213 protein-coding genes and 1 pseudogene (1 of these 214 only partly in view) are annotated in these 220,944 nt (G+C 66.0%); 140 read left to right on the forward strand and 74 right to left on the reverse strand.

The window, feature by feature from the left end; all coding sequences use genetic code 11:
* The 4 genes from ACFW0H_RS09145 to ACFW0H_RS09160 form a co-directional block, all read left to right on the forward strand.
* A partial coding sequence (locus ACFW0H_RS09145) for a M10 family metallopeptidase C-terminal domain-containing protein (RefSeq protein ID WP_422913584.1) occupies positions 1 to 380 on the forward strand: 380 nt, incomplete at its 5' end.
* 177 nt (positions 381 to 557) lie between these two features.
* Entirely contained in the window at positions 558 to 1,901 is a 1,344-nt protein-coding gene (locus ACFW0H_RS09150) for a glutamine synthetase family protein (protein WP_459077293.1), read from the forward strand.
* 60 nt (positions 1,902 to 1,961) lie between these two features.
* On the forward strand, positions 1,962 to 3,290 hold the full coding sequence (locus tag ACFW0H_RS09155; RefSeq protein ID WP_422913585.1) for an MFS transporter: 1,329 nt from the start codon (positions 1,962 to 1,964) through the stop codon (positions 3,288 to 3,290).
* Positions 3,291 to 3,389: 99 nt separating this feature from the next.
* Positions 3,390 to 4,010 carry a TIGR04282 family arsenosugar biosynthesis glycosyltransferase gene (locus ACFW0H_RS09160; protein ID WP_422913586.1) on the forward strand — a complete coding sequence of 207 codons (621 nt, stop codon included), beginning with the start codon at positions 3,390 to 3,392 and terminating at the stop codon, positions 4,008 to 4,010.
* Between the two features lie 3 nt (positions 4,011 to 4,013).
* Here ACFW0H_RS09160 and ACFW0H_RS09165 read toward each other — a convergent pair whose 3' ends face one another.
* From ACFW0H_RS09165 to flgA, 4 genes are all read right to left on the reverse strand, one after another.
* Entirely contained in the window at positions 4,014 to 4,763 is a 750-nt protein-coding gene (locus ACFW0H_RS09165) for a flagellar brake protein (RefSeq protein ID WP_422913587.1), read from the reverse strand.
* Positions 4,764 to 4,852: 89 nt separating this feature from the next.
* On the reverse strand, positions 4,853 to 5,320 hold the full coding sequence (locus ACFW0H_RS09170) for a flagella synthesis protein FlgN (protein ID WP_422913588.1): 468 nt from the start codon (positions 5,318 to 5,320) through the stop codon (positions 4,853 to 4,855).
* A gap of 48 nt (positions 5,321 to 5,368) precedes the next feature.
* Positions 5,369 to 5,707 (reverse strand): flagellar biosynthesis anti-sigma factor FlgM, encoded by a 339-nt coding sequence (flgM, locus tag ACFW0H_RS09175; RefSeq protein WP_422913589.1) that lies wholly within the window; start codon positions 5,705 to 5,707, stop codon positions 5,369 to 5,371.
* A 129-nt stretch (positions 5,708 to 5,836) separates the two neighbouring features.
* Entirely contained in the window at positions 5,837 to 6,565 is a 729-nt protein-coding gene (gene flgA / locus ACFW0H_RS09180; RefSeq protein ID WP_422913590.1) for a flagellar basal body P-ring formation chaperone FlgA, read from the reverse strand.
* 95 nt (positions 6,566 to 6,660) lie between these two features.
* On the opposite strand from flgA, the gene ACFW0H_RS09185 reads away from it, so the two are divergent.
* Positions 6,661 to 7,593: a chemotaxis protein CheV gene (locus ACFW0H_RS09185; protein WP_422913591.1), complete on the forward strand. Its 933-nt coding sequence runs from the start codon at positions 6,661 to 6,663 to the stop codon at positions 7,591 to 7,593.
* Between the two features lie 45 nt (positions 7,594 to 7,638).
* Positions 7,639 to 8,466: a protein-glutamate O-methyltransferase CheR gene (cheR, locus tag ACFW0H_RS09190; protein ID WP_422913592.1), complete on the forward strand. Its 828-nt coding sequence runs from the start codon at positions 7,639 to 7,641 to the stop codon at positions 8,464 to 8,466.
* A gap of 182 nt (positions 8,467 to 8,648) precedes the next feature.
* Here the strand turns inward: cheR and ACFW0H_RS09195 are convergent, their stop codons facing one another.
* The 4 genes from ACFW0H_RS09195 to ACFW0H_RS09210 all read right to left on the reverse strand — a co-directional run bounded on the left by ACFW0H_RS09195 (position 8,649) and on the right by ACFW0H_RS09210 (position 12,593).
* Positions 8,649 to 9,074, reverse strand: coding sequence for an organic hydroperoxide resistance protein (locus ACFW0H_RS09195; RefSeq protein ID WP_422913593.1), 426 nt, complete (start codon positions 9,072 to 9,074; stop codon positions 8,649 to 8,651).
* Positions 9,075 to 9,154: 80 nt separating this feature from the next.
* Positions 9,155 to 10,006 (reverse strand): LuxR C-terminal-related transcriptional regulator, encoded by an 852-nt coding sequence (locus ACFW0H_RS09200; protein ID WP_422913594.1) that lies wholly within the window; start codon positions 10,004 to 10,006, stop codon positions 9,155 to 9,157.
* Between the two features lie 43 nt (positions 10,007 to 10,049).
* Positions 10,050 to 11,468, reverse strand: coding sequence for an aminotransferase (locus ACFW0H_RS09205; RefSeq protein WP_422913595.1), 1,419 nt, complete (start codon positions 11,466 to 11,468; stop codon positions 10,050 to 10,052).
* Between the two features lie 30 nt (positions 11,469 to 11,498).
* Positions 11,499 to 12,593, reverse strand: coding sequence for a polyamine ABC transporter substrate-binding protein (locus ACFW0H_RS09210; RefSeq protein ID WP_422913596.1), 1,095 nt, complete (start codon positions 12,591 to 12,593; stop codon positions 11,499 to 11,501).
* Between the two features lie 151 nt (positions 12,594 to 12,744).
* On the opposite strand from ACFW0H_RS09210, the gene ACFW0H_RS09215 reads away from it, so the two are divergent.
* The 13 genes from ACFW0H_RS09215 to ACFW0H_RS09275 all read left to right on the forward strand — a co-directional run bounded on the left by ACFW0H_RS09215 (position 12,745) and on the right by ACFW0H_RS09275 (position 29,172).
* The gene (locus ACFW0H_RS09215) at positions 12,745 to 13,395 is read left to right on the forward strand and encodes a TetR family transcriptional regulator C-terminal domain-containing protein (RefSeq protein WP_422913597.1); all 651 of its coding nucleotides are present in this window, start codon (positions 12,745 to 12,747) and stop codon (positions 13,393 to 13,395) included.
* Positions 13,396 to 13,479: 84 nt separating this feature from the next.
* Complete coding sequence (locus tag ACFW0H_RS09220; RefSeq protein ID WP_459077294.1) at positions 13,480 to 14,196, forward strand: response regulator; 717 nt, start codon at positions 13,480 to 13,482, stop codon at positions 14,194 to 14,196.
* Between the two features lie 4 nt (positions 14,197 to 14,200).
* Positions 14,201 to 14,974 carry a substrate-binding periplasmic protein gene (locus ACFW0H_RS09225; protein WP_422913598.1) on the forward strand — a complete coding sequence of 258 codons (774 nt, stop codon included), beginning with the start codon at positions 14,201 to 14,203 and terminating at the stop codon, positions 14,972 to 14,974.
* Positions 14,971 to 17,217 carry an ATP-binding protein gene (locus ACFW0H_RS09230; RefSeq protein WP_422913599.1) on the forward strand — a complete coding sequence of 749 codons (2,247 nt, stop codon included), beginning with the start codon at positions 14,971 to 14,973 and terminating at the stop codon, positions 17,215 to 17,217. The genes ACFW0H_RS09225 and ACFW0H_RS09230 overlap by 4 nt, the downstream gene beginning before the upstream one ends.
* A 183-nt stretch (positions 17,218 to 17,400) precedes the next feature.
* Positions 17,401 to 18,798 carry an amino acid permease gene (locus tag ACFW0H_RS09235; RefSeq protein WP_422913600.1) on the forward strand — a complete coding sequence of 466 codons (1,398 nt, stop codon included), beginning with the start codon at positions 17,401 to 17,403 and terminating at the stop codon, positions 18,796 to 18,798.
* A 532-nt stretch (positions 18,799 to 19,330) separates the two neighbouring features.
* Entirely contained in the window at positions 19,331 to 20,113 is a 783-nt protein-coding gene (locus tag ACFW0H_RS09240) for an enoyl-CoA hydratase/isomerase family protein (RefSeq protein ID WP_422913601.1), read from the forward strand.
* Positions 20,114 to 20,131: 18 nt separating this feature from the next.
* Positions 20,132 to 21,292: an acyl-CoA dehydrogenase family protein gene (locus ACFW0H_RS09245; RefSeq protein ID WP_422913602.1), complete on the forward strand. Its 1,161-nt coding sequence runs from the start codon at positions 20,132 to 20,134 to the stop codon at positions 21,290 to 21,292.
* 152 nt (positions 21,293 to 21,444) lie between these two features.
* A complete protein-coding gene (locus ACFW0H_RS09250) occupies positions 21,445 to 23,538 on the forward strand; it encodes an acetate--CoA ligase family protein (RefSeq protein ID WP_422913603.1) in 2,094 nt (697 codons plus the stop codon).
* 135 nt (positions 23,539 to 23,673) lie between these two features.
* The gene (locus tag ACFW0H_RS09255; RefSeq protein ID WP_422913604.1) at positions 23,674 to 25,284 is read left to right on the forward strand and encodes a 5-guanidino-2-oxopentanoate decarboxylase; all 1,611 of its coding nucleotides are present in this window, start codon (positions 23,674 to 23,676) and stop codon (positions 25,282 to 25,284) included.
* 108 nt (positions 25,285 to 25,392) lie between these two features.
* On the forward strand, positions 25,393 to 26,583 hold the full coding sequence (locus ACFW0H_RS09260) for a pyridoxal phosphate-dependent aminotransferase (RefSeq protein WP_422913605.1): 1,191 nt from the start codon (positions 25,393 to 25,395) through the stop codon (positions 26,581 to 26,583).
* Positions 26,576 to 27,994, forward strand: coding sequence for an aldehyde dehydrogenase family protein (locus ACFW0H_RS09265; RefSeq protein WP_422913606.1), 1,419 nt, complete (start codon positions 26,576 to 26,578; stop codon positions 27,992 to 27,994). The genes ACFW0H_RS09260 and ACFW0H_RS09265 overlap by 8 nt, the downstream gene beginning before the upstream one ends.
* 15 nt (positions 27,995 to 28,009) lie before the next feature.
* Positions 28,010 to 28,912, forward strand: a complete 903-nt coding sequence (locus ACFW0H_RS09270) for an MFS transporter (protein ID WP_422913868.1) — start codon at positions 28,010 to 28,012, stop codon at positions 28,910 to 28,912.
* Complete coding sequence (locus tag ACFW0H_RS09275) at positions 28,858 to 29,172, forward strand: MFS transporter (RefSeq protein WP_422913607.1); 315 nt, start codon at positions 28,858 to 28,860, stop codon at positions 29,170 to 29,172. The genes ACFW0H_RS09270 and ACFW0H_RS09275 overlap by 55 nt, the downstream gene beginning before the upstream one ends.
* 9 nt (positions 29,173 to 29,181) lie before the next feature.
* Here ACFW0H_RS09275 and ACFW0H_RS09280 read toward each other — a convergent pair whose 3' ends face one another.
* Positions 29,182 to 29,616 carry an RrF2 family transcriptional regulator gene (locus ACFW0H_RS09280; RefSeq protein WP_422913608.1) on the reverse strand — a complete coding sequence of 145 codons (435 nt, stop codon included), beginning with the start codon at positions 29,614 to 29,616 and terminating at the stop codon, positions 29,182 to 29,184.
* Positions 29,617 to 29,822: 206 nt separating this feature from the next.
* On the opposite strand from ACFW0H_RS09280, the gene ACFW0H_RS09285 reads away from it, so the two are divergent.
* From ACFW0H_RS09285 to ACFW0H_RS09325, 9 genes are all read left to right on the forward strand, one after another.
* A complete protein-coding gene (locus ACFW0H_RS09285; RefSeq protein WP_422913609.1) occupies positions 29,823 to 31,424 on the forward strand; it encodes an ABC transporter substrate-binding protein in 1,602 nt (533 codons plus the stop codon).
* A 14-nt stretch (positions 31,425 to 31,438) separates the two neighbouring features.
* Positions 31,439 to 32,398 carry an ABC transporter permease gene (locus ACFW0H_RS09290; RefSeq protein WP_422913610.1) on the forward strand — a complete coding sequence of 320 codons (960 nt, stop codon included), beginning with the start codon at positions 31,439 to 31,441 and terminating at the stop codon, positions 32,396 to 32,398.
* 3 nt (positions 32,399 to 32,401) lie between these two features.
* Complete coding sequence (locus tag ACFW0H_RS09295; RefSeq protein WP_422913611.1) at positions 32,402 to 33,232, forward strand: ABC transporter permease; 831 nt, start codon at positions 32,402 to 32,404, stop codon at positions 33,230 to 33,232.
* Between the two features lie 2 nt (positions 33,233 to 33,234).
* On the forward strand, positions 33,235 to 34,872 hold the full coding sequence (locus ACFW0H_RS09300; RefSeq protein WP_422913612.1) for an ABC transporter ATP-binding protein: 1,638 nt from the start codon (positions 33,235 to 33,237) through the stop codon (positions 34,870 to 34,872).
* A 16-nt stretch (positions 34,873 to 34,888) separates the two neighbouring features.
* Complete coding sequence (locus tag ACFW0H_RS09305) at positions 34,889 to 35,593, forward strand: NAD(P)H-dependent oxidoreductase (protein ID WP_422913613.1); 705 nt, start codon at positions 34,889 to 34,891, stop codon at positions 35,591 to 35,593.
* Between the two features lie 323 nt (positions 35,594 to 35,916).
* The gene (gene flgB / locus ACFW0H_RS09310; RefSeq protein WP_422913614.1) at positions 35,917 to 36,324 is read left to right on the forward strand and encodes a flagellar basal body rod protein FlgB; all 408 of its coding nucleotides are present in this window, start codon (positions 35,917 to 35,919) and stop codon (positions 36,322 to 36,324) included.
* A 14-nt stretch (positions 36,325 to 36,338) separates the two neighbouring features.
* Positions 36,339 to 36,785 (forward strand): flagellar basal body rod protein FlgC, encoded by a 447-nt coding sequence (gene flgC / locus ACFW0H_RS09315; RefSeq protein ID WP_422913615.1) that lies wholly within the window; start codon positions 36,339 to 36,341, stop codon positions 36,783 to 36,785.
* A 19-nt stretch (positions 36,786 to 36,804) separates the two neighbouring features.
* Entirely contained in the window at positions 36,805 to 37,491 is a 687-nt protein-coding gene (gene flgD, locus ACFW0H_RS09320) for a flagellar hook assembly protein FlgD (protein WP_422913616.1), read from the forward strand.
* A gap of 30 nt (positions 37,492 to 37,521) precedes the next feature.
* Positions 37,522 to 39,066 carry a flagellar hook protein FlgE gene (locus tag ACFW0H_RS09325; RefSeq protein ID WP_422913617.1) on the forward strand — a complete coding sequence of 515 codons (1,545 nt, stop codon included), beginning with the start codon at positions 37,522 to 37,524 and terminating at the stop codon, positions 39,064 to 39,066.
* Between the two features lie 250 nt (positions 39,067 to 39,316).
* On the opposite strand, the gene ACFW0H_RS09330 is transcribed toward ACFW0H_RS09325, so the two are convergent.
* Positions 39,317 to 39,457: a hypothetical protein gene (locus ACFW0H_RS09330; RefSeq protein WP_422913618.1), complete on the reverse strand. Its 141-nt coding sequence runs from the start codon at positions 39,455 to 39,457 to the stop codon at positions 39,317 to 39,319.
* Here ACFW0H_RS09330 and flgF point away from each other — a divergent pair.
* From flgF to ACFW0H_RS09570, 48 genes are all read left to right on the forward strand, one after another.
* Positions 39,456 to 40,199, forward strand: coding sequence for a flagellar basal-body rod protein FlgF (flgF, locus tag ACFW0H_RS09335; protein WP_422913619.1), 744 nt, complete (start codon positions 39,456 to 39,458; stop codon positions 40,197 to 40,199). The two genes, ACFW0H_RS09330 and flgF, sit on opposite strands and share 2 nt — an antisense overlap.
* 45 nt (positions 40,200 to 40,244) lie before the next feature.
* Complete coding sequence (flgG, locus tag ACFW0H_RS09340; RefSeq protein WP_422913620.1) at positions 40,245 to 41,030, forward strand: flagellar basal-body rod protein FlgG; 786 nt, start codon at positions 40,245 to 40,247, stop codon at positions 41,028 to 41,030.
* A gap of 19 nt (positions 41,031 to 41,049) precedes the next feature.
* Positions 41,050 to 41,763: a flagellar basal body L-ring protein FlgH gene (gene flgH / locus ACFW0H_RS09345; protein ID WP_422913621.1), complete on the forward strand. Its 714-nt coding sequence runs from the start codon at positions 41,050 to 41,052 to the stop codon at positions 41,761 to 41,763.
* Positions 41,764 to 41,774: 11 nt separating this feature from the next.
* Positions 41,775 to 42,875 (forward strand): flagellar basal body P-ring protein FlgI, encoded by a 1,101-nt coding sequence (locus ACFW0H_RS09350; RefSeq protein WP_422913622.1) that lies wholly within the window; start codon positions 41,775 to 41,777, stop codon positions 42,873 to 42,875.
* A 10-nt stretch (positions 42,876 to 42,885) separates the two neighbouring features.
* Entirely contained in the window at positions 42,886 to 44,040 is a 1,155-nt protein-coding gene (gene flgJ / locus ACFW0H_RS09355) for a flagellar assembly peptidoglycan hydrolase FlgJ (RefSeq protein ID WP_422913623.1), read from the forward strand.
* A gap of 10 nt (positions 44,041 to 44,050) precedes the next feature.
* Positions 44,051 to 46,165, forward strand: a complete 2,115-nt coding sequence (gene flgK, locus ACFW0H_RS09360) for a flagellar hook-associated protein FlgK (protein WP_422913624.1) — start codon at positions 44,051 to 44,053, stop codon at positions 46,163 to 46,165.
* Between the two features lie 12 nt (positions 46,166 to 46,177).
* Positions 46,178 to 47,434, forward strand: a complete 1,257-nt coding sequence (flgL, locus tag ACFW0H_RS09365) for a flagellar hook-associated protein FlgL (protein ID WP_422913625.1) — start codon at positions 46,178 to 46,180, stop codon at positions 47,432 to 47,434.
* Positions 47,435 to 47,895: 461 nt separating this feature from the next.
* Entirely contained in the window at positions 47,896 to 49,308 is a 1,413-nt protein-coding gene (locus tag ACFW0H_RS09370; RefSeq protein ID WP_422913626.1) for a flagellin, read from the forward strand.
* Between the two features lie 79 nt (positions 49,309 to 49,387).
* A complete protein-coding gene (locus ACFW0H_RS09375) occupies positions 49,388 to 49,756 on the forward strand; it encodes a flagellar protein FlaG (protein WP_422913627.1) in 369 nt (122 codons plus the stop codon).
* A gap of 74 nt (positions 49,757 to 49,830) precedes the next feature.
* Positions 49,831 to 51,258, forward strand: coding sequence for a flagellar filament capping protein FliD (gene fliD / locus ACFW0H_RS09380; protein ID WP_422913628.1), 1,428 nt, complete (start codon positions 49,831 to 49,833; stop codon positions 51,256 to 51,258).
* 5 nt (positions 51,259 to 51,263) lie between these two features.
* Positions 51,264 to 51,650, forward strand: a complete 387-nt coding sequence (gene fliS, locus ACFW0H_RS09385; protein WP_422913629.1) for a flagellar export chaperone FliS — start codon at positions 51,264 to 51,266, stop codon at positions 51,648 to 51,650.
* A 121-nt stretch (positions 51,651 to 51,771) separates the two neighbouring features.
* On the forward strand, positions 51,772 to 52,152 hold the full coding sequence (gene fliS, locus ACFW0H_RS09390) for a flagellar export chaperone FliS (protein WP_422913630.1): 381 nt from the start codon (positions 51,772 to 51,774) through the stop codon (positions 52,150 to 52,152).
* A 22-nt stretch (positions 52,153 to 52,174) separates the two neighbouring features.
* Positions 52,175 to 52,471, forward strand: a complete 297-nt coding sequence (locus ACFW0H_RS09395; protein ID WP_422913631.1) for a flagellar protein FliT — start codon at positions 52,175 to 52,177, stop codon at positions 52,469 to 52,471.
* A 220-nt stretch (positions 52,472 to 52,691) separates the two neighbouring features.
* Positions 52,692 to 54,164, forward strand: coding sequence for a sigma-54 dependent transcriptional regulator (locus ACFW0H_RS09400; RefSeq protein WP_422913632.1), 1,473 nt, complete (start codon positions 52,692 to 52,694; stop codon positions 54,162 to 54,164).
* A 110-nt stretch (positions 54,165 to 54,274) separates the two neighbouring features.
* Positions 54,275 to 55,480 (forward strand): sensor histidine kinase, encoded by a 1,206-nt coding sequence (locus ACFW0H_RS09405; protein WP_422913633.1) that lies wholly within the window; start codon positions 54,275 to 54,277, stop codon positions 55,478 to 55,480.
* Between the two features lie 6 nt (positions 55,481 to 55,486).
* A complete protein-coding gene (gene fleR, locus ACFW0H_RS09410; protein ID WP_422913634.1) occupies positions 55,487 to 56,884 on the forward strand; it encodes a sigma-54-dependent response regulator transcription factor FleR in 1,398 nt (465 codons plus the stop codon).
* A 194-nt stretch (positions 56,885 to 57,078) separates the two neighbouring features.
* A complete protein-coding gene (gene fliE / locus ACFW0H_RS09415) occupies positions 57,079 to 57,408 on the forward strand; it encodes a flagellar hook-basal body complex protein FliE (RefSeq protein WP_422913635.1) in 330 nt (109 codons plus the stop codon).
* Between the two features lie 14 nt (positions 57,409 to 57,422).
* Positions 57,423 to 59,213: a flagellar basal-body MS-ring/collar protein FliF gene (fliF, locus tag ACFW0H_RS09420; RefSeq protein ID WP_422913636.1), complete on the forward strand. Its 1,791-nt coding sequence runs from the start codon at positions 57,423 to 57,425 to the stop codon at positions 59,211 to 59,213.
* Positions 59,206 to 60,222 carry a flagellar motor switch protein FliG gene (gene fliG / locus ACFW0H_RS09425; RefSeq protein WP_422913637.1) on the forward strand — a complete coding sequence of 339 codons (1,017 nt, stop codon included), beginning with the start codon at positions 59,206 to 59,208 and terminating at the stop codon, positions 60,220 to 60,222. The genes fliF and fliG overlap by 8 nt, the downstream gene beginning before the upstream one ends.
* A gap of 10 nt (positions 60,223 to 60,232) precedes the next feature.
* Complete coding sequence (gene fliH / locus ACFW0H_RS09430; RefSeq protein ID WP_422913638.1) at positions 60,233 to 61,030, forward strand: flagellar assembly protein FliH; 798 nt, start codon at positions 60,233 to 60,235, stop codon at positions 61,028 to 61,030.
* Positions 61,020 to 62,372 (forward strand): flagellar protein export ATPase FliI, encoded by a 1,353-nt coding sequence (gene fliI, locus ACFW0H_RS09435; RefSeq protein ID WP_422913639.1) that lies wholly within the window; start codon positions 61,020 to 61,022, stop codon positions 62,370 to 62,372. The genes fliH and fliI overlap by 11 nt, the downstream gene beginning before the upstream one ends.
* Positions 62,373 to 62,378: 6 nt before the next feature.
* Positions 62,379 to 62,828 (forward strand): flagellar export protein FliJ, encoded by a 450-nt coding sequence (gene fliJ, locus ACFW0H_RS09440; RefSeq protein WP_422913640.1) that lies wholly within the window; start codon positions 62,379 to 62,381, stop codon positions 62,826 to 62,828.
* Between the two features lie 726 nt (positions 62,829 to 63,554).
* Positions 63,555 to 63,860 carry an STAS domain-containing protein gene (locus tag ACFW0H_RS09445; protein ID WP_422913641.1) on the forward strand — a complete coding sequence of 102 codons (306 nt, stop codon included), beginning with the start codon at positions 63,555 to 63,557 and terminating at the stop codon, positions 63,858 to 63,860.
* 11 nt (positions 63,861 to 63,871) lie between these two features.
* A complete protein-coding gene (locus ACFW0H_RS09450; RefSeq protein WP_422913642.1) occupies positions 63,872 to 65,566 on the forward strand; it encodes an ATP-binding SpoIIE family protein phosphatase in 1,695 nt (564 codons plus the stop codon).
* A 32-nt stretch (positions 65,567 to 65,598) separates the two neighbouring features.
* On the forward strand, positions 65,599 to 65,952 hold the full coding sequence (locus ACFW0H_RS09455) for an Hpt domain-containing protein (protein ID WP_422913643.1): 354 nt from the start codon (positions 65,599 to 65,601) through the stop codon (positions 65,950 to 65,952).
* An 83-nt stretch (positions 65,953 to 66,035) separates the two neighbouring features.
* Positions 66,036 to 67,337 (forward strand): flagellar hook-length control protein FliK, encoded by a 1,302-nt coding sequence (locus ACFW0H_RS09460; protein WP_422913644.1) that lies wholly within the window; start codon positions 66,036 to 66,038, stop codon positions 67,335 to 67,337.
* 169 nt (positions 67,338 to 67,506) lie between these two features.
* Positions 67,507 to 68,028 (forward strand): flagellar basal body-associated protein FliL, encoded by a 522-nt coding sequence (fliL, locus tag ACFW0H_RS09465; RefSeq protein ID WP_422913645.1) that lies wholly within the window; start codon positions 67,507 to 67,509, stop codon positions 68,026 to 68,028.
* 13 nt (positions 68,029 to 68,041) lie between these two features.
* Positions 68,042 to 69,013, forward strand: coding sequence for a flagellar motor switch protein FliM (gene fliM, locus ACFW0H_RS09470; RefSeq protein ID WP_422913646.1), 972 nt, complete (start codon positions 68,042 to 68,044; stop codon positions 69,011 to 69,013).
* A gap of 42 nt (positions 69,014 to 69,055) precedes the next feature.
* Positions 69,056 to 69,523 (forward strand): flagellar motor switch protein FliN, encoded by a 468-nt coding sequence (gene fliN, locus ACFW0H_RS09475; protein ID WP_422913647.1) that lies wholly within the window; start codon positions 69,056 to 69,058, stop codon positions 69,521 to 69,523.
* 3 nt (positions 69,524 to 69,526) lie between these two features.
* On the forward strand, positions 69,527 to 69,964 hold the full coding sequence (fliO, locus tag ACFW0H_RS09480) for a flagellar biosynthetic protein FliO (RefSeq protein ID WP_422913648.1): 438 nt from the start codon (positions 69,527 to 69,529) through the stop codon (positions 69,962 to 69,964).
* On the forward strand, positions 69,964 to 70,713 hold the full coding sequence (gene fliP, locus ACFW0H_RS09485; RefSeq protein WP_422913649.1) for a flagellar type III secretion system pore protein FliP: 750 nt from the start codon (positions 69,964 to 69,966) through the stop codon (positions 70,711 to 70,713). Before fliO ends, fliP begins: the two co-directional genes overlap by 1 nt.
* Before the next feature lie 2 nt (positions 70,714 to 70,715).
* Positions 70,716 to 70,985: a flagellar biosynthesis protein FliQ gene (gene fliQ, locus ACFW0H_RS09490; protein WP_377693433.1), complete on the forward strand. Its 270-nt coding sequence runs from the start codon at positions 70,716 to 70,718 to the stop codon at positions 70,983 to 70,985.
* Positions 70,986 to 70,987: 2 nt separating this feature from the next.
* Entirely contained in the window at positions 70,988 to 71,764 is a 777-nt protein-coding gene (fliR, locus tag ACFW0H_RS09495; RefSeq protein ID WP_422913650.1) for a flagellar biosynthetic protein FliR, read from the forward strand.
* Positions 71,765 to 71,827: 63 nt separating this feature from the next.
* The gene (gene flhB, locus ACFW0H_RS09500) at positions 71,828 to 72,964 is read left to right on the forward strand and encodes a flagellar biosynthesis protein FlhB (RefSeq protein ID WP_422913651.1); all 1,137 of its coding nucleotides are present in this window, start codon (positions 71,828 to 71,830) and stop codon (positions 72,962 to 72,964) included.
* A gap of 271 nt (positions 72,965 to 73,235) precedes the next feature.
* Positions 73,236 to 75,359 (forward strand): flagellar biosynthesis protein FlhA, encoded by a 2,124-nt coding sequence (gene flhA / locus ACFW0H_RS09505; protein ID WP_422913652.1) that lies wholly within the window; start codon positions 73,236 to 73,238, stop codon positions 75,357 to 75,359.
* Between the two features lie 15 nt (positions 75,360 to 75,374).
* Complete coding sequence (gene flhF / locus ACFW0H_RS09510) at positions 75,375 to 76,724, forward strand: flagellar biosynthesis protein FlhF (RefSeq protein WP_422913653.1); 1,350 nt, start codon at positions 75,375 to 75,377, stop codon at positions 76,722 to 76,724.
* A gap of 78 nt (positions 76,725 to 76,802) precedes the next feature.
* Positions 76,803 to 77,636 carry a flagellar synthesis regulator FleN gene (gene fleN, locus ACFW0H_RS09515; protein WP_422913654.1) on the forward strand — a complete coding sequence of 278 codons (834 nt, stop codon included), beginning with the start codon at positions 76,803 to 76,805 and terminating at the stop codon, positions 77,634 to 77,636.
* Positions 77,633 to 78,379: an RNA polymerase sigma factor FliA gene (gene fliA, locus ACFW0H_RS09520; RefSeq protein ID WP_422913655.1), complete on the forward strand. Its 747-nt coding sequence runs from the start codon at positions 77,633 to 77,635 to the stop codon at positions 78,377 to 78,379. The genes fleN and fliA overlap by 4 nt, the downstream gene beginning before the upstream one ends.
* An 83-nt stretch (positions 78,380 to 78,462) precedes the next feature.
* Positions 78,463 to 78,837, forward strand: a complete 375-nt coding sequence (locus ACFW0H_RS09525; protein ID WP_422913656.1) for a chemotaxis response regulator CheY — start codon at positions 78,463 to 78,465, stop codon at positions 78,835 to 78,837.
* A gap of 19 nt (positions 78,838 to 78,856) precedes the next feature.
* Entirely contained in the window at positions 78,857 to 79,645 is a 789-nt protein-coding gene (locus ACFW0H_RS09530) for a protein phosphatase CheZ (protein ID WP_422913657.1), read from the forward strand.
* An 11-nt stretch (positions 79,646 to 79,656) separates the two neighbouring features.
* Positions 79,657 to 81,873, forward strand: coding sequence for a chemotaxis protein CheA (locus ACFW0H_RS09535; protein WP_422913658.1), 2,217 nt, complete (start codon positions 79,657 to 79,659; stop codon positions 81,871 to 81,873).
* Between the two features lie 43 nt (positions 81,874 to 81,916).
* Entirely contained in the window at positions 81,917 to 83,014 is a 1,098-nt protein-coding gene (locus ACFW0H_RS09540) for a protein-glutamate methylesterase/protein-glutamine glutaminase (protein WP_422913659.1), read from the forward strand.
* Between the two features lie 16 nt (positions 83,015 to 83,030).
* Positions 83,031 to 83,771: a flagellar motor protein gene (locus ACFW0H_RS09545; protein WP_422913660.1), complete on the forward strand. Its 741-nt coding sequence runs from the start codon at positions 83,031 to 83,033 to the stop codon at positions 83,769 to 83,771.
* Positions 83,772 to 83,781: 10 nt separating this feature from the next.
* Positions 83,782 to 84,669: a flagellar motor protein MotD gene (gene motD, locus ACFW0H_RS09550; RefSeq protein WP_422913661.1), complete on the forward strand. Its 888-nt coding sequence runs from the start codon at positions 83,782 to 83,784 to the stop codon at positions 84,667 to 84,669.
* Positions 84,670 to 84,719: 50 nt separating this feature from the next.
* Positions 84,720 to 85,508 carry a ParA family protein gene (locus ACFW0H_RS09555; RefSeq protein WP_422913662.1) on the forward strand — a complete coding sequence of 263 codons (789 nt, stop codon included), beginning with the start codon at positions 84,720 to 84,722 and terminating at the stop codon, positions 85,506 to 85,508.
* 87 nt (positions 85,509 to 85,595) lie between these two features.
* On the forward strand, positions 85,596 to 86,447 hold the full coding sequence (locus ACFW0H_RS09560) for a CheW domain-containing protein (RefSeq protein ID WP_422913663.1): 852 nt from the start codon (positions 85,596 to 85,598) through the stop codon (positions 86,445 to 86,447).
* 95 nt (positions 86,448 to 86,542) lie between these two features.
* Positions 86,543 to 87,022: a chemotaxis protein CheW gene (locus ACFW0H_RS09565; protein WP_016493839.1), complete on the forward strand. Its 480-nt coding sequence runs from the start codon at positions 86,543 to 86,545 to the stop codon at positions 87,020 to 87,022.
* A 1-nt stretch (position 87,023) separates the two neighbouring features.
* Positions 87,024 to 87,434, forward strand: coding sequence for a DUF2802 domain-containing protein (locus ACFW0H_RS09570; protein ID WP_422913664.1), 411 nt, complete (start codon positions 87,024 to 87,026; stop codon positions 87,432 to 87,434).
* A gap of 213 nt (positions 87,435 to 87,647) precedes the next feature.
* On the opposite strand, the gene ACFW0H_RS09575 is transcribed toward ACFW0H_RS09570, so the two are convergent.
* From ACFW0H_RS09575 to ACFW0H_RS09585, 3 genes are all read right to left on the reverse strand, one after another.
* Entirely contained in the window at positions 87,648 to 90,416 is a 2,769-nt protein-coding gene (locus tag ACFW0H_RS09575) for an HAD family hydrolase (RefSeq protein ID WP_422913665.1), read from the reverse strand.
* A 32-nt stretch (positions 90,417 to 90,448) separates the two neighbouring features.
* A complete protein-coding gene (locus tag ACFW0H_RS09580) occupies positions 90,449 to 90,748 on the reverse strand; it encodes a hypothetical protein (protein ID WP_422913666.1) in 300 nt (99 codons plus the stop codon).
* Positions 90,749 to 90,819: 71 nt separating this feature from the next.
* The gene (locus ACFW0H_RS09585; RefSeq protein ID WP_422913667.1) at positions 90,820 to 92,937 is read right to left on the reverse strand and encodes a zinc metalloprotease; all 2,118 of its coding nucleotides are present in this window, start codon (positions 92,935 to 92,937) and stop codon (positions 90,820 to 90,822) included.
* Between the two features lie 357 nt (positions 92,938 to 93,294).
* On the opposite strand from ACFW0H_RS09585, the gene ACFW0H_RS09590 reads away from it, so the two are divergent.
* Positions 93,295 to 93,732, forward strand: a complete 438-nt coding sequence (locus ACFW0H_RS09590; protein WP_422913668.1) for a rhodanese-like domain-containing protein — start codon at positions 93,295 to 93,297, stop codon at positions 93,730 to 93,732.
* On the opposite strand, the gene ACFW0H_RS09595 is transcribed toward ACFW0H_RS09590, so the two are convergent.
* Positions 93,713 to 94,045: an EscU/YscU/HrcU family type III secretion system export apparatus switch protein gene (locus ACFW0H_RS09595; protein WP_422913669.1), complete on the reverse strand. Its 333-nt coding sequence runs from the start codon at positions 94,043 to 94,045 to the stop codon at positions 93,713 to 93,715. The two genes, ACFW0H_RS09590 and ACFW0H_RS09595, sit on opposite strands and share 20 nt — an antisense overlap.
* A 46-nt stretch (positions 94,046 to 94,091) precedes the next feature.
* Positions 94,092 to 95,630, reverse strand: a complete 1,539-nt coding sequence (gene fliK, locus ACFW0H_RS09600; protein WP_422913670.1) for a flagellar hook-length control protein FliK — start codon at positions 95,628 to 95,630, stop codon at positions 94,092 to 94,094.
* Between the two features lie 151 nt (positions 95,631 to 95,781).
* Between fliK and ccmA the strand changes: the two genes are divergently transcribed.
* The 11 genes from ccmA (at position 95,782) to ACFW0H_RS09655 (ending at position 104,447) form a co-directional block, all read left to right on the forward strand.
* The gene (gene ccmA, locus ACFW0H_RS09605) at positions 95,782 to 96,417 is read left to right on the forward strand and encodes a cytochrome c biogenesis heme-transporting ATPase CcmA (RefSeq protein WP_422913671.1); all 636 of its coding nucleotides are present in this window, start codon (positions 95,782 to 95,784) and stop codon (positions 96,415 to 96,417) included.
* Positions 96,414 to 97,085, forward strand: a complete 672-nt coding sequence (gene ccmB, locus ACFW0H_RS09610; protein WP_271408429.1) for a heme exporter protein CcmB — start codon at positions 96,414 to 96,416, stop codon at positions 97,083 to 97,085. Before ccmA ends, ccmB begins: the two co-directional genes overlap by 4 nt.
* Before the next feature lie 70 nt (positions 97,086 to 97,155).
* Positions 97,156 to 97,908, forward strand: a complete 753-nt coding sequence (locus tag ACFW0H_RS09615) for a heme ABC transporter permease (protein ID WP_422913672.1) — start codon at positions 97,156 to 97,158, stop codon at positions 97,906 to 97,908.
* Complete coding sequence (ccmD, locus tag ACFW0H_RS09620; RefSeq protein ID WP_077521965.1) at positions 97,908 to 98,084, forward strand: heme exporter protein CcmD; 177 nt, start codon at positions 97,908 to 97,910, stop codon at positions 98,082 to 98,084. Before ACFW0H_RS09615 ends, ccmD begins: the two co-directional genes overlap by 1 nt.
* A complete protein-coding gene (gene ccmE, locus ACFW0H_RS09625) occupies positions 98,081 to 98,527 on the forward strand; it encodes a cytochrome c maturation protein CcmE (protein ID WP_422913673.1) in 447 nt (148 codons plus the stop codon). The genes ccmD and ccmE overlap by 4 nt, the downstream gene beginning before the upstream one ends.
* Positions 98,528 to 98,531: 4 nt before the next feature.
* Positions 98,532 to 100,505, forward strand: coding sequence for a heme lyase CcmF/NrfE family subunit (locus ACFW0H_RS09630; RefSeq protein WP_422913674.1), 1,974 nt, complete (start codon positions 98,532 to 98,534; stop codon positions 100,503 to 100,505).
* On the forward strand, positions 100,502 to 101,038 hold the full coding sequence (locus ACFW0H_RS09635; RefSeq protein WP_422913675.1) for a DsbE family thiol:disulfide interchange protein: 537 nt from the start codon (positions 100,502 to 100,504) through the stop codon (positions 101,036 to 101,038). Before ACFW0H_RS09630 ends, ACFW0H_RS09635 begins: the two co-directional genes overlap by 4 nt.
* Positions 101,035 to 101,523, forward strand: a complete 489-nt coding sequence (locus ACFW0H_RS09640; RefSeq protein ID WP_422913676.1) for a cytochrome c-type biogenesis protein — start codon at positions 101,035 to 101,037, stop codon at positions 101,521 to 101,523. The genes ACFW0H_RS09635 and ACFW0H_RS09640 overlap by 4 nt, the downstream gene beginning before the upstream one ends.
* A complete protein-coding gene (ccmI, locus tag ACFW0H_RS09645) occupies positions 101,520 to 102,731 on the forward strand; it encodes a c-type cytochrome biogenesis protein CcmI (RefSeq protein WP_422913677.1) in 1,212 nt (403 codons plus the stop codon). The genes ACFW0H_RS09640 and ccmI overlap by 4 nt, the downstream gene beginning before the upstream one ends.
* Entirely contained in the window at positions 102,728 to 103,177 is a 450-nt protein-coding gene (locus ACFW0H_RS09650) for a hypothetical protein (protein ID WP_422913678.1), read from the forward strand. Before ccmI ends, ACFW0H_RS09650 begins: the two co-directional genes overlap by 4 nt.
* Positions 103,178 to 103,892: 715 nt before the next feature.
* Positions 103,893 to 104,447, forward strand: coding sequence for a DUF4124 domain-containing protein (locus ACFW0H_RS09655; RefSeq protein ID WP_422913679.1), 555 nt, complete (start codon positions 103,893 to 103,895; stop codon positions 104,445 to 104,447).
* A gap of 33 nt (positions 104,448 to 104,480) precedes the next feature.
* On the opposite strand, the gene ACFW0H_RS09660 is transcribed toward ACFW0H_RS09655, so the two are convergent.
* Together ACFW0H_RS09660 and ACFW0H_RS09665 are read right to left on the reverse strand one after the other, a co-directional pair.
* Positions 104,481 to 105,131: a hypothetical protein gene (locus ACFW0H_RS09660; RefSeq protein ID WP_422913680.1), complete on the reverse strand. Its 651-nt coding sequence runs from the start codon at positions 105,129 to 105,131 to the stop codon at positions 104,481 to 104,483.
* 255 nt (positions 105,132 to 105,386) lie between these two features.
* Entirely contained in the window at positions 105,387 to 106,190 is an 804-nt protein-coding gene (locus ACFW0H_RS09665) for a helix-turn-helix transcriptional regulator (RefSeq protein ID WP_422913681.1), read from the reverse strand.
* Between the two features lie 201 nt (positions 106,191 to 106,391).
* On the opposite strand from ACFW0H_RS09665, the gene ACFW0H_RS09670 reads away from it, so the two are divergent.
* The gene (locus ACFW0H_RS09670) at positions 106,392 to 107,747 is read left to right on the forward strand and encodes an APC family permease (RefSeq protein WP_422913682.1); all 1,356 of its coding nucleotides are present in this window, start codon (positions 106,392 to 106,394) and stop codon (positions 107,745 to 107,747) included.
* A gap of 15 nt (positions 107,748 to 107,762) precedes the next feature.
* On the forward strand, positions 107,763 to 108,863 hold the full coding sequence (locus ACFW0H_RS09675; protein ID WP_422913683.1) for a DmpA family aminopeptidase: 1,101 nt from the start codon (positions 107,763 to 107,765) through the stop codon (positions 108,861 to 108,863).
* Positions 108,864 to 108,881: 18 nt separating this feature from the next.
* Here the strand turns inward: ACFW0H_RS09675 and ACFW0H_RS09680 are convergent, their stop codons facing one another.
* Together ACFW0H_RS09680 and ACFW0H_RS09685 are read right to left on the reverse strand one after the other, a co-directional pair.
* Positions 108,882 to 109,886: a sulfate ABC transporter substrate-binding protein gene (locus ACFW0H_RS09680; protein WP_422913684.1), complete on the reverse strand. Its 1,005-nt coding sequence runs from the start codon at positions 109,884 to 109,886 to the stop codon at positions 108,882 to 108,884.
* Positions 109,887 to 110,274: 388 nt separating this feature from the next.
* On the reverse strand, positions 110,275 to 112,455 hold the full coding sequence (locus ACFW0H_RS09685; protein ID WP_422913685.1) for a patatin-like phospholipase family protein: 2,181 nt from the start codon (positions 112,453 to 112,455) through the stop codon (positions 110,275 to 110,277).
* Positions 112,456 to 112,527: 72 nt separating this feature from the next.
* On the opposite strand from ACFW0H_RS09685, the gene ACFW0H_RS09690 reads away from it, so the two are divergent.
* Positions 112,528 to 112,812, forward strand: a complete 285-nt coding sequence (locus ACFW0H_RS09690; RefSeq protein ID WP_422913686.1) for an Rdx family protein — start codon at positions 112,528 to 112,530, stop codon at positions 112,810 to 112,812.
* Between the two features lie 63 nt (positions 112,813 to 112,875).
* Here the strand turns inward: ACFW0H_RS09690 and ACFW0H_RS09695 are convergent, their stop codons facing one another.
* The 3 genes from ACFW0H_RS09695 to ACFW0H_RS09705 form a co-directional block, all read right to left on the reverse strand.
* A complete protein-coding gene (locus ACFW0H_RS09695) occupies positions 112,876 to 113,760 on the reverse strand; it encodes a DMT family transporter (RefSeq protein WP_422913687.1) in 885 nt (294 codons plus the stop codon).
* Positions 113,757 to 114,092: a tRNA-binding protein gene (locus ACFW0H_RS09700; RefSeq protein ID WP_422913688.1), complete on the reverse strand. Its 336-nt coding sequence runs from the start codon at positions 114,090 to 114,092 to the stop codon at positions 113,757 to 113,759. The genes ACFW0H_RS09695 and ACFW0H_RS09700 overlap by 4 nt, the downstream gene beginning before the upstream one ends.
* A gap of 82 nt (positions 114,093 to 114,174) precedes the next feature.
* Entirely contained in the window at positions 114,175 to 114,927 is a 753-nt protein-coding gene (locus tag ACFW0H_RS09705; RefSeq protein WP_422913689.1) for a helix-turn-helix transcriptional regulator, read from the reverse strand.
* A 135-nt stretch (positions 114,928 to 115,062) separates the two neighbouring features.
* Here ACFW0H_RS09705 and ACFW0H_RS09710 point away from each other — a divergent pair, with 135 nt between their 5' ends.
* Together ACFW0H_RS09710 and ACFW0H_RS09715 are read left to right on the forward strand one after the other, a co-directional pair.
* On the forward strand, positions 115,063 to 115,896 hold the full coding sequence (locus ACFW0H_RS09710; protein WP_422913690.1) for a UDP-2,3-diacylglucosamine diphosphatase: 834 nt from the start codon (positions 115,063 to 115,065) through the stop codon (positions 115,894 to 115,896).
* Positions 115,893 to 116,930: a glycosyltransferase family 4 protein gene (locus tag ACFW0H_RS09715; RefSeq protein ID WP_422913691.1), complete on the forward strand. Its 1,038-nt coding sequence runs from the start codon at positions 115,893 to 115,895 to the stop codon at positions 116,928 to 116,930. Before ACFW0H_RS09710 ends, ACFW0H_RS09715 begins: the two co-directional genes overlap by 4 nt.
* Positions 116,931 to 117,053: 123 nt before the next feature.
* Here the strand turns inward: ACFW0H_RS09715 and ACFW0H_RS09720 are convergent, their stop codons facing one another.
* Complete coding sequence (locus tag ACFW0H_RS09720; RefSeq protein ID WP_422913692.1) at positions 117,054 to 118,424, reverse strand: adenylate/guanylate cyclase domain-containing protein; 1,371 nt, start codon at positions 118,422 to 118,424, stop codon at positions 117,054 to 117,056.
* Between the two features lie 147 nt (positions 118,425 to 118,571).
* Complete coding sequence (locus tag ACFW0H_RS09725) at positions 118,572 to 118,889, reverse strand: Mpo1-like protein (protein ID WP_422913693.1); 318 nt, start codon at positions 118,887 to 118,889, stop codon at positions 118,572 to 118,574.
* A gap of 145 nt (positions 118,890 to 119,034) precedes the next feature.
* Here ACFW0H_RS09725 and ACFW0H_RS09730 point away from each other — a divergent pair, with 145 nt between their 5' ends.
* Positions 119,035 to 120,036, forward strand: a complete 1,002-nt coding sequence (locus ACFW0H_RS09730; protein ID WP_422913694.1) for an AraC family transcriptional regulator — start codon at positions 119,035 to 119,037, stop codon at positions 120,034 to 120,036.
* Between the two features lie 188 nt (positions 120,037 to 120,224).
* Here ACFW0H_RS09730 and ACFW0H_RS09735 read toward each other — a convergent pair whose 3' ends face one another.
* Complete coding sequence (locus ACFW0H_RS09735; RefSeq protein ID WP_422913695.1) at positions 120,225 to 121,679, reverse strand: TrkH family potassium uptake protein; 1,455 nt, start codon at positions 121,677 to 121,679, stop codon at positions 120,225 to 120,227.
* Positions 121,680 to 121,761: 82 nt separating this feature from the next.
* Here ACFW0H_RS09735 and ACFW0H_RS09740 point away from each other — a divergent pair.
* Together ACFW0H_RS09740 and ACFW0H_RS09745 are read left to right on the forward strand one after the other, a co-directional pair.
* A pseudogene (locus ACFW0H_RS09740) lies at positions 121,762 to 121,881 on the forward strand (YkgJ family cysteine cluster protein); the annotation flags it as partial.
* Between the two features lie 56 nt (positions 121,882 to 121,937).
* Positions 121,938 to 122,495 carry a nitroreductase family protein gene (locus tag ACFW0H_RS09745; protein WP_422913696.1) on the forward strand — a complete coding sequence of 186 codons (558 nt, stop codon included), beginning with the start codon at positions 121,938 to 121,940 and terminating at the stop codon, positions 122,493 to 122,495.
* Here ACFW0H_RS09745 and ACFW0H_RS09750 read toward each other — a convergent pair whose 3' ends face one another.
* The 6 genes from ACFW0H_RS09750 to ACFW0H_RS09775 form a co-directional block, all read right to left on the reverse strand.
* Entirely contained in the window at positions 122,496 to 123,848 is a 1,353-nt protein-coding gene (locus ACFW0H_RS09750; protein ID WP_422913697.1) for a sensor histidine kinase, read from the reverse strand.
* Positions 123,849 to 123,902: 54 nt separating this feature from the next.
* The gene (locus ACFW0H_RS09755; protein WP_422913698.1) at positions 123,903 to 124,313 is read right to left on the reverse strand and encodes an LTXXQ domain protein; all 411 of its coding nucleotides are present in this window, start codon (positions 124,311 to 124,313) and stop codon (positions 123,903 to 123,905) included.
* A gap of 258 nt (positions 124,314 to 124,571) precedes the next feature.
* A complete protein-coding gene (locus ACFW0H_RS09760; RefSeq protein ID WP_422913869.1) occupies positions 124,572 to 125,249 on the reverse strand; it encodes a response regulator transcription factor in 678 nt (225 codons plus the stop codon).
* Between the two features lie 8 nt (positions 125,250 to 125,257).
* On the reverse strand, positions 125,258 to 125,674 hold the full coding sequence (locus ACFW0H_RS09765) for a hypothetical protein (protein WP_422913699.1): 417 nt from the start codon (positions 125,672 to 125,674) through the stop codon (positions 125,258 to 125,260).
* Between the two features lie 43 nt (positions 125,675 to 125,717).
* A complete protein-coding gene (locus ACFW0H_RS09770) occupies positions 125,718 to 126,017 on the reverse strand; it encodes a YciI family protein (RefSeq protein ID WP_422913700.1) in 300 nt (99 codons plus the stop codon).
* Positions 126,018 to 126,025: 8 nt separating this feature from the next.
* Positions 126,026 to 126,616 (reverse strand): septation protein A, encoded by a 591-nt coding sequence (locus ACFW0H_RS09775; RefSeq protein WP_422913701.1) that lies wholly within the window; start codon positions 126,614 to 126,616, stop codon positions 126,026 to 126,028.
* Positions 126,617 to 126,682: 66 nt separating this feature from the next.
* On the opposite strand from ACFW0H_RS09775, the gene ACFW0H_RS09780 reads away from it, so the two are divergent.
* Positions 126,683 to 127,549, forward strand: coding sequence for a PHP domain-containing protein (locus ACFW0H_RS09780; protein WP_422913702.1), 867 nt, complete (start codon positions 126,683 to 126,685; stop codon positions 127,547 to 127,549).
* A gap of 13 nt (positions 127,550 to 127,562) precedes the next feature.
* Complete coding sequence (locus ACFW0H_RS09785; RefSeq protein WP_422913703.1) at positions 127,563 to 128,192, forward strand: L-threonylcarbamoyladenylate synthase; 630 nt, start codon at positions 127,563 to 127,565, stop codon at positions 128,190 to 128,192.
* A 9-nt stretch (positions 128,193 to 128,201) separates the two neighbouring features.
* Here the strand turns inward: ACFW0H_RS09785 and ACFW0H_RS09790 are convergent, their stop codons facing one another.
* Positions 128,202 to 128,558, reverse strand: coding sequence for a PA2779 family protein (locus ACFW0H_RS09790; RefSeq protein WP_422913704.1), 357 nt, complete (start codon positions 128,556 to 128,558; stop codon positions 128,202 to 128,204).
* 156 nt (positions 128,559 to 128,714) lie between these two features.
* Here ACFW0H_RS09790 and ACFW0H_RS09795 point away from each other — a divergent pair, with 156 nt between their 5' ends.
* The 3 genes from ACFW0H_RS09795 (at position 128,715) to rluB (ending at position 131,843) form a co-directional block, all read left to right on the forward strand.
* On the forward strand, positions 128,715 to 129,542 hold the full coding sequence (locus ACFW0H_RS09795) for a segregation and condensation protein A (RefSeq protein ID WP_459077295.1): 828 nt from the start codon (positions 128,715 to 128,717) through the stop codon (positions 129,540 to 129,542).
* Positions 129,543 to 130,331, forward strand: coding sequence for an SMC-Scp complex subunit ScpB (scpB, locus tag ACFW0H_RS09800; RefSeq protein WP_422913705.1), 789 nt, complete (start codon positions 129,543 to 129,545; stop codon positions 130,329 to 130,331). It abuts the gene before it with no gap.
* Positions 130,332 to 130,442: 111 nt separating this feature from the next.
* Positions 130,443 to 131,843, forward strand: a complete 1,401-nt coding sequence (gene rluB / locus ACFW0H_RS09805) for a 23S rRNA pseudouridine(2605) synthase RluB (protein WP_422913706.1) — start codon at positions 130,443 to 130,445, stop codon at positions 131,841 to 131,843.
* A gap of 103 nt (positions 131,844 to 131,946) precedes the next feature.
* On the opposite strand, the gene ACFW0H_RS09810 is transcribed toward rluB, so the two are convergent.
* Positions 131,947 to 132,189 (reverse strand): hypothetical protein, encoded by a 243-nt coding sequence (locus ACFW0H_RS09810; RefSeq protein ID WP_422913707.1) that lies wholly within the window; start codon positions 132,187 to 132,189, stop codon positions 131,947 to 131,949.
* Positions 132,190 to 132,369: 180 nt separating this feature from the next.
* On the opposite strand from ACFW0H_RS09810, the gene ACFW0H_RS09815 reads away from it, so the two are divergent.
* Complete coding sequence (locus tag ACFW0H_RS09815) at positions 132,370 to 133,020, forward strand: FadR/GntR family transcriptional regulator (protein ID WP_422913708.1); 651 nt, start codon at positions 132,370 to 132,372, stop codon at positions 133,018 to 133,020.
* A 27-nt stretch (positions 133,021 to 133,047) separates the two neighbouring features.
* Positions 133,048 to 134,328, forward strand: a complete 1,281-nt coding sequence (locus tag ACFW0H_RS09820; RefSeq protein ID WP_422913709.1) for a CynX/NimT family MFS transporter — start codon at positions 133,048 to 133,050, stop codon at positions 134,326 to 134,328.
* 237 nt (positions 134,329 to 134,565) lie between these two features.
* On the opposite strand, the gene ACFW0H_RS09825 is transcribed toward ACFW0H_RS09820, so the two are convergent.
* Complete coding sequence (locus ACFW0H_RS09825; RefSeq protein WP_422913710.1) at positions 134,566 to 135,516, reverse strand: LysR family transcriptional regulator; 951 nt, start codon at positions 135,514 to 135,516, stop codon at positions 134,566 to 134,568.
* 120 nt (positions 135,517 to 135,636) lie between these two features.
* On the opposite strand from ACFW0H_RS09825, the gene ACFW0H_RS09830 reads away from it, so the two are divergent.
* Positions 135,637 to 136,386, forward strand: a complete 750-nt coding sequence (locus ACFW0H_RS09830) for a 3-oxoacyl-ACP reductase family protein (protein ID WP_422913711.1) — start codon at positions 135,637 to 135,639, stop codon at positions 136,384 to 136,386.
* A gap of 190 nt (positions 136,387 to 136,576) precedes the next feature.
* On the opposite strand, the gene ACFW0H_RS09835 is transcribed toward ACFW0H_RS09830, so the two are convergent.
* The 9 genes from ACFW0H_RS09835 to ACFW0H_RS09875 form a co-directional block, all read right to left on the reverse strand.
* A complete protein-coding gene (locus ACFW0H_RS09835) occupies positions 136,577 to 137,500 on the reverse strand; it encodes an aldo/keto reductase (RefSeq protein WP_422913712.1) in 924 nt (307 codons plus the stop codon).
* Positions 137,497 to 138,780, reverse strand: a complete 1,284-nt coding sequence (locus ACFW0H_RS09840) for an NTP/NDP exchange transporter (protein WP_422913713.1) — start codon at positions 138,778 to 138,780, stop codon at positions 137,497 to 137,499. The genes ACFW0H_RS09835 and ACFW0H_RS09840 overlap by 4 nt, the downstream gene beginning before the upstream one ends.
* Positions 138,781 to 138,981: 201 nt before the next feature.
* Positions 138,982 to 140,304: a two-component response regulator AauR gene (gene aauR / locus ACFW0H_RS09845; RefSeq protein ID WP_422913714.1), complete on the reverse strand. Its 1,323-nt coding sequence runs from the start codon at positions 140,302 to 140,304 to the stop codon at positions 138,982 to 138,984.
* Positions 140,301 to 142,211: a sensor histidine kinase gene (locus ACFW0H_RS09850; RefSeq protein ID WP_422913715.1), complete on the reverse strand. Its 1,911-nt coding sequence runs from the start codon at positions 142,209 to 142,211 to the stop codon at positions 140,301 to 140,303. Before ACFW0H_RS09850 ends, aauR begins: the two co-directional genes overlap by 4 nt.
* 67 nt (positions 142,212 to 142,278) lie before the next feature.
* A complete protein-coding gene (locus ACFW0H_RS09855; protein ID WP_422913716.1) occupies positions 142,279 to 143,013 on the reverse strand; it encodes an amino acid ABC transporter ATP-binding protein in 735 nt (244 codons plus the stop codon).
* Positions 143,010 to 143,678: an amino acid ABC transporter permease gene (locus tag ACFW0H_RS09860; RefSeq protein ID WP_422913717.1), complete on the reverse strand. Its 669-nt coding sequence runs from the start codon at positions 143,676 to 143,678 to the stop codon at positions 143,010 to 143,012. Before ACFW0H_RS09860 ends, ACFW0H_RS09855 begins: the two co-directional genes overlap by 4 nt.
* Positions 143,675 to 144,421, reverse strand: a complete 747-nt coding sequence (locus tag ACFW0H_RS09865; protein WP_422913718.1) for an amino acid ABC transporter permease — start codon at positions 144,419 to 144,421, stop codon at positions 143,675 to 143,677. The genes ACFW0H_RS09860 and ACFW0H_RS09865 overlap by 4 nt, the downstream gene beginning before the upstream one ends.
* A 280-nt stretch (positions 144,422 to 144,701) precedes the next feature.
* The gene (locus ACFW0H_RS09870; protein ID WP_422913719.1) at positions 144,702 to 145,610 is read right to left on the reverse strand and encodes a glutamate/aspartate ABC transporter substrate-binding protein; all 909 of its coding nucleotides are present in this window, start codon (positions 145,608 to 145,610) and stop codon (positions 144,702 to 144,704) included.
* Positions 145,611 to 145,893: 283 nt separating this feature from the next.
* Positions 145,894 to 146,778, reverse strand: a complete 885-nt coding sequence (locus ACFW0H_RS09875; RefSeq protein WP_422913720.1) for a helix-turn-helix domain-containing protein — start codon at positions 146,776 to 146,778, stop codon at positions 145,894 to 145,896.
* Between the two features lie 274 nt (positions 146,779 to 147,052).
* Between ACFW0H_RS09875 and ACFW0H_RS09880 the strand changes: the two genes are divergently transcribed.
* The 5 genes from ACFW0H_RS09880 (at position 147,053) to ACFW0H_RS09900 (ending at position 153,015) form a co-directional block, all read left to right on the forward strand.
* Complete coding sequence (locus ACFW0H_RS09880; protein ID WP_422913721.1) at positions 147,053 to 147,886, forward strand: SDR family NAD(P)-dependent oxidoreductase; 834 nt, start codon at positions 147,053 to 147,055, stop codon at positions 147,884 to 147,886.
* Positions 147,887 to 147,969: 83 nt separating this feature from the next.
* Complete coding sequence (locus ACFW0H_RS09885; protein ID WP_422913722.1) at positions 147,970 to 149,703, forward strand: FAD-dependent oxidoreductase; 1,734 nt, start codon at positions 147,970 to 147,972, stop codon at positions 149,701 to 149,703.
* Positions 149,703 to 150,041 (forward strand): NIPSNAP family protein, encoded by a 339-nt coding sequence (locus tag ACFW0H_RS09890; protein WP_422913723.1) that lies wholly within the window; start codon positions 149,703 to 149,705, stop codon positions 150,039 to 150,041. The genes ACFW0H_RS09885 and ACFW0H_RS09890 overlap by 1 nt, the downstream gene beginning before the upstream one ends.
* A gap of 121 nt (positions 150,042 to 150,162) precedes the next feature.
* Positions 150,163 to 151,539 (forward strand): MFS transporter, encoded by a 1,377-nt coding sequence (locus tag ACFW0H_RS09895; protein WP_422913724.1) that lies wholly within the window; start codon positions 150,163 to 150,165, stop codon positions 151,537 to 151,539.
* 126 nt (positions 151,540 to 151,665) lie between these two features.
* Positions 151,666 to 153,015: an OprD family porin gene (locus tag ACFW0H_RS09900; RefSeq protein WP_422913725.1), complete on the forward strand. Its 1,350-nt coding sequence runs from the start codon at positions 151,666 to 151,668 to the stop codon at positions 153,013 to 153,015.
* Between the two features lie 76 nt (positions 153,016 to 153,091).
* Here the strand turns inward: ACFW0H_RS09900 and ACFW0H_RS09905 are convergent, their stop codons facing one another.
* Together ACFW0H_RS09905 and ACFW0H_RS09910 are read right to left on the reverse strand one after the other, a co-directional pair.
* Positions 153,092 to 153,976 (reverse strand): SDR family NAD(P)-dependent oxidoreductase, encoded by an 885-nt coding sequence (locus ACFW0H_RS09905; protein WP_422913726.1) that lies wholly within the window; start codon positions 153,974 to 153,976, stop codon positions 153,092 to 153,094.
* The gene (locus ACFW0H_RS09910; protein WP_422913727.1) at positions 153,973 to 155,523 is read right to left on the reverse strand and encodes a flavin-containing monooxygenase; all 1,551 of its coding nucleotides are present in this window, start codon (positions 155,521 to 155,523) and stop codon (positions 153,973 to 153,975) included. Before ACFW0H_RS09910 ends, ACFW0H_RS09905 begins: the two co-directional genes overlap by 4 nt.
* A gap of 115 nt (positions 155,524 to 155,638) precedes the next feature.
* On the opposite strand from ACFW0H_RS09910, the gene ACFW0H_RS09915 reads away from it, so the two are divergent.
* Positions 155,639 to 156,343 carry a TetR family transcriptional regulator gene (locus ACFW0H_RS09915; RefSeq protein ID WP_422913728.1) on the forward strand — a complete coding sequence of 235 codons (705 nt, stop codon included), beginning with the start codon at positions 155,639 to 155,641 and terminating at the stop codon, positions 156,341 to 156,343.
* A 207-nt stretch (positions 156,344 to 156,550) separates the two neighbouring features.
* Here ACFW0H_RS09915 and ACFW0H_RS09920 read toward each other — a convergent pair whose 3' ends face one another.
* From ACFW0H_RS09920 to ACFW0H_RS09935, 4 genes are read right to left on the reverse strand one after another with little or no spacing between them, the layout of a single operon-like run.
* Positions 156,551 to 162,256: an EAL domain-containing protein gene (locus tag ACFW0H_RS09920; RefSeq protein ID WP_422913729.1), complete on the reverse strand. Its 5,706-nt coding sequence runs from the start codon at positions 162,254 to 162,256 to the stop codon at positions 156,551 to 156,553.
* Between the two features lie 46 nt (positions 162,257 to 162,302).
* Positions 162,303 to 162,839 (reverse strand): response regulator, encoded by a 537-nt coding sequence (locus ACFW0H_RS09925; protein ID WP_422913730.1) that lies wholly within the window; start codon positions 162,837 to 162,839, stop codon positions 162,303 to 162,305.
* Positions 162,840 to 162,844: 5 nt separating this feature from the next.
* Positions 162,845 to 164,182, reverse strand: a complete 1,338-nt coding sequence (locus ACFW0H_RS09930; protein ID WP_422913731.1) for an HD domain-containing phosphohydrolase — start codon at positions 164,180 to 164,182, stop codon at positions 162,845 to 162,847.
* Complete coding sequence (locus ACFW0H_RS09935) at positions 164,179 to 165,453, reverse strand: ATP-binding protein (protein ID WP_422913732.1); 1,275 nt, start codon at positions 165,451 to 165,453, stop codon at positions 164,179 to 164,181. The genes ACFW0H_RS09930 and ACFW0H_RS09935 overlap by 4 nt, the downstream gene beginning before the upstream one ends.
* Positions 165,454 to 165,617: 164 nt before the next feature.
* Between ACFW0H_RS09935 and ACFW0H_RS09940 the strand changes: the two genes are divergently transcribed.
* Positions 165,618 to 166,325, forward strand: a complete 708-nt coding sequence (locus ACFW0H_RS09940; protein WP_422913733.1) for a DUF6901 family protein — start codon at positions 165,618 to 165,620, stop codon at positions 166,323 to 166,325.
* A gap of 174 nt (positions 166,326 to 166,499) precedes the next feature.
* Here ACFW0H_RS09940 and ACFW0H_RS09945 read toward each other — a convergent pair whose 3' ends face one another.
* From ACFW0H_RS09945 to ccoN (ACFW0H_RS10025), 17 genes are all read right to left on the reverse strand, one after another.
* Positions 166,500 to 167,330: a metal-dependent hydrolase gene (locus tag ACFW0H_RS09945; RefSeq protein WP_422913734.1), complete on the reverse strand. Its 831-nt coding sequence runs from the start codon at positions 167,328 to 167,330 to the stop codon at positions 166,500 to 166,502.
* Positions 167,331 to 167,576: 246 nt separating this feature from the next.
* Positions 167,577 to 168,125, reverse strand: coding sequence for an adenine phosphoribosyltransferase (locus ACFW0H_RS09950; RefSeq protein WP_422913735.1), 549 nt, complete (start codon positions 168,123 to 168,125; stop codon positions 167,577 to 167,579).
* Between the two features lie 105 nt (positions 168,126 to 168,230).
* On the reverse strand, positions 168,231 to 168,965 hold the full coding sequence (gene fnr, locus ACFW0H_RS09955; RefSeq protein ID WP_422913736.1) for a fumarate/nitrate reduction transcriptional regulator Fnr: 735 nt from the start codon (positions 168,963 to 168,965) through the stop codon (positions 168,231 to 168,233).
* Positions 168,966 to 169,204: 239 nt separating this feature from the next.
* Positions 169,205 to 170,587, reverse strand: a complete 1,383-nt coding sequence (gene hemN / locus ACFW0H_RS09960; protein WP_422913737.1) for an oxygen-independent coproporphyrinogen III oxidase — start codon at positions 170,585 to 170,587, stop codon at positions 169,205 to 169,207.
* Positions 170,588 to 170,669: 82 nt separating this feature from the next.
* Entirely contained in the window at positions 170,670 to 171,398 is a 729-nt protein-coding gene (locus ACFW0H_RS09965) for a sulfite exporter TauE/SafE family protein (RefSeq protein ID WP_422913738.1), read from the reverse strand.
* Positions 171,391 to 171,621, reverse strand: a complete 231-nt coding sequence (gene ccoS / locus ACFW0H_RS09970) for a cbb3-type cytochrome oxidase assembly protein CcoS (protein WP_422913739.1) — start codon at positions 171,619 to 171,621, stop codon at positions 171,391 to 171,393. The genes ACFW0H_RS09965 and ccoS overlap by 8 nt, the downstream gene beginning before the upstream one ends.
* A gap of 12 nt (positions 171,622 to 171,633) precedes the next feature.
* Positions 171,634 to 174,048 (reverse strand): heavy metal translocating P-type ATPase, encoded by a 2,415-nt coding sequence (locus tag ACFW0H_RS09975; protein WP_422913740.1) that lies wholly within the window; start codon positions 174,046 to 174,048, stop codon positions 171,634 to 171,636.
* Positions 174,049 to 174,051: 3 nt separating this feature from the next.
* Positions 174,052 to 174,549 carry a FixH family protein gene (locus ACFW0H_RS09980; protein WP_422913741.1) on the reverse strand — a complete coding sequence of 166 codons (498 nt, stop codon included), beginning with the start codon at positions 174,547 to 174,549 and terminating at the stop codon, positions 174,052 to 174,054.
* Positions 174,550 to 174,564: 15 nt separating this feature from the next.
* Positions 174,565 to 175,980, reverse strand: a complete 1,416-nt coding sequence (gene ccoG, locus ACFW0H_RS09985; protein ID WP_422913742.1) for a cytochrome c oxidase accessory protein CcoG — start codon at positions 175,978 to 175,980, stop codon at positions 174,565 to 174,567.
* Between the two features lie 135 nt (positions 175,981 to 176,115).
* Positions 176,116 to 177,090 carry a cytochrome-c oxidase, cbb3-type subunit III gene (gene ccoP, locus ACFW0H_RS09990; protein ID WP_422913743.1) on the reverse strand — a complete coding sequence of 325 codons (975 nt, stop codon included), beginning with the start codon at positions 177,088 to 177,090 and terminating at the stop codon, positions 176,116 to 176,118.
* Positions 177,087 to 177,275, reverse strand: a complete 189-nt coding sequence (locus tag ACFW0H_RS09995) for a cbb3-type cytochrome oxidase subunit 3 (protein WP_422913744.1) — start codon at positions 177,273 to 177,275, stop codon at positions 177,087 to 177,089. Before ACFW0H_RS09995 ends, ccoP (ACFW0H_RS09990) begins: the two co-directional genes overlap by 4 nt.
* Positions 177,276 to 177,281: 6 nt before the next feature.
* Positions 177,282 to 177,893, reverse strand: a complete 612-nt coding sequence (gene ccoO, locus ACFW0H_RS10000) for a cytochrome-c oxidase, cbb3-type subunit II (protein ID WP_422913745.1) — start codon at positions 177,891 to 177,893, stop codon at positions 177,282 to 177,284.
* Complete coding sequence (gene ccoN / locus ACFW0H_RS10005; RefSeq protein WP_422913746.1) at positions 177,893 to 179,332, reverse strand: cytochrome-c oxidase, cbb3-type subunit I; 1,440 nt, start codon at positions 179,330 to 179,332, stop codon at positions 177,893 to 177,895. The genes ccoO (ACFW0H_RS10000) and ccoN (ACFW0H_RS10005) overlap by 1 nt, the downstream gene beginning before the upstream one ends.
* A gap of 432 nt (positions 179,333 to 179,764) precedes the next feature.
* Positions 179,765 to 180,703 (reverse strand): cytochrome-c oxidase, cbb3-type subunit III, encoded by a 939-nt coding sequence (gene ccoP, locus ACFW0H_RS10010; protein ID WP_422913747.1) that lies wholly within the window; start codon positions 180,701 to 180,703, stop codon positions 179,765 to 179,767.
* Positions 180,700 to 180,867: a cbb3-type cytochrome oxidase subunit 3 gene (locus tag ACFW0H_RS10015; RefSeq protein ID WP_422913748.1), complete on the reverse strand. Its 168-nt coding sequence runs from the start codon at positions 180,865 to 180,867 to the stop codon at positions 180,700 to 180,702. The genes ccoP (ACFW0H_RS10010) and ACFW0H_RS10015 overlap by 4 nt, the downstream gene beginning before the upstream one ends.
* A gap of 4 nt (positions 180,868 to 180,871) precedes the next feature.
* Entirely contained in the window at positions 180,872 to 181,483 is a 612-nt protein-coding gene (gene ccoO, locus ACFW0H_RS10020) for a cytochrome-c oxidase, cbb3-type subunit II (protein WP_422913749.1), read from the reverse strand.
* Positions 181,484 to 181,494: 11 nt separating this feature from the next.
* Positions 181,495 to 182,919 (reverse strand): cytochrome-c oxidase, cbb3-type subunit I, encoded by a 1,425-nt coding sequence (gene ccoN / locus ACFW0H_RS10025; protein ID WP_422913750.1) that lies wholly within the window; start codon positions 182,917 to 182,919, stop codon positions 181,495 to 181,497.
* 109 nt (positions 182,920 to 183,028) lie between these two features.
* Between ccoN (ACFW0H_RS10025) and ACFW0H_RS10030 the strand changes: the two genes are divergently transcribed.
* Complete coding sequence (locus ACFW0H_RS10030) at positions 183,029 to 183,646, forward strand: alpha/beta family hydrolase (protein ID WP_422913751.1); 618 nt, start codon at positions 183,029 to 183,031, stop codon at positions 183,644 to 183,646.
* A 6-nt stretch (positions 183,647 to 183,652) separates the two neighbouring features.
* Here ACFW0H_RS10030 and ACFW0H_RS10035 read toward each other — a convergent pair whose 3' ends face one another.
* A complete protein-coding gene (locus tag ACFW0H_RS10035; protein ID WP_422913752.1) occupies positions 183,653 to 184,129 on the reverse strand; it encodes an Lrp/AsnC family transcriptional regulator in 477 nt (158 codons plus the stop codon).
* A 131-nt stretch (positions 184,130 to 184,260) separates the two neighbouring features.
* Here ACFW0H_RS10035 and kynB point away from each other — a divergent pair, with 131 nt between their 5' ends.
* The 5 genes from kynB (at position 184,261) to rhuM (ending at position 190,095) form a co-directional block, all read left to right on the forward strand.
* Positions 184,261 to 184,902 (forward strand): arylformamidase, encoded by a 642-nt coding sequence (kynB, locus tag ACFW0H_RS10040; protein WP_422913753.1) that lies wholly within the window; start codon positions 184,261 to 184,263, stop codon positions 184,900 to 184,902.
* A 9-nt stretch (positions 184,903 to 184,911) separates the two neighbouring features.
* The gene (gene kynU, locus ACFW0H_RS10045) at positions 184,912 to 186,162 is read left to right on the forward strand and encodes a kynureninase (RefSeq protein WP_422913754.1); all 1,251 of its coding nucleotides are present in this window, start codon (positions 184,912 to 184,914) and stop codon (positions 186,160 to 186,162) included.
* Between the two features lie 87 nt (positions 186,163 to 186,249).
* Entirely contained in the window at positions 186,250 to 187,563 is a 1,314-nt protein-coding gene (locus ACFW0H_RS10050; RefSeq protein ID WP_422913755.1) for an OprD family porin, read from the forward strand.
* A 35-nt stretch (positions 187,564 to 187,598) separates the two neighbouring features.
* A complete protein-coding gene (locus ACFW0H_RS10055; RefSeq protein WP_422913756.1) occupies positions 187,599 to 189,023 on the forward strand; it encodes an amino acid permease in 1,425 nt (474 codons plus the stop codon).
* A gap of 76 nt (positions 189,024 to 189,099) precedes the next feature.
* Complete coding sequence (gene rhuM / locus ACFW0H_RS10060) at positions 189,100 to 190,095, forward strand: RhuM family protein (protein WP_422913757.1); 996 nt, start codon at positions 189,100 to 189,102, stop codon at positions 190,093 to 190,095.
* Positions 190,096 to 190,268: 173 nt separating this feature from the next.
* Here the strand turns inward: rhuM and ACFW0H_RS10065 are convergent, their stop codons facing one another.
* Both ACFW0H_RS10065 and acnA read right to left on the reverse strand, forming a co-directional pair.
* The gene (locus ACFW0H_RS10065) at positions 190,269 to 191,834 is read right to left on the reverse strand and encodes a methyl-accepting chemotaxis protein (RefSeq protein WP_422913758.1); all 1,566 of its coding nucleotides are present in this window, start codon (positions 191,832 to 191,834) and stop codon (positions 190,269 to 190,271) included.
* Between the two features lie 201 nt (positions 191,835 to 192,035).
* Positions 192,036 to 194,726: an aconitate hydratase AcnA gene (gene acnA, locus ACFW0H_RS10070; protein ID WP_422913759.1), complete on the reverse strand. Its 2,691-nt coding sequence runs from the start codon at positions 194,724 to 194,726 to the stop codon at positions 192,036 to 192,038.
* Between the two features lie 216 nt (positions 194,727 to 194,942).
* Between acnA and rlmM the strand changes: the two genes are divergently transcribed.
* The gene (rlmM, locus tag ACFW0H_RS10075; protein ID WP_422913760.1) at positions 194,943 to 195,992 is read left to right on the forward strand and encodes a 23S rRNA (cytidine(2498)-2'-O)-methyltransferase RlmM; all 1,050 of its coding nucleotides are present in this window, start codon (positions 194,943 to 194,945) and stop codon (positions 195,990 to 195,992) included.
* A 118-nt stretch (positions 195,993 to 196,110) separates the two neighbouring features.
* Here rlmM and ACFW0H_RS10080 read toward each other — a convergent pair whose 3' ends face one another.
* Positions 196,111 to 196,281: a hypothetical protein gene (locus ACFW0H_RS10080; RefSeq protein ID WP_422913761.1), complete on the reverse strand. Its 171-nt coding sequence runs from the start codon at positions 196,279 to 196,281 to the stop codon at positions 196,111 to 196,113.
* A 209-nt stretch (positions 196,282 to 196,490) separates the two neighbouring features.
* Here ACFW0H_RS10080 and tusA point away from each other — a divergent pair, with 209 nt between their 5' ends.
* Both tusA and ACFW0H_RS10090 read left to right on the forward strand, forming a co-directional pair.
* Complete coding sequence (gene tusA, locus ACFW0H_RS10085) at positions 196,491 to 196,730, forward strand: sulfurtransferase TusA (protein WP_422913762.1); 240 nt, start codon at positions 196,491 to 196,493, stop codon at positions 196,728 to 196,730.
* Complete coding sequence (locus ACFW0H_RS10090; RefSeq protein ID WP_422913763.1) at positions 196,730 to 197,185, forward strand: gamma-glutamylcyclotransferase family protein; 456 nt, start codon at positions 196,730 to 196,732, stop codon at positions 197,183 to 197,185. Before tusA ends, ACFW0H_RS10090 begins: the two co-directional genes overlap by 1 nt.
* Positions 197,186 to 197,242: 57 nt before the next feature.
* Here the strand turns inward: ACFW0H_RS10090 and ACFW0H_RS10095 are convergent, their stop codons facing one another.
* On the reverse strand, positions 197,243 to 198,625 hold the full coding sequence (locus ACFW0H_RS10095) for an MATE family efflux transporter (RefSeq protein ID WP_422913764.1): 1,383 nt from the start codon (positions 198,623 to 198,625) through the stop codon (positions 197,243 to 197,245).
* 268 nt (positions 198,626 to 198,893) lie between these two features.
* On the opposite strand from ACFW0H_RS10095, the gene pdxB reads away from it, so the two are divergent.
* On the forward strand, positions 198,894 to 200,036 hold the full coding sequence (pdxB, locus tag ACFW0H_RS10100) for a 4-phosphoerythronate dehydrogenase PdxB (RefSeq protein WP_422913765.1): 1,143 nt from the start codon (positions 198,894 to 198,896) through the stop codon (positions 200,034 to 200,036).
* Positions 200,037 to 200,069: 33 nt separating this feature from the next.
* Here pdxB and ACFW0H_RS10105 read toward each other — a convergent pair whose 3' ends face one another.
* Complete coding sequence (locus ACFW0H_RS10105; RefSeq protein WP_422913766.1) at positions 200,070 to 200,246, reverse strand: PA1571 family protein; 177 nt, start codon at positions 200,244 to 200,246, stop codon at positions 200,070 to 200,072.
* Positions 200,247 to 200,440: 194 nt separating this feature from the next.
* On the opposite strand from ACFW0H_RS10105, the gene ACFW0H_RS10110 reads away from it, so the two are divergent.
* The 3 genes from ACFW0H_RS10110 (at position 200,441) to ACFW0H_RS10120 (ending at position 203,914) form a co-directional block, all read left to right on the forward strand.
* A complete protein-coding gene (locus ACFW0H_RS10110; protein ID WP_422913767.1) occupies positions 200,441 to 201,568 on the forward strand; it encodes an ATP-NAD kinase family protein in 1,128 nt (375 codons plus the stop codon).
* Positions 201,569 to 201,640: 72 nt separating this feature from the next.
* A complete protein-coding gene (locus tag ACFW0H_RS10115; protein WP_422913768.1) occupies positions 201,641 to 202,081 on the forward strand; it encodes a thiol-disulfide oxidoreductase DCC family protein in 441 nt (146 codons plus the stop codon).
* Between the two features lie 51 nt (positions 202,082 to 202,132).
* Entirely contained in the window at positions 202,133 to 203,914 is a 1,782-nt protein-coding gene (locus tag ACFW0H_RS10120) for an ABC transporter transmembrane domain-containing protein (RefSeq protein WP_422913769.1), read from the forward strand.
* Positions 203,915 to 203,999: 85 nt separating this feature from the next.
* On the opposite strand, the gene rne is transcribed toward ACFW0H_RS10120, so the two are convergent.
* Positions 204,000 to 207,095 (reverse strand): ribonuclease E, encoded by a 3,096-nt coding sequence (gene rne / locus ACFW0H_RS10125; RefSeq protein WP_422913770.1) that lies wholly within the window; start codon positions 207,093 to 207,095, stop codon positions 204,000 to 204,002.
* A 559-nt stretch (positions 207,096 to 207,654) separates the two neighbouring features.
* Between rne and rluC the strand changes: the two genes are divergently transcribed.
* Genes rluC through sppA form a run of 3 tightly spaced genes read left to right on the forward strand, consistent with a single transcriptional unit; the run spans position 207,655 to position 210,266 of the window.
* Positions 207,655 to 208,608 (forward strand): 23S rRNA pseudouridine(955/2504/2580) synthase RluC, encoded by a 954-nt coding sequence (rluC, locus tag ACFW0H_RS10130; RefSeq protein ID WP_422913771.1) that lies wholly within the window; start codon positions 207,655 to 207,657, stop codon positions 208,606 to 208,608.
* A complete protein-coding gene (locus tag ACFW0H_RS10135) occupies positions 208,601 to 209,293 on the forward strand; it encodes an HAD-IA family hydrolase (RefSeq protein ID WP_422913772.1) in 693 nt (230 codons plus the stop codon). The genes rluC and ACFW0H_RS10135 overlap by 8 nt, the downstream gene beginning before the upstream one ends.
* Complete coding sequence (gene sppA / locus ACFW0H_RS10140; RefSeq protein WP_422913773.1) at positions 209,286 to 210,266, forward strand: signal peptide peptidase SppA; 981 nt, start codon at positions 209,286 to 209,288, stop codon at positions 210,264 to 210,266. The genes ACFW0H_RS10135 and sppA overlap by 8 nt, the downstream gene beginning before the upstream one ends.
* A 64-nt stretch (positions 210,267 to 210,330) precedes the next feature.
* Here the strand turns inward: sppA and ACFW0H_RS10145 are convergent, their stop codons facing one another.
* Complete coding sequence (locus ACFW0H_RS10145; protein ID WP_422913774.1) at positions 210,331 to 210,909, reverse strand: Maf family protein; 579 nt, start codon at positions 210,907 to 210,909, stop codon at positions 210,331 to 210,333.
* Between the two features lie 108 nt (positions 210,910 to 211,017).
* Between ACFW0H_RS10145 and ACFW0H_RS10150 the strand changes: the two genes are divergently transcribed.
* The 13 genes from ACFW0H_RS10150 to ACFW0H_RS10210 form a co-directional block, all read left to right on the forward strand.
* Positions 211,018 to 211,545 (forward strand): YceD family protein, encoded by a 528-nt coding sequence (locus ACFW0H_RS10150; protein ID WP_422913775.1) that lies wholly within the window; start codon positions 211,018 to 211,020, stop codon positions 211,543 to 211,545.
* Positions 211,546 to 211,558: 13 nt separating this feature from the next.
* Positions 211,559 to 211,741, forward strand: coding sequence for a 50S ribosomal protein L32 (rpmF, locus tag ACFW0H_RS10155; RefSeq protein WP_044870244.1), 183 nt, complete (start codon positions 211,559 to 211,561; stop codon positions 211,739 to 211,741).
* 3 nt (positions 211,742 to 211,744) lie between these two features.
* Entirely contained in the window at positions 211,745 to 212,755 is a 1,011-nt protein-coding gene (gene plsX, locus ACFW0H_RS10160) for a phosphate acyltransferase PlsX (protein ID WP_422913776.1), read from the forward strand.
* Between the two features lie 154 nt (positions 212,756 to 212,909).
* Entirely contained in the window at positions 212,910 to 213,848 is a 939-nt protein-coding gene (gene fabD, locus ACFW0H_RS10165; RefSeq protein WP_422913777.1) for an ACP S-malonyltransferase, read from the forward strand.
* Between the two features lie 15 nt (positions 213,849 to 213,863).
* Positions 213,864 to 214,607, forward strand: coding sequence for a 3-oxoacyl-ACP reductase FabG (gene fabG, locus ACFW0H_RS10170; protein WP_044870241.1), 744 nt, complete (start codon positions 213,864 to 213,866; stop codon positions 214,605 to 214,607).
* A gap of 191 nt (positions 214,608 to 214,798) precedes the next feature.
* Positions 214,799 to 215,035: an acyl carrier protein gene (gene acpP, locus ACFW0H_RS10175; protein ID WP_003283670.1), complete on the forward strand. Its 237-nt coding sequence runs from the start codon at positions 214,799 to 214,801 to the stop codon at positions 215,033 to 215,035.
* A 168-nt stretch (positions 215,036 to 215,203) separates the two neighbouring features.
* Positions 215,204 to 216,448, forward strand: a complete 1,245-nt coding sequence (fabF, locus tag ACFW0H_RS10180) for a beta-ketoacyl-ACP synthase II (protein ID WP_422913778.1) — start codon at positions 215,204 to 215,206, stop codon at positions 216,446 to 216,448.
* Positions 216,448 to 217,263, forward strand: coding sequence for an aminodeoxychorismate lyase (gene pabC / locus ACFW0H_RS10185; protein WP_422913779.1), 816 nt, complete (start codon positions 216,448 to 216,450; stop codon positions 217,261 to 217,263). Before fabF ends, pabC begins: the two co-directional genes overlap by 1 nt.
* A 3-nt stretch (positions 217,264 to 217,266) precedes the next feature.
* Positions 217,267 to 218,298, forward strand: a complete 1,032-nt coding sequence (gene mltG / locus ACFW0H_RS10190; protein ID WP_422913780.1) for an endolytic transglycosylase MltG — start codon at positions 217,267 to 217,269, stop codon at positions 218,296 to 218,298.
* Positions 218,299 to 218,311: 13 nt separating this feature from the next.
* Positions 218,312 to 218,944, forward strand: coding sequence for a dTMP kinase (tmk, locus tag ACFW0H_RS10195; RefSeq protein WP_422913781.1), 633 nt, complete (start codon positions 218,312 to 218,314; stop codon positions 218,942 to 218,944).
* Positions 218,937 to 219,923, forward strand: a complete 987-nt coding sequence (locus ACFW0H_RS10200) for a DNA polymerase III subunit delta' (RefSeq protein WP_422913782.1) — start codon at positions 218,937 to 218,939, stop codon at positions 219,921 to 219,923. The genes tmk and ACFW0H_RS10200 overlap by 8 nt, the downstream gene beginning before the upstream one ends.
* A 35-nt stretch (positions 219,924 to 219,958) precedes the next feature.
* Entirely contained in the window at positions 219,959 to 220,315 is a 357-nt protein-coding gene (locus tag ACFW0H_RS10205) for a PilZ domain-containing protein (protein ID WP_028627861.1), read from the forward strand.
* Positions 220,316 to 220,410: 95 nt separating this feature from the next.
* Positions 220,411 to 220,944, forward strand: the 5' portion of a protein-coding gene (locus ACFW0H_RS10210) for a TatD family hydrolase (RefSeq protein ID WP_422913783.1). The gene runs 249 nt beyond the window's last position; 534 of the gene's 783 nt are visible here — the first part of the coding sequence; its start codon is at positions 220,411 to 220,413; its stop codon lies off the right edge, out of view.

A 220,944-nucleotide genomic window follows, 5' to 3' on the forward strand; every position in this document is an offset into this window, starting at 1 on the left:
AAGGGCTGTTCTTCGGCGGTGCCGGCAACTTCGACGTGGGCATGGGCAACGCCCTGGACAACACCATCGCCGGTGGTGCGGGCAGTGATGCGTTGTTCGGCATGGGCGGCAATGACTTGCTGATCGGCGGCGGCGGCAACGACATCTTCGTGTTCGGTGCGGGCTTCGGTCACGACACCATCGCCGACTTCACCGTCGGCCAGGACCGGCTGAACATCGAGAACCTGGGCATCACCGCGGCCAACTTCGCGGCCAACGCGAGCATCGTCGCCGTGGTGGGCGGTACCCAGGTCAACTTCGCCGGCGCCGACAGCATCACCCTGATAGGGGTGGCCGATCCCAACAGCGTGAACCTGGTGGATTTCGTCCTGGCAGGTTGAGGAGGTTGCCGTAACGCAGGTCGTGGTACTGGAAAGGGGACGGGGCGCATGGCGCCCCGTCCCCTTTTTCCTGCCTGAAGAAAACCTGCTGGGCCCTGCTTGATATTTCGAACGGCCGGTGCGTATTTTTGTACAGGCCGCACCATGGAGCGGTCGTCGTGTACAAGGACAACAATCATGACTACCAAAGTCCGCAGCCCGCTCGCCGAGCGCCTGGCTGGCGTTGATGAGATCGAGTGCGTTACCCCTGACCTGAACGGCGTGATGCGGGGCAAGGTGATGACGGCGGAGGGCTTCCTCTCCGGGCGTCGCCTGCAGATGGCGCGTGGTGTGCTGCTGCAGTGCATCATGGGCGGCTATCCGCCGGCGCGTTTCTATGGCAGTGACGACGGTGACCTGGCCCTGGTCGCCGAGCCGAGCCAGATCCACCGCCTGCCGTGGAGCGAGCGGCCACGCGCCCTGGCGATCTGCGATGCCCAGGAGCTGGATGGCCAGCCTTGCGGATTGTCCACCCGCGGTCTCTTGCGCAAGGTGGTGGAGCGTTATGCCGCGCATGGTTGGAAACCGGTGGTGGCTACCGAGCTGGAGTTCTTCGTTTTCGCGCCCAATCCGGACCCGCAGCAGCCCTTCGAGCCGCCGATCGGCCTCGATGGCCGGCGTGAGGCGGGCTTTTCGGCCTTCAGTGTGTCGTCCAGCAATGGCCTTCGGCCGTTCTTCGAAGAGGTCTACCGCGCCATGGAAGCCTTCGGCATGCCGCGCGACACCTTCATGCACGAGATGGGCGTCAGCCAGTTCGAGATCAATTTCCTCCATGGCGATCCGCTGCTGCTGGCGGACCAGACGTTTCTCTTCAAGCACCTGCTGAAGGAGATCGCGCTCAGGCATGGCATCCAGGTGGTGTGCATGGCCAAGCCGCTGGCGCATACGCCAGGCAGCTCGATGCACATCCACCAGAGCGTGGTCACTCAGGGCGGTGGCGAGAACATTTTCAGCGACGCCAATGGCGAGCCGACCGCGGCGTTCGCCCATTTCATTGGTGGCCAGCAGGCGGCCATGGCGGACTTCACCGCGCTCTTCGCCCCCAACGTGAACGCCTACCAGCGGCTCTGCCACCCCTATGCCTCGCCCAACAATGCCTGCTGGTCCCACGACAACCGTGCGGCGGGCCTGCGCATCCCGGCCAGTGTCCCCGCTGCCAGAAGGGTGGAGAATCGCCTGCCCGGCGCCGACGCCAATCCCTACCTCGCCATTGCCGCCAGCCTGGCCGCGGGGCTCTACGGGATGGAACAGCACTTGCAACCGAGCGCGCCCATCCAGGGTGAGTTCGAAGCGCCTGACGAACTGCTGCTGCCTTGTACCCTGCACGCCGCCATCGAACGTCTGAAACGCAGCGATCTGGCGCGTGAACTGTTCGGCAAGGAGTTCATCGAAGGCTACATTGCTACAAAGACGATGGAGCTCCGCAGCTTCTTCGATGAGATCACGCCCTGGGAACGACGGATCCTCGCCTCCCAGGTGTGATCGCCCAAGGACCGCCCGCCCGGGTGGTTCTCCCCGCACAAGGAGCCGCCTGGAGCGCCGATGCATCGAATCTGGAAGTCATTTCGCGCACTGTATTTCGCCACCCTGCTCATGTTGATCGGCTCCGGCCTGCTCAGTACCTATCTCGGCCTGCGCCTGGCCGCGGACAAGGTGGACGGGCTCTGGGTCGGCGCCCTGATGGCGGCCAACTATTTCGGCCTCATCCTCGGTGGCAAGCTCGGCCACCGGCTGATCGCGCGGGTGGGGCACATCCGCGCCTACGTGGCGTGCGCCGGGGTGGTCACCGCGGCGGTGCTGGGCCATGGGCTGATCAGTGTGCTGCCGGCCTGGCTGTTCATGCGGATGCTGGTGGGCCTGGGGATGATGTGCCAGTACATGGTCATCGAGAGCTGGCTCACCGAGCAGGCCGACGCCGGCCAGCGCGGCCAGGTGTTCGCCGGCTACATGGTGGCCTCCTACCTGGGCCTGGTGCTGGGCCAACTGGTGCTGGTGCTGCACCCGGGACTGGGGCCGGAGCTGTTGATGCTGGTGGCCATGTGCTTCGCGCTGTGCCTGGTGCCGGTGGCGTTGACCCGCAAGCTGCACCCGGCGCCCCTGCATCCGGCGCCGCTGGAACCGCGCTTCTTCATCAAGCGGGTGCCGCAGTCCATGACCACGGTGCTGGTTTCCGGACTGGTGATCGGTTCCTTCTACGGCCTGGCACCGCTCTACGCGACCGCCCAGGGCCTGCCGACGGAGCAGGTCGGCCTGTTCATGGGTAGCTGCATCCTCGCCGGCCTCCTGGTGCAGTGGCCCCTGGGCTGGCTGTCGGATCGCCATGATCGTGCCGTGCTGATCCGCAGCACCGCGGCCCTGCTGGCGCTGTGCGCACTGCCCCTGGCGATCATGCCCAACGCCCCTCTGGAGGTGCTGTTCCCGGTTGGCTTCCTGGTCTGCCTGCTGCAATTCAGCCTCTATCCATTGGCGGTCGCTTTCTCCAATGACCATATAGAGGCCGAGCGGCGGGTATCGCTCACCGCCATGTTGCTGATCACCTTCGGCGTCGGCGCCAGCATCGGTCCGCTGCTGACCGGCGCGCTGATGAAGCAGCTTGGGCCGAACATGCTCTACGCATTCGTCTGTTTCTGGGCCGCGGTGCTGGTGCTGCGGGTGCGGCCGGATGCGGTGACCGGTCTGCACCGGGTCGAAGAAGCGCCGTTGCACCACGTCCCCACGCCGGACAACATGACCAGTTCCCCCCTGGTGGCGGCCCTGGACCCGCGCGTCGACGAACGGTCGGTGCACGACCAGATGCAGAACGGCGACGCCCCACCGCCACCCACGGCGCCGGATGGAGGCATGCCGGAGCAACCACAACCGGAAAAATAGTGGCCCAACGCCACAGCGTTTTTGCCCAATTATCGACCCGTGTGACTACCCGAGCTTCATGCCCGAGATACGGCTCGGGCGTTCAAGGAGGATGTGGTCATGATGTTGAGCATTTCCCTGCATCTGTTGGCCAGCGCCCCGCAGGCCGACAATCTCCACCCCAGGCTGGTCCCGGCGCTGGGGGAGGAGGGGGTGAGCCGGTTGCATCGACAACTGGTCGCCCGTGTTCTCAAACTCCCGCCCCTTGGCTTCAGCGAACGGATCTTCTGGATCGAAGACGGTTTGGACGAGACTCTTGAAGCACTGGCCGAGGATAACGACTGGATGGTGGTCGGCCAGCCGGTTGGCGACCTGGGGGAGCGCATGCGACGCATCGCCGCCCTGGGCCTTTCCGAGAACGATGCCGTGGTGCTCATCGGCCAGCATTGTCCGATGCTGGATGCCGATTACCTGTCCGCCGCCTGTGAAGCGCTGGACCAGCACAAGGCGGTGCTGGGGCCGACCGAGGATGGGCGCTATGCATTGCTCGGCCTGCGCTGTATCGACCCGCGACTGTTCGAGGCCATGCCCTGGGACAGCAACCAGGTGCTGGCCCTGACCTGCGAACGTCTGCAGGAACTGGAGTGGCCGCACGGGTTGCTGCCTTCGCTCTGGGTGATGGACGACCCCGAGCACCTGCCGCGCCTGGCCAGGCTGGGAATCAAGCCCGACGTGGCCTGAGGGTCAGAACAGCTCGTCTTTCTCGAACCGCCGCGCTTCCCGCTGCAGTTGATAGACGAAACGCTCCACATTGCGCTGCACCAGCCCGCTCATGTTGTGGAAGCGGATGCCGGCGAAGCTCACGCCGAGATTCTCGTCGAAGCGCACATGGCGCAGTTCGACGGGGGTGGTGATGGGGCCGATGGGCATCCTGGCGGAGAAGCGTTCGTAGACCTGGCCCGGGTGCAGGCGGCCTGTCTGGTCGCCTTCGAAGCGCAGCTTGCAGCCGGTGGCGGAGATATCCAGCATGACGCCCTTGATCGGCGTCGACAGCTTGTCGCCGTCCAGTTCGACGGGCACCAGTTGGGTCTGCTTGAGCGCGGCGCGGTAGGCGTTGCGACGCTGGTGATAGATCATCTCATCGGGCAGGGCGCACCAGTAGCAGCGGTCGCCCTCGAACTCGCCGACGGTGGCCGCCTGCAGGCTTTCCCAGGCGATCCGCACGCCCTCGTGGAAACCTTCGACACGGAAGGTTTCGCCGTTCTTCAGGAAGCGTTCGCCGTCATTCGGGATCATCTCGTCCAGGGCGATCAGTCCGCGGTCGCGGTCCACTTCCACCAGGTAGCTCTGGAAGCGCTGGTTGCGGTCGTGGAAGGTGATGATCAGGGCATCGTGGTGTTGCTGCAGCAGACGAAGATTGGCCAGGATTTCGACGGGTGCCTTGAGCACCTTGGGCGGTTGCGGGCCGTTCTCTTCGTGGAATGGGTTGGACACGGTCCAGGTCTCTCCAAACGCAAGGCGGTCAGCGCAGAACACAGCGGCATCGGGCCTCCATGGCTTTGCGCACTTCTTGTAATGTCTTGTCAGGCCTGGCTGAGCGGGCGCTGCTGGCCGATTCTAGCGGTAGCCCCACGGCTGTCATAGAGGCCCGGAGTCTCGCCGCCCCGTAGGATTCCGAGCATGCTGCCCACCGAGGTGCGATTGGCGCGGATCAGGCGCCCGTTGCGTTCGTTGGCTGCTTTGCAGGCGTCCAGCAGCTGGCCGAGTTCGTCGCTGCGATCCAGCAATTGCTGGCCCAGGGGGGAGCGTTCGGCCAGTCGCTGCAGGCCGGCGCGGTCTGCGCTGAGCTGGAAGCCGGCCAGTAGCTGGCTGCGCTGGCGGCCATGCTGGTCGAGTTGGGCGAGGAGGGTCTGCTTTTCGGCCAGCAGGTTCTCGAGGCGGGCGAGGTCGCGCTCGCCGAGGATCTGGAATTCTTCGTCCATCAGCTCAAGCAGACGCTGGGCGTGGCCGATATCGTCAGTGAACAGCTGGAGCAGGTTGGTGTCTTGCATTACGCGCTCTGGGGTCGGGCGTCCAAGTTCCCCAGCGCCGCCCGTGGACTAGCGCTGGGATTCGAAGTTCAGCAGTTTGCTGGCCACGCGCTTGCTGTCGGCCTGGTAGGAGCCGTCGGCAATGGCCTGCTTGAGCTTTTCCACGCGTTCCTTGTCCACCACGGGCAGGTCGCGCAGTTTTTCGCCGGCTTGCTGCAGCGCCTGAACGTCGCTGCTCAGTTGCACGGATTCGCCGCTCTTGGCGCTGGCGGCCTGCTCGCCGGTGTCCTGGGGCGCAGCCGCCTGGCCGCTGGTGACGGTTTCGTTCCTGCCGGCCTGGGTGTTGCCGGTACGTCCCGTGCCGGTGGGCGCGGGGCCGTTATTGAGCCGGTTGAAGTCGATAACCATGGTGTTGAACCTCGGACGCAATTTGGACGCTTACCGATTTATCGGCCCTGTCCGGGATAACTTTAGAAAATTCTTTCGTACCGACCGAGTTTAGAAAACCCGCCCACCGGGGCGCCAGCGGAATCATCTCTACATCTCCACCTGGACCTGGCCCGGTCCCTTGACGCGCGCCTTCACCACGCGGCCGGAGCTCAGGTTGCGGACCCTTATCTGTTCCCCCGGCGCACCGCTGGAAAGGGCTTCTCCCTGCATGCGCACGTTGATCGCCGTACTCATGGCGCTGATCACCACCTGGTCGCCCTTGCTCACCACCTCGGCCTGTTGCAGGTGCAGCGGCGCCAGCACCTGGTCGGGAAGCAGGGCACGGGTGGTCTTCTGGCCGACTATCTGCCCGGGGTCTGTCAGGAATCCCTGGCTCAGGGAGCCGACGTCACGCTCGGCCAGCGCCACGTCCCGGGCGTCGATGGGCGCGGCGCGGCGCAGGGGGCGGACGACCACCACCACTTCACGGTAGAGCTTCACCTGGGCCGGGACGAACACCGTCCACGGCGAACTGCCGTCGCAGCGGATGCGCACGGTGACCCGTCCCAGTGGCTGGGCCGGACTTTCCAGTCTGGTCGTCAAATCCCTGTCGCACTGTGGCAGGCGCAGGCGCGGATCGAGGCGATTGACCTGGATTTCACTGCGTCCCTGGATGTTGCCGCGTTGCAGATATTCTTCGACCGCGTACTCAAGAAAGCCTTCCGCCGTGCCGATAAGGGTCTCAGGCGACGTCAGGTTGGCACTCGACGCCGGGCTGTAGCCGAGGCAGCACAAAGCAGGTAAAACAGCCGCAAACGAGTTGCGGCGTTTTGCCATCAGGCGTCGGAAAAGCGTCGTCGTAGCGTTCATAACCCATATAGAAGCAAGGCTCGTGCCGCCTGCTTGGCTGAGCTTGTCACAGGAGTCTGGTCATGGCCGGTATTTTGGATTCGGTAAACCAGCGTACCCAACTGGTCGGGCAGAACCGCCTGGAACTGCTGCTGTTCCGTCTCGACGGTGCACAGCTCTATGGGATCAACGTGTTCAAGGTGAAGGAGGTGCTGCAGTGCCCGCGTCTCACCCTGATGCCCAAGTCCAGTCCGGTGGTGCGTGGGGTCGCCAACATCCGCGGGGGCACCATTCCGATTCTCGACCTGTCCATGGCGACCGGGCGCAAGGGCCTGGATGACCTGAAGAACAGCTTCGTCATCATCACCGAGTACAACACCAAGGTGCAGGGTTTCCTGGTGCGTTCCGTGGAGCGCATCGTCAACATGAACTGGGAGGAGATCCATCCGCCACCCAAGGGCACCGGTCGCGAGCACTACCTGACGGCCGTCACCCGGGTCGATGGGCGGCTGGTGGAGATCATCGACGTCGAGAAGATCCTCGCCGAAGTGGCGCCGACCTCCGAGGTCGTGTCCGTGGGCGTGGTGGACGTCGAGACCCAGGCCAAGGCGGTCAGCAAGCGGGTGCTGATCGTCGACGACTCCTCGGTCGCGCGCAGGCAGGTGATCCGCTGCCTGGAAACCGTCGGCGTGGAAGTGAAGGCGCTCAACGACGGGCGCCAGGCATACAGCTACCTTCGCGAGATGGTGGAGGAGGGCAAGTCGCCGGAAGAGGAGCTGCTGATGATCGTCTCCGACATCGAGATGCCGGAGATGGACGGCTATACCCTGACCGCGGAAATCCGCAACGATCCGCGCATGCAGAAGCTGCATATCCTCCTGCATACTTCGCTTTCCGGCGTGTTCAACCAGGCCATGGTGAAGAAGGTGGGGGCGGACGACTTCCTCGCCAAGTTCAAGCCGGACGACCTGGCGGCACGCGTGGTGGAACGCATCAAGGTAACGGATGGGGGTTGAGGGTTCGGCCCCCTGACAAGGAAACAGATCGGTGAGGCGCCCCTAGTGTCTTCAGGCAATGTGGATTTCGAGCAGTTCCGGGTTTTCCTGGAAAAGTCCTGCGGCATCCTGCTGGGCAGCAACAAGCAGTACCTGGTTTCCAGCCGGCTGAACAAGCTGATGGAGCACAACGGCATCAAGACCCTGGGTGAGCTGACCCAGCGCATCCAGGGTTTCGCCCATGGCGGCCTGCGCGAGCAGGTGATCGACGCCATGACCACCAACGAGACCCTCTGGTTTCGTGATACCTACCCTTTCGAGGTGTTGAAGGGCCGGGTGCTGCCGGAGCTGATCAAGGCGAACCCGAACCAGCGCCTGCGCATCTGGTCGGCGGCCAGCTCTTCCGGCCAGGAACCCTTCTCCATTTCCATGGCCATCGACGAGTTCGAGCGGACCAACCTCGGCCAGCTCAGGGCCGGCGCGCAGATTGTCGCCACGGACCTGTCTCCTTCCATGCTGGCGGCCTGCCGTTCCGGCGAGTACGACAGCCTGGCCATCGGCCGCGGGCTGTCCCAGGAGCGCCTGGTCCGCTACTTCGACCAGAAGGCCCCGGGGCGCTGGGCGGTGAAGCCGGCGATTCGCAGCCGGGTGGAGTTCCGTCCGCTGAACCTGCTGGACAGCTACGCGGCGCTGGGCAAGTTCGACATCGTCTTCTGCCGGAACGTGCTGATCTACTTCTCGGCGGAGGTGAAGCGAGACATCCTCACCCGCATCCACGCCACCCTGAAACCGGGCGGCTACCTGTTCCTCGGCGCCTCCGAGGCGCTCAACGGCCTGCCGGAGCACTACCAGATGGTCCAGTGCAGTCCGGGGATCATCTACAAGGTGAAATGAAGAAGGGAGGCCGAGTGCCTCCCTTCTTGCTACCGATGGGTATCGCTTCGCTCCACCCATCCTACTGGGCTCATGTGCCCACCCGCCTTTCGGTGGACCGGTGAAGCGTGGTCCACCCTACGGGGGAGCCGTGTAGGGTGAAAATCCGCGTAGCGGATTTCCACCGGCTGATGCTCGCGGGTCTAAACCAGCGTCAGGGTCACGTTGATATTGCCGCGCGTGGCATTGGAGTAAGGGCAAACGATATGGGCCTTGTCCACCAGGGCCCTGGCCGCCTGCTTGTCCAGGCCCGGCAGGGAGATCTTCAGTTCCACCTCGATGCCGAAACCGGTCGGCAGGGTACCGATGCCGACTGCGCCTTCTATATAGGTGTCCTCGCTCAGGGTGATCTTCTCCTTGCCGGCGACGAACTTGATGGCGCCCAGGAAGCAGGCCGAATAGCCCGCGGCGAAGAGTTGCTCGGGATTGGTGCCGTCGCCGCCAGGGCCGCCGAGTTCCTTGGGCGTGGTCAGCTTCACATCCAGCACGCCGTCCGAGGACACGGCGCGGCCTTCGCGGCCGCCATAGGCTTCGGCGTGGGCGGTGTAGAGGGCTTTTTCGATGGGCATGGCGGGTCTCCGGTCTGGGGGGAAGAGACCCTCAAGCCTAGTCAATGGATCAGGCGCCATCCCGCCGGGCTGACTGAAGGTCAGGCCGTCAGCCAGTCGATGAACAATGCAAAAAGCTCTGCCTGGGAGCTGATTTCCAGCTTGGTGTAGAGGTTCTTGCGGTGCATGCGTACGGTTTCCGGGGAGATTTCCAGCACCTTGGCGCTGGACTTGACCGAGTGGCCGCGCAACAGCAGGTGGGCGATTTCCCGTTCACGCTCGGTCAGGCGGTCGCTGCCGAAGTTCATGAAGGCTTCGCGGATCTGCTGGTTGAGGCCGGCGGGAGCGCCACCGCGCAGGGATGCCGAGCCTCGGCCGTCCAGGCAGCGGACCAGGCCGCCACGCTCGTCGAACTGGCGCATCAGTTCGCGGACCAGTGGGTAGGTGGTGCGCAGCAGCGCCAGTTCGGCTTCGCTGAAGCGTGCGCCGCTGCGGCCCTGGTACACGCACAGGGAAACCTTGCGCTGGCCGCCCAGGTCGACGATGAAGTGGGCGTCTTCGACCGAGCCGCACTTGAGGTAGTTGGTCCGGTAGTACTCGCTGTTGAAGAAGTCGTCCGGGGCGATTTCCGAGAGGTGGTAGAAGCCCTCGGCCAGGCCGTTCTCCATGGCCAGGCAAAAGGGATCGAGCAGATAGCCGCGGGCGTAGTAGCGCTCGATCAACGCCTCGCGATATTCCGCCGGGATGCCGCACTGGTACAGCGGGCGCGGTGCCAGCCCCTTGCATTCGAGGCCGAGCAGCACCGACTCGATGGGGACCAGGTTTCTCAAGGCCTCGATCAGGCGCTCGCAGAACACCGGTTCGGCGACGCAGGTCATGGCCTGCGCCAGCCCTGCATGCCAGGCACGCAGGGTGGCGGGGGAGGGCGAACTGGAGGTGGCGGCGTCAGTCATGCCGGGCAGTCTAGTGGTGCCGCCCGGCCGCCGCCAGACGCCATCAGTTGCCCGCATAGTCACCACTTTGCTTGAGGGCGGCGGCGGTTTCCAGGATGGCCTCGCGCAGGGTCTCGACGATTTCGTCCACCTGGGCGCGGGTGATGGTCAAGGGTGGCGACATCACGTTCAGGTGCACGATGGGACGCACCAGCAGGCCGCGCTTCTGCGCCCGCAGGTGGATCTGCTCGCCGATGTTCAGCTCGTCGGGGAACAGCGCCTTGCTCGCCTTGTCGGCGACGAACTCGACGCAGGCCATCAGCTTCTTGCAGCGCACGCTGCCCACCAGCGGCAGGTCGGCGAGGCTTTGCAGGCGTTCTTCCAGGTAGGCCCCGACCTCATCCACATGGGCGAGGAGGTTTTCCCGCTGGAGGATCTCGATGTTCTTCAGCGCGCTGACGCAACTCACCGGGTGCCCGCTGTAGGTGAAGCCGTGGCTGAAGCAGCGGCCCTTGCCGGCTTCGCCGATCACCTGCCAGATGCGCTCGGAGAAGATGCAGGCGCCCAGTGGCAGGTAGCCCGAGGTGAGGCCCTTGGCGGTGGTGATGATGTCGGGCACCACGCCGAACACGTCTTCCGAGGCGAAGAAGGCGCCGAGGCGACCGAAGGAGGTCACCACCTCGTCCGAGACGTAGAGCACGTCGTGGCGCTGGCAGACTTCCCACATGCGCTTGTGGTAGCCGGCCGGCGGGATGATCACCCCGCCCGAACCCATGATCGGCTCGGCGAAGAAGGCCGCCACCCGGTCCGCGCCCAGGGTGAGGATCTTGTCTTCGAACTCGTTCACCAGGCATTCCAGGAACTCGGCCTCGTCCATCCCTTCCGGTGCGCGGTAGGGGTTGGGGCAGGAGATGTGGTGGATGCGGTCCTTGAGGAAGTCGAACTCCGCCGGCCGGTCCGCCGCCTTGCCGCCCAGCGACATGGTGAGGAAGGTGGAGCCGTGGTAGGCGTTGATCCGGGTGATGACGTGCTTCTTCTCGGGCTTGCCACGGCAGTTCTGGTAGTACTGCACCAGGCGGAAGGCGGTATCCACGGCCGTGGAGCCGCCGGTGGTGAGGAACACGTGGTCGAGATCGCCCGGGGCCAGCTCGGCGAGCTTTTCGCAAAGTTCGATGGCCTTGACGTTGGCCATGTCGCAGAAGGGGTTGGCGTAGGCCAGCTGGCGCACCTGCTCGGCGATGGCCTCGGCCATTTCCTCGCGGCCCAGGCCGATGTTGGTGCACCACATGCCGCCCACGGCGTCCAGGTAGCGGTTGCCGGCAGTGTCGTAGATGTAGGCGCCGTTGCCGGCAGCGATGTTCAGCGCGCCATTTTCGCGGTGGTCGTCGAAGATGTGGTAGCCGTGCATGTAATGCGCCTTGTCGGCGGCCACCAGGCGCTCGTTGTCGAACTGGGCGAAGAAGTCGGCGTTCGGGGTGTTCATGTTCATTACCTCGGGTCCATCGGGTTCACGTCATTTGCCGGTCTTGACCGCATTCCAGGTGCGGGTGATCAGGCGCATGGCCTTCTGCGGCTGGGTTTTCTGGGTGAAGAGGCGAGCGCGGGTGGCGGCGTCGGGGTAGATCGCCGGGTCGTTGCGCACCTCGGCGGCGATCAGCGGGGTGGCCGCCTGGTTGCTGTTGGCGTAGCGGATGTAGTCGGTGACCTCGGCTATCACCTTGGGCTGCAGCATGTATTCGATGAACCTGTGGGCGTTCTCCACATGGGGCGCGTCCTTGGGGATGTAGAAATCGTCGAACCAGATCAGCGAGCCTTCCTTGGGAATGAAGTAATCCAGCTTCACCTTGGCGCCGGCCTCGGTGGCGCGGGCCTGGGCGGTGGCGTAGTCGCCGGACCAGGTCATGGCGATGCACTGGTCGCCGTTGGCCAGGCCGTTGAGGTAGCTCATGGAGTCGAACTTGCGGATGTACGGGCGCACCGACAGCAGCAGCTGCTCGGCCGCCTTCAGGTCCGCAGGTTCCGCGCTGTTGGGGTCGCGGCCGAGGTAGGCCAGTGCCAGCGGCAGTACGTCGGTGGGCGAGTCGATCAGGGTCACGCCGCAGTCGGCGAAGCGCGAAACCACCTTGGGGTCGAAGATCATCGCCAGGGAGCCGATGGGCGCGTCGGGCATGCGCGCCTTGATCATCTCCACGTTGTAGGTGATGCCGTTGCTGCCCCAGGTGTAGGGGGCCGAGTAGGCCACGCCCGGGTCGTAGTGCTCGAGGCTGGCCAGCACCTGCGGGTCCAGGTTGCCCCAACTGGGCAGACGGCCCTTGTCCAGCGGCTGGAACACCCCGGCCTTGAGCAGCGGCGGCACCAGGGCGGCGTTGAGCACCACCAGGTCGTAGCCCGAGCGCCCCGGCAGCAGCTTGCCCTGGACCGTCTCGTAGGAATCGAAGGTGTCGTAGACCACCTTGATGCCGGTGGCCTTCTCGAAGTCGGCGAGGGTGCGTTCGCCGATGTAGTCCGACCAGTTGTACAGGCGCAGGGTCTTGCTGTCGTCCGCCGGGCTCAGGGCCGGCAACAGGATGAGCGTCGCGCCGAGTGCTGCAACGAGAGTCTTGCGCATGTCGGTTCCACCTCTTTTGTCGTTATCGGGTCACCTGGCGGCTACTCTGTGCTCCTTGCCGGGCAGCGGCCATAACCCGAACGGGTAGGTGATGGCCGCATCTTCCTGTACAGTCGTTCAGACTCGCCGTAACGCCACAGGAACTCTCGGCATGACAACCCAGGATGTGCGCTATTCGCGCCTTGACCCCGAACTGCGCAAGGCCCACCTGATCGAAGCGACCCTCGCCTGCCTCAAGCGCCATGGCTTCCAGGGGGCGTCGATCCGCAAGATCTGCGCCGAGGCCGGGGTTTCGGTGGGGCTGATCAACCATCACTACGCCGGCAAGGACGAACTGGTGGCCGAGGCGTACCTGGCCGTCACCGGGCGGGTGATGGGGCTACTGCGCGAGGCCATCGACGCCGCTCCGCCCCAACCCCGGGCCAGGCTGTCGGCGTTCTTCCAGGCCTCCTTCTGCGCCGAACTGCTGGACCCGCAATTGCTGGAAGCCTGGCTGGCCTTCTGGGGCGCGGTGAAGACTGCCCAGGCCATCAATGCGGCCCACGATCATTCCTATGGCGAGTACCGCGCCATCCTCGCCAAGGTACTCGACGAACTGGCGGTGGAGCAGGGCTGGCCGGGCTTCGATGCGGAACTCGCGGCCATCAGCCTCAGCGCATTGCTGGACGGGCTCTGGCTGGAGTCCGGGCTGAATCCGCAGACTTTCACCCCGGCGCAGGGCGTGCAGATCTGCGAGGCCTGGGTGGATGGTCTGCAGGCCGGCGGCGTACAGCGATTCCTGCGCCCCGTCGGAGGCCGTTGATCGGTCGTTCAGCTGACGATAACCTCCTGCCACTTCGAACAATAAGAACGCCCCGCCGACGCGCGGAGGCGGAGGGTAATTGCAATGTCTGCCAGTGTGCTGATCGTCGACGACGATCCGCTGATCCGTGAACTGCTCCAGACCTACCTGACCCAGGAGGGCTACCAGGTACGCTGCGCCAGCACCGCCGAACAGGCCGAAGCCTGCCTGGCCGAGAGCCCGGTGGACCTGGTGATGCTGGACATCCGCCTGCCCGGCAAGGACGGCCTGACCCTGACCCGCGAACTGCGCGTGCGCTCGGAGGTCGGCATCATCCTGATCACCGGCCGCAACGACGAGGTCGACCGCATTGTCGGCCTGGAATGCGGTGCCGACGACTACGTGGTCAAACCCCTCAATCCCCGCGAACTGGTGTCCCGCGCCAAGAACCTGGTACGCCGCGTGCGCCACGCCCGGCAACCGGCCGCGGCGGTATCCACCGCCCAGCTCAAGCGCTTCGCCGACTGGATGCTCGATAGCGACCGCCGGCGCCTGATCGATCTGGACGGCAGCGAAACCCTGCTCACCCACGGCGAGTTCCAGCTGCTCAGCGTCTTCCTGCGCAACGCCGGCCACACCCTCAGCCGCGACCAGTTGATGGACCAGATCCGCAATCGCGAATGGCTGCCCAACGACCGCTCCATCGATGTGCTGGTGGGGCGTCTGCGGCGCAAGCTGCGGGACGACCCCGCCGAGCCCCAGCTGATCATCACCATCCATGGCGCGGGCTATCTGTTCACTGCCAATGCGACTAGCGCCTGACAGCATGGCGCGCGCCTGGTTGCTGGTGCTCCTGCTGCTGGGTTGCACGGCCCAGGCCGCGCAGACCGTGCGCTACTGCGATCATCCGGTCTATCCGCCGATCTCCTGGAGCGACGGCAAGCACATGCGCGGCCTCGCCCCGCAGATGGTGAACGCGATAATGGCCAAGCTGGGTTTCGACGTCGAACTGGTGGTGCTGGGAAACTGGAAGCGCTGCCTGCTGGACGCCGCCGAGGGGCGGGTAGACGTGGTGCTGGCCTATCGCACCCAGCCACGGGATGACTTTCTGCAGTTCGCCTCCGTGCCGGTGCTGCGTGAAGAAGTGGCGATCTTCTATAACCGCCGGCACCCGCTGGAGGTGGCGCGCCTGGAAGACCTGACCCGCTATCGCGGGGGCCTGCTGTTCGGCGAGAGCTACGGCGAGGCCTTCGACCAGACCGTGGCCCGTGCCGGCAATATCGAATGGGTCTCCGACAGCCGGCAGAACTTCGGCAAGCTGATCCGTGGCCGCATCGATTTCATCCCCCACGAGCGGCGAACCGGCCGGCTCTTCATCGAGCACCTGCCCGGCGGTGGCGACATCCGTACCTTGCCGAACACCGTAGCGGTGGACTACTTGCGCCTGGCGGTCTCCCGCCACTCGCCCCTGGCCGCGCGCATGGACGAGATCGACCGCGAGCTGCAACGGCTGACTGACACCGGCCAGATCGAACGCTGGCTGAACCAGAGCGAGGCCATCTATCGCGACATGGTCGTGCAACCGGAGCCGCAGCCATGACCCGGCTGAAACCCGCCAGCGGCCTGCTGCGCCGGCTGCTGCTGTTCATCCTGCTGTTCAGCCTGTGCTTCACCCTGGTGGCCAGCGCCGTGCAGCTGCAGCTGGAGTACCGCCGCGAGATGCGCGAGATCGAGGCGCGTCTGGAGCTGATCCGCACCGGCTACCTGGCCAGCTTCGAGCGCAGCCTGTGGGATCTCAACCAGGAACAGCTGAAGATGCAGGTGCGCGGGTTGGCGGACTTCCCGGACATCGCCCTGGTGCACCTGACCAGCGCCGACTTCGACCTGCAGGAGGGCGCCCGCGACCCGGCGGGCCCGCTGCGCCGCGAGCGCTTCCCCCTGGCCTACCAGCCACCGGGCGGCGAAGAGCGCCATCTGGGCGAGCTGGAAATCGCCATCGACCTCGGCGCGGTCTACAAGCGCCTCTACGCCACCGGCCTGACCAGCCTGCTGTGGATGGGGGTGTTCCTCTGCGGCCTGGCGGTGGCCCTGTCCTGGCTGTTCCACCGCCTGGTCACCCGTCACCTGCGGGTGATGGCCGACTTCGCCCGGCGCATCGCCGCCGGCGACTGGCACGAGGCCCTGCACCTGCACCGCCGCACCGGGCGTAGCGCCGACGAGATCGACACAGTGGCCCAGGCCCTGGACGACATGCGCCGGGCCATCCTCGACGACATGCAGCGCCGCGAAGACGACCGCGCCGCCCTGCAGGGCCTGGTGGAGCGGCGTACCGCCAGCCTGCAGCGAGCCAAGGAAGAAGCCGAGGCGGCCAACCTGGCCAAGTCGCGCTTCCTCGCCACCATGAGCCATGAAATCCGCACCCCGCTCAACGGCATCCTCGGCATGGCCGAACTGCTGCGCGGCGCGATCCCGGGGGAACGCGACCGCCGGCGCCTGGAGGCCCTCTACAAGGCGGCCGAAGGCCTGCTGGCGATCCTCAATGAGGTGCTCTATTTCGCTCGCCTGGAAGAAGGGCAGAGCCGCCCGGAGCAGCTGGATTTCTCCCTGCCGGCGCTAGTAGACCAGGTGCTGACCTTGCTCGAGCCCAGGGCCAGCGCCAACGGCACCATCCTCCGCTCGCGCCTCGACCCGCGGGTGCAGGGCCGCTGCCATGGCGCCGAGCAGTTCCTCCGCCAGGTGCTGAGCAACCTGCTGGCCAACGCGGTGAAGTTCACCGAGGAGGGCGAAATCCTGGTGGAGGTGCGGCTGCTCGAGGAACTGGCCGACGGCCAGCGGCTGCGCATCAGCGTCACCGACGACGGCATCGGCATCGCCCCCGAGGTGCAGGCGAAGATCTTCGAGCGCTTCACCCAGGCCAGCGAGGCCGTGGCCCAGCGCTATGGCGGCACCGGCCTGGGCCTGGCCATCAGCAAGCGGTTGGTGGAATTGATGGGCGGGCGCATCGGCGTGGAAAGCGTGGAAGGCGAGGGCAGCTGCTTCTGGTTCGAGGTGGTCCTGGACGCCGCGCGCAATCCGATTGCCCAGCCGGCCGCCGTGTCAGCGTTGCAGACGCTGGACGTCCTGGTGGTGGAGGATGTCGCCCTCAACCGCGAAGTGGTGGCGGGGCTGCTGGAACGCGACGGCCACCGCGTCACCCTGGCCGAGGACGCCGAACCGGCCCTGGCCTTGAGCCGCCAGCGGCGCTTTGACCTGATCCTCCTCGACTTGCATCTGCCGGGCATGGCCGGCACCGAGCTGTGCCGGCTGATCCGCGCCGACCAGTCGGGCGCCAACCGCGACAGCCGCATCCTCGCCTTCACCGCCAGCCTGCAGCCGGCGCTGGTGCGCAGTTGCCTGGATGCCGGGATGCAGGGCGCCCTGGCCAAGCCGCTGAAACTGGACGACCTGCGTCGCGCACTGGCCGGGCAGGCCCGGTCGCAGCCGCTCGCGGGGGACGCCGAGTTGCTCGACCGGCAGTTGCTGGACACCCACCGTGGCCTGCTCGGCGAGCAGAAGCTCCAGGGGCTGCTGGGACTCTTGCGGCGCATGCTCGACGAGCACCGCGCCGGACTGCTGGAGGCCCTGGCGGCGCAGGATTGCGCCGAGGTCGGCAACCTTTCCCATCGCCTGGCCGGCAGCGGCGAGTCCCTCGGCCTGCGTGCCCTGGCCGCCTGCCTGCGGGAACTGGAGTCGGCCGCCCTGGCCGGCGATACCGCTGCCCTGACGGCCCTGAAGCCGCGCCTGGAGTCGCTCCTGGCGGACTCCGCCGAGGTGCTCGACGGACTGCTGCAACCGGCCCCGTGAAAATCGAACAAATTCCTTACGACTTTTTACAACTTCGATCCCGGCTTACAACGGCGTCTTACAAATCCTTCCAATAATCGGCCCGTACCGCGCTCGAACGCGGTCCCCGAGGCCTATTGGAGACAAGAATAATGACCCTCAAAGCCTGTGCGCCCCACTGCGACTTCCGACAGGAGGCGCGTCATGTCTGAAGAACGCATCCAGCTCACCCGCGCGCTGAAAAGCCGCCATATCTTCATGCTGTCCCTGGGCGGCGTCATCGGCACCGGCCTGTTCATGGGTTCGGGCTTCACCATCAATCAGGGCGGCCCGGCGGGCGCCGTGCTGGCCTACCTGGTGGCCGGCCTGCTGATGTACCTGGTGATGGTCTGCCTGGGTGAGCTCTCGGTGCAGATGCCGGTTTCCGGCTCCTTCCAGGCCCACGCCACCCGCTACGTCGGCCCTGCCACGGGGTTCATGGTGGGTTGGGTCTACTGGCTGAGCTGGGCCACCACCGTCGGCCTGGAATTCACCGCCGCCGGCATGCTGATGGACCGCTGGTTCCCCGATGTGCCTGTCGCATATTGGTCGGCACTGTTCGTGGCCCTGCTGTTCGGTATCAACTCCCTCAGCACCCGCGCCTTCGGCGAGGCCGAATACTGGTTCTCGGGCGTCAAGGTGGCGGCCATCCTGATCTTTATCGTCGTCGGCATCATGGCCATCTTCGGCGGCCTGCCGCTGGCCAGTGGCGAGCCGGCGCCAAAGTTCTCCAACCTGATCGGCGACACCCTGTTCCCCAATGGCATCTCCGCGGTGCTCGCCGTGATGATGACCGTGGTCTACGCCTTCCAGGGCTGCGAGATCATGGGCGTCGCCGCCGGCGAGACCGACGAGCCGGAGAAGAGCATCCCCCGCGCCGTACGCAACGTGGTGTTCCGCGTGCTGATCTTCTACGTGCTGGCCATTATCGTGCTCTCGGCCATCGTGCCCTGGCAGCAGGCGGGCCTGATGGAGAGCCCCTTCGTCCAGGTGTTCGACATGGTCGGCATCCCCTTCGCCGCCGACCTGATGAACTTCGTGATCCTCACCGCCATCCTCTCGGTGGGCAACTCCGGCCTCTATGCCTGCACGCGCATCCTCTGGGCCATGTCCAAGTCCGGCATGGCACCGCGCGGCCTGACAAAGCTCAACAAGCGCGGCGTACCGGTCTACGCCCTGACCATCACCCTCTGCTTCGCGCTGCTGTCGCTGCTGACCAGCTTCGTCGCCGCCGACACCCTGTTCGTGGTCCTGACCGCCATCAGCGGGTTGGCCGGCACCGTGACCTGGATTGTCATCGCCTTGGCCCAGTACCGCTTCCGCCGTGAACACTACAAGGCCGGCGGCACCGTGCAGGACCTCAAGTACGCCGCGCCGTTGTTCCCGCTGATCCCGGTGGCGTGCATCCTGCTGTGCACCTCGCTGTTCGTGTTCCTGGCCCTGGACCCGACCCAGCGTCCTTCGCTGTACTGGGGTTTCGGCTTCATTGCGCTCTGCTACGGGGCCTACTACTTCCTGCAGTTCAAGCGTCAGCGCAGCCCGGCACCCATCCCGGCGACCTGACCTCCGGCGGTACCCGAAAAAAGCGCGGCAGAGTGATCTGCCGCGCTTTTTTGTTGGGCCTGCGCGGTCCAGGGCAGGCCTGCTTGACGAATGTATTCGCCCCTACAGGGTTTGCGCGGAGTCACCGGCGCGCGTCACCCCTCTCCCTCCGGGAGAGGGGCCGGGGGAGAGGGAAGCTGAATCCCCGCTCGGACTTCCAATGTCAGGCCTTCGGCCTGATTGGCGAATGAATTCGCCCCTACAGGAACGCGCGGGGCCATCGGCCTGCACGGACTGCCCCCTCTCCCTTCAGGGAGATGGCTGGGGAGAGCGGCGGGAGCCCGCTGGATCTCCCCGTTTCCGAGTTGTTCAAAGATGTAACAACGCCAGCGACGGTCTGCCCGATTTTAATAAAAAACCCCTTTAAAACAGATAGTTAATAACTAAGTTGATCCGTTACATACCCCATTCGGGCAGGATTGCCGTCTTGTTGAACAGTCGTTTAGGATCGCTTCAACTTCCTCATCATCAAAGACAACAAGACGAGGGCTCCATGACCACACTGCTCAGCCAGGTCGACGCCGGTATCGCCCGGATCACCCTGAACCGCCCCCAGCAGCGCAACGCGCTGGATATCCCCACCCTGAAAGCCCTGCTCGAACTGCTGGACGCCCATGAGGCCGATCCGGCCGTGCGCGTGGTGGTGCTGAGCGGGGAGGGCCGCAGCTTCTGCGCCGGCGCGGACCTCGCCGAATGGGCCGAGGCCGAAGCCCGCGGCGAGCTGGAAACCTACGGCTGGACCGAGACCGCCCACGCCCTGATGACCCGCCTGCACGGCCTGGCCAAGCCCACCATCGCCGCCGTCAACGGCACTGCCGTCGGCGCGGGGATGGACCTGGCGCTGTGCTGCGATTTCCGCATCGCCGCCGCCTCGGCGCGCTTCAAGGCCGGTTACACCGGCATGGCCTACTCGCCGGACGCCGGCGCCAGCTGGCACCTGCCGCGCCTGATCGGTGCCGAGCAGGCCAAGCGCCTGCTGTTCCTCGACGAACTCTGGGGTGCCGAACGCGCCCTGGCTGTCGGCCTGGTGGGCGAAATCTGCGCCGACGACCAACTGCAGGAGGTTGCCGGCCAACTGGCCGCGCGCCTGGCCGCCGGCCCCACCTTCGCCTTCGCCCAGACCAAGGCGCTGATCCGCGATGGCGCATCCCGCAGCCTGGCCCAACAGCTGGAAGCCGAACAGGCCGCCGGCCTGCTCTGTGGCCGCAGCGAAGATGCCGCCGAGGCCCTACGCGCCGTTGCCGAAAAACGTTCCCCCCAATTCAAAGGCCGCTGAGAGCGGGTAGGTGAAGCCATGGATTTCAAACTGACCCAGGAACAGGAAATGCTCGTCGAGGCGGTGAAGAGCTTCGTCGAGAAGGAACTGCTGCCGTACGAGGAAGAAGTGGACCGCGCCGATGCCGTGTCCCCGGAACTCGCCGCACAGATTCGCGGCAAGGCCATCGCCGCCGGTTTCTACGCCTTCAACATGCCCGAGGAAGTAGGCGGCGGCGGCCTCGACTACCTGTCCCAGGCGCTGATCGAGCGCGAGCTGTCCAGGGTGTCCTGGGCGCTGCACGTATTCGTCGCGCGGCCCTCGAAGATCCTCATGGCCTGCAAGGGCGAGCAGATCCAGCAGTACCTGCTGCCCAGCGTGCAGGGCGAGAAGATCGACTGCTTCGCCCTCACCGAGCCGGGCGCCGGCTCCGACGCCAACTCGATCAAGACCCGCGCCGTGCGCGATGGCGACGACTTCGTGCTGAACGGCGCCAAGCACTTCATCAGCCACGCCGGCCATGCCGACTTCGCCATCGTCTTCGCCGTCACCGACACCTATGAGCACAACGGCAAGAAGCGCAATGCGGTGACCGCATTCCTGGTGGACAAGGGCACCCCCGGCATGACCGTGCGCCGTGGACCCAGGTGCGTCAGCAACAAGGGCTACCACACCTACGAGATCTTCTTCGACGACTGCCGCGTGCCGGCCTCCAAGGTCCTCGGCGAAGTGGACAAGGGCTGGGAAGTGGCCAACGCCTGGCTCACTGCCGGCCGCGTGATGGTCGCCGCCAACTGCGTCGGCCAGGCCCAGCGCGCCCTCGACCTGTCGCTGCAGTGGGCGGCCGACCGCAAGCAGTTCGGCCAGCCCATCGGCAGCTACCAGGGCATCTCCTTCAAGCTCGCCGACATGGCCACGCAGATCCGCGCCGCCGAGCTGATGACCCTGCACACCGCCTGGAAGATGGACCAGGGCACCATGACCGATGGCGAGGCCGGCATGGCCAAGCTGTTCGCCAGCGAAGTGCTGGGCAAGGTGGCCGACGAGACGGTGCAGATCTTCGGTGGCATGGGCCTGATGGACGAAGGCCCGGTGGAGCGCATCTGGCGTAACGCGCGGATCGAGCGGATCTGGGAAGGCACCTCGGAAATCCAGCGCCACATCATTTCCCGCGAACTGCTGCGGCCGCTGCTGCGCTGACGCTTCAGCTCCCCTCTCCCTCCGGGGCGAAGAGGCACGTTTTCGGAAGCGCAGCTTCCGGTGCCGATGAGCGACCGATCGCGAAGCGATCGGGCCGGGGCGCGGAGCGGGGGCTGGGGGTGAGGGAAACAACCTCAATGCCGAGATCCGACATGAATCGTGAAAACCTCAAGCGCCTGCTGGCGCCGAAACACCTCGCCTTCATCGGCGGGCGCAGCATGGCGCGCGCCCTCAAGCGCTGCGCCGAAGGCGGTTTCACCGGGCAGATGTGGCTGGTCAACCCGCAACACGCGGAACTGGAAGGCGTGCCCTGCGTCGCCAGCGTCACCGACCTGCCGTGCGGCCCGGACGCCGTGTTCATCGCCACCAACCGCGAGCTGACCCTGAGCGTGGTCGCCGAGCTGGCGGCCAAGGCTTCCGGCGGCGCCATCTGCTACGCCTCGGGCTTCGCCGAAACCGGTGAAGAAGGCCAGGCCCTGCAGCGCCAACTGCTCGCCGCTGCCGGCGAAATGGCGCTGCTCGGGCCCAACTGCTACGGCCTGCTCGACTACCTGCACGGCGCCGCCCTGTGGCCGGTGGCCCACGGTGGGCACCTGGTGGACAAGGGCGTGGCGGTGCTGACCCAGAGCGGCAACTTCGCCTACAACCTGTCCATGAGCGACCGTTCCCTGCCGGTGGCCTACATGGCCTCGGTGGGCAACCAGGCCCAGCTGGGTGTGGCCGAACTGATGGACGTGCTGCTGGACGAACCGCGGGTCACCGCCATCGGCCTGCACCTGGAAGGGCTGAAGAACGTGCCGGGCTTTGCCCGCGCCGCCTACAAGGCACTGCAGAAAGGTGTGCCGGTGATTGCCCTGAAGACCGGCGTCTCGGCCATCGGCGCCGAACTGGCGCTCAGCCACACCAGCTCCCTGGCCGGCTCCGATGCCCTCTATGACAGCCTCTTCGAGCGCCTCGGGGTGATCCGCGTAAGCGGCCCGGTGAGCTTCGTCGAGACCCTCAAGGCCGCCGCCTGCGGCAACCTGCCGGCCGGCCCGAGCCTCGCCGCGCTGGCCTGCTCCGGCGGCGATGCAGGGCTGATCGCCGACTATGCCGAACGCAATGGCCTGACCTTGCCCAAACTGGACGGCGCCCAGCGCGACGAGCTGGCTCTGGTGCTGCCCGACTACGCCAATATCGCCAACCCGCTGGACTTCACCACCGCCATCTGGGGCGACGGCCCGGCCCTGGAGAAGATGCTCGACAGCGCCCTGCGCACCCCGGCCGATGCCGCCCTGCTGGTGCTCGACTACCCCGGCGAGGAAACCGGCGAGCGGCCGCAGTGCGACCTGCTGCTGGAGCTGTACTGCGCCGCGCTCAAGCGTCACGGCAAGGAGGGATTCATCGCCTCGGCCTTCCCCGAGCTGCTGCCGGCCCATGCCCGCGAACAGCTGCACGCCCAGGGCGTCGCCGCGCTGCAGGGGGTGGAGGACGGCCTTGCCGCCTGGGGACGCATTGCCCACTACCGCCAGCGCCGCGATGCGTTGCTGGCCCGCGGCGAAGCGGCGCTGGTGCCGATCTGCCCGCAGCCCCTGGAAGGCCAGGGCCGGCTGCTCGATGAGTGGCAATCCAAGCAGGCGCTGAAGCCCTTCGGTGTACCCCTGCCCAAGGCCGTGCTGAGCACGCCCGGCCAGGCCCGCGAAGCGGCCGCCGACCTCGGCTTCCCGCTGGTGCTCAAGGCGGTCAGCGCCGAGCTGCCGCACAAGACCGAAGCCGGTGGCGTGGCCCTCAACCTGCGCAACGAGGCGGCGCTCGAAGCGGCGCTGCTCGACATGCGCGAAAGCCTCGCCCGCCACGCGCCGCAGCTGGCCTTCGACCAGGTGCTGCTGGAACGCATGGCCAGCCCGCCGCTGGCCGAACTGATTGTCGGCATCAAGCGCGAGGAAGGCTTTGGCCTGGCCCTGGTGATCGGCGCCGGCGGCATCCTCGTCGAGCTGCTCCGGGACAGCCGCAGCCTGCTGCTGCCGACCACCGATGCGGCGATCCGCGAGGCCTTGCTGAGCCTGCGCAGCGCGCCGCTGCTCAGCGGCTTCCGTGGTCGCCCAGCGGTGGCGATGGAGGCGCTGGTGGATGCGATTCGCGCAGTGGCCGACTACGCCTGCGAGCACGCCGACCAGTTGCTGGAGCTGGACGTGAATCCGCTGCTGGTCAACGCCGAAGGCGCCGTTGCCGTGGACGCACTGATCCGCCTGGGTAGTGCGAATTAACCCGGGCGTGGCACATGAACTCCCCTCTCCCGCTGCGGGAGAGGGGCAGGGGGAGAGGGGCTCTTTGCCGTTGCACCCTCTCCCCAGCCCTCTCCCTGAAGGGAGAGGGAGCTGAATCTTCAGAGGAGAAACCTCATGCAAGACCAGAACACCTTGACCGGGGGCCAGGCCCTGGTCCGCCTGCTGGCCAACTACGGCGTCGACACCGTGTTCGGCATTCCCGGCGTGCACACCCTGGAGCTGTACCGGGGCCTGCCCGGCAGCGGCATCCGCCATGTGCTGACCCGCCACGAGCAGGGCGCCGGCTTCATGGCCGACGGCTATGCGCGGGTGTCCGGCAAGCCGGGCGTCTGCTTCATCATCACCGGCCCGGGCGTGACCAATGCCGCCACGCCCATCGGCCAGGCCTATGCCGACTCCATCCCGATGCTGGTGATCTCCAGCGTCAACCACACCGCGAGCCTCGGCAAAGGCTGGGGCTGCCTGCACGAGACCCAGGACCAGCGGGCCATCACCGCGCCCATCACCGCCTTCTCCGCGGTGGCCCTGACCCCCGAGGACCTGCCCGAACTGGTGGCCCGCGCCTTTGCCGTGTTCGACGGTGAGCGGCCGCGCCCTGTGCATATCTCGGTGCCGCTGGATGTGCTGGCGGCCCCGGTGGCGCGGGACTGGACCCTCGATGTGGTGCGCCGCCCCGGCCGCGGCCTGCCGGATAGCGATGCCCTCAAAGCCGCGGCGGACAAGCTGGCCGCGGCCAAGCGGCCGATGATCATCGCCGGTGGCGGTGCGCTGGAAGCCGCCGCAGCCGTGCAGGCCCTGAGCGAGCGCCTTGCCGCACCGGTGTTCACCAGCGTCGCCGGCAAGGGTCTGCTGCCGCCTGAGGCTCCGCTGAACGCTGGCGCCAGCCTCTGCGTGGCGCCGGGCTGGGAGATGATCGCCGAGGCCGATCTGGTGCTTGCCGTAGGCACCGAGATGGCCGACACGGATTTCTGGCGCGAGCGCCTGCCGCTGTCCGGCGAGCTGATCCGCATTGATATCGACCCGCGCAAGTTCAACGACTTCTACCCCTGCGCCCTGGCCTTGAAAGGCGATGCCCGGCAAACCCTGGACGCGCTGCTGGCTCGCCTGCCTCAGCAGGGCAGGGCGGCGGACGCGGCTGCCGCCCGCGTGGCGCTGCTGCGTGATGCCATTCGCAATGGCCACGCGCCGCTGCAGGGCATCCACCAGGCGATCCTCGATCGCATCGCCGCCGCACTGCCGGCCGATGCCTTCATCAGCACCGACATGACCCAGCTGGCCTACACCGGCAACTACGCCTTTGCCAGCCGGGCGCCGCGCAGCTGGCTGCACCCCACCGGCTACGGCACCCTCGGCTACGGCCTGCCCGCCGGCATCGGCGCCAAATTCGGCGCGCCGGAGCGTCCCGGCCTGGTGCTGGTGGGCGATGGCGGCTTCCTCTACACGGCCCAGGAACTGGCCACCGCGACCGAGGAGCTGGACAGCCCGCTGGTGGTGCTGCTGTGGAACAACGACGCCCTGGGCCAGATCCGCGACGACATGCTCGCCCTGGATATCGAGCCGGTCGGCGTGCTGCCGCGCAACCCGGATTTCGCCGGCCTGGCCCGCGCCTTCGGCTGCACGGTGAAGCAGCCGCAGAGCCTCGATGAACTGGAGCGCGACCTGCGCGCCGGCTTCGGTCACCCCGGCGTCACCCTGGTCGAGCTGAAACACGCTTGCGCGCGTTGACCCTGCCCCGCGGCAAGTGACGCCGTTGGTGGAAATCGCTTCGCGGTTTCCACCCTACATCGATGAAACATGCCCCGCGCAGGCTTCGCGCCGGGCGAGGAGTTCCCCATGCGCTTTTCCGATCTCACCCAACGCATCGCCGGCGACGGCGCGGCGGCCTGGAACATCCACTACCGCGCCCTGGAGCGTCAGGCGCGGGGCGACGACATCCTGCTGCTGTCGGTCGGCGACCCAGATTTCGACACCCCGCAGCCGATCATCCAGGCAGCCATCGACAGTCTGCTCAATGGCAATACCCACTACTCCGACGTGCGCGGCAAGTTCGCCCTGCGCCAGCGCATCGCCGCCTGGCACAACCAGCGCAGCGGCCAGCAGGTCGGCGCCGACCAGGTGACGGTGCTGGCCGGCGCCCAGTGCGCGCTGTTCTGCGTGGTGCAGTGCCTGCTCAATCCGGGCGACGAGGTGATAGTGGCCGAGCCCATGTACGTCACCTACGAAGCCGTGTTCGGCGCCTGTGGCGCCAAGGTCATCCCGGTGCCCGTGCGTTCGGAGAACGGTTTCCGCATCCAGGCCGAGGACGTGGCCGCCGCCATCACCCCGCGTACCCGCGCCCTGGCCTTGAACAGCCCGCACAACCCCTCCGGCGCCAGCCTGCCGCGCGCCACCTGGGAGGCCCTGGCGGAACTCTGCATCGCCCACGACCTGTGGATGATTTCCGACGAGGTCTACAGCGAACTGTTGTTCGAGGGCGAACACATCAGCCCGGCCAGCCTGCCGGGCATGGCCGAGCGCACCGCCACCATCAACAGCCTGTCCAAATCCCACGCCATGACCGGTTGGCGCGTGGGTTGGGTCGTGGGTTCAGCGGAGTTGGCCGGGCACCTGGAAAACCTCGCCCTGTGCATGCTCTACGGCTCGCCGGACTTCGTCCAGGACGCCGCCTGCGTCGCCCTGGAAGCGCGCCTGCCGGAACTGGAAGCGATGCGCGAGGCCTACCGCCAGCGCCGTGACCTGGTGTGCGCGGAGCTGGCCGGCTGTCCTGGCCTGCGGGCGCTGAAACCGGACGGCGGCATGTTCGTGATGGTGGATATCCGCGAAACCGGGCTGTCCGCCCAGGACTTCGCCGACCGCCTGCTGGACCGCCATGGTGTCTCGGTGCTGGCCGGCGAAGCCTTCGGCCCCAGCGCCGCCGGGCATATTCGCCTCGGCCTGGTGCTGGGCAGCGCGCCATTGCAGGACGCCTGCCGGCGTATCGCCCGTTGCGCCGCCGAGCTGGTGGAGGTGAAACGCTATGCGTGAATACCGCCATCTGTTCATCGACGGCGCCTGGGTCGCGCCCCAGGGCAGCGGGCTGGCCGAGGTGATCAACCCGGCCACCGAAGAAGTCGCCGGCCGTGTGCCGCTGGGCGCCGAGGCGGACGTCGAGCGCGCCGTGGGCGCCGCGCGGAGGGCCTTCGCCAGCTGGTCGCGCACACCCTCCAGCGTGCGTGCCGGCTACATCCGCGCCCTGGCCGGGCAACTGAAGGCCCGTGCCGGGGAGATGGCCGCGCTCATCACCACCGAACTCGGCATGCCGGTGCAGTGGTGCCAGGCCATCCAGGTCGAGGGGCCCATCGAGGGGCTGGAAAGCTACGCCGACCTGGCCGCGCACATGGACGAGGTGCGCGAGGTCGGCAACTCCCTGGTGGTGCGCGAGCCGGTGGGCGTCTGCGCCTTCATCAACCCCTGGAACTACCCGCTGCATCAGCTGATCGGCAAGCTGGCGCCGGCCCTGGCGGCCGGCTGCACAGTGGTGGTCAAGCCGAGCCAGGAAACCCCGCTGCACGCTTTCCTGCTGGCCGAGATGATCGCAGCCATCGGCCTGCCCGCCGGGGTATTCAACCTGGTCAGCGGGCCGGGCTCCAAGGTCGGTGAAGCGCTGGCGCGGCATCCGGATGTCGACATGGTTTCCTTCACCGGCTCCACCGGAGCCGGCGTGCGGGTCGCCGAGGCGGCGGCGCCGACGGTCAAGCGGGTGTGCCTGGAACTGGGCGGCAAGTCGCCGCTGATCATCGGCGCCGACGCCGACCTGGCCGCCGCGGTGCGCTACGGCGTACAGGACGTGATGATCAACTCCGGGCAGACCTGCACGGCGCTGACCCGCATGCTGCTGCCGGCCAGCCGCTATGCCGAAGCGCTGGAGCTGGCGCGGGCGGAAACCGAAGCGCTGCGCATCGGCGACCCCCTGGACCCCGAGTCCTTCCTCGGCCCCATGTGCTCGGCCGGGCAGCGGCGCACCGTGCGCGATTACATCCGCATCGGCGCGGAGGAGGGGGCCAGGCTGCTGGCGGGCGGCGCCGAGACGCCTGCGGGCCTGGAGCGCGGCTTCTATGTGCGGCCGACGTTGTACGCCGATGTGCATAACCGGATGCGCATCGCCCGCGAGGAAATCTTCGGGCCGGTGCTCTGCCTGATCCCCTACGCCGATGAGGACGATGCCCTGGCCATCGCCAACGATTCGCCCTTCGGCCTCTCCAGCGCGGTGTGGACCGCAACGACGCAGCGCTCCCTGGAGCTGGCGCGGCAGCTGCGGGCGGGGCAGTGCTTCGTCAATGGCGCGGCCTTCAACTACCGCGCGCCCTTCGGCGGTTACAAGCAGTCGGGCAACGGCCGCGAGTGGGGCGAGGAGGGACTGGCGGAGTTCGTCGAAACCAAGGCGATCCAGGTCTGACGGGAAAGCGCCGTGATGATGCCAACCCAGCCCCGGGCCTTCATGGCGCTGTACCTCGCCACCTTGCTGCTGCAGGTGGCGGCGGGCCTGCTCAACTCCTGGGTGGCCCTGCGCAGCCTGGCGCTGGGCACCGGCGACTTCCTGATCGGCTCGCTGATGGCGGTGAACGCCCTCGGCCTGGTGCTGGGCGCGTTCACTGGCTACTGGCTGATCGCCCGTATCGGCCATGTGCGCGCCTACTCGCTGGCATCCGCGATCGCGGTCTCGGCCACCCTCGGCCATGACTTCAGCACCTGGCTGCCGTTCTGGCTGCTGTTGCGCTTCGTCGTCGGGCTGGCCCTGATGACCCTGTACATGGTGCTGGAGAGCTGGATCAACGAGCAGGTCGAGCCGTCTTCGCGGGGCAGGGTACTGGCCTGGTACCTGACCGCCTCATTCCTCGGGCTGATTGGCGGCCAACTGGGCCTGGGGCTTGGCGGGGGCGCCAGTCGCGCCTTGCTCGACCTGGTGGCCATCGCCTTCGCCCTGTGCCTGGTGCCGGTGGCCTTCACCCGACGCCCATTGCCCCAGCTCGTGGCGCCCAGACAAGACCCGGCGCCATGGCGCTTCGTGCGGCGGGTGCCGCAAGCATTGCTGACGATCGTCGTCACCGGCCTGCTGTCCGGCGCCTTTCACGGCCTGGCGCCGGTCTATGCCAGCCAGCAGGGACTCGATGCGCGCATGGTCGGCCTGTTCATGGCGTCCTGTCTCGCGGCGGGCCTGCTCGCACAGTTCCCGCTGGGCCTGCTTTCGGACCGTTTGCCGCGCCCGCGGCTGATCCGTCTGTTCGGCGGCGTGCTGGCCATCGCCTGCCTGCCTCTGCTGTGGACGCCGTCACCGCCCCCTTGCTGCTGGGCTGCGGCTTTCTCATCGGCCTGATGCAGTTCTCGCTCTATCCGTTGGCCCTGGCATTGGCCAACGACGGCGTCGAGAGCCACGAACGCGTTTCGCTGGCGGGGCTGTTCCTGGTGGGGTTCGGCCTGGGCTCCTGCATCGGGCCGCTGCTGGCCGGGGCGGCGATGGAGCATTTCGGCGGGCGGGCGCTCTATGGCTTCTGCGCCTTGTGCGGACTGAGCCTGGCGGCCCTGGTGCGCGAGGGACTGGCGCGGCCGCAGCCGGTTGCGACAGGGGAGGCTTGAGCTGCGGTTTCAGCCCTCGGCCTCGAGCGGCGTGTCGAAGGCGACGAACAACTGGTCGGCGGTGATCTTCTCCAGGTCCAGGCGGACGTTCTCTTCCAGCAGGGCGAACAGCCTTGTGAAGACATCAAAGACCTTGCAGTGGTCTTCCATGCCGGAGAAGGGGTTGTCGATCTTCTCGGCGATCAGGGAGCTTTCCTGCACCGCGTCGTAGACGTCCCGCAGGGTGATCTCCCGGGGTGGCCGGGCCAGGGTCAGGCCGCCGCCGGCACCGCGCTGGGACTTGAGGATGTTCGCCTTGACCAGTTGCGAGACCAGGTTGCGCACCCGCGTGGGATGCACCTTCACCCATTTGGCGATGGTTTCAGTGCGCAGCTTCTGCGGAGCGTTGGCGGCGACGAAGGAGAGAATGTAGGACGCCGTGATCAGGCGGGTCGACTGGCTCATGGGGCAGGTTCCGGGCGCGGCGGGCAGTGGGCGACGGAGAAAGGTTATTGATCGGATAACAAATAGTAAATGCCCGGGTGAAAACGCGAATGCCACCACTGGAGTTCGTTCGGGGTAATTGTTAATGTTGCGATCGCGATAACAATTAAGGCGCGAGACCTCACCTACCACCCAAGGCTTTCTCTGACCAGAACAGGGGTAATGCAATGAGCGACAAGAAGAACAAGATCACTCAGGCAATCCACGGCTTCCAGTTGGATCGCCGTGACTTCCTCAAGCTCGGCGCCATGGCCGGCCTCGCTGGCGCAGCCTTCTCCATGGGCCTGTCGCCGAGCGCCTGGGCCGGGGAGGCGATGCCCAAGCCGGGCGGTGTCCTGCGCCTGGGGCTGGCCGGTGGCAGCACCTCCGACTCCCTCGACCCGGGCACCTGGACCGATACCTTCCCCTTCATCGGCTTCTCGGCGGTCTACAACACGCTGGTGGAGATCGACGTCGACGGCTCGGCCATACCGGAACTGGCGGAGTCCTGGGAGTCGTCCGCCGATGCCAGGGTCTGGACCTTCAAGCTGCGCCAGGGCGTGCAGTTCCACAACGGCAAGAGCCTGACGGTGGACGACGTGGTGGCCTCGATCCAGCACCACCTGGGGGAGAAGTCCACCTCGGCGGCCAAGGCGGTACTGGGGGAAGTCGCAGCGGTCAAGGCCAAGGGCGCGGACGTCGTGGTCTTCGAGTTGCGCTCGGGCAATGCCGATTTCCCCTACGTGATGGCCGACTATCACCTGGCGATCATGCCCAACAAGGACGGCGTGGCCGACTGGCGCGCCGGCATCGGCACCGGCGGCTACCGCATCAAGTCCTTCGAGCCCGGCGTGCGCATGGCGCTGGAGCGCAACCCTGGTTACTGGAAAGCGGGGCGCGCGCATTTCGCCGAAGCGGAACTGATCGGCATCAGTGACGGCGCGGCGCGGGTCAATGCGCTGATGACCGGCGCGGTGGACGTGATCAACAAGGTGGACCTGAAGACCGTCGCCCTGCTCAAGCGCAACCCGGGCCTCGTGATCGAGGAAACCAGGGGCGCGCAGCACTACACCTTCCCGATGCTCTGCGACAGCGTGCAATTCGCCAACAACGATATCCGCCTGGCGATGAAGCACGGCATCGACCGCGAGGCGCTGCTCAACACCGTTCTGCGTGGCTATGGCCAGGTCGGCAACGACCACCCGATCCAGCCCGGCAGCCGCTTCCTCAACACCGAACTGGCGCAGCGCAAGTACGACCCGGACCAGGCACGTTTCCATCTGCGCAAGGCCGGGGTGGAATCCCTCAAGGTACGCCTGCAGGCCTCGGATGCCGCCTATGCCGGTGCGGTGGACGCCTCGGTGCTGTTCAAGGAGCAGGCCCGCGTCGCCGGCATCGACATAGAGGTGGTGCGCGAGCCGGCGGATGGCTTCTTCGCCAACGTCTGGAACAAGCAGCCCTTCACCACCTCCTTCTTCTACAGCAGCCTGACCGCCGACCGCATGTTCAGCATCGGCTACGCCAAGGGCGCCGCCTGGAACGAGTCGCACTGGGACCACCCGCGCTTCAACCAACTGCTCAACGCCGCCCGCGGTGAACTCAACGAGCCGCTGCGCCGCGAGATGTACAACGAGATGCAGCAGCTCTGCCGGGACGAGGGCGGCAGCATCATCCCGCTCTTCGCCAACTCGGTGGCGGCGCGCTCCACCCGCGTCACCCATGGCGGAGCCACGGCACCCTACGGCGAACTGGATGGCCTGCGGATCATCGAGCGCTGGTGGCAGGCCTGAGGGGAGCCGGGATCATGAATGGCATTCTCAAATTGCTGTCCCAGCGATTGGCCCTCGGGCTGCTGTCGCTGCTGGCGGTGTCGGTGATCATCTTCCTCGCGGTCGGCCTGCTGCCGGGGGACCTGGCCCAGGCGTTGCTCGGGCAGTCCGCCACGGCGGACACCCTGGCCGCGCTGCGCGCGCAGCTGGGGTTGGACCAGCCGCCGCTGACCCGCTTCCTGGCCTGGATCTGGCATTTCCTCCAGGGCGACCTCGGCGTTTCCCTGGCCAACCAGCGGCCCATCGCCGAGCTGGTAGGCACGCGCCTGGGCAACACCCTGTTCCTCGCCGCCTTCGCCGCCCTGGTATCGGTGCCGCTGGCCCTGCTGCTGGGCATGCTGGCAGCGCTGTACCGCAATTCCTGGTTCGATCGCCTGCTGAACACTTCGGCGCTCAGCGCGGTGTCCTTTCCGGAGTTCTTCGTCGCTTACCTGCTGATCCTGCTGTTCTCGGTGAAGCTCAACTGGTTCCCGAGCATCTCCAACCTGGCGCCCGACGCTTCCCTGGGCACCATGCTGCAGGCCTCGATCCTGCCGGTAGCGACCCTCAGCCTGGTGGTGATCGCGCAGATGATGCGCATGACCCGCGCGGCGCTGATCAACCTGCTGGCCAGCCCCTATATCGAGATGGCCCGTCTCAAGGGCATCGGCCGGGCGCGGATCATCTTCCGCCACGCCCTGCCCAACGCCCTGGCGCCCATCGTCAACGTGGTGGCGCTTAACCTGGCCTACCTGGTGGTGGGCGTGGTGGTGGTGGAGGTGGTCTTCGTCTATCCCGGCCTCGGCCAGTTGCTGGTGGACTCGGTGGCCAAGCGCGACATTCCCGTGGTGCAGGCCTGCAGCCTGATCTTCGCGGGTACCTACATCCTCCTCAACACGTTGGCGGACGTGCTGTCCATCGCCAGCAACCCACGCCTGATGTATCCGAAGGGGTAGGCCATGACCAGCATTCTCAAGACACTGCTGCGTGCGCCCCTGAGCGCGCAATTCGGCTTCGCCGTGATCCTTCTCTACCTGCTGGCGGCGCTGTTCGCACCGCAGCTTGCGCCCTACGGGGAAACCGAGGTGGTGGGGGAGGGCTTCGCGCCCTGGGGCGGGCAATTCCTCCTCGGCACCGACAACCTCGGGCGTGACATGTTCAGCCGCCTGATCTTCGGGGCGCGCAACACCCTCGGCATCGCCTTCCTGACCACGCTGCTGGCCTTCCTGCTCGGCGGCCTGGCCGGGCTGGTGGCGGCCATTCGTGGCGGCTGGGTGGACCAGGGCCTGTCGCGCCTGGTGGATATCCTGATGGCCATCCCGCAGCTGATCTTCGCCCTGCTGATCCTCAGCGTGGTGGGCACCACGGCGACGTCGCTGGTGCTGGTGATCGCGGTGCTGGACGCCACGCGGGTGTTCCGCCTGGCGCGGGCGGTGGCGATGACAGTGGTGGTGCAGGACTTCGTTGAGGCCGCGCGCCTGCGTGGCGAAGGGCTCTGGTGGCTGGTGACGCGGGAGGTGCTGCCCAACGCGGCGGCCCCCTTGATTGCCGAATTCGGCCTGCGCTTCTGCTTCGTCTTCCTGTTCATCAGTGCGTTGTCTTTCCTCGGGCTGGGCATCCAGCCGCCCACCGCCGACTGGGGCAGCATGGTTCGCGACAACGCGGTGCTGATCACCTTCGGCGACATCACCCCCTTGCTGCCGGCGTTGGCGGTGGCACTGCTCACGGTCGGGGTCAATTTCGTCGTCGACTGGATGCTGCACAAGTCCAGCGGCCTCAAGGAGTGCTGAGCATGAGCGAACAGGAAAATCGCCCACTGCTGGAAATCCGCGACCTGCATATCGAGGGTCACTTCGATGACGCCTGGCACCCGCTGGTCAAGGGCATCGACCTGACCCTGCAGCGCGGCGAAGTGCTGGGGCTGATCGGCGAGTCCGGTGCCGGCAAGTCCACCCTCGGCCTGGCCGCCATGGGCTATACCCGCGACGGCTGCCGCATCACCCGCGGCTCGATCCGCTTCGACGGCCAGGACCTGCGGCAATGCTCGGCGGAGGAACTGCGCAAGCTGCGTGGCTTGCGCATCGCCTATGTGGCGCAGAGCGCGGCGGCCTCCTTCAACCCGGCGCAGCGGCTGATCGACCAGCATGTGGAAACGGCGGTGCAGAACGGTGGCATCAAGCGCGAGCAGGCCGAACGCGAGGCCGTGGAGCTGTACCGTGTGCTGCGCCTTCCCGATCCGGAACGCATCGGCCAGCGGTACCCCCATCAGCTATCCGGCGGCCAGCTGCAGCGGGCTATGACCGCCATGGCGATGGCCTGCCACCCGGACCTGATCATCTTCGACGAGCCCACCACCGCGCTGGATGTGACCACCCAGATCGAGGTGCTGGCGGCCATCCGCGACGCGGTGGCGCGCTTCGGCACCGCGGCGCTCTACATCAGCCACGACCTGGCGGTGGTGGCGCAGATGGCCGACCGCATCATGGTGCTGCGCCACGGCAAGCTGGTGGAGGAAGCGGAGACCCGGCAAATGCTCGCCGCCCCGCAACAGGACTACACCCGCTCGCTGTGGGCGGTGCGCAGCTTCCGCCCCGAGCCCAAGGCGTCGAGCGGCATGGCGGCGCCCTTGCTGGACGTTCGCAAGGCGTGCGCCAGCTACGGCGACCAGCCGGTGCTGCAGGACGTCTCGCTGCAACTCCATCGCGGCCGGACCCTGGCGGTGATCGGCGAATCCGGCAGCGGCAAGAGCACCACGGCACGGGTCATCACCGGCCTGTTGCAACCGACTTCGGGCCAGGTGCTGTATGACGGCGCGCCCTTGCCGGCCGACTTCCGCCGGCGCAGCAAGGAGCAGCTGCGCAGGATCCAGATGATCTACCAGATCCCGGACACCGCCCTCAACCCGCGGCAAAGCATCGGCGACATCCTCGGCCGCCCGTTGGCCTTCTACCTCGGCCTCAAGGGCAAGGCGTTGCGCGAACGGGTAGCCGAGCTGCTGGAGATGATCGAGCTGGACCCCGGCAAGTTCATGCAGCGCCAGCCGCGCGAGCTTTCCGGCGGGCAGAAGCAGCGCATCTGCATTGCCCGCGCGCTTGCCGCGGAACCCGAGCTGATCATCTGCGACGAAGTCACCTCGGCCCTCGACCAGCTGGTGGCCGAAGGCATCCTCAAGCTGCTCGACCGGGTGCAGCGCCAGCTGGGCGTGTCCTACCTGTTCATCACCCACGACGTCGCCACGGTGCGCGCAATCGCCGACGAGGTGGTGGTGATGCAGCGTGGCAAGGTCGTCGACCAGGGCGAGCGCGCGCGCATCTTCACCCCACCGTTCCACGACTACACGGGCCTGCTGTTCGCGTCCGAACCGCAGATGGACCCCGACTGGCTCGAGTCCGTGCTCAGCCGGCGCGGCCAGCCCGCCATTTCCGCCTGATCCAGAAGGTAATCCCATGAATGTATTGATCGTCCACGCCCACCCGGAACCGCAATCCTTCACCAGCGCCCTGCGCGACCTGGCCGTGGAAACGCTGCAAGGGCAGGGGCACCAGGTGCAGGTTTCCGACCTCTACGCGATGAACTGGAATCCCGTGGCGTCGGCCGCCGACTTTTCCGGGCGGGCCAACCCGGACTATCTGGTCTACGCCCTGGAGCAGCGCGAGGGCGTCAAGGGTGGCAACATCGCCGCGGACATCCAGGCTGAACTGGACAAGCTGCTCTGGGCGGACCTCCTGATCCTCAACTTCCCGCTCTACTGGTTCTCGGTGCCGGCCATGCTCAAGGGCTGGATCGACCGGGTGCTGGTGTCCGGTGTCTGCTACGGCGGCAAGCGCTTCTACGACCAGGGCGGCCTGGCCGGCAAGAAGGCGCTGGTGACCCTGACCCTGGGCGGCCGCGAGCACATGTTCGGCGAAGGCGCCATCCACGGCCCGCTGGAGGACATGCTGCGCCCGCTGCTGCGCGGCACCCTGGCCTACGTCGGCCTGGAGGTGCTGCCGCCCTTCGTAGGCTGGCACGTGCCCTACATCAGCAATGAGGCGCGCCAGGATTTCCTGCGCGACTACCAGGCGCGCCTGGAGAACCTGGAGCAGGACGCCCCGCTCCAGTTCCCGCGCCTGGACCAGTTCGACGAGCGCTTGTACCCACTGGCGCGTTGAGTGTCCAAGGCCGCCTTCGGGCGGCCTTCTTCTTTTGTAGGGTGGATAGCGCCCTTTTATCCACCATCGGCGCCGCCACGAAATCCGCCAGTGGACAGAAAAGCGCTGTCCACCCTACGCCTCCGTCGATTGCGCGGGACCGGCTGGCGGCAAGCAGCGGCAAACAGCCTTGCCGCTTTGCCGCTCCGGCAAGGCTCCGTTGCCGCTTCTTGCCGCTCTTGTTTTTATCAAGGCATTGAAAATAAAGGAAAAATAAATCTGGCACGGCCTTTGCTGAATCACTGCCAAGCAACCCGCATTGCCACTGGCAAAGGTTCAGGACCATGAGCATCAGTTTCGAAAAGGCCCTCGGCATCCACCAGCAAGCCCTCAGCTTCCGCGCCCAGCGTGGTGAGGTGCTGGCCAACAACATCGCCAACGCCGACACCCCGAACTACAAGGCTCGTGACCTGGACTTCGCCAGCGTGTTGGCCCAGCAGGCCGAGAAGGCCGCCCACGGCAGCTTCCAGGCCACCCGCACCAGCGAGCGACACATCGCCGCCGACGGCTTCGACATGGGCGAGGGCACGCTGAAGTACCGCATCCCCTTCCAGGCCGCCATCGACCAGAACACCGTGGACGCCCAGCTGGAGCAGTCGAACTACACCGAGAACGCCATGCAGTTCCAGGCCAGCTTCACCTTCCTCAACAGCAAATTCAAAGGGCTGATCAGCGCCCTGCGCGGCGAATAACGGAGAGCCAAGCCATGTCCCTGTCCAGCATCTTCAATATCGCCGGCACCGGCATGAGTGCGCAGAACACTCGGCTGAACACCATCTCCAGCAACATCGCCAACGCCGAGACGGTTTCCTCCAGCCTCGATCAGACCTACCGCGCGCGCCACCCGGTGTTCGCCACGATGTTCCAGAACGGCCTGGGTGGCGGCGATCGCGGTTCGCTGTTCGCCGGGGACGACCAGTCCGGCGCCGGTGTGCAGGTGCTCGGGGTGATCGAGGACCAGAGCACCCTGGTTCCGCGCTATGAGCCCAACCATCCGGCGGCCAATGCGGACGGCTACGTCTACTACCCCAACGTCAACGTGGTCGAGGAAATGGCGGACATGATCTCCGCCAGCCGTTCCTTCCAGACCAACGTGGAAATGATGAACACCGCCAAGCAGATGATGCAGAAGGTGCTGACCCTGGGTCAGTGATAGGGAGCGAGGGAACAGCATGAGCGTCAGCAGCGCATCCACGAGCAATACCGCCCAGTCGGTGCTCGACCAGTACAGCCGCACCACCGAAACCAAGAAAAGCAACGACCTGGGCAAGAACGAGTTCCTCGAACTGCTGGTCGCCCAGCTGAACAACCAGGACCCGCTGGCACCCCAGGAGAACGGCGAGTTCATCGCCCAGCTGGCGCAGTTCAGCCAGGTGGAAGGCATCGAGAAGCTGAACACCAGCATGGGATCGCTGCTTTCCGGCTACCAGTCGTCCCAGGCCCTGCAGGCCTCGTCCCTGGTGGGCCGCAAGGTGATAGTCCCGGCCGACAAGGCGGTGGTGGACACCAGCGAAACCTTCAAGGCCAGCGCCACGCTGCCGGTCTCCAGCAGCAACGTCTGGGTCAACGTCTATGACAGCAACGGCGCGCTGGTGAACCGCGTCAACCTGGGCCAGCAGTCCGCCGGCAGCGTCAGTTTCATGTGGGACGGCAAGGACTCCAGCGGCAACCTCATGCCGCCCGGCACCTACAGGTTCGAGGCGCAGGCCCAGTACGGCAACGAGACCAAGGGGCTCTACACCATGCTGCCGGCCAACGTCGACAGCGTCACCCTGGGTCAGAACGGCGGCGAGTTGATGCTCAACCTCGCCGGCATCGGCAGCGTCGGCCTCTCCAAGGTTCAGGTCATCGGTCAGTAGCGGCCGGCAAATTCGGCAAGGAGTAATCGCATGAGTTTCAACATCGGGCTGAGTGGCCTGCGCGCCGCCAACAAGGACCTCAACGTCACCGGCAACAACATCGCCAACGCCGGGACCACCGGATTCAAGCAATCCCGCGCCGAGTTCGCCGACGTCTATGCATCCTCGGTGCTGGGCAGTGGCAAGAACTCGACGGGCAGCGGGGTGCTGCTGTCGAGCGTTTCCCAGCAGTTCAACCAGGGCAACATCAACTACACGCAGAACGCCCTGGACCTGGCCATCAACGGCAATGGCTTCTTCCAGGTCAGCAACAACGGCGCGCTGAGCTACACCCGGGCGGGGTACTTCGGCACCGATCGCAACGGCTTCATCGTCGACAACTACGGCTACAACCTGCAGGGCTATACCACCGACGCCAACGGCGTGCTGCAGACCGGCTCGATCGGCAACCTGAGAATCCAGACCAACAGTCAGGACCCGAAGGCGACCGGCAACGTGGCGCAGGGCTTCAACCTGAACTCGACCAATGCCGTGCCGACCAATACGTTCAATTCCACGGACCCGACCAGCTACAACTCGTCGACCTCGACCAATATCTTCGACAGCCAGGGCAACTCCCACGTGATGACCCAGTACTTCGTCAAGACCGGGCCGAACGCCTGGCAGATGAATGTGCTGATCGACGGCAACCACCCGCTGGCGGGCGTGGCCAACCTGGAAGCCAATTCCGCGGCCGGCGCCGCCGGAGCGACCCCTGGCAGCGTGGCGGCTGCCGTGTCAGCCCTGGCCGGCCCCGGCTCCACTGTGCTGCCGGCCCAGGTAACGGCCGCCACCAATGCCGCCGCTGCGGCGGGGGCGACGGTCGAGAGCGTGGTCGCGGCCATTGCCGCCGCGGGCAAGACGCCGGTGAGCGCGAACCTGAGCTTCGACTCGGTGGGCAAGTTGCAGCCGATAACCTCCACCAACCCCGCCGCCTATGATCCGAACGCCGTACCCGCGATGCCGGCGCCGCAGCCGACCGATGTGTGGGAAATGAATGCCGACGGCACCCTCAAGATCAGGAGCTGGATTCCCTCCACCTCCGATGGCCAGCAGAACCCGGTGTTCCTCGCCAACGGGGCGACGGCCAATGCTACCGGCGTCAACCTGGACTTCCGCCAGGCCACCCAGTTCGCCAGTGCCTTCGCGGTCAACAGCGTGGCCCAGGATGGCTACACCACCGGCGAGCTGGCGGGTGTGGAGATCAGCGACACCGGCGAGATCTTCGCCCGCTATACCAATGGCCAGTCGCGGGTCCAGGGGCAGGTCATCCTGGCGAACTTCGCCAACACCCAGGGCCTGGCGCCGGTGGGCAAGACCCAGTGGATCCAGTCCTCGGACTCCGGCGAGCCGGTGCGCAACCCGCCGCGCTCCGGCACCCTGGGCGCCATCCAGTCGGGCGCGCTGGAAGATTCCAACGTCGACCTGTCGGATCAGCTGGTGAACCTGATCGTCGCCCAGCGCAACTACCAGGCCAACGCCAAGACCATCGAGACGGAGAGCGCGGTGACCCAGACCATCATCAACCTGCGTTGATGAGTGGCTGCTGTGGGATATTCCATGTCAATCGGCGCGTAGGGTGGAAATCCCTTTGGGGATTTCCACCATCGGTGCCTTGCATGGCCTCGCTGGTGGATAGAAAAACGCTATCCACCCTACACGGCTGATGGGTATCGCAAGCTCCACCCATCCTACGTAGCTACGTAGCCCGGATCGGTCGCGCCACCGGCTCCGGGCGGCAAATCCCCTTGCCGCTGGCGGCATCCCCTCGCCGCCGGCGTGTCTGTCAGGCCTCGCAAGAGGCCTTTTCTTTTTTATAAATTCCTTTTATTTCAATGTCTTGTGAATGATTTTCGGGTTTGGCACGACGCTTGCTGAATGGCATGCATAGCGCCAAGGGCGGCAAGGCCCACTCGGAGAGATTCATGGACAAGATGCTTTACGTCGCGATGAGCGGGGCCAGCCAGAACAGCCTGGCCCAGCGCGCCCACGCCAATAACCTGGCGAACATCTCCACCACCGGGTTCCGCCGCGACTTCGAGCAGGCGCGTTCGATGCCGGTGTTCGGCGACAGCTTCCCGTCGCGGGTCTATGCCATGGTCGAGCGCCCCGGCACCGACTTCACCCCCGGCGCCCTGCAGGAGACCGGCCGCGACCTGGACGTCGCCATCGAAGGGGAGGGCTGGGTCGCCGTGCAGGCCCAGGATGGCAGCGAAGCCTATGTGCGCACCGCCAGCCTGCAGATCGATGCCCTCGGCCAGCTGCGCACCGGCAACGGTTTGCCGGTCATGGGCAATGCCGGTCCCATCGCCGTTCCGCCGGAACAGAAAGTGGAGATCGGCCAGGACGGCACCATCAGCATCCGCGCCCTGGGCGAGAACCCCAACGTGGTGGCCGAGGTGGATCGCATCAAGCTGGTCAATCCCGATCCGAAGCAACTGGAGAAGGGCAGCGATGGCCTGATCCGCATCAAGGACCCGCAGCAGGCGGTGCAGGCCGACGCCAACGTGCGCCTGACCTCGGGTTTCCTTGAGGCGAGCAACGTCAATGCCGTGGAAGAGATGACCGCGATCCTCTCGCTGTCCCGCCAGTTCGAGCTTTCCGTGAAGATGATGCGTACCGCCGAGGACAACGCCTCGGCGATGGCGCGGGTCTTGCAGTTCAGCTAATCACCAGCACGCGGCGCCATGATTCCGGCGCCCGAGGAGAAATAGATGCTTCCGGCACTCTGGGTCAGCAAGACCGGCCTGTCCGCCCAGGACATGAACCTGACCACCATTTCCAACAACCTGGCGAACGTCTCCACCACCGGCTTCAAGCGCGACCGCGCTGAGTTCGAGGACCTGCTGTACCAGATCCGTCGCCAGCCGGGTGGCCAGAGCAGCCAGGACAGCGAACTGCCCACCGGCCTGCAGCTGGGTACCGGCGTGCGCATCACCGGCACCCAGAAGAACTTCACCCAGGGCAGCCTGCAGACCACCGAACAGCCGCTGGACATGGCCATCAACGGCCGCGGCTTCTTCCAGGTGCTGCTGCCCGACGGCACTGTCTCCTATACCCGCGACGGCAGCTTCCACCTGAGTTCCGACGGCCAACTGGTCACTTCCCAGGGGTTCGCCCTGGAGCCGGCCATCGTGCTGCCCGCCGAAGTGCAGACCTTCACCGTGGGCGAGGACGGCACTGTCTCCGTGACCACCACCGGCAACCCCGCTGCCCAGGTGATCGGCAACATCCAGACCGCCGACTTCGTCAACGCGGCCGGCCTGCAGGCCATCGGCAACAACCTGTTCCTGGAGACCGCTTCCAGCGGCGCGCCGCAGGTCGGCACCCCGGGCCTCACCGGCCTCGGCACCGTGCAGCAGAACACCCTGGAGAACTCCAACGTCAGCGTGGTCGAGGAACTGGTGAACATGATCACCACCCAGCGCGCCTACGAGATGAACTCCAAGGTCATCTCCACCGCTGACCAGATGCTCGCCTTCGTCACGCAGAACCTGTAACGCCCCGAGGTAGTCGCCCATGAACCGGCTGATCATTCTTCTCCCGCTGCTCGGCATCACCCTCATCCAGGGCTGTGTGCAGCCGGCTCCGCGACCCAACGACCCGTACTACGCGCCCGTGCTGCCGCGCACCCCGCTGCCGGCCGCGCAGAACAACGGCGCCATCTTCCAGTCCGGTTTCGAGACCAACCTCTACGACGACCGCAAGGCCTATCGCGTCGGCGACATCATCACCATCACCCTCAACGAGCGCACCCAGGCCAGCAAGAACGCCAACTCGCAGATCCAGAAGGACAGCAACGCCAACATCGGCCTGACTTCGCTGTTCGGCGGCGGCGTGTCGGTGAACAACCCCAACGGCGGCCTCAACCCGCTGGATGCCGCGCGCCTGTCCCTGGACGCCGAGTACAACGCCACTCGCGATACCAAGGGCGATTCCAAGGCGGGGCAGAGCAACAGCCTGTCCGGCTCCGTCACCGTCACCGTGTCCGAAGTGCTGCCCAACGGCATCCTCGCGGTACGCGGCGAGAAGTGGTTGACCCTGAACACCGGCGACGAGCTGGTGCGCATCGCTGGCCTGGTCCGCGCCGACGACATCGGTACCGACAACACCGTGCCCTCTACCCGCGTCGCCGATGCGCGCATCACCTATTCCGGCACCGGTGCCTTCGCCGATGCCAGCCAGCCGGGCTGGTTCGACCGGTTCTTCATGAGCCCGCTGTTCCCGTTCTGATGAGGCCGACCATGAAGCGACTGATCACCGTCCTCTGCCTGCTGCTCGTGGCCGGCGCCGCCCAGGCCGAACGCCTGAAGGACCTGGCGAGCATCCAGGGCGTGCGCACCAACCAGCTGATCGGCTACGGCCTGGTGGTGGGCCTGAACGGCACCGGCGACCAGACCACCCAGACGCCCTTCACCCTGCAGACCTTCAACAACATGCTGGCCCAGTTCGGCATCAAGGTGCCGGCCAACGTCGGCAACGTGCAGCTGAAGAACGTCGCGGCGGTGTCCATCCACGCCGACCTGCCGCCCTTCGCCAAGCCGGGCCAGACCATCGACGTCACCATCTCCTCCATCGGCAATGCCAAGAGCCTGCGCGGCGGCAGCCTGCTGATGGCGCCGCTCAAGGGCATCGACGGCAATGTCTACGCCATCGCCCAGGGCAACCTGGTGGTGGGTGGCTTCGACGCCGAGGGCAGCGACGGCTCGCGGATCACCGTCAACGTCCCGTCCTCCGGCCGCATTCCTTCCGGCGCCACCGTGGAGCGCCCGGTGCCGAGCGGATTCGACCAGGGCAACTCCCTCACCCTGAACCTCAACCGCCCGGACTTCACCACGGCGAAGAACATCGTCGACAAACTCAACGAGCTGCTCGGCCCGGGCGTGGCCCAGGCCATCGACGGCGGCTCGGTGCGGGTCAGCGCGCCGCTCGATCCGAGCCAGCGGGTGGACTACCTGTCGGTGATCGAGAACCTGGAAATCGAAGCGGGCCAGGCGGTGGCCAAGGTCATCATCAACTCCCGTACCGGCACCATCGTCATCGGCCAGAACGTGCGCGTGCAGCCGGCCGCCGTGACCCACGGCAGCCTCACCGTGACCATCACCGAAGACCCCATCGTCAGCCAGCCCGAAGCCTTCTCCGGCGGTCAGACCGCCGTGGTGCCGCGCTCCAAGGTGAGCGCCGACGAAGAGGCCAAGCCGATGTTCAAGTTCGGCCCCGGCACCACCCTCGACGAGATCGTCCGTGCGGTGAACCAGGTGGGGGCGGCGCCGTCCGACCTGATGGCCATCCTCGAAGCGCTGAAGCAGGCCGGTGCCCTGCAGGCCGACCTGATCGTGATTTAAGGAAAGGACGATGAACTCCAGACTCTCCGCAGGCCTCGCCACCGGCTCCAAGCTGGACAGCGGCGCCTACACCGACCTGAACCGGCTCAGCCAGCTCAAGGCCGGCAAGGATCGCGACAGCGAGGGCAACATCCGCAAGGTGGCCCAGGAGTTCGAGTCGCTGTTCCTCAACGAGATGATGAAATCCATGCGTCAGGCCGGTGAAGCCTTCGCCGAAGGCAACTACCTGAACAGCAACGAGACCAAGACCTACCAGGACATGCACGACCAGCAGCTGGCCGTGACCCTGTCCAAGCAGGGCGGCGTCGGCCTGGCCGATGTGTTGACCCGCCAGCTGTCCAAGACCCGCCACGCCGAGTGGCCCAATCCCTTCGCCCAGGTGCAGTCCGGCGTCCAGGCCAGCGGTTCGGCGCAGGTTGCCAAGGCGGCCGACGCCACGGCTTCGGCGCGTGACGATTCGAAACTGCTCAACCAGCGCCGCCTGGCCCTGCCGAGCAAGCTCAGCGACCGCCAGGTGGCCGGCATCGTGCCGTCTCCGGAACAGCTGGGCGGCAAGCTGCTGGCCGGTGGCGACTGGGCGCCGGCCCGGGTCTATGCGGCACCCGAGCGCGACTCGGTGGGCGTCGAAGCTGCCGGCAACGCCTCCGGCGCCGGCAAGCGCGTGTTCGCCTCGCGCGATGAATTCATCCAGACCCTGCTGCCCATGGCCGAGAAGGCCGCCGAGCGCATCGGCGTCGACCCCCGTTACCTGGTGGCCCAGGCCGCCCTGGAAACCGGCTGGGGCAAGTCGATCATCCGCCAGGGTGATGGCAGCAGCAGCCACAACCTGTTCGGCATCAAGGCCCACCAGAGCTGGGATGGCGAATCGGCACGGGTGCTGACCACCGAATACAAGGGCGGCAAGGCGGTGAAGGAGTCGGCGTCGTTTCGCGCCTACAACTCCTTCGAGCAGAGCTTCCACGACTACGTGAGCTTCCTGCAGAACAACGACCGCTACCAGGACGCGCTGGACTCCACCGACAACCCCGAGCGCTTCGTCCGCGAGCTGCAGGAGGCGGGCTACGCCACCGACCCGCAGTACGCCCGCAAGATCACCCAGATCGCCCGCGGCATGCAGATCTACCAGGCCGTTGCCGCCGTCGACGGCACGACCACCAGGACCTGAGGCTTGAGTCATGGCTGACTTGTTGAACATCGGACTGTCCGGGCTTGCCGTGAGCAAGACGCAGCTGTCCATCACCGGCCACAACATCACCAACGTCAACACGCCGGGATTCAGCCGCCAGGACGCCTCCCAGGCCGCGCGGCTGTCCCAATTCAGTGGCGCCGGCTACATCGGCTCCGGTGCGGCGCTGACCGAAGTGCGGCGGACCTACAGCGAGTTCCTCACCTCGCAGCTGCGCAACTCCACCGCGCTGAACAGCGATGTGGCCGCCTACAAGAGCCAGATCGACCAGCTGGACTCGCTGCTGGCCGGCACCACCACGGGCATCAGCCCGTCGCTGCAGAAGTTCTTCGCCTCGCTCCAGGCCGCGGCGGAAGACCCTGCCAACACCCCGGCGCGGGAACTGGTGCTGGCCGACGCCGAGGGCCTGGCGCGGCGCTTCAATAACCTGCACGACCGCCTCAGCGAGCAGAACGGCTTTATCAACAGCCAGATGCAGAGCATCAGCGAGCAGGTCAATCGCCTGGCCGGTTCCATCGGCAGCCTGAACAACGCCATCGCCGAGGCTTCCGCCAACGGCCACGCGCCCAACGACCTGCTGGATGCCCGGGACGAGGCGGTGCGCCAGTTGTCGAGCTTCATCGGCGTGTCGGTGGTGAAGCAGGACGACAACAGCCTCAACCTCTTCATCGGCACCGGCCAGCCGCTGGTGGTCGGTGGCACGGTCAGCCGCCTGGACATCGTCAACGGCACCGGCGACCCGACCCGCTTCGAGGTGGAACTGGTCAATGGCGGAACCCGGCAGAACGTCACCAGCCAGGTCAGCGGCGGCCAACTGGGCGGCCTGATTCGGTACCGCAACGAGGTGCTCGATTCCTCGCTCAACGCCCTGGGGCGCCTGGCAATGGCGGTGAGCGAGCAGGTCAACGGCCAGCTGGGCCAGGGGCTCGACCTCAAGGGCCGCGTCGGCTCGATGCTGTTCGGCGACTACAACACCCCCGAACTGGCGGACCTGCGTGCCCGTGCCTTCGCCGACAACGCCTCGGGCGTGGATGCCTCGCTGACCATCGACGACACCAGCCTGCTCGGCACCAGCGACTATCGCCTGGAATTCGACGGCACCTCCTACCAGGCGCGGCGCCTGAGCGACGGGGCGCCCATGACCGTCACCGTCGACCCGGCCAACCCGCTGAAGCTGACCCTGAAGGACGCCTCGGGGCGCGACCAGGGCTTCAGCGTGACCCTTACCGGCACGCCGGCCGCCGGCGACCGCTTCATGCTCGAACCGACCCGCACTGGCGCCTCGTCCATCTCGGTGGAACTGGACCGGGCGGACCAGTTGGCCTTCGCCGCGCCCCTGCGCAGCGAAGCCAACCTGCAGAATCGCGGCAACGCGGTGATCGGCGCGCCGGAGATCACCCAGGTAATCGACCCGGCCAACCTGGCCAGCATGAAGGCGCTGCGTTCCGACCCGCTGCAGCAGGGCGTCATCAGCGGCTTCCCCAGCCTGACCCTGACCTACGACTCCGCCAGCGGCCAGCTGCAGTTCCCCTCGCCGCTGCCGCCGGGCGTGCGCATCACCACGGTGCCGCAGCTGCCGCCGGCACCCGCGCCGAGCGACATCAGCGGCCTCGCCGTCACCCCGGGGCAGTCAAACAGCCTGTCCTTCGCGGTGGAAGTCACCGTGGGTGGGGTGACCCAGAGCTACAGCATCCAGCAAACCTTCAGCGGCCAGCCGCAGAATGGCGATACCTTCACCCTGGGCTTCAACAAGGGCGGCGTCTCCGACAACCGCAACGCGCAGAAGCTGGTGGACCTGCAGAACAAGGCCACGGTGGGTGTGGATTCCACCCTGGGCAGCAAGGGCTCCGGCGTCAGCTTTTCCGATGGCTACGGCCAACTGGTGGAGCGGGTCGGCACCCTGACCGCCCAGGCCCGCCAGGACAGCGAGGCCTCCGGCGCAATCCTCAAGCAGGCCAGCGACAACCGTGACTCCTTGTCAGGGGTCAACCTCGACGAAGAAGCCGCCAACCTGATCAAGTTCGAGCAGTACTACAACGCCTCGGCGCAGATCATTCAAGTTGCGCGCTCCTTGTTCGATACCCTGATCAGCAGCTTCCGCTAACGGGCCATCGCCATGCGAATTTCCACTCTCCAAGCTTTCAACAACGGTGTGAACGGTCTGCAGCGCAACTTCTCCGACGTCGCCCGCACCCAGGAGCAGATCAGCACCGGCAAGCGCATCCTCACCCCGGCCGACGACCCGGTGGCCTCGGTGCGCCTGCTGCAGCTGGACCAGCAGCAGGCCGTGCTCGAGCAGTACCAGGGCAACCTCACCGCAGCGCAGAACAGCCTGAGCCAGGAAGAGGCCACCCTGAACTCGGTGAACAACTTGCTGCAGCGTGTGCGCGAACTGGCGGGGTCGGCGGGCAATGGCACCTTGAGCCAGGCCGATCGCAAGGCCATCGCCACCGAACTGGGCGAGCGCGAGGATGAACTCCTCGGCCTGATGAACACCCGAAATGCCCGCGGCGAGTACCTGTTCGCCGGTTACCAGGGCAAGACCCAACCGTTCGTGCGCAACCCGGACGGCAGCTACAGCTACCAGGGCGACGAAGGCCAGCGCCAGCTGCAGATCGCCAGCTCCCTGCAGGTGCCCATCAGCGACAACGGCCGGGCCCTGTTCGAGAATTCCATCAACGCCGCGCGCCTTGCCGTCACCGGCAACCCGGCGGCGCCGGCCGACCCCTATGTCAGCGGCGCCCTGGTGGATGACGAGGTGAGCTTCGCCAACTTCCCGGCGGGTGGCATCCAGCTGGATTTCAACGACCCGGCCGATCCGCTCAAGTACAGCCTCACGCCCCTGCCGCAGCCGGCGGCGGGGCCGGTGGTCAACGGCACCCTGACGGCGGGCAAGGACAGCAAGGTCAGCTACGGCGGCGTCACCTTCCACGTCAACGGCACGCCATCCAATGGCGCCAGCGTCACCATCGCCCCGCCCGACGCTGACCCGGCCACCGCACCGGCGAACAAGGTCGGTCTGCTCGACACCATCGCCAGCTTGCGCAAGTCCCTGGAGTCCGGCGTCGACACTCCCCAGGGCACCCGCCAGGTCCGCGACTCGGTGGCGTTGGCCCTGACCAACCTGGACAACGGCATGACCACCCTCGACACCGTGCGCGGGCAGATCGGCGCGCGGCTGAACATAGTCGAGTCCACCCAGACTTCCCACGAAGAGGTGGGGCTGGTGAACAAGAGCGTGCAGGCCGAACTGCGCGACCTGGATTACGCCGAGGCCATTTCCAGGCTGTCCATGCAATCGATCATCCTCGAAGCGGCGCAGCAGAGTTACGTGAAGATCAGCGGGCTGAATCTGTTCAACCAGCTGCGCTGACCCCAGTGGCTCTTCGCGAATGAATTCGCTCCTACAGGGGGGCGCCTGACCAAGCGCGCGGATTTGCCCATCCTGCGAGGCTTCGAATCTGCTTCAGAGTCCCTCCAAGGCACGGATAGCCCCCTCTCCCTTCAGGGAGAGGGTTGGGGTGAGGGGGAGGGCATCCGGGGGCCACAAGGAATCCGACGGGGAGACCTTCGGCCTCCATGGCGAATGAATTCGCCCCTACAGGTTTGCACGGACGCCATTTGCGCCAGAGCCTCCCTATGGTCACGTCCCTCCACTCCTAAGTCCTTGTCAATACAGCAAAAATAAAAATCCGAAAAAATCTTCAGGCAAACCCTAAAGGTCCCAAGGGCAGGGCCGATACAAAGGACGAATGCGAACTCACTGGGGCCCGAGCATGGAGGCCCGCGGGTCGCTCGCTCAGGTAACTACCAGGTCCCTTTGGAGAGTCCACCATGGCCTTGACCGTCAATACCAACACCTCTTCCCTCAACGCCCAGCGCAACCTGGGGGCATCCTCCAATGCGCTGAGCAAGTCCCTGGAGCGCCTGTCCACCGGTTCGCGCATCAACAGCGCCAAGGACGACGCCGCCGGCCTGCAGATCTCCAACCGCATGACCAGCCAGGTCAACGGTCTGGGTGTAGCCATACGCAACGCCAACGACGGCATCTCCATGGCCCAGACCGCTGAAGGCGCCATGCAGCAGTCCACCAACATCCTCCAGCGTATGCGCGACCTCTCGCTGCAGTCGGCCAACGGCTCGAACAGCGTTGAAGATCGTGGCTCGCTGCAAAAGGAAGTTGATGCCCTCCAACAAGAATTGACCCGTATTGCGGATACCACCTCCTTTGGCGGTCGCAAACTGCTGGACGGTACTTTCGGAACCCAGAAGTTCCAGGTCGGCTCCAATGCCAACGAGGTGATTTCTGTTGGGCTGTCGGATGTCTCCGCCGGTAGCTTGGGCGAAAACGCGAAAACCGGTGCCGGGACCGTATTTGGTGCCGCTGCTGCGGCAGGCCTTGCATATGGCACTGCTACCGGCGCAACCAATATTGTGCTGAGTGGAAATCAAGGCACATCCGCGGCGACCGATATTTCGGCTATGGACGCCAAGGCGGCCGCAGCGGCGCTGAACGCTCTGGGCACAGGTGTAAAAGCTGATACGCGAGTGACTGTTGAACTTGCAGGTTTCACTGCTGCTGACACTGGCACTCTCGATGTTGGCACCGATTCCTACGATCTCAGCAAGTTCAATGGCAGTTTCAAGGAGCTTGCTGCAGCTATCGGGAAAGACGGACACACCGCCACTTACGATAGCACCACCAATAAGCTCACCATCTCGGCTCAGGGGGTCGAAGGTATTAAGGCAGTTGGCCCGGCAGCCGGTACTCTGACGATTGCAAATGCAACAAGCGGCACTGTCGGCGCCGCCGATACGGTGGATGCTGGCGGGGTGGTCGTGAACTCGGAGCTGAAGTTTTCCTCCAGCGAGGCATTCACTGTTACTGGTACTTCCGGGGCTATTACTTCCGCTGGCACAAATTCGAGTCTGTCTGCGGTAAGTGCAGTTGATATCCGCACCGAGCAAGGGGCTCAAGATGCTGTTGCGGTAATCGATGCTGCCCTTTCCAAGATTGACAGTCAGCGCGCCGACCTCGGTGCCGTGCAGAACCGCTTCGACAACACCATCTCCAACCTGCAGAACATCTCGGAAAACGTGTCCGCGGCCCGTGGCCGTATCCAGGACACCGACTTCGCCGCTGAAACCGCCAACATGACCAAGAACCAGGTGCTGCAACAGGCCGGCACCGCGATCCTGGCCCAGGCCAACCAGCTGCCGCAGGCGGTGCTCAGCCTGCTCCGCTGATACCGGCAGCGAGTCCGCGTAACCACCACGGGGGGAAGTGCCTGGCACTTCTCCCCGTCTTGCCATGTGAGGTGAGGAGATGGACGTTACGAAAATCCAGACCCAGCCGCAGGGGCTCGCCGTGCCCCGCCAGCCTCAGGCGGGCGAGATGCAGCGTCTGGCGGGCAACGAACCGGCGGCCGGCCAGGCTGGACAACAAGCGGTCGTGGGTTTGGCCAAGGGCGAGGAAAAACCCGTCGAGGCTGCGCTATCCAACATCCAGGACTTCGTCCAGCACATCCAGCGCAACCTGAGCTTTGCCCTGGACGAATCCAGCGGGCGGGTGGTGGTCAAGGTCACCGACACCCAGTCCGGCGAACTGATCCGGCAGATTCCTTCGGAAGACGTCTTGAAGCTGGCGGAAAGTCTTTCCGAAGCCCGCAGCCTGCTGTTCCAGGCCGAGGCCTGAATCAGGCTTGGCACGGGATTTGTAGAAAAGCGGCACCGGGTACTGCGGTGCCAGAAGCTTGACGAGGTGAAGAAATGGCAGGGATTACGGGACTGGGGTCGGGCGTCAAAATCGACAGCATCGTGTCGGCATTGGTCAACGCCGAGCGCGCGCCGAAGGATGCGCAGCTGGCGCGGGTGGAGAAGGCCACCACCACCAAGTTCACCGCGCTGGGGCAGCTCAAGGGGGCCCTGAGCGAATTCCAGACTGCCCTCAAGGACCTGAACAAGTCGTCCCTGTTCGAGAATCGTTCGGCGACCTCGTCCGATACCACGCTGTTGACGGCTACCGCCACCAAGGCGGCATTGGCCGGCACCTACAGCATCAAGGTCAACCAGTTGGCCACCGGCAGCAAGGTGGGCACGGCGGCCCTGGCCAGTGACTACAAGGTGCCCACCAATGCCGATGCCGATGGCATCGCCGGCAAGCTGACGGTCAAGGTCGGGGCCAGCGATACCGGCACCGAAGTCGAGATCGCCGAAGGCGCCACCCTCACCGAGGTGCGCGATGCGATCAACACCCAGCTCAAGGACAAGGGCGTGACCGCCAACCTGCTGAGCAACCCCAGCGATGGCACCACCCGCCTGGTGCTCAGCTCCAGCAAGAGCGGCGCCGGCAACGATGTGCAGATCACCAGCAGCGACCCGGACCTGGCCGCGCTGACCATCGGCGGCGGAACCCTGACGAGCTCCGATCCCGCCAGCAGCGGCATTATCGAAACCGCGCGCAATGCCAAGTTCAGCATCGACGGCCTGGAGCTGGAAAGCGCCAGCAACAGCGTGACCGGCGCCATTCCCGAGGTCACCCTGGAGCTCAAGGCGGTCAGCACCGACAAGAACCCTTCCTCCACCCTGACCATCGACCAGGACAAGAGCGGGGTGAAGGCCAATATCAAGAAGTTCGTCGATGCCTACAACAAGGTGGTCACTACCTCCAACCAGCTGACTTCGGTGGTTTCCGCCGGCGAAGGCAAGGCTCCGGTCACCGGCGGCCTGGTGGGTGATGCCACGGTGCGTACCCTGCTCGGCGGGATTCGCAACACCCTGGTGGAGCCGGCGGATCAGGAGGGAATCAGCGTCCTCGCCGACCTGGGTATCGCTACCCAGAGGGACGGCACTCTGAAGATCGACGACACCAAGCTGGACAAGGCCCTGAAGGACAACTTCGAGCAGGTGGCCGGCTTCTTCACCGGCGACAAGGGGCTGATGAGCCGCCTGGACAAGCAGGTGGACGGCTACGTGCAGACCGGTGGCATTCTCCAGCAGCGCATGGATGGCCTGCAGAACACCCTCAAGTCGGTGGACAAGCAGAAGGAAGCGCAAACGCTGCGGATCACCCAGCTGCAGGAGCGCCTCTACAAGCAGTTCAACGCCATGGACTCCCTGGTGGGCCAGCTCACCCAGACCAGCGACCGCCTGTCCCAAGCCCTGGCCAGCCTGCCGGGCGTCGTCAGCAAGGATTGATCGCCATGCCGAATCCCATCGAAACCTACAAGCAAGTCGTCGCCAGTCCCGAGGTCTCGCCTTACCAGGCGGTAAAGCTGCTGCTGCAAGGCGCGCTGGAGCGTATCTCCCTGGCCCGCTTCGCCATGCAGCAGGGCAATGCTGAAGTACGCGGCAATGCCGTCGGTTCCACACTGGATATCCTCGGTGCCCTGCAGGCGGGACTGGACCCGGAGCTGGGCGGCGAGATCGCCGCCAATCTCGATGCCCTCTACGACTACATGACCCGCCGCCTCGCGGGTGTGGCGCTGGACTCCACTCCACGCCGATTGGATGAGGTGGAGGCCCTGCTGTTGCAGATCAAGGAAGCCTGGGATGGCATAGGTCCCGAGGTGGAGGCGGGCGCCCGATGATGGCCTGCCGCGCGATCAGCCTCTTGTGCGAAAAAACGAAGAACTGCTGAAATCCGGCTAAAGCTTGCCGTTGGTCGGCCGATACCTGGGGTATCAGCCAGACAGCGTAGCCGGAGCCACCATGTACGCAGCCACAGCCCTCAAGCAGTACCAGTCGGTCAATGTCCAGGCCCAGGTCTTCGATACCACGCCGCACCGCCTGATCCAGATGCTGATGGAAGGTGGCCTCGGTCGGCTGGCCCAGGCCCGCGGCGCCATGGAGCGCGGCCAGGTCGCCCTCAAGGGCGAATTGCTGGGCAAGGCCATCGCCATCATCGGCGGCCTGCGCGATGGCCTCGATCGGCAGAAGGGCGGCGAGATCGCCGCGAACCTGGATGGCCTGTACGAGTACATGGAAGGTCGCCTGCTGCAGGCCAACCTGAAGAACGATGCCGCTCTGGTCGACGAAGTGGCCGGATTGCTGCGTGAAATCAAGTCCGCCTGGGATGCCATCGCACCCTGAGCGGCAGCATAGGACTGACCCCATGAGTTCATCCGTTCAGCGTCTCGAAAGCACCGGCAGTGCCCTGCGCGCCGCCCTGGCCAACCAGGATTGGGCGGCCATCGGCGAGCTCGACCAGCAGTGCCGGCAGGCCGTCGATGACGCCATGGTCGACGCGGTGTCCGATACCGAAGTCCTGCGGGCGCGCATGGAAGAGTTGCTGGCCCTGTACCGCGAGCTGGTCACCCTGTGTCAGGCCGAGCAGCAGCGCCTGGCCGGCGAGCTGATCCAGCTCAACCAGGCCAAGCAGGGTGCCAAGGTCTACCAATTGTTCGGCTGATAGCTGTGCGATGTTCTTCTGCCATTAATTCGACACTGTATTGACAACTGCTTAGCCGTTCCGTCGGCTGGATCAAAAAAAGCACGCCATAAATTTGACTCGGCAGGGGTTTTTCACTTTACTAGTGGCCAATTGCCGGTCGATCCCGCACCCGGGAAGCACCGTCTCCCCATGCGCCGTGGCATACGGCGTCCAGCCCAAAAAAAGCAAGAACCCGACAATGTGGCGTGAAACCAAAATACTGCTGATCGATGACAATGGTGATCGCCGCCGCGACTTCGCGGTGATCCTGAATTTCCTCGGTGAAGAGTACCTGGCCTGCGCCAGCAACGATTGGCGGGACATGACGGGTTCCCTGTCCTCCAGTCGCGATGTCCTCTGCGTGATGCTGGGCGAAGTGAGCGCCAAGGGTGGCGTACTCGAACTGATCAAGCAGGTGCTGGCCTGGGACGAATTCCTCCCGGTGCTGCTGCTCGGCGACCAGGTCCAGGCGGACTGGCCGGAAGATCTGCGCCGCCGCCTGCTGGTCAGCCTGGAGATGCCGCCGAGCTACAACAAGCTGCTCGATTCCCTGCATCGCGCCCAGGTCTACCGCGAAATGTACGACCAGGCCCGCGAGCGCGGCCGCCAGCGTGAGCCGAACCTGTTCCGCAGCCTGGTGGGCACCAGCCGTGCCATCCAGCAGGTGCGGCAGATGATGCAGCAGGTGGCCGATACCGACGCCAGCGTGCTGATCCTCGGCGAGTCCGGCACCGGCAAGGAAGTGGTGGCACGCAACCTCCACTACCATTCCAAGCGTCGCGAAGCGCCCTTCGTGCCGGTCAACTGCGGCGCCATCCCGGCGGAGCTGCTGGAAAGCGAGCTGTTCGGCCATGAGAAGGGCGCCTTCACCGGCGCCATCACCAGCCGGGCAGGGCGCTTCGAGCTGGCCAACGGCGGCACCCTGTTCCTCGACGAGATCGGCGACATGCCGCTGCCGATGCAGGTCAAGCTGCTGCGGGTGCTGCAGGAACGCACCTTCGAGCGGGTCGGCAGCAACAAGACGCAGAACGTGGACGTGCGCATCATCGCCGCCACCCACAAGAACCTCGAACAGATGATCGAGGCCGGCAGCTTCCGCGAAGACCTCTACTACCGCCTCAATGTCTTCCCCATCGAGATGGCGCCGCTGCGCGAGCGGGTGGAAGACATCCCGCTGCTGATCAACGAACTCATCGCACGCATGGAGCACGAGAAGCGCGGCTCCATCCGCTTCAACTCCGCCGCCATCATGTCCCTGTGCAACCACGACTGGCCGGGCAACGTCCGCGAGCTGGCCAACCTGGTGGAGCGCATGGCGATCATGCATCCCTACGGTGTCATCGGCGTCAGCGAGCTGCCGAAGAAATTCCGCCACGTCGACGACGAGGACGAGCAGCTCAAGGCCAGCCTGCGCGAGGAGATCGAAGAGCGTTCGGCCATCGGCGCCGGCCTGCCGGGCGTCAGCGCCCCGGCGCTGCTGCCGCCGGAAGGGCTGGATCTCAAGGACTACCTCGGCAACCTGGAGCAGGGCCTGATCCAGCAGGCGCTGGACGATGCCTCCGGCGTGGTGGCCCGCGCTGCCGAGCGCCTGCGCATCCGGCGTACCACCCTGGTGGAGAAGATGCGCAAGTACGGCATGAGCCGACGCGACGAGGAATTGGCGGAAGAATAATTCCGCTTTTTCCAAGTGCTTGTTTTATAAGGAAATATTTTTAGGCACGGGTATTGCTTTGTCTCGCTCGACCGACCGTCTGCTGACGGTCGATGGAGCGAGAGAGAAGCATGAACGCAGCCGTCATCCCCGCGCAGAATCCGCAAGCGTCCCCGGCCGAACAGGCAAGCCGAGCAGGCCTTGAACAGGCCTTCGCGCTGTTCAATCAGATGTCGGCCCAGCTCAGCGAGTCCTACAGCATGCTGGAGGCGCGGGTCACCGAGCTGAAGGGGCAGTTGGCCCTGGTCAGCGCCCAGCGCATGCAGGAACTGGCGGAGAAAGAGCGCCTGGCCAACCGCCTGCAGAGCCTGCTGGACCTGTTGCCCGGCGGGGTCATCGTCATCGATGGCCAGGGCGTGGTGCGCGAGGCCAATCCTGTGGCCCGCAATCTGCTCGGCCAGCCCCTGGCGGGCATGCTCTGGCGTGAAGTGATCGCCCGCAGCTTCGCTCCCCGTGAAGACGATGGCCATGAAATCTCCCTCAAGGATGGCCGCCGCCTTTCCATCGCCACCCGTTCCCTGAATGCCGAACCCGGCCAACTGGTGCTGCTCACCGACCTGACGGAAACCCGTCGCCTGCAGGACCAGTTGGCCCGTCACGAACGCCTTTCCGCCCTGGGCCGCATGGTCGCGTCCCTGGCCCACCAGATCCGCACACCGCTGTCCGCCGCCTTGCTCTACGCCGGCCACCTCAATCAGCAGGTGCTGCCGGTGGAGCAGCAGCAGCGTTTCGCCGGGCGCCTCAAGGAGCGCCTGCACGAACTGGAGCACCAGGTTCGCGACATGCTGGTGTTCGCCCGTGGCGAGCTGCCGCTGCCGGATCGCCTGGCGCCGGCGACCCTGTTCGCCGCCTTGCGCGCGTCCGCCGAATCCCATGTGGAAGGCCGGCAGGTGCGCTGGCAGTGCGACCTCGCCGAGGGGGAGCTGCTGTGCAACCGCGACACCCTGGTGGGCGCCATGCTCAACCTCATCGAGAACGCCAACCAGGCCGCCGGCCGCGCGCTGCGGCTGAAGGTGCACCTGTATCGCCGTGGCGGCGACCTGCACCTGGCCATCAGTGACAACGGCCCGGGCATCGACGCCGCCACCCTGGCGCGCCTGGGCGAACCCTTCTTCACCACCAAGACCACCGGCACCGGCCTCGGGCTGGCGGTGGTCAAGGCGGTGGCGCGCGCCCACCAGGGCGAGCTGTGGCTGCGTTCGCGGCCCGGCCGTGGGACCTGCGCCACCCTGGTTCTGCCGCTGATTCCCGCGGCGCATTCGGTTACTCAGGAGTAAAGGACGATGACTGCCAAAATTCTGCTGGTCGAGGATGATCGCGCCCTGCGTGAAGCCCTGGCGGACACCCTGCTGATCGGCGGCTACGACTTCCGCGCGGTGGACTGCGCCGAAGCCGCCCTGGTGGCCCTGGGTGAAGAGTCCTTCGGCCTGATGGTCAGTGACGTCAACATGCCCGGCATGGACGGACACCAGCTGCTGGCCATCGTCCGCCAGCGCCATCCGCAGCTGCCGGTACTGTTGATGACTGCCTATGGCGCCGTGGAGCGCGCGGTGGAGGCCATGCGCCAGGGCGCCGCCGATTACCTGGTGAAACCCTTCGAGCCCAATACCCTGCTCGATCTGGTGGCGCGCCATGCCTTGGGCCGCGTAGCCCCGGCCGCCAGCGATGGGCCGGTGGCCCTGGAGCCGGCCAGCCGCCAACTGCTGGAACTGGCCGCGCGGGTGGCGCGCAGCGATTCCACCGTGCTTATTTCCGGCGAGTCCGGTACCGGCAAGGAGGTGCTGGCGCAGTACATCCACCAGCAGTCGAACCGCGCTGCCGGGCCCTTCATCGCCATCAACTGCGCCGCCATCCCGGACAACATGCTCGAGGCGACCCTGTTCGGGCATGAGAAGGGCGCCTTCACCGGCGCCATCGCCAGCGCGCCGGGCAAGTTCGAGCTGGCCGACGGCGGTACCATCCTGCTCGACGAGATTTCCGAAATGCCCCTGGGCCTGCAGGCCAAGCTGCTGCGTGTGCTGCAGGAACGTGAAGTGGAGCGGGTGGGCGCGCGGCGGCCGATCAGCCTGGATATCCGCGTGCTCGCCACCACCAACCGCGACCTGGCCGGCGAAGTGGCGGCGGGGCGTTTCCGCGAGGACCTTTACTATCGTCTCTCGGTCTTTCCGCTGGCCTGGCGGCCGTTGCGGGAGCGTCCGGCGGACATCCTGCCCCTGGCCGAGCGCCTGCTGGGCAAGCACGTCAAAAAAATGAACCACGCCCCCGTGCGCTTCTCCGCCGAGGCCCAGGCGACCCTCGTGGCCCACGCCTGGCCGGGCAACGTGCGCGAACTGGACAACGCCGTGCAACGCGCGCTGATCCTGCAGCAGGGTGGGGTGATCCAGCCCCATGACCTCTGCCTGACCGCGCCCATCGGCATGGCCCTGGCGCCCGCCGTTCCAGCGGCTGCGCCGGTAATGCCGCTGCCGATGGCCCCTGCGCCGGCCGAGGCGCCCAGCGCCTTGGGCGACGACCTGCGCCGCCACGAGTTCCAGATGATCATCGACACCCTGCGTTCCGAGCGCGGCCGTCGCAAGGAAGCCGCGGAACGCTTGGGGATAAGTCCGCGAACCCTGCGCTACAAGCTGGCGCAGATGCGCGACGCCGGGATGGACGTCGAGGCGTACCTCTACGCCAGCTGACGCTGGCAGCCGCAAGCCGCAAGCCGCAAGCTACAAGAGTCGCCGGGCCCACCTTGGTGGTCGGCCTGGCGCTTTTGCTTCTACTTGCAGCTTGTAGCTTGCAGCTTGCAGCTGCCCCACCTGGCACCCTTGTTGCACATACCCCCGCATCGGACCGCGCAGCGTCAAAAAATCGCGGCAGTTGGAGGAATGTGATGAGCCAGGGTGTCGAGTTCAATCGCCTGATGTTGGAAATGCGTGCCATGCAGATGGATGCCATGGCCCGCAAGCCTGCTCCCGCGGCTACCCCGGAGGCCGGCGCGCCGAGCTTCTCGGAGATGCTCGGGCAGGCGGTCAACAAGGTCGCCGACACCCAGCAGGCCGCCAGCGAAATGGCCAGCGCCTTCGAGGTGGGTCAGAAGGGCGTGGACCTCACCGATGTGATGATCGCGTCGCAGAAGGCCAGCGTCTCCTTCGAGGCCATGACCCAGGTGCGCAACAAGCTGGTCCAGGCGTACCAGGACATCATGCAGATGCCGGTTTGAGGACGGATTGATAAATGGCTGAAGCTGCTGTCGCAAAGGTCCCCGCCAAGGCAGGCGCATCGGGCGAGGCGGACGGGAAGAAACCGCTGCTCGGCCTGTCCTTCCTGGATAACCTCTCGCAGATGACGGTGCTGCGTCAGGTCGGTCTGCTGGTCGGCCTGGCCGCCAGCGTCGCCATCGGCTTTGCCGTGGTGCTCTGGTCCCAGCAGCCGGATTACCGCCCCCTGTACGGTAGCCTGTCGGGGATGGACGCCAACCAGGTGGTGGAAGCCCTGGGCGCCGCCGATATCCCCTACAAGATCGAACCCAACTCCGGCGCCCTGCTGGTGAAATCCGAGGACCTTGCCCGTGCGCGCATGAAAGTCGCCGCCGCGGGCGTGGCCCCCACCGACAACACCGTCGGCTTCGAGATCCTCGACAAGGAGCAGGGCCTGGGCACCAGCCAGTTCATGGAAGCCACGCGCTATCGTCGCGGCCTTGAAGGCGAACTGGCACGTACCATTTCCAGCCTGAACAACGTCAAGGGCGCCCGCGTGCACCTGGCCATCCCGAAAAGCTCGGTGTTCGTGCGCGACGAGCGCAAGCCCACCGCCTCGGTACTGGTGGAGCTCTACCCGGGCCGCACCCTGGAGCCGAGCCAGGTCATGGCCATCGTCAACCTGGTGGCCACCAGCGTGCCGGAACTGGAGAAGTCCCAGGTCACCGTGGTCGACCAGAAGGGCAACCTGCTGTCCGACCAGCAGGAACTCTCCGAGCTGACCATGGCTGGCAAGCAGTTCGACTACTCCCGGCGCATGGAAACCCTCTACACCCAGCGCGTGCACAGCATCCTGCAGCCGGTGCTGGGCAACGGGCGCTACAAGGCGGAAGTCTCGGCGGACGTGGACTTCAGTGCCGTCGAATCCACCTCGGAGATGTACAACCCGGACCAGCCGGCGCTGCGCAGCGAGCAGAGCATGGCCGAGGAACGCCAGAACAACAGCGGCCCCCAGGGCGTGCCCGGTGCGCTGTCGAACCAGCCGCCGGCGCCCGGCGCCGCGCCGCAGCAGGCCGCAGGTAACGCCCCCGCCGGTGTACAGCCGGGGCAGCCGCTGCTGGATGACAACGGCCAGCAGATCATCGACCCGGCCACCGGCAAGCCGATGCTGGCGCCGTACCCCACCGACAAGCGCGACCAGACCACCCGCAACTACGAGCTGGACCGCTCCATCAGCCACACCAAGCAGCAGCAGGGCCGCCTGCGCCGGCTTTCCGTCGCGGTGGTGCTGGACGACCAGGTCAAGGTGGACCCGCAGACCGGCGAGACCACCCGTGTGCCCTGGAGCGCCGACGAGGTCGCCCGTTTCACCCGCCTGGTGCAGGACGCGGTGGGCTTTGATGCCAGCCGTGGCGATAGCGTCAGCGTGATCAACACGCCCTTCATCGCCGACAACAGCGAAGACGTGATCGAGATTCCCTTCTACACCCAGCCCTGGTTCTGGGATGTGGTGAAGCAGGTGCTCGGCGTGCTGTTCATCCTGGTGCTGGTGTTCGGCGTGCTGCGCCCGGTGCTGAACAACATCACCGGTGCCGGCAAGGGCAAGGAACTGGTGGGCGGTCGCGAGGGCGACGCCGAGCTCGGCGAGATGGGGCTGTCCGGCGAACTGTCGGAGGACCGTGTCAGCCTGGGCGGCCCGCAAAGCATCCTGCTGCCCAGCCCGAGCGACGGGTATGATGCGCAGCTCAATGCCATCAAGAACCTGGTGGCCGAAGATCCTGGCCGTGTGGCCCTGGTAGTGAAGGAATGGATCAACGCCGATGAGTGAGAACCGCGCTCCCGCCAAACTGGCCAAGGTCGACAAGGCCGCCATCCTGCTGTTGTCCCTGGGCGAGACCGACGCCGCCCAGGTGCTCCGCCACATGGGGCCGAAGGAAGTGCAGCGGGTCGGCGTGGCCATGGCGCAGATGCGCAACGTCCATCGCGAGCAGGTGGAGCAGGTGATGAGCGAGTTCGTCGAGATCGTCGGCGACCAGACCAGCCTGGGCGTCGGTGCCGATGGCTACATCCGCAAGATGCTTACCCAGGCGCTCGGCGAGGACAAGGCCAACAACCTGATCGACCGCATCCTGCTGGGCGGCAGCACCAGTGGCCTGGACAGCCTCAAGTGGATGGAGCCGCGCGCCGTGGCCGACGTGATCCGCTACGAGCACCCGCAGATCCAGGCCATCGTGGTCGCCTACCTCGACCCGGACCAGGCCGCCGAGGTGCTCAGCCATTTCGACCACAAGGTGCGCCTGGACATCGTCCTGCGGGTGTCCTCGCTCAACACCGTGCAGCCGTCCGCGCTCAAGGAACTCAACCTGATCCTCGAGAAGCAGTTCGCCGGCAATGCCAGCACCACCCGCACCACCATGGGCGGTGTGAAGCGCGCGGCGGACATCATGAACTTCCTCGAGAGCTCGGTCGAAGGCCAGCTGATGGACTCCATCCGCGAGGTGGACGAGGACCTCTCGAACCAGATCGAAGACCTGATGTTCGTCTTCGACAACCTCGCCGACGTCGACGACCGCGGCATCCAGGCGCTGCTGCGGGAGGTCTCTTCCGACGTGCTGGTGCTGGCCCTCAAGGGGGCTGACGATGCCATCAAGGACAAGGTCTTCAAGAACATGTCCAAGCGCGCCGCCGAACTGCTGCGCGACGACCTGGAAGCCAAGGGCCCGGTGCGCGTCAGCGACGTGGAGTCGGCGCAGAAGGAAATCCTCACCATCGCCCGCCGCATGGCCGAAGCCGGGGAAATCGTCCTCGGCGGCAAGGGCGGCGAAGAAATGATCTGAGGCGGCGTCCATGTCCAGCAAGGAACCGGAAAGCGAACTGATTCGCGCCAGGGACGTCAGCGTCTTCGACCGCTGGTCGCTGCCCAGCTTCGACCCGGCAGTCCCGGAGCCCCCGGCGCCCGAGCCGGAGGAGATTCCGTTCGAGGCGGAGCCCGAAGCGGAGCCGCAGATCGAGGAAGTACCGGTCGAGGCCGTCAAGCCGCTGACGCTGGAAGAACTCGAGGCCATCCGCCAGGAGGCCTACAACGAAGGTTTCGCCACCGGCGAGCGCGATGGTTTCCATGCCGGCCAGCTGAAGGCCCGGCAGGAGGCCGACGTCGCCCTGGGCGCCCGCCTGGCGCAGCTGGAGACGCTGATGGGCCAGTTGCTGGAACCCATCGCCGAGCAGGACCGGCAGATCGAGGAGTCCCTGGTGCACTTGACCAGCCTGATCACCCACCAGGTGATCCAGCGCGAACTGCAACTGGACTCCAGCCAGATCCGCCATGTGCTTCGCGAAGCCCTCAAGCTACTGCCCATGGGCGCGAACAACCTGCGCATCCACGTCAACCCGCAGGACTTCGAGCAGGTCAAGGCGCTGCGCGAGCGCCACGAAGAAAGCTGGCGCATCCTCGAAGACGAATCCCTCCTGCCGGGCGGCTGCCGGGTCGAAACCGAGCACTCGCGCATCGATGCGAGCATCGAGACGCGCCTGAGCCAGGCCATGAAGCAGCTCTTCGAACAGCAGCGCGAACAGAAGGTCCATCCGCCGTCGGCCGATCGGGTGCTGGACCTGGACGCCCCGGACAGCCTCGACCATGCGTATTGAGCGGGCCAGCTTCGCCAGGCGCCTGGCGGGCTACATGGATGCCGTCGACCTGCCCGCGCAACCGGTGGTCGAAGGCCGCCTGCTGCGCATGGTGGGCCTCACCCTGGAGGCCGAGGGGCTGCGTGCTCCGGTGGGCAGCCGCTGCCTGGTGATCAACGACGACAGCTACCACCCTGTGCAGGTCGAGGCCGAGGTGATGGGCTTCTCCGGCAGCAAGATCTTCCTGATGCCGGTGGGCAGCCTTTCCGGCATCGCCCCCGGCGCCCGCGTGGTGCCGCTGCCGGATACCGGCCGCCTGCCCATGGGCATGTCCATGCTCGGCCGGGTGCTCGACGGCGCCGGCCGTGCGCTGGACGGCAAGGGCGGGATGCGTGCCGAAGACTGGGTGCCGATGGACGGCCCCAGCATCAACCCGCTCAAGCGTCACCCCATCGACGAACCCCTGGATGTCGGCATCCGCTCCATCAACGCGCTGCTCACCGTGGGCCGCGGCCAGCGCCTCGGCCTGTTCGCCGGCACCGGCGTGGGCAAGAGCGTGCTGCTGGGCATGATGACCCGCTTCACCGATGCCGACATCATCGTCGTCGGACTGATCGGCGAGCGGGGTCGCGAGGTGAAGGAATTCATCGAGCACATTCTCGGCGAAGAAGGCCTCAAGCGTTCGGTGGTGGTGGCCTCCCCGGCGGACGAGGCGCCGCTGATGCGCCTGCGTGCGGCCATGTACTGCACCCGCATCGCCGAATATTTCCGCGACAAGGGCAAGAACGTCCTGCTGCTGATGGATTCCCTGACCCGATTCGCCCAGGCCCAGCGCGAGATCGCCCTGGCCATCGGCGAGCCGCCGGCCACCAAGGGCTATCCGCCCTCGGTCTTCGCCAAGTTGCCGAAGCTGGTGGAACGCGCCGGCAACGCCGAGCAGGGCGGGGGCTCCATCACCGCCTTCTACACCGTGCTGTCCGAAGGCGACGACCAGCAGGACCCCATCGCCGACTCCGCGCGCGGCGTGCTCGACGGTCACTTCGTGCTGTCCCGCCGCCTGGCCGAGGAAGGGCACTACCCGGCCATCGACATCGAGGCGTCCATCAGCCGGGTGATGCCGCAGGTGGTGAGCCCCGAGCACATGAAGCGGGCGCAGCGCTTCAAGCAGCTCTGGTCGCGCTACCAGCAGAGCCGCGACCTGATCAGCGTCGGCGCCTATGTCGCCGGCGGCGATCCCGATACCGATATGGCCATTGCCCGCCAGCCGGCCATGGCGGCGTTCCTGCGCCAGGCCCTGGACGAGAGCGAGGGCCTGGCCCAGAGCGGCCAGCGCCTGGCCGCCAGCCTCGGCATCCAGGGCTGATAGCGCATGTCCCGCAGTCGCGCGGCGCGCCTGGCGCCGGTGGTGGAAATGGCCGAGCGCGACGAACGCGAAGCGGCACGCATGCTCGGCCGATGCCAGGGCCAGCTGACCCAGGCGGAGATGAAGCTCGGCGAACTGGAGCGCTACCGCGCCGATTACCAGCAACAGTGGCTCGAGGAGGGCCGGCGCGGTGTCTCCGGCCAGTGGCTGATGAACTACCAGCGCTTCCTGTCGCAGCTGGAATCGGCCATCGGCCAGCAGCTGCAGAGCGTCAACTGGCATCGCGACAACCTCGACAAGGCCCGCGCCGCCTGGCAGCAGCGCTACGCCCGCCTGGAGGGCCTGCGCAAGCTTGTGCAGCGCTACCTCGACGAAGCCCGCGCGGCGGAGGACAAGCGCGAACAGAAACTGCTGGACGAACTGGTGCAGCGCCTGCCAGCGAAAAGCGAAGAGTAAGGGAGAACCTGTAGGGGCGAATTCATTGGCTATGTCGGCGTTAGCTGTTGCAGAGCTGAATGGCACCCTCTAGCACGGGGCTTTCAGACATTCGCGCTAGCCCGACACATCCCTCTCCCCCGGCCCCTCTCCCTGAAGAGGAGAGGGGAGACTCGCGCCGGCAAGTCCAAGCAATCCTGAAGCCCAAACGGGCCTGGAACCGAGTAAAAGCGGTGGGGCGGAAACTCCGCCCCGTCAGGAGGCCGAGTGGAATTGTTGCGCAGGGGACGAGCGGCATGGATGCCGCGAGAGGCGTGTGGGGCCATGGATGGCCCCTCACGCCGGGCCCCGGAGTGACGATGGAGCGAGGGAACCCCGGCGAAGCCGGGGCCGGATGCAGGGGCAAGCCTTTTTGGTTTCTTTTTTGGCGTCTGAAAAAAGAGACTCGCCGGGAGGCGAAACAGGGACTCGCCGTTCGCTCGATAATCAGCTTGGCGCAGGACGTTCTAGCAACACTTAATGCAGGCATAGCCAATTCATTCGCCAAACAGGCCGCAGGCCTGCCAAAGGGCGGCAGCATCGTCGGGATTCGCTCAGCACCAGGCGGGCGCTCCGCTTCCATGCATTCTTCAGGGCGTCATCTCAGAACCATAAATTCTCCCGCGCCGCCGCTTTCCTGTTGCCCTGCCTTGAGGGGGGTGCTAAATCTTCATCACGCGCATTTCGCACATGAACAAGGAGCTATGCATGGCCATCACCTCGATGCCCTCCGACGATGGGCAGGAGCTGACCATCTATATCCAGGGACGATTCGATTTCGGGGCACACCAGGAATTCCGCGACGCCTACGAGCGCGTCAACTTCACGCCCAAGCGCTATGTCGTGGACCTCAAGGGCACCACTTACCTGGACAGCTCCGCCCTCGGCATGTTGCTCCTGCTGCGTGACCACGCCGGCGGCGAACGAGCGCAGATCCGCCTCGCCAATTGCAACCCCGACGTTCGCAAGATCCTCGCCATTTCCAACTTCGAACAACTGTTCCAGATCGCCTGAGGCCCGCTGCCATGCCGTCGCCGCTGACGATCCTGATTGCCGAGGACAACGCAGCGGACAGGCTGCTGCTGTCCACCATTGTCAGTCGCCAGGGTCACCGCGCGCTGACCGCCGCCAATGGCCGCGAGGCGGTCGCGCTGTTCCAGCAGGAACAGCCGCAGCTGGTGCTGATGGATGCCCTGATGCCGGTGATGGACGGCTTCGAGGCGGCCCGTCGGATCAAGCAACTGGCGGGCGAAGCCCTGGTGCCGATCATCTTCCTCACCTCGCTCACCGAGAACGAGGCCCTGGTGCGTTGCCTGGAAGCGGGGGGCGACGACTTTCTCGCCAAGCCCTACAACCGGGTCATCCTGGAAGCCAAGATCAAGGCCCTGGACCGCCTGCGCCGCCTGCAGGACACCGTGCTGCAGCAGCGCGACCTGATCGCCCGGCACAACGAGCACCTGCTCACCGAGCAGCGCGTGGCCAAGGCGGTATTCGACAAGGTGGCGCACTCCGGCTGCCTGAGCGCCCCGAACATCCGTTACCTGCAGTCGCCCTACGCCCTGTTCAACGGCGACCTGCTGCTGGCAGCCTACAAGCCTTCGGGTGGCATGCATGTGCTGCTGGGCGACTTCACCGGCCACGGCCTGCCGGCGGCCATCGGCGCCATGCCCCTGGCCGAGGTGTTCTACGGCATGACCGCCAAGGGTTATGCCATGGCCGACATCCTTCGGGAGATGAACGCCAAGCTGAAGCGCATCCTGCCCATCGGGGTGTTCTGCTGCGCCACCTTCCTGAACCTGAGCGTCCAGCGGCGCATGCTCGAGGTCTGGAACGGCGGCCTGCCCGACGGCTATCTGCGCCGCGCCGATAGTGGCGAGCTGGTGCGGCTGGTGTCGCGCCACCTGCCGCTGGGGGTGCTCGACCAGGGCAGTTTCAACCCTCATTTCGAGTCCTACCCGGTGGAGACCGGCGATCGCATCTTCCTGGTCTCCGATGGCGTGCTGGAGACCCGCAACGATAACGACGAGCTCTTCGGCGACCAGCGCCTGCGCGCCGTGTTCGATGCCAACACCGACCGCAATCGAATGTTCGACGAGATCCAGCTGGCCCTGAGCGCCTTCCGTGGCCACGCCCAGGACGACGTGAGCATGATCGAAGTGCGCATGCTGGACGAGGTCACCGAGCGCGCCAAGCTGGCGTTCACCGACAGCGGCCAGTCCAGCCCGCTGGACTGGTCGGCAACCTTCGAGTTCCGCGCGCAGACCTTGAAACGCTTCAATCCCTTGCCCTTCCTGCTCCAGCTGTTGCTCGAAGTCCAGGGCCTGCGCGACCAGGGCGGCGCACTCTACACGGTGCTCGCCGAGCTTTATTCCAACGCGCTGGAACACGGCGTGCTGGGGCTGGATTCTGCCCTCAAAGGCAACGCCGAGGGCTTCGCCCGTTACTACCGCGAGCGCAGCGAGCGACTGGACGGTCTGGAGGACGGCTATGTGCGCTTCCACTTCCAGCTCATTCCCGAAGGGCGGGGAGGGCGCCTGCTGCTCGATGTGGAAGACAGCGGCAAGGGCTTCGACCTCAAGGAGGCGCTGGTCAGCCGACCGAACGTGGAGAGCCTCTGCGGGCGGGGGTTGACCCTGGTCCGCCAGCTCACCGCGTGCTGCGAGCCGACCCGGGACGGCAAGGGGATACACGTCGAATTCCGCTGGCCGAATAAGGCATAATTTTCGGATGTTCAGTACAGGGAGTGACGGATTTGTCTGATATCCATCTCGACCATTCTGTGCTGTCTGCCCTGCGGGACGTCATGGAGGATGAGTTTCCGGTCTTGCTGGATACTTTCCTGGCGGACTCTGCGGAACGCCTGCGGCAGATCCAGCAGGCGCTGGCCTTGTCCGATAGCCAGGCCCTGCGCCTGGCCGCCCACAGCTTCAAGGGCAGTTGCAGCAACATGGGTGCGCCCGTGCTTTCCGGCCTGTGCAAGCATCTGGAAGATATTGCCCGGCGCGAGCAGCTCGCCGATGCGCCCACGCTGATCCGGCAGATCGAGGAGGAGTTCCTCGTCGTCCGGGACCTGATGCAGGAAGAGCGTCGCGGCCTGAATCACTGACCGCAGTTGCCTGTCAGCCGCGCGGATGTTGGCCCGTCCCTTGCTATCTCAGGGGCACGAACCAAACCGAGCGGAGAGTGCCCATGCCCGTTGCCCCCGATCTGCTTCTCCAGGCCAGGCCTGAAGTGAAGCCGAAAGCACCGGCCGCAAAAGCCCCGGAGAAACCGGTGGAAACCAGCAAGGACGAGGCTGCCAGCTTCGCCCGGATGTACGCGAAAGAACGCCAGGCCACTGCTGTCGAGCGCAGGGATGAGTCCGGCGCAGAGGACGGCGCGGCAGCGCCCGACCCGGCGGCGACCGATCCTGCCGCCTGCCAGCAGCCGACCGTTGCCGATAGCGGCAACTCCTTGCCGACGGAGGAGGACGATGCGCCCACGCTCCAGGCAGAGCCCGTACTGGACCCCCTGCTGTTGATGGCGATGGCCGGCGTATTGCCGGCCGACGCTGCGCCTGTCGATGCCCAATCGTCGGCCTGGTCGATGCCTTCTAGCGTTTCTCCCGCCGACGGCGCCAGCCCGGCGCAAACCGGCGAGGCAGGCCTCGATGCGGTTGCCGATATCCTGCCGGCATCTTCCACCGGCTCGGGTCCGGGTCCGGAGGAGGACCTGGCGCCGGGCAAGCTGACCCTCGCGCCGGGAACCCAGGCACAGCCTGTGCAGGCGCCGCATGCGACCCCGGCAATCCAGGGCGAGCCTGCCGCCGAACCCGACTTCGCCAGTGCCCTGGCGGCTTTCGCCGACAAGCCCCTGGACGCGGGCGAAGGCAAGCTGGATGTCGAGCTGCCGGAGGGCGAACTGTCTGCCGGGCTGGCGGACAGCCTGGGTGAGAGCAAGCCGGAGGCCCATAGCGAACTGCTTGCCAGCCGCCTCAATACCCTGAGCCAGGCCATCAACCAGCAGGTTGTCCAGGCCGCGCGCGCGCCGGCCCTGGTCCCTGGCCAGCCGGTTGCCCTGCAGCAGGGAGGCTGGAGCGAAGCGGTGGTGGACCGGGTGATGTGGCTGTCGAGCCAGAACCTCAAGTCCGCCGAGATCCAGCTCGATCCGCAGGAGCTGGGACGCCTGGAGGTACGTGTACAGCTGACCCAGGACCAGACCCAGGTGACCTTCGCCAGCCCCCATGCCAATGTCCGCGATGCCCTGGAAGGGCAGATGCACCGCTTGCGCGAACTGTTCGCCCAGCAGGGCATGAACCAGCTCGATGTGAACGTCTCCGACCAGTCCCTGAGCCGCGGCTGGCAAGGGCAGGGTGGTGATGGCGAGCGCCGGGGTTCTGGCGGGCGCGCTGGGTTCGGCGTTGGCAGCGATGAGGAGGTTTCGGTGAGTCTGAGCGAGGTTCGCCCTGCGAGCGCCGGTGGTGGACGGGGGCTGGTGGATTTCTACGCCTGACCCTGGCACGTCGATATCCCGAAGACCCCGTGACAGCCACCCCCGACACTGGTATATCCGCTGCCCTGGAACGCATGCCGTGGCCGCTGGTTGGCCGGCAAGCTGGCATAACACTTGCTCATCCCCATGGAAACGCGGGCGGATCCCCGCGAAGCGACGGATTATTGGCATGGCGAAGAAACAAGCGAAGGCCTCAGCGGAGGGCGGAGCGCTGGCTGCCGGCAAGGGCAAGCTGAAGCTGATCGTGTTGGCGGTGGTGGCCTTGCTGCTGGCCATTGCCCTGTCGGTGGGCGCCACCTGGTTCTTCCTCAGCCGTGGCGACAAGTCGGCAGAGTCCGCCAAGGAAGAGGCCGCCGCCGCGCCCGCCAGGCAGTCGGCCGTCTACGAAGACCTCGCGCCGGCCTTCGTCGTCAACTTCAACCAGAACGGCCGCCAGCGCTACATGCAGGTCAGCCTGTCGCTGATGGCGCGCGACGAGGCCCAGCTGGAAGCCCTCAAGGTGCACATGCCGATGCTGCGCAACAAGCTGGTCATGCTCTTCTCCAGCCAGAGCTTCGATGCCCTGGTGACCCCGGTGGGCAAGGAAATGCTGCGCCAGCAGGCCACCGCCACGGTGCAGGAACTGGCCAAGCAGGAGACCGGCGCCCTGACCGTCGAGCAAGTGCTGTTCACCAACTTCGTATTGCAGTAGGCAAGGTACGACCATGGCTGTTCAAGACCTGCTGTCCCAGGACGAGATCGATGCGCTGCTCCACGGTGTCGACGATGGCCTTGTGGAAACCGAAGCCGATGCCGAGCCCGGCGGCATCAAGAGCTATGACCTGACCAGCCAGGACCGCATCGTCCGGGGACGCATGCCGACCCTGGAAATGATCAACGAGCGCTTCGCCCGCTACACCCGCATCAGCATGTTCAACCTGCTGCGTCGCTCGGCCGACGTGGCGGTGGGCGGGGTGCAGGTGATGAAGTTCGGTGAATACGTGCATTCGCTCTACGTGCCCACCAGCCTCAACCTGGTGAAGATGAAGCCGCTGCGCGGCACTTCGCTGTTCATCCTCGACGCCAAGCTGGTGTTCAAGCTGGTGGACAACTTCTTCGGCGGCGATGGCCGCCACGCGAAGATCGAGGGCCGTGAGTTCACGCCCACCGAGCTGCGGGTGGTGCGCATGGTCCTGGACCAGGCGTTCGTCGACCTGGCCGAAGCCTGGAGCGCGGTGCTGGACGTGAACTTCGAGTACATCAACTCGGAAGTGAACCCGGCCCTGGCCAATATCGTCAGCCCCAGCGAGGTGGTGGTGGTGTCCACCTTCCACATCGAGCTGGACGGCGGCGGCGGCGACCTGCACATCACCATGCCCTATTCGATGATCGAGCCGATCCGCGAGATGCTCGACGCCGGCTTCCAGTCCGATGTCGACGACCAGGACGAGCGCTGGATCAAGGCCCTGCGCGAAGACATCCTCGACGTCAGCGTACCGGTGGCCGCCACCGTGGTGCGTCGCCAGCTCAAGCTGCGGGACATCCTGCACATGCAGCCTGGCGATGTGATCCCGGTGGAAATGCCCGAGCACATGATCATGCGCGCCAACGGCGTGCCGGCCTTCAAGGCCAAGCTGGGATCGCACAAGGGCAACCTGTCCCTGCAGATCCTCGAGCCGATCGAGCGCCAGCGCTGATTGCGCCCCCTCCACGAATCCTGAGCCAGCCGAGGTCAACCGATGGCAAACGACATGGACACCCCCACCCCCGAAGAGCAGGCCCTGGCCGATGAATGGGCCGCGGCCCTGGCCGAGGCCGGCGATGCCAGCCAGGACGACATCGACGCGCTGATGAACCAGGGGGGCGCCGCGCCCGGCTCGCCGCGCGCGCCCATGGAAGAATTCGGCAGTTCGCCCCGGCCCAGCAGCGGCCTGGTGAGCCTGGACGGCCCGAACCTGGATGTGATCCTCGACATCCCGGTGTCCATTTCCATGGAAGTGGGCAACACCGACATCACCATCCGCAACCTGCTGCAGCTCAACCAGGGCTCGGTGATCGAGCTCGACCGCCTGGCCGGCGAGCCGCTGGATGTGCTGGTCAACGGCACCCTGATCGCCCATGGCGAAGTGGTGGTGGTCAACGAGAAGTTCGGCATCCGGCTGACCGACGTGATCAGCCCGAGCGAACGCATCAAGAAGCTGCGCTGAGACATGCTCCGTCCTTTCACTGCGGGGTTGCTCCTGCTGCCCCTCGGCGGCGTTGCCGCCGAATCCGTCACCAGCGTCCCGGCTGCGACCGCCGCTGCACAGGCCGGCAGCGGCATGGCCGCGCAACTGGGCCAGCTCGCCGTCGGCCTGTTGCTGGTGGTGGGCCTGATCTTCCTGCTCGCCTGGCTGCTGCGCCGGGTGCAGCAGCTCGGGCCGCGCGGCGGCCAGGTGATCCAGCTGGTGGCCAGCCAGGCGCTGGGCCCGCGCGACCGTCTGGTGCTGGTGCAGGTGGGCGGGGAACAGATATTGCTGGGCATCAGCGCCGGGCGCATCACGCCATTGCATGTGCTGAAGGACCCCGTTCAACCGGCCGACGCGCAAGCCGCCAGCCCGGAATTCGCCCAACGCCTGATGGAACTGCTCGGCAAGGACAAGCATTGATGCAACGCCTCTTCATCGCGCTGCTGCTGGCGCTGGCCGCGCCGCTCGCCCTCGGCGCCGACAATCCGCTGTCGATACCGGCAATCACCCTCTCCACCAATCCCGACGGGCAGCAGGAATACTCGGTCAGCCTGCAGATCCTGCTGATCATGACGGCGCTGAGCTTCATCCCGGCGTTCGTCATGCTGATGACCAGCTTCACCCGGATCATCATCGTCTTCTCCATCCTGCGCCAGGCGCTGGGCCTGCAGCAGACGCCATCGAACCAGATCCTCATCGGTCTGGCGCTGTTCCTGACGATGTTCATCATGGCGCCGGTGTTCGACCAGGTGAACCGCGATGCCCTGCAGCCCTATCTCAACGAGCAGATGTCGGCCCAGGACGCGCTGGCCAGGGCCGAGGTGCCGATCAAGGGCTTCATGCTGGCGCAGACCCGCTCCAGCGACCTGGAACTCTTCATGCGCCTGTCCAAGCGCACCGATATCCCCAGCCCGGACGCCGCGCCCCTGACCATCCTGGTGCCGGCCTTCGTCACCTCCGAGCTGAAGACCGCCTTCCAGATCGGCTTCATGATCTTCATCCCCTTCCTGATCATCGACCTGGTGGTGGCCAGCGTGCTGATGGCGATGGGCATGATGATGCTCTCGCCGCTGATCATTTCCCTGCCGTTCAAGATCATGCTGTTCGTCCTGGTGGATGGCTGGGCGCTGATCATCGGGACGCTGGCCGGAAGCTTCGGAGGCGTCTAGCGATGACACCCGAGATTGCCGTCGACCTGTTCCGTGAAGCGCTCTGGCTCACCTGCCTGATCGTCGGCATCCTGGTGGTGCCGAGCCTGGTGGTGGGCCTGATCGTCGCCATGTTCCAGGCCGCCACCCAGATCAACGAACAGACCCTGAGCTTCCTGCCGCGTCTCATCGTGATGCTGCTCACCCTGATCTGGGCCGGCCCCTGGCTGACCCGCCAACTGATGGAGTACATCCAGACGCTCTATCAGAACATCCCGCTGCTGATCGGCTGACCATGCTCGAACTCAGCGATGCGCAGATCGGTGGCTGGGTCGGCAGTTTCCTGCTGCCGCTGTTCCGCATTGCCGCGTTGTTGATGACCATGCCGGTGATCGGCACCCAGCTGGTGCCGGTGCGGGTGCGCCTGTACCTGGCGCTGGCCATCGCCATCGTGCTGGTGCCGACCCTGCCGCCGATGCCGCAGGTGGACGCCATCAACCTGCGCAGCCTCCTGCTGGTGGGCGAGCAGGTGCTGGTGGGGGCCTTGCTCGGCTTCGTGCTGCAGCTGTTCTTCCATGCCTTCGTGGTGGCCGGGCAGATCATCTCCATGCAGATGGGCCTGGGCTTCGCTTCCATGGTCGACCCCACCAACGGCGTCTCGGTGCCGGTGCTCGGGCAGTTCTACCTGATGCTGGTGACCCTGCTGTTCCTCGCCATGAACGGCCACCTGGTGGTGTTCGAGGTGCTCGCCGAAAGCTTCGTCACCCTGCCGGTGGGTGGCGGATTGCTGACGGCGCAGTACTGGGAAGTGGCCGGCAAGCTCGGCTGGGTGATGGGCGCCGGGCTGCTGCTGTCGCTGCCGGCGATCACCGCGCTGCTGGTGGTCAACCTGGCCTTCGGCGTGATGACCCGCGCCGCGCCGCAGCTGAACATCTTCTCCATCGGTTTCCCGCTGACCCTGGCCCTGGGCCTGGTGATCGTCTGGATCGGCATGGCCGATATCCTCGCCCAGTACCAGGTGCTGGCCAGTGATGCCCTGCAGTTGCTGCGCGAGCTGGCGAGGGCGCGATGAACAACCTTTTGACGATCTCCCGGCTGCTGGAAAACGCAGTCCAGGCAACGCAGGTAGTTTTCCATGGCGGAAAGTGAAAGCGGGGCGGACAAGAGCGAGGAGCCCACAAGTAAACGGCTGCAGGAGGCCCGCGAGAAAGGGCAGGTCGCCCGTTCCCGCGAGCTCAATACCCTCGCCGTGACCCTGGCCGGGGCCGGCGGCGTGCTGGCCAGCGGTGGCGGCGTCGCGGACATGCTGATGCGGCTGATGCAGTCCAACTTCGAGCTGTCGCGGGCCGTGCTGATGGATGAGCGGAGCATGGGCATCTGGCTGCTGGCCTCGGGCAAGATGGCCCTGGAGGCCCTGCTGCCGCTGCTGGTCACCTTGCTGGTGGTGTCCATCGCCGGGCCGATCTCCCTCGGTGGCTGGCTGTTTTCCAGCGAAGCGCTGATGCCCAAGTTCAGCCGGATGAACCCGCTGTCGGGGCTCAAGCGGATGTTCTCGATGCATGCCCTGGCCGAACTGCTCAAGGCCCTGGCCAAGTTCGCGGTGATCCTGCTGGTGGCCCTGGCGGTGCTCGCCTCCGACCGCGACGACCTCCTGGCCATCGCCCACGAGCCGCTGGACATGGCCATCCTGCACAGCGTCCAGGTGGTGGGCTGGAGTGCGGTCTGGCTGGCTTGCGGCCTGATCCTGATCGCCGCCGTCGACGTGCCTTTCCAGCTCTGGGACAACAAGCAGAAGCTGATGATGACCAAGCAGGAGGTGCGCGACGAGTACAAGGACACCGAGGGCAAGCCCGAGGTGAAGTCGCGCATCCGCCGCCTGCAGCGGGAAATGGCCGAGCGCCGCATGATGGCCTCCGTGCCCCAGGCCGATGTGGTCATCACCAACCCGACCCACTTCGCCGTGGCGCTGAAGTACGACGCCGAGAAGGGCGGCGCGCCGCTGTTGCTGGCCAAGGGCAGCGACTTCACCGCGCTGAAGATCCGCGAGATCGCCCAGGAGAGCCAGGTGACGGTGCTGGAGTCGCCAGCCCTGGCGCGGGCGGTGTACTACTCCACCGAACTGGACCAGGAAATCCCCGCCGGCCTCTACCTGGCGGTGGCCCAGGTGCTGGCCTACATCTACCAGTTCAAGCAGTTCCGCGCCGGCCGCGGCAAACGCCCGGCGCCGCTGAACGACCTGCCGATTCCGGCGGATTTGCGGCGCGACGCGTGATCCCAGGGGCGCAGGGAATGCTCTCCTTGTAGGGGCGAATTCATTCGCCAAGGGCGGCGAAGCTGCCCCCATCGAGGCCGTGGGGCAGACCTGCGGTCTGCTTGGCGAATGAATTCGCCCCTACAGGGTCTTTCGCCCCGGACAAACTCCCGGAAATCAACCCCTTGGCCAAGTTGGAAGGCTTCTTGCACAAGCGGGCTGACGCCGTGTTCAGGCGTCAAAAGATTGGATGCGCGGATGGCCATTCCGCGAAAGGGGTAGGGGAGCACCAGTGGATCGTACGCAACTGATCGGCAATGTCCGCGACAACCTGATGGGCATGGGGCGTGGCAACCTCGGGGTGCCGCTGCTGGTGCTGGTCATGCTGGGCATGATGACGCTGCCGGTGCCGCCGTTCCTGCTGGACGTGTTCTTCACCTTCAACATCGCCCTGTCGATCGTCGTGTTGCTGGTCTGCGTGTACGCCATGCGTCCGCTGGACTTCGCCGTCTTCCCCACCATCCTGCTGGTGGCGACCCTGCTGCGCCTGGCGCTGAACGTGGCCTCCACCCGGGTGGTGCTGCTCCACGGCCAGGACGGCCACGACGCCGCCGGCAAGGTGATCCAGGCATTCGGCGACGTGGTGGTGGGCGGCAACTACGTGGTCGGCATCGTGGTCTTCGCGATCCTGATGATCATCAACTTCGTGGTGGTCACCAAGGGCGCCGGGCGCATCTCCGAGGTGAGCGCGCGCTTCACCCTGGACGCCATGCCTGGCAAGCAGATGGCTATCGACGCCGATCTCAATGCCGGCCTGATCGACCAGGCCGAAGCCAAGAAGCGCCGTACCGAGGTGTCCCAGGAGGCCGACTTCTACGGCTCCATGGACGGTGCCAGCAAGTTCGTCCGCGGCGATGCCATCGCCGGCCTGCTGATCCTCTTCATCAACCTGATCGGCGGCATGGCCATCGGCATGTTGCAGCACGACATGAGCTTTGCCGACGCCGGCCGCATCTACTCCCTGCTGACCATCGGCGACGGCCTGGTGGCGCAGATCCCCTCGCTGCTGCTGTCCACCGCCGCGGCCATCATGGTCACCCGGGTGTCCACCTCCGAAGACATGGGGCAGCAGGTCAACCGCCAGATGTTCGCCTCGCCCAAGGCGCTGGCGGTCTCCGCCGCGATCCTCATCGCCATGGGCCTGGTGCCGGGCATGCCGCACGTGTCCTTCGTCGGTCTGGGCCTGATCGCCGCCGGCGGTGCCTGGTGGATCTGGCAGAAGCAGAAGAAGGCCAAGGACGAGGCGGTGCAGGAAGAGAAGCGCCAGCAGGAGCTGCTGCCTGCCCAGCGCGCCCAGGAAACCAAGGAGCTGGGCTGGGACGACGTCACCCCGGTGGACCTGGTGGGGCTGGAAGTGGGCTATCGCCTGATCCCGCTGGTGGACCGCAACCAGGGCGGCCAACTGCTGGCGCGGATCAAGGGCGTGCGCAAGAAGCTGTCCCAGGAGATGGGCTTCCTCATGCCTTCCGTGCACATCCGTGACAACCTCGACCTGTTGCCCAATGCCTATCGCCTGACCCTGATGGGGGTGAGCGTGGCCGAGGCGGAGGTCTACCCGGACCGCGAACTGGCGATCAACCCCGGCCAGGTGTTCGGCACCCTCAACGGGGTGGCCGCCAAGGATCCGGCGTTCGGCCTGGAAGCGGTCTGGATCGACGCCAGCCAGCGCGACCAGGCCCAGTCCCTCGGCTACACGGTGGTGGATGCCAGTACCGTGGTCGCCACCCACCTCAACCAGGTCCTGCACAAGCACGCCCACGAGCTGCTCGGCCACGAGGAAGTCCAGCAGCTCATGCAGCTGCTGGCCAAGAGCTCGCCGCGCCTGGCCGAGGAGCTGGTGCCGGGCATGGTCTCGCTGTCCACCCTGCTCAGGGTTCTCCAGGCGCTGCTGCAGGAGCAGGTGCCGGTGCGCGACATCCGCACCATTGCCGAAGCCATCGCCAACCTGGCGCCCAAGAGTCAAGATCCCGCCGCGCTGGTGGCGGCGGTCCGTGTGGCGCTGGCCCGCGCCATCGTGCAAAGCATTGTGGGACTAGAGCCGGAGCTGCCTGTGATCACCCTGGAGCCCAGGTTGGAACAGATATTGCTCAATAGCATGCAGAAGGCCGGACAGGGTTCGGATGATGGCGTTCTCCTCGAACCCGGCATGGCCGAGAAGCTGCAACGTTCCCTGGTGGAGGCGGCGCAGCGCCAGGAAATGCTCGGCAAGCAGGCGATCCTGCTGGTGGCCGGGCCGATCCGGGCGATGATGTCGCGCTTCGCAAGGCTCGCCGTGCCGACCATGCACGTACTGGCCTACCAGGAAATACCGGACAACAAGCAGGTCACCATAGTCGCGACTGTGGGGCAGAACTAACCGAGGTCAAGGGCCATGCAGGTCAAACGCTTCTTCGCCGCCGATATGCGTCAAGCCATGAAGCTGGTGCGTGATGAACTGGGCGCGGATGCCGCCATCATCGGCACCCGCCGGGTGGCAGGCGGTGTCGAGCTGACCGCCGCGCTGGACTACCCGCTGCCGGCCCCGGCGCCGAGCAAACCCAACCCGGCCCTCGAATCCGAGCTGCGCAAGACCCAGGCGCGCATCGCCGAAGCCCAGGCCGAGCTGACCACCCGCGCCCAGGCAGATGCCGGCAAGGACCGTCAATTGTTCGCCGGTGAGCCGCTGACCGCCATCGAGTCGGAACTGCCGGAGTCCGCCCTGGCCGCCGCCCTGAGCCGCCCGCGTCCGGTCGCCCGCCCGGTGGAGCCGGTCAGCGCGCCGCGGCCCGCCCATGTGGACCAGGCTGCCCTCGATGCCATGCGTTTCGAGCTGAGCGGCCTGCGTGAACTGATCGAAGTGCAGCTGGGTTCCATCGCCTGGGGCCAGATGCAGAGCCGCCGTCCGCAGCAGGCCAGCCTCTGGCGCCGCCTGCAGCGCATGGGGCTGCCGGCCGACCTCGGCCGCGCCCTGCTGGACAAGGTGGCCAGCGTCGGCGAGCCGCGCCAGGCCTGGCGCATGCTGCTGGCGCACTTGGCCCAAGCCATCCGCACGCCCGCGCAGGAACCGCTGGAAGAGGGCGGGGTGATCGCCCTGGTCGGCCCGGCCGGCATGGGCAAGACCACCACCCTGGCCAAGCTGGCCGCCCGCTACGTGCTCAAATACGGCGCCCAGAGCGTCGCCCTGGTGAGCATGGACAGCTTCCGCATCGGCGCCCAGGAACAGCTCAAGACCCTCGGCCGCATCCTCAATGTGCCGGTGACCCTGGTGGACCCGGGCCAGTCCCTGACCCAGGCGCTTGCGCCACTGGCGCGCAAGCGCGTGGTACTGGTCGACACCGCCGGCCTGCCGGCCAATGATCCGGCCCTGGCCATGCAGCTCGAAGCCCTGGCCAGCCGGACCATCAATGCGAAGAATTACCTGGTGATGGCCGCCACCAGCCAGAGCCAGGTGCTCAAGGCGGCCTATCACAGTTACAAGCGTTGCGGCCTGGTCGGCTGCATCATTACCAAGGCGGACGAAGCGGCCAGCCTGGGCGAGGTTCTGGGGCTGGCTATCGGCCAGCATCTCCCGGTAGCCTATCTGGCCGACGGGCCGCGAATTCCGGATGATCTGCAAGTTCCCCGCAGCCACCAGCTGGTAAGCCGTGCGGTCAGCCTCCAGGCGCCGGAAGACCCGAGCGAGGACGCCATGGCCGAGCTGTTCGCCGGTCTCTACCAGAATCCGGCGCGTCGCGCGGGTTGATGAATTCATTGCGCCGCCCTGGATTGGGCGGCACCAGACAGCCAAGTGGCCCAGTCGATCTGAGACAAGGTATTTGAAATGGGAAGTATGCATCCCGTACAGGTGATCGCGGTGACCGGCGGCAAGGGTGGCGTCGGCAAGACCAATGTGTCGGTGAATCTTTCCCTGGCGCTGGCCGATCTCGGTCGCCGCGTCATGTTGCTGGACGCCGACCTGGGACTCGCCAACGTCGATGTCCTGCTCGGCCTCACCGCCAAACGCACCCTGGCCGATGTGATCAATGGCGAATGCGACCTGCGCGACGTGCTGTTGCAGGGGCCGGGGGGCATCCGCATCGTCCCGGCCGCTTCCGGCACCCAGAGCATGGTGCAGCTTTCGCCCATGCAGCACGCCGGCCTGATCCAGGCATTCAGCGAGATCAGCGACAACCTCGATGTGCTGGTGATCGACACCGCCGCCGGCATCGGCGATTCGGTGGTCAGCTTCGTCCGCGCGGCCCAGGAAGTGATAGTGGTGGTCTGCGACGAGCCGACCTCCATCACCGACGCCTACGCGTTGATCAAGCTGCTGAACCGCGACTACGGCATGAGCCGCTTCCGCGTCCTGGCCAACATGGCCCACAGCCCCCAGGAAGGACGCAACCTCTTCGCCAAGCTGACCAAGGTCACCGACCGCTTCCTCGACGTCGCGCTGCAATACGTTGGCGCCGTGCCCTACGACGAGTCGGTGCGCAAGGCGGTGCAGAAGCAGCGTGCGGTGTATGAAGCCTTCCCGCGCTCGAAGTGCTCGCTGGCCTTCAAGGCCATCGCGCAGAAGGTCGACAGCTGGCCGCTGCCGGCCAATCCGCGGGGCCACCTGGAGTTCTTCGTCGAGCGGCTGGTCAAGCAGCCGTCCGCGGAAAACCCCGTATGACACCCGCATCCGGACTGCGCATGTACGGCAAGGCTCAGGCAAGGGACTCGCAGCATCAGCTGATCGAGCGCTATGCCCCCCTGGTCAAGCGCATCGCCTACCACTTGCTGGCGCGTCTGCCGGCCAGCGTGCAGGTGGAAGACCTGATGCAGTCCGGGATGATCGGCTTGCTCGAAGCCTCGAAGAAATACGACGGCGGCAAGGGCGCCAGCTTCGAAACCTATGCCGGCATCCGCATCCGCGGCGCCATGCTCGACGAGGTGCGCAAGGGCGACTGGGCACCGCGTTCGGTGCACCGCAACACCCGCATGGTGAGCGATGCGATCCGCGTCATCGAAGCGCGTACCGGTCGCGACGCTAAAGATCAGGAGGTTGCTGCCGAACTTGGATTGAGTCTCGAAGACTACTACGGCATCCTGAGCGACACCTTGGGCAGCCGCCTGTTCAGCTTCGACGACCTGTTGCAGGACGGCGAGCATGGCGGGGTGCACGAGGACGCCGGAGTCACCCAACTTTCGCCCTCCAACGAGCTGGAAGAAGAGCGCTTCCAGGCCGCGCTGGCCGACGCCATCGCGAACCTGCCGGAGCGCGAGCGCCTGGTGCTGGCGCTGTACTACGACGAAGAATTGAACCTGAAGGAAATCGGTGAAGTGCTGGGGGTCAGCGAATCGCGAGTCAGCCAATTGCATAGCCAGTGCGCCGCACGCCTGCGTGCGCGGCTCGGCGAATGGCGCGCGCGCTGAATGGCACACCGCTTCCAGATTTGAACGGCGCACCCGGCAAGAGGGGCGTTTGAGACTGTACGGAGGTCGACTTGGACAAGAATATGAAAATCCTCATCGTTGACGATTTCTCGACGATGAGACGCATCATCAAGAACCTCTTGCGCGACTTGGGTTTCACCAATACCGCCGAAGCCGACGACGGCACCACGGCGCTGCCGATGCTGCACAGCGGCAATTTCGACTTCCTCGTGACCGACTGGAACATGCCCGGCATGACCGGGATCGACCTGCTGCGCACCGTCCGTGCCGACGAGCGCCTGAAGCACCTGCCGGTCCTGATGGTGACCGCCGAAGCCAAGCGCGACCAGATCATCGAGGCGGCCCAGGCCGGTGTGAACGGCTATGTGGTCAAGCCTTTCACTGCCCAGGTGCTGAAAGAAAAAATCGAGAAGATCTTCGAGCGGGTCAACGGCTGATGCCAGCCGCGAGGGCACCATGGAGCAGAACGAAACCCTGCTGGGAGACTTCGAGTCGACCCTGAAAGTCCGTGCGCGGGAACTGGTGGAAAGCCTGGAAAGAGGCAACTTCACCGACGCCGTGCAACTCATCCACGAACTCAATCACGTCCGTGATCGCGGCCTCTACCAGGAAGTCGGCAAGCTCACACGCGAACTGCATAACGCCATCGTCAATTTCCAGATCGACCCGCACCTGCCCCACGCCCAGGAAATGTCGCAGATCGCCGACGCGACCGACCGCCTGGGCTATGTGGTGCAGATGACCGAGAAGGCCGCCAACCGCACCATGGACCTGGTGGAAGAGAGCGCGCCCTTGCTGGGCGGGCTGGGCGACGAGGCCCGGCAGCTGGGCGAGGAGTGGGGCCGCTTCATGCGCCGGGAAATCGGCGCGGACGGTTTCCGCGAGCTGGCCCGGCGCATCGAGCAGTTCCTCGCGCGCAGCCAGCGCGACAGCGATACGTTGTCCGCCAGGCTCAACGACATCCTGCTGGCCCAGGACTACCAGGACCTCACCGGCCAGGTGATCAAGCGCGTGACCCAACTGGTCACCGAGGTGGAGAGCAACCTGGTCAAGCTGGTGCTGATGGCCAGCCAGGTGGATCGCTACGCCGGCATCGAGCACGACCACGCCCTGCTGCGCGCCGAGCTGGAACAACAAAAAAATCCTTCCAGGGGTGAAGGTCCGCAGATCCATGCCGATAAACGGGAAGACGTGGTGTCCGGCCAGGACGACGTCGACGATCTGCTATCCAGCCTTGGTTTCTAGGGAGCGCTCAAATGAGCTTCGACGCCGATGAAGAAATCCTCCAGGACTTCCTGGTAGAGGCCGGCGAGATTCTGGAGCAACTGTCCGAGCAGCTGGTCGAGCTGGAAAGCCGCCCGGACGACATGGACCTGCTCAACGCGATCTTCCGTGGTTTCCATACCGTGAAAGGCGGTGCCGGCTTCCTCCAGCTCAATGCCCTGGTGGAGTGCTGCCACATCGCCGAGAACGTCTTCGACATCCTGCGCAAGGGCGAACGCCGCGTGGATGCCGAGCTGATGGACGTGGTGCTGCAGGCCCTGGACACGGTCAACGAGATGTTCAGCGAGGTGCGTGAGCGGAGCGAACCGACACCCGCCACCCCCGCGCTGCTGGCCGCGTTGTCGCGCCTGGCTGAGCCGGGCGGCAGCGAGCCCGCGGCTGCCATCGCCGTGGTGCCGGCAGCGCCGCAAGCCACCGCGGACATCACCGACAGCGAGTTCGAGCAACTGCTGGAGGCCCTGGGCGACAACGTCGGCGGCAGCGCCGAGCCCACTGCCGTGGCGGCCGATGAAATCACCGACGACGAGTTCGAAGCGCTCCTCGACCAGCTCCACGGCAAGGGCAAGTTCGCCGGTGCCGTGGAGCCGGCAACCGCGGTCGCCGCCCATGCATCGACTACTGCCCATGCATCGACCGCCGCCCTGGCGACTGCCGGTGCGGGCGACGAGATCAGCGACGACGAGTTCGAGGACCTGCTCGACCAATTGCACGGCAAGGGCAAGTTCGGTGGTGCCGTGGAAGCGACCGCTGCGCCGGTGGCACCTGCCGCACCTGTCGCGCCAGCGGCCGGCAGCGGCGACAACATCACCGACGACGAATTCGAAGCGCTCCTCGATCAACTGCACGGCAAGGGCAAGTTCATCGGCGCCACCGAAGAACCGGTCGCCGTAGCCGCACCGGCTGCCAGCCGCCCGGCTCCGGTCGCTGCGCCCAAGCCCGCCGCCAAGGCCGAGCCGGCGCCGCGCCAGGCCGCCGCGCCGGCCTCGGGCAATGCTGCCGCCGGCCCCGCCGTGGCCAACGAAACGGAAACCACGGTACGGGTGGATACCGCGCGCCTGGACGAGATCATGAACATGGTCGGCGAACTGGTGCTGGTGCGTAACCGCCTGGTGCGCCTGGGCGCCAACAGCGGCGACGAGGCCATGGCCAAGGCGGTGTCCAACCTCGATGTGGTCACCGCGGACCTGCAGACGGCCGTGATGAAGACCCGCATGCAGCCGATCAAGAAGGTCTTCGGCCGCTTCCCGCGCCTGGTCCGCGACCTGGCGCGCAACCTGAAGAAGGAAATCAACCTCGAGCTGGTGGGCGAGGAGACCGACCTGGACAAGAACCTGGTCGAGGCCCTGGCCGACCCGCTGGTGCACCTGGTGCGCAACGCCGTCGACCACGGTATCGAATCCCCCGAGGAGCGCGAGGCCGCCGGCAAGCCGCGCACCGGCCGGGTGGTGCTCTCCGCCGAACAGGAAGGCGACCACATCCTGCTGATGATCACCGACGACGGCAAGGGCATGGACGCGGCCGTGCTGCGCGCCAAGGCGGTGGAGAAAGGGCTGCTGGACAGGGACGCCGCCGAGCGCCTCACCGAACTGGAGTGCTACAACCTGATCTTCGCCCCGGGCTTCTCGACCAAGACCGAGATTTCCGACGTGTCCGGCCGCGGCGTCGGCATGGACGTGGTGAAGACCAAGATCTCCCAGCTCAACGGCACGGTGAACGTGTACTCGCAGAAGGGCGCGGGCTCGAAGATCGTCATCAAGGTCCCGCTGACCCTGGCGATCATGCCGACTCTGATGGTGATGCTGGGCAACCAGGCGTTCGCCTTCCCGCTGGTCAACGTCAACGAGATCTTCCACCTCGACCTGTCGCGCACCAACGTGGTGGATGGCCAGGAGGTGGTGATCGTCCGCGACAAGGCGCTGCCGCTGTTCTACCTCAAGCGCTGGCTGGTGCGTGACGCTGCGGTGGAGGAGCAGGGCGAGGGGCACGTGGTGATCCTCTCCGTGGGCACCCAGCGCATCGGCTTCGTGGTCGACCAGCTGGTGGGCCAGGAGGAGGTGGTGATCAAGCCCCTGGGCAAGATGCTCCAGGGCACGCCGGGCATGTCCGGCGCCACCATCACCGGCGACGGCCGTATCGCGTTGATCCTCGACGTGCCGAGCATGCTCAAGCATTACGCGCGCCGTGGCTGATCCGGGCGGCCGGGAATGGCCGCCCGCAAGGAGTTTCATTCATATGGCAGTCAAGGTTCTGGTGGTGGACGATTCCGGGTTCTTCCGCCGCCGTGTCTCGGAAATCCTTTCTTCCGACCCCAATATCCAGGTGGTGGGCACCGCCACCAATGGCCGCGAGGCCATCGACCAGGCGCTGGCGCTCAAGCCGGACGTCATCACCATGGACTACGAGATGCCGATGATGGACGGCATCACCGCGGTGCGGCACATCATGCAGCGCTGCCCGACCCCGGTGCTGATGTTCTCCTCGCTCACCCACGAGGGCGCCCGCGTCACCCTCGACGCCCTGGATGCAGGCGCGGTGGATTTCCTGCCGAAGAACTTCGAGGACATTTCGCGTACCCCCGAGAAGGTCAAGCAGCTGCTCTGCGAGAAAGTCCACAGCATCGCCCGCAGCAACCGCCGCTACAGCAGTTTCGGCGCCTCGCCGCAGCCGTCGCCCGCCGCCAGCCTACCGGCGCGGCCGGCAGCGCTGCCGGCGCAGCCGGGCCACACTGCAGCGGCGGCCCCGGCAAGTTCGGCCGCCCCAAAGCGTAAGGCCTACCGGCTGGTGGCCATCGGCACCTCCACCGGTGGGCCGGTCGCCCTGCAACGTGTGCTCACCCAGTTGCCGGCCAACTTCCCGGCGCCGCTAGTGCTGGTCCAGCACATGCCGGCAGCCTTCACCAAGGCCTTCGCCGAGCGCCTGGACAAGCTCTGCCGGATTACCGTCAAGGAAGCCGAGGATGGCGACCAGCTCCGTCCGGGCCTGGCCCTGCTGGCGCCAGGCGGTAAGCAGATGATGGTCGACCCGCGCGGCGTGGTGCGCATCCTGCCGGGCGACGAGCGCCTGAACTACAAGCCCTGCGTCGACATCACCTTCGGCTCGGCGGCCAAGTCCTATAACGACAAGGTCCTGGCGGTGGTGCTCACCGGCATGGGCGCCGATGGCCGCGAAGGCGCGCGCCTGCTCAAGCAGGGCGGCAGCCAGATCTGGGCCCAGGACGAAGCCAGCTGCGTGATCTACGGCATGCCCATGGCGGTGGTGAAGGCCAACCTGGCCGACGCCGTCTACGGCCTGGACGATATCGGCCGGCACCTGGTCGAGGCGTGCATGTGATGGAGAACACCCGGTAATGGATGTACTGAGCCTCATCGGGGTAATCCTGGCCCTCGTCGCCATCATCGGCGGCAACTACCTCGAAGGCGGCCACGCCGCGGCCCTGCTCAACGGGCCGGCGGCGCTCATCGTCCTGGGCGGCACCCTGGGCGCGGTCTTCCTGCAGACGCCCGTGAGCGTGTTCAAGCGTGCACTGGGCATCATCCGCTGGATCCTCTTCCCGCCGCAGGTCGATTTGCCCGGAGGCATCGACCGCGTGGTGAGCTGGAGCATGACCGCGCGCAAGGAAGGACTGCTCGGGTTGGAATCGGTCGCCGACAGCGAGCCCGATCCCTTCGCCCGCAAGGGCCTGCAACTGCTGGTGGACGGCGCGGAGCCCGAGTCCATCCGCAGCATCCTCGAAGTCGACCTGTTCACCCAGGAGGGGCGCGATCTTTCGGCCGCCAAGGTATTCGAGAGCATGGGCGGCTATGCGCCCACCATCGGTATCCTCGGCGCCGTCATGGGGCTGATCCATGTCATGGGCAACCTGGCCGACCCCGGCCAGCTCGGCGGCGGCATCGCCGTCGCCTTCGTCGCCACCATCTACGGCGTGGGTTTTGCCAACCTGCTGCTGTTGCCCATCGGCAACAAGCTCAAATCCATCGCCATACGCCAGTCCCGCTACCGCGAGATGCTGCTGGAGGGCATCCTCTCCATCGCCGAGGGCGAGAACCCGCGCTCCATCGAACTGAAGCTGCAAGGCTTCATGGACTGAGGGAGCGGCCATGGCGCGCAGGCGGCATCACGAGGAACAGGAGAATCACGAACGCTGGCTGGTGTCCTACGCGGACTTCATCACCCTGCTGTTCGCCTTCTTCGTGGTGATGTACTCCATCTCCTCGATCAACGAGGGCAAATACAAGATCCTCTCCGAATCCCTGGTGGGTGTGTTCAACCAGCCGGACCGCTCGGTCCAGCCGATTCCCGTCGGCGAGGAGAGGCCGCGCACCAGCGAGCCGGACCGCGCCCTGGTGGAAGAGAGCGAGCGCAGCCAGACGGCCATCGACGATCCGGGCGCCGACCCGCTGCAGGACATTGCCCAGAGCGTGCGCGAGGCATTCGGGGAGCTGATCGACTCGCAGCAGCTGAACGTGCGCGGCAACGAACTCTGGGTGGAGATCGAGATGAACTCCAGCCTGTTGTTCCCCAGCGGCGATGCCATCCCCAACGACGCCGCCTTCGGCCTGATCGAGAAGGTTGCCGGGATTCTGGCACCCTACGACAACCCCGTGCATGTCGAAGGCTTCACCGACAACCTGCCCATCGCCACCTCGAAGTTTCCTTCCAACTGGGAGCTTTCCACGGCGCGCGCGGCGAGCATCGTGCGCATGCTGGCCATGCAAGGCGTGGCGCCCCGGCGCCTGGCCGCGGTGGGCTATGGCGAGTTCCAGCCAGTGGCGGACAACGCCACCGCAGAAGGCCGCGCACGCAACCGCCGCGTGGTGCTGGTGATCTCCCGGAATCTGGATGTGCGCCGTGCCGTGAGTGGTGTCGGCAGCGCCCATGCCCGGCCCGATGCCGCATTGCGGAGGGCTGGCACGCAACCTGCACCGGCAGTATCGGCACAGGCCCCTGGATCGGGTGCCGTCAATTCCCCGTCGCCTGCCCAGTAGGGCGGGTGGATAGTCTCGGCGCATTAGCGCAGCCGGGAGGATGAAAGAAGATGAGAGTCTGGGCAGTAGCCAACCAAAAAGGTGGAGTCGGCAAGACCACCACATCCATCGCCCTGGCCGGCCTGCTGGCCGAAGCCGGCAAGCGCGTGGTGGTGGTGGACCTCGATCCCCATGGGTCGATGACCAGCTATTTCGGGCACGATCCGGACAGCCTGGAGCACAGTTGCTTCGACCTGTTCCTCAACCAGGGCGGCGTGCCCGACGGCCTGCCGCGCGAGTTGCTGCTGCCGACCAGCCATGAACGCATTGCGCTGCTGCCGTCCAGCACCGCGTTGGCCACCCTTGAGCGCCAGTCTCCGGGCCAGAACGGCCTGGGCCTGGTGATCGCCAAGAGCCTGGCGCAGCTCTGGCAGCAGTTCGACCACGCGATCATCGACAGCCCGCCGTTGCTCGGTGTGCTGATGGTCAACGCCCTGGCCGCCAGCCAGCAGCTGGTGGTCCCGGTGCAGACGGAGTTCCTCGCGGTGAAGGGCCTGGAGCGCATGGTCAGCACCCTCGGCATGGTCAACCGCTCGCGCAAGCAGGCCTTGCCCTACACCATAGTGCCGACCCTGTTCGACCGGCGGACCCAGGCCTCGCTCAACACCCTCAAGGTGCTGCGCAACAACTACCCGGAAAACCTCTGGCCGGCCTATATCCCGGTGGATACCCGCCTGCGGGATGCCAGCCGCGCCGGTGTCACGCCTTCCCAGTACGATGCCAACAGCCGCGGCGTGATCGCCTACCGGGCCCTGCTCAAGCATTTGCTCAGCCAGCAGCTGGCTGCCCAGGTGGCCTGAGATGCGCAGCGATGCCGACCGCCGGAGCTCAAGTGAAGGGCGTCGCCTGCCGATAGGCTCTGAAGATCAATCCGCCGGATTCCCATCATGAGTCGTCCCGTCGCTACCGCCACCCGCCCGCAACTGGCGCTGCAGTCCTACCTGGATGCGCTGCTGCACGAGGCCTCGGTCGAGCTGGCCGAAAGCATCAGCCGGGAAGAGTTCGAAGCCGCGGTGCTGGAAGAGCAGGTCCGCGATGCGCGCATGACCCGCGTCCTGGCCGAGGCGCCCCTGGTGGCCCCGCAGCCGGTGGACCCCGAGCCCGCTGCCGTGGTGGAGGTGGAGCCGCTGCTGGTGCTGGAGCCCGAATGCCCGGTGCCGGCCTCGCAGCCGATGGAGCAGGAGCCCGTCGCGATCCGTGTCGAGCCCCTGGTGGAACTCAGCGCCCCGAGCGCGCCGCAGTCCGACATTCCGGCGCTGATCGCCGGTGGTCGTCCGGCCTGGGGCGAGGAGCCCTTCGAGTGCCTGCTGTTCGATGTCGCCGGCCTGACCCTGGCGGTTCCGCTGGTGTCCCTGGGCTCCATCTACCCGCTGGCGGGGCAGGAGTTGACGCCATTGTTCGGGCAACCGGACTGGTTCCTCGGCATACTGCCGTGCCAGGCCGGCAACCTGAAGGTGCTGGATACCGCGCGCTGGGTGATGCCCGAGCGCTACCGCGACGATTTCCGCGAGGGCCTGCAGTACGTGATTTCGGTGCAGGGCTACGAATGGGGGCTGGCGGTGCACCAGGTCAGCCGCTCCATCCGCCTGGACCCGAACGAGATCAAATGGCGCAGCCAGCGTAGCCAAAGGCCCTGGTTGGCCGGTACCGTGATCGAGCACATGTGCGCCTTGCTGGACGTCACGGCCCTGGCCGAGCTGATCGCCAGTGGTGCCGTGAGGAGCATGTCGCTGAATTGAGGTTGTGGTCCCGTCAGGTGCGGGATCGGAAGGACACAACAGCGGGCTGACCCGCGCATGCCACCCCCGGGGTGGCTCAAGAGAGGCTAGGGAACATGAAGAAATCGTCCGCTCAAGGTGCCGAAGATCCCATCCTGCAATGGGTGACCTTCCGCCTGGACAACGAGACCTACGGCATCAACGTGATGCAGGTGCAGGAAGTCCTGCGCTACACCGAGATCGCGCCGGTGCCGGGGGCGCCGAGCTACGTGCTGGGCATCATCAACCTGCGCGGCAACGTGGTGACCGTGATCGACACGCGCCAGCGCTTCGGCCTCGGCCCGGCGCCGGTGACCGACAACACCCGCATCGTGATCATCGAGGCGGACAAGCAGGTGGTGGGCATTCTGGTCGACAGCGTGGCCGAGGTGGTTTACCTGCGCCAGTCGGAGATCGAGACCGCGCCCAACGTCGGTAACGATGAGTCCGCCAAGTTCATCCAGGGCGTCTGCAACAAGAATGGCGAACTGCTGATCCTCGTCGAACTGGACAAGATGATGAGCGAGGAAGAGTGGTCGGAGCTGGAGAGCATCTGAGTTGATCTGGATCGCACTGCTCGCGGCGGCCCTCGCCCTGGCCTGCACGGTGCTGGGCGTGGTCTGCCACCGCCTGGCGCAGCGCCTGCGCCAGGAAGTGGCGGCCCAGGCCGAGCGCGACGCGGTGCGCGACCAGAAACTCAAGGACCTGGGACGTCGCCTGGAGACCTACCTGGAAGGCAGCGTGCGCGTTGGCGAGGAACTCCACGAACTGCGCCGCGTTGTGGCGCCCCTGCCGGACAAGCTCAACCAGATCGAGCAGCGCGACCCCAGCAGCCTGTCCTTCTCCCAGGCTGCGCGCCTGGTGGGCCTGGGCGCCAGCGTCGACGACCTGACCCAGTCTTGCGGCCTGACCAAGGCCGAAGCCGAGCTGGTGAGCAAGCTGCACCAGGCGCGAAAGGACCGCGGCTGAGCCAGGAAGCTTGTGGGAGCGATTTCAATCGCGAATGAATTCGCTCCCACAAGGCGCTGCCGTGTCAGCCGTGTAGGGTGGATAGCGCTTTTCTATCCACCAGCGAGGTCACGCAAGGCACCGATGGTGGAAATCCCCAAAGGGATTTCCACCCTACGCGTTGATTGACATGGGATCTCCCACAACACCAACAGCGATGCCTGGCCTCGCCTCCTAACTCACCCGCACCTCCAGCGCCACGCCGCCCACTATCCTGCCGTTCTCCCGCTGCACCAGGTCGAGGGTGAAGCGTGTGCCGCGCCTGGCGTTCGCCGGCACCTTGACCCGCAGGCCGACCCGTAGCGCTTCGGCCGGCCGCAGCAATACCGGCAGCCGTGCGCGCTGGCCACCGCCGAAGGCGAGTTCCAGCGCGCCGGCGAAGGCTTGCGCCAAGCGTTCCGGCACATGGCTGGTGAGCAGCGCTGGCCCGGTATCTTGCGCATCCAGGTGTCTATCGCAGGAGCAGTCCAACCGATCGGGGGTCCCGCGCAACGGAGCTGTTGGTAGCACCAGGGCATTTGCCCGCAACCGGGGCGGTAGCGCACGTTTCTCCAGCAGCAGGCTCGCCGCGACTTCCTCCAGTCCCGTCGGCCGCACCAGCTCGAGCTCCACGGTGCGCGACAGCCGCGGACGCAGGTTGATCGCCAGCAACGGCAGCACTATCCAGGCATTGGGCGCCAGGTCGACTACGGTCAGGTTCTTCTGCGCCAGGTTGTTCTGTTCCCAGACGTGGCGCCCGGCCTGCGGGCGGTCGAAGCGGGTGAACAGGCTGGCCAGCAGGCAAGGATGGCTGCCGGTAGGTGGTATCGCCGAACGCGGCAAACGTGCCTTGAGGATGCGGCTTTCGCCGGGGCCGAGGTCGAAGGCGGCGGCTGCCGTCACCGCCGGCAGGAAGTCGGCGGGGTAGACGAACTGGCTGCCGGCGTACTGCTTGATGTTGAAGCTCACCACCAGGTGGCGTGCCGTTGCCGTGGCGCTGCGGTTGCGCACCCGCGCATGGATCCAGTTGTCCTGGCCGTATTCCGGGTTCTGGTGTTCCAGGCCATCGTCGTCCTGGTTGCGGATCCACAGATCGGGCGAGTCCCAGAAACGCCCGGACCAGGCGTTGGCGCCGGGGTCGCCCGTGTCGTCGCGCAGCCAGAGGTCGGGCGTTGGCGAAGGGTCGGCGAAGCCATAGACGAATCGATGGAAGGCGTCCACGCAGTCAGGTTGGCCGGTGCGCGCCAGGAGGTGGCACTCGATGTCCTCGCTGCGCACCGGGCGTGGGTGGCGGGCCTGGTAGAAAGCGCGCATCTGCTCGCGCAGGGTCGCGGCGCCCATCAGCGCGGCCAGGCCTTTCCAGACCCGTTCGCCGGCGCTGTAGGCGTCGATGTGGGTAATGCGTACCCAGGGATTGCGCGGACAGAGCGCCAGGGCGGGGGCGGCGAAATTGAAGGGCAGCACGCCGGCCGCGCCGTTGTCGTTGTAGACGGTCCAGGCCTCGTCGAACCAGGCGTCGGGTTGGCTCGCCGGTTTCAGGCCGCGTGCCCACCAGCTGTGGAAGGCCTCGTGGCGCAGAGGGCCGGTGGCGCTGGTGGTGCCGCCGTCATACTCCATGCCGCCCTGGTGGATGAAGGCGGTGAAGCGTCCGTCATGGACGTAGCGTCCCGAACTGGTCTCGTTGTTCGCCAGGAAACCGGCGATGGCGCTGGCCTGGGCAGCTATATCCACAGCGCTGCTGGTGAGCTTCCAGGCCGTCACCGTGACATTGCTTCCTGAGACCGGGAGCAGGGCGTTGGCCGTGGCACTCTGCAGGCTGTCCGTCGGGCGCAGTTCCAGCAGCGGTGAGAAGGCCGTGCTGCGCGATGGAAAAGCGATGCTCCAGTGATTGCTGCCCAGCGAGCCGACCACGCCGTTGCTGATGGGGGTGTGGGGGATGGCGGTGTTCAGCAGTTGCAGGTCCAGGTTCAGTTCGAACTGGTCGTAGACCAAGTTGGCCGGCACGAATGCCTCCAGGTAACGCCCGGCGCCGAGGTCGGTGAAACCGAAGTTGAACACCAGGCGCGGCCCTGCGCTCCAGGTGATCTGCGGCTGGTAGGAGCCGGCTGTCGAAGCTTGCGGCAGGCCGACTGCGTAAGTCAGGCGCAGGTTGTGATTGCTGCCGGCCTCCAGCACACGGGCGAGCACCCGCAGGTTGGAGTGGGGGCCGCCGCCGAAGTCGTGGGCGGCCACCTCGGTGAGCGAAATGGGGGCGCCATCCAGCCAGGCGCCCGTGGGTGTCTGGCGCAGGTCGAAGATGGGGCATCCGGCGTTGGCGCCCAGGCGAAACTCCAGGGTTGCATCGCCGCTGGCCTGCTGGGTCGCGGCGTCAAAGCGCAGGGCCGCGCTGATTTGCGCGATGTCCACCGGAACCGCCCAGAGGCCGTCCACCAGGCGTGGTGGTGGCGCCAGGTCGAGGTTGCCGCCGGCGCTGTCGGCCAGTGTCGGCAGTCGGTCGAGCAGTGCCCAGAGGCTGGCGACGCACTCGCCGTCGCCGGGCACGCAGGCGCCGCCATTGCGCCTGCGGATCGCGCGCCAGCCGAAGCCGCGCGCGGCGAGCACGTCCGCCGCTGTTTCGCTGACGAAGATCGCCCCCGGGCTGGCCGCATCATGCCCGGCCTTGACCAGGGCCAGGTCGAAGATCGGCTGCGCCGGTTTGCCGACATTGCCCGGGATCTCCGTGGACAGGGTGATCAGCTCGGACTCTATGTAGCGGGCCAGGCGCAGTTGCTCGAGCTGGGCCTGGATGGCGGCGACGCCGGTTCCGGCCGGCTGGTTGCTCAGCAGGCCCAGGCGATAGCCGCGGGCCTTGAGGATCTGCAGGCAGTCGAGGGTGTCGGCGTAGCGCTGGCGCACGCCGCCGACGGTGGTGACCAGGGTGTCGCCCAGGTCAAAGAAGACCGTGGTGGGGTAGGGGCCTGGCATATCGCCCTCCTGGCAACGGTTCAGGCCGGGGCTCAGGGGTCGCGCAGGTAGGCGACCTGGCAGCCCGAGGCATCGGTGATGGTGAGGATGTCGACGTCCAGCCGGTAGGCGTAGGTGACCACGGCATCGTTGGCAGTGGCGAGCGCGAGTTGACCGGGTGCCCGCAGCGCCCAGGTGCCGCCATCCCACCAGGTGAAGCTGCCAGGTGGGTCGCCCAGGCCGAAGTACAGTCCATTGACTTCGAAGCAGAGGTGCGCGGCATATCCGTTCGCGCACGCCTTCTCCGTGATCCTTCGCCACTTGCCCACCAATTGCGGATCCAGTTCCGCCATCTTCGAGTCTCCTCCCGGATCGATCGAGGCGATACGCCGGCGGGGCCGACGCATCGCCTTCGGTCAGTGGGTCATTTGGCGCGAACCAGGTTGGCCGACTTGGCCTTGCCCTTGAGCGCCTTCGCCAGGTCCTTGGAGGCGGCGCCGCCCGCGTCGTCGATCAGCGCAGTGAGTTTGCTGCGTTCCGCGTCGCTCATTACGGCGTCGTGTTCGAGCAGGGCTGCTGCGGCCTTGACGTCGGGTCTGCGCTTGATGAAACGGCGCGCCAGGCGCTTGGCCGCGATGGCGGCGAAGTGCGGCCGCAGCACGGCCGAGTCGAGGGCCGCTTCCAGTGCATCCAGGCCTTCGCTCAGGTGATCGCCGCCAAGGGCCAGCACCAGGTGCAGGTCGGGGGTGACGAGCACCTTGTGCGCCGCCTCGGCATGCCGCGCGTCCACCGCGGCGGTGACCATCACGGTGGCGCTGCCGGCGGCGCGGGCGACCATGCCGTCGATTTCCCAGTGCACCTCGACCCTGACGTCGTGGATGCCGGGCACCCCGAACAGCGCACCTTCGGCACCCCGCAGCAGGGTCATGGAGTCTTCCAGGCGCTCGCCGGGCTGCAGGACCCGGAGCGGGCGGTCCTCGATGCAGTGCACCAGGGTGCGGAAGCTGCGCACGCTGCCGGCCGGGTCGGTGACGCTGCCGCTGACGAAGTCGCTCTTCAGGCTCAGGGTCGCCGGCACCCGCACCGGCTGGTCACCCTGGTTGACCAGGGCCACGCCGACGCGCACAGGCGCTCCCAGTGGCACTTCGCCGAGCAGTGGCGCGATCTCCACCGCCAGGCCGAAGACTTCGGCTTCGAGATCGGTCGGGGTGATCGCCGGGGTGCTGGTGGACGCACCGCCGAAGGCCACCGAGCCGGGACGCACGAAGGGGTCGGGGTAGTGGCGCAGTTGCTTGAGGTTGTCCGGGTGGAAGGACCACTGGATGTTGCTGGGGAAGGGCGTGGCAGGTGTGCCGGCGGCGGCGATCACATCGCTGGTGCACATGAAACCGTGGTCGGCGAAGTTGTGATAGAGCCCCAGGGCGTGCCCCAGTTCATGCACCGCGGTGCGGAAGTAAGGAGCGGCCGCCGTGCCGAAGCGCTGGCCGCTGACGGTGCCCCAGCCCGGGTCGATGATCCAGTGGGAGGCGATGCCGAGGCCTTCGCGGGGCACGTTGTTGGAGTCGGTGCCGCCGGCGTCGTACATGATCCCGCGCGGCGTGGAGTCGATGTTCTTCACCGCGAGGATGTGGTAGCGCCACTCGCTGTCGAGGTTCACCACCGCGCGGCGGGCCAGCATCGCGGCGTGCATCTCGGCGTCGGACCACGAGTTGCCGGTGGGTTCGACGACGTTGGTGTCGCTGAGGTTCACCGTGGTCTGGAAGCCGATGGCGTCCATCACCGTGGCCCAGGTGTGGCCGGCGCCGCTGTTGGTGGGCTGCTCGGAGCCGGCCACCGTGTCGATCTCGATGCTGCAGCGGCGGAAGTAGCTGGACAACCAGCCCATGGTCAGGCGTCCGACCACGGTGTTGGCGGCGTTCTTCACATCGCCCTCGGCGTAGTCCGACGGCGAGGGATAGCCGGCTGGTGCCGTCATCCGCGTCATCTGCGCGGTAAGGGTGGATTCCAGGGCCCAGCTGTTTGGCGCGGTGAAGCGGTAGAGCTGGAAGGTCAGGCCGAAGCTGTTGCCGAGGTAGAAGTACTCCGGCAATGCGGTGACGCGGAGGTAGTAGCGGTAACGCGAGCGCGCCAGGATCGGGATGCCTGAGGCCGGGTTGGGGCCGGCGAGCAGGATCGGCTTGAGCGGCAGGTCCTGGTTGATGCCCGGCTGGTTATTCAGGACCGGGAAGGGCGAGGGGATGGGAATCGGCAGGAAGATCACCGGCCGCTGATAGAGGTCGCCGCTGGCGGTGCGCCCTTCGCTGTGGCTCTCCACCCGCAGGGTCCCGTCGTAGGACACCAGGGGCGCGCCGCTGGGCTTGTAGTTCAGCAGCCAGCAACCGGCGCGCACGCTGCGGATCGGCGGCAGGATGATGCGCCCGGGGCTGGCCAGCGGCAGGTTGGGGTTGAGGGCGGTGGGGGTGGCTGCCGGACCGTCTTCCTGGGTGGGGAGGATCAGGTCGGGCATGGGGGGGACGCTGAACGTTTCTGGCAGGTTGGACACGTTGAACACTCCTATTCAACAGGGGGCGTACCTTGCCCGTGAAATCCAACGCCTGCGCGGGCTACTGCACTGATCCGGTACGGCGCCCCTGGTCTTGTTTCCTTCACTGAGGTCAGGTCATGCACGGCGACAATCGCATGACGTCAAAAGTATGGCCCTGCGCCGGCGTGTGTAAAACGCCGCTCATCGTCTGGAGGCCGCTTGGCACGCGGGTTCCAGCATTTTTCGGGGGCATTTGCGAGGGCTTAGAGCGGCGCGTTCTTAGCCTGCTTTCGGGCGTCGCCAAGAGTTCCAACTCGCCGCATCCCGCCTGGCCTAAGCTGAAATTCCGGGGCTTCTCTCCGGGGAGGTCCGGCCATGCGTCTACTTCCAATTCTGCTCTTCTGCCTGGTGCCACTGCTGCAGGCCCAGGAAGCCCCCATGGAAGTAGAGGGCGCAATGACGGTGAACGTGCTGCAGGCGCGGTATCTGTACGAGCGCGGCGCGGTCTTCATCGATATACGGCCCACCCGCGAGTGGGCGTGGGGCCATATCCACGGCGCCCTGCACCTCGACCTGCTGGGCCGCTTCAATGACCTGTCCCAGCCGCACTGGCCGCGCCAGGTGCCACTGGTGATCTACTGCGACAGCGAAGTCTGCCCCCATGGCGCGGAGGCTGTGCGGCTGGCGGTGAGCTGGGGCTACCGGCAGGTGTTCTATTTCCGCGAGGGCTACTTCGCCTGGCAGCTGCAGGACTTCCCCCAGGGCAAGGGCCTGCACGGCGAGCGCCTGGTATTCAATCGTCCGGCCCGCTGAGTCGCGCCAGCGGCAAGGTGGCATCGCCCTCGGTATCGGTGGCGAAGCCGGCCGGGCATTTGCCCTTGAGATACCAGGCGAAGGCGATGATCTCGGCGATGGTGCGGTAGAGCGTCTCGGGGATGGCGTCGCCCAGTTCCAGCCGCGCCAGCAGGCGTACCAGGTCGGCGTTTTCGTAGATCGGCACTTCGCATTCGCGAGCAATGGCGAGGATGGCTTCGGCCAACTCGGCGTCGCCCTTGGCGGTCAGGTTGGGGGCGCTGACGCCGTCGTAGGAGAGGGCGATGGCCTGGCGGGGTTGCTTGTCGCTCATTCCGGCTTCCCTGCAAATGTGCAGCCGACAAAGCTGAACGTTGGAATCATGCGGTCTCGTCCACCCAGCGTTGTTCCAGTGTCGTGCGTTGCCCCTGGGGCGGTCGGCCCTGGCGGCAGGCCAGTTCACCGACGTTGAGGCCGGCAGCCTGCAGGCGGTCGCGCAGGTACGGCAGTTCACGTTCGATCAGTCCGGCGGTGTCGGCGCGCTCGGTCCACAGTTGGCCAGACAGGCTGCCCTGCGTCAGTTGCGCCTGGACCTGCAGCGGCCCGAGGGGGGCCAGGTCGAAGGCCAGTTCGACGCGCCAGAGGCTCTCCTTGCGCTCGTGCTTTTCCTGGCGGCCGTCCTGTTCCTGCTGCAGCTTGATCTGCAGCGGGACGATGTCCTGCTGGTTGCGCATGGGCACTTCCAGCTGCCAGGTGGTCAGGAGATTACCCTCGGGCGTCACCTGGGTCTGGGCGAGGCTGGCGAGCTGATGGGTCTGCAGCCGCGAGACGGCGGCGGCGGCCAGCTTGAGCAGGGCTTCCAGGTCGCCTTCCTCCGCCGCCGCCTGGGCCAGGCGCGAGGGCAGCGGGAAGCTCAGCGCCTGCTGGCGGGCATTGGCCTGGCCAAGGGCGCCCAGGGCATTGCGAATGAAGGCCGGCAGGGCCTGGGCCACGGCAGTGCTGGTGCCGGCGCCCGGCAAGCTGGCCGGGGTTGGCAGGGCCGGCAGCAGCTGGGCCACCAGGCGCAGCAGGTTGGCCTTGAAATCCTGGGGCAGGGCGCCGGCCTGGCCGGCCAGCAGGCGCGACTCCAGCAGGGCGCCGCTGTTCTCCAGGGCCTGCGCCAGGACCTTGGGGTCACCGAGCTGGCGGATGTCGGGCAGCGCGCCCAGCAGCTTGTCCACGGCGACCCGCAGGCTTTCCGGCAGGTTTTCCCGGTTCGTCGCCTGGAGCGCGCCGAGCAGGCCGTCCAGGGAACCTTGGCGGCGCTGCTGGCCGGCAAGCTGCAGGTTGAGTTCGAGCTGGTCGAGTTGCGTGGCCAGGGGCAGGAACTGCAGCATCCGGCTGCCCTGGACCTGGGCGCTGAGCAGGCTGCCGACCACCGGCGGCCGCGGGCTTTCGAGGCTCAGCTGGCGGCCGGCGAGCGGCGTATTGAGCAACTTGACCAGCACCTGGTAGACCGCCGCCCTGGCCTTGCCCTGGGCAGCCCGCTCGCTGGCCACCACCTTGCCCTGGACCAGGGTGCCCAGCGGCAGCAACTCCAGGTCGAGGCTGCCGAGGGCCGCTTCGGCTGATTTGAGGACCATGGCCAGGCGGGTGTCCGAGAGCGCGGTGACGTTCACCTGGCTGCCCTGGGCCAGCGGCTGCGGGCTGACGGCTTCCAGCGTGGCCTGGCTGCCATTGGCCAGGGTGAGTTTCAGCAGGACCTGAAAGCTCTGGGCGGTTTCCTTGACGGCGACGACTTCGGCCTCGGCGCTTTCCCCTGCGGCCAGCAGGCCGTCGAGCGGCTGCAGCAGCTTGAGCGCCAGGTCGGCGGCGTTCTGCGCAGGAAGGGCGAGCGGCTGGCTGGGCGGGAGAGGGCGAGTACCGCTGATTTCGGTCATCAAGGGGTTACAACCTGTCGAAAAAGCTCGCTTCGGGGGCCGGGGTTGGCATGTATAATGCCGCCCCGTCCGGGCCGGCCACGAGCCTTGGCGCTCACCAGTATAGCGGCCGGCACCTCCCTGACTTGAACGCTTCCCGGGTATCCATGCCGTGACCAGTCCCTATCTCGAGACCGTGGCCCTCGCCTGCGAGCGGGACTGGCGTCTGCTGTTCGACCGGCTGGACCTGCAACTGGCCCGGGGCGAGATGCTCCAGGTCGCCGGCCCCAACGGCAGCGGCAAGACCAGCCTGCTGCGCCTGCTCTGCGGCCTGATGCAACCCACCGCCGGGGACGTGCGCCTGAATGGCAAACCGCTGGCCAGCCAACGCAGCGAGCTGGCACGCAACCTGCTGTGGATCGGCCATGCCGCCGGCATCAAGGGCCTGCTGACCGCCGAAGAAAACCTGCGCTGGCTTTGTGCCTTGCATCAGCCGGCCGAGCGCGAGGCCATCTGGAAGGCCCTGGACGCGGTGGGCCTGCGCGGTTTCGAAGACGTGCCCTGCCATACCCTGTCGGCCGGCCAGCAACGCCGCGTCGCCCTGGCACGCCTGTACCTGGACGCGCCGCCCCTGTGGATCCTCGACGAACCCTTCACCGCCCTCGACAAGCAGGGCGTGGCGCAACTCGAGGCGCACCTGGCGCGGCACTGCGAACAGGGCGGCCTGGTGGTCTTCACCACCCACCACAGCATGGGCCTGGTGCCTGCCGGCTATCGCGAACTCGACCTGGGGCAGCGCCAAGCATGAGCAATGTCTTTACCCTGCTGGTAGCCCGCGAAGCACGGTTGCTGGTGCGCCGTCCGGCGGAATTGGCCAACCCCCTGGTGTTCTTCGCCATAGTGGTCGCATTGTTTCCGCTGGCCGTGGGCCCCGAGAGCCAATTGTTGCAAAGCCTTTCTCCCGGCCTGGTCTGGGTCGCGGCCCTGTTGGCCGTGCTGCTCTCGCTGGACGGGCTTTTCCGCAGTGATTTCGAGGATGGTTCGCTGGAGCAGTGGGTCGTTTCGCCGCACCCCCTGCCGCTTCTGGTTCTGGCCAAGGTGCTGGCACACTGGCTTTTTTCCGGATTGGCCCTGGTGCTGCTGGCGCCGCTGCTGGCGCTGATGCTCGGCCTGCCGGCCCGCTGCCTGCCGGTGCTGCTGCTCTCGCTGCTGCTCGGCACCCCGGTGCTGAGCCTGCTGGGTGCGGTGGGCGCCGCGCTGACCGTGGGTCTCAAGCGCGGCGGCCTGCTCCTGGCGCTGCTGATCCTGCCGCTGTACATCCCGGTGCTGATCCTCGGCAGCGGGGCGTTGCAGGCGGCCCTGCAAGGACTGCCGGCTGTCGGCCACCTGTTGTGGCTGGCCAGCCTCACCGCCCTGGCGGTGACCCTGACACCCTTTGCCATTGCCGCCGGCCTGACCATCAGCGTCGGTGAATAAGAAATAGAGTTGCCCTGATGAGAAAACTGCCGATGTCCGAACAGGCTGCAGCAACGAGCAGGTGGTCCCGATGAGCTGGGCGTGGTTCCACAAACTCGGCTCGCCCAAGTGGTTTTATGAGATCAGCGGTCGCTGGCTGCCCTGGTTCGCCTGGGGCGCGGTGATCCTGATCGGCGTCGGCCTGGTCTGGGGCCTGGCCTTCGCGCCGCCGGACTACCAGCAGGGCAACAGCTTCCGCATCATCTATATCCACGTGCCGGCGGCCTTCCTCGCCCAGTCCTGCTACATCATGCTGGCGGTCTGCGGTGTGGTCGGGCTGGTCTGGAAGATGAAACTGGCCGACGTCGCCATGCAGGCCGCCGCCCCCATCGGCGCGTGGATGACCTTCATCGCGCTGCTCACCGGCGCCATCTGGGGCAAGCCCACCTGGGGCGCCTGGTGGGTGTGGGATGCGCGACTTACGTCGATGCTCATCCTCCTTTTCCTGTACTTCGGTGTGATTGCCCTCGGCCAGGCGATCAGCAATCGTGACAGCGCCGCCAAGGCCTGCGCGGTGCTGGCCATCGTCGGGGTAATCAACATCCCGATCATCAAGTACTCGGTGGAGTGGTGGAACACCCTGCACCAGCCGGCCACCTTCAAGATCACCGAGAGACCGGCCATGCCGCCGGAAATGTGGCTACCGCTGCTGATCATGGTGCTCGGTTTCTATTGCTTCTTCGGCGCCGTGGTGCTGATGCGCATGCGCCTGGAAGTGCTCAAGCGCGAGTCCCGCGCCAGCTGGGCCAAGACCGAGATTCAGGCACAAGTGGGTAAGGGCTGATGAGTTTTTCTTCCTTCACCGAATTTCTCGCCATGGGTGACCATGGTCTTTATGTCTGGACCGCCTATGGCATCAGCCTGGTGGTACTGGCCATCAACGTCGCCATGCCGCTGATCGCGCGGCGGCGTTACCTGCAAGACGAGGCGCGCCGTCTGCGCCGGGAGGAGTCGAAGTGAATCCTGTACGCAAGAAGCGCCTGATCATCATCATCGCCATCCTGGCGGGGGTGGGGATCGCCGTGGCGCTGGCGCTGTCTGCGCTGCAACAGAACATCAACCTGTTCTACACCCCCACCCAGATCGCCAATGGCGAGGCGCCGCAGGACACCCGCATCCGCGCAGGCGGCATGGTGGAGAAGGGCTCGGTGCAACGTTCGGGTGATTCCCTGGATGTGCAGTTCGTGGTCACCGACTTCGCCAAGAGCGTGACCATCCGTTACCACGGCATCCTCCCCGACCTGTTCCGCGAGGGGCAGGGCATCGTCGCCCTCGGCAAGCTGAATGCCGACGGTGTGCTGGTGGCCGACGAAGTGCTGGCCAAGCACGACGAGAACTACATGCCGCCGGAAGTGACCAAGGCCCTCAAGGACAGCGGCCAGCTCCCCAAGAAAGAGGGTTGAATCGATGATTCCCGAACTCGGCCACCTGGCCCTGATTCTTGCCCTGTGCATGGCCGTGGTGCAGGCGAGCCTGCCGCTGATCGGCGCCTGGCGCGGTGATCGCCAGTGGATGAGCCTGGCCCAGCCGGCCGCCTGGGGGCAGTTCGCCTTCCTGGCCTTCGCCTTTGGCTGCCTCACCTACGCGTTCATGACGGATGACTTCTCCGTCGCCTATGTCGCCAGCAACTCCAACAGCGCGCTGCCCTGGTACTACAAGTTCAGCGCCGTATGGGGCGCCCACGAAGGCTCGCTGCTGCTCTGGGCGCTGATCCTCGGCAGCTGGACCTTCGCTGTATCGATCTTTTCCCGGCAGCTCCCGGAAGTGATGCTGGCCCGCGTGCTGGCGGTGATGGGGATGATCAGCATCGGCTTCCTGCTGTTCCTGATCATCACCTCCAACCCCTTCAATCGCGTGCTGCCGAACATGCCGGCCGACGGCAACGACCTCAACCCGCTGCTGCAGGACTTCGGCCTGATCGTCCACCCGCCGATGCTCTACATGGGCTACGTGGGCTTCTCGGTGGCCTTCGCCTTCGCCATCGCCGCGCTGCTCGGCGGCCGCCTGGACGCCGCCTGGGCGCGCTGGTCGCGGCCCTGGACCATCATCGCCTGGGCCTTCCTCAGCGTCGGTATCGTGCTCGGCTCATGGTGGGCCTACTACGAGCTGGGCTGGGGCGGCTGGTGGTTCTGGGACCCGGTGGAAAACGCCTCGTTCATGCCCTGGCTGGTGGGCACCGCGCTGATCCACTCCCTGGCGGTGACCGAGAAGCGCGGCGTGTTCAAGAGCTGGACCGTGCTGCTGGCCATCGCGGCCTTCTCCCTGAGCCTGCTGGGCACCTTCCTGGTGCGCTCCGGCGTGCTGACCTCGGTCCATGCCTTCGCCTCCGACCCGGAGCGCGGCGTGTTCATCCTCGCCTTCCTGCTGGTGGTGGTGGGCGGCTCGCTGACCCTGTTCGCCGTGCGCGCGCCGGTGGTCAAGAGCCAGGTGGGCTTCGCCCTCTGGTCGCGCGAGACCCTGCTGCTGGCGAACAACCTGGTGCTGGTGGTGGCGGCGTCCATGATCCTGCTCGGCACCCTCTACCCGCTGGTGCTCGACGCCCTCTCCGGCGCCAAGCTGTCGGTGGGCCCGCCGTACTTCAATGCCCTGTTCCTGCCGCTGATGGCCGTGCTCATGCTGGCGCTCGCCGTCGGCGTGCTGGTGCGCTGGAAGGACACCCCGCTGAAGTGGCTGCTGGGCATGCTCGGCCCGGTGCTGATCGGCGGCCTGCTGTTCGGTGTCCTGGCTGCCTTCCTTTATGGCGACTTCCACTGGGCCGTGCTGGCCGTGGGTTTCCTCTCCGCCTGGGTGGTGCTGGCCGGTCTGCGTGATCTGCTCGACAAGACCCGCCACAAGGGCCTGCTCAAGGGCGCCGCGGGCCTGACCCGCAGCTACTGGGGCATGCAGCTGGCCCACGCCGGTATCGCCGTCTGCGCCCTGGGCGTGGTGCTTTCCAGCCAGTACAGCGCCGAACGCGACCTGCGCCTTGCGCCGGGCGAGTCGGTGGAACTCGGGGGTTACCGCTTCCTCTTCGAAGGCGCGGCGCACCATGAGGGGCCGAACTTCACCTCCGACAAGGGCACCGTGGTCATTTTCGAAGGCGATCGGCAGATCACCGTGCTGCACCCGGAGAAGCGCCTCTACACCGTGCAGCAATCCATGATGACCGAGGCCGGCATCGACGCGGGCTTTACCCGCGACCTCTACGTCGCCCTCGGCGAGCCCCTGGGCGACGGTGCCTGGGCGGTGCGTGTGCATGTCAAACCCTTCGTCCGCTGGATCTGGCTGGGCGGCCTGCTGATGGGCCTCGGCGGCCTGCTGGCGGCCTTCGACCGCCGCTACCGGGTGAAAGTGAAGACCCGCGTCCGTGAGGCGCTGGGCATGGCTGGAGCCCAAGCATGAAGCGTCTGATCCTCGTACTGCCCCTGCTGGGCTTCCTGGCCATCGCGGTATTTCTCTATCGCGGCCTGTTCCTCGATCCGGCCGAGCTGCCCTCGGCCCTGATCGGCAAGCCGTTCCCGGCCTTTGCCCTGCCCAATGTCAGCGGCGAGCGTACCCTCACCGAGGCCGACCTCAAGGGCAAGCCGGCACTGGTCAACGTCTGGGGCACCTGGTGCGTGTCCTGCCGCGTGGAGCACCCGGTGCTGAACAAGCTGGCGCAGATGGGCGTGACCATCCATGGCGTCAACTACAAGGATGACAACGCCGCCGCGCTGAAATGGCTGAATGAATTCCACAACCCCTACCAACTGGACATCCGCGACGAGCAGGGCACCCTTGGCGTCGACCTGGGCGTCTATGGGGCGCCGGAGACCTTCCTGATCGACAAGGACGGCATCATCCGCCACAAGTTCGTCGGCGTGATCGACGAGACCGTCTGGCGTGAGCAGCTGGCGCCGCTGTATCAGGCTCTGCTGGACGGGGAGGGCAAATGAAGCGCCTCCTTGCCGCCGCCGCCCTGGGCCTGGCCCTGACCGGCATCGCCCGCGCCGCCATCGACACCTACGAGTTCAAGGACGAGGCCGAGCGCGAGCGCTTCCGCACCCTCACCGAAGAGCTGCGCTGCCCCAAGTGCCAGAACCAGAACATCGCCGACTCCAACGCGCCCATCGCCACTGACCTGCGCCGGGAAATCCACCGCATGCTGGAAGAGGGCAAGAGCAACCAGGAGATCGTCGACTTCCTGGTGGCCCGTTATGGCGACTTCGTGCGCTACAAGCCACCGGTGAACGCTCGCACCCTGCTGCTCTGGTACGGTCCTGCCGGCCTGCTGGTGGGTGGCCTGGTGGTGCTGGGCATCATCGTCGTGCGCCGTCGCCGGGTGGAGAACAGGCTCGGCCAGGTATTGCTTTCCGCTGATGAGCAGGCGCGCCTCGATGCGCTGCTGAACTCCGAGAACCAGGACAAGAAAGACCCATGATCGATTTCTGGCTCGCCGCCGGCCTGCTCCTGCTGGTCGCCCTGGCCTTCCTGCTGATTCCCGTGCTGCGCGGCCGCAAGGCCCAGACCGAGGAAGACCGCACGTCCCTCAACGTCGCCCTTTACCAGGAACGCCTGGACGAGCTGGAATCCCAGCGCGCTGCCGGCACCCTGACTGCCGAACACTACGAGGACGGCCGCGCCGAGGCCGCCCGTGAACTGCTGGCCGATACCGAGGGCGCCGACAACGGCCGCTCCTCCCGTCTGGGCAAGGCGCTGCCGCTGCTGGCGGCGATCCTGGTCCCGGCGCTCGGCTTCGGCCTCTATCTGCACTGGGGCGCCAGCGACAAGGTGGAACTGGCCCGCGAGCTGCGCGAACAACCGCGCAGCATCGAAGAGATGACCTCGCGTCTGGAACGGGTGGTCGAAGCCCAGCCGGAATCCGCCGAGGGCTGGTACTTCCTTGGCCGCACCTACATGGCCCAGGATCGTCCGGCCGATGCCGCGCGCGCCTACGAGCAGGCGGTCAAGCGTGGCGGTCGCCAGCCCGAACTGCTCGGCCAGTGGGCCCAGGCGCTGTATTTCGCCAGCCAGAAGAAGCTGACCCCCGAGGTCAAGGCCCTGACCGAGGAAGCGCTGAAGGCTGATCCCAACGAGATCACCAGCCTTGGGCTGCTGGGTATCGCCGGCTTCGAAGAGGGTCGCTTCCAGGACGCCATCACCTACTGGGAACGCCTGATCACCCAGTTGCCGGCCGACGATCCGTCCCGTGGCGCGCTGCAGGGCGGCATCGACAAGGCTCGCGAGAGGCTCAAGGCAAGCGGCGTGGTCGTCGAACAGCCGGCTTCGGCACCGGCACCGGCCGGCGCCGAGCTCAAGGTTCGCGTCGACCTGGCCGCGGCGCTGAAGGACAAGGTACAGCCCGGCGACAGCGTGTTCATCTTCGCCCGCGCCACCTCCGGCCCGCCCATGCCGCTGGCGGTCAAGCGCATGACCGTGGCCGACCTGCCGGTGGAAGTCAGCCTGAGCGATGCGGATGCCATGATGCCGCAGCTCAAGCTGTCCAACTTCCCCCAGGTGCAACTGGTCGCGCGGATTTCCCGCAGTGGCAATGCGACCGCGGGTGAATGGATCGGAAGCAGTTCGCCGCTGTCTACTGGTACGTCGGATACCCAACGACTGACCATCGACAGCCCGGACAAGAAATGACCACCCAGAGCCTACTTCCGGCAGCGCCGAGCACCCGCTTCGGCCTGCCCCTGATCTGCCTCCTCCTGACCCTGGCCGGTTGCGCCGGCCAAGGCCCCTACCACGAACCCGACGAGCCCGAGTGGGAACCTTCCCGCAAGCCGCCAGCGGTTCAGACGCCCCCTCCGCAGCAGCCGCGCGTCACACAGCCGACCCAGCCGCAGCCGCCCAAGCAGGCCCCGCGCATGAAGGCGCACCCGCGCTTCGCGCCGCCGCCGGGGGGCAATTGCTACTGGGATACCGGCCTGGGTGTCTACGTGCTGGAAGGCCAGCAGAATGTCTTCTACCGCGAGCGGGTCTATTACCGCTGGGATAACGGCTGGAGCTATTCCAACGGGCCGCAGGGTCCCTGGCTGCCCACCGATGCCAGCGGCGTTCCGGCGGGACTGGGGCGGCGCTTTCACTGAGTCGCCTTTGACGGGCGGGCCTGCGGCCCGCTTGGCAGTGCGTCCAGTGCTGCTGGATCGTTCTGAGCCAAGCTGATTATCGAGTGGGCGTCGAGTTCCTGTTTCGCCTCCCGGCGAGTCACTTCTTTCAAACGTCGGGATGCCGCACCACAAAGAAGTAACCAAGAACGCTTGCCCCTGCATCCGGGTTTGGCTTCGCCAAACTCCCCTCGCTCCATCGTTGCGCCGGGGGCGCGGCGTGAGGGGCCATCCATGGCCCCGCACGCCTCTCGCGGCATCCATGCCGCTCGTCCCCCTGCGCAACGATTCCGCTCGGCCTCCTGACGGGGCGCAGTCCCCGCCCCACCTTTTCTGCAAACTGGCAGGCAGCGAGTTGGCATCAGGAATGATTGATCGCATCCGGCGCGAGTCACCCCTCTCCCTCCGGGGTGAAGAGGCACGTTTCGGAAGCACCGCTTCCGGTGCCGATGAACGCCTGAGCGCGAAGCGATCGGGCCGGGGCGCAGGGCGGGGGCCGGGGCGGGCCGCGGTCGGATGAGGGAGGTTCCAGGCAGGCACGGAAACCTGAAAGGCCCCGCTTCTATTCGGTTCTGCAACAGCTAACGCAGGTATAGCCAACGAATTCGCCCCCGCAGGCAAAGCAAGGCATGCCCCTGTTGCACCGCTGAAACAGCTTGGGTACTGTGCTGGCATTCCGCTATCTCGGAGGCCATGGATGCTACACCGTATCGCGCTCGCCACCCTTGCCGTATTGCTGGCCCAGCCCCTTGCCGCCCAGGTCTACCAGTGGCGCGATGCCGACGGGAAGTTGCATTTCACCGATACACCGCCGCCCCAGAGCCGCTCGGTGGAAACCCAGCACCTGCAGGTCAATGCCATGGATGGGGGGCAGGCGCAGCCGGCCGCGCCGGGCCCGGTTGCCGAGACGAAAGTCGCGCAGCGCTCGCCCGATCCTGGCCAGTTGCATGAGAAGGGCAGGCAACAGTGCTCCACGGCCATCGCCCGGATGCCCACGCTGATCAACGAGACGCAGAAGCTCGGCCGCGATGCGCTGCGCAAGCAGAAGATCACCCAGAATCAGCTGGACCAGGCCATGTACAAGATGGACGACTTCTACAAGGGTCTGAAGCGCAATGAGCGCGAGTGCATCAGTGACTACGTGAGCAACGACAGGAGCCGTACTTCCATCGACTGTCTGGCCGATACCCCCGATGTGGTGAGTTTCGGCCAGTGCATGGAATTCGCCGACTGGGTAGAGACGTTCCGCTAGGTGGACCGGGCGCGGCGGCGCCCGGAGCGGGGATCACTGGCGGTCGGGGAGGGTAGCGGGAGACGCTTCCGCCCTGTTGCGTCTGCTTGCCATGGTCACCAGCAGGCGCATGGCGCCGTAGCCGGCGACGATCAGCAGCGGGTACGCCATCATCAGTTCGACCAGGCTGTACTTCCACGCCAGCGGCCGCCCAACCCCCAACAGTGCGGCGTAGAACCAGGACACCGCCGAAACGGTGCCGGCGAACAGCGTCAGGGCGCGCATGCCGGGTTCGAGGCCGAGCAGGCTCCCGGCGCGGGCCAGGGCAGGCATCACCGCGCGGTGCAGCAGCATGCCGTTCAGCGTCAGCAGGGAAACGATCAGAACCTTGGCCTGCAGCTTGGGATTGAGCAGGTAGGCCAAGCCCTTGACGGACATGTCCAGCAGGATGATGGCGGCACCGGTCAGCCAGAGCACCAGCAGGGCCCGCGAGATGGTGCGTTGCAGGGATTCGAGGTGGGCACTTCCACAGTGGGCGGAGTCGTCGCCGCGCAGCAGCTGCCGGGCCATGGCGAGGTCGCTGGTGAGGACCAGGCCGACCGCAACGCAGCAGGCGATCAAGTGCATGTACAGGATTGCGAGGCGCACCAGTTCGAAATTGGCTTCCTGCTGCAGCAGCGCGGTCACCAGATGAAAGAATTCCATGCTCTGTCTCTTGTTCTATGCAATCGCCATCCCCATTCGCGCCCGGATGGACGCGAGCTGCAGCGGTTCGGCCGGCCCATGGCGAGAGACTGACCGAGACTTATTCCCGTGCGGCCGGCGATGTTATTTGTAAATAATTATTAATGTCAAAAGAAGAAATGGTGACGCCGTTCCGGTTTGTGCATGTTCGGATGAGCGGTCGTCAGGACTGGGAAAAAGGGGGGAGAGGGGGCCGACGGCCCCGGTCTTCCGGGGTCAGGGGTTTTCCGGGTCGTGCCCCAGGGCCTGGATGAACAGCGAGAACAGCTCCGGCTGGGACGAGATATCCAGCTTGGCGTAGAGGTGCCGGCGATGCACCTTGACCGTTTCCGGCGAAATGGCCAGGCGCTCGGCCATGGCCTTGGAGGAGTAACCCCGCAATATCAGCCGGGCAATCTCCAGTTCCCTTTCCGACAATACCCCCGCGCCGAACTGGCTCAGGGCGTCGCGCACCTGCGAGGCCACTTCATCGTGACGCGGCGCTGCGGGCGCACGATTGCGTTGCTGCCAGTGCTGCTGCATCAGCGCCAGCACCCAGCCGCTCACCAGCCCCAGCGTTCCGCACTCTTCGGCGCTGAACCGCCGGCGCATACCCAGGGACAGCGACAGGCTGCCCTGGCCCGGTAGCTGTGCGATGAACTGCACCTCGTCTTCCAGCACATTGTCGTGGAAGTAGCTGAGGTAGTACTCGCTCTGGCGGAACTGGTCCGGGGCGATCTCTTCCAGACGGTAGAAGCCGCTTGCCAGGCCCTCGCGGCAGGCCTGGTAGAAGGGATCGAGCAGGTAGAGGCCGTCCAGGTAGCTGGCCATGGCGGCGCCGCCGGCCTGGGGCTCGGCGTCGTATTCCTCCAGGGGTTGGGGCGCACCGTCGGCCGGGTAGAAGGTGGCCAGGGCATTGTCGAAGGGCAGCCACTGGTGCAGCAGCAGGATCAGTTGCTTCCAGAAGCGGTCGCCGCCGATCTGCTCGATGGTGCGGCCCAGGCTGGCGTGCAGGCCGACTTCCCTGAACAGGCTGTCCATCCGGTTCTCCGATTGCGTGGGGGCGGGGGGCAAGCTTGGCCGATGCGGGCCCGGCCCCTCAAGAGGCGTACTCCAATAGGGTGATTGGCGCACCGGATGGCCCCGCCCAGAATCCGCCCCACAACAACGCCTTCTCCCGCCATCGCGGCGGGGCCCGCTTCGTTTCTGCCTCAATCCAATAACAAGCAAGAGGATCAGGATATGAGCTCTTCCACGGGTTCGCTGAAACCCACCCTGGGCACCGCCGATGTGGTCGCCATCACCGTGTCGTCGGTCACGCCGGCCAGTTCCGTCTTCGTCATCGCCCCCTTCGCCATCCAGCAGGCCGGTAGCGGCGCCTTCCTGGCGTTCCTGCTGGCCGCGGTACTGGCGCTGATGTTCGCCTGGTGCTACTCGGAGCTGGGCCGTGCCCACTGCTCCGCCGGGGGCGAGTACGTCTACTCCAAGCGGGTATTCGGCGGCATGGCCGGTTACGCCACCTTCCTCATGGTGCTGGCGATGCTGCTGTTCATTCCGCCGGTGCTGGCCACCGGCGCGGCGACCTACCTGAATGTCGCCCTGGGCACCAACTTCGATTCCCAGGTCGTGGCGCTGGTGGTGGTCGCCGCCAGCTATGCGCTGGGCATTCTCAATATCAAGCTCAACGCCTGGGTAACCGGTATCTGCCTGTTGCTGGAAGTGGCCGCCCTGCTGGTGATAGTGGTGCTCGGCTTCGGCAATGCCAACCAGCCGGCCAGCGTGCTGCTGCAACCGCAGATCGTCGACAACGGCGTGCTGGGTGCGGCGCCCCTGGCGCTGGTGTTCGCGGCCGTGGGTACCGCACTGTTTTCCTACAACGGCTTCGGCGGCGCGGTGCTGATGGCCGAGGACATGAAGTGCGGTGGCCGGCATGTGCACAAGGCAGTGCTCTGGTCGCTGCTGCTGGTGGTGGTAATCGAACTGGTGCCGCTGACCGCCATCCTGATCGGTGCGCCGTCGCTCGCCGAGCTGATCGCCAGCCCGGACCCCATCGGCTATCTGCTGTCCAACCTGGGCAACGAAACCCTCTCGCGGCTGGTGGCGGCCGGCATCTTCCTCTCGGTGTTCAACGCCATCATCGCCATCGTGATCCAGATCGGCCGGGTGATCTTCAGCAGCGGCCGCGACGAGCTGTGGATGCCCGCCCTGAACCGCGCCTTCACCCGTATCCATCCACGCTGGGAGTCGCCCTGGCTGGCCACCCTGTTCCTGGCGATCCCTTCGGCGCTGCTCAGCTTCAGCTCCAACCTGGCGGAAATGACCTCCTTCACCGTGCTGCTGATCGTCCTGGTCTACCTGATCGTCGCCCTCTGCGCGCTGTTCAGCCGGGTGCTGCGGCGCGATGTCGAGCACAGCTACCGCATGCCGCTCTGGCCCCTGCCGGCGCTGGCGGCAACGATCGGGGCGGGGTATCTGCTGCTCAACCTGGCGCTGGAAGCCTCCGCCCAGGACCTCTTGATCATCTGCGGGCTGCTGGCGCTGTCGGTCATCCTCTACGGTACCTACGGCAAGCTCAGCCCGGCTTTCCAGAAACTCTGAGACACAGGAGTCGTCATGCGCGCGCGTCAACTTGGAATCAACATCGGACTCGGCACGCCGGGTGAATTCAACGCCATCACGGATGTCCCGGGGGTACGGGTCGGCCACAGCACCCTCTGCACGGAGCACGACGGCAAGCCGGTGCGCACCGGCGTGACCCTGGTGCAGCCCCGCGCCGGCTCGGCGCGGGAGAAACCCTGCTTCGCCGGTTGCCATGTGCTCAATGGCAACGGCGACGCCACCGGCCTGGAATGGATACGCGAGGCGGGCCTGCTGACCACGCCACTGGCCATCACCAACACCCACAGCGTTGGGGTGGTGCGCGACGCCCTGGTGGCCGCGGAGCGGGAACAGGCAGGGGACACTGTCTACTGGTGCATGCCGGTGGTGATGGAAACCTACGATGGCCTGCTCAACGATATCTGGGGCCAGCATGTCGGTCCGGCCCAGGTGGCCGAAGCCCTGGCCGATGCGCACGGCGGTGCGGTGGCAGAGGGGCCGGTGGGCGGCGGTACGGGGATGATCTGCCACGAGTTCAAGGGCGGCATCGGCACCGCCTCCCGGCGCCTGGCGGCGGAGCAGGGCGGCTGGACGGTGGGCGCGCTGGTGCAGGCCAACCACGGCATGCGCCGCGAGCTGCGGGTGGACGGTTACCCGGTGGGGCGGTTGCTGGGGGAGATCGAGTCGCCCTTCGCCGAGCGCGACACGCCGGGCATGGGCTCGATCGTGGTGATCCTGGCCACGGACGCGCCCCTGCTGCCGCACCAGTGCCAACGCCTGGCCCAGCGCGCCTCCATCGGTATCGCCCGCACCGGCGGCGGCACCGAGGACGCCAGCGGCGACATTTTCGTCGCCTTCGCCACCGGCAACCACGACCTGCCGACGGCGGACTACGGGCGCAAGGACCTGCCATTCAGCACGCCGCTGCAGATGGTCAACAACGACCACATCTCGCCGCTGTTCCTGGCGGCCGCTGAAGTGGTGGAGGAGGCCATCATCAATGCGCTGCTGGCCGGGCAGGAGATGCGCTGCGCGGATGGCCGGCGGGTGCCGGCACTGGAGGGAGAGGTGTTGCTGGAGGCCCTGAAGGCCCAGGGATGGAAACCTGCCCGCTGACGCGGGCAGGTCCGGGTTTTACTGACCGCTGTAGATCTGGTCGAAGACGCCACCGTCGTTGAAGTGGGTCTTCTGCACCTCACGCCAGTCGCCGAAGGTTTTCTCCACGGAGAGGAACTCCACCTTGGGGAAGCGATCGGCGAACTTGGCGAGGATCTCCGGGTTGCGCGGACGCAGGTAGTTGTTGGCGGCGATGGTCTGGCCTTCGTCGCTCCACAGGTACTTGAGGTAGGCCTCGGCGGCGGCGCGGGTGCCTTTCTTGTCCACTACCTTGTCGACCACGGCCACCGGCGGTTCGGCCTCGGCGGAAACGCTGGGGTAGACCACTTCGAAGCCGCCGCGGCCGAACTCGCGGGCGATCATCTCGGCTTCGTTCTCGAAGGTCACCAGCACGTCGCCGATCTGGTTCTGGATGAAGGTGGTGGTGGCGGCGCGGCCACCGGTGTCCAGTACCGGCGCCTGTTTGAACAGCTTGCCGACGAATTCCTTGGCCTTGTTCTCGTCACCGCCGTTCTTCAGCACGTAGCCCCAGGCGGAGAGGTAGGTGTAGCGGCCATTGCCGGACGTCTTGGGGTTGGGCACCACTACCTGCACACCGTCCTTGAGCAGGTCGGGCCAATCCTTCAGGCCCTTGGGGTTGCCCTTGCGCACGATGAACACGGTGGCCGAGGTGAAGGGCGCGCTGTTGTTCGGCAGGCGACTGGCCCAGTTCTGCGGCACCAGGCCGCCGTTGTCGGCGAGGGCGTTGATGTCGGTCGCCTGGTTCATGGTGATGACGTCGGCCGGCAGGCCGTCGATCACGGCGCGAGCCTGCTTGCTGGAGCCGCCGTGGGACATCTGCAGGGTGATGTTCTCGCCCTTTTCCGCTTGCCAGTGCTTCTGGAAGGCAGCGTTGTAATCCTTGTAGAAGTCGCGCATCACGTCGTAGGAAACGTTGAGCAGGGTCGGCGCGGCCTGGACGGTGCTGGCCAGGGCCAGGGCCAGGCCGGCGGCAAGGAGGGAGGCGGAGAACAGTCGTTTCACGTGGCGTTCCTTCTGGGCAGTGTGAGCGCCCGACTATAGCGGAATGACATATGTCTTTTTAATACTGAAACGTCATTTGGTTATTCCGGAACCACGGCAGTCGTAGGGTGGACCACGCTTCATCGGTCCACCATTCGAGGTCCGGTCGGGCGCCGCTGGTGGATGAAAAGAGCGTCATCCACCCTACGGCAGGACTGTGTCCTGCATTCGCGAATGAATTCGCTCCTACTCTACAAAATTCGTAGGGTGGACCACGCTTCACCGGTCCACCATTCGGGGGCCGGTTGGGGCATCGATGGTGGATGAAAAGAGCGTCATCCACCCTACGGCAGGACTGCGTCCTGCATTCGCGAATGAATTCGCTCCTACAAGGGCAGGCCCCATGCGGTCAGAACACCCTGCCGAGGTTGAGGTAGAGCGCCCGTTCCGCTTCGTCGTTGAGGCCGTAGCTGAAGTCCAGGGGGCCCAGGGGTGTGTCGAAGCTGATGAAGATGCTCGCTGCATTGATGTAGCCGCTGTCGAAACTGTTGTCGTTGTTCCAGGCGCGGCCGCGCTCGAGGCTGCCGCCGAGGTACACCGGGAAATCCAGCGGCAGAAAGGAGCGGCGCGTCAGCCGACGGTAGTAGATCCCTCGCGCCAGGCTGATGTTCTGTCCGCTGAGGGCGTCCTGGCGGAAGCCCGAGAGCTGCCGCGCGCCGCCCAGCAGGAAGCTGGAGGTGATCACGTCGGCCTGGTCCAGGGTGCGCCCGTAGCGGCCGCCGAGGACGAAGGTGTCCGGGCCTGAGCCCAGCGCCTTGTCCAGGCTGAGCTGCCACTGTCGATAGCGGTCGTCCGAACCCAGGCTCGGGTCGTACTGGCGGAAGGTCAGGCCGACGTCCTCGCCCTCGTGGGGGAAGTCCACGTTGTCCAGGGTGTCGAAGGAGTACTTCAGCTCGTAGTAGCCTTCGGTGAACTCGAAGCTGGGCAGGTCGCGCTCACCCACCCGTACATCGGCCTGGCCCCAGGCCTGGCCGACGCCGAAGCGGATCTCGCCGTTGTTGGCGATCTGCCGGCCGAGGTTGAGGCCGTAGCCGTAGCGTTCCAGGCGATATTCGGCGATGGGGTCGTTGTCTTCGATGGCCTCGACGTTCTGCGCCTCGCCGAACAGGTAGGGGGCGACGAAGTAGCGCGAGCCGGCATCCAGCGGCTGGTAGAACTCGCTGTAGAGCTCCTGGTGGTCGCCCAGCTGCAGGCGCGTCAGCCATTCGGCACCCAGTTCGTTGATGCCGTTCTTGCGGTAGCTGGCACCCAGATTGAAGGCACTGTCGCCGCGCATGTCGTCGGAGAGGTTGAGCCCCAGGCGCAGGTAGTCGGTGCCGGCACGCTTGCCACGGGCGTTGATCACCAGGGCGTTGCCGTCCTTGCGTTTGACCAGCCGGTACTGCACCTGCTCGAAGTAATCCAGGCCGTAGAGCGTGCTCATGTCGCTCTGCAGGCGTTCCAGGTCCAGCCGTTCGCCAAGGGGCTGGCGGATGTAGCGGCGGATCACCGCGTCGCTGATCTTCGAGTCGTTCTCGATCAGGATGCTGCGGATCACCGGTGTGCGTTCGTTGGGTAGCCGCGCGCTGTCCAGGGCCAGGTCGTGGTCGGTGGCCTGCGGGCGAAGTTCGGCCAGGCGGCCGGCGAGGATCCGGGTGGCGCGGTAGCCGGCCTCGATCATGTCGCGGGAGCGGCCGAAGTCGGTGGCGCTGTAACCGGCCAATGGCGGCTGGATCAGCACGTCCGTGGGCTCCAGGGTGGCCAGTTGGGCTTCGGAGTTGGTGCGCGTCATCAGGGTGACGGACTGGTTGAGCACGTCCACCACTGTGGCCAGTTCCTTGCGCGAGCGCAGCGGTGTGCCGATGTCCACCACTATCACGCGGTCGACACCCATCTCCCGGGCCACGTCCACCGGGATGTTGTCCACCATGCCGCCGTCCACCAGCAGTTTGCCGTTCACCTCGACGGGGGCGAACACGGCGGGAATGGACATGCTGGCGCGGATCGCCTGGGGCAGGTGGCCGCGGCGGAACACCACCTTTTCACCGGTGGCGATATCGGTGGCGACGGCGCGGAAGGGGATGGCCAGCTTGTCGAAGTCGCGGGTATCGCTGGTGTGCACCAGCAGGCTTTCCAGCAACAGGGCGAGGTTCTGGCCCTGGATCACCCCGAGCGGCAGGCCGAGGCTGCCGTCATCGCGAAAGCTCAGGCGCTGCTTGACCAGGAAATCCCGGTCGTCCTGCTTGCGGCGGAAGGGGACTTCCTGCCGCGGCGGGTCGTCGGACAGGGCCTGTTGCCAGTCCAGGCGGGTGGCCAGCTTTTCCAGTTCGTCCACCTGGTAGCCCGCGGCGTAGAGCCCGCCGATCACCGCGCCCATGCTGGTGCCGGCGATGGCGTCGACCTTGATGCCCTGTTCCTCCAGAGCCTTGAGCACGCCGATATGGGCCAGCCCGCGGGCGGCGCCGCCGGACAGCACCAGGCCGATGCGCGGTTCGGGCTGGGCGAGGCAGAGCAGGGGGAGGAACAGCAGGCAAAGCAGCAGGCGGCGCATAACACATCCCTGGTCAGGCGGAAGGCGGAAGGCGGCTATTATAGGGCGCCCGATCCTGTCGCCGAGCTGACCATGCCCACGCCCAAGCCCGAAATTGTCATCACCTATTGCACCCAATGCCAGTGGCTGCTGCGCGCCGCCTGGCTGGCCCAGGAACTGCTCAGTACCTTCAGCGACGACCTCGGCCGGGTGAGCCTGGAGCCGGGTACTGGCGGGGTGTTCCGCATCACCTGCGACGGCGTGCAGATCTGGGAACGCAAGGCCGATGGCGGTTTCCCCGAGGCCAAGGTGCTGAAGCAGCGGGTGCGCGACCAGATCGACCCGGCGCGGGACCTGGGCCACAACGACCGTTCCTGATACCCATCAGCCGTCAGGGGCCGCTGTGCGGCCCTTGGCGAATGAATTCGCCCCTACAAGGAATCACGGCGTCGCTGGCGCCGCCTTGGTCTCGGCCGACGCACCTTTGCGCGCCGACAGGGCGATGGCAAAGATGATCAGCGCGCCGCCGGCCAGCATGCGCAGGCCGGGTTGTTCGTCGAACAGCCACCAGGCGAAGGCGATGCCGTAGACCGGTTCCAGGGCGAAGATCACCGCCGTGGTACGCGCCTTCAGCACCTTCAGGCTGGCGACGAACAGGCTGTGGGCAAGACCCGTGCAGAACACCCCGAGCAGGGCGATCCACAGCCAGTCCATGGCCTTCACCCCAGCCAGCAGCGGCCAGCAGAAGGGCGCCAGCAGGAGAACGATGGTGAGGTTCTGGCAAAGCGCGGCCTTCACCGGGTCCAGGCCCTTGACGCTGACGCGGTTGAGCAGCGACAGCAGGGAGAACAGCAGCCCCGAGAGAATCGCCGAGAGCAACCCCTGGGTAGCCTGGCTGGCGAACTCGAAACTGGGCGTGACCAGCACCAGGCCCAGGCTCACCAGGGCAACGATGAGGATTTCCTGGGTGCGGATGCGTTCGCGGAACAGCAGCCCTTCCAGCAACAGGGTGAAGGCCGGGAAGCTGGCGAAGCCGAGGGTGGCGATGGCCACGCCGCCCACCTGCACCGCGTGGAAAAAGGTGATCCAGTGGGTGCCCAGCAGCACGCCGCCGAGGGCCAGCATGGCCAGCTGGCGCAGGCTCGGATTGGCGCTGCGGGTCCGGGTGATGAGCTGGGCGAAGAGCGCCAGGGCGATCACCGCGAACAGGCCGCGGCCAACGGTGATGACCATGGGCGCGGTATCGGCGAGCTTGCCGAAGATCCCGGACAGCCCGAACAGCAGGGCGCCCAGGTGGATGGCCAGCAGCGCGTGGCGTTCCTTCATGCCAGGCGCGCCCCGTTGGGCAGCGGCTTGTCGAAGCTGGCCAGCACCACCTTGTTGTCATCGTCATGCACGCCGGTGACCAGGATTTCCGAGCGGACGCCGGCAATGCGCTTGGGCGCGAAGTTGCAGACGCAGAGCACCTGGCGTCCGACCAGTTCTTCTGCCTCGTAGTGAGCGGTGACCTGGGCGCTGGACGTCTTCACCCCGAGCTCGCCCAGGTCCACTTCCAGCACGTAGGCCGGCTTGATCGCCTTGGCATTGGGGGCGGCGGACAGGATGGTGCCGACGCGCAATTCGACGCGCTGGAAGTCATCCCATTCGATGGTGGACATGGCGTTCTCCCTGAAAATGATCGAGCCAGTCTAGTGGCCTCGGGAGGACTTGTCTGTCGCCAGGCTCGTGGGATTTGTCGCGTTACTCGCGGACGTTGCGCAAGGCGCGCGGAGTGACGCCGAACTCGCGGGAAAGGGCGGCGGTGAAGGCGCTCTGGGAGCTGTAACCGACCTTTGCGGCGATCTCGCCCACCGCCAGGCGGCTTTCCAGCAGCAACTGGCGGCCCAGATGCAGGCGCCGGGAGCGCACGTAGTCCATGGGCGTCTGCCCGGTCTCGGCGAGGAAACGCGCATGGAAGCGCGCTACCGACAGACCGCAGAGGCGCGCCAGATCGGCCACCTGCAGGGGGTGGGCGGCGTGCTGGTCGATATGGGCCTCCAGGGCCGCCAGGGGCAGGGCGCTGCTTTCTTCCACCTGGACGCCCGGCGCGGCCAGGCTGGCCAGGAGCAGGCCGGCAGATTGACCGGAAATCACTTCGTCGGCCAGGGGGCTGGCGGCGATCCAGCTGACCAGCTGGCTCTGCGCCGGATTCAGGTTCAAAGCGCCGGGGCGTTCCAGCAGGCGCCGGCCGGCGTCGAAGTGCCGGCCCAGGGTGCTGCGCAGCCAGTCATCGTCGGGCACGTCCACCACCAGGCACAGGCTGCCGCCGGGGCTGCCGCAGGCATGCCGGGCTTCGGGCGGCACCACCGCCAGGGTCTGGCGTTCGACCCGCGCGCCATGGCCATCCACTTCGAAGTCCAGGCTGCCGTTCAGGCCGAACACCAATTGGGCGTGGCTGTGGCTGTGGACCAGCAGATCGTGGTTGTACTGGCGCAGGGACAGGATCGAATGCATGGCGGTCACCTCGAAACAGGCGGCCAGTTTACCGCCAGTCGTCGCGGATGCGCTGTCATCGGTCTGCAATTTCGCCGTCATTCGCACTTCACCGCCTGGGCCCACCATCGGCGAAACCCCGCCGGAGGTCGCCACATGAGCAGCGTCGAACGCCTGGAACCCGTCAGCAAGACCAAGCCCCGCAAGCAGCGCGTGCGCACCCTGTGGATATCTGACGTCCACCTCGGCACCCGCGACTGCCAGGCCGAGCACCTGGCGCGGTTCCTCAAGCAGTACCACGCCGACCGCATCTACCTGGTGGGCGACATCATCGACGGCTGGAAGCTCAGAGGCGGCATTTACTGGCCCCAGGCGCACACCAACGTGATCCGCCGCCTGCTGACCATGAGCAAGCGCGGCACCGAGGTGATCTATGTCACCGGCAACCACGACGAATTCCTGCGCCGCTACTCGGCCTTGATGCTGGGCAACATCCAGCTGGTGGACGAGGCGGTACACGAGACCGCTGACGGCCGCCGCATGCTGGTGATCCACGGCGACCAGTTCGATGTGATCACCCGCTACCACAAGTGGCTGGCCTTTCTCGGCGACTCCGCCTACGAATTCACCCTGACCCTCAATCGCTGGCTCAATCACTGGCGCGAGCGCTGGGGTTACGGTTACTGGTCGTTGTCGGCCTACCTCAAGCACAAGGTGAAGAGCGCGGTGAACTTCATCAGCGACTTCGAGGAAGCCATCGCCCACGAGTGCGTCAAGCGCGGCCTGGACGGCGTGGTCTGCGGTCACATCCACCACGCGGAAATCCGCAAGGTGGGCGAGGTGGACTACCTCAATTGCGGCGACTGGGTGGAGTCCTGCACGGCGCTGATCGAGCACTGGGACGGCAGCATCGAACTCTATCGCCTGGCCGACGCCCAGGCGCGGGAACTGGAGGCCCGCGCGGTGGAGCTGGCCGAGCCGGCGGCATGAGGATTCTGATCGTCAGCGACGCCTGGCTGCCCCAGGTGAACGGAGTGGTCACCAGCCTGCAACACCTGGTGGCCGAACTCGAGGCTCTCGGTCATCAGGTGTTGCTGTTGTCGCCCCAGGCATTCCGCTGCCGGCCTTGCCCGAGCTATCCGGAAATCCCCCTGGCCTGGGACCTCTGGCGGATGGGACCGATGATCGAAGCCTTCCAGCCCGACTGCGTGCACCTGGCCACCGAGGGTCCGCTGGGCTGGGCGGCCAGGCGCTGGCTGGTCAGGCGCGGCCTGGTTTTTTCCAGCGCCATCCACACCCGCTTTCCCGAATACGTGCACGGACGCTGGCCCTGGATACCCCTTGCCTGGGGCTACGCCTACCTGCGGCTGTTCCATTGGCCCAGCCGGGCGGTGCTGGTGACCACCGAGCGGATGCGCGAGACCTTCGCCAGCCGCGGCCTGGTCTGGCTGAACCTGTGGCGCAAGGGTGTGGACACGAAAGTGTTCCGCCCCCTGGCGCTGCCCAGGCCGGAGCAACCGGTGTTCCTCTGCGTCGGCCGCCTGGCTCCCGAGAAGAACCTGGAGGCCTTCCTCAAGCTGGAGTTGCCGGGGGAGAAATGGGTGGTGGGCGACGGTCCGCTGCGTGGCGAGCTGGAAGCGTGCTATCCCGAAGCGCGTTTCTTCGGCTATCGCCAGGGCGAGGATCTGGCGCGTTTCTACGCCAGCGCCAGCGTGCTGGTCTTCCCCTCGCTGACCGATACCTATGGCCTGGTGATGCTCGAGGCCCTGGCCTGCGGCACGCCGGTGGCGGCTTTCCCCGTGACGGGGCCGCTGGATGTGCTGGAGCCTGGCGTCACCGGATGCCTGGACGAGGACCTGCAGCGCGCCTGCCTGGCGGCCCTGGAACTGGATCGCGAAGGCTGTGCCGAGCGGGCGGGGCGGTTGTCCTGGCGGGCTTCGGCGCTGGAGTTCCTGGCGCGGCAGCCGTTGCTGGATGGCGAGCCGTGCCTTGAACCGTCCATGAGGGCGATCCCTGAGCTGTAGGGGCGAATTCATTCGCCAAGGGCAGCGCAGCTGCCCCCTTTCAACCTCGATAGGCAGCCCTTCGGCCTGCTTGGCGAATGAATTCGCCCCTACAAGTGAGGTTGCAACCCTGGCAGTCGGGGTTCAGGGAATGATCTTGTCCTTCAGCTTTTCCGCCGCCTGCTGCAGGGCCTGGATGACCTTGGCCTTGTCGTAGGTCTCGATGCTGTTGGTATCCAGGTACATGGAAAAGCCCGGCAGTTCGTGCTCGACGTAGCTGGAGGCGGCGCCCAGGTCGCGGCGGAAATCCACCACCTGGTAGATCTGCACCGGGCGGGTGAAGCCCTTGACGTTTATCTGGCCCTTGTCGCGGCACATGATCACGTCCTTCACCAGCGAGTAGGTCTCGTGGGAAATAAGGATTTCGCCGGTTTCGGAGGCGTTTTCCAGGCGGCTGGCCAGGTTCACCTCGCGGCCGATGATGGTGTAGTCCATGCGCGTGTCGGCGCCGAAGTTGCCCACGGTGCAGTAGCCGGTGTTGATGCCCATGCGGATTTCCAGGGGCTTGGTGATGCCCTGGGCGCGCCACTGCTGGCGCAGGACCTTCATGTGCTTGCGCATGGCCACCGCCATGGACACGGCTGCCACGGCGTCCTTCTTGGCACCCTGGGTGGCGGGGTCGCCGAAGAACACCATGACGGCGTCGCCGACGAACTTGTCGATGGTGCCACCGTACTTGAGGGCGATCTTCGACATGTCGTTGAGGTAGTTGTTGAGCAGGTCGGTCAGTTGCTCGGCTTCCAGTTCCTCGGACAGTTCGGTGAAGCCCTTGATGTCGGAGAAGAACACGCTGAGCTTCTTGCGCTGGGTTTCCAGACGCACGCTCTTCTTGCCGCTGAAGATCATTTCCCAGACCTGGGGCGACAGGTATTTGGCGAGGTTGCGCGCCAGCCGCGCGGCCTTTTCCTGTTCGCGCTTGATCTCGCTGCGGGCCTGGGCCAGGCGCAGGCCCTGCTGGTGGACGAAGAAGGCGATGATGCAGATGTAGAGGCTGGTGAAGAGCACGCTGATCAGCGCCACCAGCGCCGGGGTACCGCCCTTGAACTCAGGCTGCAGCAGGACGCCGACGGCGCCCATGCTGGCCAGCGTGCCGGACAGCACCAGGGCCGTCTGGCGCAGGCCGCCGAGGATCATGGCGCTGAAGCCGAGGGTGAGCAGGATCATCAGCGCGGGTACCACGGAGAAACCCAGCAGGGCCACTGTGGCGCCGGAGTGGAAGGTGTCGACCGCGAGCAGGATGCGATCGGTGCGCTCGCCCGGGAAACGCAGGCCGATGTGATGGGCCAGGTGCGGGTAGAGCAGGGCGTAAGGCACCATCCAGAGGATGTCGACGCTGAAATGCTGGGCGTAAGTGCCGGCGGCGATGCTCGCGGCGATGGCCATGTAGGCCAGGACCCGGGAGTAGTACTCGCGCAGGACGGGCGTCGCGGAGGAAGTGTCGAGCAAGGGCTTCATGGCTGGGCTCTGTCCCTGATGCTTTCTTGACGCCGGGCTGGGGCGTTCGGGGAACGCTGCAAGTCCTGGGCCACGGCATTGGCAGGAGCGGGATCATAACCAAGCCCGGCACCTGCGGCCAGAGGGCCGGCGGTCCGGGCTGCCGGGTCAGAAGCGGATACGGCCGGTCAGGGCGTCCTTGAGCATCACCCAGTCGCCCATGAAACTGTAGAACGGATACTTGAAGGTGGCCGGCTTGTTTTTCTCGAAAACGAAGTGGCCGACCCAGGCGAAGCCGTAGCCGGCCAACGGCAGGGCCAGCAGCCAGAGCCACTGCTGGGTGGCCAGGGCGTAACCAAGGATGCCCAGCACCAGCAGGCTGCCCACGTAGTGGAGGCGGCGGCAGGTGTCGTTGCTGTGTTCCTGCAGGTAGTACGGGTAGAACTCGGCGAAGCTTTGGAAGCGGTTGGCGGACTCGGCGGGCATGGCGGCGGCTCCAGGTTCTTGTTGTCTGCTGAGTGTAGGGCCGGTGCTTGCGCGAGCCAGTGACAATGAGCGCCACTTTAGTATCCTTGCCGGCACGCCGCCGGCCTGCCGGCGGCTGCCTTGAACCTCAGAACAAGAAGGCGCCATGAGCGAACGCACGACATCTTCGAGCTGGGCCCTGGGGATCGTCCAGGCCCTGGAAATGGGCGGAGTGGACTGCCGCAACCTGTTTCCCGAACTCGGTCTCGATTACCAGGCACTGAATGATCCCGACGCCCGCTTCCCCCAGGACGGCATGACGCGCCTGTGGCTGCGCGCCGTGGAGCTGTCCGGCAACCCCGCGATCGGCCTGAACATGGCCAAGGTGGTGCGCCCGGCTTCGTTTCACGTGGTGGGCTATGCGCTGATGTCCAGCCGTAGCCTCAAGGAAGGCTTCGCTCGCCTGGTGCGCTACCAGCGGATCATCGCCGAAGGCGCCGATCTCAGCTTCTGCGCCACCCCCGAAGGCTACGAACTGCGCCTTTCGATCCATGGTGATCGGCTACCGCCGGCGCGACAGAGTGCGGAGGCGTCCATGGCCTACTGCCTGGCCTTCTGCCGCTGGATGACCGGACGGCCGATCAATCCACTGGAGATCCGCTTCCAGGGGCCGCAGCCGAGCGACCTCGACCCTTATCGCCAGGTGTTCCAGGCGCCGCTGCGTTTCCATGCCGAGCATTGCGCGCTGCTGTTCAGCCGCGCCGACATGGAGACGCCACTGCCCACGGCCAACGAATCCCTGGCCCAGTTGCATGATCGTTTCGCCGGTGACTACCTGGTGCGCTTCTCCGGCACCCGGGTCACTCACCAGGTGCGCCAGGTGCTCTGCCGCCTGCTGCCCCAGGGCGAGCCCAAGCGCGAGGTGGTGGCCAGCTCCATGCACCTGTCCCAGCGCACCCTGCAGCGACGCCTGCAGGAAGAGGGGGTGAGCTTCCAGCAACTGCTCGACGACACCCGCCGTGAGCTGGCCGAGCAGTACCTGGCGCAAGCCAACCTGACCCTGCTGGAAATCGCCTACCTGCTGGGTTTTGCCGATCCGAGCAATTTCTTCCGCGCCTTCCGCCGCTGGTTCGACAGCACGCCCGGGGAATACCGCGCGCGGCTGTAGGAGCGAATTCATTCGCGATTTCGGGGGGCGTAGGTTGGCGCCGAGGAACGAGGCCCAACGTTGCGCGGCTTGGGCTCGCTGCGTTGCGCTTCGCCAGCAGCCCATCCGGCGGAAGTTGCAGGGCAGGCCTTCGGCCTGCTTCGCGATTGAAATCGCCCCCACAGTGGATCGTGCCGAGGCTCCCTGCCTCAATGCCGCCAGAAGTAAGGCGTCATCAGCACCAGCACGGTGAGGATTTCCAGGCGGCCCAGCAGCATGCCGAGGGTCAGCAGCCACTTGGCGCTGTCCGGCAGGGTGGAGAAGTTGCCCGCCGGGCCGATGATCTCGCCCAGGCCAGGACCGACGCCGGATACCGTGGCGGCCGCACCGGTGAGGGCGGTGATCCAGTCCAGCCCCAGCAGGGACAGGCCCAGGGCGATGGCGCAGATGATGATGGTGAAGAAGAAGGAGAAGGTCAGGATCGAGCGGACGATATCGTCGTCCAGGCGATGGCCGTTGTAGATCTGCTTGATCACCGCGCGCGGGTGCACCAGTTGCTTGAGGTTGGCCATGAGCAGGATGTAGGCCACCTGGAAGCGGAAGATCTTGATGCCGCCGGCGGTGGAGCCGGAACAGCCGCCGACGAAGCCCAGGTAGAAGAACAGCATCAGCGAGAAGTTGCCCCACAGGCTGTAGTCGCCGAGGGCGAAGCCGGTGGTGGTGAGCACCGAGGTGGTGTTCACCGCCACGTGGCGCAGGGCATCCAGCCAGTGCAGCTGGGTGGTCAGCCAGTACCAGGTGCCGAGCACCAGCCAGATGACCAGCAGCAGGGCGAGGAAGCCTTGCACCTGCTCATCCTTGAACAGCGCCATGCGGTGGCCGCGCAGCACCGACACATAGAGCATGAAGGGCAGGCTGCCGAGGATCATCACCACCACCGCCACCCAGTGCACCGCCGGCTGTTCCCATTTGGCCAGGGACTGGTCGGAGGTGGAGAAGCCGCCGGTGGAAATGGCGGACATGGCGTGGTTGACCGCGTCGAACAGGCCCATGCCGGCGGCCCAGAAGGCCAGGCTGCCGAGCAGGGTGAAGCCGATATAAACCGCGACAATGTACTTGGCCACCATGTGCGAGCGCGGCATGACCTTTTCCGAGCGGTCGGAGGACTCGGTCTGGAACAGGCGCATGCCACCGATGCGCAGCAATGGCAGGATCGCCACCGCCATGCCGATGAAGCCGATGCCGCCCAGCCAGTGCAGCAGCGAGCGCCAGATCAGGATGCCCGGCGACATGCTGTCCAGCCCGCTCAGCACCGTGGCGCCGGTGGCGGTGATACCGGACATGCTTTCGAAGTAGGCATCGGTGTAGCTGATGTGCTGGGTCAGGAGAAAGGGCAGGGCGGCGAAGATGCCGACGACTATCCAGCTCGACACCGTCAGCAGGTACATGTCGCGGGGACGCAGGTGCACCTGCTCCGGACGCCCGGGAATCACCAGCGCCAGGCCGGCGACGAAGGTGATCAGGCTCGACCAGATAAAGGAATTGATGTCGCCGGTGCGGTCATAGAACACCAGGGTCAAGACGGGAATGGCCATGCTGACCGCGAGGGTGATCAGGAAGATGCCGATGAGGAAGCCGATAATGCGGAGGGTCGGCAGGGCCATGGGTTCTTTTTCTGGTTGATGGGCGAAAGGCGCAATTCTAACCGCGCCCCGCGCCCTGTAAACCCGGCGTGGAAATGGCGGCTGCCGCGAGTTCGAGGCATCCCGGGAGAATGGCGAGCACAATGCCCACTGCGACACCGCCCGCGTCGCCTATGGCCTGCCGCCACTGAGACCCCATCTGGTACCAGACCGGGTCGCGTGAGACTGAGTCGCGTTATCGGGCTAGAATGCCGGCTTTCTGTTTTCTGGAGGTAGCCGATGGAGGCTCTCGACGCTCTGCTCAACCGCGTATCCCTGGCCCGCCTGCAGGAGCCGGCGCCGAATGCCGCCCAGCGCGAACTGCTGTTCCGGGCCGCCCTGCGTGCACCGGACCATGGCTACCTGCGCCCCTGGCGTTTCCTCACCATCGAAGGCGAGGCCCGCGAGAAGCTTGGCGAGCTCTTCGTTTCCGCCGTGCTGGCCAAGGACCCGCAGGCCCCCGAGGCAGCCATCAGCAAGGCGCGCAACATGCCGCTGCGGGCGCCGCTGATGGTGGTGGTGATCGCTACCCTGCAGGCCGGGCACAAAGTGCCGGAGGTCGAGCAACTCCTCTCCGCCGGCTGCGCCGCCCATGGCATCCTGCTGGCCGCCCACGCCCAGGGCCTGGGGGCCATGTGGCGTACCGGCGAGCTGGCTTACGACCGCACCGTGGCCGCCGGCCTGGGGCTCGGCGAGCAGGAGCGGGTCGTCGGCTTCCTCTACCTGGGCAGTGTCGAGGGTGACCGCCGCGCCGCGCCGGAGCTGGCTCCGGCGGACTTCGTCCAGGCCTGGGGCTGATCAGGCGTTTACCGGCAGCGGCAGTTCCAGGGTGGCGATGAAGCCGCCCTCGGCATGATTGCCCAGGCGCAGGCTGCCGCTGTGGCGCTCCACGGCCCGGCGTGCGATGGCCAGACCCAGGCCGTGGCCGGCGCCGGACTGATTGGGCGCGCGGAAGAAGGGCTCGCCCAGTTGCGCCAGGTGTTCGGCGGCAACGCCCGGGCCGTGGTCGCGGACCGTGATCTCCAGACCGCTCGCTTGTTCCTTCACCGTCACCTCCACCGGCTGCCCCTGTGGATTGAACCGCAGGGCATTGCGCAGCAGGTTGTCCAGCGCCCGCTCCAGCATGTCGGGCCAGCCTTCGAGCTGTGGATCGCCTGCGCAGTCGATGCGGATCTCCTGGTCCGGCGCCAGCAACCGCGCATCTTCCCGCAGCTTTTCCAGTAACGGCCGCAGCGCGATGACGTGGCGCGCGCCGGGTTCGGCGTCCAGGCGGGCGAGGGCGAGGATTTCGCTGATCAGGGCTTCCAGCCGGTCGCACTCCCGGTCCAAACGTGGCCAGAGGGCCTCGCGCTGCTGGGGTTCGGCCCGTTCCGCCAAGGCCAGGGCGATGCGCAGGCGCGCCAATGGCGAGCGCAATTCGTGGGAAACGTCACGCAGCAACTGGCGCTGGCTGCCGATCAGGCCCTGCAGGCGCTGGCCCATGCGGTTGAAGTCGCCGGCCAGCACGCCCAGTTCGTCGCGCCGACGCGCCAGGCGGGCCAGGCTGTCCTGCTGGTAGGTGGTCTGGCCGAGGTCATGCACCGCGCTGCGCAGGCGATTGAGCGGGCGGGTGATCGAGAGGGTCAGGGCCAGGCTGAACAGGGTCATCACCACCAGGGCGATGCCCAGGGCGCTGACCGGCCAGAGCAGGCTGTCGCGGTGCCAGGCGTCCAGCTCGGGGTAAGGGATACGGTAGATCAGCAGGTAGGACTCGCCGCTGGACGGGCTGGTGTATTCCTCGGTGAGGCGTCGCCAGGGCAGGCGTCGCGGATTCTTCTGGCGCGCCTCGAAGGCGGCGGCGCGGTGCGGGAAGGTGCCTTCCACCACCAGTTGACCGGTGTCGTTGAGGATCTGCACGTCGATTCGCGCGCGATGGCGGAAGTGTTCCAGGTAGCGCTGGGTGTCGTCCGCGCCCTGGTCCTCGTAGCGCTGCACCAGGCGTTCGGCCAGCCCCTGCAGGGACGGGTGGTGGCTGAGGATCCAGGCGTCCTGGTTCAGGGCGCGGCCGAGCAGGATGGAAAGGCCGGCCACCAGGGCCAGGGCCAGCCAGAGGGTGGCCAGGATTCGCCAGAAAAGTGAGCGCAAGTGGAGCTCCCGAACGACAAAGCCCATCAGGCCGGTTGACCTGATGGGCGGGACTGGGGTTTGCGGACAAGCCGCACGGATTTACTCGGCCTTCTTGGCTTTCTCGGCCTTCCAGGCTTCGAATTCGGCGCGTTCCGCGCGGCGTTCTTCCATCTGCTTCTGCATCTCGTCGAAGGTCTTCTGCTGCTCCGGCTTGAGCTGGGCACGGATGGCTTCGCGGTTCTTGGTCTCGGCAGCCTTGAGCTCGTCCTGCATGGCTTTCTGCTCGGCGGCCGGCAGCTTGTCCAGGTAGCGCTGGGTGATCTCGTGGCGGGCTTTCATCTGTTCGCGCATCAACTTGCCGATTTCGTGGCGCTGCTCCTGGGTGAGGTCCAGCTCCCGGAACATGTGGCCGCCGAAACCATGCTCATGGCGCGGGCCGCCTTCCGGCATGGCCATGGCCAGGGTCGGCAGGGTAGCGGCGAGCAGCAGGGCGATGAGGGTCTTGCGCATGGTGTTTCTCCTAGTCTCGATTCCGGCCGGTTGCCGGATGTGCCCAGTCTAGGGAGGGCAAGGTCAAGTGCGGTCAGTCCTGGGTAAAGCCTGGGTAAATACAGAACCTGTTCACGATCTTGCGAGCTAGAGCCATGCAAGGCGAAAACAGGCGAGGAAGCGGACTGGGCTCGCATGCGAGTTTACAGTTGTAAATGAGCATTCCGAGCCTGTTTTCAACGCCGCAGGGCCGACGCGCAGCTGATCGTGGGCAGGTTCTCAGGCGCTGTAGTAGTAGCCGCGACTCCGCAGCGCCAGGATGCGCGGACGGCCGTCGGCATGCGGGCCGAGCTTCTTGCGCAGGTTGCTGACATGCATGTCCAGGCTGCGGTCGTAGAGGGTCAGCTTGCGGCCCAGGGCCAGCTGCGCCAGTTGCTGCTTGTCCAGGGGCTCGCCGGGTTGGCGCAGCAGCGCTTCGAGCAGACGGCCCTCGGACAGGGTCAGGCTGATCTCGTGGCTGCCGATGGTGACGATGCCGCGCACCGGGCTGTAGCAGAGGTCGCCCAGTTCCAGCTGGCTGGAGGGCTGCGGTGGCTGGGTGCGGCGCAGCACCGCGCGCAGCCTCGCGGTGAGCTCGCGGGGGTCGCAGGGTTTGGCGAGGTAGTCGTCGGCACCCAGTTCCAGGCCGAGAATCCGGTCCAGCGGTTCGCCGCGGGCGGAAAGCATGACGACCGGCAACTCCGGATGGTCGGTGCGCAGCTGCTTGAGCAATTCCAGGCCGCTGCCATCGGGCAGCATCACGTCCAGCACGACCGCTGCCGGCGCGTGCTCGGCCAGGGCGGTCCGTGCCGACTGGCCGTCATGGCAGGCGCGGACGCTGAAGCCTTCCTGGCTGAGCCAGCTGATCAGGAGTTCGCAGAGTTCCTGGTCGTCGTCGATTAGCAGCAGTTCGCTCATGGTGCGGTTCAGTTGATCCATTGACGGCGCTGGCGGCGCCCGCCGCGGGCGATCAGGCCGGTTACCAGGGAGAGCAGGGCGACACCCGCGCCGACCGCGAACCAGGTCTGTTGTTCGCTGAGCAGGCGCGGAGCCTGCAAGGCCCGGACCTCTTCCAGTTGCAGCTTGAGGCGCTGGTTTTCCTGGCGCAGGCGGGCGAGCTGGGCATTGTCCGGCGCGCCGCTTGCGGCTTCGAGTCTTGAACTCAGCTCGTTGCGCTGGCGTTCGCTTTCAGCCAACTGGCGCTGCAGCTGGGCGACCAGGGCATTGCCCGGTGCGGCGGCAACTGCCGCGCCGCTAGTCGACAGTTGTCGGGGTTCTTCAGCCTGGGCCAGGCTGCAGAGCAGCGCGGCGGTAAACAGCATGGGCAATTGACCAGCGTGCATAGGACCTCCGATTTCCTGGCTTGGGTGGCTGAAGATCGTCAGGTCAGGGCAGTACCTTCTTGAACGGCTTGACCACCACCTCGGCGTAGACGCCGGCGGCGCGATAGGGGTCGGCATCGGCCCAGGCCCTGGCCGCTTCGAGGGATTCGAACTCGGCGACGATCAGGCTGCCGGTGAAGCCGGCGCTGCCCGGGTCGTTGCTGTCCACCGCCGGGTGCGGGCCGGCCAGCACGAGGCGGCCTTCGGCCTTGAGCTGCTCCAGGCGAGCGAGGTGCGCGGGGCGGGCGGCGAGGCGGTTTTCCAGGGAACCGGCCACGTCGGTGGCGATGATGGCGTAGAGCATGGGAGTCCTTACTGTTGGGGCTTTTCGGTTTCGCCGTCGTGGATGTGACGAGCCAGATAGACGCCCTGGCCGACCAGGAAGAGCACGGTCATGCCGAGGCTGCCGAAGACTTTGAAGTCCACCCAGAACTCGTGGAAGGTGAAGGCCACGAAGAGGTTGGCGAAGCCGCAGACCAGGAAGAAGGCGATCCAGGCGAGGTTCAGGCGCACCCAGATCGGCTGCGGAAGGTTCAGCGCATGGCCCATCACCCGCTGGATCAGGGGCCTGTCGCCGATGAAGTGGCTGCCGGCGAACGCCAGCGCGAACAGCCAGTTCACCACGGGCGCCTTCCACTTGAGGAAAGTTTCGCTGTGGAAGGCCAGGGTCATTCCGCCGAACACCAGGCAGGCCACCAGGGTCAGCCACTGGCCTTTTTCCAGGCGGCGCTGGTGCAGGAAGATCGCCCCATAGACGATCACCGAGCTGATGATCAGAACCGCGGTGGCGCTGAAAATACCGCCTAGCATATAGGTATGCCCGGCCAGCTCGACGGCGCGCGGATCCAGTTTGTAGACGATGAAGAAGAGAATGAGCGGGATGAAGTCGATGAATTGTTTCACGGCGGCAGCCAGAAGCGGGATGTGGCGGCATAATAACAAACCATTCCCCTAGCGAAAGCGAACCCCATGCAGATCGACCTGCATTGCCACAGTACGGCCTCCGACGGCGCCCTTGCCCCCGCCGCCCTGGTTGCGCGCGCCTTCGAGCGCGGCGTCCGCGTGCTGGCGCTGACCGACCACGACACCCTGGAAGGCCTGGATGAGGCCCGCGAGGCGGCCAATGCACTGGATATGCAGCTGATCAACGGTATCGAGCTGTCCTGCACCTGGGGCGGCGCCACCATCCACGTACTGGGTTATGCCTTCGCCACCGATGCCCCGGTCCTGCAGCAGGCCATCGCCGACCTGCGTCGCGGCCGCTGGGCGCGGGCCGAGGAAATCGACCGGCGCCTGGCCGCCAAGGGCATGCCCGGCGCCCTGGAAGGCGCGAGGGCGGTGCAGCAGGAGCTGGGCGACAGCGGCAACGCACCCGCGCGGCCGCATTTTGCCGAGTTCCTGGTAAGGGGCGGTTTCGTCAGCGATCGCGCCGAGGCGTTTCGCAAGTGGCTCGGGGCCGGCAAGCTGGGGGACGTCAAGCAACATTGGCCGACCCTCGCCGAGGCGGTGGGCACCCTGCGCTCCGCCGGAGCCTGGATCAGCCTGGCGCACCCCTGGCAGTACAACTTCACAGGGGCCAAGCGGCGCAAGCTGGTGGCGGATTTCATCCAGGCGGGCGGCCATGCGCTGGAAGTGGTGAACGGTCTGCAGCCGGCCGACCAGGTGGGAAATCTGGCCGTCCTGGCGCGAGAGTTCGGCATGCTGGTCAGTGCCGGTAGTGATTTCCATGCACCCTGTGAGTGGTCGGAGCTGGGCATGTACCGACCCTTGCCGGATGACCTGCCGCCGATCTGGGGGCGCTTCCGCCATGCACACAGCCCTACTGCTGCCCTCTGAACAGGGAGATGTCGTGAGTCAATTTTTCCAGGTACACCCGGAAAATCCACAGGCGCGCCTGATCAAGCAGGCCGTGGAAATCATCAAGGCGGGCGGGGTGATCGTCTATCCCACCGATTCGTCCTACGCCCTGGGCTGCCTGATCGGCGACAAGGGCGCCGTGGACCGTATCCGCCGCCTGCGCCGGCTGGACGACAAGCACAATTTCACCCTGGTGTGCCGGGATCTTTCAGAGATCGGGGTCTTCGCCAAGGTAGATACCGCCGCCTTCCGACTGATCAAGGCGCACACGCCGGGACCTTACACCTTCATCCTCAGCGCCACCCGCGAAGTGCCGCGCATGCTGATGCATCCGAAGCGGCGCACCATCGGCATGCGCGTGCCGGACCACCCCATCGCCCTGGCGCTGCTGGAGCAACTCGGTGCACCGCTGATGAGTACGAGCCTGATCCTCCCCGGCGAGAGCCTGCCCATGAGCGATCCCTACGAGATGCGGCAGATCCTCGAACACCAGGTGGACCTGATCATCGATGGCGGCCACGGTGGCATGGAGGCTTCCACCGTGATCAACCTGGCCGATGGCGAGCCCGAGGTGGTGCGCGTGGGTTGCGGTGATCCGCAACCCTTCCTCGGCGAAGAGTGACGTCGCCGTTCACAGGACGATCGCAAGCAGGATGATCACCAGCAGGATGATGATGAAATCGGTGGTACCGATATTGCCGCCGGCGGGAGTCGCATCCAGCTTCTGCGCCAGCTGTGCCGCTTCCTCGTTGGTCAGGGCCTGGACCCTGGCCCGGGCCGTGGCGGCATCCACGCCCATGGCGCGCATCTGGTCCTGAACCTCGGACTTGCTGAGAAACGCATCGATCCTGGCGTGATCGTTCGGCTGCTGTTGGGCCGAAACCGCCTCGCTGGTACCGATCATGCCCGCTTCTGCCGTGGTTGCCGGCACGAGGGTTAGGCAGAGGAACATCAGGACGGCACTGAACATCAGGGAAAAGAGTTTCATCGAAACCTCCATGGGCTTTTCTGCTCCAGACCTGACCAGGGGTGCTGCGTCTTGCTTTTTTAGTCTGGCACATGGTGCTAATTTGCCCGCTTTCCCGCCGACCGGTACCGCTGGTCGGCCATTTACCAGGCAGCGGTGGAGCTGCGAGAGACGTTGATGCACGAGACACCGCCCCATGAGGTCGAGGACAGCCAGGCAGGCGCCCAGCAGGAGCTGCCCTTCGCCCTGGTCTATGGCCAGGCGGTCACCGAGCTGCCACAGGACCTCTATATCCCGCCGGACGCCCTGGAAGTCTTCCTCGAAGCCTTCGAAGGCCCCCTCGACCTGCTGCTCTACCTGATCCGCAAGCAGAACATCGACATCCTCGACATCCCGGTGGCGGCCATCACCCACCAGTACATGGCCTATGTCGAGCTGATGAAGTCGGTGCGCCTGGAGCTGGCCGCCGAGTACCTGGTGATGGCTGCCATGCTGGCCGAGATCAAGTCGCGCATGCTGCTGCCGCGCTCCAGCGAGGTGGAGGAAGAGGAAGAAGACCCGCGCGCCGAGCTGATCCGCCGCCTCCAGGAGTACGAGCGCTTCAAGCAGGCGGCGGAAGGCATCGACCAGCTGCCGCGGGTCGGTCGCGACCTCACGGTGCCCCGCCTGGACGCCCCGGAGGCGCGGGCGCGCAAGCTGCTGCCGGATGTCGCCCTGGAAGAACTGCTGCTGTCCATGGCCGAGGTGCTGCGCCGCGCCGACATGTTCGAGAGCCACCAGGTCACCCGCGAGGCGCTGTCCACCCGCGAGCGCATGAGCGAAGTGCTGGAGAGGCTCAAGGGCGGCGCGTTCGTGCCCTTCGTCGCCCTGTTCACGGCGGAGGAGGGGCGCCTGGGCGTGGTCGTCACCTTCATGGCGGTGCTGGAGCTGATCAAGGAACAGTTGGTGGAACTGGTGCAGAATGAGCCCTTCGCCCCCATTCATGTACGCGCCCGGGCCGAGTAGATGAACCTCAACGATCCCAACGAACTCGCCTCGCTGCTGGAGGCCTTTCTCCTCGCTTCCGGCAAACCCCTGTCGCTGGAGCGCCTGGCCGAGCTCTTCGAGGAAGCCGAGCGCCCGGAGCTGTCGGTGATCCGCTCGGCATTGGCGATCCTGGCGCGCAGCTGCGAAGGCCGTGCCTTCGAGTTGCGCGAAGTGGCGTCTGGCTACCGCCTGCAGGTCCGCGAGCGTTTTTCTCCCTGGGTCGGCCGGCTCTGGGAAGAGCGCCCGCAGCGCTACTCCCGCGCCATGCTGGAAACCCTCGCCCTGGTGGCCTACCGCCAGCCCATCACCCGCGGCGAGATCGAGGACATCCGTGGCGTCGCGGTGAACAGCCAGATCGTCAAGACCCTGCTGGAGCGGGAGTGGATTCGCGTGGTCGGCTACCGCGATGTGCCCGGCAAGCCGGCGATGTTCGCCACCACCCGCGCCTTCCTCGACCACTTCAATCTGAAGAGCCTGGAAGAACTGCCGCCGCTCGCCGCCCTGCGCGAGCTGGAACCCGAGCCGGTGCTGGCCCTGGAAGACGGCGAGGCCCCGGTGCCCGAGGCGCTGCAGGCCCGCGCCGATGCCGAGCAGCCGGACGAGCCGCGGGAAGAAACCAGCTTCCGCAGCCTGCTGGCCGAACTGGACAGCATGGAAGAGGGCCTGAAGACCGACTTCGACGACCTGCTCCTCGCCTCGGTGGACGAGCCGGAAGCCGTGGCCACCGAAGGCGGGGACGAGCCGCTGCCCGACGAAAGCGTCCATTGATGATCACCGCCCGGCGGCGAGGCTGGCGCGGCGGCGGGGCTCAACTAGCCTGAGTGCCACCGGCCGCGTATGATGCGCGGCCTTTTTACTGCTACACCGGGAGGTGCCCAGATGAGTGACATCGAATACAGCCCCGCAGGGGAGAAGCTGCAAAAGGTCCTGGCCCGCATGGGGCTTGCTTCGCGCCGTGATATCGAGGCCTGGATCAACGAGGGCCGGGTAAAGGTCAATGGCGAAGTCGCCACCCTCGGCCAGCGCGTTGATCGCCATGACGCCATCAGCGTCGACGGTCGTCTGCTCAAGCGCGAGGAAGAAGCCGAAAGCGTCCGCCGCGTGCTGATCTACAACAAGCCCGAAGGCGAAGTCTGCACCCGTGACGACCCGGAAGGCCGCGCCACCGTATTCGAGCGCCTGCCGCGAGTGAAGTCCGGTCGCTGGATCAATGTCGGCCGCCTGGACATCAACACCACCGGCCTGCTGCTGTTCACCACCGACGGTGAACTGGCCAACCGCCTGATGCACCCCTCCTTCGAGATGGACCGCGAGTACGCCGTGCGCGTGCGTGGCGAAGTCACCGAGGAGATGCTGGAAAACCTCAAGCACGGCGTGATGCTGGAAGACGGTCCGGCGAAGTTCACCGACATCCAGGAAGCCCCCGGCGGCGATGGCCTCAACCACTGGTACCACTGCGTGGTGATGGAAGGCCGCAACCGCGAAGTGCGCCGTCTCTGGGAATCCCAGGGCCTGGTGGTCAGCCGTCTGAAGCGTGTGCGCTTCGGGCCGGTGTTCATCACCTCCGACCTGACCATGGGCCGCTGGCGCGAAATGTCCCAGAGTGAAGTGGATATCCTCAGCGCCGAGGTGGGCCTCAAGCCCGTTGCCCTGCCGAACATGAAGGAAAAGTTCCGCGACCGCCTGGATCGCTTGCAGCGCAAGTCGGCCAAGCCCGTCGGCGCCCGTGCGCCGCGCCGCGAAGGCGATGAGCGTCCGGCGCGTGGGCCGCGTCATGAAGGGGAAGAGCGCCCGGCCCGTGGCCCGCGCCGCGAGGGTGACGAGCGTCCGACTCGTGGCCAGCGCCGTGAGGGGGATGAGCGTCCGGCCCGTGGTCCGCGTCGTGAGGGTGACGAGCGCCCGGCCCGTGGCCAGCGCCGCGAGGGTGACGAGCGTCCGGCCCGTGGCCAGCGCCGCGACGGTGACGAGCGTCCGGCCCGTGGCCCGCGCCGTGACGGTGACGAGCGTCCGGCCCGTGGCCAGCGCCGCGAGGGTGACGAGCGTCCGGCTCGTGGCCAGCGCCGCGACGGCGACGAGCGCCCAGCCCGCGCCCCGCGTGGCACGCCGGTGGCCGAGCGTCCGCGCGACACCAACAAGAAGCGCCCGGCCAAGCCCCAGGGCGAACGTCCGGCCGTCGAACTGGCCGACCGCCCCAACCGCAAGCCACAGAGCCCGCAGCACAGGCGCAGTGGCCCGGCGGGTGGCGAGGGCCAGCGTCCGGGTTTCGGCCGCAAGCGCTGATTGATCGGCAAGGAAAAAGGGGCTCATCGAGCCCCTTTTTCATTTCCGGCGTGCGGTATTTCACGCACGCCGGGAGCGGTCGTTCGTCATCAGCGACCTGGCCTCAGCCTTTCTTCGGCATGTCCTTGGGCAGATCCTTTCCCGCTTCCGGCACCCTGGGATGCAGGATGGCCTGGCGCAGCCGTTCGTAGTCGTCGTAGGGCAGGCTGCTGCGGCTGAGCATTTCCAGGGCGAACTGCTTCACCTCGGCGTCGGTATAGGGGCGTTGCTCGGGGGCCGGCTGGCTGGCGCAGCCAGCGAGGATCAGTGCCATTACGGCCAGCGCAAGGATGTGGGCGTGCTTCATGGGGGTTCCCCGAGCGATGCATGGGTGAGTGCGTGCAGGCTACCAACGGCCGGGGAGGGGGAAAAATCATCCCGGCCGATAATGACTATTTCGTTACTCGCAAGGATGGTGGTTGCGGCGAGCTGGCTCGATGACTAACCTTTGCCTTCTTCAAATTCATCCGATGATTGGATGTTTGCCATGCCCGCACCCGCACTCAAGCGCTCCCTGGTGGATATCGCCCTGGAGCAGATCCGCCAGCGCATCGATGACGGCACCTGGCCGCTGGGCCATCGCCTGCCCCCGGAGCCCGAACTGGCCGAGATCATCGGCATCAGCCGCAACACCGTGCGCGAGGCGGTGCGGGTGCTGACCTTCTCCGGCGTGCTGGAAGTGCGCCAGGGCGACGGCACCTATGTGCGTGCCTGCGCCGACCCGCTGGCCACCATGCAGGCCCTGGCGCGCAGTTCGGTGGAGCAGGCCCTGGAGGCGCGCGGGATGATCGAGATCGAGGCCTCCCGGTTGGCCGCACTGCGCCGCACCGAGGACGACCTTGCGGCCCTGCATGTGGCGCTGGCCGCCTCCAGCGCGCGTTCCAGCTATGAGGACCTGCAGGATTACATCGTGCATGACCTGGCCTTCCACCAGCGGGTGGTGGACAGCGCCCACAACCCGGTGCTCAGCGAGCTGTACCGCTATTTCTCCCAGGTGATCCGCGTGGGGCTGGAACGCACCATCTCCGATCCCGAGCGGCCACAGCCGAGCTTCGACCTGCACCGCGAACTGCTGGACGCCATCGAGCGCCAGGACGCGGACGCCGCCGCAGCGGCCAACCGCGCGTTGCTGATCTGACCTTGCCCCTATTGCGGAATTGCCTTCATGTCCACTGCCCCTTCCCTGGATGAAGCCCCCGAGACGCCGGCCTGCCCCCCGGAAGAATTGCTGATCGACGCCGAGGCCGACGACGAGCCCCGGCCCCACGCGCTGCCCGGCAGCGCCTGGCTGTTGCTGGTCGGCCTGGTGATGGTGGCGCTGAACCTGCGCCCGGCACTCTCCAGCCTGGCGCCGCTGCTCAACCTGGTACGCGAGGCCACCGGCCTCTCGGCCTCCGGCGCCGGTCTGCTGACCACCTTGCCGGTGCTCTGTCTCGGCCTGTTCGCGCCGCTGGCGCCGATTCTGGCGCGGCGCCTGGGCAGCGAGCGCACGGTGCTGCTGATCCTCCTCACCCTGGCCGGCGGCATCCTGCTGCGCAGCCTGTTCCCGGTGGCCGGGCTGTTCCTCGGCAGCCTGGTGGCGGGAGCGAGCATCGGCATCATCGGCGTGCTGCTGCCGGGTATCGTCAAGCGCGATTTCCCCCATATCGCCGGGCTGATGACCGGGGTCTACACCATGGCCCTGTGCCTGGGCGCCGCCCTGGCCGCCGGCGCCACGGTGCCGCTGGCAGAAGGGATGGACCGGGCCTGGCAGCCGGCCCTGGCCTTCTGGGCGCTGCCGGCGGTGCTCGCCGCGCTGGTCTGGCTGCCCCAGGCGCGCCAGGCCCAGCAGGCCCACCGCCAGGCCTACAAGGTGACCGGCCTGTGGCGCGACCCGCTGGCCTGGCAGGTGACCCTCTACATGGGCCTGCAGTCGTCCCTGGCGTACATCGTGTTCGGCTGGCTGCCATCGATCCTGATCGATCGGGGCCTCTCCGCGGTGGAGGCGGGCCTGGTGCTGTCCGGCTCGGTGATGACCCAACTGATCAGCGCCCTCGGCGCGCCCTGGCTGGCCAGCCGTGGCCGCGACCAGCGCGCCGCCGTGGTGCTGGTGATGGGCCTGACCCTGGCCGGGCTGCTGGGCATGCTTTACGCACCGCTGTCCGGCATCTGGGGCTGGGCCGTGGTGCTGGGCCTGGGGCAGGGCGGCACCTTCAGCATCGCACTGGCGCTGATCGTGCTGCGCTCGCGGGACGCCCATGTCGCCGCCAACCTCTCCGGCATGGCCCAGGGCGTGGGCTATACCCTGGCCGCCATGGGGCCGCTGATGGTGGGCGTGGTGCACGACCTGACCCACGGCTGGAGCACGGTGGGAATCATCTTCGTGGTGGTGAGCCTGGCCGCCACGGCGTTCGGCCTGGGCGCGGGGCGCAATCTGCATGTGGCCGCCCGCAGCGAGCACATCTGACGCCGGACGCACGCTTCACCGATCCACCATCGGCGCCGAGCCTGGCCTCGTTGGTGGATGTAAAAAGCGACATCCACCCGACTACTGTGGGGGCGTAGGATGTGGTGGAGCGGAGCGATACCCATCGGCGATGTTTGATGGGATCGTCGTGCAAGGGTGGATCACGCTTCACCGATCCACCATCGGTGCCGAGCCTGGCCTCGCTGGTGGATGTAAAAAGCGACATCCACCCTACGACTACGGATGCTCCCTATTTGCAGACCGCCAGTTGGCATTGAACTTCTCCGCCAGCTTCTGCTGGCGGAAACGCTCGACGATGAAGTCGATGAACACGCGGGTCTTGGCCGGCAGCAGCTTCTGCGCGCTGAAGTAGAGGGACAGGCCGCCGGTGTCCACGTACCAGTCCGGCAGCACCCGCTCCAGGCTGCCGCGCTCCAGGTGGGGCAGGGCGTGCACCGTGCTCACCAGGGTGATGCCCAGCCCTTGCATGGCCGCATGGCAGGCCGCTTCCGGGTCGCTCATGGCCATGCGCATCTTCAGCTCGAAAGTCGCCTGGCGATCGTCACGGGTGCGCAGCGGCCAGGCGCGTACGCGGCCGGTCTGGGGTGAGCGGATGAGGATGCCGTCGTGCCGGGCCAGGTCTTCCGGCGATTCGATGGCCGGGTGCCGCGCCAGATAGTCCTTCGACGCCAGCAGCACCCGATGGGCCGGTGCCAGTTGCCGGGCGATCACCCCGGGCGGTAGTTCGAAGCCGCCGCCGATGGCTGCGTCGAAGCCTTCGCCGATGAGGTCCACGGGGCGGTTGTCGAAATGCCAGTCGGGAATGATGGCCGGGTAGCGGGCGAGGAAGTCGGCCAGGTGCGGCAGGATGTAGTCGCGGCCGAAGGCCACGCCCATGCTCACCTTGAGGGCGCCGGCCGGCTGGCCCTGGCTGCTGGCGAGGTTGGCCACCGCGCCCTGGATGCTCGCCAAGCCGCCGCTCACTTCGGCGAGAAAGCGCTCGCCCGCCTCGGTCAGGGTCAGGCGGCGGGTGCTGCGCAGGAACAGTCGCACGCCCAGATTGCTTTCCAGCCGGGCCACGTTCTTGCCCACGGCAGCAGGTGTAAGGCCCAGGCGCCGTGCGGCCTCGGCGAAGCTGCCGGCCTCTGCGGCGCGGACGAAGCACTCGATGCTGCTGAGGGTTTCCATGGGCTCTCCGTAAACCATTGGTATCGACTGAATATAGCGATTGCCGGCTTATCGGTTGTGAATCTACGCTCGATACTGGGGCCGTCTTCCACTCCACTCCCAAGTTTCAGGAGATCCCACATGAGCACTCTGAAATCCCTCAACGGCAAAGTCGCCTTCATCCAGGGCGGTTCCCGCGGCATCGGCGCCGCCATCGCCCAGCGTCTGGCGAAGGACGGCGCCGCCGTCGCCCTGACCTATGTCGCTTCCGCCAGTGCCGCCCTCGAGGTGGTCGCAGCGATCGAAGCCGCCGGCGGCCGCGCCATCGCCATCCAGGCCGACAGCAGTGACGAGCACGCCATCCGCGCCTCCATCCGCCATACCGTGGAGACGTTCGGTCGCCTCGACATCCTGGTGAACAACGCCGGGGTGCTGGCGGTGGCCCCGATAGAAGAGTTCAAGATCGAAGACCTGGATCGCACCCTGGCGGTGAACGTCCGCAGCGTGGTGATCGCCAGCCAGGAAGCCGCCCGCGTCATGGGCGAGGGCGGCCGCATCATCACCATCGGCAGCACCAACGCCGAGCGCATGCCGTTCGCCGGCGGCTCGGTCTACGCCCTGAGCAAGGCGGCGGTGGCCGGCTTCACCAAGGGCCTGGCCCGTGACCTGGGGCCGCGCGGCATCACCGTCAACAATGTGCAGCCGGGCCCGGTGGATACCGACATGAACCCCGACAGCGGCGAATTCGCCGAGGGCCTGAAGCAACTCATGGCCCTGCCACGCTACGGCCAGGCTGAGGAGATCGCCAGCTTCGTGGCCTACCTGGCCGGCCCGGAAGCGGGCTACATCACCGGGGCCAACCTGATGGTCGATGGCGGGTTCTCGGCCTGATAAAGCCCGATGAGTTCGTCGGACAGGACGTTGATGGGTATCGCTGCGCTCCACCACATCCTACGTGGGCCGTCGCGCGCGAGATTCGTAGTGCAAGGGTGGATCACGCCTTATCGATCCACCATCGGTGCCGAGCTTGGCTCCGCTGGTGGATGTAAAAAGCGACATCCACCCTACGAGACGAGGGATGTCAGACCGCCTGGATCAGGCGCTCGCGGAAGACCTGATCCGCTTCCTTCCCCCGCCCGGCCTGGAGATTGTCCAGCATATGGCGGGGGTTTCCCGTTCCGGGGATCACACAGGTCACCGCCGGGTGGCTCAGGCAGAACTTCAGCAACAGTTGCGGCCAACTGCTGCAGTCGTAGTCGCCGGCCCAGTCCGGCACGGGCTGCTGCGACAGGTTGCGCAGCAGGTTGCCGCCGCCGAAGGGGCGGTTGATCAGCACTGCCACGCCGCGCTCCCGGGCCAGTGGCAGGATACGTTCTTCCGCATCGCGGTCGTTCAAGGCGTAGTCGATCTGCAGGAAGTCCAATTGTTCGGCGCGCAGGACCTTTTCCAGCTCGTCGTAGGCGCTGGAGGTGTAATGGGTGACGCCCAGGTAGCGGATGCGGCCCTCTTCCTTCCACAGCCGCAGGGTCGTCAGGTGTTCCTTCCAGTCCACCAGGTTGTGCACCTGCATCAGGTCGATGCGCTGGCGTTGCAGCAGGCGCATGGAGTGTTGCATCTGTGCCACGCCGCGCTGACGGCCCTGGGTCCAGACCTTGGTGGCGACGAAGGCGCGCTCATGGGCCTGGAGCTCGTTCAGCAGGCCGCCCACCACTTCTTCCGCCTGGCCGTACATGGGGGAGCTGTCGATCACCGAGCCGCCGGCGGCGAAGAGTTCCTGCAGCACCTTGCGGCAGTCGGCCCAGGCCTCGGCGGCGTCATGGGAAATGTCGAAACCCCGGTAGGTGCCCAGACCGATCACCGGTATCTGCTCACCGCTGACGGGGATCGCCCGGCGACGCAGGGGCTGCTGACCCATGTCGGCGCCCAGGCTGAAAGGGCTCATGGCGAGCAGAGCCGCTCCTGCGCCCAGGCGGAGGAATTCGGCGCGGGTGATGCCGGTTGTCATGGTTCGACCTCCTGTGCTGTTGCTGAATGTTCGTGGCGCCGGCCGAGGCGCCAGCCGAGCGCGGACCAGGCGAGCGCGACGCCCGCGCCCACCAGGGCCACCAGGGCCGCGCCGAGGCCGATGCCGTCGAGCAAGGCCTTGAGCCAGGCACTGACGGCATCGCCTCCGCGGTAGACCACGGTATCGATGAAGTTCTTCGCCCGATATTTCTGCTGGGCGTCGAGGGGCACGAAAAGCATCTCGCGGCCCGGGCGCACGAAGGCGTATTCCCCCACCCGGCGCACCACCATCACCGCCGCCAGCACGGCGAATTGCGGCATCAGCGCCAGGGCGAGGAAGCCCAGGGCCACCAGCAGCGGCACCACGCCCAGCAGGGCGCCGACACCGAAACGCTGGGCCACGCGGCCGGCAATGAACAGCTGGCTGGCCAGCGACAGGGCCTGCACGGCGAAGTCGATCAGGGCGAAGATGCGGATCTGTTGCTGGCTGTCCGGGAACAGCGCCGCCACCAGTCGCGCCTGCTCGAAGTAGAGGAAGGTGCTGGTGCAGGACAGCAGCAGGACGAAGGCGCAGATGCCCAGCAGGTACGGTGAGCCGAATACCAGGCTGATGCCGGCGAAGGGGTTGCCGGGCACCGGCCGTTCCGGCGAATCGCTTTCCATGCCGGGCCGACCGGCGCCCCCCTTGCCGCGCCAGGCCATCAGGTAGCGGCGCAGGGGCAGGGTGGGCAGCAGGAGCAGGGCGGCCAGTGCCAGCAGGCCCGCCGTACCCAGCGCGCCCACCAGCAGGCCGCCGAGCAGCGGGCCGAGCAACCCGCCCAGACTGGCTCCGGCGGCGATGGAGGGAAACAGCCGCTTGGACTGGCGGCGGTCGAACACGTCGGCCAGCAGGCTCCAGGCGAGCGATACCACGAACAGGTTGTAGACCGACAGCCAGACATAGAAGGCCCGCGCCGCCCACAGCGGATCGGGGATGCGCCACAGCAGCCAGGCGAAGCCCAGCAGGTTGGCGGCGAAGAACAGGTAGACCCAGTCGAGGAATACCCGCCGCGGCACCCGCGCGTTCAGCCAGCCATAGGCTGGCACGGCCAGCAGCATGGCGACGAAGGTGGCACTGAACAGCCATTGCAGGTTCTCCACGCCGCCGGCGATGCCCATGGTCTCGCGCACCGGGCGCAGCATGAAATAGCCGCCGAACAGGCACAGCAGCAGGGCGAAGGCGGCCAGGGCCGGGGCCAGTTCACCGGCCTTGGCGTGGATGGCACGGTGCAGCGGGGACATGGCGGTGGTTCGTGTGGTGTGGTCTGGAGGTTTTAGACCATTGGAGAGGCGGGAATTGCTTGTAGGGGCAGGATTCTCTTGTAGGGGCGAATTCATTCGCCAAGGGCAGCACAGCTGCCCCATTCGGGATTGATTGGCAGACCTTCGGCCTGCTTGGCGAATGAATTCGCCCCTACAGGTTCATTTCGCCGCGCAGCCGTCCTACAGCCCGTATTTCTTCACCTTGTCGAACAGGGTGGTCTTGGCCATGCCCAGGGCGATGCTCGCCTGGCTGAGGTTGCCGCCGTGGCGCTCCAGGGCGGCGCCGAGCAGGCTTTTCTCGAAGGCCTCCACCGCTTCGGCGAAGCGCGGTTCGTTGCCATCCGGCGCCTGGCCGCTCTTCTTGAACACCGGCAGGCCGAGGGCGAAGCGTTCGGCGACATTGCGCAACTCGCGCACGTTGCCTGGCCAGTCGTGGGCCATCAGGGTGGAGACCGTGGCGTTGTCGAGTTCCGGTGCGGGGCGGTCGAAGCGCAGGGAGGACAGCTGCAGGAAGTGCTCGAACAGCAGCAGGATGTCTTCACGCCGGTCGCGCAGCGGTGGCAGCTCCAGGGTGACCACGTTGAGGCGGTAGTAGAGGTCGCTGCGAAAGCGCCCGGCGCGGCCTTCCTCGTCCAGGTCGAACTTGGTCGCGGCGATGACGCGGCAATCCACCGGGATCGGCTGATTGGAGCCCAGGCGCTCCAGGGTCTGCTCCTGCAGCACGCGGAGGAACTTGATCTGCAGGTTGATCGGCATGCTCTCGATCTCGTCGAGGAACAAGGTGCCCTGGTGGGCGTGCTCGATCTTGCCGATGCGGCGCTTGCCGGCACCGGTGAAGGCGTGGGCCTCGTGGCCGAAGATCTCGCTGTCGAACAGGTTCTCCGGCAGGCCACCGCAGTTGAGGGCGACGAACTCCTTCGACTGGCGCCGGCTGTAGTCGTGCAGGCAGCGGGCGACCAGTTCCTTGCCAGTACCGGTCTCGCCTTCGATCAGCACATTGGCCGAGGTGTCGGCGACGTTGGCGATCAGCTCGCGCAGGGCCTGGATGGCCGGCGAACGGCCGATGATGCGTTGCTCCAGTGACTGCCGGCCGGCCAGTTGGCGGCGCAGGCTGGACACTTCGCGGGCGAGGGCACGCTGCTCCAGGGCGCGGCGGGCGACGTCCACCAGGCGTTCGGGGGAGAAGGGTTTCTCCATGAAGTCGTAGGCGCCGTTGCGCATGGCGCCCACCGCCATGGAAATGTCGCCGTGGCCGGTGATCAGTACCACCGGCAGGCTGCGGTCGCGGGCCTTGAGGCGTTCCAGCAGGGTGAGGCCGTCCATGCCGGGCAGGCGGATATCGCTGATGACGATCCCGGCGAAGTCTTCGCCCACCTGGGCCAGGGCTTCCTCGGCGCTGCCGAAACCGATGCTGGGGATGTCTTCCAGGGCCAGCGCCTGCTGGCAGCCCATCAGGACGTGGGGGTCGTCTTCGACGATGAGGACGTTGAGGGGCTCGGTCATTGGACGGGGCTCGCGGAGTCGTCGGGGCTTTCCAGCAGCGGCAGGCAGAGTTCGAAGGCGGTGCCGCCGCTTTCCGGGTGATGGGCCGCCAGGCTGCCGCCGGCGGCGGTGGCCAGGCTGGCGGAGAGGGTCAGGCCCAGGCCCAGGCCGTGTTCGCCGGGCTTGGTGGTGAAGAAGGGCTCGAACAGGTGCACGCGGTTGGCCGGGTCGATGCCGGGGCCGTTGTCGCGCACCTGCAGGCGGTAGGTTTTGCCGTCGACGGCGCCGGCCAGCCAGAGCTGGCAGTCGGCCTGGCCGCTCATGGCGTCCAGGGCGTTGGCGATGAGGTTGACCAGGATCTGCTCCAGGCGGGTCTGGTCGATCGCCAGCAGCACATCGGCGAAGTCCCGGTGCAGGGTCAGGGAGGTGCGCTCCAGGCGCGTGTGCAGGAGGAACAGGGCGGCGTCCACCGCCTTGCCCAGGCGTGCCTGGCCGTGGTCGTCGGAGCGCCGGGCGAAGGCGCGCAGGCTGGCGGTGATGCGGCCCATGCGGTCGACCAGTTCGTTGATCGCCGCGAGGTTGGTGCTGGCGGTGTCCAGGGCGCCGCGCGCGAGGAACCGCACGGTGTTGCCGGAGAGCGTGCGCAGTGCCGCCAGGGGCTGGTTGAGTTCGTGGGCGATGCTGGTGGACATCTGTCCGATCACCGCCAGCTTGCCGGCCTGCACCAGGCTGTCCTGGGCCTTGCGCAGGTTCTCTTCGGTCTGCTTGCGTTCACGGATTTCCGCCAGCAGGCGGCTGTTGCTGGCGCGCAGGTCCTGGGTGCGTTCGGCGATCTTGCGTTCCAGTTCGTTGTTGGCCGCCAGCAGCGCCTCGCGGGCGGCCAGGCGGGTGGCGATGGCCTTGCGCCGCTCGTTCCAGGCGATCAGCAGGAAGGCCAACAGGGCGACGCCGACGGCGGCGAGCATGCCCTGGATTACCGCTTCGTGGCGCAGGTCGGCGAGCGGCGAGAGCAGGGTGAAATGCCAGGGCGTGTCGTTGAGGGTACGGGTCTGGGCCAGGTAGGCGACTTCGTCTTCCGCCTCGCCCCGGGGGCCGCTGGCGGCGAAGCTGATGGCTTCCAATCCTTCGCCCAGCACCTCGCGGGAGCGCGGTTCCCATTCGTTCAGCGCCCACCAGTAGTACTGCAGGCTGCGCGCCAGGCGTTCCTTGTCTTCGGCCGAAAGCGGGCGCACGGCCTTCATGCGCAGGGCCGGGTCGCTGGAGAGGATGATGATGCCGTTCTCGTCGCTGACGAAGGCCTGCAGACGGGCCTTTTCCCAACGTTCCTGGAGCGCTTCCAGCTTCACCTTGACCACCGCCACGCCGATGATCCGGCCCTGGTAGCGCAGGCCGTGGGCCAGGTAGTAGCCGGCCTCGCCCGTGGTGCTGCCGATACCGTAGAAGCGGCCGGGCCGGCCCTGCACCGCTTCCTGGAAATAGGCGCGGAAGGCCAGGTCCTCGCCCAGGAAGCTGTCGGCATCGCGCCAGTTGCTGGTGGCCAATACCCGGCCGCTGGTGTCCAGCAGGAAGATCGCGCGGGCGCCACTGCGGCGGTTCAGGCCTTCGAGGTAATCGTTGACCAGATTGCGCCGGTAAGGGGTGGGGTTGAGCAGCAGGTGACTGACGCTGGATTCAAGCTCCAGCAGGCTGGGCAGGTAGGTGTAGCGGTTGATCTCGCTTTCCACGGCGCGGGCGTGGAGTTCCAGCTGCCGTTCGCCGTTGTCCCGCAGCGCGCGGATGCCCGACTCCTCGCTGAGGTGATAGCCGACATAGCCGAATCCCAGCATGCACAGGACGAGCAGCAGGAACAGCAAGAGATGGCGGAGCAGGCGCGGTTTCACGTTCAGGGCTGGCGGTATGGCGCGGAGGCTGGCGGTGGGGCATTGCATCATAGACATCCGGGCCTTGCCAGTCGCGGCTCGGCGCAGGGCGCCGAGCGGCGGGGTGGAGCGTCGATCAGTGTTGCAGGATCTTCGCGAGGAACTGCTGGGCGCGGTCGGAGCGGGCGTTGACGTCGCCGAAGAACTCGTTCTTGGCGCAGTCTTCGACGATCTGCCCGCGGTCCATGAAGATCACCCGGTCGGCCACCTTGCGGGCAAAACCCATCTCGTGGGTCACGCACATCATGGTCATGCCTTCCTGGGCCAGCTCGACCATCACGTCCAGCACCTCGTTGACCATTTCCGGGTCCAGGGCCGAGGTGGGTTCGTCGAACAGCATCACCACCGGGTCCATGGCCAGGGCCCGGGCGATGGCCACGCGCTGCTGCTGGCCGCCGGAGAGCTGGCCGGGGTGCTTGTGGGCATGGGCCTTGAGGCCGACGCGATCGAGCAGTTTGAGGCCCTTGTCCATGGCTTCGTCCTTGCCGCGGCCGAGCACCTTGGTCTGGGCGATGGTCAGGTTCTCGGTGATCGACAGGTGCGGGAACAGCTCGAAGTGCTGGAACACCATGCCGACGCGGGAACGCAGCTTGGGCAGGTTGGTGGCCTTGTCGGCGATGGAGGTGCCGTCGACCACGATGTCGCCCTTCTGGAAGGGTTCCAGGGCGTTCACGCACTTGATCAGGGTGGACTTGCCGGAACCCGAGGGGCCGCACACCACCACCACTTCACCTTTCTTCACCTCGGTGCTGCAGTTGGTCAGCACCTGGAAGTCCCCATACCACTTGTTGACGTTCTTGATGGAAATCATACGGCTAACCTTTTCTGCAGGAGTTTGACCGACTGGGAGGCGATGAAGCTGACGCTGAAGTAGACCAGGCCGGCGAAGATGAGGAACTCATGGGGCTGGCCGATGATGTCGCCGCGGGAGCGGGCGGCGTTGAGGAAGTCCATCAGGCCCACGGTGTAGACCAGCGAGGTGTCCTGGAACAGGATGATGCTCTGCTGCAGCAGCAGCGGGGTCATCTTGCGGAAGGCCTGGGGCAGGATGATCAGGCGCATGCTCTGGCCGTAGGTCATGCCGAGGGCAGAGGCCGCGCCCATCTGGCCCTTGGGAATGGCCTGAATGCCGGCGCGGACGATTTCGCAGAAATACGCCGCCTCGAACATCATGAACGCCACCAGGCAGGAGGTGAACGCCCCCACCGGGGTGTCTTCGCCGGTGATCGCGCGCAGCAGGAAGGGCACCGCGAAGTAGAACCAGGTGATCACCAGCAGCAGCGGGATGGAGCGGAAGTAGTTGACGTACAGCCCGGCAATCTTCGACAGCAGCGGGCTGTGGGACAGGCGCATGAGGGCCAGGACGGTACCCAGGGCCACGCCGCCGAAAACGCCCAGCAGCATCAGCTGGAAGGTCATCAGCAGGCCGTCGCCGAGGCCCGGCAGGGCGGGGACGATCGCGGAAAAGTCCATCATTTACCCCCTACGGAGATCAGGCCGGGCACCGCCACCTTCTTCTCCACCAGGCGCATGAACAGCATCAGGCTCATGTTCAGGGTGAAGTAGATCAGGGTGGCCAGGGTGAAGGCCTCGAACAGGTTGGCGGAGAACTCGGCGGTCTGCTTGGTCTGCGCGAGCAGCTCCATCAGGCCGATCAGGGAGGCCACGGAGGAGTTCTTGAAGATGTTGAGGAACTCGGAAGTCAGTGGCGGGATGATGATGCGGTAGGCTTGGGGCAGCAGCACGTAGCGATAGATCTGCGGCAGGCGGAAGCCCATGGCGCGGGCGGCGCCGAGCTGGCCCTTGGGCAGCGCCTGGATACCGGTGCGCACCTGCTCGCAGACGCGGGCGGCGGTGAACAGGCCGAGGCAGACCACCACGCTCAGGTACGCCGAGGTGGCGGGGTTCAAGTCCTGCTTGAACCAGATTTCCAGCGACTCGGGCAACAGGTCCGGCACCAGGAAGTACCAGAGGAACAGTTGCACCAGCAGCGGCACGTTACGGAAGGCTTCCACATAGACGGTGGCGATGCCGGAGATCCAGCGGTTCGGTACGGTGCGCATCACGCCGAGCAGCGAGCCCAGCAACAAGGCGATGATCCAGCCCGCCAGGGCGATGGCGATGGTCCAGCCCAGGCCGGTGACGAACCAGTCCAGGTAGATTTCGCTGCCGATCCCGGTGGACTTGAAGAACACGCCCCAGTCCCAGTTGTAATTCATCAGGGTTGTCCCCTATCAGGTCGATCTGTCTGCGGTTGAAGGCAGTGGAGGGGGGGAAGCTCCCTCTCCCTCTGGGAGAGGGTTGGGGTGAGGGCTGCATGACTTTGCACGGAGCCCACCATCCCTCACCCCCGGCCCCCGCCCTGCGCCCCTGCCCAAACGCTTCGCGCTTGGGCGTTCATCGGCACTGGAAGTTGCGCTTCCAAAAGCGTGCCTCTTCACCCCAAAGGGAGAGGGGAGAAGAGCGGCCTCTCTCCCGCTAGGAGAGAGGCGCGACAGGTCAGATTTCTTCAGCCGACTTGTCGGTGGGGTTGGCCACCAGCTTCTTCAGCTCGTCGCTCATGGGGAAGTTCAGGTTCAGGCCCTTGGGCGGGATGGGCTGGGTGAACCACTTGTCGTAGATGCCGTTGATCTCGCCGGAGGCGAAGGTGTCGGCGATGGCCTTGTCGACCACTTTCTTGAAGGCTTCGTCGTCCTTGCGAACCATGCAGCCGTAGATTTCGAAGGACTGCGGCTTGCCGGTCACGACCCAGTCATCCGGCTTCTTGGCCTTGGCCATTTCGCCGTAGAGCAGGGCGTCGTCCATCATGAAGGCCACCGCGCGGCCGGATTCGAGCATCAGGAAGGACTCGCCGTGGTCCTTGGCCGAGATGATGTTCATGCCCATCTGCTTCTCGGCGTTCATGGACTTGAGCAGACGCTCGGAGGTGGTGCCGGCGGTGGTCACCACGTTCTTGCCTTTCAGGTCGTCGAACTCGTTGATGCTGGCGCTCTTCTTCGACAGCAGGCGGGTGCCCACTTCGAAGATGCCGACGGAGAAGCCGACCTGCTTCTGGCGCTCCAGGTTGTTGGTGGTGGAGCCGCACTCCAGGTCCACGGTGCCGTTCTGCACCAGCGGGATACGGGTCTGGGAGGTCACCAGGTTGTAGCGGACCTTCAGCGCCGGCATGCCCAGTTCCTGCTTGATGGCCTCGACCACTTTCAGCTGGATGTCATGGGAGTAGCCGACGGGCTTGCCCGGCTCGGTGCCGAGGTAGGAGAAGGGGATGGAAGCGTCACGGTGACCGAGGGTGATGGTGCCGGTCTCCTTGATCTTCTTCAGGGTACCGGTCAGCTCGGCGGCGAAGGCCGGAGCAGAAATCAGGGTTGCTGCGATAGCGGTGGCCAGAACCTTGGGGAGCATACGCATGAACGACAGTCCTCGATGATGTTTGTTCTTATCGGCGCGACAAGGAAGTTCGCGTCCGTCGGGATCTGTATTCGCAGGATGCGTGCCATCTGTATGGTGGTCTGGATTTATAGTTAAGCCATTGATATTTAATGATTTTATTTAGATAGGGTGCTAACTGGAACTTAACCCTGTCCGGGCTTCCGAATATTCGCTCCTAACGTCGTTCGGATTTCCGAACGAGTGACCTGGTGGTCGAATTCCGGGGATTGATTCATTCGTCGAGGGCAGCGCAAAAGTCGCCCTAACCATCGCCCTGCGCCGCTTCGCGAAACTCGCTTGGCGTCAGCCCGGTGTTCTTGCGGAAGAAGCGGCTGAAATAGCCCACATCGGAATATCCCAGGTCGTGGGCGATGGTCTTGATGCTCTGGCTGGAATGGGCCAGTTCGCGCTTGGCCTCCAGCACCAGGCGGGCGTTGATCACCGCCATGGGGTTCATGCCGAGCTGCTCCTGGCAGAGGCGGCCGAGGGTCGCCGTGGTCATGCCCAGATCGCCCGCGTAGTCGTTCACCGGCCGGTGGTTGCGGAAATGCACCTCCACCAGTTCGCGAAAGACACGCACCTGCTGGCTGCGCCGGCCCTGGGCAGGGGTTGGCTGGGCGTTATCGGCAACGGCGAAGCGGAAGATGTGGATCACCAGCGCCAACAGCAGCGACATGCTGCAGGCCACGTGTTCGCGGGGGCGGTCGTGGTACTCCTGGTGCAGCGCCAGGCACAGCGGCAGCAGTGGGTCTTCGCAGGCTTCCCAGCGTGGCAGGTGGATCAGGTGGGGTTTCTGCAATTGCGGCAGCAGAGCCGGGGAGAGCACCCGCGCGGCGCTTTCCAGGGGGGGCTGCAGGGCGGTGATCACATGCCCTTCCACCTGTCCGGCCCAATGGAAGCCGTGGACGAACTGTGCCGGGATGTGGATCACGCAGGGCGCTGTGGCATGAACCTTCTCGCTTTCCAGCAGGACCTCGCCAGCACCCTGCATCAGGTAGAGGATCTGCAACTGGCCGTCGTGCCGGTGCGGTGCGATTTCCCAGTTGTAGGCCCCGGAGCGCTTGGAGATGGATTCCACGTGCAGCGACTCGTGCCAGATCGGCTGCGGCGCCTCGCCATAGAGGTCGTAGTTGGGGATGGTGCTCATTGTTCTTGTAGTCCCAGGGCTGGCAGCGGGAAGGGTCTCTGCAGGCGCGAATCGATTCGCTACACGGATGATGGCCTCGCCCAACCCTATCCAGCCCGACGGGACCGGGCAAACCCGTCCGGCCGCTTTTCGGACACTTTGTCGAAAATGTCTGGCTGCTTGCGGTTTTTGTCCATTCTGCGCCAGTCGCCACCGGCCATAAGCTGGATTCCAGGCGCGGGCTGCCAATCGTTCCCGCCGCCATCCGCCTTTCGTGCCTGGCCTGGAGACAACAATGAACATATCCCAAGCACAAGATTCCTGGCTCGACCTTGCTGGCGCCGTGTGCGTCGTCACCGGCGCCGCTGGTGGCATAGGTGCCCGGATCGCCACCGCCCTGGTGCGGCAGGGCGCCCGTGTGGCGCTGCTGGACCTCGACCTGGACAAATGCCGCGACCTCGCCGGCGAGCTTTCCCGGGAGACCGGCGAAGCGATTCCCGCAATCGCCTGCAACATCGCCGACCCCGCCAGCGTGCAGTCTGCCGCCGCCGAGGTGGAGGCACGCTATGGCCGTTGCGACGTGCTGGTGAACAACGCCAGCGTGCTGCGCCCCGCAGCGCTGGAAGAGGTCAGCCTGGAGCAGTGGAACCAGGTGCTCTCGGTCAACCTGAACGGCTACCTGCTCTGCTCCCAGGCCTTCGGCCGCTCGATGCTGGCACAGGGCGCCGGGCGCATCGTGCATGTGGCCTCCATCGCCTCCCACTACCCACAGACCTGGAGCGGTGCCTACAGCGCGGCGAAGTCGGCGGTGAGCATGCTGTCGCGCCAGCTGGCGGCGGAGTGGGGCAGCCGGGGCGTGCGCAGCAACGCCATCTGCCCGGGGCTGATCCGCACCCCTCTGTCGGCGGCCTTCTACGCCGACGCCCGGGTCGAGCAGGCGCGAAAAGCGATGACCGCCAGTGGCCGCATCGGCGAACCCACCGACATAGCCAACGCCGTGCTGTTCCTCGCCAGTCCGCGCTCGGACTACGTCAACGGTGCCGAGATCACCGTCGATGGGGGGCTGGAGTCGATGCTGATGGCGCTGATCCCACGCCCCGGCTACGAGTCGCCCGTCAGTCACGTCTGACCGTCCCCTTTGATCGCTGAACGGCCTTGCCCGCATGACGCCGGGTGGGGCGCGCTCGGCCCGGATTTCGAGAGATTCGACCCATGAACCAACAGACAGCCAACCGAATCCAGTGCGATGTACTGGTGATAGGCGCCGGCGCCGGTGGCCTGTCCACCGCCATCACCGCGAAGAAGCAGGGCCTGGACGTGGTGGTGATCGAGAAGGACACCTGCTTCGGCGGCACGACCGCCTTTTCCGGCGGCGTGCTGTGGATTCCCGGCAACCGTCACGCCCGCGCCAACGGCATCGAGGACAGCCGCGAAGCCGCGCGCACCTACCTGCAGAACGAGACCGGCGCCTTCTTCGACGCCGAGGCGGTGGACGCCTTCCTCGATGCCGGTCCGCAGATGGTGGATTTCTTCGAGCGCGAGACCGAGGTGAAATTCGTCCCCACGCTCTACCCGGACTACCACCCGCAGATCGGCGGCGGCGTCGACATCGGCCGTTCCATCCTTGCCGCCCCCTACGACATTCGTGGCCTGGGACAGGACATGGCGCGCCTGCGCCCGCCGCTGAAGACCATCACCTTCATCGGCATGATGTTCAACTCGTCCAACGCCGACCTGAAGCATTTCTTCAATGCCACCCGCTCCCTGAAGTCCTTCGTCTATGTGGTGCGGCGTCTGGCCACCCACATGAAGGAACTGCTGCTGTATCGGCGCGGGATCCAGGTCACCAGCGGCAACGCCCTGGCGGCACGCCTGGCCAGGTCGGCGCTGGACCTGGGCATACCCATCCATACCGGCACCGGTGCCCGTGAACTGCTGCTGGAAAACGGCAAGGTGCGCGGCGCACTTGCCCAGGGCGGCTCCGGTGACCTGCGCATCGAAGCGCGGCGTGGCGTGGTGCTGGCCTGTGGTGGTTTCTCCCATGACCTGAAGCGCCTGTCCGAGGCCTACCCCCATGTGCGCCGGGGTGGCGAGCACTTCTCGCCGGTGCCGGCGGGCAACACCGGCGACGGCCTGCGCATGGCCGAAGCGGCGGGAGGGCAGGTGGATATCCGCTATCCCGAGGCCGCGGCCTGGATGCCGGTATCCAGGGTGCCCATGGGCAGCGGACATGTTGCCTTCCCGCACCTGCTGGACCGCTACAAGCCGGGGGTGATCGGCGTGCTGCGCAATGGCCGGCGCTTCACCAACGAATCGAACTCCTACCACGATGTCGGCGCGGCGATGATCCGGGGCTGCGAAGGCGAGCGGGAAACCGCCATGTGGCTGATCTGCGACAGCCGCACCATCGCCAAGTACGGCCTGGGCTATGCCAAGCCGGCGCCCATGCCGCTGTCGCCTCTGATACGCAACGGTTACCTGGCCAAGGGCCGCACCCTGGCCGAACTGGCGCGCAATGCCGGCCTGGACGTTGCCGGGCTGGAGCGGACCGTCCGTGAATACAACCAGGGAGCGGGGCGGGGCGAGGACCCTGAGTTCGGCCGTGGCAGCACGTCCTTCAACCGCTACCTGGCCGATCCGGAGCACCGCCCCAACCCCTGCGTTGCGCCGGTCAGCGAAGGCCCCTTCTACGCCCTCAAGGTGGTGATGGGCGACCTGGGTACTTTCGATGGCATCCGCACCAGTGTGCACGGTGAAGTGCTGGATGCCAGCGGCCAGGCCATTGCGGGGCTCTACTCGGTGGGCAACGACCGCGCCAGCATGATGGGCGGCAACTACCCCGGCGCGGGCATCACCCTGGGGCCGATCATGACCTTCGGCTACATCACCGGCCGCCACCTCGCCGGCGTCACGAGCGTCAGGGCCAAGCGCCAGGAGGTGGCCTGATGAGCCAGAAGCCGGTGGTCGACCACCGCATCTACACCATCCGCCCCCGCGGCATGGCCGAGTTTCTCGACCTCTTCGACCGCCTGGCCATGCCCGTGCTGCTCCGCCATCTGGGCCCGCCGCTGGCGTTCTACACCAGCAGCATCGGTCCGCTGAACCAGGTGGTGCACCTCTGGGGCTACGACAGCCTGGACGATTTCGAGAAGCGCAGCCTGGCCCGCGACCGCGATCCGGATTTCGCCGAATACCTGCACGCCACCACCGGCCTGGTGCTGGCCCAGGAGACGCGGATCATCCGCCCCGTCCGCTTCCGCGCGCTGGAGGGGCGTGCTTCGTAACCGGGGCGCCGTCAACCCGGGTGGAACTTGCCTTGCCCCGGCGGGCGAGGCGCGCAGGCATGCGCTAAATCGCTGCACAACAACAAGAAAGCGGCGGCACCGGCTCGGCCCGGACCGCCCGATGCGAGAGGTGAAAGACGTGAACAGAACGCAAGCCATAGACGTGCGTGAACTGATCAACAGCCGGCCCCTGGGCGGCTTTCAGAAGTGGGTGGTGTTCCTGGGCTTCCTGATCATCGCCCTGGACGGATTCGACGTGGCCATCATGGGCTTCATCGCACCGCAGCTGAAAATGGACTGGGGCCTGGAGCCGACAGCCCTGGGGCCAGTGCTCAGCGCCGCGCTGATCGGCCTGGCGGTGGGCGCGCTGGTGGCGGGGCCCCTGGCCGACCGCTATGGGCGCAAGGTGGTGTTGGTGTGCAGTGTGTTCTTCTTCGGCTTCTGGACCTTGGCCACAGCCTTCTCCACCCATGTCGAGATGATGGTTGCCTTTCGATTTCTCACCGGGCTCGGCCTGGGCGCTGCCATGCCCAACGCCAGTACCCTGGTTTCGGAGTACGCGCCGGAACGCAGCCGCTCCTTCCTCATCACGGTGGCCTTCTGCGGTTTCTCCCTCGGCGCGGCGGGTGGCGGCTTTCTGTCCGCCTGGATGATCCCCGCCTTCGGCTGGCACTGCGTGCTGGTGCTGGGGGGCGTGCTGCCGTTGCTGGTGGCGCCGGTGCTGTTGTTCGGCCTGCCCGAGTCGGTGAGTTTCCTGGTGGCGCGCAAGGCGCCGGCCAGTCGCATCCGCCGGATCGTCGAGCGCCTGGCTCCCGGCGTGGCCGGACCCGACAGCCAGTTCCAACTGCCCCGCGCGGTGGCCGGACAGGGCGGGGCCATTGGCATCGTCCTGTCATCGCGCTACCGCTTCGGCACCCTGATGCTCTGGGGCGGTTACTTCCTCTCTTTGTTCCTGGTCTACCTGTTCAGCAGCTGGCTGCCGACCCTGGTGAAGGAAGGCGGCGGCTACAGCGTGTCCGACGCAGCCATCATCACGTCGATGTTCCAGATCGGTGGGCCGGTGGGCGCACTGACCGTGGGCTGGGCCATGGATCGCTGGAGCAAGCAGCGGGTGATCATGCTGACCTTCCTTGTCAGTGGTGTGGTGATTTTCGCCATTGGCCACGCCACGTCGGACTTCAAGCTGCTCTGCGCCATCGCCTGGGCCGTGGGCTTCTGCCTCAACGGTTCCAGCGTCGGCATGAATGCCCTCGCCGCCTGCTTCTACCCCACCGAGGCCCGTGCCACGGGCGCCAGCTGGATGAGCGGCATCGGTCGCTTCGGCGCCATCCTGAGTGCCTTTGCCGGCGCGCAGATGATGGCCCTTGGCTGGTCCCTGTCCCAGGTGTTCGCCGTGCTGGTGATTCCCGCCGGGCTGGCGGGGCTGGCGGTGCATGCCCAGGGACGCAGGGCGGCGCGATCTTCCCGGGCGCAGGCCCTGGGCCTCGATCCGTCCTGATTGACGGGCGCCGCCTGGCTCGGGGCGGCGCCTGTCCCTTTTCTTCCTGACCTCCCGCCGGAGCGCGAATGGTGTATCCCTTCGCGGCGGGAAGGCGTTCGTGCACAACAACAAGAGAGACGCGAAATGACTCACCGCTTCCTGCTGGGTGCTGCGGCGCTCTGCGTGTCCCTGTGCGTCGAGGCCGATCAGGCCGATGCCCGGGGTTTCCTCGAAGACAGCCACCTGGACCTGCTCAACCGCAATTACTACTTCAACCGCGATTTGCGCCACGGCAGCGCCAACGGCCTGGGCAGCAATGCCGGCAAGCCGTTGGCCGAGCGCAACGGCTACCGCGAGGAATGGGCCCACGGGATCATGGCCTTCTACCGTTCGGGCTTCACCCGAGGGACCTTCGGTTTCGGCCTGGACGCCCACGCCATGCTCGGCCTGAAGCTGGACAGCGGCGCCGGGCGCACTGGCACCAGTCTGCTGCCGGTCGACCGCGATGGCGACCCCCGCGACGACTACTCGACCCTCGGTGGTGCGCTGAAGCTGCGGCTGTCCCGCACGGTGCTGAAGTATGGCGAGATAATGCCCGAAGTGCCGGTGTTCGCCGCAAACCAGGCTCGGCTGCTGCCGAGCATGGCCACCGGCTTCAGCCTGGCGTCGGACGAAGTCAGCGGGCTGAACCTGCAGGCCGGCCATTTCACCCGCACGCGTGGGGTGGACTCCAGCAACAGCGACGGCGAGCTGACCACCGACTATGCCGTGCTGCCGACGGCACGCAGCATTGGCTACCTGGGCGGCAGCTGGACGCCGAATGACCGCTTCAACCTGAGCCTGTACACCTCGGAGCTGCAGGACATCTGGCGGCAGCATTACGCCGGCGCCAAATACCGAATCGGCCTGGGCGCGGGGCAGGCTATGAGCTTCGCGTTCAACCTCTACGACACCCACGACAGTGGATCGGCAAGGGGCGGGGACATCGATACCACCGCCTGGTCTCTCACCGCCACATACGTGCGCGGCCCACACAGCTTCACGGTCGGCCGGCAGGTGGTGGATGGCGACGAGCCGCTGGACTGGGTCGGCTTCGACCGCACCCAGGGTGGCAGCCTGTATATGGGCAACGTGGGCCAGGTGGTGACCTTCAGCGAGGCCAACGAGCGTTCCTGGCAGGCCCGCTATGACCTCGACATGGCCGCCTTCGGCGTGCCCGGCCTGAGCGTGATGACCCGCTACATCCGCGGCGATGGCATGGATAACGCGGACAGTGACAACCCGTTCTACACCGCGCGATTCGTCTACGACCCGGACAAGGACAACGAGCACTGGGAGCGCAACGTGGAAGTGCGCTACGTGGTGCAGGACGGGCCGGCGAAGAATCTGTCCCTGCGACTGCGGCAGTCGACCCACCGGGGCACCACCGGGTATCGCTACCCGGACCATGATGAGGTGCGGGTGATCGTGGAGTATCCGTTGAGTCTGTTCTAGGACAAGAGCGGGGATGACCGCATGGCGAATGAACTCGCCCCCGCAAGGCCCGTGGGGGCGAGTTGGTCCAGGTGCCTCAGTCGGCCGCCTTGGACACCTCGCCCGCCCTCGGCCTGGGCGCGAACCTGGCCGCCAGGCGCATGGAGCCGGTGACCAGGCGTTGGTAGAGGGTCGGCAGCAGGCGCTGCATGCCATCCAGGGCCCAGGCGTCGGCGCCGATGAGGATGCGCCGGTTGTCCTTGAGCACGCCGCGCAGGATCACCTCGGCGGCCTTGTCCGGGCTGGTGCGCAGCAGCTGGTCGTTGAACTGCTGGCGGGCGCGGCTGGCCTCCTGGCCGGTGACCTTTACCAGGCTGTCGTTCATCCGCGCGGTCCGGGCGATATTGGTCCGGATGCCGCCGGGGTGCACGCAGCTGGCCGATACGCCGCAGTTTTCCATGTCCAGTTCCTGGCGCAGGGATTCGGTGAAACCGCGCACGGCGAACTTGGTGGCGTTGTAGGCGCTCATGCCCGGCTGGGCGAACAGGCCGAACACGCTGGAGACGTTGACCACATGGCCTTCGCCGCTGGCCTTGAGGTGCGGCAGGAAGGCCTTGGTGCCGTACACCACGCCCCAGAAGTTGATGTTCATGATCCACTCGTATTCCGAGTAGTCGCTGCCGTCCACGGTGCCGGCGTGGGCGACGCCGGCGTTGTTGATCACCAGGTTGACCCGGCCATGGTCCAGTACCACTTGTTCGGCCCAGGCGTGCACGGCGTCGCGGTCGGCGACGTCGACGCGGGTTTCGGTGACCTCGACGCCGAGCTTGCGCACCAGGACAGCGGTTTCCGCCAGGCCTTCGGTGTTCACGTCGGCCAGCGCCAGGTGGCAGCCCTGGCGGGCGAGGGTGCAGGCCAGCGCACGACCGATGCCGGAGCCGGCGCCGGTGACGGCGGCCACCTTGTTCTCGAAGGATTTCATGCTGGCACCTCCTGGGTGTTCAGATGCAGGGCGCCCTGGGCGGCGTGCACCGGCACGCTGCGGCTGAAGTGGTAGGCCGCCGGGTCGAAGTTGCGGGTCAGCAGGCGGAAGCGCCAGGTGAAGCCCGGCCAGACGGTGCAGTTGCGGCCGCTCACCGGGTGCAGGTACCAGCTCGTGCAGCCGCCGGCATTCCACACGGTATTGCCGAGGCTGCCCTGGAGCTTGCCGTTGAAGCTGTCCTGCACCTCGCGCTTGACCTCCAGGCTGCGCAGGCGGCGTTCGCCCAGCAGGTCGAGGGCGCCGAGCACGTAATGGATCTGCGACTCGATCATGTAGACCATGGAGTTGTGGCCCAGGCCCGTGTTCGGCCCCATGAGGAAGAACAGGTTGGGGAAGCCGGCGGTCATGGTGCCCTTGTAGGCCTCGGGGCCTTGCGGCCAGGTGTCCAGCAGGTCGACGCCGCCACGGCCGAAGACCACGTTGCGCGGCAGCGGATCGCTGGGGGTGAAGCCGGTGCCGAAGATGATGGCGTCGATCTCGCGCTCGCTGCCGTCGGCGGTAACGATGCTGCCCGCGCGGATCTCGCGGATGCCGTCGGTGATCACCTCGACGTTGGACTGGGTCAGTGCCGGGTAGTAGTCGTTGGAGATCAGCACCCGCTTGCAGCCCATGGTGTAGTCCGGGGTGACCTTGGAGCGCAGCACCGGGTCCTTGATCTTGCGCTTGATGTAGCCCCTGGCGACCAGCTCGGCGAGCTTCATCACCTTCGGCGTCAGGGCAAAGCCCACCACACGGCTCTCCAGCACTGCGTAGATGGCGCCGCGCCAGAGCTGCTGCAGGATCGGGAAGCGCTTGAAGCGGGAGCGCTCGCCCTCGCCGATGGCACGGTCGGGCTTGGGCATGATCCAGGGCGCGGTGCGCTGGTAGAGGTCCAACTGTGCCACCTGCTTCTGGATCTGCGGCACGAACTGGATGCTGGAGGCGCCGGTGCCGATCACCGCGACGCGCTTGCCGGAAAGATCGTACTCGTGGTTCCACCGCTGGGAGTGGAAGCGCATCCCCTGGAAGTGCTCCAGGCCGTTCAGCGCCGGGATCGACGGGGTGGACAGGGCGCCCATGCCGGAGACCACGAACTGGGCGCTGTACTGGTTGCCGGCGGCGTCCTCGATCTGCCACAGCTCGTCCAGGTCGTTCCAGGCCAGGCGGGTGATCTCGGTGCCGAGCAGGGTCTTGTCCTGCAGCCGGTACTTCTCCCAGCAGCCTTCCAGGTAGGTCTTGATTTCTTCCTGCTTGGCGAACATCCGCGTCCAGTTCGGGTTCGGCTCGAAGGAGAAGGAATAGAGATGGGACTGCACGTCGCAGCCGCAGCCCGGGTAGTTGTTCACCCGCCAGGTGCCGCCGATGCCGGGCTCCTTCTCGAACATGAGGAAGTCGTTCTCGCCCTTCTGCTTCAGGCGGATCGCCATGCCGAGGCCGGAGAAGCCGGAACCTATGATGGCGATCTTGCAATGGCGGGCAGGGGGGCGGGGTGAGGCTGGGGCTGTCATGGGCCGGGCTCCTGTTCTTGTTAGTTGCGACGTATACAGCTGTATACCAAGGTAGACAGCTGTATACTCGCCGGCAATCCAACGCCGTCACAACCAACCTTAGGTAGGGCCAGAGATGAATTCCGCCAGTGGCGACGAGCCGCAGTCGCCAGAACCTGTCATGGACGCCCCGGGCAAGCGCCTGCTCATGGAGGCCGCGCTGCGACTGGGCTCGCGCAGCCGCAGCCTGGGCAGCCTGGGGCTGCGCGAGCTGGCGCGGGAGGCCGGGTTGAACCCCAACACCTTCTATCGCCATTTCAAGGATGTGGACGACCTCGGCCTGGCCATCATCCGCAACATCGCCACCCAGCTGCGCCAGCCCCTGCGCGACTTGCGCCGCGAGGCCGCGGCCCGCGCCGTGCAGGGCGACGGCGGGGGAGTGCCGAAGCTACTGGGCATCGACCTCGGCCGCGGCCGCCGGGTCTGCCATGAGACGGTGCAGCTGTTCTTCGACTTCGTCGACGGCCATGCCGAGGCCTTCATCATCGGCGTGCGCGAGCTGCATGGCGCCTCCCCGGTGCTGCGCGCCGCCTTGGGCGAGGTCATGGACGATTTCGCCGCCGACATGGCCGAGGACGTCCGTGAATACCAGCTGCTGCCGGCGCTGGTGGCCGAGCCGGTGGTGCGGCGGGTGTCACGTCTGGTCAGCCGCAACCTGTTCCAGATGTCCCTGGACTACATCGGCGAGCCGGAGCGTCGTGAGGCCATCCGTGCCGAAGCGGAGGAGCAGGTGTTGTTCCTCTTCACCGGGGCCAGCGTGCTGCAGGCGCTTGACCTGTAGGGGCGAATTCATTCGCCAAGGGATGCGCAGCAGCCCAATGGGGCTTGGCGGGGCAGGCCTGCGGCCTGCTTGGCGAATGAATTCGCCCCTACAAAGGATTGGCCTACACCTTCGGTGCGTAGGGTGGAAATCGCTCTTCATTTCCACCATTCGAGCCATGACGATCCCTGAATGGTGGACCGGTAAAGCGTGGTCCACCCTACGGGCTCATTCCGCGCCCTGTTCCACCACTGCGCTCTCCTCCTTGGCTTTGGCCAGGCTGTGGTGGAGGAAGGCCTGGGCGATCACGGCGCGTAGCTGGTCGTCGTCCCAGGGCTTGGTGAGGAACTTGTAGATGGCGCCCTGGTTGATGGCATCGGTGACGGATTTCAGGTCGGTGTAACCGGACAGCACGATGCGGATGGTGTCGGGGTAGAGGTCCTTGACCCGGCTGAGGAACTCGGTGCCGTTCATTTCCGGCATGCGCTGGTCGGAGAGGATCACCTGGATGTCGTGCTTGGCCAGTTGCGCGAAGGCGTCCTGGGCGCGGGTGGCGGTGAGGATCTGGTAGCCGTCGCGGCGCAGCACGCGGGTCAGGGCACGGAGGATGTTCTCTTCATCGTCGAGCAGCAGCAGGGTCTGGGCGCTGCCGACGCCAGGTCGGGATTCCAGGTAGGCGGCCGGGCTCTTGTGGTGTTCGTGGAGGAATTGCTCCAGCTGCTCGAATGGCATCGGGCGGGCGAAGTAGTAGCCCTGAAACTCGTCGCAGTGGCTTTTCTTGAGGAAGGCGAACTGTGACTCGTTCTCCACCCCTTCGGCGATCACCCGCAGGCGCAGGTGATGGGCCATGGAGATGATGCCCTGGGTGATGGCGGCGTCGTGGTGGTCGCTGATGATCTCCTGGACGAAGGCACGGTCGATCTTCACCTTGTCGATGGGCAGGCGCTTGAGGTAGTTGAGGCTGGAGAAGCCCGTGCCGAAGTCGTCGATGGACAGGCGCACACCCAGGGCCTTCAGCGCCTGCAGGGTTGCGATGGCGCGTTCGGCGTTATCCAGCAGCACGGTTTCGGTGATCTCCAGTTCCAGCATCTCGGCCGGCAGCCGGGTCTCTTCGAGGATGCGCCGCACGCTGTCGACGAAGATATTGCGCTGGAAGTGCACCGCCGAGATGTTCACCGCCACCACGGTTCCGTTCATGCCGCGGTCGAGCAGGTCGCGGCAGTCGCGGCAGGCGGTGGACAGCACCCATTCGCTGAGCGGGATGATCTGCCCGGTGTCTTCGGCGACCGGTATGAACTGCGCCGGGGCGATGAAGCCCAGCAGCGGGTGCTGCCAGCGCAACAGGGCTTCGTAGCCGGTGACCCGTCCATTGCGGCCGTCTATCTGCGGCTGGTAGTAGAGCATGAAGGCATTGGCTTCGATGGCCTTCTGCAGTTCGTTGCGCAGGGTCACCCGTTCGCTGACCTTCTGTTCCAGGTCGGTGGTGTACCACTGGTAGCAATTGCGTCCATGTTGTTTGGCCTTGTACATGGCCAGGTCCGCCTGCTGGATCAGCTGCATGGGCTGCTGCATGCCCTGTTCGCTCAAGGCGATGCCGAGGCTGGCGGTGATGTGCAGCTCGCTACCGGCAATCGGGTACGGCCGGGCGATGCAGTCGATGACCCGTTCGGCGACCTGCAGCACGTCTTCCTCGCGGGCGAGGTCGGGCAGGATCAGGATGAATTCGTCGCCCCCCAGGCGTGCCACCGTGTCGCCGGGACGCACCTGCTGCACCAGCCGCCGCGCCACTTCCACCAGTATCTGGTCGCCGATGCCGTGGCCCATGGAGTCGTTGATCGGCTTGAAACCGTCGAGGTCGATGAACATCACCGCCAGCTTGCGCTGGTAGCGCTGGCTGATCTGGCAGCCCTGGCGCAGGCGATCTTCCAGCAGGGAGCGGTTGGGCAGCCCGGTGAGCACGTCGTGGCTGGCGTTGTAGGCCAGTTCGGACTCCACCCGCTTCTGCTCGGAGATGTCGTTCTGCACGCCGATGAAGTGGGTGATCTCGCCGTTCTCGTCGGGCACCGGGGCGATGTAGAGGTCGTTCCAGAAGGGCGTGCCGTCCTTGCGGAAGTTACGCAGGACCACATGCACTTCGCGCTTCTCCGCAATCGCGTGACGGACTTCCGCGATGCCCGCCTGTTCCCGGTCGGCACCCTGGAGAAAGCGGCAATTGCGTCCCAGGGCTTCCTCCGCGGCGTAGCCGGTGATGCGCTCGAAGGACGGATTGACGTAGATGATGGGCAGGTCGGGGGCGGTGGCGTCACAGATCAGCGCGCCGTTGTAACTGGCCTCGATGCTGCGCTGGAGGATGCGCAGCTGTTTCTCGGACGCCTTGGCACGGCTGATGTCGCGGAAGGCGATGACCCAGCCGCCGAGGGTCTGGGCGTGCAGCAGGGGGGCACAGTCGTAGGCGATGTGGCGGTCGCCGCCCAGGCTCACTTCGCCATGGCGGGTACCCGGTTCCGGGGCGCTGTAGAGATCCAGTGGCAGGTGGTCGACCAGCGTCTGGCCGAGCAGCGCCTCGACAGGTTGCCCGAGCAACTCGGCGCCGGCCGGGTTGACGAAGGTCAGCCGGCCCTGGCGGTCCACGGCCAGCAAGCCTTCGCCGACGCTGTCGGTGATGGCTGAGGTGAAATCCAGCTGTTCCTGCAGGCGCTGTTCGCCGGAGAGCACCTGCTGCACCAGGCGGATGTTTTCCAGCGCCGCCACCGCCATTCGAGCGAACTGCTGGGCAATGGCCAGATCGTCCTCGTCGAAGTCGCCTTCGAACTTGTCGGAGAGCTGGATCAGACCGAGGTTGTGCCCGCCGTGGTCGATCAGCGGGACGGCCAGCCAACCTTGCAGGGGCAACTGGCCGCTGCCCTGGTCGCCGGGGGCCGTGAGCTCGGCGCGGGTCAGCAGCACCGGCAGGTTCCCGGCGCAGTCGCGGGCATGAAGGCCGGGACCTTCGGCGCGCGGGTAGGGCGGGTGCCAGTCCTGGTACTTGGCGGACAGGGAGACCGCGCCCAGGCCTTCGCCGTCGGCCAGGTCGAGCAGCGACATATGGCTGCCCACCAGCAGGCGCAGCTGTTCGCACATGAAGTCCAGCAGCGGGCGGGTATCGAGGATGCCGCCGATGCGCAGGGCGGTTTCGCTGAGGCCGCGCAGCAGCTGTGCCTTGCGCTCGGACTGGGTCAGCGTTTGCTGCAGCGCGCGGGTCATGCTGTTTCGTTCGCTGATGTCCTTGGCAATGCCGAAGCCCCCGACGATCTGCCCCTCGACCACGATCGGCAGGTTGGTGAAGTCCAGTTCCAGCAACTGTCCGTCGCGGTTGCGGCAGCGCACTTCATGGCGCTGGGCCTGGCCGTCGAGCACCGCGCGGAAGTGCTGGCGCACGCGCTCGGCGTCGTCATCCCGTACCAGGCGGGAGAAGGGGTGGCCGAGGAGTTCCGCGGCGCTGTAGCCGATCAGCTCGCAGCCCGCCTGGTTGAGGCTGACGAAGCGCCCGTCGCGGTCGAAGGAGAACACCGGGTCGGGGTTGAAGGTGAACAGCGAGCGATAGCGCTGTTCGCTTTCCTGCAGGCGCAGTCGGTCGTGCTGGCGCTCGATGGCGATGGCGGCCAGTTGGCCGGCGGTGCCGATCAGCTGCAGCGCCTCATCGTCCGGCGCGCAAGGGTGGCGCAGGTAGACGGCGAAGGTGCCGAGCACGTCGCCATGATGGGACACCAGCGGGATGGCCCAGCAGGCGCGCAGGCCGTGACGCAGGGCGGGGTCGCGGTGCTCATGCCAGAGCGGGTCTTCGCTGATGTCCTTGCTCACCACCATCTGCCGACGGAACACGGCGGTGCCGCAGGCGCCGGACAGGGGGCCGATGGGCAGGCCGTCCAGCGTCTGGATGAACCCTTCCGGCAGGCTCGGCGCGGCGCCCAGGCGCAGGCGCTTGCGTTCGCTGTCCACCAGCAGTACCGAGCAGAGGGCGGTGGGCTCGAGGGTCTCGCTCATCAGGCAGATGGCCCTGAGTATGTCCGTCAGCAACTGGTCGGTGGAGATCATGCTGAGGATGTCCCGCTGATCCTCGGAATAGGCTTCGTGACGGACCAGGCTGGTGATGTCGTGGGCCACGGCGAACAGGGTGCGTTCGCCCTCCGACCAGCCGGCGGACCAGAGCAGGTGGACCACGCTGCCGTCCTTGCGCTGGCAGCGGTTGCGCACGGCATCCCAGGATTCGCCACGGATGATGGCCTGGATGTCGCTGCGGGTGCGCTCGCGATCCTCGGCCAGGACGAATTCGATGTAGCGGCGGCCGATCAGCTCCTCGGGCCGGTAACCGAGCACGCTGTGGCAGGAGGGGCTGACCTGGGTGAAGCGCTCGGCCTCGTCTATGGAGCAGAGCACGTCCATGGAGTGGTCCATGATCCGCTGGTTCTGCCGCTGCAGCCGCGCCTGGTGCTGCAGGCTCAGTTCCAGTTCGCGATTGCTTTCGCCCAGGCGCTGGCTGCGCTCGATGGCCAGCCGGGAAAAGCTCTGGCTGATCATCAGCAGGAAGGTGAAGCCGAGGCCGAACAGCATGAACAGCGGCGGCAGCAAGGTGGTGTGATCGCTGTGGGACAGCGCCTGGAAGGTGCGCATGCGCCAGCGCCCTTCGGGGCCGAGGTCGGCACGCTGTTCGCCCACCGGGAACAGGTTGTACCCCTCATCGCCCAAGCTGGATTCGTAAATGCGTTTGGGGCCTTCGAAAACCTCCAGGACGAAACCGTCGAGATCCTTGGCCAACTGCCGGTCGAGGGTGGCGCCGATGTCCAGGCTGGCCACCAGCAGGGCCGTGGGCTGCCCCTTGAGCCGCAGGGGCGTGGCCACCAGGGTGCTGTTGTCCGCGGCGCTGAAGCTTTGCGCCGGGCTCATCTGCGCGCCGTTGCCCAGGCGCACTTGCTCCAGCCAGTCGTGAAGTGCGTCCTGGGCAAGGAAGCGCGCCAGCCAGTCGTTGGCCTGCCGCGTCCGTCCCTGTTGCCGGAGCGGTAGCATTTCCGCGTCGAGCACGGCGATCAGCTTGATGTTGGGATAATCGCGCAGGTAACTGCCGGCTTCCTGCTGCCAGAGCGCGTCCGAAGGCAGGCCGTCGAGGCTCTGCCAGCGCTCGGCCATACGCTGCATCAGCTGCAGGCGTACGGTCAGCGTGTTTTCGATGGCCGCTTGGGCGCGCAACAGCAACTGGTGGCTGTGGGCGTTGAGGGTGGTGATTTCGTTCAGGCTGAGGAGAAACCAGCCGATGCAGGTGGCCGTGGCGCCGAGCAGGCCGGTGACCATGGTGCGCCGGTCGAGCAGTCGTCGCTGTTCATCGGGCAGCGCGCAGAGCATCAGCACGGCGGCGCCGAGCAAGGCGATGAAGAGGTTGGCGATGTGCCCGGCCTCCGGGCGGAAGGAGAAGCGCGGCAGGTCGTGGCTGGCATCCAGCAACGAAACCTGGGAGGCCAGTGCCAGGCCGATCAGGGTGATCCCGCACAGCTGGCTGAGCCAGCGGCCGCCGTGGCGGGTCAGGGCCAGCAGCATGGCCAGGCCGAACAGGCAGGCGACAATCGCCAGCTCGCTGCGCACGCGCCAGTAGCCGCTGATCAGCGAGCGGCCCTGGTCACTGCCGCCGGTCAGGACGTTGTGTCCGAGGCTGTAGCCGGCCAGGGCGATCAGCGCCATGCCGGCCAGCAGCGAGAGACGACGCGAGCCGCGGGTGGCGCTCAGCACGGCGGCGCCGGCGAGCAGGGTGATCAAGGCGCTGTCAGGCACCAGCACGAGCTCGTAGCGGGCCGGGCTGGCCTCGGCCAGGAAGGCCGCCAGGCTGATGCCGCCAAGGCCGATGAGGGCGAAGGCCAGGCAGTGCAGGTAGGCCTGGTAGCCGAGGTTGCGATTGTGGTTGGCCATGGTGTCGCGCCGTTCCAATGGCTGAGGCTGTCCTGGATGCCCGGGGTCAGTCATCCAGGTCATAGCCCTCCAGTATCACGGCGCCGTCGGTATCGCGGCGCACGCGGGTCAACCCCGGGTGCTCGGCCTCCAGTCGCAGCAGCTCGCGGCGCTGGCGGTCGAGGGTGTCCTGCTGGCCACGCACCTGCTCCAGCAGGAGGCGGTTTTCATCGCGTAGCTGGAAAAGGTCGACGGCGCCTTGCAGGGCGCTTTCCAGCTCGTAGTTCTCCCAGGGCTTGGACAGGAAGCGGTAGACCTCTGCGCGGTTGATCGCCTGCATCAGGGTCGAGCGGTCACCGTGGGCGCTGAGCAGCATGCGCAGGGCCTCGGGCTGGCTCTGGCGGGCGAATTGCAGGTAGGTCAGGCCATCCAGCTGGGGCATGTTGAGGTCGCAGACGATGACCGCGTAGCGATGCTCGGCCAGGGCCTGCAGTGCGGTCTCGGGGTTGTCGAAGGCGTGCAGTACCCAGCCCTGCGGGCGAAGCACGCGTTGCAGGGCGCTGAGGATGTGGGGTTCGTCGTCCACCAGCTGGATCTTGATCATCAGGGCTACTCCTTAGCCGGGCTCGTGTCAGCCTCGGGGCGACGGACTTGAACAAGGTAACGCGCGCCTTCGCTGGCCTCGAAGGCGATGAGCTTGTCGATCAGGGTGTGGCTGAGCTGCTTGCCGGCGTTGAGCAGGAGCATGCCGCTTTCTGCCTGGAGGTTGCGCGCCAGGACCATGCCTGGCTCCAGGCGGCGAGTGTCTACCGCGAGGATGCTCGCGTCGGCCTCGTGGAGGTCGGGGGCACAGCGGGTGCAGAGGTCGATGAACTGTTGGCAGAGTTCCGGATCGTAGAGTCGTCCGGCGTAGCGGTCGAGGAACTGCAGGGCTTCCGGGCGCGGCAAGGGGCGTTGCAGCACCAGGCCGCACTGCAGTTCGACAAAGTCGACGGCGAGCTTCAGCAGGCGCGCGCCGACGGGAATGGCTTCGCCGCGCAACTGGTCGGGGAAGCCGGTGCCGTTCCAGCGTTCCTGGTGGTGGCGGATCAGCCGGCCGGCATCGTGCAGCGGCTCCAGGGCCATCAGCAGGTGCTCGCCCTGGGCGGGATAGCCGCAGTAGCGTTCGCGCTCCTCGCGGTGCAGCAGGTCGCTGGGGCGATTGAGCAGGTGGTCGTCCCAGGTCAGCTTGCCGAGGTTGTAGAGGGCGGCGGCCATGGCGAGGTCGCGGCTTTCCGCTTCCGGCAGCTGGTGCAGGGCGGCATGGGCGCGCACAAGGGCGATCACCTGGGCGTTGCCTTGCTTGTCCCGTGGCAGGCGCTGGGTGAGCAGGGCGGAGAAGACTTCGGTGGTGGTCACGTAGCTGCGCCGCAGTTCTTCGTAGGCCAGATCGAGCATGTCGGCGGTCTGCTGCAGCTCGGCGGTACGGTCGCGGACCCGCTGTTCGAGGCCGGCGTTGAGCTCCTGCAGGCGCCGGTTCTGCTCCAGGGTGAGGCGCTCCAGGCGTTGGCGCTCGTGTTCGGCGTGCCGGTGCGCCAGGGCCTGGCGCAGGGTGAAACGCAGCTCGTCGTCGTTCCAGGGCTTGCCCAGGTAGCGGTAGATGCGCCCCTGGTTGATGGCGCGGATGCTGGTGTCCAGGTCCGTGGCACCGGTGAGGAGGATGCGCAGGGTATCGGGCCAGCGCCGCTGCACTTCGGCCAGCAGGCAGGGGCCGTCGAGGCCGGGCATGCGCGCATCGGAGACCACCAGGTCCACTTCGTGCTCGGCCAGCAGCGACAGGGCGGCGGCACCGCCGGATGCCGTGAGCAGCTCGTAGGGTTCGTCGCGCAATACCCGGCGCAAGGCGCTGAGTATGTGCGCTTCGTCATCCACCAGCAGCAGGGTGGGCCGGCGCCGGGCTTCGCTCATGCGGGCGCCCCGTCGAGCGGGGGCTGGCGCAGGGGCAGCCAGACGCGGAAGCGGGTGCCCTGGCCGGGACGGCTGAAGACCTCGATGCGGCCGCCGTGCTTCTGCACGATGTTGTAGGAAAGCGCCAGGCCCAGGCCGGTGCCCTTGCCCACCGGTTTGGTGGTGAAGAAGGGCTCGTAGATGCGGTTGAGGATGGCCGGCTCGATGCCCTTGCCGTCGTCTTCCACCTCCAGCCAGACCCAGTCGCCCTGGTGACCGCTGCGCAGGGTGATGCGGCCGAAGCTCTCGATGGCATGGGCGGCATTGATCAGCAGGTTCATCACCACCTGGTTGATCTGCGAGGCGATGCATTCCACCAGCGGCAGGTCGCCGTACTCGCGCACCACCTCGGCCTTGTACTTGAGCTCGTTGTTGACCAGGTTGAGGGTGCTGTCGAAGCCCCTGTGCAGGTCGGCGGCGCGGAACTCCTCTTCTTCGATATGGGAGAAGTCCTTGAGGGCGGTGATGATCTTCTTCACCCGTTCGATGCCATCCTCGGACTCGTGGATCAGGGCTTCGACGTCGTTGCGGATGTAGTCGTACTCCAGGCTGCGCTTGAGTTGCTGCAGTTCTTCCAGGCTGCCGACCCCGTCGACAGCGTCGACGATGCGCAGCAGGTCGTTGACGTAGCCGGTGAGGGTCTTGAGGTTGGAGAAGACGTAGCCAATGGGGTTGTTGATTTCGTGGGCCACGCCGGCCGCCAGTTGGCCGATGGCGGCGAGCTTTTCCGACTGCAGCAGCTGAGCGTTGGCCTTTTCCAGCTTGTGGATCAGCTGTTCCTGCTCCTGCTGCTTGCTGCCCAGGGCGTTGAGGGCGGCAGCCAACTGTTCGTTGGAGCGGGCGAACTCGGTGGTGTCGTAGAGCAGCAGGCCGAAACAGGTTTCGCCCCGGCAGTCGAAGGGGAAGAGCAGGGTGCTCTGCAGGCGTGGTGGCGTCACCTGGCCCACGGGGCTGCAGGGCAGCTGGATCAGGTAGGGGTCTTCGCGCCAGTGGGTGTAGGCATGCACGCCCTGTTCGCGGGCCTGGGCCAGCATCTTGCCCAGGCGTGGGGTGTCGGCTTCCGGGAACACGCCGGTCAGCGGCTGCCCCCGTGCCGGCGCGAGGGACTTGCCGCTGCGCTGGCTGATGAAGTCGTTCCAGTGGAGGATGCGCAGGTTCCGGTCGAGGATGATGACCCCCACCTCGATCTGTTCAACCAGGGCTCCGGCAAGATCCAAAGGGCTGCTGTCCATGATATCGCCCGCTTTTTTCGCAGTGGAACGGTTGGCTGGGTTGAATTCTGGCGCTTATCCGACTTTGTTGTACGAAGTGTATGTCAGATTTCAGGCGTCCGAATGTTGTCGAAACCGCCTGGGTAACCGTCGGAATTTCCTTTTCACAGGGGCAAGGGTAGACCATGGAGCTTGAGCAAAAGGCTGAGATGCCGGTTCGCTACGAATTCCGTTTCCCCGATGGCCGCCTCTGGGTGCATGAGGTGGACGTGGCGGCGCCGGAGGCTGCGGCAAACGCGGAAGCCGGGCCGGACTGGGCGCGGCTGGAATTCCAGCAGTGCGACCATTGCCCGCTGCGGGCGGGCGAGGTGAGCGACTGCCCCTTCGCCCGCGCACTGGCGCGGCCGGTGGCCGTGCTGGCGCACTCGCCTTCCTATGAGGAAGTGCTGGTGACGGTGTTCTGGCGTGGCCGGGAAATCCGCCAGCAAACCACCCTGCAGCGGGCCCTGGGGTCCCTGCTGGGACTGCTCGGGGCGACCAGCGGCTGCCCCCATACGCGGATGCTGCGGGCCATGGCCTGGTTCCACTGGCCCTTCAGCACCTCGGCCGAAACCCTCTACCGCTCCCTCGGCACCTACCTGCTGGGCCAGCATCTGCGGCAGGAACGCGGGCTGGAGCCGGACTGGTCGATGGACGGGCTGCGCGAGCTGTACCGCAACCTGCGCCTGGTCAACCTGGGCATGGCCGGCCGCCTGCGCGCCGCCGCCGAGGAGGACTCCAGCCTCAACGGCCTGATCCTGCTGGACCTGCTGGCGGCCGATACCCTGTATTCCCTGGACAGCTACGAGGGGGAGTTGGACGGGTTCTTCGCGGAGTATTTCGAGGAGGGGTGAAGGTCAAGCCCGCGCCGGGGGGCGCCGCTTCCTTGTAGGGGCGAATTCATTCGCCAAGGGCAACGAAGTTGCCCCGCGAACTGTCTGGGCGGACCTGCGGCCCGCTTGGCGATTGAAATCGCCCCTACAGGCTTGTGTAGGATGGGTTGAGGTACGAAACCCATCGATCGGGGCTCAGCCATTGAATCCCAGGCGTTCCTTCCAGCGTTTTTCCAGCCCCTTGGTTTCGTGGTCGAAGGGGTGGAATCCGGGGCGGTAGTAGTCCAGGTAGGGCTTGAGCATCTTCGGGAAGTAGCCGTTGCGCGGACCGAGCAGGGTCTTGATGCCGCGCGCCCAGCTGCGCCAGTTGAACAGCTGGCCGTCCTTGCGCATCAGGTGGACCTGGAAGCCCATGATCACAGCGAAGAACAGGAAGGTGGTGAGGGCCATGGTGATGGTGCGGATCAGGTAGCCGCCGCCGATGGCGTTGTAGGCGTCGTAGCAGACCGCCTTGTGCTCGTTCTCCTCGATGGCGTGCCACATCCACAGCTTGTACATCTTCGGGTCGTCCATCTGGGTATTGATGTCTTCGCGGCGCAGCAGCTGTTCGGCCATGGTGGCGGTGAAGTGTTCCAGTGCGCAGGTGGCGGCCAGGCGCTGCTTGCGGGTGGTGAAGCGGGTGACCCACTCCAGCAGCACCTTGATGCGCAGTTCCAGGCGTTCGAGGTCGATACCGTGCTCGGCGGCATAGTCGTTGTAGGTGGCGTGTTCCTTGGAATGCATGGCTTCCTGGCCGATGAAGGCGCTGATGTCCTTCTGCAGCTGCGGGTCGCTGACCTGGTCGCGCACCGCGCGCACGCTGTCGACGAAGAACTTCTCGCCGTAGGGGAAAAGCGAGGAGAGGTTGTTCATGAAATGGGTCATGAAGGGATCGCCGCTCCACCAGTACTTCTGGGTCGACGCGAAGCTGAAGTCCATGCGGCGAACGGGGAAGTTGGCCTTGGGCAGGGTGGCGCTGGCTGACATTCGGGAATCCTCTCGGGCTCGGGGAGCCATGCGTTGTTGTCATCGGCGGCACGGATGACCGTGCCATCAGTCGATGTAACTATTGAGGATCGGGGAAGCAGGCGCGAGGGCCTGGGCGCCAACTTTCGGCGGGTGATTGCGCAGCGGGGTGGGGCGAGGGGTAACGCCGGCTGGAGGGGGTGTAACCCGGCCGATTCGGCCGTGCTTCGGTTGGGGCGGGCCCGCCGGCGCGGACCCGCACCGGGCTCAACGCTCGTCGAGGGCGAAGGCGGTCAGGCAGAAACTGGGGATGCCGGCTTCCGCCAGGCGCTCGGAGCCGCCCAGTTCCGGCAGGTCGATGATGGCGGCGGCCTCGACCACGCTGGCGCCCAGGCGCCGTACCAGGCGGGCGGCGGCCAGCAGGGTGCCGCCGGTGGCGATCAGGTCATCGAAGATCAGCACCTTGTCGCCGTCGCAGAGGCTGTCGCTATGGACTTCGAGGAAGGCTTCGCCGTACTCGGTCTGGTAGGGCTCGGCGAGCACCTCGGCCGGCAACTTGCCCTGCTTGCGGAACAGCACCAGGGGCTTGTTGAGTTCATAGGCGATGATCGAACCGATCAGGAAGCCACGGGCGTCCATGGCACCGATGTGGCTGAAATCGGCTTCGACGTAGCGCTGGATGAAGCTGTCAGCCACCAGGCGCAGGGCGCGGGGCGACTGGAACAGCGGGGTGATGTCGCGAAACACCACGCCGGGTTTGGGGAAGTCCGGGACCGGGCGGATCAGGGTCTTGATGGAAAAGTCGTCGAAGATCATCGTTCGGGCCTTTCAGGAGAATGCGAAGCGTGACTGTAGGAGCGAGCGCTGCACGCGAATGATGCATGCATCACGTTTCACCAGCAGGGCTCGCTCCTACGGGTATCAGCTTTCGATGCTGCCGCCCGCCATGGCGCAAAGCTCGATGGGGTCGAGGATGTGTATTTCCTTGCCTTCGGCGGCAATCAGCTGGTTCTGCTGGAACCGGGTGAATACCCGGGAGACGGTCTCCACCGCGAGCCCCAGGTAGTTGCCGATCTCGTTGCGCGACATGGCCAGGCGGAACTGGTTGGCGGAGAAGCCACGGGCGCGGAAGCGTGCCGACAGGTTGACCAGGAAGGTGGCGATACGTTCGTCGGCGGTCTTCTTCGACAGCAGCAGCATCATCTGCTGGTCGTCGCGGATTTCCCGGCTCATGACTCGCATCAGTTGGCGGCGCAACTGGGGCAACTGGACCGAGAGCTCGTCCAGGCGCTCGAAGGGGATTTCGCACACCGAGGTGGTTTCCAGTGCCTGGGCGGTCACCGGGTAGAGCTCGGTATCCATGCCGGAGAGGCCCACCAGCTCGCTGGGCAGGTGGAAACCGGTGATCTGCTCTTCACCGGCGTCGGTGACGGTGAAGGTCTTGAGGGCGCCGGAGCGCACCGCGAAGACGGAGCCGAAGGCATCGCCCTGGCGGAACAGGAGTTCGCCTTTCTTAAGCGGACGGCCGCGCTTGACGATCTCGTCCAGCGCGTCCATGTCCTCCATGTTCAACGACAGGGGCAGGCAGAGTGCGGCCAGGCTGCAATCCTTGCAGTGGGCCTGGGGGACGTTGCGCACCTTGATGATTTCGGACATGAGCCATTCCTTGCAAAGCAAACACACATTGCGCGTAAGGTTAACCCAGGGTGTAGGTAACGGCCAGAAAAAGCCTACCTGACCTATCGCTCAGGTTTCCGCGGTCGGGAAGCCCGTGCGGCTGCACTGCAGCAGGAAGCCCCGAGCCTTGCGCCCGGCCCGGGGCTGGCGACCGGCCGCCCCACCGGCGTGGTGCGGCGACGGGTCGCATGGGACGAGGGCGGGCCGTTGGCAGGCCCTCAGATCACGCGGGAGAAGCGCTGCTGGCTCTGGCTGGCCAGGTAGTGGTCGAAGAGCATGCACAGCGAGCGCACCAGCAGGCGTCCGGCCGGCAGCACGTCGATGCGGCTGTCGCTCAGGGCAATCAGCTGGTCCTGGTCCATTTGCTGGAGTTGTGGCCATATCTCCGCGAAATAGCCGCGAAACTCTATGTTGAAGCGGGTTTCGATGCTGGCGAAGTCCAGCTCGAATTCGCAGATCAATTGCTGGATCACCGCGCGCCGTATGCGGTCGTCCTCGTCGCAGAGCAGCCCGCGGCTGGTGGCCAGCAGGCCATGCTCCAGGGCGCTCTGATAGTCGTTCAGCTGGGCGTTGTTCTGGCAGTAAAGGTCGCCGATCTGGCTGATGGCTGAAACCCCCAGGCCGATCAGGTCGCAATGGCCGTGGGTGGTGTAACCCTGGAAATTGCGCTGCAGCCGGCCGTCTTCCTGGGCGACGGCCAATTCGTCGTCGGGCAGGGCGAAGTGGTCCATGCCGATGTAGCGATATCCGGCGGCGCTCAGTTGCTCGATGCTGCGCTGGAGCATTTCCAGCTTCTGGCCGGGGGCAGGCAGGTCCTCGCTGCGGATGCGGCGCTGGGGCATGAAGCGCTCCGGCAGGTGGGCGTAGTTGAACACCGAGAGCCGGTCAGGTTGCAGCGCGATCACCTCGTCGACGGTGCGGGCAAAACTGTCCGGCGTCTGCTTGGGCAGGCCGTAGATGAGGTCGAGATTCAGCGAGCGGTACTGCAGGGTGCGCGCGGCTTCGACTATGGCGCGGGTTTCCTCGAGGCTCTGCATGCGGTTCACGGCACGCTGCACGGCCGGGTCGAGGTCCTGCACGCCAAGGCTGACGCGATTGAAGCCCAGCTCGCGGAGCAGGCCCATGGTGGACCAGTCGGCCTCGCGCGGGTCGATTTCGATACCGTAGTCGCCGGAGTCGTCGTCCAGCAGGCTGAAGTGCTTGCGCAGGTGGCCCATGAGCCGGCGCAGCTCGTCGTGGCTGAGGAAGGTGGGCGTACCGCCGCCGAAGTGCAATTGCTCGACCTTCTGCTGCGGGTCGAGGTGGCAGGCGATCAGTTCGATTTCCCGTTCCAGGCGTTCGAGGTAGGGCAGGGCGCGGCCGCGGTCCTTGGTGATGACCTTGTTGCAGGCGCAGTAGTAGCAGATGTTCGCGCAGAACGGCACGTGCACGTAGAGCGACAGCGGACGGTGCGCCTTGCGGCTGTCGCGCAGGGCGTGGAGCAGGTCGAAGGAGCCCACCTTGTGGTTGAACTGCACGGCGGTGGGGTAGGAGGTGTAGCGCGGGCCTGGGGTGTCGTAGCGGCGGATCAGGCTCGCGTCCCAGCGAATATTGTCGAGCATGCGGGAGTCCCCGGTTCGGCTGTCATTGCCAGGGAGTCTATGGGGCGCCCGCCGGGGCCATCTTGATTTGTATCAAGCTTGTTCAGTGGCTGTGGTGGTGCTCGCCGCCGGGGGCGCTGGTGTGCGCGCCGTGTCCCATCAACCAGGCCTGGTGCGGACCGGGCAGGGTCCAGAGGCCGAAGAGGATCACCAGCAGGCCGCCGGCGATGCGCACGCCGCGCTTGCGCAGCATGGCGGTCAGGCGTTCGGCGGCCAGGCCCGTGGCTATCAGGACCGGCAGTGTACCGACGCCGAAGGCCAGCATCAGCAGGGCGCTGTCCGTCGCCGAGCCCTGGCTGGCGGACCAGAGCAGGGTGCTGTAGACCAGGCCGCACGGCAGCCAGCCCCAGAGGCCGCCGAGCAGCAGGGCGCGGGGCAGGCTGGAGACCGGCAGCAGCTTGCGCGCCACCGGTTGGATATGGCGCCACAACCCCTGGCCCAGGGCTTCGATACGCGTCAGGCCGCTCCACCAGCCGGCGAGGTACAGGCCCATGCAGATCAGCAGCAGCGCGGCCACGACCCGCAGGGCCATGGCTGCCGGGCTGCTGGCGATGGCCCAACCGGCGAGGCCGATGAGCAGGCCGGCGGTGGCGTAGCTGAGGATGCGCCCGCAGTTGTAGGCCAGCAGCAGGCGCAGGCGCCGGGCGCGCTGTTCGGGGGGGATGGCGAGGGTCAGGGCGCCCATCAGGCCGCCGCACATGCCGAGGCAATGGCCGCCGCCGAGCAGGCCGAGGATCAGGGCGGAGAGCAGCAGGGGCGCGAGTTCAGCCACGGGGCTCGTCCTTCCCGTCCAGGTCGTTCTGTTTGTCCTTGTCTTTGCCCTCGGCTTCGGCGATGCCGGCCTGGTGCTTGGGGTCCTCGTCGTCGAAGAGGATGCTGTGAGCCGGCCCGTCGAGGTCGTCGTACTGGCCGCTGTCCACGGCCCAGAAGAACAGCCAGATGGCGAAACCGACCAGGCCGATGGCGACCGGGATCAGTATGTAAAGCGCTGGCATCAGGGGCTCCGATTACTGTTGCGTGGGCCAGGTGCGGGCCAGGCGCAGGGCGTTGACCACCACCAGCAGCGAGCTGACCGACATGCCGAAGGCCGCCCAGAGCGGGGTGATCCAGCCGAGGGCGGCAAAGGGCAGCACCAGGCCATTGTACAGGGTCGCCCAGGCCAGGTTCTCGACGATGATGCGGCGGGTCCGGCGGGCCAGGGCGAAGGCCTGCACCAGGCTGTCGAGGCGGTTGGACAGCAGTACGGCATCGGCGCTGGTCTTGGCCAGGTCGGTGGCGCTGCCCATCGCGACGCTGATGTCGGCGCCGGCCAGCACCGGTACGTCGTTGACGCCGTCGCCGAGCATCAGGACCTTGTGGCCCTGTTGGTGGAGTTGGCGCAGGACTTCCAGCTTGGCATCCGGGGTGAGGCCGCCACGGGCGTCGTCGATGCCGAGTTCACGGGCGATGCCGGCCACCATCGGCGAGCTGTCGCCGGAGAGCAGCAGGAGCTTCCAACCGCGTTCGCGACAGGCGTCGAGCAGGGCGGGGGCGTCTGCGCGCAGGCGGTCATCGAGGACGAACCAGGCCAACGGACCGTGCTCGTCGCCCAGCAGCAGCCACTGGCCCTGGTCGCCGGGAATCGCCGGCGCCGGCTGGCCGCCGAGCTCGGCGACGAAGCCGGGCTGGCCGATGCGCAGGCGGCGCGAACCGACCCGGCCTTCGAGGCCACGGCCAGGGACGCTGTCCACCTGTTCTGCGGCCTGGGGGGCGCGACCGAAGGCGCGGGCGATGGGGTGCTCGGAGCGGTTTTCGAGGGCGGCGGCCAGTGCCAGGCAGGTGTCCTTGTCCAGCCCGGCCAGGGGATGGATGGCTCTCAGCGTCAGGCGGCCCTCGGTGAGGGTGCCGGTCTTGTCGAAGATCACCGTGTCGATCTGGTTCAGGCCTTCCAGCACGTGGCCGCGAGTCAGCAGCAGGCCGAGCTTGTGCAGGCTGCCGGTGGCGGTGGTCAGGGCGGTTGGGGTGGCCAGCGCCAGGGCGCAGGGGCAGGTGGCGACCAGCAGCGAGAGAACGACCCAGAAGGCGCGGTCCGGGTCGATCTGCCACCAGACCAGGCCGACGATGGCAGCGGCGCCGAGGACGATCAGCAGGAACCACTGCGCCACCTTGTCGGCCACTTCGGCCAGGCGCGGCTTGTCGGCTTGGGCGCGTTCCAGCAGGCGGACGATCGCAGAGAGGCGGGTGTCGTCGCCCAGGGCCTGGACCTCGATGGTCAGCGGGCCTTCGACGTTCAGGGTGCCGGCGGTGACGGCATCGCCTTCGCCCCGCGGGTGCGGCAGGTATTCGCCGGTGAGCAGGGATTCGTCGACGCTGGACTGGCCGGTGAGGATGCGGCCATCGGCCGGCAGCAAGGCACCTGGCGGTACCAGCACGCGGTCGCCCACTTTCAGCTCGCTGAGCAGGATGCGCTCGCTATGGCCCCCGCCATGAAGACGCAGGCAGGAGGCCGGCAGCAGGTTGACCAGCTGCGCCGTAGCGGCGGCGGTGCGTTCGCGAGCGCGGCGTTCCAGGTAGCGGCCGGCGAGCAGGAACAGGGCGAACATGCCCACGGCGTCGAAATACAGCTCGCCCACACCGGTGACGGTGGACCAGATGCCGGCGATGTAGGCACCGCCGATGGCCAGGGAGACCGAGACGTCCATGGTCAGGTGGCGGGTGCGCAGGTCGCGCAGGGCGCCGCGGAAAAACTGGCCGCAGCAGTAGAAGACGATGGGCGTGGTGAGGAACAGGCTGACCCAGCGCAGGATGGTGTCCAGCTCCGGCGACAGGTCGATATTGAACTCCGGCCAGGTGGCCATGGCCGCCATCATCACCTGCATCCACAGGAGGCCGGCGACTCCCAGCTGGCGCATGGCGCGGCGGTTCTCGGCGGCCAGGTGTTCGGCAGCTTCGTCCGCCTTGTAGGGGTGCCCGGCATAGCCGATCTTGCGCAGTTCCTTGAGCAGCTGGCTCAGGGGCAACTGGCTGTCGGCCCAGCGTACCTGCAGGCGGTGATTGGACAGGTTGAGGCTGGCTTCGGCTACGCCCGGCAGGGTCTTCAGGTGCTTTTCGATCAGCCAGCCGCAGGCGGCGCAGCTGATGCCTTCGATCAGCAGGCAGGTTTCGCTCAATTCGCCCTGGTGCTGGACGAACGGCTGCTGGACTTCGGCGCGGTCATAGAGCGCCAGTTCGTCGGGCAGCTCGCGGGGCAGTGCGTCGGGGTTGGCGGCGGTGTCGCTGCGGTGGCGGTAGTAGTTTTCCAGCCCGCCGGCGACTATGGCTTCGGCGACCGCCTGGCAGCCCGGACAGCACATGGCCCGCGTCTCACCCAGCACGCGGGCCGCAAAGCGGCTGCCGGCTGGAACCGGCAGGCCACAGTGATAGCAGGAAAGCGGTGCGCTCATGCGCTATTCGCCGAGGCGGATGACGCTACCCTTGTCCAGGGTTTCTTCCTCGAACAGGCGCCAGTCCTGGCCCTGCTCCTGGCCGATTATCTCGACAAAACGCCGACCGCTCACCGGGTCCTGCAGCTGGCCGCGGTAGTGGCCATCGGCCTGGGGCTGGAGCACGACGCGGCGGTCCTTCTCCGGCTGGGTGGGGGAGAGCAGGCTCAGCACCACTTGCTGCGGACGGCTCTGGCCCACCAGCTCCAGGTCGACCTGACCGCTGGCGTCATTCACCTGCAGGCTGGCCTGCATGCCCAGTTGCTTGGCGAGGTTCTCCCGCTCCAGCGACGTGTTGATGCCCTTGCCGACTTCGTAATAGTTGTCGGAGACCAGGCTCGGCGGGTTCTTCGTGGCGATCACCAGCATGGTGGTGCCGAGCACCACCGAGGTGCCGAGGATGGCGAGGATGAACCAGGGCCAGGGCTGCTTGTACCAGGGGCTGGGAGTTTCGGACTGCATGGGTCTTCCGTTCTGCTAGCGGACGCTGGGGCCGATGAAGCGGCTGTCGGCGTCGGTCTTGATGCTGGGGTCATCCGCGCTGTGGACGCGGAAGAGGATCTTGTTGGTGCTGGATGGCAGCTGGTCCGGGTCGATGGACAGTTCCACCGGGACCGAGAGCACTTCGCCGGCGTCGGCGCGGACTTCGCGTTTGCCTTCGTAGACCAGGCCGTCCAGGCCCTCGATGTCGACGACGAAGGTCTGGTCGGCCTGGGACTTGTTCATGATCTTCAGGGTGTAGACGTTCTCGATCCGGCCCTGCTCGTTCTCGCGGTACAGCACGCGGTCCTTGATCACGTCGAGCTCCACCAGGGAGCGGACGGCCACGGCGTAGGCGAAGAGGCCGATCATGGCGACCAGGGCGATAGCGTAACCGATCAGGCGTGGACGCAGGAGTTGGGTCTGCTGGCCGTTCAGATTGTGCTCGGTGGTGTAGCTGATCAGCCCTTTCGGGTAGTTCATCTTCTCCATGATGCTGTCGCAGGCGTCGATGCAGGCGGCGCAGCCGATGCACTCGATCTGCAGGCCGTCGCGGATGTCGATGCCGGTGGGGCAGACCTGGACGCACATGGTGCAGTCGATGCAGTCGCCCAGGCCCTGGGCCTTGTAGTCGATGCCTTTCTTGCGCGGGCCGCGGGATTCGCCGCGACGCGGATCGTAGGAGACGATCAGGGTGTCCTTGTCGAACATCACGCTCTGGAAGCGCGCGTAGGGGCACATGTAGATGCACACCTGCTCGCGCAGCCAGCCGGCGTTGCCGTAAGTGGCGAGGGTGAAGAAGCCGACCCAGAAGTAGGCCCAGCCACTGGCGGCGCCGGTGAAGAATTCGAAGACCAGTTCGCGGATGGGGGTGAAGTAGCCGACGAAGGTCATGCCCGTGGCGAAGCCGATCAGCAGCCAGAGGCCGTGCTTGGCGGATTTGCGCAGGACTTTCTGGCCGCTCATGGGGGCCTTGTCGAGCTTCATGCGCTGGTTGCGGTCACCTTCGGTGACTTTCTCGCACCACATGAAGATCCAGGTCCAGACGCTCTGCGGGCAGGTGTAGCCGCACCAGACGCGTCCGGCGAATACGGTGATGAAGAACAGGCCGAAGGCGCAGATGATCAGCAGCCAGGAGAGGAGGACGAAGTCCTGGGGCCAGAAGGTGGCGCCGAAGATGTAGAACTTGCGCTCGGGCAGGTTCCACCAGACGGCCTGGCGGTCGTTCCAGTCGAGCCAGACAGTGCCGAAGTAGAGCAGGAAGAGGAAGGCGCCGCCGGTCATCCGCAGGTTGCGGAAGATGCCGGTGAAGGCTCGGGTGTAGATCTTTTCGCGGCTGGCGTAGAGGTCGGTGGTTTCACCGCCCTTGGCCGGGGGAGGGGTGATGTTCTTGACGGGAATCTGTTCGCTCATCTTTCTCATACCACGGCGGTTATCGGCGCTCTGACCAGTGCGTTGCCGGCCCGAGTCTTTCTATCCGCTATATATGGTACGCCTGATAGCGGCCCGCCATGTGCGACAGTGCGTCGCGCATGGCGGGCTAGGGTATTACTTGCTTTCAGCTTCTGCAGCAGGTTTCTGCGACAGGCTGTAAACATAGGCAGCCAGCAGGTGCACCTTGTCGTTGCCGAGGACTTGCTCCTGGGCCGGCATGGTGCCTTGGCGACCATAGCGAATGGTCTGCTGCAGCTGGGCGTAGCTGCTGCCATAGATGAAGGCGTTCGGGTGGGTCAGGTTGGGCGCGCCCATGGCCGGGGTGCCCTGGCCTTCCGCACCGTGGCATGCCACGCAGTTGGCCGCGAAGATGGCTTTACCGGCTTCCGGATCGGCCTTCACGTCCTTCGGCAGTTCGCGACCATGCAGGGTCACGCGCAGGAAGGCGGCAACGTCGCGTACGCCCTGGTCACCGATGACTTCACCCCAGGCCGGCATCATGCCGTGGCGACCACCCATGATGGTGGTCTTGATGGTGGCGGCTTCGCCACCCCAGCGCCAGTCGTGGTCGGTCAGGTTCGGGAAGCCGTAGGCGCCCTTGGCGTCGGAGCCGTGGCACACGGAGCAGTAGGAGGCGAACATGCGGCCGCCCATTTTCAGGGCCTGCGGGTCCTTGGCCACTTCCTCGATGGGCATGGCGGCGTACTTGGCGAAGATCGGACCGTATTGCTTATCGGCCTTGTCCATCTCCTTTTCCCACTGGTGCACGCCGGTCCAGCCGGTCTGGCCGTTGGCGAACGGCTTGCCTTCGGTCACTTCGCCGTAGCCGGGGAAGATGCCTTTCCAGTTGCCCATGCCCGGGTACATGACCAGGTAGCCGACGGCGAAGATCAGGGTGCCGACGAACAGCATGAACCACCACTTGGGCAGCGGGTTGTCATATTCCTCGATGCCGTCGAAGGCGTGGCCGACGGTTTCCTCGGTGCTTTCCTGGCGCTGGCCACGGCGGGTGGCGAAGATCAGCCAGGTCAGCGCCACCAGCGTGGCGCTGGTGAGCAGGGTTACGTACCAACTCCAGAACGAAGTCATTCTTTCTCACTCCTAGAAGCTTGCTCGTCGCGCTTTGCGGACTTGGGAGGCTCATCCGCGAAGGGCAGGTTGGCGGCTTCGTCGAAGCTGCTCTTGCGCCTGCTGCTGTAGGCCCAGAGCACGACGCCGATGAAGGCGACGAAGACAATGAAAGTGCCTATGCCGCGGAGAGTCCCGATATCCATCTTGCGTTACCGTTTGTTCTTGATAGCGGTGCCCAGACCTTGCAGGAACGCCACGACGGCGTCCATTTCGGTCTTGCCTTTGACTGCTGCCTTGGCGCCGGCGATGTCTTCGTCGGTGTAGGGCACGCCCAGCTTGCGCAGAGCTTCCATCTTGTCGGCGGTGTGCTTGCCGTCGAGCTTGTTCTCAACCAGCCAGGGGTAGGCGGGCATCTTCGACTCGGGCACTACGTTGCGCGGGTTGTACAGGTGCGCACGGTGCCAGTCATCGGAGTAGCGGCCGCCAACGCGGGCCAGGTCCGGACCGGTACGCTTGGAGCCCCACAGGAAGGGGTGGTCCCAGACGCTCTCGCCGGCGACGGAGTAATGGCCGTAACGCTCGGTTTCGGCACGGAACGGACGGACCATCTGCGAGTGGCAGCCAACGCAGCCTTCGCGGATGTAGATGTCACGGCCTTCCAGTTCCAGCGCGGTGCGCGGCTTCATGCCTTCCACCGGGTTGTTAGTCACGTCCTGGAAGAACAGCGGCACGATCTGCACCAGGCCGCCGATACTCACGGCGATCACCATGAACAGCGCCAGCAGGCCGATGTTCTTCTCGACTAATTCGTGTTGCTTCATTAGTGAGCTCCTTGCGGGATCTGCGCAGCGGCGTCGTATTCAGACGGCTTGGCAGCACGTACGGTGCGATAGGTGTTGTAGGCCATCAGCAGCATGCCGGTCACGAAGAAGGCGCCGCCGATCATGCGCACCAGGTAGCCCGGGTGGCTGGCTTCAAGGGCTTCAACGAAGGAGTAGGTGAGGGTGCCGTCCTCGTTCACCGCACGCCACATCAGGCCCTGGGTGATGCCGTTGACCCACATGGAGGCGATGTACAGCACGGTACCGATGGTGGCCAGCCAGAAGTGGGCGTTGATCAGGCCAACGCTGTGCATCTGCTCACGGGCGAACACCTTCGGGATCAGGTGGTACAGGGAGCCGATGGAGATCATGGCAACCCAGCCGAGGGCGCCGGCGTGTACGTGGCCGATGGTCCAGTCGGTGTAGTGGGAGAGGGCATTGACGGTCTTGATGGCCATCATCGGGCCTTCGAAGGTGGACATGCCGTAGAAGGCCAGCGACACCACCAGGAAGCGCAGGATGGGGTCGGAGCGCAGCTTATGCCAGGCGCCGGACAGGCTCATCATGCCGTTGATCATGCCGCCCCAGCTCGGAGCCAGCAGGATCAGGGACATGGCCATGCCGAGGGACTGGGCCCAGTCCGGCAGGGCGGTGTAGTGCAGGTGGTGCGGACCGGCCCAGATGTACAGGGTGATCAGCGCCCAGAAGTGCACGATGGACAGGCGGTAGGAGTAGATCGGACGCTCGGCCTGCTTCGGCACGAAGTAGTACATCATCCCCAGGAAGCCGGTGGTCAGGAAGAAGCCCACGGCGTTGTGGCCGTACCACCACTGGATCATGGCGTCGGTGGCGCCGGAGTACATGGAGTACGACTTGAAGGCGTAGACCGGCATTTCCATGCTGTTGACGATGTGCAGCATGGCGGTCACCAGGATGAAGGCGCCGAAGAACCAGTTGCCCACGTAGATGTGCTTGGTCTTGCGCTTCATGATGGTGCCGAAGAAGACCACGCAGTAGGTGATCCACACGAGACCCAGCAGGATGTCGACCGGCCACTCCAGCTCGGCGTACTCCTTGGAGGAGGTGTAGCCCAGCGGCAGGGTGATGATGGCCAGCACGATCACAGCTTGCCAACCCCAGAAGGTGAAGGCGGCCAGACTATCGGATACCAGGCGGGTCTGGCAGGTGCGCTGCACCACATAGTAGGAGGTGGCGAACAGGGCGCATCCACCGAAGGCGAAGATCACCGCGTTGGTATGCAGGGGGCGCAGGCGGCCGAACGAGGTCCAAGGCAGGTTCAGGTTGAGTTCCGGCCACACGAGTTGTGCGGCGATGAACACGCCTAGACCCATCCCTATGACCCCCCAGATCACCGTCATAATGGCGAACTGGCGGACCACCTTATAGTTATAAGCAGTCTGACTGATTGCTGTGCTCATGCTAGGGGTTCCACGGTTAATGGAGTTTTTTGGGGACAAAAAATCGGCGGCAAGTATGGAGAAAGAGGGTAGCCATTGCAACGACACAAGCCGATACAAACCGGGGCCTGGCGGCCTCTGGACAAGGTTTTGTGGCTGTGTTGCCGGCCGTTCTCGACGAGCCGTCGTAACCTGATCTGATGCGTGACGGGAAGGATCGCCTTGGAGTTGTGACGAAGTGGCGACTGCAAAGCAGCTTAGCCGATGTCAAAGGCGGAGGGGTGCTACTGGTCGGGGAGGTGCGACACTGAGTCGCACTATATAAAGGAAGGGGTGGACACTTCCCTGTGTCCCCGGCACCGGCTCAGGGTGCCGTTTCGCGCGGCACGCAGTTCGACCCGAAGGCCTGGCTGCCTGGTTGGGGCGACGCTTCCTTGCGCCGCCCCGTCTTCTTCACTGCTTGGTGGTCAGTTCCTGTTCCTTGTGGGACAGGCCGTAGATGTAGGCGGCCAGTACATGGACCTTGTCCTGGCCCAGGTGTTCCTGCTGGGCCGGCATCTGGCCGTTGCGCCCATAACGGATGGTCTGCTGCAACTGGGCCAGGCTGGAACCATAGATCCAGCCGGCCGGGTGGGTCAGGTCCGGTGCGCCCATGGCGGCGGTACCCTTGCCTTCGGCGCCATGGCAGGCGACGCAGGTGGTGGCGAACAGCGCCTTGCCCGCTTCCGTGTCGGCCTTGGTGTCGTCCGACAGCTTGAGGCCGGCGAGGTCCTGGCGCACATAGGCGGCGACGTTCTTCACGCCTTCGTCGCCCAGCACTTCACCCCAGGCCGGCATCGCGGCCATGCGGCCGTGGAGGATGGAGGCCTTGATGGTTTCCGCCTCGCCGCCCCAGCGCCAGTTGCTGTCGGTGAGGTTGGGGAAGCCCAGGGCGCCCTTGGCGTCCGAACCGTGGCAGATGGAGCAGTAGGTGGCGAACAGGCGGCCGCCCATCTTCAGGGCCTGCGGGTCCTTGGCCACGTCCTCGATGGACATGGCGGAGTAGCGGGCGAAGATCGGACCGTACTGCTGCTCGGCCTTCTTCACTTCGCGCTGCCACTGGGCTTCCTGGGTCCAGCCATCGGCGTAACCCGGGAACAGACCTTTCCAGTTGCCCAGGCCCGGGTACATGACCAGGTAGCCGGCGGAGAACACCAGGGTGGCGAGGAACAACATGAACCACCACTTGGGCAGCGGGTTGTCGTATTCCTCGATGCCGTCGAAGGCGTGGCCCATGGTCTGGTCCGTGGTGCCCTTGGATTCGCCCTTGCGGGTGGCGAAGAGCAGCCAGGTCAGTGCCACCAGGGTGAAGATGGTGAGCAGGGATATGTACCAGCTCCAGAAAGTGGTCATGCGCGGGTGCTCCTGGAATTGTTCCGGTGATCGTCGGCGAAGGGCAGGTTGGCGGCTTCGTCGAAGCTGGCCTTGCGCTTGCCGCTGTAGGCCCAGCAGATCACGCCAAGGGTGGCGATCAGCACCAGCAGGGTGCCGAGGCCACGCAGGGTTCCGATGTCCATGGCCCTACCTCTTGTTCTTCAGGCTGGTGCCGAGCACCTGCAGGTAGGCGACCAGGGCGTCCATCTCGCTCTTGCCCTTGACTGCCGCCTGGGCGCTGGCGACGTCGTCGTCCGTGTAGGGCACGCCGAGGGTCTGCATGGCGTGGAGCTTGGCGGCGGTGTCCTTGCCGTCCAGGGTGTTCTCCACCAGCCAGGGGTAGGCGGGCATCTTCGACTCGGGCACCACGTTGCGCGGGTTGTACAGGTGCGCGCGGTGCCAGTCGTCCGAGTAGCGGCCGCCGACGCGGGCCAGGTCCGGACCGGTACGCTTGGAGCCCCACAGGAAGGGGTGGTCCCAGACGCTCTCGCCGGCGACGGAGTAATGGCCGTAACGCTCGGTTTCGGCACGGAACGGACGGACCATCTGCGAGTGGCAGCCAACGCAGCCTTCGCGGATGTAGATGTCGCGGCCTTCCAGTTGCAGGGCGGTGTAGGGCTTCATGCCCTCCACCGGGTTATTGGTCACATCCTGGAAGAACAGCGGCACGATCTGCACCAGGCCGCCGATGCTGACGGCCAGGACCATGAACAGCGCCATCAGGCCGACGTTCTTCTCGATGACTTCATGCTTTTTCATCTATCGGTTCCTCAGGCGATCTGGGCGATGGCGTCGTACTCGGCCGGTTTCGAGGCGCGTACGGTGCGCCAGGTGTTCCAGGCCATGAGGAACATGCCGCTGAGGAAGATGGCGCCGCCGATCACCCGCACCACGAAGCCGGGGTGGCTGGCTTCCAGCGCCTCGACGAAGGAGTAGGTGAGGGTGCCGTCCTCGTTCACCGCGCGCCACATCAGGCCTTGGGTGATGCCGTTGACCCACATGGAGGCGATGTACAGCACGGTGCCGATGGTGGCCAGCCAGAAGTGGGCGTTGATCAGGCCGAGGCTGTGCATCTGCTCGCGGCCGAAGACCTTCGGGATCAGGTGGTAGAGGGAGCCGATGGACACCATCGCAACCCAACCGAGCGCCCCGGCATGCACGTGGCCGATGGTCCAGTCGGTGTAGTGGGAGAGGGCGTTGACGGTCTTGATGGCCATCATCGGGCCTTCGAAGGTGCTCATGCCGTAGAAGGCCAGGGACACCACCAGGAAGCGCAGGATGGGATCGGAGCGCAGCTTATGCCAGGCACCGGAGAGGGTCATCATGCCGTTGATCATGCCGCCCCAGGAGGGTGCGAGCAGCACCAGGGACATCACCATGCCGAGGGATTGGGCCCAGTCCGGCAGGGCGGTGTAGTGCAGGTGGTGCGGGCCGGCCCAGATATACAGGGTGATCAGCGCCCAGAAGTGGACGATGGACAGGCGATAGGAGTACACCGGGCGTTCGGCCTGCTTCGGTACGAAGTAGTACATCATTCCGAGGAAGCCGGCGGTGAGGAAGAAGCCCACGGCGTTGTGGCCGTACCACCACTGGATCATGGCGTCGGTGGCGCCGGAGTAGAGCGAGTAGGACTTGGTCAGGGTGACCGGGATCTCCAGGTTGTTCACCAGGTGGAGGATGGCCACGGTGAGGATGAAGCCGCCGAAGAACCAGTTGCCCACATAGATGTGCTTGGTCTTGCGCTTGGCCACGGTGCCGAAGAAGACGATGGCGTAGCTGACCCAGACGATGGTGATCAGGATGTCGATCGGCCACTCCAGCTCGGCGTATTCTTTCGAACTGGTCCAGCCCATTGGCAGGCTGATGGCGGCCAGCACGATCACCAGTTGCCAGCCCCAGAAGGTGAAGGCGGCCAGCTTGTCGGAGATCAGGCGGGTCTGGCAGGTGCGCTGCACCGCGTAGTAGCTGGTGGCGAACAGCGCGCAACCGCCGAAGGCGAAGATCACCGCATTGGTATGCAGCGGGCGCAGGCGGCCGAAGCTGGTCCAGGGGAGGTTGAAGTTGAGTTCCGGCCAGGCCAGTTGTGCGGCAATGAGAACGCCGAGCCCCATCCCGACGATTCCCCAGACGACCGTCATGATGGCGAACTGGCGGACCACCTTGTAGTTATAGGCGGCACTGCTTGCTGTGTTCATGTTATGGGCTTCCGTCCACGGTTTTTTGGATTGCGCGGCAAGCATGGTTAAAGCCCTTTGGGCGACCATTGATCTGGGTCAATGGCCCTGAGCTCACGGAGAACACTGAATGCTGTTGTGGAACAGGCCTACGGGCCTGGTTGAGAACACCCTGATCCTGGCCCATGGCGCGGGGGCGCCCATGGACAGCGAGTTCATGGAACGGATGGCGCAAAGGCTTGCGGCGCGAGGGATTGCGGTTGCCCGCTTCGAGTTCCCCTACATGGCGGCGCGACGGGAGGATGGCCGCCGTCGACCACCGAATCCCCAGCCCCAGCTACTCACCTGCTGGCGGGAAATCCATGCCCTGGTGCGACAGCAGGTCACAGGCCGGCTGGCCATCGGCGGCAAGTCCATGGGGGGGCGGATGGCCAGCCTCCTGGCGGATGAGCTGGGCGTCGACGCCCTGGTCTGCCTGGGTTATCCCTTCCATGCCGTGGGCAAGGCGGACAAGCCCCGCGTCGCTCACCTGGCGGAGCTGAAGACGCCGACCCTGATCGTCCAGGGCGAGCGCGACCCCATGGGTGATCGCTCGACAGTGGCGGGCTACGACCTCTCGGGTGCCATCCAGCTGCACTGGCTCGCGGCGGGGGACCACGACCTCAAGCCGCTCAAGGCGTCTGGCCTGACCCACGAGCAGCATCTGGACAACGCCGCCGACGCGGTGGCTGCGTTCCTGCTGCCCTGACCGGGCCTACTTGCGCGCCGCCAGCAAGTCGAGCACGCCGCCACCCTCCTTGATGGTCTGCAGGATGATTTCCGAGCGGATGTCGGTGACCCCGTTGGCGCGGTTGAGGCGGTTGACGATGAAATCGGAGAACTGTTTCAGGTTCCGCGCCTGTACCCGCAGCACGTAGTTGCTGTGGCCGGTGACGATGCAGGCGCTGACCACCTCGGGCCAGCCCTGGACCCGTTCGACGAAGCGCTCGTGCCAGCCTTCCTCGTCCTGGCGCATGGAAATGTGCACCAGGGCTTCCAGTTCGATGCCCAGGCGCTCGGAATCCAGGATGGGGCGGTAACCGCGGATGACGCCGCCTTCTTCCAGGTTGCGCAGCCGGCGCAGGCAGGCGGATGGCGACAGCGCGACCTTCTCTGCCAGCTCCTGATTACTGATGCGGCCGTTCTGCTGCAGGCAGAGGAGGATGCGCAGGTCGGTGGAATCCAGAGTCAATTGAATATTATTCTCTTGATGTGGTTAAAGACGAAATTATCTGCGAATGAATGGGGTGAGCGGTGCAAAGATAGCACGAAAATTCGCAGGGATATTGAGCATGATTCTCTCGCTATCAGAGGAGATCGATCATGCTCGACGGCAAGGTCCTGTGGGACATCAGCCCGCCGCTGGACACCAGTACGCCCACCTGGCCAGGCGACACGCCTTTCCAGGAGGAGCGCTGCTGGCACATCGATGAGCAGTGCCCGGTCAACGTCGGGCGCATCACCCTGTCCCCGCATACCGGGGCCCACGCCGACGCGCCTTTGCACTACGACGCCACCGGTGCGGCCATCGGGGCCGTGGATCTTGCGCCTTACCTCGGGCCGTGCCGTGTCATCCATTGCCTGGACGCGGTCGACTGTGTTCGTCCCGAGCAACTGGCGCCCCATCTTGATGGCGTGCCGCCACGGGTGCTGATCCGCACCTGGAACCGCGCGCCGTTGGACGCCTGGCCGCAGCGTTTTGCCGCCATCGATCCAGGCAGCATCGACCTGCTGGCCCGCCATGGTGTGTGCCTGGTGGGTACCGACACGCCCTCCCTGGACCCGCAGGACAGCAAGGAGCTCGCTGCGCACCTCGCGGTGGCACGCCATCGCATGGCCATTCTCGAAGGCCTGCTACTGGATGAGGTGCCGCCCGGCGACTACGAGCTGATCGCCCTGCCGCTCAAGTTCACTTACCTCGACGCCAGTCCGGTCCGCGCCGTGCTGCGTCCCCTGTCGATCTAGGAAAAGACCATGACAACAAGAGAAGACTGCCTGGCCCTCGATGCCCGTGACCCACTCGCCGCGCTGCGCGAGGACTTCGCCCTGCCCGAAGGTGTGATCTACCTCGACGGCAACTCCCTCGGCGCGCGTCCCAGGGCGGCCCTGGAGCGGGCCCGCCAGGTGCTGGCCGACGAATGGGGGGAGGGCCTGATCGGTAGCTGGAACAGCGCCGGCTGGCGTGGCCTGCCCGAACGCCTGGGCAACAAGCTGGCACGCCTGATCGGTGCCGGCGAGGATGAAGTGGTGGTCACCGATACCACCTCCATCAACCTGTTCAAGGTGCTGGTGGCGGCTCTGCGTGTGCAGGCCGGCCGCGACCCGTCGCGCAAGGTGATCGTCACCGAGACCAGCAACTTCCCCACTGACATCTACATGGCCGAAGGCCTGGCCGACATGCTGCAGCAGGGCTACAGCCTGCGCCTGGTGGACAGTCCCGAGGAGCTGCCGGCAGCCATCGGCGCCGACACCGCGGTCGTGATGATCACCCAGGTGAACTACAAGACCGGCTACCTGCACGACATGGCCGCACTCACGGCCCTGGCCCACGAATGTGGTGCGCTGACCATCTGGGACCTGTGCCATTCCGTAGGTGCCGTGCCGGTGGACCTCAAGGCCGCAGGCGCCGACTACGCCATCGGCTGCACCTACAAGTACCTGAATGGCGGCCCGGGTTCCCCGGCTTTCGTCTGGGTGGCACCCGCCCTGCGCGAGCTGGTCTGGCAACCGCTGTCCGGCTGGTGGGGGCACGCCCGCCAGTTCGGCATGGAGCCCAGCTACGAGCCGGCGCCGGGTATCGGCCGCTACCTCTGCGGCACCCAGCCCATCACCTCGTTGGCCCTGGTGGAGTGCGGCCTGGACGGCTTCGCCAGGACCGACATGCAGGCCCTGCGGCGCAAGTCCCTGGCCCTGACCGATCTCTTCATCGAGCGCGTCCAGGCCCGTTGCGGCGATTACCCGTTGACCCTGGTGACCCCCCTGGAGCACGCCCGTCGCGGCAGCCACGTGAGCTTCGAGCACCCCGAGGGCTACGCCGTGGTCCAGGCGCTGATCGATCGCGGCGTCATCGGCGACTACCGCGAGCCGCGCATCATGCGTTTCGGTTTCACGCCGCTCTACACCCGCTTCACCGACGTCTGGGACGCCGCGGAAATCCTCGGCGAAGTGCTCGACAGCGGCGTCTGGCGCGAGGAGCGCTTCATGGCGCGCAAGCAGGTGACCTGAGCCACTCCGACATGACCTTGCCCGGGCGCCATCCAGGCGGGCGGCGCCCACTCTCGACCCCATAAGCACAACAATAGGTTGAACCCCATGAAGCTGAATCCATTGTCGGCGTGCCCGTTACTGCTGCTCGGCGCCCTGAGTCCCCACCTGATGGCGGAGGAGGCCGGTGGTTTCCTCGAAGACAGCCACCTGGTCCGGACCCAGCGCAACTTCTACTTTCACCGCAACCTGCTGAACAACCCGGGCGGGCAGAACTACCGCGAGGAGTGGGCCCACGGGATGATGCTCGACTTCGCCTCCGGCTACACTCGAGGCACCGTTGGCCTGGGCATCGACGCCTACGCCAACCTGGGCCTTAAACTCGACAGCAGCCGCGCCCGTACCGGCACCGACCTGCTGCCGGTGGACTCGCGCGGCGAACCGGAGGACGAATACTCCGAAGTGGGCGCTGCCGTGAAACTGCGTGTATCCCGCAGCGAGCTCAAGTACGGCAGCCAGGCACCGATGAACCCGGTGTTCGGCACCGGCAACGCACGGCTCTTCACCCCCATGGCCATCGGCTTCTCCCTGAACAGCCGGGAAGTCGATGACCTGCTGCTGGATGCCGGCCATTTCACCGCTGGCAACGATGGCAACTCCACCAACAATGACGGCGCCCTCAAGGCGCTCTACGCCCAGGTGGAGACGCGCCGGGTCGACTACGCCGGCTTTGGCTGGACCCCCAGCGACAGCACCAGCCTCACGGCCTACACCTCGCGCTTCGACGACATCTGGCGGCAGTACTACGCCGGCGCCAGCCAGCGCCTGGTCCTGGACGACGAACGCGCCCTGACCTTCGACCTCAACCTCTACCGCACCCTGGACGAGGGACAGAAACTGGCGGGTGAGATCGACAACACCACCTGGTCCGCCTCGGCGCGCTACAGCCAAGGTCCCCACGGTGTGACCCTGGCCTACCAGCGAGTGCATGGCGACGAACCCTTCGACTACCTGGGCTTCGACCGCCAGAGCGGCACCTCGATCTTCCTCGCCAACTCGGTGCAGGTGCTGGACTTCAACGCCCCCAACGAACGCTCCTGGCAACTGCGCTACGACCTCGACCTGGCCGCCTTCGGTGTACCTGGCCTCAGCTTCATGAGCCGCTACATCAGCGGCGACCACATCGACGACAGCCACTACCAGGGAGGGCCCAACGGCGCCTATGGACGCTACGGCGACGACGGCAAGCGTTGGGAGCGGGATATCGAACTGCGCTACGTGGTGCAGTCCGGCGCCGCCCGCGACCTGTCGCTGCGCCTGCGCCAGGCCAGCATCCGCTCCACCGAAGAGGTGGCTCGTGCCGATACCGCGGACAACAACGAATTGCGGGTGATCGTCGAATACCCGCTGCAACTCCTCTGACGCCTGCCACAACGACAAGAGATTCGAGGCACAAGATGAACGACAAGACTGGATTCGCCGCCATCGCGGCCCGCGAGCAGGGGCTCAAGCGCCATCTCACTTCGGCGCAGATGGGCATGATCGCCATCGGTGGCGCCATCGGCACCGGGCTCTTCATGGGCAGCAGCTTCGCCATCGGCTTCGCTGGCCCGGGCGTGCTGATCAGCTATGCCATCGGCGCGCTCATCGCGCTGCTGCTGATGGGCTGCCTGGCGGAAATGACCGTGGCCCATCCCACCTCCGGCTCCTTCGGCGCCTACGCCGAGTACTACGTCGGCCCGCTGGCCGGTTTCCTGGTGCGCTACGCCTACTGGGCGGCCATCGTCCTCGCGGTGGGCACGGAGGTCACGGCCATCGCCCTGTACATGAAGTACTGGTTCCCCGACGTGGCTGGCTGGGTGTGGATCCTGCTGTTCTCCTCGGCGCTGATCCTGACCAATGCCATCAGCGTCAAGGCTTTCGGCCACTTCGAGTACGCTTTCTCGGCGATCAAGATCAGCGCCATTCTTGCCTTCATCCTGCTGGGCGCCTGGCTGGTGTTCGGCGGCGGCAATCCGGAATACGGCTTCCAGCATTACGTCGAGCATGGCGGTTTCCTGCCCAAGGGACTGTCCGGCGTGTGGATTGCGGTGATCATCGCCATCTTCAGCTACCTGAGCATCGAGATGATCGCGGTGGCGGCGGGCGAGGCCGAACAGCCCGAGCAGGCGGTGAAGAAGGCCTTCCGCGTGACCATGGTGCGGCTGTTGGTGTTCTACATCCTGACCCTGGCACTGATCCTCGCCATGGTGCCCTGGAACCAGTCGGGGCAGGGCGCCCAGAGCCCCTTCGTCAGCGTGATGCAGCAGGTCGGCATTCCCGGCGCCACCGGGCTGATCAACTTCGTGATCCTGATCGCCGCGCTGTCGGCCATGAACAGCCAGCTCTACACCACCACGCGGATGATGTTCAGCCTCTCCCGCGCCGGCTACGCACCGAAGGCCATGGGCCGGCTGAGCGCCGCCGGGGTGCCGCTGAACGCCCTGGCGTTGTCCTGCACCGGCATCGCCCTGGCCACCCTGGTCAACCTGGCGTTCCCGGAAGAGTCCTTCATGCTGATGATGGCCATCTCCATCTTCGGCGCGCTGTTCGCCTGGATGATGATCTTCTTCACCCACTACCGCTTCCGCCGCTACCACGAGCGCCGAGGCGGGCTGCAACTGTCCTTCCGCATGTGGGGCTTCCCCTGGGCGACGCTGCTGGGCCTTGCGTTGATGCTGGCGATCCTGGTGACCACCGCCTTCGTGCCCGCCTTCCGCATGACCCTGGTGTTCGGTGTACCGTTCCTCGCCCTGCTGAGCGCGGCCTACTGGCTGCTGCTGCGCAAGGCCGAGCCGGCTGCTGGAGCGAAGCGGGGATTGCAGAAACAGGGAAGCTACTGACAGGTAGATCAGCCGCCGTACCGGCAGGAGGCAAGCAGACTGCGGAGTCCGATCACCGCCAGGGAAGGACGACACCATGGACAGGTTGCAGGAGCAACTGCCGGTACTGATCTACCAAAGCGAAGGAGAAAACATCACCGAGGTGCGCCTCGAAGGGGAGACCGTCTGGTTGACCCAGAGGCAGATGGCGGAGTTGTTCGATAAGAACATCCGCACCATCAGCGAACACATCCGCAACATCTTCCATGAAGGGGAGTTGGATGAACCGGCAGCTATCCGGAATTTCCGGATAGCTGCCGCGGATGGCAAATCCTACGAAACCCTCCACTACTGCCTCGACGTCATTATTTCGGTCGGCTATCGCGTCAAGTCGGTGCAAGGCACCCGCTTCCGCATCTGGGCCAACCGTATCCTCAAGGAACACCTGATCCAGGGTTACACCCTGAACCAGCGGCGGCTGACGGCGCAGCAGGAGCGAATCGGCCAGCTGAAGAGGACGTTGACGCTGTTCCGCGACAGACTGATCGAGCAGACCAGCCTGCCAGAAGCGCGCGGGTTGGTAAGCGTCATCACCGGCTACGCCCGCACCTTCGTCCTCCTCAACCAATTCGACAATGAGCGCCTGGCGCAGTACGGCTTTGCCGAGGACATCCGCTACGTCATCGAGCCGCAGGAGGCCAGGTCGGGAATTGCCGCACTCAAGGCAGACCTGATGATCAGGGGCGAGGCCAGCGAACTGTTTGGCAGGCCCAAGGACGACAGTTTCGAAGGGCTGCTGGGCAATATTGTGCAGTCCTTCGGTGGCCAGTTTCTCTACCCGAGCATCGAGGAGCAGGCGGCGAATCTGCTGTACCTGGTGATCAAGAACCACCCCTTCACCGACGGCAACAAGCGGATTGGCGCCTTTCTTTTCATCTGGTTCCTGCAGCGCAACCGGCATCATCTGAAGCAGGATGGGGAGCTGAAGATCAACGACAACGCCCTGGCCGCCATCGCCCTACTGGTGGCGCAGAGCGATCCGCTGCACAAGGAGCTGATGGTGCACCTGATCATGAACCTGATCATGGGTTAGCCCTGGCTGAAAGAAAGATCGGCCAGGGGCAAACGCCAAGGCCGGATTTCAGCGCAGGAAGATCGCGCCGTGCGCACCGGCGAAGCTGGTGGTGGGCTGAAGCCCACCCTACGGCCTGGCGGGCGAGGTATGCAACGTAAAAAGGGCGCCATCCGGCGCCCTTTTTCTTTGGCTCAACGATTGAACCTGTCCACCAGCGAGTACTGCCCCTGGGCGGTATGGGTCAGCTCTTCGCTGAGCAGGGCGGTACGCTGGGCTTCGCCCGAGGTCTGCTCGGCGAGGTGGGCGATGCTGCTGATGCTCTGGTTGATCTGCTCGGCCACCGCGCTTTGCTCCTCGGTGGCGGCGGCGATCTGGTCTGCCATGTCGGCGATGTTGGCCACCGACTCGCTGATCCCCACCAGTGCCTGGTCGGCCTGGAGCACGCGCTCGACGCCTTCGTCAGCCTGGCGGCGGCCGTGCTCCATGGTGTGCACGGCTTCCTCGGCAGTCTTCTGCAACTGGGCGATCAGTTGGTGGATCTGTCCGGTGGATTCGGCGGTGCGTTGCGCCAGCTGGCGCACTTCGTCGGCGACCACGGCGAAACCACGGCCCATCTCGCCGGCGCGGGCAGCCTCGATGGCGGCGTTGAGCGCGAGCAGGTTGGTCTGGTCGGCGATGCCCTTGATCACGTCCACTACGCCGCCGATCTGGTTGCTGTCCTGGGCCAGGCGGGTCACGGTCTCGCCGGTTTCGCCCACCGACCGCGACAGGCGCTGGATGGCCTCGCGGGTTTCGGCAGCGACGGTCCGGCCCTGGCTGGTCAGGCGGTTGGCTTGCTGGGTGGCATCGGCGGTGCGCTGCACGTTGTTGGCGACTTCCTGGGTGGTGGCGGCCATCTGGTTGACCGCGGCGGCCACCTGTTCGGTCTCCACCCGCTGGCGTTCCAGCCCTTCTGAGCTGTTGTGGGCCAGGGCATCGGCCTCTCGGGCCTGCTGGGCGAGGTGCTCGGCGGTGTCCTGCAGTCGGGTCAGGCAGGTCTTGAGGCGGGCTTCCTGGCTGAGCATGGCCATTTCCAGCCGCGCCTGGACACCGCGGCTGTCGGTGTACATCTGCGCGATCAGCGGGTCCGAGGTGGTCTGATCGGCCAGGTGCAGCAGGCGCTTGATGCCACGGTTCTGCCAGGCCAGGCCGATGAGGCCCAGGGGTACCGAGAGCAGGGCCGCGAGGAGGAAGCCCCAGTGGGAGTCCAGCCAGATGCCGATGAGGAAGCCGATCTGGCTGATCAGGATGAAGGGCAGCCAGTCCTGCAGCACCGGCAGCCAGCGGTCGCGCCGGGGAATGGCCGGCTTGCCGGTATTCAGGCGCTGGTAGAGGGCCTCGGCCCGGCGCACCTGTTCGGCGGTCGGCTTGATCCTCACGGATTCGTAGCCGGTGACCTGGCTGCCTTCGAAGATCGGCGTGACGTAGGCGTTGACCCAGTAGTGGTCGCCGTTCTTGCAGCGGTTCTTGACCACACCCATCCAGGGGCGTCCCTTCTTCAGGGTGGCCCACATATGGGCGAACACTGCCGACGGCACGTCCGGGTGGCGCACCAGGTTGTGCGGCGAACGGATCAGTTCTTCGCGGCTGAAGCCGCTGATGTCGATGAACGCCTCATTGCAATAGGTAATGATGCCCTTGCTGTCCGTGGTGGAGATCAGGCGTTGTTCGGCGGGAAAGCTACGCTCCCGCTGGGTGATGGGTTGGTTGTTTCTCATGGGTGTCCTTCCGCAAGGCCTACAGCATCTATCGGCATCCAGGCCCTAAGGTTGAGCCTTTTCTTTTGCGCGGTAGTCTACCCGGATTGCACTCAGGCCCGCCCGGTACGTTGGTGGGGTGGATTCCGTAGCCTGGATGCAATCCGGGGAGGAGGCCGATGCCTCGCCCCGGATTTCATCCAGGCTACACAGATGCGGCCGTCAACCCGCCAGCAATTGCCGCAGCACGTAGTGCAGGATGCCGCCAGCCTTGAAGTACTCCACCTCGTTCAGGGTGTCGATGCGGCAGAGCAATTGCGCGTGGTGCTTGCTGCCATCCTCGCGGGTGATCTCCAGGCGCAGGTTCATGTGCGGGCGCAGGCTGGCGCCGTCCAGGCCGCTGATGCCGAGGGTCTCCTTGCCCGTCAGGCCCAGGCTCTTGCGGTCTTCGCCGTCCTTGAACTGTAGCGGCAGCACGCCCATGCCCACCAGGTTGGAGCGGTGGATGCGCTCGAAGCTCTCGGCGATCACGGCCTTGACCCCCAGCAGGTTGGTGCCCTTGGCCGCCCAGTCACGGGAAGAACCGGTGCCATATTCCTTGCCGGCCACTATCACCAGCGGCGTGCCTTCCTGCTGATAGCGCATGGCGGCGTCGTAGATCGCCAGCTTCTCGCCGCTAGGCGCGTGCAGGGTGTTGCCGCCTTCCTCACCGCCGAGCATTTCGTTGCGGATACGGATGTTGGCGAAGGTGCCGCGCATCATCACTTCGTGGTTGCCGCGCCGCGAGCCGTAGGAGTTGAAGTCGGAAGGCTGGACTCCGTGCTCGCGTAGGTAGCGTCCGGCCGGGCTGTCGGCCTTGATGTTGCCGGCGGGGGATATGTGGTCGGTGGTCACCGAATCGCCCAGCAGCGCGAGGATCCGCGCCTGGTGGATGTCTTCCACCTTCGGCGGGGCGCCGGTGATGTCGGCGAAGAAGGGCGGGTGCTGGATATAGGTGGAGTCCGCCTGCCAGGCATAGGTATCGGACTCGGGCACCTTTATGGCCCGCCATTTGTCATCGCCGGCGAAGACTTCGGCGTATTCCTTGCGGAACATGGCGGTGTCCACCTTGGCGATCGCTTCGGCGATTTCCCGCTGGCTCGGCCAGACGTCCTTGAGGTAGACCGGCTTGCCGTCCTTGCCTTGGCCCAGGGGCTGGCTGCCGAGGTCGATGCGCACGCTGCCGGCCAGGGCGTAGGCCACCACCAAGGGGGGCGAGGCCAGCCAGTTGGCCTTCACCAGCGGGTGCACCCGGCCTTCGAAGTTGCGGTTGCCGGAAAGCACCGAGGCCACGGTCAGGTCGGCCTGTTGTACCGCCTTCTCGATGGGGTCGAGCAGGGGGCCGGAGTTGCCGATGCAGGTGGTGCAGCCGTAACCCACCAGGTTGAAGCCGAGCTGGTCGAGATACGGGGTCAGGCCAGCGGCGCGGAAGTACTCGGTCACCACCTTGGAACCTGGGGCCAGCGACGACTTGACCCAGGGTTTGCGGACCAGGCCTCTCTCCACGGCCTTCTTGGCCAGCAGCCCGGCAGCCATCATCACGCTGGGGTTGGACGTGTTGGTACAGGAGGTGATGGCGGCGATGACCACCGAGCCGTCTTCCAGGTCGAAACTCGCGCCATCGTCCAGCGTCACCCGGGGGCTGCCGGCAGCGGCCGCGCCGGTGGGCTTGAGTTGCAGGTTCAGCAGGTCGTCGAAGGCCTTGGGCACCTGGGGTAGCGGCACGCGGTCCTGTGGGCGGCGCGGCCCGGCCAGGCTGGCTTCGACGCTGGACAGGTCCAGGGCCAGGGTGTCGGTGAACAGCGGCTCAAGACCGGGCTCGCGCCACAGCCCCTGCGCCTTGCTGTAGGCCTCCACCAGTTGCACGGTCTCTTCCGGGCGGCCGGACAGCCGCAGGTAGCCCAGGGTGATCTCGTCCACCGGGAAGAACCCGCAGGTGGCGCCATACTCCGGGGCCATGTTGGCGATGGTGGCGCGGTCGGCCAGGGGCAGGTCGGCCAGGCCGTCGCCATAGAACTCGACGAATTTCCCTACTACGCCCTTCTTGCGCAGCATCTGAGTGACGGTGAGCACCAGGTCGGTGGCGGTGATGCCTTCGCGCAGCTTGCCGGTGAGCTTGAAGCCGATCACTTCGGGGATCAGCATCGACACCGGTTGGCCGAGCATCGCAGCCTCGGCCTCGATGCCGCCGACACCCCAGCCGAGCACGCCGAGGCCGTTGATCATGGTGGTGTGGGAGTCGGTGCCCACCAGGGTGTCGGGAAAGGCCCAGGTGACGTCGTCTTCCTCACGGGTCCAGACGGTACGGGCGAGGTATTCCAGGTTGACCTGATGACAGATACCGGTGCCCGGCGGCACCACGCTGAAGTTGTCGAAGGCGCGCTGGCCCCAGCGCAGGAAGGCGTAGCGCTCGCCGTTGCGCTGCATCTCGATCTCGACGTTCTGTTCGAAGGCGGCCTGGGAGGCGAAGCGGTCCACCATCACCGAGTGGTCGATCACCAGGTCCACCGGCGACAAGGGGTTGATCCGCTGCGGGTCACCACCGGCCGCCGCCACGGCGGCGCGCATGGCGGCCAGGTCGACCACGGCCGGGACGCCGGTGAAGTCCTGCATCAGTACCCGTGCCGGACGGTACTGGATCTCGCGCTCCGAGCTGCGCGGGCCTAGCCACGCGGCCAGCGCCTTCAAGTCGGCGGCGCTGACGGTCTCGTCGTCCTCCCAGCGCAGCAGGTTCTCCAGCAGCACCTTCATCGACATGGGCAGTTTGTCGATCGGCCCAAGCCGCTTGGCGGCTTCGGGCAGGCTGAAGTAGTGGTAGGTCTTGCCGGCGACTTCGAGGCTGCGGCGGCAGTTCAGGCTATCCAGGGAAGGCATCGCACTCTCTCCTTGTGGCCCACACGGCATGGGCCGGCTGCACGTACAGAATCTAAGAAACTAGCTCTGCTTGGCGGGGCTCGCCATATCAGCCGACCGGCTGAAGGCGCGCGGAGTTCCCCAGGGATGGCGGCATGGCATGTAAGGAAATTACTCGAGGGGCTGTGTGAAAACGGCTGTCGCGCAACTATAGTGCGCGCCCAGGAGGAGCCCCCGATGAACACCCTGCTGTTGCACTGCCGCCCCGGTTTCGAGGCTGAAGTCTGTGCCGAGATCGCCGAGCACGCCGCCCACCTCGATGTGGCCGGCTACCCCAAGGCCAAGCCCCAGAGCGCCTACGCCGAATTCGTCTGCAGCGAGACGGGCGGTGCCGAGCGGCTGATGCGCAAGCTGCGTTTCAGCCAGCTGGTCTTCCCCCGTCAGTGGGCCCGGGGCGAATACGTCCAGCTGCCGGAAACCGACCGTATCGGCGTATTGCTGGAGGCGTTGGCGGGCTATCCGCTCTGCGGCAGCCTCTGGTTGGAGGTGCTGGACACCAATGAAGGCAAGGAGTTGTCCACCTTCTGTCGCAAGTTCGAGAAACCCCTGCGCGCCGCCCTGGCCAAGGCCGGGCGCCTCAAGGACGATCCGCAGCTGCCGCGCCTGCTGCTGACCTTCCGCAGTGGCCGCGAGGCCTTCGTCGGCCTGGCCGAGTCAAACAATTCCGCGCTCTGGCCCATGGGCATTCCACGACTGAAATTCCCCCGTGAGGCGCCGAGCCGTTCCACGCTCAAGCTGGAAGAAGCCTGGCACCAGTTCATTCCGCGCAACCAGTGGGATGCGCGGCTGGCTCCGGGCATGACCGCCGTGGACCTGGGCGCCGCCCCCGGCGGTTGGACCTGGCAGCTGGTGCAGCGGGAGATCAAGGTGACCGCCGTGGACAACGGCCCCATGGCCGAGAGCCTGATGTATTCGGGCTTCGTCGAACACCAGCGCGCCGACGGCTTCACCTTCAAGCCGCGCCGGCCGGTGAACTGGATGGTCTGCGACATCGTCGAGAAGCCCGCGCGCACTGCCGCGCTGATCGAGACCTGGCTGGGCGAGGGCTGGTGCCAGGAGGCGGTGGTCAATCTCAAGCTGCCGATGAAACAGCGCTATGCCGAGGTACGGAAGTTGCTGGCGCGCATCGACGACGGGCTGAAGGGGCGGGGGCTGAAAGTATCCATCGCCTGCAAGCAGCTCTACCACGACCGCGAGGAAGTGACCTGCCATCTGCGCAGGTTGTAGGGAGCGGCTGCTGGCGCTGATCTATTGTGGGGGCGAATTCATTCGCCAAGGGCAGCTCCGCTGCCCCCTCGGAACCTGCAGGGCAGACCTGCGGCCTGCTTGGCGAATGAATTCGCCCCTACAAGGGCCTCATCCGGCTCGCCCAGTAACTCTGCTTGTGCCCGCGGGCCTGGTACTCCGCCGCCAGGCGCTCGGCCTCCTCGCGGGTCAGTTCGCTGCGCAGGACGAACTCGTTGCCGTTGTCGTCCAGTCGCTTGACGCACCAATTGCGCTCGGGGGATTCGGGCATGGCGTGCCCTCCGGCGAAAGCTCCATGCTGCGCCGCAACCCATTGGCTGGCCAGTGGGGGGATGACCCGTGCAGATTGCCCGAGTCGCCGGGCTCGCGATGCCCATCCAAGGTCGTGCGCCGTTGTGCCCGGACGTCGCAGCCAGGCCGGCAAGGCTGGGCGGATAGGCAGCTTTGCGCCACAATAGCCGCCAGTTTTCGGAGTTTCCCATGTCCCAACAGCCTGATGCCATCCTCGACGCCACCGGCCTGAATTGCCCAGAGCCGGTGATGATGCTGCACAACAAGGTGCGCGACCTGCCGGCCGGCGGCCTGCTCAAGGTGATCGCCACCGATCCCTCGACGCGGCGCGATATTCCCAAGTTCTGCGTCTTCCTTGGCCATGAACTGCTGGACCAATCGGAAGAGCAGGGCACCTACTACTACTGGATCCGCAAGAAGGTCGATTGATGTCCTTCTACTTCGCCTATGGTTCCAACATGAACCCGGCGCGCATGCGCAGCCGGGGCCTGGCGTTCAGTGAAGCCCTGGCAGGACGCCTGGAGGGCTATGCGCTGTGCTTCGACAAGCGTGCCCACGACCGTCCCGGTCGCTCCTACGCCAACATCCGCCACCAGCAGGGCGGCGTGGTGGAAGGCGTGCTCTACCGGCTGACCCATGAGGACGAGATCTGGAAAATGGACCCCTTCGAGGGGACCCCCATTTTCTACAGCCGCGAGCGCATGCCGATCATTACCGCCCATGGTGTGCAGCCGGCCTGGGTCTATGTCGCCAACCCGGCGATGCGCGAGGACGGCCTGTGGCCAACCCGCAGCTACCTGGAACATCTGCTGGCCGGTCGGGATTACCTGACCCCTGCCTACTGGGAAGCCCTGGCGGCCGTCCCGGCCCATCCCGACGATTGAACCCCGTGGGAATTCATTCGCGAAAAGAAAAAGGGCCGCTCGATGCGGCTCTTTTTTTCACCTGCGAATCCTCGCCCTTGAACTGCGCGCCAGCCGCAGGCTGAGCAGCACGGCCGCACAGGTCAGACCCACCACCAGCCCCTGCCAGAGGCCCTTGGGCCCGCTCGGCTCACCCAGCCAGTCGGTCAGGCCAAGGGTGTAACCCACCGGCAGGCCGATGCCCCAGTAGGCGAAGAGCGTGATGATCATGGTCGCGCGGGTGTCCTGGTAACCGCGCAAGGCACCGGCTGCGGCGACCTGGATGGCGTCGGAGAACTGGAACAGCGCGGAATAGACGATCAGCATGCCCGCCACTGCGATAACCGCCGGGTCGGGCGAATACATCTTCGCGATCAGTTCACGGCACAGCAGCATGAGGCTGGCGGACAGGCAGGCGTAGGCCAGCGCGGCGCCGATGCCGATACCGGCGGAGAAGCGCGCCGCCCGTGCTTCGCCACGACCCAGGGCCTGGCCGACGCGCACGGTGACGGCCATCGCCAGGGCGTAGGGGATCATGAAGATCAGCGCGCTGAAGTTCAGGGCGATCTGGTGGCCGGCGACCACGGTAGCGCCCAGGCCGCCGATCAACAGCGCGATCACCGCGAAAATGCTCGATTCGGCGAACACGGCGATACCGATGGGGCCGCCAATGGACAGCAGGCGTTTGATCACCGGCAGTTGCGGCTTATCGAAGCGTTCGAACAGGCGGCTCGGCTTGTACGCCGGGGCGCGGCTCACCCAGCTCAGCATGCCCAGCAGCATGAACCACATCACCGTGCCGCTGGCCCAGCCGCAGCCCACGCCGCCCAGGGCGGGCATGCCGAGGTGGCCGTAGATCAGGATGTAGTTCAACGGGATGTTCAGCAGCAGACCGCCGATACCCAGCACCATGCTCGGACGGGTCCGGCCCAGGCCGTCGCTGAAGCAGCGCAGCACGTAGTAGAGGGCCACGGCAGGGAACCCGAAGGCGATTCCGTGCAGGTAACCCATGGCGGGTTCGATCAGGTCCGGGTCCACGCCCATCAGTTGCAGCACCGGGCGGGCGTTGAGTAGCAGCAATGCGCCGCACAGGCCCACGGCCAACGCCAGCCAGAGGGCCTGGCGCACCAGCGGGCCGGTCTCTTCCTGCTTGCCGGCGCCGAAGCGCTCGGCGACTTTGGCAGTGGTGGCCAGCAGGATGCCGGTCATCAGCAGGAACACCGGAATCCAGATGGAGTTGCCCAGGGCCACGGCGGCCAGGTCGCGAGGGCTGACGCGGCCGGCCATCACCGCATCGACGAAGCCCATGGCGGAGTTGGACAGCTGGGCGACCATGATCGGCGCCGCCAGTTTGAGCAGGGCGCGCAGTTCAGTGCTGGCGCGGCTGAATCGGGTTTGACTCTGAGTCTCTGATAGTTCCATATCGATAAGGCATCCTCCGGGCGTACCGGTGGTGTCCATGCAAAAGGTGGCTGGCTGGGATCTGGACGCTGCCTGGTCGCGACGGGCTCGCGACCTTTCACGGTCCCAGCCTTTGCAGAAGAGGCTGCCGGCGGAACGGGACGTGGAGGCTGAGGGACGCGTAGTCTACGCCCTGACGCATTGGTCAGAAAAGAGGGGCGGCAGGTTGCCGTGCGGGCGCGGGGCGGGGTGATTGCGTAGAATGTCGGTCTCTCTGCTGGAGCCTGCCATGCGAATAGTTGCCGACGAAAATATCCCCCTGGTCGACGCCTTCTTCGGCGGCCTGGGCGAAATCCGCCGCTTGCCCGGCCGCGCCATCGATGCCGCCGCCCTTGCCGACGCGGATCTGCTCCTGGTGCGCTCGGTGACCCAGGTCGACCGCTCCTCGCTGGCCGGGAGCCCGGTGCGTTTCGTCGGTACCTGCACCATCGGCACTGACCACCTGGACCTCGACTACTTCCACGAGGCCGGCATCGCCTGGTCCAGCGCCCCCGGCTGCAACGCCCGCGGTGTGGTGGACTATGTGCTGGGCAGCCTGCTGGTGCTGGCCGAGGACCAGGGCGTGGACCTTGCCTCGCGCACCTTCGGCGTGGTGGGCGCCGGCCAGGTCGGCGGGCGCCTGGTGGAGGTGCTGCGCGGCCTCGGCTGGCGGGTGCTGGTCTGCGATCCGCCGCGACAGGCTGCCGAAGGCGGCGATTACGTTGATCTCGAGCACATCCTCCGCGAGTGCGATGCGATCAGCCTGCATACGCCCCTGAACGCTGGCGGCGACCATCCGACCCATCACCTGCTCGATAGCGCTCGACTGGAGCGCCTGCGCCCCGGCGCCTGGCTGATCAATGCAAGCCGTGGGGCGGTGGTGGACAACCGTGCCCTGCGCGAACTGCTTGAGCGTCGCACCGACCTGCGCGTGGTGCTGGATGTCTGGGAAGGCGAGCCCCAGGCGGACGTGGGGCTGGCGCGCCTGTGCCGTATCGCCACGCCGCACATCGCGGGCTACAGCCTGGAGGGCAAGTTGCGCGGCACGGCGCAGGTGTACCAGGCCTGGTGCCGGTTCAGCGGGCAGGTAGAAAGCGTGCGGCTGGATGAACTGCTGCCGGCACCCTGGCTGGACGAGCTGACCCTGAATGCGGGTTGCGCGCCGGACTGGGCCTTGGCGACCCTGTGTCGCGCGGTGTATGACCCGCGCCGCGACGATGCGGATTTTCGCCGCAGCCTGGTGGGTGACGATGCCCAGCGCCGGGTGGCCTTCGATGCCCTGCGCAAGCACTATCCTGTGCGCCGGGAAATCGACGGATTGCGTGTGCGGCTGAAGGGAGATGCCCCCGTGCTGGCCGGCATTGTCCGCGCCTTGGGGGCAGAGTTGGTGTAGCAAGGAGCCCGGGATTGCCCCGGGCCTCGAAGCTCAAGCCTGTTTCAGTTCGGTGGACAACTGTTTGTGCAGTTCCTGGCAGGCACGCTGGATCATGGTCTCGGTGATCGGAATCTCGCGGCCCTGGGCGTCGATGATGGCACCGCCCACCGGGCGACCCTGCCGAAGCGGAATCACCCGGCGATCGGAAGTGCTGTCGTGCAAACTCATGACCTGTCTCCTCTTCAGGTGGTGCGTGCAGTCTAGAAAGGGTAGATGAACACGCAGTGACAGTCGGCGCCAGCGATGCGCCGGAAAAACGAAAGACCAGGAAACACTAGAGCAGCGAATGTGCCAGCTGCGAGCGTCCTGGTCCTGATGGATGGACCCCCCGAGTGGGGCACGAGTTCAGTACGAGGTTTAGCATGTCCACGTTCCATATGGGGCTGATCATCAATCCGCTGGCCGGATTGGGTGGCCCGGCGGCGCTCAAGGGCAGCGACGGGGTTGCCGAAGATGCCCTTGCCAGAGGTGCCGAGCCCCGTGCGGCGGCACGCACCCGCCTGGCGCTGGAGTGCCTGCTGCCGCTCGTCGGGCGAATCCAGTTCCTTACCTTCCCCGGCCCCATGGGCGCGGACTTGCTGGTGGAGATGGGCTTCGCCCACCGGGTGCTGGGTCATCTCGACGGCCCGGCGACCAGCGCCGACGATACCCGCCATGCGGTCGAAGCCCTGCAGGACGCCGGCGTTGCCCTGATCCTCTTTGCCGGAGGCGACGGTACGGCGCGGGATGTCAGCAGCGTGGTGAGCGAGGGGCAGCCGGTGCTGGGAATCCCGGCCGGGGTGAAGATCCATTCCGGGGTCTACGCCATCAGCCCGCGTGCCGCCGGGGAGCTGGCGCGGCGCCTGGTGGAGGGCGGCCTGGTGCGCCTGGCCAGCGGTGAGGTGCGCGACCTGGACGAGGCCGCGCTGCGCGACGGCAAGGTCGCGGCGCGCTGGTACGGCGAGCTGACGGTGCCTGTGGAGGGCCAGTTCATGCAGCAGGTCAAACAGGGTGGCATGGAGTCGGAAGAGCTGGTGCTGGTGGAACTGGCCGACTGGCTGGGCGACAGCTGGGAGGAGGGCGTGCGCTACGTCTTCGGGCCTGGCTCCACGCTGCATGGTCTGGCCGCCAACCTGGGGCTGGAAACCACCTTGCTGGGCGTCGACGTGATAGAGAACGGCGCAGTGATTGCCCGGGACGTCACCGAAGCCCAGCTGTTCGAACTGGTGAACGGCCACCCGGCGCGCCTGCTGGTGACCGCCATCGGCGGCCAGGGCCACATCATCGGCCGCGGCAATCAGCAGATCAGTCCGCGGGTGCTGCGCGCCATCGGCCTCGATCACCTGCGAGTGGTGGCCACCAAACGCAAGCTGGGCACCCTGGCAGGCCGGCCGCTGCTGGTGGACAGTGGCGACCCGGCCCTGGACGAAGCCTTCCCCGATGCGGTGCGGGTCTGGGCCGGCTACAAGGAAGAGCTGCTCTATCCCGTGGGCTGGGGCGACCCGGCCTGAGGCTTCTCACCGATATCCCCGGGAGATCGGCTACTATCGGGGGCAGTTTCCCGTGGATGCAGGAGCATCGCGATGGACACCGAGCAGTACCCGCCCCATATCCGCCCTGGCGAGCGCGTCGTGCTCTTCGACGGGGTGTGCAAGCTCTGCAACGGCTGGGTGAAGTTCATCATCCGCCATGATCGGGCCCGAGTGTTCAAGCTGGCCGCTGTGCAATCTGCGGAAGGGCAGGCGATCCTGCACTGGTTCGGCCTGCCTGCTGACAGCTTCGCAACCCTGCTCTATGTCGAGGGCCGTGAACTGTTCGTCCGCTCCGAGGCGATCGCACGGGTATTGCGCCAGTTGCCGGCACCCTGGCCGCTGCTGGCGATTTTCCGCTTCCTGCCCCTGGCCCTGCGGGATTGGTGCTACGACCGGATCGCCCGCAATCGCTACCGACTCTTCGGCCGGTATGACAGCTGCCTGTTGCCGTCGCCCGATCATGCGGATCGTTTCCTCAATGCCCGCGATTGAGTCCTCCAACCCGGGGCAGGGAATGCTCCCGGTGAGACGAATGAGGCCCTGATGCCGTCCTTTCTTTCTTCTGGGCAGCGTACTGCGCTGCGCATGGCCGGGCGCTTCGTCGCGCCATACCGCTGGCGGGTGGCAGGCGCCTTGCTGGCGCTGTTGTTCACCGCTGGAATCACGCTTTCCATGGGACAGGGTATTCGCCTGCTGGTGGACCAGGGGCTGGCCACCCAGTCCGAAGCCGCGTTGCGGCATTCGATCATGCTGTTCTTCGGCCTGGTCCTGGCCCTGGCGCTGGGCACCTTCACCCGCTTCTACCTGGTGTCATGGATCGGCGAACGCTTCGTCGCGGACATCCGCAAGCGGGTGTTCGACCACCTGATCGAGCTGCACCCCGGCTTCTACGAGAGCAACCGTGCGTCGGAAATCCAGTCACGGTTGACGGCCGACACCACATTGCTCCAATCGGTGATCGGCTCGTCCCTGTCCATGGCGCTGCGTAACGGCATCATGCTGGTGGGCGGGATAGCCCTGCTCTTCATCACCAATCCCAAACTGACCGGCATCGTGTTGCTGGCGCTGCCGCTGGTGCTGGCGCCGATCCTCATCTTCGGCCGCCGGGTTCGGCGTCTGTCACGGCAGAGCCAGGATCGCATCGCCGATGTCGGCAGCTATGTGGGCGAGACCCTGGGGCAGATCAAGACGGTGCAGGCGTACAACCACCAGGCCCAGGACCGCCTGCGTTTCGCCCATACGGTGGAGGGCGCGTTCGATGCCGCGCGGCGACGCATCGCCCAGCGGGCCTGGCTGATCACCCTGGTGATCGTGCTGGTGCTGGGGGCCGTGGGCGTGATGCTCTGGGTCGGCGGCACGGATGTGATCGCTGGGCGCATTTCGCCGGGTGATCTGGCTGCGTTCGTGTTCTACAGCCTGATCGTCGGTGCGGCCTTCGGTGCCGTCAGCGAGGTGATCGGCGAATTGCAGAGTGCAGCCGGGGCGGCGGAGCGCATCGCCGAGCTGCTCCAGGCGCGCAATGCCATCCATGCCCCGGCGCAGGGGCGGGTCGCGCTGCCGGCGCGGGTCAGCGGGCGCATCGAGCTGGAAACGGTGCGCTTCGCCTATCCCGGCCGCCCTGAAGTGAACGCCCTGGACGGCGTCAGCCTGGAGGTTCGTCCCGGCGAGACACTGGCGCTGGTGGGGCCGTCCGGCGCAGGCAAGTCGACGGTCTTCGAGCTGCTGTTGCGCTTTTTTGATTCCCAGGCGGGCAGCATCCGGGTCGAGGGGGTGGAGCTGCAGCGGCTGGATCCCGCCGAGCTGCGCCGTTGTTTTGCCCTGGTGTCGCAAAGTCCCGCGCTGTTCTATGGCAGCGTCGAGGACAACATTCGCTACGGCCGCCCCGAAGCCAGCGACGCCGAAGTGCAATCCGCTGCTCGCGCGGCCCACGCCCATGAGTTCATCAGCCGCCTGCCCCAGGGCTACCAGACGCGCCTGGGGGAGGGTGGTATCGGCCTGTCCGGTGGCCAGCGACAACGCCTGGCCATCGCCCGTGCGCTGCTGGTGGATGCCCCTATCCTGTTGCTGGACGAAGCCACCAGCGCCCTGGATGCGGAAAGCGAACATCTCATCCAGCAGGCACTGCCGGCCTTGATGAGCGGCCGAACCACCCTGGTGATCGCCCATCGCCTGGCCACAGTGCAGAACGCGGACCGTATCGCCGTGATGGAGCGGGGCAGGGTGGTGGCGATCGGTCGCCATGCGCAGCTGGTGGCCAGCAGTCCGCTCTATGCGCGGCTGGCGGAGCTGCAGTTCGGCACCCGGATGGAGGATGAGCTGGGCTAGCGGCCCTGGCGAGCCAGCGGGATTTCGCAGGGCAACAAAAAAAGGGGATGCCAATTGGCATCCCCTTTTTCATTCAGGCCTGGCTTCAGACGACCGGTTTGGTCTCGTCCTTGGCTTCGTCCTTTTCTTCTTCCTTGGCTTTGGTCCCGGTGTGTTCCGGCACTTCAGCTTCGGTCACCAGCGTCAGTTGCTCGGGCTGTTCGGCCGGGGCCTCCACAGCGAGCTCGACGGCCTCCTCGACCTTCTGCTCGGCAGCAACCACTTCCTCTTCCACGCCAGCGACGGCGTGAGCGACAGCGGAGACCGGCTCGGCCGCGGCTACAGCCTCGACGGTTTTGGCGGCAGCCTCTTCGGCTTCCTTGGCCAGGCGCTCGGCCTCGCGCTGACGACGGCGCACTTCACGCGGGTCGTTGGCGGCACGGCCAGTGCTGGATGGGGCGGGAGCGGGCTCTTCGGCCTGCGGCGCAGCGACCGGGGTTTCCTCTGCAGGGGCGGCTGCCGGCGCTTCGGCGACGGCTTCAACGGCCAGGGGCGCTTCGACTACGGCTGGGGCCTCGGCTACCGGAGCTTCCACGATCTCTGCTGCCGGCTCGGCGAAGGGTGCAGTTTCTTCCACCTGGGCAACGACTTCCGCGGCCGGGGTTTCGACTGCCGGAACTTCGGCGGCTGGTGTTTCGGCCTGAACCGGGGCTTCGCCGGCGGCCTCGGCTGCCACTTCGGCGGCAGCCACGGCGGTGGCGACTACGGCAGCGGCCTGGGCTGCGTCGGCAGGGGCTGCCTCCTCGGCGCCTTCCTGATCTTCGGCGATTTCTTCGCCGTTGGCTTCGCGCTGACGCTCACGGCGGTTGCTACGGCGGCGCTGGCCACGGGAGCGGCGACGCGGACGCTCGCCATCGGCGCCTTCCATCTCGTCGTCCTGCAGCAGTTCCTCGTTGGTCAGCAGTTCTTCGTCGACCACCTCGGCCTGGGCGGCCAGCTCGGCGCGCGGCTGGCGCTCCTCGCGGGGTTGACGCTCTTCACGCGGCTGGCGCTCTTCGCGGGCCGGACGCTCGGCGCGCTCGGTACGCTCGCGACGGCCCTCCTGACCTTCACGGGCTTCGCGCGGCTGGCGTTCTTCACGCGGCTGGCGCTCCTCGCGGGGTTGACGCTCTTCACGGGGCTGGCGCTCTTCGCGCGGCTCGCGTGCCGGGCGTTCCTCGCGCGGCTGACGTTCTTCACGGGGCTGGCGCTCTTCGCGGGCCGGACGCTCGGCGCGCTCGGTACGCTCGCGACGACCTTCCTGACCTTCACGGGCTTCGCGCGGCTGGCGCTCTTCACGCGGCTTGCGGTCTTCCTCGCGACGACCTTCACGACCTTCGCGGCCTTCACGACCATCACGGCGGCGGTTCTGCTGACGGCCAGCACGGCGCTCTTCACCGCGCGGCTGGCGCTCGGCGGCCGGTTGCTCGGCCTCGACCTTGGGTTCTTCCTTGCCGGCGAACAGGCTCACCAGCGACTTCACCAGGCCCTTGAACAGGCTGGGTTCCGGAGCCGGGGTCGGCGGGGCCAGCGGAGCGGCCGGGGCCGGGGCGGGTGCCGGAGCGGGGCGCTCGGGGGAAACGGTCTTCACCGCGGCTTCCTGGCGGACCAGGGTGCGGGTGGAGCTGACCGGCTGGGCGTCTTCGACTTCGGCCGGGGTCATCTCGTAGCTGGACTGGGCGCTCAGCACTTCCGGGCTGTCGTCGCGCAGGCGCTGGACTTCGAAGTGCGGGGTTTCCAGGTGGTCGTTCGGCAGGATGACGATGCGCGAACGGGTGCGCAGCTCGATCTTGGTGATGCTGTTGCGCTTCTCGTTGAGCAGGAAGGCGGCAACCGGGATCGGTACCTGGGCGCGGACTTCGGCGGTGCGGTCCTTGAGGGCTTCTTCCTCGATCAGGCGCAGGATGGCCAGCGACAGGGATTCGACGTCACGGATGATGCCTTGGCCGTCGCAGCGCGGGCAGACGATGCCGCTGGTCTCGCCCAGGGACGGACGCAGGCGCTGACGGGACATTTCCAGCAGGCCGAAGCGGGAGATGCGGCCGACCTGCACGCGGGCGCGGTCGGCTTCCAGGGCTTCGCGGACCTTCTCTTCCACGGCGCGCTGGTTCTTGGCCGGGGTCATGTCGATGAAGTCGATGACGATCAGGCCGCCGATGTCACGCAGGCGCAGCTGGCGGGCGATTTCCTCGGCCGCTTCCAGGTTGGTCTGCAGGGCGGTTTCCTCGATGTCGCCACCCTTGGTCGCACGCGCCGAGTTGATGTCGATGGACACCAGGGCTTCGGTCGGGTCGATGACGATGGAACCGCCGGACGGCAGCTTCACTTCGCGCTGGAAGGCGGTTTCGATCTGGCTTTCGATCTGGAAGCGGTTGAACAGCGGAACGCTGTCCTGGTAGAGCTTGATCTTGCTCTGGTACTGCGGCATCACCTGGCGGATGAAGCTCAGGGCTTCCTCGTGGGCCTCGACGCTGTCGACCAGCACTTCGCCGATGTCCTGGCGCAGGTAGTCACGGATGGCGCGGATGATGACGTTGCTTTCCTGGTAGATCAGGAAGGGCGCGCCGCGCTCGCCGGAAGCTTCCTTGATGGCGCTCCAGAGTTGCAGCAGGTAGTCCAGGTCCCACTGCAGCTCTTCGCTGGAGCGGCCGAGGCCTGCGGTGCGGACGATCAGGCCCATGTCGGCCGGCGCGTTGAGGCCGTTCAGCGCTTCACGCAGTTCGTTGCGCTCTTCGCCTTCGATGCGGCGGGAGATGCCGCCGGCACGGGGGTTGTTCGGCATCAGCACCAGGTAACGGCCGGCGAGGCTGATGAAGGTGGTCAGTGCGGCGCCCTTGTTGCCGCGCTCTTCTTTCTCGACCTGGACGATGACTTCCTGGCCTTCGCTGAGCACTTCCTTGATGTTGATGCGGCCTTCGGGGGACTTCTTGAAGTATTCGCGGGAAATTTCTTTCAGAGGCAGGAAACCGTGGCGCTCTGCGCCGAAGTCGACGAAGGCGGCTTCGAGGCTGGGTTCGATGCGAGTGATACGGCCCTTGTAGATGTTGGCTTTCTTCTGCTCGCGTGCGCCCGATTCGATGTCCAGATCGTACAGGCGTTGGCCGTCGACCAGAGCAACACGCAACTCTTCGGGCTGAGTTGCGTTAATCAGCATTCTTTTCATGTGGTACCAATGGGTTTCCGGGCTTCCGGAAACGGCGATTGGCGCACACGACTCTCGCGGTCGGTGTCAGGTGCGTGTCAGGGGCGGCGGGCCGTCCCCGTGTCCAGCGAATCCAGCCAGTGGGGCGGGAATCGCGACTACGTCTCCTGCTTGCTGTGTCGTGACAGAAGCACTTGGTCAGGAAGAGGAATCAACGGTCGGTAGCGGACGAAATGAAGCGTCTTGAAACTACGCAATCCGACGGTTGTGCATCTCCACCCTACACTTGTCCCTTGAAAATCGGGTGCCGCTCGCTGAATCCGTAGCGGGTTGCATTTACCGCGATCTCCCAATGAAGGGGGCGATCACGCGTCATGGCTCGAGGCTTTGATTTCGGAAAATTCGAGGTCAATGCGGCGAATTTTCTGTCGGACGGCCTTACGTCCTGAAAGGGTTGCAGCGGTTGGGGGTGGCAGTTTTGGCGAACACCCCGAAACCAGGCCGCTTTTGGCGGCGTTCGCGACTATAGCAGTAATCATTAAGTGCTTCAAATCCATAAAAAATTGTTATGATGCGCGCCATGACTACTCCTGCCTCCCCAACCTCCGGCGTTCAGCTGCTTGAGGTTGCGCCGGAATATGCCGGCCAACGTATCGATAATTTCCTACGTACCCAGCTGAAGGGTGCGCCGAAAACGCTCATCTATCGCATTCTGCGCAAGGGCGAAGTTCGCGTGAACAAGGGGCGCATCAAGCCGGAGTACAAGCTGCAGGCTGGCGATGTCGTCCGCGTCCCCCCATTGCGTCTGTCCGAGCCCGACGAGCCGGCCCCAGTGGCCCAGAGCCTGCTGGAGCGCCTGGAAAGCGCGATCGTCTATGAAGACAAGGCGCTGATTGTGTTGAACAAGCCGGCCGGCATTGCCGTGCATGGCGGCAGCGGCCTCAGTTTCGGGGTGATCGAGGCCTTTCGCCAGTTGCGGCCGGAGGCGAAGGATCTGGAGTTGGTGCATCGACTGGATCGGGATACTTCCGGGCTGCTGATGATCGCCAAGAAGCGCAGCATGCTGCGTCACCTGCATGAGGCCTTGCGTGGCGACGGTGTCGACAAGCGTTATCTGGCGCTGGTGCGCGGCAGTTGGCCGACTTCAAAGAAAAAGGTCAGCGCGCCGCTGCTGAAGAACAACTTGCGCTCGGGCGAGCGCATGGTCGAGGTGAATCCCGAGGGCAAGGAGGCGCTGACCGAGTTCCGTGTGGTGCGACGTTTCGGCGAGTTCGCCACGCTGGTGGAGGCGAGCCCCATCACCGGACGCACCCACCAGATTCGTGTGCACGCCAAGCACGCCGGCCACTCCATTGCCGGCGACCCCAAGTACGGGGATGAGGATTTTACGCGGGAGATCCGTGAGTTGGGTGGCAAGCGCCTGTTCCTGCACGCCCATTCCCTGGCGATCAGCCTGCCGGATGGTGGCGAGCTGAGGCTGGAGGCGCCGGTGGACGACATGTGGCAGAAGACTTTGGAGCGACTCGGTGCCTGACTACCAGTTGTTGATCTTCGACTGGGACGGCACCCTGGCCGATTCCATCGCCCGTATCGTCGAATCCATGCGTGTGGCTGCCGATGCGGGCGGTCTTCCCTGGCGCGACGATACCGCCATCAAGGGCATCATCGGTCTCGGCCTGCCGGAGGCCATCGCCACGTTGTATCCGGAGATCGAGGATGCGCGGGGCATCGATATCTTCCGGCGCCGCTATGGTGAGCACTACAACGCGCTGGAGAGTCAGCCTTCGCCCCTGTTCGATGGGGTGGCGGAGGCGCTGGAAGCCTTTCGCGACCAGGGGTATCGCCTGGCGGTAGCCACTGGCAAGAGCCGTCGCGGGCTCGATCATGTGCTCGCGGGGCGCGGCTGGCTGGATTACTTCGATGTCACCCGTTGCGCCGATGAGACCGCCAGCAAGCCGGATCCGTTGATGTTGCGGGAAATCCTCGGGCATTGCGGTGTGGCGGCCGAGCGCGCGCTGATGGTCGGGGATTCGCCTTTCGACCTGCGCATGGCGCAGCGGGCCGGAATGGATTCCGTGGCGGTGGGGTATGGTGCCCAGCCGCTTGCCGAGTTGCTCAAGGAGTCGCCGACCCTGGCAATCGAGCGCTTCGAAGAATTGCGTCACTGGCTGGAAGGTAATCTGAGCCGGCAAACCCGAGAGGTGGAGCTCTATGTCTGACGAATGGAAAGAACCGGCTGCCGACAAGGCCGACGAGAAGAGCTGGAAGCTTTTGGAGAAGGCCGTGCTGGCGGGTGTCCAGGAGCAGCGTCGGGCGCGACGTTGGGGCATCTTCTTCAAGCTGTTGACCTTCCTCTATCTGTTCGTCGCCCTGGCGCTTTTTTCTCCCGCCTTCGACTTTCAGAAGAGCGCGGCTCGCAGTCAGGAGCACACGGCTCTGGTGGAGGTTCGCGGCATGATCGCCGACGAGGAGGCTGCCAGTGCGGACAGCATCGTCACCGGCCTGCGTGCGGCCTTCGAGGATCCCAAGACCAAGGGTGTGGTCCTGCGTATCAACAGTCCGGGCGGCAGCCCGGTACAGTCCGGCTATGTATACGACGAGATTCGCCGGCTGCGTGCCGAGCACCAGAACATCAAGATCTATGCCGTGATCTCCGATCTGGGGGCTTCGGGGGCCTACTACATCGCCAGTGCGGCGGATGAGATCTACGCCGACAAGGCCAGTCTCGTCGGCTCCATTGGTGTCACGGCGACCAGCTTCGGTTTCGTCGATGCCATGGGCAAGCTGGGTGTGGAGCGTCGCGTCTATACCTCCGGTGAGCACAAGGCGTTTCTCGATCCCTTCCAGCCGCAAAAACCGGAGGAGACCGAGTTCTGGCAGGGTGTGTTGAACACCACCCATCAGCAGTTCATCGAGAGCGTGAAGAAAGGGCGCGGCGATCGCCTGAAGGTCGATGGGCATCCCGAACTCTTCAGTGGCCTGGTCTGGTCTGGCGAGCAGGCGCTGGAGCTGGGGCTGGTGGATAAGCTGGGCAATGCCAGCTATGTGGCGCGGGAAGTGGTCGGTGCGAAGGAGATTGTCGATTACACGGTGCAGGAATCGCCGTTCGATCGCTTCTCGAAGAAGTTCGGTGCCAGTGTGGCCGAGCGGCTTGCGCTGTGGATGGGGATTCAGGGGCCGAGCCTGCGCTGAATCCGAGCGTCGCTATTGAAAGAAAGCCCGGCCGATGCCGGGCTTTCTTCCTTCTATATGGCGATCAGGGAATCTGCACGCCTTCGGCGAGCAGCATGTCGACCAGGCGGATCAATGGCAGGCCCACCAGGCTGGTGGCGTCGCTACCTTCGGTGGCGCGGAACAGGCTGACGCCCAGTCCCTCGGCCTTGAAGCTGCCGGCGCAATCGTAGGGTTGCTCGGCTTTCAGGTAGCGCGCGACCCGTGCCTCATCCAGTTCGCGAAAATGCACGGTAAACGGCACGCAGTCCACCTGGTGCTGGCCAGTGGCGCTGTTCAGCAGGGCCAAGCCGGTGAGGAAGCTCACGCTGGTGCCGCTGGCGGCCAGCAGTTGGCTGCGGGCGCGTTCGAATCCATGGGGCTTGCCGAGTATCTGTTCGCCGAGCACGGCGACCTGGTCCGAGCCGATGATCAGGTGGTTCGGGTACTGGGTGGCGAGGGCGCGGGCCTTTTCCAGGGCCAGTCGGCGCACCAGTTGTTCGGCGGGTTCCGCGGGCTGGCGGCTTTCGTCGATGGCCGGCGCGCCCCAGGTGAAGGGCAGGCGCAGGCGTTCGAGCAGTTCGCGGCGGTAGGGGGAGCTGGATGCGAGCACCAGGGGCGGCATGGCGATCTCCGGACTGTGGGGCGAGAAATTCTATAGAGCCCCGTCAAGCACCGACAATGCGGAATTTCTTTTGACAGGGCAGGGGCTCGTCCCTAGAATGTCGCGCCTATGTTGAATGGGCCGATTCCACCTCATGTAGATCCGCGCAAGCTGGCGGACCGCGAAGTCACTCTCGATGGTGAGATCGCGCTCGCCAGTCTGGAGCGACTCTGCGAACCCCTCGCGGACAACGCGGGCAGCATTCGTGCGAGCCTGGCGTTTGGTCGTGACGAGCGTCGCGCGGTTGTCATCCACAGCCGGATCGACGTTGAGGTCAAGATGGTTTGCCAGCGTTGTCTAGAGCTGGTCGCCCTGAACATCCACAGCGAATGCGATTACGCCGTGGTGAGGGAAGGGGCTGACAGTCAGTCGCTGCCGAAGGGCTATGACGTGCTGGAAGTGGGTGAGGATCCGCTGGATCTGATGACTCTGGTCGAGGACGAGTTGCTGCTCGCTCTGCCCATAGTTCCGGCCCATGACCCTGAAGATTGCCAGCAGCCGGTGGGCCTCGATGAGCCCGAGCCGAGCGAGGACGAGGTTTCGCGGTCCAACCCGTTCAGCGTACTGGCGCAGTTAAAGCGTGACCCAAACGTTTAGGAGTTAATTGATTATGGCTGTTCAGCAGAACAAAAAATCCCGCTCGGCACGCGACATGCGTCGTTCCCACGACGCCCTCGAAGCCAACGCACTGTCCGTAGAGAAGAGCACCGGTGAAGTTCACCTGCGCCACCACGTTTCCCCGGACGGTTTCTACCGCGGTCGCAAGGTGATCGACAAGGGCGCTGCCGAGTAATCCTTGGCCGCCTCGATCATCGCGATTGATGCAATGGGCGGGGACTACGGTCCCCGCTGCATTGTTCCAGCCAGCATCGCCTGTCTAGCTGAATCCCCCTCGCTCCACCTGGTCCTCGTCGGCCAAGCCCCCCTTCTCGAAGAGCTCGTTGCCCGTGTCCCCGCGGTGGATCGTCAGCGCCTGCAAATCGTGCATGCCAGTGAAGTGATCGCCATGGACGAGCGCCCGGCGCAAGCCTTGCGCGGCAAGCCGGACGCCTCGATGCGTGTCGCCCTCGAACTGGTGCGCAATGGTCGCGCCCAGGCCTGCGTCAGTGCCGGCAACACCGGTGCCCTGATGGCGCTTTCCCGCTACGTGCTGAAGACCCTGCCCGGTATCGATCGTCCGGCGATGGTCAGCGCCATCCCCACGGCTCGCGGGCATTGCCATCTGCTGGACCTGGGAGCCAACGTCGATTGCAGTGCCGAGCATCTCTACCAGTTCGCCGTGATGGGCGCGGTGGCTGCCGAAGTGCTCGGCGTTCCCCAGCCTCGGGTCGCGTTGCTGAACGTAGGCACCGAGGACATCAAGGGCAATCAGCAGGTCAAGCTGGCCGCGAGCCTGTTGCAGCAGGCCGAAGGCCTCAACTACATCGGCTACATCGAGGGCGACGGCCTGTATCGCGGTGAGGCGGATGTGGTCGTGTGCGATGGCTTCGTCGGCAACATCCTGCTCAAGTCCAGCGAGGGGCTGGCCTCGATGATTTCCTCGCGCATGGAGGCGCTCTTCAGCCAGAGCCTGGGCTCACGACTGGTGGGGGCGCTGGCCTTGCCGCTGTTGCGCAGGTTGCGCACCGACTTGACGCCCGCGCGCCACAATGGGGCAAGCTTCCTTGGCCTGCAGGGCATTGTCATCAAGAGCCATGGTGCGGCCGGCTCCGACGGCTTCCAGAGTGCCATCCGTCGTGCGCTGGTCGAGGTGCGTGAAAACCTCCCGCAGCGCCTGCATGGCCGCCTGGAACATCTGTTGCTTTAGGGGGTGGTGATGTTCGCCCCCTGTTCGCGAAGACGTGCCAACAGGCCCTAGAATGTGACCGGTACCGGCAGCCTGTCATCCAACTGTCAGTTTCGTGCGCTTGGCTATGCCAGGCGTCAATCTCCCTATACCGCCAGATAAGGGACCACTCTTAATGTCCGCATCCCTCGCTTTCGTCTTTCCCGGTCAGGGTTCCCAGTCTCTGGGCATGCTGGCCGAGCAGGGGGGCCAGCACCAGCTGGTCCTGGATACTTTCGCCGAAGCCTCCGAGGCTCTCGGTTACGACCTCTGGGCGCTGACCCAGCAAGGTCCGGAAGAGCAACTCAATCAGACCGACAAGACCCAGCCCGCCATCCTCACCGCCTCCATCGCCCTGTGGCGCCTGTGGCTGGCCGAGGGCGGCGCACGCCCGGCCTATGTCGCCGGCCACAGCCTGGGTGAGTACTCCGCCCTGGTGGCTGCCGGCAGCCTGGCGTTCGCCGATGCGGTGAAGCTGGTGGCGCTCCGTGGCCAGCTGATGCAGCAGGCCGTACCTGCAGGGCAGGGCGGCATGGCCGCGATCCTGGGCCTGGAAGACGCCGATGTGCTGGCTGCCTGCGCTGAAGCGGCCCAGGGCGAGGTGGTCAGTGCGGTTAACTTCAACGCGCCCGGCCAGGTCGTGATCGCCGGCGCAGCAGCCGCCGTGGAACGCGCCATCGAGGCCTGCAAGGCTCGAGGTGCCAAGCGCGCCATGCCGCTGCCGGTAAGCGTGCCGTCCCACTGCGCGCTGATGAAGCCGGCCGCCGAGCGTTTCGCCGAGTCGGTCGAGGCCCTTGCCTGGCAGGCTCCGCAGATCTCGCTGGTGCAGAACGTCAGCGCCGCGGTGGTGACTGACCTCGCCGAGCTCAAGCGCGACCTGCTGGCCCAGCTCTACAGCCCGGTGCGCTGGGTGGAGTCGATGATCTGCCTGTCCGAGCGTGGCGTCACCGATCTGGTGGAATGCGGTCCGGGCAAGGTGCTGTCCGGCCTGAACAAGCGCTGCGTGAAGGGTGTCAACACCCATAACCTGGATACCCCTGATGCTTTCGCAGCCGCCCGTGCTGCGCTGGCCTGAACAAGGAGAAGACCTATGAGTCTGCAAGGTAAGGTGGCACTGGTCACCGGTGCGAGCCGTGGCATTGGCCAGGCAATCGCTCTCGAACTGGGTCGTCAGGGCGCCGTGGTGATCGGCACTGCGACTTCCGCATCCGGTGCCGAGCGCATCGCCGAGTTCCTCAAGGACAACGGCATCGAAGGCGCCGGCCTGGTGCTGGATGTCAGCAGCGACGAATCGGTCGCCAGCACCCTGGAGCACATCCAGCAGCACCTGGGTCAGCCACTGATTCTGGTGAACAACGCCGGTATCACTCGCGACAACCTCATGCTGCGCATGAAGGACGACGAGTGGTTCGACGTCATCAACACCAACCTCAACAGCCTGTACCGCCTGTCCAAGGCCGTGCTGCGTGGCATGACCAAGGCTCGCTGGGGTCGCATCATCAACATCGGTTCGGTGGTGGGTGCCATGGGCAACGCCGGCCAGACCAACTACGCCGCCGCCAAGGCCGGCCTGGAAGGCTTCAGTCGCGCCCTGGCGCGCGAGGTCGGTTCCCGTGCCATTACCGTCAACTCGGTGGCTCCGGGCTTCATCGACACCGACATGACCCGTGAATTGCCGGAAGCCCAGCGCGACGCGCTGCTGACCCAGATCCCGCTGGGTCGCCTGGGCCAGGCCGAAGAGATCGCCAAGGTGGTAGGTTTCCTCGCCTCCGACGGCGCGGCCTACGTCACCGGCGCCACCGTTCCGGTCAACGGCGGCATGTACATGAGCTGAATGTGACGAATCCCTTCAGGAAGCTGTCATATGGGCTGTCTAGAATTCGCTATAAGAGTGCAGTCGGGTTATAGACATTTCGTTGCGGCGATCCGGAAGGGCTTCAGGCGTTCTGCTTGAAAAGCGGAAAACCCTTTCTATACACTGCAGCCCCAGCTGCACGGATTTTTCCATAGGAGTGAAAACAAGGTATGAGCACCATCGAAGAACGCGTCAAGAAAATCGTCGCCGAGCAACTGGGCGTCAAAGAAGAGGAAGTAACCAACAGCGCTTCCTTCGTTGAAGACCTGGGCGCCGACTCCCTTGACACCGTTGAGCTGGTGATGGCTCTGGAAGAGGAATTCGAGACCGAAATCCCGGACGAGCAAGCCGAGAAGATCACCACCGTTCAGGAAGCCATCGACTACATCAACGCCCACGCGCAGTAATGTAGTCGTCGGTAACCCGACGCGGAAAAGCCGCACGACCCGACCGGGCGTGCGGCTTTTCTTTAAGCAGGTTGTTGAAAATCCGCGGTGCCGCGTTACCAGCCGGGCTTTTCAACAGTCTGTTAATCCGAATCAACCGCCGTGTAGAGATTGAAGAAGGAGATCGCTGTGTCGCGTAGACGCGTCGTGGTCACTGGCCTTGGCATGCTGTCGCCGCTGGGTACCGATGTACCGAGCACCTGGCAGGGAATTCTGGCTGGCCGCAGTGGCATTGGCCCGATCGAGCATATGGACCTTTCCGCTTACACCACCCGCTTCGGCGGCTCGGTCAGGGGGTTCAATGTCGAGGAATACCTGTCGGCCAAGGAGGCGCGCAAGCTCGATCTGTTCATCCAGTACGGCCTCGCGGCGAGCTTCCAGGCCATGCGTCATTCCGGCCTCGAGGTCACCGACGCCAATCGTGAGCGCATCGGCGTCGCCATGGGGTCGGGGATCGGCGGCCTGACCAATATCGAGAACAACTGCAAATCCCTGATCGATCAGGGGCCGCGCAGGATCTCTCCGTTCTTCGTACCCGGTTCGATCATCAACATGGTGTCCGGCTTCCTGTCGATCCACCTGGGCATCCAGGGACCGAACTACGCCATCGCCACCGCCTGCACCACCGGCACCCACTGCATCGGTATGGCTGCACGCAACATCGCCTACGGTGAAGCCGACGTGATGATCGCCGGCGGCTCCGAGATGGCCGCCTGCGGCCTGGGCATGGGTGGTTTCGGTGCGGCTCGCGCGCTCTCCACTCGCAATGACGATCCGGCCCGCGCCAGCCGCCCGTGGGACAAGGGTCGCGACGGCTTTGTGTTGTCCGATGGCGCCGGCGCCCTGGTGCTGGAAGAGCTGGAGCACGCCAAGGCCCGTGGTGCGACCATCTACGCCGAGCTGATCGGCTTCGGCATGAGTGGCGACGCCTACCACATGACTTCGCCGCCGGATGACGGCGCCGGCGCGGCCCGCTGCATGCGCAATGCCCTGCGCGATGCCGGCCTGAACCCGGACCAGGTCCAGTACGTCAACGCCCACGGCACCTCGACCCCAGCGGGCGACGTGGCTGAAGCCATGGCGCTGAAGTCGGTGTTCGGCGACCACGCCTACAAGTTCGCGGTCAGTTCCACCAAGTCCATGACCGGCCACCTGCTGGGAGCCGCCGGTGCCGTCGAGGCGATCTTCAGCGTGCTGGCCCTGCGCGATCAGGTGGCACCGCCGACCATCAACCTGGACGAGCCGGACGAAGGCTGCGACCTCGACTTCGTGCCCCACGAAGCCCGTCCGATGCCCATCGATATCGTGCTGTCCAACTCCTTCGGTTTCGGCGGCACCAACGGTTCCCTGGTGTTCCGTCGGTTCGCGGGCTGATGCTGAACTGGGTGGACGGCCATCCGGCCGAGTCGCTGTCCATCAAGGACCGCGGCCTGGCCTACGGCGATGGGCTTTTCGAAACCATTGCCGTGCGCGCCGGCCGTCCGCCCTTGCTCGAATACCACATGGCGCGGCTGGCCGAAGGCTGCCAGCGCTTGGGGATTCCCCTCGATTACGGGCTGATGCGTACCGAGTTACTGGCGTTCTCCGCTGGACTGGGTGAGGGCGTCGCCAAGTTGATCGTCACTCGCGGTGAAGGGTTGCGTGGTTACGCACCGCCACCGGTGGCGCTGCCGCGGCGCATCCTGCAGAGCGGTCCGTTCCCGGCCTACCCGGAGGTCAACGGCGAGCAAGGCGTCCAGCTGTTTCCTTGCGCCACCCGCCTTGCCGAGCAGCCCTTGCTGGCCGGCCTCAAGCACCTCAATCGCCTGGAGCAGGTCCTGGCTCGCGCCGAATGGCAGGGCGGCGATTTCGCCGAAGGCCTGATGCTTGACCAGTCAGGGCGCGTGATCGAAGGCGTCTTCAGCAACCTGTTCATGGTTTGCGGTGGCGTGCTGGTCACGGCCGATCTGTCCCGCTGCGGCGTCGCCGGGGTGATGCGCGCGGCCTTGCTCGACAGCGCCCGGTCGGACGGCTTGCCGGTCGAGGTGAGGGACATTCCATTCGATGAATTTATCGGCGCCGATGAGGTCTTCCTTTGCAATAGCCTCTTCGGGATCTGGCCGGTGCGTTCTGTAACAGGCCATCACTGGCCGGTCGGCCCGCTGACCCGTAAACTTCAGGCCATCGCCCGCGATCTTCTGGACATCTGATTCGTGATACGCAAATTCCTGCTGATGCTGGAGGCAGGCCTGCTTCTTGCCGGCCTGCTGATGGCCTTTGCCGGCTGGCAGCAGCGCGTCACCCTCGATCAACCCCTGAACATTTCCGCCGAACGGATGCTGGACGTCCCGGCCGGCGCCACGCCCGGTGGGTTGCTCAACCGCCTGGAGGAGGAGGGGGTGTTGAACAATGCCTTCTGGCTACGCCAGTACTGGCGCTTCAACCTGGCCAATGCTTCGCTCCATAGCGGCGAGTACCGACTTGCGCCGGGCATGCGTGCCGCTGACCTGCTGGCACTTTGGGAGCGTGGCGAAGTGGTGCAATACAGCCTGACCCTGGTGGAAGGCTGGAACTTCCGCCAGGTGCGCGCGGCCCTCGTCAAGCAGGCCAAGCTGGAACAGACCCTGGCCGATGTCAGCGACGCCGAACTGATGGCCCGACTCGGCCGCCCCGGCGAATACCCGGAAGGCCGCTTCTTCCCCGACACCTACCGGTTCGTGCGGGGCACGCGTGACATCGACCTGCTGAAGCAGGCGCGGGACCGGCTCGATCAGGTTCTCGCCGAAGAGTGGGACAAGCGTGCGGACCAGCTTCCCTATGCCGATTCCTACCAGGCGCTGATCATGGCTTCCCTGGTGGAGAAGGAAACCGGCGTGCCGGCTGAACGTGGCCAGATCGCCGGCGTCTTCGTGCGCCGCTTGCACTCCGGCATGTTGCTGCAGACCGACCCGACCGTGATCTACGGCCTGGGCGAGCGATACAACGGCAATCTGACCCGGGACCACCTGCGTGAAGCGACGCCCTACAACACCTATGTCATCAGCGGACTGCCGCCGACGCCCATCGCGCTGGCCGGTCGCGAGGCCATTCATGCAGCCTTGCATCCGTCCGCCGGCAAGAGCCTCTATTTCGTCGCTCGCGGCGACGGTAGCCATGTATTCTCCGAGACTCTGGGCGAGCACAACCAGGCCGTGCGCGACTTTCAGCTGAAGCGTCGCAATGGCTACCGCTCCAGCCCGCAATGAAAAAGGACATCCAGTGAGCGGTCTTTTCATCACCTTGGAAGGCCCGGAAGGCGCCGGAAAGAGCACCAACCGCGAGTACCTCGCCGAACGCCTGCGCAATCAAGGCATCGAAGTGGTGCTGACTCGTGAACCGGGCGGAACGCCCCTTGCCGAGCGCATTCGCGAACTTCTGCTGGCACCCAGTGACGAAGCCATGGCCGTGGACACCGAGCTGCTGCTGATGTTCGCCGCCCGCGCCCAGCACCTGGCGGGTGTGATCAAGCCGGCCCTGGCGCGTGGCGCCGTGGTGCTCTGCGACCGCTTCACCGATGCGACCTACGCCTACCAGGGCGGAGGCCGGGGTCTGCCGGCGGCGCGCATCGCACTGCTGGAAAGTTTCGTTCAGGGTGATCTGCGCCCGGACCTGACGCTGGTCTTCGACCTGCCAGTGGAAATCGGCCTGGCTCGCGCCGCCGCCCGCGGTCGCCTCGACCGCTTCGAGCAGGAACAGCGCAGCTTCTTCCAGGCCGTGCGCCAGACTTACCTCGAGCGCGCCCAGGCTGCGCCGGAGCGTTACCGGGTGATCGACGCCTCGGTGCCCCTGGCTGAGGTCCAGCGCGGCCTGGATCAACTCCTGCCTGAGTTGCTGGAGCGTTGCCATGGCTGACGCCTATCCCTGGCAGGACAGCCTCTGGCAGCACCTGGCCGGGCGGCCGCGTCACGCCCATGCCTATCTGCTGCACGGACCGTCCGGCATCGGCAAGCGCGCCCTGGCCGACCGCCTGATGGCGCGCCTGCTCTGCCAGAGCCCGGCCGGACTCGATGCCTGCGGTCAATGCAAGTCCTGCCTGCTGCTGGCGGCCAATACCCATCCCGATGCCTTCGTGCTGGAGCCGGAGGAGGTCGACAAGGCCATCCGGGTCGACCAGGTGCGCGAACTGGTGGAGTTCGTGGTGCAGACCGCGCAGCTCGGCGGGCGCAAGGTGGTGCTGCTGGAACCAGCCGAGGCGATGAACCTCAACGCCTCCAACGCGCTGCTGAAGAGTCTGGAGGAGCCCTCCGGCGATACCGTGCTGTTGCTCGTCAGCCATCAGCCAAGCCGACTCCTTCCGACCATCAAGAGTCGCTGCGTGCAACAGGCCTGCCCGCTCCCCGGCAAGACCCAGAGCCTGGCCTGGCTTGGCTCGGCGCTGCCGGATGCCGCACCCGAGGAATTGCACGAACTGCTGGTTCTCGCCGGTGGCTCGCCGCTGTCGGCCCTGCGCCTGGAGGGGCAGGGCGTGCGTGCGCAGCGAGCTGAAGTGGTCGAGGGAGTGAAGAAACTGCTCAAGCAGCAGGTCGGCGCCAGCCAGTTGGCGGAGGGTTGGAACGCAGTGCCCTTGCCGCTGTTGTTCGACTGGTTCTGCGACTGGGCGCAATTGATGCTGCGCTTCCAGCTCACCCGTGATGAAACGGGGCTCGGCCTGGCCGACATGCGCAAGGTGGTGCAGTACCTGGCGGACAAGGCTCCGCAACACAAGGTACTGGCCATGCAGGACTGGCTGCTGCAACAACGGCAGAAAGTGCTGAACAAGGCCAACCTCAACCGTGTCTTGCTTCTCGAAGCGCTGCTGGTGCAGTGGGCAAGCTTGCCCGGGCCGGGCTAGAATCCGTGCCAGAACCAGCTTGTCAGGAAAACCGCATGAGCCTGCCGCCGAACCTGGGCCCGCGTAACGGGATTCTGTCCTTGACCATCAAGGACAAGTCGGTCCTGTACGCCGCCTACATGCCGTTCATCAAGAACGGTGGCCTGTTCATACCGACCAACAAGACCTACAAGCTCGGCGACGAAGTATTCATGCTGCTCAACCTGATGGACGAGCAGGAGAAGATCCCGGTCGCCGGCAAGGTCGTCTGGATCACCCCCAAAGGCGCCCAGGGTAACCGCGCTGCCGGGATCGGTGTCCAGTTCAATGATGGTGACAGCGGCGCGCGCAACAAGATCGAGACCTACCTCGCCGGCGCCCTCAAGTCCGACCGTCCCACCCATACGATGTAACTGACAGCAGTTGCGAGCCGCGAGCTACAAGTTGCAAGGGCGCTTTCGCCTTTCTCTTGTGGCTTGAGGCTTGAGGCTTGCCGCTTGAGGCTCCCATGCTTATCGACTCCCACTGCCACCTGGACCGCCTCGACCTGGCTGCCCACGGTGGATCCCTTGACGCCGCCCTGGATGCCGCCCGCGCCCGTGGTGTCAGTCAGTTCCTCTGCATCGGCGTGAGCGCCGATAACGCGGCCGCGGTGAAGGCCCTGGCCGAGCGTTACGAGGACGTGCACTGCTCCGTAGGCGTCCATCCGCTGGACCTGGAGCCGGGCGCGGCCCCGGCGCTGGACTGGCTGCTGGGTGAGCTGGAACACCCGCGGGTGGTGGCCATCGGTGAAACCGGCCTGGACTATCACTACGAGCCCGAAGCCGCCGAACTCCAGCAGCAGGCCTTTCGCCTGCACCTGGAAGCGGCCAGGGTGACTGGCAAGCCGGTGATCGTGCACACCCGCGAAGCGCGCGCCGACACCCTGGCGCTGCTGCGCGAAGCCGCCTTGCCCCAGGCCGGCGTATTGCATTGCTTCACCGAGGACTGGGACATGGCTCGCGCCGCGCTGGACCTCGGCTTCTACATCTCCCTCTCCGGT

The sequence above is a fragment of the Metapseudomonas cellulosilytica genome (genome assembly GCF_049334135.1).
In the GTDB taxonomy this organism is placed as follows: Bacteria; Pseudomonadota; Gammaproteobacteria; order Pseudomonadales; family Pseudomonadaceae; genus Metapseudomonas.

Excerpts from the sequence above, each read along its gene's own strand:
- flgA (WP_422913590.1), bottom strand. The coding sequence starts at position 6,565 with ATGGCAAAACGCCGCAACTCGTTTGCGGCTGTTTTACCTGCTTTGTGC.
- ACFW0H_RS09630 (WP_422913674.1), top strand. The coding sequence starts at position 98,532 with ATGATTCCCGAACTCGGCCACCTGGCCCTGATTCTTGCCCTGTGCATG.
- ACFW0H_RS09290 (WP_422913610.1), top strand. The coding sequence starts at position 31,439 with ATGAATGGCATTCTCAAATTGCTGTCCCAGCGATTGGCCCTCGGGCTG.
- ACFW0H_RS09920 (WP_422913729.1), bottom strand. The coding sequence starts at position 162,256 with ATGGCCAACCACAATCGCAACCTCGGCTACCAGGCCTACCTGCACTGC.
- ACFW0H_RS09730 (WP_422913694.1), top strand. The coding sequence starts at position 119,035 with ATGAGCGAACGCACGACATCTTCGAGCTGGGCCCTGGGGATCGTCCAG.
- ACFW0H_RS09925 (WP_422913730.1), bottom strand. The coding sequence starts at position 162,839 with ATGATCAAGATCCAGCTGGTGGACGACGAACCCCACATCCTCAGCGCC.
- ACFW0H_RS09565 (WP_016493839.1), top strand. The coding sequence starts at position 86,543 with ATGAAGAAATCGTCCGCTCAAGGTGCCGAAGATCCCATCCTGCAATGG.
- rluB (WP_422913706.1), top strand. The coding sequence starts at position 130,443 with ATGAGTGACATCGAATACAGCCCCGCAGGGGAGAAGCTGCAAAAGGTC.
- ACFW0H_RS09950 (WP_422913735.1), bottom strand. The coding sequence starts at position 168,125 with ATGATCTTCGACGACTTTTCCATCAAGACCCTGATCCGCCCGGTCCCG.
- ccoS (WP_422913739.1), bottom strand. The coding sequence starts at position 171,621 with ATGCCAGCGCTTTACATACTGATCCCGGTCGCCATCGGCCTGGTCGGT.
- ACFW0H_RS09855 (WP_422913716.1), bottom strand. The coding sequence starts at position 143,013 with ATGATTTCCATCAAGAACGTCAACAAGTGGTATGGGGACTTCCAGGTG.
- ACFW0H_RS09375 (WP_422913627.1), top strand. The coding sequence starts at position 49,388 with ATGGACGTTACGAAAATCCAGACCCAGCCGCAGGGGCTCGCCGTGCCC.
- flhB (WP_422913651.1), top strand. The coding sequence starts at position 71,828 with ATGGCGGAAAGTGAAAGCGGGGCGGACAAGAGCGAGGAGCCCACAAGT.
- ACFW0H_RS09230 (WP_422913599.1), top strand. The coding sequence starts at position 14,971 with ATGACCCGGCTGAAACCCGCCAGCGGCCTGCTGCGCCGGCTGCTGCTG.
- ACFW0H_RS09995 (WP_422913744.1), bottom strand. The coding sequence starts at position 177,275 with ATGGATATCGGGACTCTCCGCGGCATAGGCACTTTCATTGTCTTCGTC.
- fliI (WP_422913639.1), top strand. The coding sequence starts at position 61,020 with ATGCGTATTGAGCGGGCCAGCTTCGCCAGGCGCCTGGCGGGCTACATG.
- fliF (WP_422913636.1), top strand. The coding sequence starts at position 57,423 with ATGGCTGAAGCTGCTGTCGCAAAGGTCCCCGCCAAGGCAGGCGCATCG.
- ACFW0H_RS09575 (WP_422913665.1), bottom strand. The coding sequence starts at position 90,416 with ATGCCAGGCCCCTACCCCACCACGGTCTTCTTTGACCTGGGCGACACC.
- ACFW0H_RS09460 (WP_422913644.1), top strand. The coding sequence starts at position 66,036 with ATGCCCGTTGCCCCCGATCTGCTTCTCCAGGCCAGGCCTGAAGTGAAG.
- ACFW0H_RS10080 (WP_422913761.1), bottom strand. The coding sequence starts at position 196,281 with ATGCCCGAATCCCCCGAGCGCAATTGGTGCGTCAAGCGACTGGACGAC.
- ACFW0H_RS10115 (WP_422913768.1), top strand. The coding sequence starts at position 201,641 with ATGGACACCGAGCAGTACCCGCCCCATATCCGCCCTGGCGAGCGCGTC.
- ACFW0H_RS10145 (WP_422913774.1), bottom strand. The coding sequence starts at position 210,909 with ATGCCGCCCCTGGTGCTCGCATCCAGCTCCCCCTACCGCCGCGAACTG.
- flgC (WP_422913615.1), top strand. The coding sequence starts at position 36,339 with ATGTCCCTGTCCAGCATCTTCAATATCGCCGGCACCGGCATGAGTGCG.
- fliO (WP_422913648.1), top strand. The coding sequence starts at position 69,527 with ATGCTCCGTCCTTTCACTGCGGGGTTGCTCCTGCTGCCCCTCGGCGGC.
- ACFW0H_RS09400 (WP_422913632.1), top strand. The coding sequence starts at position 52,692 with ATGTGGCGTGAAACCAAAATACTGCTGATCGATGACAATGGTGATCGC.
- ACFW0H_RS09810 (WP_422913707.1), bottom strand. The coding sequence starts at position 132,189 with ATGAAGCACGCCCACATCCTTGCGCTGGCCGTAATGGCACTGATCCTC.
- ACFW0H_RS09825 (WP_422913710.1), bottom strand. The coding sequence starts at position 135,516 with ATGGAAACCCTCAGCAGCATCGAGTGCTTCGTCCGCGCCGCAGAGGCC.
- ccoN (WP_422913746.1), bottom strand. The coding sequence starts at position 179,332 with ATGAGCACAGCAATCAGTCAGACTGCTTATAACTATAAGGTGGTCCGC.
- fliS (WP_422913629.1), top strand. The coding sequence starts at position 51,264 with ATGCCGAATCCCATCGAAACCTACAAGCAAGTCGTCGCCAGTCCCGAG.
- ACFW0H_RS09705 (WP_422913689.1), bottom strand. The coding sequence starts at position 114,927 with ATGCATTCGATCCTGTCCCTGCGCCAGTACAACCACGATCTGCTGGTC.
- ACFW0H_RS09215 (WP_422913597.1), top strand. The coding sequence starts at position 12,745 with ATGACAACCCAGGATGTGCGCTATTCGCGCCTTGACCCCGAACTGCGC.
- ACFW0H_RS09840 (WP_422913713.1), bottom strand. The coding sequence starts at position 138,780 with ATGTCCCCGCTGCACCGTGCCATCCACGCCAAGGCCGGTGAACTGGCC.
- ACFW0H_RS09300 (WP_422913612.1), top strand. The coding sequence starts at position 33,235 with ATGAGCGAACAGGAAAATCGCCCACTGCTGGAAATCCGCGACCTGCAT.
- ACFW0H_RS09935 (WP_422913732.1), bottom strand. The coding sequence starts at position 165,453 with ATGGACAGCAGCCCTTTGGATCTTGCCGGAGCCCTGGTTGAACAGATC.
- ACFW0H_RS10065 (WP_422913758.1), bottom strand. The coding sequence starts at position 191,834 with ATGAGAAACAACCAACCCATCACCCAGCGGGAGCGTAGCTTTCCCGCC.
- rluC (WP_422913771.1), top strand. The coding sequence starts at position 207,655 with ATGACTACTCCTGCCTCCCCAACCTCCGGCGTTCAGCTGCTTGAGGTT.
- ccmD (WP_077521965.1), top strand. The coding sequence starts at position 97,908 with ATGAGTTTTTCTTCCTTCACCGAATTTCTCGCCATGGGTGACCATGGT.
- ACFW0H_RS09305 (WP_422913613.1), top strand. The coding sequence starts at position 34,889 with ATGAATGTATTGATCGTCCACGCCCACCCGGAACCGCAATCCTTCACC.
- ACFW0H_RS09595 (WP_422913669.1), bottom strand. The coding sequence starts at position 94,045 with ATGAGCGACAAGCAACCCCGCCAGGCCATCGCCCTCTCCTACGACGGC.
- ACFW0H_RS09530 (WP_422913657.1), top strand. The coding sequence starts at position 78,857 with ATGGAGCAGAACGAAACCCTGCTGGGAGACTTCGAGTCGACCCTGAAA.
- ACFW0H_RS09405 (WP_422913633.1), top strand. The coding sequence starts at position 54,275 with ATGAACGCAGCCGTCATCCCCGCGCAGAATCCGCAAGCGTCCCCGGCC.
- ACFW0H_RS09240 (WP_422913601.1), top strand. The coding sequence starts at position 19,331 with ATGACCACACTGCTCAGCCAGGTCGACGCCGGTATCGCCCGGATCACC.
- flgM (WP_422913589.1), bottom strand. The coding sequence starts at position 5,707 with ATGGTTATCGACTTCAACCGGCTCAATAACGGCCCCGCGCCCACCGGC.
- rpmF (WP_044870244.1), top strand. The coding sequence starts at position 211,559 with ATGGCTGTTCAGCAGAACAAAAAATCCCGCTCGGCACGCGACATGCGT.
- ACFW0H_RS09715 (WP_422913691.1), top strand. The coding sequence starts at position 115,893 with ATGAGGATTCTGATCGTCAGCGACGCCTGGCTGCCCCAGGTGAACGGA.
- fliA (WP_422913655.1), top strand. The coding sequence starts at position 77,633 with ATGACACCCGCATCCGGACTGCGCATGTACGGCAAGGCTCAGGCAAGG.
- ACFW0H_RS09765 (WP_422913699.1), bottom strand. The coding sequence starts at position 125,674 with ATGCACGCTGGTCAATTGCCCATGCTGTTTACCGCCGCGCTGCTCTGC.
- ACFW0H_RS09770 (WP_422913700.1), bottom strand. The coding sequence starts at position 126,017 with ATGCTCTACGCCATCATCGCCACCGACGTGGCCGGTTCCCTGGAAAAC.
- ACFW0H_RS09445 (WP_422913641.1), top strand. The coding sequence starts at position 63,555 with ATGGCCATCACCTCGATGCCCTCCGACGATGGGCAGGAGCTGACCATC.
- fliM (WP_422913646.1), top strand. The coding sequence starts at position 68,042 with ATGGCTGTTCAAGACCTGCTGTCCCAGGACGAGATCGATGCGCTGCTC.
- ACFW0H_RS09815 (WP_422913708.1), top strand. The coding sequence starts at position 132,370 with ATGCCCGCACCCGCACTCAAGCGCTCCCTGGTGGATATCGCCCTGGAG.
- ccmB (WP_271408429.1), top strand. The coding sequence starts at position 96,414 with ATGAGCAATGTCTTTACCCTGCTGGTAGCCCGCGAAGCACGGTTGCTG.
- ACFW0H_RS09885 (WP_422913722.1), top strand. The coding sequence starts at position 147,970 with ATGAACCAACAGACAGCCAACCGAATCCAGTGCGATGTACTGGTGATA.
- fliG (WP_422913637.1), top strand. The coding sequence starts at position 59,206 with ATGAGTGAGAACCGCGCTCCCGCCAAACTGGCCAAGGTCGACAAGGCC.
- ACFW0H_RS09900 (WP_422913725.1), top strand. The coding sequence starts at position 151,666 with ATGACTCACCGCTTCCTGCTGGGTGCTGCGGCGCTCTGCGTGTCCCTG.
- ACFW0H_RS09725 (WP_422913693.1), bottom strand. The coding sequence starts at position 118,889 with ATGCCCGCCGAGTCCGCCAACCGCTTCCAAAGCTTCGCCGAGTTCTAC.
- scpB (WP_422913705.1), top strand. The coding sequence starts at position 129,543 with ATGAACCTCAACGATCCCAACGAACTCGCCTCGCTGCTGGAGGCCTTT.
- hemN (WP_422913737.1), bottom strand. The coding sequence starts at position 170,587 with ATGCTCGACAATATTCGCTGGGACGCGAGCCTGATCCGCCGCTACGAC.
- acnA (WP_422913759.1), bottom strand. The coding sequence starts at position 194,726 with ATGCCTTCCCTGGATAGCCTGAACTGCCGCCGCAGCCTCGAAGTCGCC.
- fabG (WP_044870241.1), top strand. The coding sequence starts at position 213,864 with ATGAGTCTGCAAGGTAAGGTGGCACTGGTCACCGGTGCGAGCCGTGGC.
- ACFW0H_RS09710 (WP_422913690.1), top strand. The coding sequence starts at position 115,063 with ATGAGCAGCGTCGAACGCCTGGAACCCGTCAGCAAGACCAAGCCCCGC.
- ACFW0H_RS09735 (WP_422913695.1), bottom strand. The coding sequence starts at position 121,679 with ATGGCCCTGCCGACCCTCCGCATTATCGGCTTCCTCATCGGCATCTTC.
- ACFW0H_RS09285 (WP_422913609.1), top strand. The coding sequence starts at position 29,823 with ATGAGCGACAAGAAGAACAAGATCACTCAGGCAATCCACGGCTTCCAG.
- ccmI (WP_422913677.1), top strand. The coding sequence starts at position 101,520 with ATGATCGATTTCTGGCTCGCCGCCGGCCTGCTCCTGCTGGTCGCCCTG.
- ACFW0H_RS09850 (WP_422913715.1), bottom strand. The coding sequence starts at position 142,211 with ATGCAATGCCCCACCGCCAGCCTCCGCGCCATACCGCCAGCCCTGAAC.
- ACFW0H_RS10205 (WP_028627861.1), top strand. The coding sequence starts at position 219,959 with ATGAGCCTGCCGCCGAACCTGGGCCCGCGTAACGGGATTCTGTCCTTG.
- ACFW0H_RS09200 (WP_422913594.1), bottom strand. The coding sequence starts at position 10,006 with ATGACTGACGCCGCCACCTCCAGTTCGCCCTCCCCCGCCACCCTGCGT.
- ACFW0H_RS09780 (WP_422913702.1), top strand. The coding sequence starts at position 126,683 with ATGCAGATCGACCTGCATTGCCACAGTACGGCCTCCGACGGCGCCCTT.
- ACFW0H_RS09910 (WP_422913727.1), bottom strand. The coding sequence starts at position 155,523 with ATGACAGCCCCAGCCTCACCCCGCCCCCCTGCCCGCCATTGCAAGATC.
- ACFW0H_RS09270 (WP_422913868.1), top strand. The coding sequence starts at position 28,010 with ATGATGCCAACCCAGCCCCGGGCCTTCATGGCGCTGTACCTCGCCACC.
- ACFW0H_RS09940 (WP_422913733.1), top strand. The coding sequence starts at position 165,618 with ATGGAGCTTGAGCAAAAGGCTGAGATGCCGGTTCGCTACGAATTCCGT.
- ACFW0H_RS09370 (WP_422913626.1), top strand. The coding sequence starts at position 47,896 with ATGGCCTTGACCGTCAATACCAACACCTCTTCCCTCAACGCCCAGCGC.
- fleR (WP_422913634.1), top strand. The coding sequence starts at position 55,487 with ATGACTGCCAAAATTCTGCTGGTCGAGGATGATCGCGCCCTGCGTGAA.
- pdxB (WP_422913765.1), top strand. The coding sequence starts at position 198,894 with ATGCGAATAGTTGCCGACGAAAATATCCCCCTGGTCGACGCCTTCTTC.
- ACFW0H_RS09350 (WP_422913622.1), top strand. The coding sequence starts at position 41,775 with ATGAAGCGACTGATCACCGTCCTCTGCCTGCTGCTCGTGGCCGGCGCC.
- ccoG (WP_422913742.1), bottom strand. The coding sequence starts at position 175,980 with ATGAGCGAACAGATTCCCGTCAAGAACATCACCCCTCCCCCGGCCAAG.
- ACFW0H_RS10050 (WP_422913755.1), top strand. The coding sequence starts at position 186,250 with ATGAAGCTGAATCCATTGTCGGCGTGCCCGTTACTGCTGCTCGGCGCC.
- fliP (WP_422913649.1), top strand. The coding sequence starts at position 69,964 with ATGCAACGCCTCTTCATCGCGCTGCTGCTGGCGCTGGCCGCGCCGCTC.
- ACFW0H_RS09880 (WP_422913721.1), top strand. The coding sequence starts at position 147,053 with ATGAACATATCCCAAGCACAAGATTCCTGGCTCGACCTTGCTGGCGCC.
- fliK (WP_422913670.1), bottom strand. The coding sequence starts at position 95,630 with ATGACCGAAATCAGCGGTACTCGCCCTCTCCCGCCCAGCCAGCCGCTC.
- ACFW0H_RS09160 (WP_422913586.1), top strand. The coding sequence starts at position 3,390 with ATGATGTTGAGCATTTCCCTGCATCTGTTGGCCAGCGCCCCGCAGGCC.
- fliJ (WP_422913640.1), top strand. The coding sequence starts at position 62,379 with ATGTCCCGCAGTCGCGCGGCGCGCCTGGCGCCGGTGGTGGAAATGGCC.
- ACFW0H_RS09535 (WP_422913658.1), top strand. The coding sequence starts at position 79,657 with ATGAGCTTCGACGCCGATGAAGAAATCCTCCAGGACTTCCTGGTAGAG.
- flgH (WP_422913621.1), top strand. The coding sequence starts at position 41,050 with ATGAACCGGCTGATCATTCTTCTCCCGCTGCTCGGCATCACCCTCATC.
- ACFW0H_RS09245 (WP_422913602.1), top strand. The coding sequence starts at position 20,132 with ATGGATTTCAAACTGACCCAGGAACAGGAAATGCTCGTCGAGGCGGTG.
- ACFW0H_RS09865 (WP_422913718.1), bottom strand. The coding sequence starts at position 144,421 with ATGAATTACAACTGGGACTGGGGCGTGTTCTTCAAGTCCACCGGGATC.
- ACFW0H_RS09265 (WP_422913606.1), top strand. The coding sequence starts at position 26,576 with ATGCGTGAATACCGCCATCTGTTCATCGACGGCGCCTGGGTCGCGCCC.
- flgD (WP_422913616.1), top strand. The coding sequence starts at position 36,805 with ATGAGCGTCAGCAGCGCATCCACGAGCAATACCGCCCAGTCGGTGCTC.
- ACFW0H_RS10120 (WP_422913769.1), top strand. The coding sequence starts at position 202,133 with ATGCCGTCCTTTCTTTCTTCTGGGCAGCGTACTGCGCTGCGCATGGCC.
- ACFW0H_RS09640 (WP_422913676.1), top strand. The coding sequence starts at position 101,035 with ATGAAGCGCCTCCTTGCCGCCGCCGCCCTGGGCCTGGCCCTGACCGGC.
- ACFW0H_RS09650 (WP_422913678.1), top strand. The coding sequence starts at position 102,728 with ATGACCACCCAGAGCCTACTTCCGGCAGCGCCGAGCACCCGCTTCGGC.
- ACFW0H_RS09660 (WP_422913680.1), bottom strand. The coding sequence starts at position 105,131 with ATGGAATTCTTTCATCTGGTGACCGCGCTGCTGCAGCAGGAAGCCAAT.
- ACFW0H_RS10015 (WP_422913748.1), bottom strand. The coding sequence starts at position 180,867 with ATGGACATCGGAACCCTGCGTGGCCTCGGCACCCTGCTGGTGCTGATC.
- ACFW0H_RS09760 (WP_422913869.1), bottom strand. The coding sequence starts at position 125,249 with ATGAGCGAACTGCTGCTAATCGACGACGACCAGGAACTCTGCGAACTC.
- ccoP (WP_422913743.1), bottom strand. The coding sequence starts at position 177,090 with ATGACTTCGTTCTGGAGTTGGTACGTAACCCTGCTCACCAGCGCCACG.
- ACFW0H_RS09745 (WP_422913696.1), top strand. The coding sequence starts at position 121,938 with ATGGAGGCTCTCGACGCTCTGCTCAACCGCGTATCCCTGGCCCGCCTG.
- motD (WP_422913661.1), top strand. The coding sequence starts at position 83,782 with ATGGCGCGCAGGCGGCATCACGAGGAACAGGAGAATCACGAACGCTGG.
- ACFW0H_RS09665 (WP_422913681.1), bottom strand. The coding sequence starts at position 106,190 with ATGGACAGCCTGTTCAGGGAAGTCGGCCTGCACGCCAGCCTGGGCCGC.
- fliQ (WP_377693433.1), top strand. The coding sequence starts at position 70,716 with ATGACACCCGAGATTGCCGTCGACCTGTTCCGTGAAGCGCTCTGGCTC.
- fleN (WP_422913654.1), top strand. The coding sequence starts at position 76,803 with ATGGGAAGTATGCATCCCGTACAGGTGATCGCGGTGACCGGCGGCAAG.
- fliE (WP_422913635.1), top strand. The coding sequence starts at position 57,079 with ATGAGCCAGGGTGTCGAGTTCAATCGCCTGATGTTGGAAATGCGTGCC.
- ACFW0H_RS09220 (WP_459077294.1), top strand. The coding sequence starts at position 13,480 with ATGTCTGCCAGTGTGCTGATCGTCGACGACGATCCGCTGATCCGTGAA.
- kynB (WP_422913753.1), top strand. The coding sequence starts at position 184,261 with ATGCTCGACGGCAAGGTCCTGTGGGACATCAGCCCGCCGCTGGACACC.
- flgL (WP_422913625.1), top strand. The coding sequence starts at position 46,178 with ATGCGAATTTCCACTCTCCAAGCTTTCAACAACGGTGTGAACGGTCTG.
- tusA (WP_422913762.1), top strand. The coding sequence starts at position 196,491 with ATGTCCCAACAGCCTGATGCCATCCTCGACGCCACCGGCCTGAATTGC.
- acpP (WP_003283670.1), top strand. The coding sequence starts at position 214,799 with ATGAGCACCATCGAAGAACGCGTCAAGAAAATCGTCGCCGAGCAACTG.
- ACFW0H_RS09695 (WP_422913687.1), bottom strand. The coding sequence starts at position 113,760 with ATGAAGGAACGCCACGCGCTGCTGGCCATCCACCTGGGCGCCCTGCTG.
- ACFW0H_RS09915 (WP_422913728.1), top strand. The coding sequence starts at position 155,639 with ATGAATTCCGCCAGTGGCGACGAGCCGCAGTCGCCAGAACCTGTCATG.
- ACFW0H_RS09195 (WP_422913593.1), bottom strand. The coding sequence starts at position 9,074 with ATGCCCATCGAAAAAGCCCTCTACACCGCCCACGCCGAAGCCTATGGC.
- fnr (WP_422913736.1), bottom strand. The coding sequence starts at position 168,965 with ATGTCCGAAATCATCAAGGTGCGCAACGTCCCCCAGGCCCACTGCAAG.
- ACFW0H_RS09555 (WP_422913662.1), top strand. The coding sequence starts at position 84,720 with ATGAGAGTCTGGGCAGTAGCCAACCAAAAAGGTGGAGTCGGCAAGACC.
- kynU (WP_422913754.1), top strand. The coding sequence starts at position 184,912 with ATGACAACAAGAGAAGACTGCCTGGCCCTCGATGCCCGTGACCCACTC.
- ACFW0H_RS09185 (WP_422913591.1), top strand. The coding sequence starts at position 6,661 with ATGGCCGGTATTTTGGATTCGGTAAACCAGCGTACCCAACTGGTCGGG.
- ACFW0H_RS09170 (WP_422913588.1), bottom strand. The coding sequence starts at position 5,320 with ATGCAAGACACCAACCTGCTCCAGCTGTTCACTGACGATATCGGCCAC.
- rlmM (WP_422913760.1), top strand. The coding sequence starts at position 194,943 with ATGAACACCCTGCTGTTGCACTGCCGCCCCGGTTTCGAGGCTGAAGTC.
- ACFW0H_RS09450 (WP_422913642.1), top strand. The coding sequence starts at position 63,872 with ATGCCGTCGCCGCTGACGATCCTGATTGCCGAGGACAACGCAGCGGAC.
- flgF (WP_422913619.1), top strand. The coding sequence starts at position 39,456 with ATGGACAAGATGCTTTACGTCGCGATGAGCGGGGCCAGCCAGAACAGC.
- ACFW0H_RS09295 (WP_422913611.1), top strand. The coding sequence starts at position 32,402 with ATGACCAGCATTCTCAAGACACTGCTGCGTGCGCCCCTGAGCGCGCAA.
- ACFW0H_RS09255 (WP_422913604.1), top strand. The coding sequence starts at position 23,674 with ATGCAAGACCAGAACACCTTGACCGGGGGCCAGGCCCTGGTCCGCCTG.
- ACFW0H_RS09690 (WP_422913686.1), top strand. The coding sequence starts at position 112,528 with ATGCCCACGCCCAAGCCCGAAATTGTCATCACCTATTGCACCCAATGC.
- ACFW0H_RS09540 (WP_422913659.1), top strand. The coding sequence starts at position 81,917 with ATGGCAGTCAAGGTTCTGGTGGTGGACGATTCCGGGTTCTTCCGCCGC.
- ACFW0H_RS09205 (WP_422913595.1), bottom strand. The coding sequence starts at position 11,468 with ATGAACACCCCGAACGCCGACTTCTTCGCCCAGTTCGACAACGAGCGC.
- ACFW0H_RS09235 (WP_422913600.1), top strand. The coding sequence starts at position 17,401 with ATGTCTGAAGAACGCATCCAGCTCACCCGCGCGCTGAAAAGCCGCCAT.
- ACFW0H_RS10090 (WP_422913763.1), top strand. The coding sequence starts at position 196,730 with ATGTCCTTCTACTTCGCCTATGGTTCCAACATGAACCCGGCGCGCATG.
- fliD (WP_422913628.1), top strand. The coding sequence starts at position 49,831 with ATGGCAGGGATTACGGGACTGGGGTCGGGCGTCAAAATCGACAGCATC.
- ACFW0H_RS09750 (WP_422913697.1), bottom strand. The coding sequence starts at position 123,848 with ATGGGCTTTGTCGTTCGGGAGCTCCACTTGCGCTCACTTTTCTGGCGA.
- ACFW0H_RS09545 (WP_422913660.1), top strand. The coding sequence starts at position 83,031 with ATGGATGTACTGAGCCTCATCGGGGTAATCCTGGCCCTCGTCGCCATC.
- ACFW0H_RS09280 (WP_422913608.1), bottom strand. The coding sequence starts at position 29,616 with ATGAGCCAGTCGACCCGCCTGATCACGGCGTCCTACATTCTCTCCTTC.
- ACFW0H_RS09675 (WP_422913683.1), top strand. The coding sequence starts at position 107,763 with ATGCGCGCGCGTCAACTTGGAATCAACATCGGACTCGGCACGCCGGGT.
- ACFW0H_RS09795 (WP_459077295.1), top strand. The coding sequence starts at position 128,715 with ATGCACGAGACACCGCCCCATGAGGTCGAGGACAGCCAGGCAGGCGCC.
- fliH (WP_422913638.1), top strand. The coding sequence starts at position 60,233 with ATGTCCAGCAAGGAACCGGAAAGCGAACTGATTCGCGCCAGGGACGTC.
- ACFW0H_RS09700 (WP_422913688.1), bottom strand. The coding sequence starts at position 114,092 with ATGTCCACCATCGAATGGGATGACTTCCAGCGCGTCGAATTGCGCGTC.
- flgJ (WP_422913623.1), top strand. The coding sequence starts at position 42,886 with ATGAACTCCAGACTCTCCGCAGGCCTCGCCACCGGCTCCAAGCTGGAC.
- ACFW0H_RS09835 (WP_422913712.1), bottom strand. The coding sequence starts at position 137,500 with ATGACAACCGGCATCACCCGCGCCGAATTCCTCCGCCTGGGCGCAGGA.
- ACFW0H_RS09150 (WP_459077293.1), top strand. The coding sequence starts at position 558 with ATGACTACCAAAGTCCGCAGCCCGCTCGCCGAGCGCCTGGCTGGCGTT.
- ACFW0H_RS09755 (WP_422913698.1), bottom strand. The coding sequence starts at position 124,313 with ATGCGCAAGACCCTCATCGCCCTGCTGCTCGCCGCTACCCTGCCGACC.
- ACFW0H_RS09670 (WP_422913682.1), top strand. The coding sequence starts at position 106,392 with ATGAGCTCTTCCACGGGTTCGCTGAAACCCACCCTGGGCACCGCCGAT.
- ACFW0H_RS09635 (WP_422913675.1), top strand. The coding sequence starts at position 100,502 with ATGAAGCGTCTGATCCTCGTACTGCCCCTGCTGGGCTTCCTGGCCATC.
- fabD (WP_422913777.1), top strand. The coding sequence starts at position 212,910 with ATGTCCGCATCCCTCGCTTTCGTCTTTCCCGGTCAGGGTTCCCAGTCT.
- flgG (WP_422913620.1), top strand. The coding sequence starts at position 40,245 with ATGCTTCCGGCACTCTGGGTCAGCAAGACCGGCCTGTCCGCCCAGGAC.
- ccoO (WP_422913749.1), bottom strand. The coding sequence starts at position 181,483 with ATGAAAAAGCATGAAGTCATCGAGAAGAACGTCGGCCTGATGGCGCTG.
- ACFW0H_RS10095 (WP_422913764.1), bottom strand. The coding sequence starts at position 198,625 with ATGGAACTATCAGAGACTCAGAGTCAAACCCGATTCAGCCGCGCCAGC.
- ACFW0H_RS09945 (WP_422913734.1), bottom strand. The coding sequence starts at position 167,330 with ATGTCAGCCAGCGCCACCCTGCCCAAGGCCAACTTCCCCGTTCGCCGC.
- ACFW0H_RS09590 (WP_422913668.1), top strand. The coding sequence starts at position 93,295 with ATGCGTCTACTTCCAATTCTGCTCTTCTGCCTGGTGCCACTGCTGCAG.
- ACFW0H_RS09225 (WP_422913598.1), top strand. The coding sequence starts at position 14,201 with ATGGCGCGCGCCTGGTTGCTGGTGCTCCTGCTGCTGGGTTGCACGGCC.
- flgB (WP_422913614.1), top strand. The coding sequence starts at position 35,917 with ATGAGCATCAGTTTCGAAAAGGCCCTCGGCATCCACCAGCAAGCCCTC.
- fliR (WP_422913650.1), top strand. The coding sequence starts at position 70,988 with ATGCTCGAACTCAGCGATGCGCAGATCGGTGGCTGGGTCGGCAGTTTC.
- ACFW0H_RS09325 (WP_422913617.1), top strand. The coding sequence starts at position 37,522 with ATGAGTTTCAACATCGGGCTGAGTGGCCTGCGCGCCGCCAACAAGGAC.
- fliS (WP_422913630.1), top strand. The coding sequence starts at position 51,772 with ATGTACGCAGCCACAGCCCTCAAGCAGTACCAGTCGGTCAATGTCCAG.
- ACFW0H_RS09560 (WP_422913663.1), top strand. The coding sequence starts at position 85,596 with ATGAGTCGTCCCGTCGCTACCGCCACCCGCCCGCAACTGGCGCTGCAG.
- ACFW0H_RS09580 (WP_422913666.1), bottom strand. The coding sequence starts at position 90,748 with ATGGCGGAACTGGATCCGCAATTGGTGGGCAAGTGGCGAAGGATCACG.
- ACFW0H_RS09875 (WP_422913720.1), bottom strand. The coding sequence starts at position 146,778 with ATGAGCACCATCCCCAACTACGACCTCTATGGCGAGGCGCCGCAGCCG.
- ACFW0H_RS09860 (WP_422913717.1), bottom strand. The coding sequence starts at position 143,678 with ATGATGGACTTTTCCGCGATCGTCCCCGCCCTGCCGGGCCTCGGCGAC.
- ACFW0H_RS10150 (WP_422913775.1), top strand. The coding sequence starts at position 211,018 with ATGTTGAATGGGCCGATTCCACCTCATGTAGATCCGCGCAAGCTGGCG.
- ccoN (WP_422913750.1), bottom strand. The coding sequence starts at position 182,919 with ATGAACACAGCAAGCAGTGCCGCCTATAACTACAAGGTGGTCCGCCAG.
- rne (WP_422913770.1), bottom strand. The coding sequence starts at position 207,095 with ATGAAAAGAATGCTGATTAACGCAACTCAGCCCGAAGAGTTGCGTGTT.
- aauR (WP_422913714.1), bottom strand. The coding sequence starts at position 140,304 with ATGACCGAGCCCCTCAACGTCCTCATCGTCGAAGACGACCCCCACGTC.
- ACFW0H_RS09975 (WP_422913740.1), bottom strand. The coding sequence starts at position 174,048 with ATGAGCGCACCGCTTTCCTGCTATCACTGTGGCCTGCCGGTTCCAGCC.
- ACFW0H_RS10200 (WP_422913782.1), top strand. The coding sequence starts at position 218,937 with ATGGCTGACGCCTATCCCTGGCAGGACAGCCTCTGGCAGCACCTGGCC.
- ACFW0H_RS09395 (WP_422913631.1), top strand. The coding sequence starts at position 52,175 with ATGAGTTCATCCGTTCAGCGTCTCGAAAGCACCGGCAGTGCCCTGCGC.
- ACFW0H_RS09250 (WP_422913603.1), top strand. The coding sequence starts at position 21,445 with ATGAATCGTGAAAACCTCAAGCGCCTGCTGGCGCCGAAACACCTCGCC.
- ACFW0H_RS10110 (WP_422913767.1), top strand. The coding sequence starts at position 200,441 with ATGTCCACGTTCCATATGGGGCTGATCATCAATCCGCTGGCCGGATTG.
- ACFW0H_RS09830 (WP_422913711.1), top strand. The coding sequence starts at position 135,637 with ATGAGCACTCTGAAATCCCTCAACGGCAAAGTCGCCTTCATCCAGGGC.
- ACFW0H_RS09330 (WP_422913618.1), bottom strand. The coding sequence starts at position 39,457 with ATGAATCTCTCCGAGTGGGCCTTGCCGCCCTTGGCGCTATGCATGCCA.
- ACFW0H_RS10030 (WP_422913751.1), top strand. The coding sequence starts at position 183,029 with ATGCTGTTGTGGAACAGGCCTACGGGCCTGGTTGAGAACACCCTGATC.
- rhuM (WP_422913757.1), top strand. The coding sequence starts at position 189,100 with ATGGACAGGTTGCAGGAGCAACTGCCGGTACTGATCTACCAAAGCGAA.
- ACFW0H_RS09720 (WP_422913692.1), bottom strand. The coding sequence starts at position 118,424 with ATGAAGCCCTTGCTCGACACTTCCTCCGCGACGCCCGTCCTGCGCGAG.
- ACFW0H_RS09820 (WP_422913709.1), top strand. The coding sequence starts at position 133,048 with ATGTCCACTGCCCCTTCCCTGGATGAAGCCCCCGAGACGCCGGCCTGC.
- ACFW0H_RS09870 (WP_422913719.1), bottom strand. The coding sequence starts at position 145,610 with ATGCGTATGCTCCCCAAGGTTCTGGCCACCGCTATCGCAGCAACCCTG.
- flgK (WP_422913624.1), top strand. The coding sequence starts at position 44,051 with ATGGCTGACTTGTTGAACATCGGACTGTCCGGGCTTGCCGTGAGCAAG.
- fliN (WP_422913647.1), top strand. The coding sequence starts at position 69,056 with ATGGCAAACGACATGGACACCCCCACCCCCGAAGAGCAGGCCCTGGCC.
- ACFW0H_RS09930 (WP_422913731.1), bottom strand. The coding sequence starts at position 164,182 with ATGAGCGAAGCCCGGCGCCGGCCCACCCTGCTGCTGGTGGATGACGAA.
- ACFW0H_RS09525 (WP_422913656.1), top strand. The coding sequence starts at position 78,463 with ATGAAAATCCTCATCGTTGACGATTTCTCGACGATGAGACGCATCATC.
- ACFW0H_RS10055 (WP_422913756.1), top strand. The coding sequence starts at position 187,599 with ATGAACGACAAGACTGGATTCGCCGCCATCGCGGCCCGCGAGCAGGGG.
- ACFW0H_RS09895 (WP_422913724.1), top strand. The coding sequence starts at position 150,163 with ATGCGAGAGGTGAAAGACGTGAACAGAACGCAAGCCATAGACGTGCGT.
- sppA (WP_422913773.1), top strand. The coding sequence starts at position 209,286 with ATGTCTGACGAATGGAAAGAACCGGCTGCCGACAAGGCCGACGAGAAG.
- ccoO (WP_422913745.1), bottom strand. The coding sequence starts at position 177,893 with ATGAAGCAACACGAATTAGTCGAGAAGAACATCGGCCTGCTGGCGCTG.
- ACFW0H_RS09155 (WP_422913585.1), top strand. The coding sequence starts at position 1,962 with ATGCATCGAATCTGGAAGTCATTTCGCGCACTGTATTTCGCCACCCTG.
- ACFW0H_RS09905 (WP_422913726.1), bottom strand. The coding sequence starts at position 153,976 with ATGAAATCCTTCGAGAACAAGGTGGCCGCCGTCACCGGCGCCGGCTCC.
- ACFW0H_RS09685 (WP_422913685.1), bottom strand. The coding sequence starts at position 112,455 with ATGCGCCGCCTGCTGCTTTGCCTGCTGTTCCTCCCCCTGCTCTGCCTC.
- fliL (WP_422913645.1), top strand. The coding sequence starts at position 67,507 with ATGGCGAAGAAACAAGCGAAGGCCTCAGCGGAGGGCGGAGCGCTGGCT.
- ACFW0H_RS09615 (WP_422913672.1), top strand. The coding sequence starts at position 97,156 with ATGAGCTGGGCGTGGTTCCACAAACTCGGCTCGCCCAAGTGGTTTTAT.
- ACFW0H_RS09210 (WP_422913596.1), bottom strand. The coding sequence starts at position 12,593 with ATGCGCAAGACTCTCGTTGCAGCACTCGGCGCGACGCTCATCCTGTTG.
- ACFW0H_RS10105 (WP_422913766.1), bottom strand. The coding sequence starts at position 200,246 with ATGAGTTTGCACGACAGCACTTCCGATCGCCGGGTGATTCCGCTTCGG.
- ACFW0H_RS09980 (WP_422913741.1), bottom strand. The coding sequence starts at position 174,549 with ATGCAGTCCGAAACTCCCAGCCCCTGGTACAAGCAGCCCTGGCCCTGG.
- pabC (WP_422913779.1), top strand. The coding sequence starts at position 216,448 with ATGCTGAACTGGGTGGACGGCCATCCGGCCGAGTCGCTGTCCATCAAG.
- flhF (WP_422913653.1), top strand. The coding sequence starts at position 75,375 with ATGCAGGTCAAACGCTTCTTCGCCGCCGATATGCGTCAAGCCATGAAG.
- ACFW0H_RS09655 (WP_422913679.1), top strand. The coding sequence starts at position 103,893 with ATGCTACACCGTATCGCGCTCGCCACCCTTGCCGTATTGCTGGCCCAG.
- ccoP (WP_422913747.1), bottom strand. The coding sequence starts at position 180,703 with ATGACCACTTTCTGGAGCTGGTACATATCCCTGCTCACCATCTTCACC.
- ACFW0H_RS09790 (WP_422913704.1), bottom strand. The coding sequence starts at position 128,558 with ATGAAACTCTTTTCCCTGATGTTCAGTGCCGTCCTGATGTTCCTCTGC.
- ACFW0H_RS09260 (WP_422913605.1), top strand. The coding sequence starts at position 25,393 with ATGCGCTTTTCCGATCTCACCCAACGCATCGCCGGCGACGGCGCGGCG.
- ACFW0H_RS09890 (WP_422913723.1), top strand. The coding sequence starts at position 149,703 with ATGAGCCAGAAGCCGGTGGTCGACCACCGCATCTACACCATCCGCCCC.